This is a genomic window from Mangrovicoccus ximenensis (genome assembly GCF_003056725.1).
Lineage (GTDB): Bacteria > Pseudomonadota > Alphaproteobacteria > Rhodobacterales > Rhodobacteraceae > Mangrovicoccus > Mangrovicoccus ximenensis.
Window position 1 is genome coordinate 222,469 of record NZ_QBKZ01000016.1, and the last position, 225,613, is coordinate 448,081.

A 225,613-nucleotide genomic window follows, 5' to 3' on the forward strand; every position below is an offset into this window, starting at 1 on the left:
TTGCCGGCGAAGTCGTGGGCGCGGCCCCGCCGAAGCGGCAGCCGCAGCAGCGGCTGACCTCGCCGCAGCTGCGCCATCTGGCGGAATCCGCGCGGCTCGAAGAACGCCCGGACCATGTCGGCGCCCGGCTGACGATCTGGATCATCGCGGCCATGCTCGCCGCCTTCCTGGTCTGGGCCGGTTTCGCCCGCCTGCCCGAGATCGCCCGTGCCGAAGGCCAGATCAGCCCCTCGGGCTTCGAGCGCGAGGTGCAGCTGCCCGAGGGCGGCACGCTCTCTTCCCTGTCGGTGAAATCCGGACAGCAGGTCCGGGCCGGCATGGAAATCGCGCGCTTCGACGACCGGGAACTGCGGGCGCAGCTGCGCCAGGCCGAGCAGCAGCACCTGTCGCTGCAGATCCGTGCCGAATGGCTTTCGGCTTTCGCCGAAGGCCGCGAGCCGGATTTCAGCGGCTACGAGGCCGCGGCTGCCGAGATCGCCAACGGCCGGGCCGCCTTTGATGCGATGACCGTCTCGCTGGCCGACCGCCAGCAGGTGACCGACGAGCAGATCGGCCAGAACGAACGCGATTTCGCCATTCTGGAACAGCAGCTTGCCGCGCAGCGAAACCGTGTCGCCGCCACCCGCGACATCCTCGAGCGCCGCGAGCAGCTCTACGCCAAGGGGCTGGTCGTCTATACCGCGATCCTCGATGCGCGGCAGAACCTGACCGATGCCGAGACCGAGCTGGCCGCGATCGGCGAACGGATGGACCGCAACCGGATCGCGCGCCGCGAGCTCGAGGCGCGGCGCGGATCGCAGGCCAGTGCCGACCTGGCCGCGGTGCGCGACACGCTCCAGAGCTCTTCCGCACCATGGCGGAACGCGGGCTCGATCCGCGCGACTTCGTGCTCCTGCCCTTCGGCGGGGCGGGCCCGACCCATGCGAACCTGCTGGCCGAAGAGATCGGCATCGCCCGCATCCTCGTCCCCATCGCGGCTGGNCCGCTCGCTGCGCGTGACCCTCGATGCCGCCACCGCCGCGCAGGCCGAGGAGACCTTCGCCCAGCTTGCCGCCGAAGGCGATGCCTGGCTCGACGACGAACTGCCGGGCCTGGCCGGGCGCCGCGCCGAGCGCTCCGCCGACATGCGCTATGCCGGCCAGGCCTACGAGCTGCGCGTCTCCCTCGCACAAGGCGACGATGCCGCAGCCATGGCCGAGGCCTTCCACTGCGAACATGAACGCATCTATGGTTTCCGCGACGCCGCCGCCCCGATCGAAATCGGCACGCTGCGTCTTGCCACGATCGGCGCCGGAGAGCCGCTCGCCCCCTCGGCTGCCACCGGAGAGGCGGGTGCCGCACCCAGCAGGCCGGCATCGCCGTCCGGGACGGCGGCCGGGCCCGCCATGAGCGCGCGCAGCTCCATCATCGGTTTGGCCATCGGGGCATCCCTCGGTTCAGGCTGCGCCGGTTCTGTCGAACAGGTGGCGTTCACCGGCGCGATGCCGGCAACCCACCCCTGCCGGGAAACCCGATGGATACCGGAAGCGACACCGTCCGCCGGGACACGCCTGGCCGACCGGTCCGCGGGAAAACCCGGCATTGCGCTGCCGCTTCGGTTGGGCGCAAGGCGGGGCGCGGCTCCGCATTTGATCCGGCGCCGCATTTGGCAATAGCACAGCTGCCCCGCGCCCCTCGGACATCGCAGATCACGAGCCGCGCCTCCTGCCGCTTCGCCGATCTGCAGCTCTCCCGCGCACGGCAGCACGCAGACAGGCCTGCTTGTCCTCCCGGCATCCCTGCGCCACCATCCCGGCATTCCTCGTGTCCCCGACGCGTCCTGCGAACGTCGATCGCCATGGGATCAGTCGGCGACGCAGACCTCCGGCGGTCTCTGCGCCGTCGCTGTCATCAAGGCACCGGACAGGAGGCAGGGCATTCAATGGCCTCCTGTCCGGACCCTGTTCGGCAACCGCGCGCGTGTCGGCGGCTCCGCCGATGGGAGCAACGCGCCCAGATCAATCGAAACGGCACGGACCCTCTCATCGAGAGGGGCAGCCGCGCGGCAGCTTCCGGGCCCCCACCGCGGCCGGCGGAAACATCGGCCGCCATGGCTCCACGGAGCGAGGGCGTGCAAAGATCGGACAGGCGCAGCGTCAGGGGCCGAAAGCCCGCGCCGGGGCGCTCGGGCCGTGACGATGCCACCGACGGAGGATGGCCCGGACCGCGGCCTTCCGGCACCGGAGCAGCCCGGCCACGGCCTCGCTCATCGCATTTGAGCACAGCAAGGGGCGCCGACAAAGACCGCAGTAGCGGCCCCCGGTCATCTGCGGGCCGCTACCGGCAAACGGCACGAGCCGCCCCCAGGGCAGCGGCGGTGTCAGGCCTTGTCCGACCAGAGCCGGATCAGGTCGTACTGCAGGGCGCGCGAGCGCGTGGTCCAGCCGCGCGAGCCCGGCGGGCTCTCTTCGTGGCCCGGCGGGATCGCGGCGCGGCGCTCCGGCTCGGCGGTCAGGATCGCGAAAATCAGCGGCGTCTTGGCGGGCCGCCGGATGTAGCCGACGAGACAGCTCGCGAAATTCAGCGTCCCGGTCTTGGCGCGCAGCTCGAACGGTTCGGCCTTGCCCTGCTTGTCGTAGAGATCGACATGCTTGAGCAGCGGCCAGAGCGGCCCGTCCACGCCGACATGGTGCAGCATCTGCGTCATGTCCCGCGCCGTGACCCGCGACTCGGGGCCAAGACCGGAATGGTCGACCAGATGGCTTTCGGTCATGCCGATGCCCTGCGCCCAGGCCGACATCTCGGCAGCCGAGGCCGCGAGGTCCGCAGGGACCGCCCCGGTCCGCGCCTTGGTCGCGGTCAGTCCCAGAACCTCGGCGGTGAGGTTGGTCGAGTATTTCAGCATGTCGGTCGCCACATCGGCGAGCGGCGCGCCCTGGTGCAGTGCGACCGGCACCGCCTGGGGCAGCTCGTCGATGTAGTCGGGCTCGGGCAGCACCAGCGCGGGGCTGCGCATCGCGGCCAGCGTCCGCATCACCTCGGCGGTGTAGCGCTGGGTGTCGCGCACCGGCAGCCAGCGCCTCCATCGCCTGGCGCCAGGCATGGCTCGCGGGGCTGGAAAAGGCCTGGAACAGGCAGCGCGCCGCCCGCAGCAGGCGGGCCTCCTCGGCGGAGGTTTCGCGCCGGGACGGGCGCGTTCCGGCGGCGCTTCGGTCATCTTGGCGGTTTGCAGGGCCGCGCGGCCGGGTCCAGTGGCTCACAGTGTCTCTCCGGGATGGACATTGGCACTGGCTCGCTCCGTCGGGCGGAGCTGTCGCTGGCTGCAGGGGATCCGCAGGGACTTGCAGCCGCCGGATCCAATTCCTGACTTTTTTACTATGGCATTCAGCCGGAGGCAAGCCGGTTCGCAGGCTCCGGTCCATCCGGGGCGCCGGGCGGCCCCGCGCCGCCTCCCCGGCCAGCACCCAGGCCCGCCAATGAGCGAAGCCCCGCCGACAATCCGCCTTCCTGTTTGACCTGGCCCGCCCTGCGCCCTAGCCCCGCCGGGTTCCGGTCAGCCGGACGCCCGGCCCCAGCAGCAAGACCGGAATCAGATGTACAGAACCCGCCTCCTCTACCCCGCCCTCCTCGCCCTGCTTGCGGCTTGCAGCACGCCGCAGGACGGCGGCCGCAAGATCGCCTCGGACCGTCCGGTCAGCGTCCCCGAACGCCTGATGCAGGATCTCGAAGCCGATTTCGCGCTGCCGCCGGAAAGCGCCGCGGCGATCGCCGGGAATCTCGCGCATGAATCCGGGGCCTTCCTGATGCTCCAGGAGATCAACGGCGGGTGCTACGGCTATTCGCAATGGTGCGGCGTGCGCAAGCGGGCCTTCCGCAGCTTCGCGAAGACCCGCGGCGGACAGACGACCTACGAGGCGAATTACGGCTTCCTCGCCCATGAGCTGAAGACCGAATACCCGTCCATGCTGACCCGGCTGCGCGACATGCGCGACGTGGATGCAGCGGCGCGGATCTTCATGAAGGAGTTCCTCCGCCCGGCGCCGCGGACCGCGAACCTGCCGCGCCGGGTGCGCTTCGCCAAGCGCTTCCTGTCGTCGGATTTCGGCGGCACGGCCTGCTATTTCAGCTCCGCCCAGCCGGAAGCGAAGATCCCCGCCCCCTGCCCGGCCGCCGCGCCCGCCAAGGCAAAGGCGCAATAGCGGAGGGCAGGTCCTGTCCGGCCGGACGGGACCGCTCAGGCGGCCGGGAGGCCCTCCCCGGCGAGCCGGGCATAGGCGCCGCCCCGCCCCAGAAGCTCCGCATGGGTGCCGGTCTCGACGATCCGGCCCGCCTCCATCACCGCGATCATGTCGGCATGGGCGATCGTGCTCAGCCGGTGGGCGATGACCAGAACCGTCCGGCCCTCCGAAAGCCGCGCCAGCGCCGCCTGGATTTCCCGCTCGGTCTCGGTGTCGAGCGCCGAGGTCGCCTCGTCGAGCAGCAGCACGGGCGGGTCCTTCAGGAACACCCGCGCGATCGCGACCCGCTGGCGCTGGCCGCCCGACAACCTGACGCCGCGCTCGCCGACCACCGTGTCGAGCCCGTCGGGCAGCCCCGCCACCAGCTCGCCGAGCCGCGCCAGCTCGACCGCCCGCAGGATCTCGTCCTCGCCCGCACCGAGCCGCCCATAGGCGATGTTCTCGCGCAGCGTGCCGCCGAACAGGAAGACCTCCTGCGACACCAGCCCGATCTGGCGGCGCAGGCTTTCCAGCGTCATGCCCGACAGCGGCACGCCATCGATGCGGATCTGGCCCGATGTCGGCTCGTAGAACCGCGGCACCAGCGCCATCAGGCTCGACTTGCCCGCCCCCGAGGGACCCACCAGCGCCACGGTCTGCCCCGGCTCGACGGTCAGCGACACGTCGTGCAGGACGGCCATGTCGCCTTCATAGGCGAAGCCGACATGGTCGAAGACGATGCCGCCCCTGAGCAGCGGCGCCTCGACGGCATCCGGCGCATCGGCGATGTCCGGCTCGACCGACAGCAGCTCCTGGTAGCGGCGGAAGCCCGCGATGCCCTTCGGATAGGTCTCGACGACGGCGGCGATCTTCTCAAGCGGCCGGAAGAACACGCCCACCAGCAGCAGGAAGCCGACGAAGGCGCCGGTGGTCATCGAGCCCTCCAGCACGAAGCCCGCGCCCGCGACCATCACCACCACCTGCACCAGCCTGAGCCCCATGTAATGAATCGCCGACGAGGTCGCCATGATCCCGTAGGCCTCGAGCTTGGTCCTGCGGTAGCCCTCGTTGTCGGCGGCAAACAGCCGTGCCTCATGGCGCTCGTTGGCAAAGGCCTGCACCACGCGGATGCCTCCCAGCGCCTCTTCGAGCCGGACGTTGAAATTGCCGACCCGGCCGTAGATCTCGCGCCAGGCGCGGGTCATCCGCCCGCCATAGACGGTGACCAGCCAGACCATCAGCGGCACGATCACCGCGGTGATCAGCGCCAGCTCGACATGCAGCGCCAGCATCAGCGCGAAGGCGCCGGCAAAGGTCATCACCGCGACCACCAGATCCTCGGGCCCGTGATGCGCGACCTCGCCGATCTCCTCCAGGTCGCGGGTGACGCGGGCCACCAGCTTGCCGGTCTTGGCGCGGTCGAACCAGCGCCAGCTCAGCCGCGTCAGATGCGCGAAGGCCCTGGCCCGCATCTCGGTCTCGATGTTGATGCCGAGCTTGTGGCCCCAGTAGATCACCACCGCCATCAGCCCGGTATTGACAGCGTAGATCGCCACCAGCGCGCAGGCCGCCAGCACGGTCAGCCCCCAGTCGCCCATCGGGATCAGCCGGTCGATGAAGCCGGTGATCGCCAGAGGAAAGGCCAGCTCCAGCAGGCCCGAGGCGATGGCGCAGCCGAAATCGAGCCAGAACAGGCCCATATGCGGGCGGTAATAGGAGAGGAAGTTGCGCAACATGGCGGGACCTTTGCTCGGAAACGGCGACGGGGACGCCGCCGGTGCGCGGCAGGATGGCCGTCCCGCCGCCATGGATGCCGCAGCGCGCGGCGGATGTCATTACCTTGGCGGAACCGCCCGCGGCGGAAAACCGGCCGTGCCCGGACGCTGCCGCATGATCGCCTTGGCCCGGCCATGGACCAGCACAGCGCCCGGACGTCCGTCTTCTGCGGGCCTCCGCCGCACCCGATCCGTGCTGCGGGACGGGGCGCGCCGTGCCGTGTAGAGCTGGTCAGGCGGCAGGCCGGGGTGGTGCGCCGGGCAGGGAAACCGCCGCTGCCGTGCCGGCGGCAGACGCGTCCCGGCCGGTGGTTTCCGATGACAGGGGCGGGATCTGCCCGGTCAGAGCAAGGTTTTGCTAACCTTGTTTCCGGCTGCCGGTGTTAATCTTCGTTTCACCACTCGCGCGCTGCGCACGATGATGTAAACTTGGGTTAAAGCCTGACTGGTGCATGATGAGCCCATGACCCGGAGCCGTGACACAAGCCGTTCGATCTGCCAGCCGCCCCTCTCGAAGGTGCTGAGGCAACGACGGCGGCCTGCCTCCAGCCTGCCCAAGCGGCTGCATCGCGGCCCGCAGGATCTGGTGGTGATCCTCGACGGCACGCTGTCGACTCTGCATCCCGACAAGGTGACCAATGCCGGGCAGATCTACACGCTGCTGGCAGGGATGCCGTGGAAGGACCGGCCGCAGCTCTATTACGAGGCCGGCATCCAGTGGGACTGCTGGCGCGACAGCTGGCAGGTGATCGCCGGGGTCGGCATAAACCGCCAGATCCAGCGCGCCTATGGCTGGCTGGCCTCGCGCTACCGGCCCGGCGACCGGATTTTCCTGCTGGGCTATTCCCGCGGCGCCTTCGCGGTCCGCTCGCTGGCGGGCGTCATCGACCGGCTGGGCCTGCTGAAGGCGCGCGCCGCGACCGAACGCAACATCCGCGATCTCTACCGCCATTACCGCGAGGGACCGCTGAGCGTGGCGGCGCAGCGCTTCGCCCGCCGCTTCTGCCACGAGTCCGCGCCGATCGAGATGGTCGGCGTGTTCGACACGGTCAAGGCCCTGGGCCTGCGGCTGCCGCTGCTGTGGCGGCTGACCGAGCCGCGCCATGCCTTCCACTCGCCGGAGCTCAGCCCCAACGTGGCCCATGGCTACCAGGCGCTGGCGCTGAACGAGACAAGGCAGGCCTTCGCGCCGGTCCTGTGGTCCGAGCCCGAGGGCTGGCAGGGCCGGGTGGAGCAGGTCTGGTTCCGCGGCGCCCATGGCGACATCGGCGGCCAGCTCGCCGGGCGCAGCGAGGCGCGGCACCTGTCGAACATCCCGCTGGTCTGGATGCTGGAGAAGCTCGAGGAACGCGGCATCGCCCTGCCGGACGACTGGCACAGCCGCTTCCCCTGCGATCCGGCGGCGCCGAGCGTCGGCAACTGGCGCGGCTGGGGCAAGTACTTCCTCTACCGCCGCCGCCGCGTGCCGGGCCGCGAGACCAGCACGAAGTGAATCCCGGAGCATCTTTGTGCAACAAGGCCTACCGCACCACCAACTGGAAATCCTACAATGCTGCACTGAAGCGGCGCGGCTCGCTCTTGGTCTGCTTGGACAGCACCGGCATCAAGGTCCTGGGCGACGGCGAATGGCTTGCCAGGATGCACGGCACCCAGTGCCGACGCCAGCAACGCAAGGTCCATCTGGCCATGGACGCTGCGACCGGCGACATCCGGGCGGCGGAATTCACCTCCAGCCGGGAGGGCGACAGCCCCGTGCTGCGGGACCTTCCGGACCAGCCCCCGAGGACGCGGAAATCGGCACCGTTACCGGTGATGCTGCCTTTGGCACCCGCCGGTGCCATGCGGCGATCCTGGCGCGCGGAGGCACGGGGGCTCGGGCATTCCTTCGGACCGGTGGCAGTCATGCCCTCGCTCCGATCCGCAGAAATGGCGGCCTCTGGAAGGAGGATTGCCGGCGGCGCTGGCGCGCAACGACATCCTGCTGGCCACACGGCGCCTCGGCCGGACGATCTGGCAACGTTGGGCCGGCTGCCAGGTCCGGAGGAGGGTCGAGGCCAGGATGCGGAGCCTCAAGGCCTCTGGCAAGCGTGTCGCATCGAGGGATCCCGACCGCCAGACCGCCGAGATCCACATCCGCGCAGCCCTGATGAACCGCTTCAACGCCCTCGGCTCCGCCGGGGTCGAACGCGTGGCCTGACCTAGCTGGGGAAAGGGGCATCATGTCCTGAAGCCAACTTCTGCAACAATGCCATTGGGGCGCTCCTGGTGACGGCACTTGTGCCGGCGATCAGGAGGTCTGGATGAAGCAGGACGTCTCCCTCATCGGCGCGGGACTGGCCAAGCGGTCTTCCGCAAGACGCTGCCGCGCAGGCAGTTCGGGAATTCATGAAGGCCCGGCCCAGGTGCCGGGTGGCAATGCAGGCCTGCGGGACGGGCATCGCCGGGCCGGGCTGCTCCCGGAGGTCGGCCCGCTCTCGCCGAAATTCTCGAAACTTTTGTCACGACGCAGGGCGAGGCAGGGTCCGGACCCGTCCCCGCGGCGCCTCTGCCGCCGAACGACATGGCCGGTGCCGCGGCGATTGCCGAAGCGGCCTGTCGTCCGAGTCCAAGCGGGTCCGCGCCAGCGGATCGGACGATCCGGGGGATCGCTCGAAGTCGCAGAACGCGCTTGGTCGAACCCCAGCCGCCGGAACGGCAGGGCCTCGGCAGGATCTTCGGGCTGCGGGACATCCGGGCCGGGCAGCGGCTCCAGGTGATCAACAGCCTGCGGGGAGTGCTGCCGGACTTCGGGATAGCCGCAGGCCTGCCCGCCCCGGTCCGGACCATGTCGCAGCATTGCCTGGGGCAAGTCGACGGCCTGTCCGCGCGGATCACGGAGCACGGCGCACAGATGCAGGCGGCAAGCAGGCGAACCCGGCTGTCCGCCGGGCTCCGGAAGATGCCGGGAGTCGGCCCGGTGACGGCGATGGCCGTTGCTGCCTGCGCCCCGCCGATGGACGCCTTCGGGCGCGGCCGCGATTTCCCGGCATGGCCCGGCCTGCCGGGACGGCATTCGAGCGGGGGACAGCAAAGGCCGGGCCGAACCGGCAACTCCGGCGCCAGTCGATCATCGGCGCAATGGCGGTGTTCTCGGGCACCAAGGCGCGGCTGCTGGCGGCAATCGCGTTGGCCAGAAGCGAGCGGTCCAGTGCCAAGGGTCCGAGCGGACTGCGACCGGCCCGCATGCTCTGGGCGATCATTGCGAAGGACGAAGAGTTCCGATGCGGTCCGCAGCTGGGGCATCGCTGCGCCTGGGGCACGGCTCCGACAATGCGCGAGAAGCCGAAGCGGGCAAAAGATCGATTTCGCAGTGGTGGTTTCGGCTCCAAGACCCGGCCCGCGACATTTGAGGCGGTCCGCCACCGGACGCCATCATGGGGCGCGCTCACGCCCGACCTCGCAGCGACCATGGCCCAAGACGGACAAATCGGACCTCCGCTTGACAAGGCCGCAATGAGGGAACCGCCTCTGACAGGCGCCATCGGTCCGAATGCCGACGCGGATGGCGGGGAGCCGGATTGCGGCGGCCACGGGGCACAGTCTCCGGACCGGCGCTCTCTATGGATCATCCGGATGGAATGTCCCGGCCGCGGTTCCCGGAGTGCCTTCCCGATGTGCCATGTCCTATCCGGTGCCGGGGCGAAAGCTTGGCCTCCGTTCCGGTCGGGGCGGCCAGTTCCGCCGGGGGCGGATGGCGGCACTTGTTCCTTCATGCACAGAACCCCTGTCGCATCGCGTGTTTTCTGCAATCCCGGATAGTGTAGGCTTCCGGCATCCCAACTGGAGCAAGCCCGATGTCCTGGAATCCCGTGCTCGACCCGCAGACCCCGACCGGCGATCAGGTGGACCTGATCGACACGCTGATCATCCCGCGCGCCCGCGACCTGGGCGGCTTCGAGGTGCGCCGCGCGCTGCCCGCGCCGAAGCGCCAGATGGTCGGCCCCTTCATCTTCTTCGACCAGATGGGCCCGGCGGAATTCGTCACCGGCCAGGGCATCGACGTGCGGCCGCATCCGCATATCGGCCTGGCGACGATCACTTATCTCTACAGCGGCAAGCTGCATCACCGCGACTCGCTGGGCACCGACCAGTGGATCGAGCCCGGTGCGGTCAACTGGATGGTGGCGGGCCACGGCATCACCCATTCCGAACGCACCGACGGCGACCTGCGCAGGGCGCCGCATGGCCTGTTCGGCATCCAGACCTGGGTGGCGCTGCCGAAGGATCACGAAGACCGCGTGCCGGACTTCGAACATGCCGCCAAGGAGGCGCTGCCGGTTCTGGAGGGCGAGGGCAAGACGGTGCGGCTGATCCTCGGCCGCGGCTGGGGCGAGACCGCGCCGGTCAAGACCTTCTCCGACATGATCTATGCCGATGCCGTGCTTGAGCCCGGGGCGGCGATCCCGCTGCCCGGGGACCACGAGGACCGCGGCATCTACGTCACCTCGGGCTCGGTGATCGTCGCGGGCGAGGAATACGCGGCCGGGCGCATGGCGAGCTTCCGGCCCGGCGACGAGATCACGCTGGCCGCCGGCGGGCAGGGGACGCGGCTGATGATCCTCGGCGGCGAGACGCTGGAGGGGCCGCGCTACATCTGGTGGAACCTCGTCGCGTCGTCGAAGGAGCGGATCGAGGAGGCCAAGGAGGCCTGGCGCCGGGGCGACTGGGCGCATGGCCGCTTCTCGCTGCCGCCGGGCGACGATGCCGAGTTCATTCCGGCCCCGGAGCGCTGAGAGATTTGCGGCGGGAGGCAAGAAATCTTCGGAAAACGTCTTGACCTCCCCCGCCGCTGCCGCTAATTCCCCGCCTCACGCGGTTGTAGCTCAGTTGGTTAGAGTACCGGCCGAGTGGTACCGCGAGGGCCGCGTTCCGCTGCACACCCTGCGTGCGGACGTGGATTACGGGACCGCCACGGCGTTCACCACCTACGGCACCTGCGGTATCAAGGTGTGGGTGTTCAAGGGCGAGATCCTTGAGCACGACCCGNGCGGCCGCTCCGGCGGGCGCCGCGAGCGCGACGGTGAGGGTGGTCGTGACCGCCCGCGTCGCGAGCGCGAGCACGCGTGAGGTAAGCCATGCTGCAACCCAAGAAGACCAAGTTCGGCGGCGCAATTGGCGGGGGGCACGCGATCGGTGCCCGCGGCGGCGGCAGCGCCGGCGAATGGCGGCAGATTTCGGTGCGTCGCGTTTCCGTTGCGCATCGCCATCCCGTCGGGCGGAGCGACGCCGGCCTGCAATGGCCCTGTATCCGCGCCTTCTCGGCGGCCGTTCGGTTCAAGGCGTTTGCGGAAGCAGTCCGGACCGTTGGCGCGAATTGGCCGCTGCCGACCGCTGCCCCGCCGCGGAAGCCGCCGCTTTCCGCCAGGGGGCATGCAGTGTCGGCCAAGATGCACCGGCCGGACGGACGACCGGCGGCAGCCGGTCCTGCCGGGCGCAACGGCGCCCCGGATCAGCGGAGCGGCCGGGGCTTCTAGGCCCCGGCCGAAATGGCGGCACGCGGCCGCGGATCGCGGCTTACATGCAGTCGGCGATGTACTCGTAGCGATCCGCCTTCTCGGCTTCGTCCTCGCGGATCACGACCAGCTCGGTCATCGTCGTCTTCTCCAGCGTCTCGCCGTTGATCAGCGCCAGTGCGGCCTCCATCGCCGCTTCGCCCTCCTGCTTCGGATTCTGGGCGATCAGTGCCTGGATGGCACCGTTCTTCAGCGCGGCGACCTCGGCGGAGGCGGCGTCATAGGCGACCATCTTGACCCGGCCGATGGCCCCGGCCTGGCGCAGGCCGGTGATCGCGCCGATCGCGCCCTGGTCGTTGGTCGAGAAGATGCCCGCGAGATCGGGATGCGCCGACAGGGGCGAGGTCACGATCTCCGCCGCCTTCTGCGGGTCGTCCGACTGGTACTGGGCGCCGATATACTCGATGCCTTCATGCTCGGCGATCTTCGCCTCGAAGCCTGCGGTGCGGGCATCCTGCGCCAGCGAGCCCGGCGGCTGGGTGATGATCAGCACCTTGCCCGTGCCGCCGAGGATTTCGGCCATGACCTCGGCCGCCATCTCGCCGCCCTTCTCGTTGTCGGTCAGCACCTCGGTCTCGACGAAGCTGTTGTCGGCGATGGTCTGGTCGACGGTGATCACCTTGGTGCCGCGGTTGGCCAGCTCGCGCATCGGCTGCACCAGCGCCTGCATGTCGGTGGGCACGATCGCGGCCACGTCCGGACCGGCCGCGGTCACGGCATTGACCACCGGGATCTGGCTGTCGGCAGCGAACTGGTCGCCGGCCGAGACGGTCAGCGCGAGCCCAAGCTCTTCGGCGCGCGCCATCGCCCCGCATTGCAGCGCCTGGTAGAAGGGCGAGCCGCTGACGCCGAGCACCAGCGAGACGGTGCCCGCTTCCTGCGCCTGGGCGGTGGCCGCGAAGCTGGCCGCGCTGGCCAGGACGGCGGCGGTCATGGTCCGGAATTTCATGGGGAAACCTTTCTGTTGGGGAGGGATGCGCGGTTCAGCCGCGCTTTCTGAGCCGTCTCTTGAGCTGGTCGATCCAGACGGCGAGGATCAGCACCGCCCCCATGGCCACGGTTTGCCAGAAGGGAGGAATGCCGAGAATGACGAAGCCGTTGAGCAGGATGATCGGGATGAACACGCCGACCACGGTGCCGAAGACGCTGCCGACGCCGCCGAACAGGCTGGTGCCGCCGAGCACCACCGCCGAGATGGTGGTGAGGTTGTCCATCGCATGGCCGTTGATGGTTGTGGTGGCGAAGCGCGCGTTCGACATGACGGCGGCGATGCCGGCCATGCCGCCCGAGAGCGCATAGACCGCCATGGTCTGGCGCGTCACGTCGATGCCGCTGCGCCGCGCGCCCTCCATGTTGGAGCCGACCGCATAGGTGTGCAGCCCGAAGCGGGTGAAATGCAGCACCAGCCCGGCAACAAGCACGACCAGGACGGCGATCATGACCAGCGCCGGAATGCCGAAGATCCGTCCCGATCCGACATGGGTCACCAGCAGCTCCGGCATGGCCCGCACATCGGTGCCGCCCGACAGGATCTGCGCGCCGCCGAGCGCCATGCCGAGCGTCCCGAGCGTCACGATAAGCGCCGGGATCTTCGCCACCGCGACGAGGAAGCCGTTCAGCAGCCCCCAGGCGATGCCGGTCGCGACCGCGGCCAGAGAGCCCAGAAGGATGACGCCCCAGCCCGCCGAGGTCGTGCCGAAGGTGGTGCCTGCCGCGCCCGAGAGCGCCAGCATGATCTCGGCCGAGACCACCGAGCAGAAGACCAGCACCGAGCCGATCGACAGGTCGATGCCGTTCGAGATGATCACGTAGGTCTGCCCGACCGCCAGAACGAGGATGATCGCCGCGTTGATCGCCAGCTGCTGGATGTTGTAGCCCGAGCCGAACTGCGCTGGCCTGAGCAGCGAGAAGATCGCGATCAGCCCGACGAGCAGCAGGAAGATCCAGCCCGAGGCCAGGAGCCTCAGCAGCCGGTCCTCGCCGGTTTCGCGGAATGCGTCGGTCTGGGTCATGGGGTGAATCCTTCCCTGGTGCCGCTGGTCATCTCGCGAACCAGCCCGTCGACGGTCGTCTCGGCGGGGCGCAGGTTGGCCACGGATTCGCCGAGGCGCAGCACATGGATGCGGTCGGCGACCTCGAGGACCTGGGGCATGTTGTGGCTGATCAGCACGACCGAGGTGCCGCTGTCGCGGACCCGCTTGGCCAGCTCCAGCACCCGCGCGGTTTGCACCACGCCGAGCGCGGCGGTCGGCTCGTCGAGAAAGACGATCTTCTCGGCCCACATCGCGGCGCGGGCGATGGCGACCGATTGGCGCTGCCCGCCCGAGAGCGTGTCGACCGGCACGCGGTGGGATTTGAGATTGACGCCGAGGGTTTCGAAGACCTTGGCGCTTTCGGCCCGCATCGCCTGGCGGTCGAGCATTCCGAGCCTTCCCAGCAGGCCCGGCTTCAGCCGCTCGCGCCCGAGGAAAAGGTTCTCGGCCGGGGGCAGGTCGGGGGCAAGGGCCAGGTCCTGGTAGACCGTGGCGATCCCCGCGGCCTGCGCCTCGGCCGGGGAGCCGAAGCGCGCGGGCGTGCCGTCGATGCGGATCTCGCCGCCATCGGCGCGGTCGGCGCCCGAGAGGATCTTGACCAGCGTCGACTTGCCTGCGCCGTTATCGCCGATCAGCGCGACGATCTCGCCCGGCATCACCTTGAAATCGACTCCGCGCAGCGCCTGCACATGGCCGAAGGTGCGGGTGATGCCGGTGGCCTGCAGGATGGGTTCAGGCATCGCCCGCCCCGGGCAGCTCCAGGCCGATGCCGTTCGAGAAGGCGAAGTATTCCGGATAGCGCGCCTCGACCAGCGCCTGCCAATGGCCATACGCGGCTTGGCTCGAGGCGAACATCCAGATGTCGACGGTCTCGAAATCATGCTGGCCGCGGATGTGGAAGCAGCCCTGGTGGACGGCGCCTGCGTCCTGCGCAGCCTTGGCAACGGCGGCCCAGGCGGATTTCAGCGCGGCCTTCTCCGCCTCGGGAACGAGGTACCAGTGGGGCCGCGGGCGGGCATAGTGGAGCCAGGCGCAGGGCGTGGCGGAGGCTTGGGTCTGCTCAGACATGGGATGCCTTTCTGTCGTCATGCCGGGGGGCGGCCAGCTCGGCCAGCGGCCGGATGCGGCCGACGATGTGGCGCGAGGTCGTGAACTTGAAATCGGCGACCTCTTCATGGCCGCGGATGGCGCTGTCGGCGACATCGGGGCCGGAGATTTCCCAGTAGCCCAGGTGATGCCAGCCATGGGCGATGTCGAGCCGCATCCGGCCCGAGATGTTGACCTCATGCGCCAGGTCGCCCTTGAAGGCGATGTCGCATTCCAGGTCGTATTCGTCGCGCTCGGCGCGGCTGGCCTCGCCCCACTGGTCGTTCCATTCCCAGAGTGCCATGAAGGCCCAGCCGTGATCGGCGTGGGCGCCCTTGCCGAAGACCGGCGCGAATTCCCGCAGCCCGATCATCCATTCGGTGCGGAACAGCCGCGCCCAGCCGGCCTGTTCCAGCCGGATGGTGCCTTGCAGGGCGGCATCCAGATCGGGCGCCTCGAAGACCCCCGCGATGTCATGGGCATGGGTGAAACCGGTATCGAGCGCCACCGGGACATTTTCCGCCTCCGGATCGAAGACCCGGCGCTGGTTCAGCACCCAGCCCTCGGCGGCGAGCTCGGCGAGGACCGCCATGACCGCGTCATGCTCGGTCCGGCCGTAGATGCCCGGCAGGTCGTCCTGCCGCGTGCCGGTGAAGACGATGCAGGCCCGGGACGTGCCGCCGGTCTCGGCGGAGAAGACATCGGTATCGCCGGTCAGCGCGCTCATGCCTGGCGGGCCTTCTCGACCGCGCTCATCAGCGCCTCGACGCGGGCGGCATCGACGGGATTCCACCAGACCGCATCCTTCTTCACGGCTGCCGCACGCCCGGGCAGGCAAGGATCGACACGGCTGCCGCGATGGCCGCATTGCGAAAATCAGCCCAGTCCGGGATCCGGGGGAAAGGTCAGTGCCGGCTCGCACGGGCCTGCAGCAGATAGGCCCGGACTGGGAATGGCCATCGCCGCTCCGCCGGTCCGGGCGGCGACGGCAACACGGCTGTGCGCCAGCTTGACATGCACCACCTGCAGCTTCGCGGGCGCGCCGCCGATCGTGGCCCGGTCCCCGCTCCAGTCGACCGGGACGGTCTCGCCGGGCTCGAAAGCGAGCGGCACGAATGTGCCCCGCCCGGCGCCCCGCTTGGCAGCGTGTCCGGATTTCGGCGACCACCTCACTTCGAGGTCCCGGCCAATCGCCGCGAACAGGCATGTCTTGCCTTCTCCCGAACGTACGTCCGCAATGTCGATGCGGAAGCCTCCGATCGGGCAAGCCTTGAATTTCCGCTTCGGTTTGCCGCCCTCCACATCGGGCAGCCGGCTGATCCCTGCGCCATCGGGCGCGAACCGATGGCGCCACGATGGCTCATCGCTGCAGGCCTCGGTGCAGGGACGGGCGCGTCAGGTGCGGGATCGAGGGCTGAAATGCATGCAGGCGGTTCCGCGCTGCAATCGATCCCCCGGATCGATTCCGGGACGCTTGAACTCCAAGGGGAGCAGCGTGCGGCGCCGGAAAGCCACTGCCGCAGCTTTCCCTTCCGGGCCGAGAGCGGTTGACCGCACCTCCCCGGGGCCCATCCGGGCCTCCCCGACGCGCTCCCGCCACTTGGCCACGGTCTTGATGTTGATGCCAAGCTCCCGGCTCAGCGCCGCGTCCGAAGCTTTCGATCGCTGCATGGGAGCTCGGATGGCGTGCGCCCCTCTCGGCAAATGCGCGCATTCGCCTTCCGGTCAACGGATCGTGGCGNTGATCGCAGAATCGCAGACCGCTACACCCTGGGACCAAACAGCTAGGCCGTCGCCGGAACCGCATCGCGGGCGGCATCGGCGCGCTGCACTGCCGCCGCCAGGCCGGACGCCGCCGCGCGCAGGCCGGCATGCGCCGTCGGGCAATCTCCTGTTTTCACGAAGTGTAAACGCAAAGCTGAAGTGTCACTGATCGTGCAAAGCGGAAATGTCACCCTGGCTGCGGCTTCGGCGCGCTTCCTTGCCCGGAGTTCCAAGCGCAAGGGGCGCCCCGGGTGCCTTCCGCCCTTCTTCTTTTAGCCGGTATGGGCGCTCGATGGCGGCACGGTCACCAGGGGCGGCGGTTTCTCCTGCTCCGCCTTGATATGAGCGAGCACCGCCGACAGGCGCTTGTTCTCGGTGATGGCAGCGTGGGTCACGCGCTGCTGGCGGGGATCGAAGATCCGGAACGGCAGTGCCATGCCCTTGTGCCGGACCTGGAGCTGGCCGCCGGCGAACTCGCAGACATCGACGTACTGGCCTGCGGCGGACCGGGAGAGGTCGCTGTCTTCCACCGGCAGCTTCATGCGGTCATAGGCGATGGTCAGCTTCTTGCAGAGCCGGCGCTGGTCGCGCAGGCACAGGATGTTTCTCAGCCGGTCCGGAGGCACGTTCAAGGGAAGATGAAGGTCGTGGGCCCGCAGCGGGGCGACGGCGAAGCGCGCATTCGTGCGTTCCACGAAGCCGGGCAGGAAGTCTTTCGCGGCTTCGATGCCGGAAATCCCGGCCAGGCGCAGCTCCTTCACCAGCCGGTCCTGCAGCGTCCGGTTCGCGCGTTCGACCCGGCCCTTGGCCTGGCTGGAATTGGCGCAGAGGATCTCGATCTGCAGTTCGGCCAGAGCCCGGCCGAACTGGGTCGTCCCGTTGGAATGCTGGCCGGGTTTCGGGACGCGGAAGACGGTGCGCTTGTCGGAATAGAAAGCCACGGGGCGGCCGTGCCGGACAAGGTACCGCTCGAGCGCGCCGAAGTAGGACCAGGTGCTTTCGGAGGGGACGAATTCCAGGTGCATCAGCCTGCTCGTGGCATCATCGATGAACACGAGGAGCGTGCACGGATCCCCGCGCTCTTCGAACCACCGATGTTCCGGGCCGTCGATCCGCTGGCCGTCAGGGCATTGCCGAAGGCAATGTCCCGAGAGGCTGGATAAGCTCGCCGAGGGCTTCCCGGCGCAGGCGCGGCTGGTGGATGCGGTGCCGCTGCCGGCGCGGGAGCCACAGCTCCGCTGCGACCATCCATTTCCGCAGCGTTTCGCGCGACACCCGGATCCCGTGCAGCTCCGCCAGCTTTTCGGCCGCGAGCGTCGGGCCGAAATCGCTGTAGGTCTCGCGGACAAGCGCAAGCGCAAGATCGCGCCTTGCGTCATGGATCCGGTTGCCCGCCGTCCGGCTGCGGGATGCATGGCGGATCGAGGCCGCGCCGCCGCCACGGTACCGCTTCAGGAGCCGGAACATCTGGCGCCGGCCGACGCCCAGGATGCCTGCACCTGCATCGATGCCCAGCCGCCCGTCATCGACCTGAGCCAGAACGTCGACCCGCTGCAATTCGCGTTCGCTCATCAACACCCATCCCACGGAAGCACTCCCTCGCTATCACCAGCAGGGAGAGTGACACTTTCGCGTTGTTCCGGGGTGACATTATCGCTTTGCGTGGTGAGTTCTAATCCGGTTGCGACACCGGTTCAGGTTCAGATTAACCCGGCGAGTTCCTCGCGGAAAGCCTCGGCCGGGGTCCGGTAGCCAAGGCACTTCCTCGGCGTGGCGTTGAGGCGGTCGCAAATCGACCTCATGGATCGATTTGGGAGCACCGACACCGCGGTGCCGCGGGGCAGGTAACGGCGCGCGCGGCGGTTCAGGTTCTCGACCTGGCCCTTCTGCCACGGCGCCTGCGGGTCGCAGAACCAACTTTCCGTGCCCATGCCGGTGCCGAGTTCGCGCCACGAGGTGAACTCGAACCCGCGGTCGAAGGTGATCGACTGCCGGGCAGCCAGGGGGGCCGCGGGCCCGTCCTGCGGCGCCGCCACCGGCAGCCCCGCCACCGGCGCGCCGATCAAGGTCGGCGGCATTCACGGCAATGCGGCGCCGGGCGATTTCAGCTCGGCCACCGATGCCGCCGCCGCCTATTTCGACTGCGTCAACGCCAATGGCGGCATCCATGGCCGCCCGGTGGAGTACCTGGTCGAGAACGACCAGTGGAACCCGGAACTGGCCGCCCAGGCCGCCGCCAAGCTGATCGGCGACGAGGGCGTGGTCGCGCTGGTCGGCAATGGCTCCTTCGTCGAGATGAGCGTCAACGCCAACCGCTATGCCGAGGCCGGCGTGATGGCGATGGCCGCCGCCTGCGCGGTCTCGGAATGCTTCGAGACGCCGAACATCGTCTCCACCAACCAGGGGCCGCTGCCCTCGTCGGTCGGCGCGGCGATGTACGCGGTCGAGGAGCTGGGCGCGACCTCCGTCGCCTGCATCGCCACCGCCATTCCCTCGAGCGGCAACTGGTCCTGCGGCGCGGTCGAGGACTACATGGCCTCGAAGGGGCTCTCGGGCAGCTCGGTGCTGATGAACCCCTCGGCGCCGGACGCGAATTCCTCGCTTCTGGAGGCGATGGCCTCGGGCGCGGACACGATCCTCGTCAACCTGCCCGCCGGTCTCGGCATCGCCATCCTCGGCGCCGCCGAAGAGCAGGATCTGGGCAGCGCCTATACCTGGATCTCCTCGACGCCGCTCTATGACGCCTCGGTGCCGGGCGCGCTTGGCAGCTACTGGGACGGCAAGCTCTACGTTTCGGCCGAGCTGACGCCGCTGGACGGCGAGGGGCCGGACAACCTCAACTGGAAGGCGGTGATGGACGCTTTTGCCGAGGATGACGATCCGCGCGACACCTTCAGCCAGGCGGGCTATCTCGCGGCGCGCTACTTCACCGAGGCGCTGCTGGAGATGCCCGCGGACGCGCTCGGCGACCGCGCGGCGGTGACGCAGGCGGTCCGCGCCATCTCGGGCAAGACCTCGGACATCGCCTGCGGGCCGTTCTACGTGGGCGATGCCGACCGGCACATGCCGAACCATGCCGGGGTGATGGTCGTGCTGAAGGATGGCGGCTTCGAGACCGTGCGCGACTGCTTCGAATACGAAGGCCCATATTTCGCGCCGATCCTCGAGACCGAGGCCGCGCTCGGCCTGCGCTGAGACAGGCGGGCGGTCCCCGGGGAGGGGGACCGCCGAAACCGCTGGCCGAGGAGGGCCCGATGACACGTTTGATTCCCTATGCGGGCTTTGCTGCGCTTGCGGTTCTGTCCTATCTGCTCCTGGCCGCGGGCAAGCCGCCGGCGGTGACCGGGCTCTTCCTGGTTTCGGGCCTGGCGGTCGGGTCGCTCTATGCGCTCGGCGGCATCGGCCTCGTGGTGCTCTACCGCGCCACCGGCGTGCTGAACCTCGCTTCCGGCGCGATCGGCGCGGCGGCGGTGATGTGCGCCTGGCAGCTGCAGCAATGGGCGGTGCCCGGCTGGCTGACCTGGATTGCGGCGATCCTGATCGGGGTCGCGCTGTCGCTGCTCTACGGCCGGCTGCTGGCGCCGCGCCTGGCCTGGCGCGACCCGGTGGTCAAGGCGGTGGCGACGCTGGGCTTTGCGCTGGTGATCCTCGGGCTGACCGCCTTCGCCTGGGAGGACGACGTGCGCAAGTTCTCGCTGCCGACCGATGCGATGGGGCTGAAGCTGCTCGGCATGCGGGTGACGGTGACGCGGCTGATCGTGGTCGGCGCGGCGGTGGCCATGGTGGCGGCGATCTGGCTCTATCTCGAACGCACCCGCACCGGGCTCCAGATGCGCGCGCTGGCCGATGACCGCGGCGTCTCGGCGATGATCGGCGTGCGCATCCTGCGCGTCGAGGGCATCGCCTGGGGCCTTGCCGGGGCGATCGCGGGCTTCACCGGGCTGATGTTCGGCGACCTGATCCGGCTCGATCCGGTGATCATCACCTTCATGGTCATCCCCTCGGCGGCGGCGGCGATCTGCGGACGGCTCGACAATCTGGGCCTGGTGCTGGCGGGCGGGCTGGCGATCGGCGTGGCCGAGTCGCTTCTGACCCTGTCGCCGGTGCTGAAATCCGTGCGCCCGACCGCGCCCTTTGTCATTGCCGCCCTCGTGCTGATGCTGATGCAGCGCAACGCGCGGCTCCTCTTCGCGAAGGACTGATCCGATGGGAGTTTTCCGACCGACGCCGTCGGGCCTTGCCGGGCTGGCCCTGGGCCTTGCCGCGCTGGTGCTGCTGCCGCTCTTCGCGGGCGGGCAGTGGCAGCAGGTGCTGACCTCGACCGCCTGCTTTATCCTCGCCGCCTCGGGCACGGCCTTCATGTATGCGCGGCTCGGCATGGTGTCGCTCGGCCAGGTGGCGCTGATGGGCACCGGCGGCTGGGTGATGCTGCGGATGAACCACTGGCTCGCGCTGCCCTTCGAGGCCAATCTCGCCGTGGCCGCCGCCGCCTCGATGATCGTCGGCTGGATCTTCGCCCTGCCGGCGCTGCGGATGCGCGGCCTCTACCTCGCCCTCATTACGCTGATGGCGGCGGCCGGGCTGGAGGTGCTCTTCTCCACCTTCCGCTTCCCCAATGGCGGGCCCGGCTTCTGGGGCGTGGCGCCCTCCGCTGCCGCGCCGTTCCGCCGCCCCGGGATCGCGCAGGGCGACGCCGCATACCTGGCCTATGTGATCGCCGCGGCGATCGGCGGGTTCCTGCTGATCGAGGCGCATCGCCGCCTCGCGCCGCGGAACTGGCGGAGGCGCAGGGGCATCGCGCGAGCGGCTCCGGTACGGTGCAGGATGGCGCGCTCCGCCGCCGTCATGGCGGCATGGGCGGCCGTGGCCGGCACGTCGCGATGCCGCCTCGGCTCTGGTGGCGAGATTGTTCCGGACATCGCCCAGGGCTCAGGCGAAGAGCAGCAGGGCGGCGGTCAGCATCGCTCCGGCAAAGGCCGCAGAATGGCTCTCTTTGAGTGGCGGGCTGGATCTGGGGCGGCGCGAATTCGAGCTGGTGGCCGAAGGCGCCGCTCGTCGGGAAGGCCGCCGCCGCGGCCGTGATCGGTGCGATGTTCCGGGACGCGGGAAAGTCGAGGCTGCGCAGCGCGCCCACCCCCTGTCCCGCGCCGGTGGACTTGTCCGCCATCGCCCGCTTTCCGTCGATCCCGAGGGGAATTTTTTGCCAGTATTGCCGTTTCGAGGCGCCATGCCTGTGCCGCTTGCCGTCCTTCTTTGTCCCGGTGCTGTCCGCTGCCCAAGAAGGGATGCGCAGGTGCGGCCGCCCCTTTGAGCCGCGATGGGGAATGGTCACGTCCGTCCCCCCTGGCAGCGTGACCGGGGGCTGAAGTCCGTCGCGGCCCCGCCCGGTCCGGAAGCCCCCCAGGCCCGCCGCAAGCCCGGAGGCTTGCTGCAAGAGGGGAGGAGCAGGGCCTTGATGGTCAGGCACGCCTGGATCGCAGCGCTGCCGCGAGCCTGCTGGCGGGTGCGACGCCCGGATGGCACAGATTTCCGCCGCATCAGGGAGGCGAACCGGACCACCGGCGATCCGCGCTGCTTCAGGGCCTCGCTCGCGGTTGTGCCCGGACCGATGGCGCTGCATCGGATCGCTGCGCGTGCCAGTCGGCCGTTTTGCAGGTCGGCTTCGGCGGCCTGCCGATGCCATCCGGATGCTGAATCCGTCTCTCCGAGCTTTTGGCAGCATGGCCCGATGCGCCGCTTGCGGTCGAATCGGCCGGTACCGCAGGGCATCCGGTCCGCCATCCGGAGGCGGAATCAGGCGCGGCCGCCGGAATGGGAATCCGGTGCTCGGCCAAGCCCGCCGGTGATGTCGTGGTCTCCATGTCCGGTCGTGCCCCCGCCGCGCATGGCGCGGAGCTCGCGGGAACATTTCCGTCCGGACCGGACGGCCGGCGAAGACCATCGGCTCGCCGTAGAGCGGCCCGCCGACGATGCTGCAGCCCAGCTCCGACGCGGCCTCGGCGCAGTGGCGCAGATAGGCCAGCCCTCCCGCCCGCGCGCCGGGGTCGTCCGAGGCGATGGAGCGCTGCGGGTTCACCCGCGCAGCGAGGACGAGGAAGAGGCCCGCCTCCTCCGCCGCCTTGCGTGCCGCAGCAAGCGGCAACTCGTCTTCCGGTTCGGGAACCAGCAGTTCGACGAAGTCGAAGCCGAGCTCAGCCGCTTTTTCGAAATAGTGCAGGTCCGTGCCGCGGAAGGGCCGCGTGAACTGCATGGAAATGATGCCGATGGGGTTGTCCAAGTCCTCGTCCTTTCTCAGCCCTTCACCGCGCCCTGGGTCAGGCCGGAGATCAGGCGCTTCTGCACCAGCAGGAACAGCAGGGTGGCCGGCAGCGCGCCGGTGATGCCGCCCGCGGTCAAGAGGCCCCACTGCACCTCGTACTCGCCGATCAGGGTCTGCACGGCGACGGTGATCGTGCGCACGTTGCGGCCGCCGAGGGTCAGCGCATAGAGGTACTCGTTCCAGGAGGTGATGAAGATGTAGATGCCGGTGGCGATGATCCCCGGCAGGCAGAGCGGCAGCACGACGCGCACCAGCGCCTGCAGCCGCGTGCATCCGTCGGTCATCGCCGCCTCGTCCAGCGAGCGCGGGATGCCGTTCATGTAGCTGACCATCATCCAGATCGAGAACGGGATGGCGACGGTCGAATTGGCGATGATCAGCGCCGCATGGGTGTCCAGGAGCCCCAGCACCCGGAAGAGCACGAAGAGCGGCAGGATCAGCAGGACCAGCGGGAACATGTTGATCAAGAGGAACTGCAGCATCAGCAGCCGCTTGCCGGGGAAGTTGAAGCGCGAGAAGGCATAGGCCGCCGTCACGCTGAGCGAGAGCCCCACCGCAACCGTCCCCGCCGAGACGATCAGGCTGTCGATCAGGTTCGCGCCGAAGCCCACCGTCTCGAAGAGACGGACATAGTTGGCGAAGGTCGCGCCGGCGAGAGACGGGCCTTCGGTGAAGAGGGTGTCCTCGTTGCTGACCGAAGTCAGGAACATCCACAGGTAGGGTCCCAGCGTGAAGGTCAGGATCGCCGCCATGGGCAGGTCGACGGTCAGGATGCGGCGGAGGGTGGAGGGCCTGCGCAATGCCATCACTCCACCGCCTTTCCGGTGCGGCGCAGGTAGATCACGACGACAACCATCAAGAGCATGGTGAAGAGCACCGCGATGGCCGAGCCATAGCCGAAATCCAGGTTGGTGCGCGCCTTGACGAAGGCATAGAGCGGCAGTGTGTAGGTCGCGTAGCCCGGCCCGCCGCCGGTCATCACGAAAATCACGTCGAAGCTGTTGGCGACCCAGATCAGCCGCAGGAGGACGGCGGTCATCATCACCCCGGAGATGCCCGGCAGGGTGATGTGCCAGAACTGCCGCCAGGCGGAGGCGCCGTCGATCGAGGCGGCCTCGTAATAGCTTTTCGGGATCGACTGCAGGCCCGCGAGGAGCATCACCGCGAAGAACGGGAAGCCCTGCCAGGTCAGCGTCAGGATGATCGCCCCGAGCGCGGTGTCGGGATCGGCGAGCCACGGGATGGCCTGCCGGATCAGCCCCAGCCTGAGCAGGAACTCGTTGGCGACGCCATAATTGCTGTCGTAGATCCAGACCCACATCAGCGCGATGACCACCGAAGGCAGCGCCCAGGGAATGATGATCAGCGCACGCGCCAGCGGCCGCCAGGGGAAATGCTGGTTCAGCAGCATCGCGGTGGCGAGGCCAAGGAGCAGCTGCGCCGGGATCGTCGCCGCCATCCAGATCACGGTATGGCCGAGCGAGATCCAGAACACCTCGTCGGCCAGCGCGGTGCGGAAATTCTGCAGGCCCACCCAGTCGAACTTGTTCGGGCGGAACAGCACGTATTCGTGCAGGCTCATCCAGGCGGTCTGCACCATCGGCAGGAAGACGATCGCCAGCGTGACGATCACGGCCGGGGACAGCATCGCATAGGGCAGCACCCGGCGCGACAGCGAACGGCGCGGCAGGCTGCCGCCTGGGGTCTGGGCATGGGTCATGGTTGCGTCGGTCATGGTCCGGATCGCTTCGGGGAAATCGGGGGATGTCGGGCCGGGGCGGCGGCCGCCCCGGCGGGCGGGATCAGTCGTCGAAGAGCGCGGTGATCTCTTCGTTCATCTCCGCCGCGGTGATGTCGCCGGTCAGCACGCGCTGCATGGCGGTCGGCCAGACGGTGTTGACGAAATCCGCCGTGGCCGAGCTGTTCGGCAGCAGATGCGCGAAGGGCAGGCTGTCGACCGTCGCCCCGACGAAGCGCTGCGGATGCATCGACCAGCTTTCGCTGTCGGCCTTGACCACCGGCAGCTGGCCGGTCGCCTCGTTGAACCGCGCATTGTTGCCCGCCGAGGACAGGAAGGAGATCCACTTCCACGCGGCCTCCTTGTCCGAGGCGGAGGACAGGACCGCCGTGCTTTCGTCGCCGAAGGCGGTCCAGCGGCCGCCGCCGCATTCCGGCACCGGCGCGGCCGAAACCTTGTCGCCGAGCGCCTCGGCCATGCCGTTGGCGGAGCCGATATGGTGGATGGTCATCGCGGTCTTGCCGGCCTTGAAGGCACCGATGATCTCCTGGAAGCCGTCATTCGGCGCCGAAGGCGGGAACACCTTGTCCTCTTGGAACAGGTCGGCGACGAATTGCGTGCCCGCGATCCCCGCCTCGCTGTTCAGCCCGTCGGTCAGGCTGACGCCGTCGCGGCCCAGCGTGAAGCTGGCCCAGTGATCGTGCCCGCCCTTGGCGCCGCGGAAGCCGAAGCCGTAGACATCGGTCTGGCCGTCGCCGTCGGTGTCCCGCGTCAGGGCCTGCGCCGCCGCGCGGAAGTCGTCGCAGGTCTGCGGCACCTCGAGCCCGAGTTCCCCGAACATGTCGGCGCGGTAATAGAGATAGAGACGACATATTGCACCGGCAGGTAGTAGTGGCTGCCATCGGCCGCCCTGGTCAGCTCCAGCAGGTTGTCCTGCAGCCCGTCCGTGCCCTCCCAGGATGCGAGCATGTCGTCGATCGGCTCCAACGCGCCCATCTCCACCAGCCGCGGCTGGGCGAACATCTTGACCATCGCCGCGTCGGGCGCATTGCCGCCGATGATCGCGGTGTAGAGCTGGTCGTAATAGCTGTTCCAGGGCACGTTCTCGGCCTCGACCGTGATGCCCGGATTGGCCGCCTCGAATTCCGCGACCAGCGCGTCCATCGGGTTGTCGGCATTGTCGAAATGGTACCAGAAATGCACGGTGCTGTCGGCCTGCGCCAGCCCGGCGGCGAGGGCCAGCACCGAGGCCGCCCCGATCCTTGCGAGTTTCATCTGTCCTCCTCCCTGTTTGCCCCGCCTCCTCAAGCGGGTTTGCGTGCGAAGGCCTCCCCGGCCGCGGCGAAGGCGTCCCGCGCCTCCGGCAGGGCGCTGCCCATCTGCATGAATCCGTGCACGACCCCCTCCACGAGGTCGAACCGGTCGCTGCGCCCGAGCGCGGCGAGCCGCCCTGCCAAGGCTTCGGTTTCGGAACGCAGCGGGTCGAGCCCGGCCGCGTTCAGGTACAAGGGCGGCAGCGCGGCCAGTGCCGCATCCGTTGCCGCCAGCGGCGCCACCTCGGAATTGCCGCGCGCCGCTTCGGGCGCATACCAGTCCCAATAGCGCTGCATCTTCGCCCGGGTCAGGCCCGGGCCGAATTCATGTTCCAGATAGCTCGGCGTCGCGAAATCCGCGCCGAAGACGCCGTAGAAGAAGAGGCCCATCGCGGGCAGGTCCGCCCCCTGCCCCGCCAGCCGCAGCATCGCCGCCAGCGCCAGGTTCGCCCCCGCGCTGTCCCCGGCGATGCTCCAGCGCCGCGCCGGATCGTTGCGCGGCCCCCCAAGAGACGCGCCCGGACCAGGGAAGCGCCGGCCGCCCGGCCGCCCCCCTCCAAAGCACATGCAGGCGCACTGGAGCGGTGGCCGAACCCTGCATGCCCACACCGGGAGGTGACCGCCGGCCGCCGATCCGGCGCGGCTCCCGCCCCAAGCAGCGGAGCACGCCGCGATTCCTCGCCCCCCCATGCCTGTCCGGCACATCGGAAGCACAGCGAAAGAGAACCGTGCCCTCCCGCCTGCGGTCAGACATTGGAGGCAGGGCCCACCTGCCGGACAGCCTGTATTGCCCCAGGCCGCGAAGCGCCCACCGCATGGCTGGCATCCGGCTGCCTTTGCCGCGTGCGCCGCGGGCCGGAGACGCAGCCGCCCGCCCTAACGGAACCCGGAGCAGGTCCCGGCCATGCGACATTCGCATCGCCTGCCCCGAACAGCCTCCAAGCAGACGTGGAATGCCGACGCCAGGGACGCCCCGCGCGCGAACCGGGAGGTCCCTCCGCAGGCCGGGAAAATGCCGCCGCCGGCCGGAGGCGGAACGGCTCCTGCGCCCATGGACCGGCGCATCCAGCCCCGCGGGCAGGCTACCCGGCGCCTGCGTCCGGAAAGGCCTGCCCCATTGCGGCCAAGGCAGCTTCCCGGACGGACCGGACCGCCACGAGGGGAGCTAGAGAATCTCCTGCAGGCGCTCGGCCGGGCGGCAGAGGCGGACGCCTTTCGGCGAGGCGACGATGGGCCGCTCGACCAGCACCGGCTCGGCCACCATCGCGTCGAGCACTGCCTCGGGATCGGCATCCGGTCCGTCGATCCCCAGCTCGGCCGCCCGGCCGCCCTTGGTGCGCAGCGCCTCGGAGGGCGCGATCCCGGCCACCGCGAACAGCGCCTGCAGCTGCGGCCTGGTCCAGCCGGTCTTCAGGTACTCGACCACGACCGGGTCGTGCCCGGCGGCGCGGACCGCCTCCAGCACCTTGCGGGAGGTGCCGCATTTCGGGTTGTGGTGGATCACGATGGTCATTGCTGCCTCTCCTCTGCTGGCCCGGCCCTGCCTGCGGCGCGCCGTCATGGGCTTATCCCTTGTCACTTCAGCAGGCCCTGTGCCAGCCTGATCCCAGGCCGGCGACATCCGCCGCGACAGGAGACCCGATGACCCAGACCCTGCCCCTCGAGACGCCGACCGACCGGCCGCACCGCACCTTTTCCGATGCCGCCGAGGCCGTCGCCTGCCTCAGGGACCTCTATGACGAAGCCCGGGATTTCCTCCGGGACCGCTTCGCCGCTGCCGTCGCCGGCGGCACGCAAGGCACCCGGTACCGCGCCTACTATCCCGAAGTCCGCGCGGTGATGACCAGCTACGCCTCGGCCGACAGCCGGCTGAGCTTCGGCCATGTGACCGAGCCCGGGCGCTATGCCACCACGATCACCCGCCCCGACCTGTTCGAGGGCTACCTGACCCAGCAAATCGGCCTGTTGCTGCGCAACCACGGCATTCCGGTGCAGGTCGGCTGGTCGTCGACGCCGATGCCGATCCATTTCGCCGCCGCCGGACAGAAAGTGCCGCAGGAAGGCGCGCTGGAATTCCCGCTGCGCGACATGTTCGACGTGCCGGACCTGGCCACGACCAATGACGACATCGTCAACGGCTATGCGGTGACGATGGAGGACGGCTCGATTCCCTTCGCGCCCTTCACCGCGCAGCGCATCGACTATTCGCTGGCCAGGCTCGCGCATTACACCGCCACCGACCCGGCGCATTTCCAGAACCACGTGCTGTTCACCAACTACCAGTTCTATGTCGAGGAGTTCGAGGCGATCGCCCGCAAGGCGCTGGCCGATCCGGACTCGGGCTACACATCCTTCGTCGGGCCGGGCAATTCCGAGATCACCGATCCCGAGGGCGCGCTTATGCGGCTCTCGAAGATGCCGCAGATGCCGACCTACCACCTCAAGCGCGAGGGACAGGCCGGAATCACGCTGGTCAATATCGGCGTCGGCCCGTCGAACGCGAAGACCGCGACCGACCATATCGCCGTGCTGCGCCCGCATGCCTGGATCATGGTCGGCCATTGCGCGGGGCTCCGGAATTCGCAGCGGCTGGGCGATTTCGTGCTGGCCCACGCCTATCTGCGCGAGGACCACGTGCTGGACGACGACCTGCCGGTCTGGGTTCCGATCCCGGCGCTCGCGGAGATCCAGACCTCGCTGGAGCAGGCGGTCGAGGAAATCACCGAGCTGAAGGATTTCGAGCTGAAGCGGATCATGCGCACCGGCACGGTGGCGACGATCGACAACCGCAACTGGGAGCTGCGCGACCAGTCCGGCCCGGTCTCGCGGCTCAGCCAGTGCCGCGCGGTGGCGCTCGACATGGAATCGGCCACGATCGCCGCCAACGGGTTCCGCTTCCGGGTGCCCTACGGCACGCTGCTCTGCGTGTCGGACAAGCCGCTGCATGGCGAGCTGAAGCTGCCCGGCATGGCCTCGGACTTCTACAACACCCAGGTTTCGCGGCATCTCAGGATCGGGATCCGGGCGATGGAAATCCTGCGCGACATGCCTCTGGAGCGAATCCATTCGCGCAAACTGCGCAGCTTCAACGAAACGGCCTTCCTCTGAGGGCTGCGCGACCGGTGCAGAAATGCAACAGGATTGCACCGCAATCCGGCCCCGAAGCCCCCCTCAGGGGGCCCGGAGCACAATTTCTGTGGGCAAATCCGCTGATCGGGGCGAAATCCTCCGCAAAGCGATTGAGTAGCCGATTCCCTTAGTTTTAAGGTGGGCGACAAACCAAGAACCTTACAGGCACAAGGAACAACACAGTGACCAAACCGCTGACCAAGACCCAGCTCGTGGCTGCCGTGGCCGAGGCGATGGAAACCGACAAGAAGACCGCAACGGCTGCGCTGGACGCAATCGCGGACATCATCACCTCGGAAGTCGCCAAGGGCGGCGCCGTGACCCTGCCGGGCGTCGGCAAGATTTTCTGCCGCGAGCGCCCCGAGCGCATGGTCCGCAACCCGGCCACCGGCGAGCAGATCAAGAAAGACGCCGACCGCCAGGTGAAGGTCACCATCGCGAAGGCCCTGAAAGACGTCGTCAACGCCGCCTGACCCCGGGCCTGACACGCGCGCCGCGGCCCCCGGAGGGGCCCGGCATCCCTACTCTGCCGCCAGCGGCATCTGAGGCCGGGCCAGCCCCGCCACCTCGGCGATCAGCCGCGACATCACCCTCTTCATCCGCGCGAAGCCCTCATGCGGCACCAGCGTCCGCTCGTCCATGTAGAGCGACCGGTCCAGTTCGACCTGCACGACGCTCTGCAGCGAGGACGGACGGCCATAGCGCTGCGAGATGTATGCCCCGGCAAAGGGCGTGTTGCGCGCCACCGCCAGCCCCTCCGATTCGAACACCGCCTCGATCGCCGCCGTGACATCCGGATCGGACGAGGCGCCGAAGCGGTCGCCGAGCACGACATCGGGCAGCCGGTCCATCGACATGCAGTGATGTTCGATCGCCTCGTGCGGCATCGAATGGCAATCCACCAGAATCACCCGCCCGAATCTGTCCCTCTGGCTGCCCAGCAGGTCCTGCAGCGCCGCGTGATAGGGGTGCCAGTGCTCGGCCAGGCGATTCTGCACGTCTTCCAGCGGCAGCTTTCCGCGGTAGATCGCGCGCCCGCCGGCCACGACGCGGGGAATCACGCCCAGCCCGGAGGTCACGCGCGGATTGTGCGCCTGCCGCCGGACCCCGTGAATCAGTGCCGGATCCAGTTCGTCGGCGGCGCGGTTCAGGTCGACATAGGCGCGCGGGGTGCGTGCGGTCAGCAAAGGCACCCCGAGTCGCGGCGCATCGCCGATCAGCTTGTCGACAAAGGCGTCTTCGGACGATCTCAGCGTGTGCGGATCAAGCACGGAAGCCGCCAGGAAGGCCTCGCCATAGCCGCGTCCGGAGTGGGGGGAAGCGAAAATCGCGCCCGAGAGCAGCGTTTCCGGCATGTACAGGTCGAAATGGGGCGTCTGCATCGGCTCTCCTCAGGCTTTCCTTATAGTCAGATTCTTTTCTTTGCCGAAAGGGCTTGCACCCCCCCGCGACTCTGTCTAGAAGCCCCCCACCGACGCGATGCAGCAGCGGAACGGAACGGACGGCAAGGCCGGACAGACCGGGAAGCGGACAGCAAAGCGTAAGGCAAGTGGGCGGTTAGCTCAGCGGTAGAGCACTACGTTGACATCGTAGGGGTCACAAGTTCGAACCTTGTACCGCCCACCATAGCCTTATCGGGAAACGGGCCGCCGCAAGGCGGCCTTTGGCTTCAACCAGGCGCGGACGCGCCGCGAAATGAGGAGACAGGCCATGAAGGTCCGGAACTCGCTCCGCTCGCTGAAGCAGCGTCATCGCGACTGCCGCGTTGTGCGCCGCAAAGGCCGGGTGTACGTGATCAACAAGACCCAGCGTCGTTTCAAAGCACGCCAGGGCTGATCGCATCAGCATCACTACGTCGAAGCCGCCCTTGGGCGGCTTTTTCGTTTTCCGAAACCGTTTTGCGTCACATCTTCGGGACAGCTGCGCGACCGGCCGCCACTTGCGACGGCGTGGCACTGGTCATTATAAGGTTGCAGGTCCATATCTGGGCTGTCCGGAAGAAGGGATCCCCATGGCGCTCGTCGACACGCTCAAGCAGGCCGTCACCTGGTGGAACGGCCAGACCCTCGGCACCAAGATCTTCACCAGCCGCCACGGCCGCAAGGTCGGCGAGGACGCGCAGGGCAACATCTTCTACCAATCCGAGGACGGCAAGCGCCGCTGGGTCATCTACAACGGCGAGGCCGAGGCCAGCCGCGTGTCGCCCGACTGGCACGGATGGCTGCACCACACCTGGGACGAACCGCCCCCCGACCGCCCGCTGGCCCACAAGCCCTGGGAAAAGCCGCATACCGAGAACCTGACCGGCACGGTCATGGCCTACGCGCCTGCGGGCTCGATCCGCCAGCCCGCCCCTGCCGCCCGCAGCGACTACGACGCCTGGTCGCCCGAATAAGGGAATACCCATGTCCGAGAATGCCACCGAAGTCGCCGTCGGCGGAGCCGTGCTTGCGGTCGCCGCCGCCTTCCTGTTCTACGCGCTCAGCTCGACCGGAGGCATGTCGAGCAGCAGCGGCTATCCGCTGACCGCCAGCTTCCGCTCGGCGGAGGGAATCGGCGTCGGCACCGATGTCCGCATGGCCGGCGTCAAGGTCGGCTCGATCACCGGGATGGACCTGAACGCGCAAACCTTCCGCGCCGAAGCCACCGTGCAGATCAACAACGGCATCGAACTGCCCGACGACAGCGCCATCGTGATTTCCTCCGAGGGCCTGCTCGGCGGCAATTTCGTCGAGATCCTGCCGGGCGGCTCCGCCTACAACTACGAGGCCGGCGACGAGATCCTCGACACCCAGGGCGCGGTCAGCCTGATCAGCCTGCTGATGAAGTTCGTGGGCGGCAACGAATGATCCTGGCCCGCCTCCTGGCGGCGGCAGTCCTCGCAGCGCTGCCGCTGGCCCTGCCGGCCCAGGAGCGGGTGCCGGTGGAGACCGAGCGCTTCGCCATCCTGCGCGGCCTCGACCGGCTGTCCGGCGAGCTGACGGAATTCCAGGTCCAGGCCGGCGGCAGCGCGGTCTACCGCGACCTCGTCGTGACCGTGGCCGAATGCCGGGTGCCCGCGGACAATCCCTCGGGCGATGCCTATGCCTACATGACGATCCGCGACCGCCGCAGCTCGGACCCGAATTTCGAGGGCTGGATGGTCGCCTCCTCGCCGGCGCTCAACGCGCTCGACCACATGCGCTACGATGTCTGGCTCATCCGCTGCAGCAATTCCTGAGGCGCGGGCACCGGCGCCGCCGCATCGAAGCGCGCGCGCACCGCGAGCGCCCGCGCCAATAGCCGCCGGTAATCGCGGCGCGGGATCTCCTGCGCCCCGAGCGACCGCAGGTGCGGCGTGACGAACTGCGTGTCGAAGAGCTCGAATCCCTGCCCCTTCAGCCGGTCGACCAGATAGGCCAGCGCCAGCTTCGAAGCGTCGGTGCGGCGCGAGAACATGCTTTCGCCGAAAAAGGCGCCGCCGAGGCAGACGCCGTAGACCCCGCCGACCAGCGCATCGCCCGCGCGGATCTCGATCGAATGGCCGAAGCCGAGGCTGTGCAGCTCGCAGTAGAGATCGAAGATCGCGTCATTGATCCAGGTCTCGTCGCGATCGGCGCAGCCCGCGAGCACGCCGGCGAAATCGGTGTCGAAGCTGACCTGGAATTCCGCCCGCCGGATCGTCTTGGCCAGCGAGCGCGAAACATGGAACCCGCCGAGCGGAAGCACCCCGCGGCGGCGCGGATCAACCCAGAAGATTTCCGGGTCGTCGCGGCTCTCGGCCATCGGGAAGACGCCCATCGCATAGGCGCGCAGCAGGATTTCGGGCGTCAGATGCAAGCTGTCCATTGTCACCGCAGGCCTTCGCACCGGGCCTCCGGCCAATCAAGCGCAAAGCTCCGGCAGAGGCCAGAGACATTCTGTCCCCGGCCCTGCGTCAGGCCGCCGTCAGCATGCGGTGTATGTCCTCGGCCGCCGCGCGCCCCTGGGCCACCGCCTCCGCCGTCAGATCGCTGCCGCCGGTGGCGCAGTCGCCGCCCGCCCAGACGCCGGGCTCCGGCAGGTAGGCGCGGAAATCGCCGTCGAGCACGTCGATCGGTCCGCCGAGCTCGGCGACCATATGCGCGAACTTGTCCGCCGCCCGGCCCGAGCTCAGCACCTTCAGCGCGGCGCGCCCGCCCTCCTCGGCCGTGCGGTAGAGCCCGGCAAGCGCAGCCACCTCGCCCGCCAGCGCCAGCGTCATCTTGCACAGCCGCTGCTCGGGCTTCGGATCGGTCAGCACCCGGTGCACCTCGATCAGCTCGACCGCATTGCCGACCGCCGGGCAGACCGGCTGGTTCATGTCGGTGATCAGCGCACGGGTCTTGCAGCCCGCCGCCTTCGCCACCTTCACCAGCCCCTCGGCCAGCGCCTGCGCCTCGTCGCGGCTCTTCATGAAGGCGCCGGTGCCGCCCTTGACGTCGAGCACCAGCATCTCCGCCCCTGCGGCGAGCTTCTTCGACAGGATCGAGGCGATGATCAGCGGCTGGCTGTCGACCGTCGACGTGTGGTCGCGCAGCGCATAGAGCTTGCGGTCGGCGGGCGCGATCTTCGGGCTCGCCGCGACGATGGCGCAGCCGATCCGGCCGGTGATCCGCTTCAGCTTCGCGGTGTCGATCTCGGTGCGCACGCCGCTGAAGGTCTCGAGCTTGTCGAGCGTCCCGCCGGTATGGCCGAGCCCCCGCCCCGACAGCATCGGCACGTAGCAGCCCATCGCCGCCAGCACCGGCGCCAGCACCAGCGAGACGGAGTCCCCGATCCCCCCCGTGGAATGCTTGTCGACCACCGGCCCCGGCAGGTCCCAGTCCAGAACCTCGCCGGAATCGCGCATCGCGCGGGTCAGCGCCGCGGTTTCCCCGTCGCTGAGTCCGCCCTTGCAGACGCCCATGGCAAAGGCCGCCCCCTGCGCGTCGCTGACCTCGCCCGAGGCCAGCCCGGCCGCGAAGCCGCGCAGTTCGGCCTCGCTCAGGGTCTCGCCCTTGCGCAGCTTGGCCAGGACCTGCCGCACCTCCATGCGGTCACTCCATGTCGGAGGACAGGAAGGCGCCCGGCAGCAGCTCGCCCACCGTCGTGACCAGCTCCTCGCCCGCCACCGTGGCCAGCGTCACCGGCGTGCCCGGATCGGCGAATTCGGCAATCTTCTGGCGGCAGCCGCCGCAGGGCGGCACCGGGCGGGGACTGTCGGCGATGACATACACCTCGGCCAGGCGGGTGACCCCGGCCGCGACCATCGCCGCGATCGCCCCTGCCTCGGCGCAGGTGCCTTCGGGATAGGCGGCGTTCTCGACATTGCAGCCGCGGTAGACCGCCCCGTCCGAACCCTTGACCGCCGCGCCGACCTTGAAGCCGGAATAGGGCGCGTAGGCGCGTTCGCGCACGAAGAGGGCTGCATCCCTGAGGCTCATGTCGGTCCTGCTCCACTGCCTGTCGCGGGCCGCGCAGGACCCGCCGCATCCCTCCGACACTGGAACCCTGCGCGCCGGGATGCAAGCCGCGAGGTGCCGATCTGCAAAATTGTACCCTGTTCTTGCACGTCTACTTGACGTAACCACTCCGCAAAACACGCGCCTAAGACCTTTGGGGGATGAACCGCGCCATGACGGACACGAAATCCGAAGATTTCCGCGAACAGTCGCTGGACTACCACGAGAACCCCAAGCCCGGGAAACTTGAAATCCGCGCGACCAAGCCGCTGGCCAACGGCCGCGACCTCGCCCGCGCCTACAGCCCCGGCGTCGCCGAAGCCTGCCTCGAGATCAAGAAGGACGCGGCGAACGCATCGCGCTACACCTCCCGCGGCAACCTCGTCGCGGTCGTCTCGAACGGCACCGCCGTGCTCGGCCTGGGCAATATCGGCGCGCTGGCCTCGAAGCCGGTGATGGAGGGCAAGGCCGTCCTCTTCAAGAAATTCGCCAATATCGACTGCTTCGACATCGAAGTGAACGAGAGCGACCCCGAGAAGCTCGCCGAGATCGTCTGCGCGCTGGAGCCGACCTTCGGCGCGATCAACCTCGAGGACATCAAGGCGCCCGACTGCTTCGTGGTGGAGAAGATCTGCCGCGAGAAGATGAACATCCCCGTCTTCCACGACGACCAGCACGGCACGGCCATCGTGGTGGGCGCGGCGGCAAAGAACGCCCTGCACCTCGCCGGCAAATCCGCCAGCCAGATCAAGGTGGTCTCCACCGGCGGCGGCGCGGCGGGCATCGCCTGCCTCAACATGTTGCTGAAGATGGGCGTCAAGCGCGAGAACGTCTGGCTCTGCGACATCAAGGGGCTGGTCTACAAGGGCCGCAACGAGGAGATGACCGCGCAGAAGGAAGCCTATGCGCAGGACAGCGACCTGCGCACGCTCGATGACGTGATCGAGGGCGCCGACCTGTTCCTCGGCCTCTCCGGCCCCGGCGTTCTGAAACCCGAGATGGTCGCCAAGATGGCCGCGAAGCCGATCATCTTCGCGCTGGCCAACCCGACGCCCGAGATCATGCCCGACGAGGTGCGCAAGGTCGCCCCGGACGCGATCATGGCGACCGGCCGCTCGGATTTCCCGAACCAGGTCAACAACGTCCTGTGCTTCCCCTTCATCTTCCGCGGCGCGCTCGACGTCGGCGCAACCGAGATCAACGACGCCATGCAGCTCGCCTGCATCGACGGCATCGCGGAGCTGGCGCGCAAGACCACCAGCGCCGAGGCGGCCGCCGCCTATTCGGGCGAGCAGCTGACCTTCGGCACCGACTACCTGATCCCGAAACCCTTCGATCCGCGGCTGATCTCGGTCGTGGCCGGCGCCGTGGCCGAGGCCGCGATGGAGTCGGGCGTCGCCGCCCGCCCGCTGCCCTCGATCCAGGCCTACAAGCGCAAGCTCGAAGGCTCGGTGATCCGTTCGGCCTTCCTGATGCGCCCGGTCTTCGAGGCCGCGCGCTCCACCAACCGCAAGATCGTCTTCGCCGAGGGCGAGAGCGAGCGGGTGCTGCGCGCCGCGCAGGCGGTGATCGAGGAGACCACCGAGACGCCGATCCTGGTCGGCCGTCCCGACGTGATCGACGCCCGCTGCAAGCGGCTGGGGATCAACCTGCGCTCGAACGAGAACATCCCGGTCACCAACCCGGAATCCGACGTCCGCTACCGCGACTACTGGAGCGAGTACCTCTCGGTGATGGAGCGCCGCGGCGTCACGCCGTCGATGGCCCAGGCCATCATGCGCACCAACACCACCGCGATCGCCGCCGTCATGGTGCGCCGCGGCGAGGCGGACTCGGTGATCTGCGGCACCTCGGGCCAGTATCTGTGGCACCTGAACTACGTCACCCAGGTGCTCGGCACCGAGACGCTGAAGCCGGTGGGCTCGATGTCGATGATGATCCTCGAGGACGGCCCTCTGTTCATCGCCGACGGCCATGTGAACCCCGATCCGACGCCCGAGCAGATCGCCAAGACCGTGATCGCCTGCGCCCGCCACGTCCGCCGCTTCGGCCTGGAGCCGAAGATCGCGCTGTGTTCCGACAGCCAGTTCGGCAACCTGTCGAACCGATCGGGCGAGGTGATGCGCGGCGCGATGGACATCCTCAACCATGGCTACCGGGACTTCATGTATGACGGCGAGATGCATGTCGATGCCGCGCTCGACCCGCGGGTGCGCGACCGGGTGCTGCAGCATGGCTCGTCGCGGCTGAAGGGCCCGGCCAACGTGCTGGTCTTCTCGTCGACGGATTCCGCGCTGGCGGTGAAGAACGTGCTGAAGGCCCGCGCCAACGGGCTCGAAATCGGGCCGATCCTGATGGGCATGGGCAACCGCGCCCATGTCGTCACCCCGGCGATCACCGCGCGCGGCCTCCTGAACATGGCCGCCATCGCAGGCACGCCGGTCGCCCAATACGGCTGACCCCCGGCCGCCCGGGCGCAACCGCGTCCGGGCGGCGGATTTCCCGGCGGGGCTCCGCGCGATGGCCGCATAGTGAATATCACCCCAGTCCGGGATCCGGGGGCAAGGTCACACCGCAATCTGGTGCAGGGAGCGGTCTCGCAGGTGGCTTCTGGCGCCAATGTCACGCTGACCAACGGAACCGGGCTCTCCGCCGGTCTGCACAGCCTGTCGAATGCCGGGCGAGCAGCGCTGCAGACGGCCCATGCCAAAGGCCATGCGGCCGGGCTGACGGTCGGGATGGAGGAAATGGACTTGGTCTTCGACATGGTCCGCCGCCATGCCTCGGGCGGCACGGGCCTGTTCGACGCTGCCCCGGTCGCCGTCGCCCGCGCCTTCGCAGCGCCCGATCCTGACGGCGAGGCTGCAAGCGAGCGGGCCTGGATCGACATGGCCCATGCCTGGGGCAGCATCGATGGCAAGGGCGATCTCGGCGGCTACCGCTATGCGCTTTCGGGGCTTGCCGCGGGCTACGACCTGCTGCAGCGCACGCACGCCACGGCGGGGGTCTGGCTCGGCTTCGGCGCTCCGCGCTCGACGGCCATGACAGCACCCGCCACCGGCTCGACGCCGACAGCCTCCACCTCGGCGCCTACGGCCAGATCCGGCGCGGCGGCGGATGGAGCTTCAGCGGCGCGGCGGCAGTGATGCAGGCGCGGATTTCCTCGGGGCGGGACGTCCCGGATGTCGGTGCCTTCACCGGCGGCACGGCGAAGGCGGATTTCGACGGGCGCGGTTTCTATCTCGGCGGCGTGGCTGCGCGCGAGATCGGCCTCGGCCCGGGACTGAGCCTGACCCCTCGGCGGGCTTGTCCTGGAGCCTGTTCCGGCAGGACGCCTTTTCCGAAAAGGGGGCGCATGACTTCGATTTCGAGGTTGCCGCGGCCGAGCCGCAATCGCTGGTCGCTTCCGCCGGTCTCGATGCCGAACGCCGCTTCGAGACTGCACGCGGCAGCTGGGCGCTGCAGGGGTTGCTGCGCTACCATTACGACGCGATGGCGGACCGCGACGAGGCGCACGAGATCCGCGTCTCCAGCCCGGTCTTCGGCGACTTCACCCAGGTGGGACGCAACTGCGGTCCCGAGGGCTGGACCGCCGGGATCGGCGCAACCGGGCACAGGGGGCCTAGCCAGCTTCGGCCTGGGCTACGCCTTCACCCGCAACAGCAACGGCGAGGAGCAGGGCCTCGGCGCCAATTTCGTGATACGCTGGTAGGCACCGCGCCCGACGCGCCCCGGCCGCACCCCCGGAGGAAGACAATGACGAGACCGGAAATTCTGCTCCCCTTTCTGCTTTGCGCAGCCGGAGCCGCTGCGGACCCGGTCGAGGGCATCCTCGCCGCTGCGCGCGCAGATTGTGCCGGATTCGAGAACGGCGCCTTCGATCCGGGCAGCGCGGTCCGGGAGGTGGATCTCGACGGCATGGATCCGATGGACCGGGTGGTCGACACATCCGCATTCAGCTGCACCTCGATGGCGAGCTTTTCCTGCGGCTCGGGCGGCTGCACGCTTCACGCGGTGATCGGCGCGGAGTCCTGGGACTTCCAGGCGGAGGGCTGGAGGATGATCTCCTGGGACGGCCGCCCGATCCTGCTGATCGCCCGCGACGGCGGCTGGTGCGGCGGCGCCGGATCGCAGCTCTGCTTCGAGGCCGTGACCTGGAGCCAGGGCCAGATGCTGAGCGTGATGCCGAAAGAATGACAGGGCCGCGCGCCTCTGCTGCCAAAAGTGCGAATCATGGCTTCCGAATGTCCGCAGTCAGGATATCCGCTGCAGCGGGGGCACCCTGATCGTCATATCCGGCGAAGTCGCTTTCTGCGCCAAACGCGAAATCTCAGCGGCTGCCGACGGGCAAATGAGCGCGCTCCCCTGCTATTCGGCCACCCATGAATGCTGCGGGAGGGGTTGAGCGGCTGCTCCAGGAAGGGCCGCAGCGCAGCGGCGCTGCATTTTGAATGACCGGATTGGGGAGCGGATGCGCGGCGGCTCCTTGCCTGGCAGCGCCTGTCTGCCACCGGCGGCTTTCTGCGCTCTTCGCAAGTAGGGGCGGCCACGATGAGCGGCCGGACTTGATCGGCGCGACCTAGTTCGACAGCTAGACGCGTAAGTGGCTGATAGGCCGCGCGGAAGGGGCGGGGCCGGGAGGCCCCCTGCCCGGAAATGCGTTCAGCTGGCGCGGCCGCGCCAATCCGCGGGGGCGGCGGTGACATGCACCTGCGATCCGCTGCGCGCGATGCCGTAGAGCTCGCCGGGATGGCCGGGCAGGGCGAAGCGCAGGGCATCGCCATCCTTCATTTCCATCATCAGCCGCCCCGGCTGGGCGCCATCGGCCTTGGCGAGGTAGGTGGCGATGACGGTATAGGCGCCGCCCTCCGCTTCGGTGAAATAGACCGACATGTCGGTCGCTGCGCCCGACACCGTGCCGCCGGCGAAGGGGGCGGTCAGCGTGATCTCGGCGGCCTGCGTCGCAAGCGGCGCCATGGCGAGGGCGAAGGCAAATGCGCCGGCAGTCATTTCGGGTCTCCTCGTGTCCTGTGTTCCGTTTCCCGATGGACATGTCGGCATCGGGCGGGCAAAACTCAAATCGATCCTTGATATGACGAGCATAAGCCAAATGGATTTGAACGGCCGCGATCTGGCGCTCCTGGCGTCGCTCGACGTGCTCCTGTCCGAGCGCAGCGTCACCCGCGCGGCGAAGCGGCTGGGGATCAGCCAGCCCGCCATGTCGGCGCAGCTGGCGCGGCTGCGCGATCTCTTCGGCGACGAGCTTCTGTCCGGGAACGCGCATGGCATGGCGCTGACGCCGCGCGCCGAGGCGATGCAGGCCGGGCTCGGGGCGGCTCGGGCGCATCGCGCAGCTCGTGCATCAGCGCCCAGCGATGCGGCGTGGCCAGCAGCACCTCGCGAGCGCCGGCCACGCGGTGGCGGTGGCTGTCGCGGCCGGGCTCGTCGATATCCGCGTCGTGATGGGCATGCTTGACGGTCGAGACCGCGAAGCCGCGGCCGGTGATTTCCGTGACCAGACGCTCCATCAGCCCGGTCTTGCCGGAATTCTTGGTTCCGGTGACGCCGTAGATCCTCACGAGGCAAGCTCCCGCGCCCGGTCGAGATCTTCGGGCGTGTTGACGTTGAAGAACGGGTCCCAGGGCTCGGACGGGAAGACCGCCTCGCCCGCGCCGTGCCGGTCGGTCCAGAGCACGACCTTGCGCAGCCCGTGCTCGAGCGCCGCGCGCAGGTCATGGCGCAGCGCGACCGGCCAGAGGCCGAAGGTGGGGTGGCGGTTGAGCTTGCCGCCGGATTTCAGCGTGACGCCCGGCTCGCGCATGAGTTTTTCGTTGGAAACGGGATTTTTTTATATAATGTTAGATAGAAGAATTTTTAGTAATTTTTTTGTGTTGTGTGTATTTAATTTATAGAGTTGAATGATTTTTTATATAGAGTAGATTTGAAATATTTTTTTTGTGGAGTGGAGATTTTAGTCGTTTTGAGGTTAATGGTAGAATAGGAAATATTTTTTTATAGAAATTAGATAGAATGATTTTTAGAAATTTTTTTGTGATGTGTGTGTTTAATTTATAGAGTTTAATTTTTTTTTTTATAGAGTAGTTAGGAAATATTTTGTTTGTAAAGTTTGTAAGTGGATATTTAGATTTTTTTGAGGTTTTCGTTGGAAACCCGTCCGCAGGCCGCGGCGGCGGGTCCTGCGAGGACGCGCTGGCCGGGAGCGTCACCGGCCTCTTCAAGGCTGGGGCCATCGAGCAGTCCGGGCCTTGGAAGACCGTGCAGGACGCCGCGCGGGAGACCATGCACCGGGGGGATTGGCACGACAGCGGGCGCCTCCCCGGATCGGTCGGGGACATTCCGCCGGCCGAGGCCGAACGCCGGCATCTTGACCGGATGCAGCCGATGGACAAGCTCGCATGACGCGTGGAACGAAATGCCACCCGGGCAAGCCGGGGCGGGTCAGCCGGCAGTCGCCGCTCACGTACTGAACTCCGCGGTCGGAGTGGCAGATCTGCCCCGGCGCCGGCCGCCGCGTGACCTTTCCCCTGGCTCCCGGACTGGGAGTTGAATTGCCTGGCGCAATCGCCATGTCCCGCCCTTTGCATGTCGTAGTTCTGGATGGGCTTGCGTCCGGCATTTGGCCGGGCTCCGAACATGGAGGCCGGAGTGCCGTCCGCCGCTGCGGCGCGCGGTCCAGCGCAGCAGCGCCAGCGCATAGTCATTGGCCCAGACCCGTGCCGCCAGCATGGCGGGGGTGAAGACCAGCGTCAGCGCCGTGGCGATGCCCAGCCCGAAGACAACCGCCGTGGCGAGCTGCTTCCACCAGAGCGCGGTCGGGCTGTCGATCGTCGCGCCGCCGCCGGCGAAATCGAGGCTGAGCCCCGCCATCATCGGCATCAGGCCGGCCATGGTGGTCAGCGTGGTCAGCAGCACCGGGCGGATGCGCGCCTCGGCGGTGCGGATGATCGCTTCGATCCGCGGCATGTAGCGGCTGTATTCCTGGTAGGTGTCGATCAGCACGATGTTGTTGTTCACCACGATCCCCGCCAGCGCCACCACGCCGGTGCCGGTCATGATGAAGCTGAAGGGCTGCTGCATCGCCAGCATGCCGATCAGCACCCCCGTGGTCGAGAGCACCACCGCCAGAAGCACCAGCACCGCGTTGTAGAGGCTGTTGAACTGCGCCAGCAGGATGATGAACATCAGGAACAGCGCCGCGAGGAAGGCCTTGCCGAGGAAGTCCTGGGTCTCCTGCTGGTCCTCCTGGTCGCCGGTCCAGTCCCAGGTGACGCCGGCGGGCAGCGGCGCGGTTCCGAGCCAGTCGGTCAGCTTGGCGATCCGTTCATTGGCGGTCAGCGGCTGGCCCGCCTCGTTGAGCATGCCCGGCAGGATGTCGGCCTTGACGTCGTAATAGCGCTTCTGGTCGATCCGGTCGATCTGGTCGAGCCGCGGCACCGGGCGGATCGAGATGAAATTGGTCAGCGGCACCAGCCCCGAGGGCGTGCGCAGCTTCAGCGTCTCCAGCGTCGACAGCAGGCGGTACTCCTCGGGCAGCCGCGTGCGGATGTCGATCTCCTCGTCGGAGCTGTCGACGCGCATCGTGCCCTGCAGGATGCCGCGGGTGACGAGCTGGACCATGCCGCCCACCGTCGCCACATCCGTGCCGTAGCGCCCGGCAGCCTCGACATCGACGTCGATCTCCCAGTCGATGCCGGGCAGGGGCAGCGTGTCCTCGATCGCCGTGAGCCCGGCCATGCCTTCCATCTGCGCCCGTGCCGTCTGCGCGGCCTCGGCCAGCGCTCCGAAGTCATTGCCGATCAGCCGCAGATGCACCGGCTTGCCCTCGCCGGGGCCCTGGGCCAGCTCGGAGACCTCGGTGAAGATGCCGGGGATGCCCGCCAGCCGGTCCTCGATCCGGGCGAGCACGGCGTTGCCGTCGTAATAGGGGTCCGAGACCTCGCGCAGCAACAGGCCCTGCCACCACGGCCCGTCGAAGGGCAGGGTCGGGCGCTGGTCCCATTGCAGCGTCTCGAACTGGACCTGGCCGATCGTGTCGCGCGGCCCGCCGCCGCCGCCGCGGTCGGAATTCAGCCCGCCTTCGCCCGCGAAGGAGAAGGCCGAGGCGACGCCCTCGGTGGCCAGCACCTCGCGCTCGACCCGGCGCACCAAGGCGTCCTTCTCGGCGATCGACAGGTTGCCGCGGGCGCGGACATAGACGATCGCCTGTTCCGGCTCGGTCTCGACGAAGAATTCGGTGCCGTAGTTGCGCTGGCCGTAGACGAACATCACGGTGGCCACGAAGGTCCCGACGGCGGCGATGGCGACGAGCGGCACCAGCGGCGTGTCGACCACGCCTGCAATGAACCGGCCGAAGGGGCTGCGGCGGTAGCCTGGCTGGAGCCGCCCTTCGCCCGGCGGGCGGCGCAGCGATCCGGCGGTCATGGCGATGGCCGAGAGCCCGGCGGCGAGAAGCAGCGCGAAACGCGCCGCCAGCGCCCGCGCCTCGGCCTCGACCAGACCGGCCGGGGTTTCGCGCGCAGCCGCATTGGTCCATTCGAAGGCGATGCGCGGCGACCACAGGGGCGTGAACACCCCCGCCGCCGCCGCGTCCAGAAGGAGGCCGCGGGTCAGCGTCGGGAAGAGGACGCAGGCGTCGAGGACCGCCCTCACAGGGGCAGGACGCGGAACACCAGCGCCTTGAGATAGCCCGATTCCGCCAGCTGCGGATGCAGCGGGTGGTCCGGCCCGGCCTCGCCCGTATAGATGAGCTGCACCTGCCGCCCGGCACGGCCGGTGCCGCGCAGGCAGGCATTGCGGAACTTCTCGAGCTGGGCCGCATGCGAGCAGGAGCAGAGCGCCAGATAGCCGCCCTCGGGGGAGACCAGCTTGGCGCCGGCGCGGGCGACTTTCTCGTAGGCGCGCAGACCGGCCTCCAGCGCCTGTTTCGAAGCCCTTCTACCGGCTGATCCATGCCGAGGCCGACGGGCTTCCGGGCGTGGTGATCGACCGGTTCGGCGACACCGCCGTCGTCCAGCCGAACGCCGCCTGGGCCGAGGCGCATCTCGATCTGATGGTCGCGGCGCTGGCCGAGGTGACCGGCGTGGCGAACNGTGCTGAAGAACGCCTCCGGCCGCGCGCGCAGCCTCGAAGGGCTCGATGACGAGAGCAAGGTGCTGCTCGGGACGATCGGCGAGGCGCCGGTGCCGGTCTCGATGAACGGCGCGACCTACATGGCCGATCTGGCCGGCGGGCAGAAGACCGGGCTGTTCTACGACCAGCGCGAGAACCAGGCCTTNCGTGCAGCGGCTGTCGAAAGGCGCCCGCGTGCTCGACGTATTCAGCCATGTCGGCGGCTTCGGGCTGGCGGCGCTTGCCGGCGGCGCAGCCCATGTGACCTGCGTCGATGCCTCTGCTGCCGCGCTGGCGCTGGCCCAGCAGGGCGCCGAGGCGATGGGGCAGGGCGCGGCCGCCTTCGCCACCCGGCAGGGCGACGCTTTCGACGCGATGACCGCGCTCGAGGACGAGGGGCTGCATTTCGACGTGGTGGTCTGCGATCCGCCGGCCTTCGCGCCGCCGCCGAACGCGCGGCGCGCGCCCGGGGCGGCGTGCTCGACGACGTGGCGCTGAACCTGCCGGGGCTGACGCGGGCGGTGAAGCTGCAGAAGCGCGCGGCGCGGGTCGGCTTCGACTGGCCCTCGACCGGCGAGGTTCTGGCGAAGATAGCCGAGGAGACCGCCGAGCTGGTCGAGGCCCGCGACGAATTGAGCCAGGACGAGGTCTTCGAGGAAATGGGCGACCTGCTCTTCGTCATGGCCAACCTCGCGCGCCATCTCGATGTCGAGCCGGAAGAGGCGCTGCGCGCCGCCAATGCGAAATTCACCCGCCGTTTCCGCGCGATAGAGGCCGAGCTGGCGGCACGCGGCAAGCGGCCCGAGGACTCGGACCTGGCCGAGATGGACGCGATCTGGGACGCGGCGAAGGCGGCGGAAAAGGCGGCGGCGAAATCCAAGTGAAACGCTCGGGCTATTGACCGACTGTTTTAGTCATGTTCTACTCCCGGTAGTTTCTGCAACCGGAGTTCCCCCATGCGCCTGACCGCCCTCTCCGCCCTCGCCGCTTCCCTCTTGGGCAGCACTGCCTTGGCCCAGGAGGTGAATGTCTATTCCTACCGCCAGCCCGAGCTGATCGAGCCGATCTTCGACGTCTTCACCGAGGAAACCGGGATCGCCGTCAATGTCGCCTTCCTCAACAAGGGCATGGTGGAACGGCTGCAGGCCGAGGGCGACCGCAGCCCGGCGGATCTGGTCTTCACCGTCGACATCGCGCGGCTGGCGGAAATCGTCGAGGCGGGCGTGATCCAGCCGGTCGAGTCCGAGGTCCTGACCGCCGACATCCCGGCCGAGTTCCGCGATCCGGAAAACCGCTGGTTCGCCGTCACCAGCCGCGCCCGCGTGGTCTATGCCTCGAAGGAACGCGTCGCGGATGGCGACATCACCACCTACGAGGACCTGGCCGATCCCAAGTGGAAGGGCCGGATCTGCACCCGCTCGGGCACGCATGAATACAATGTCGCGCTCGCGGGCGCCTACATGCTGCATCACGGCGAAGAAGCCACCCGCGACTGGCTCGAAGGCCTGAAGGCCAACCTCGCGCGCAAGCCGCAGGGCAACGACCGCGCCCAGGTCAAGGCGATCTGGTCGGGCGAATGCGACATCTCGCTGGGCAACACCTATTACATGGGCCAGATGGTGGCCGATCCCGAGCAGAAGGAATGGGCCGACAGCGTGCGGCTGCTGTTCCCGGTCTTCGAGGGCGGCGGCAGCCATGTGAACATCTCGGGGATCGCGCTGACCAAGGCCGCGCCGAACAAGGAAAACGCCATCAAGCTGATGGAATTCCTCGCCTCGCCCGAAGGCCAGCAGCTCTATGCCGAGCTGAACAACGAATACCCGATCTCGCCGGACACGCCGCCGTCGGATCTGGTGGCCTCCTGGGGCAGCTTCGAGCCCGACGAACTGCAGCTGATGGATCTGGCCAAGTCGCGCCCGCCGGCGCTGCGGATGATCGAGGAAGTCGATTTCGACGGCTGATCCGGCAAATCCGGGCGGGTATTCCGTGCCCGCCCGGGCTTGCGTGCCATTGCGCACAGAGCCGGGCCGACGCCCGGCCTAGCGTCTCCGCCGTGCAACACCGGAGACCGACATGACCGACACCCATCGCAACCGCCGCCAGGTCCTGCTGTCCGCGCTCGGAGCCGCCGCCGCGGCCGCCCTGCCCGGCGCCCCGCTGCAGCGCGCCCGCGGCGATCCGGCGGCGCAGGATCGAGCCCGGCGCGACGATGCCGACCTGGCCGATCACCTCGTCGAGGCTCCGGGGCCGCAGCGCCGCGGCAAGCGGAACATGGCCCTCGGGCGCAGCCGCATCGAAGAGATCGGTCATGGGAACTCCCGCTTCCGCCGGAGGGGATCCCCGGCTCCGGCCCCTTCCTATGCCGCCCGCGCGGGAAAGCGAAGCCGCCGGATCTCCGCCCGGGCCAGCCATGCGCAGGAAGCATGGCCGATTTGCGTCAGGCGCACTTGTTCCGCAATGCAGCGCCACCCATTTGCATGCTCATGGCACGGCAACGTGCCCGAAAGTTTCCTGGGGCTCCTCCTCCTCCCTGAGCCCGGGATTCTGCGGCAGCCCTCCCTCCTCCTCCCTGAGGGCTGCCGCCTTCTCTCCCCCCTTCCGGACCCCTTGATCGGCCTTTTTTCCTTGCCTTTTTCAGTGTTCCCGTCCCGTTCCGGCTGCGGAACAGGCAGCGCCCGCTTTTCGGGCAGCCCCGTGGGAGGCCTTGCCTGCTTGGCCCGGCGCGGGCTTATCCCCCAAGTCATCCACAGTTTCGGTGGATAAGAGGCCCCGTTAACGGGCACTGCGCCATGTCAGTCCGGCGCGGGCCCGGCGGCCAGATGGGCCGACAGCTTGCAGCCCTCGGACAGGTTGTGATCCTCGGACAGGCGCCCCGCCAGGGCGGCCTCCCCGGCCAGGATCGCCTCGACGATCGGCACATGCTGCGCCCGGATTTCGGCGCCGCCGGAAAGCAGCGCGTCGCTCGAGCGGATATACATCCGGATCTGCTGTTCGATCAGCCGGTACTGCGCCGCCAGCCGGCCATGCCCCGCGGCCGCGACGATCGCCTTGTGCAGCGCGAAATCCGCCTCGGCAATCTCTTCGCCGGTGCCGCCGGCGCAGGCCGCCGACAGGCGGTCCATCGCCGCCTCCAGCGCCGGGATGTCATAGCCTCCGGCATGGCCCCCGGCGGCGAGATGGCGGTTGGCATAGGCCAGCACGCTGAGCGGCCCGGCAGCCTCCAGCGCCTTGAAGCCGGGATGCAGCACGACATGCACGGCGTGGCGGCGGCCTGCATGGGCGGCGGTGTCGGGCATCGGCGGGTCCTTTGCGGCAGCGCTGGCCGGAACCGGGTGTCCGCTGGCCGGATCCGGCCGGTGAACCCGCTACGGGCCGCGCATGTGATACTGTAACACGTCCCTCTAAGCTACCGGAAGGACACACGCAATGAAGACCCGCGCCGCCATCGCCTGGGAACCGAACCGCCCGCTGGAGATCGAGGAGATCGATCTCGAAGGCCCGAAGGACGGAGAGGTCCTGGTCCGCATCGTCACCACCAGCCTCTGCCACACCGACATGTTCACGCTCTCGGGCCGCGATCCCGAGGGGCTGTTCCCGGCCGTGCTCGGCCATGAGGGCGTCGGCATCGTCGAGGAGGTCGGCCGCGGCGTGACCTCGGTGGTGCCCGGCGACCATGTCACCCCGCTCTACACGCCCGAGGACCCGGACTGCCCCTACATCAAGTCGGGCAAGACCAACCTCTGCCAGACCATCCGCGAAACGCAAGGCAGGGGCGTGATGCCCGACGGCACCTCGCGCTTCAGCTACAAGGGGCAGATGATCCACCACTACATGGGCACCTCGACCTTCTCGGAATACACCGTGCTTCCCGAGATCGCGGTGGCGAAGATCTCGAAGGAGGCGCCGCTGGCCAAGGCCTCGGTGATGGGCTGCGCGGTGCCGACCGGCATGGGCGCGGTGCGCAACACCGCCAAGGTGCAGCCCGGCTCGACCGTCGCGGTCTTCGGCCTCGGCGCGGTCGGCATGGCGGTGATCCAGGGCGCGCGGATGGTCGGCGCGGGCCGGATCATCGGCATCGACACCAACCCGGCCAAGTTCGCGCTGGCCCGGTCGCTCGGCGCGACCGACTGCGTCAACCCGGCCGAGTTCGCCCAGCCGATCCAGCAGGTCATCATCGACATGACCAATGGCGGGGCCGATTATTCCTTCGAATGCATCGGCAACGTGAACGTGATGCGCGCGGCGCTGGAATGCTGCCACAAGGGCTGGGGCGAGTGCACGGTGATCGGCGTCGCGGGCGCGGGCGAGGAAATCGCGACACGGCCCTTCCAGCTGGTGACCGGGCGGGTCTGGCGCGGCTCGGCCTTCGGCGGCGTGCTGGGGCGCAGCCAGCTGCCGGGCATGGTCGACGAATGGCTGCGCGGCGATTTCGACGTCGATCCCTACATCACCCACAACATGGGCCACGAGCAGATCAACACCGCCTTCGACCTGCTGCATGCCGGCCGTTCGATCCGCTCGGTGATCCATTTCCGCCCCGGCGAGACCATGCGGCCCGGCACGGTTCCGGGCGAGATCCTGCCCGGCTGAGCGGGACCGCAAAAGGGAGGCCCGGACGACCGGACCTCCCTGCCTCGCCTGTCGGAACCGGCGGTTCAGAACGGGATCGAGACCTTCAGGCTGGCGCCGTAGCGCTCGGTATTCTCCGAGAAGCTGCCGAAGGCCCCGGCATCGACCGACAGTCCCTTGGCCGAGAGCACCTGAAGCCCCAGCGCGACATCGCCGTAGAGCTTGTCGAACTGGCTCGAGGCGGTGATGCGCGGCGCGCCGGAGGGCGAGTCCTCGAAGAGCGAGTCCACCTCGGGCGCGCCGTCGCCGAGGAACTGCGTCACACCGAGCATCAGCGTCGGCCGGAACAGCGTGCCGTCCGTGCCTTGCCATTCCGCGCCGAATTCGACCGCGGGCTGCAGGTTGACATAGGTCTCGGTCGCACCGTCGATTTCGTGGTTGAACCCGTCGGCGCCGGTCTCGCGGACCTTGCCGGTGCGGATCACGTCCACCCCGAGATCGAGCCGCGGCTTGGCGAAGAGATTGCCGCGCTCGAGCAGGTATTCGCCGCGGATCTGCCCCGACAGCGTCCAGAGATCCTGGTCGCCGCGCGCGGTGTCGCCGAGGAAGGTCTCGCGCTCGATGTCGAAGCGGCCGTAGCCCACCGCCAGCGAGGCCGCGACCAGCGCCGGGCCGAATTCGCGCTTGGCCACGCCGCCGAGCTGGAACATGTCGCCGTCGCTCGACATCATGCCGTCCTTCGACATGTTGCGGTTCTCGTAGGAGAAGGCCGCGCCGAAATGCCAGTCATTCCCGGCATCCGCCTGGAGGCCGCCGGCCAGCGAAAAGGTGGTCTCGTCGAAGCCCATGCTGCTGCCGCTGCCCTCCTGGCTGAAGCGCGAGCCGCCGACCAGCATCCAGCTGCACTGGCCCTCGGCGATGAAGCGGTAGGCGTCGCTGCGCTCGGCGCAGCTCATCATCGCATCGCCGAAGCGCAGGCTGGATTGCAGGGCGCTGTTCTGGGTATCCGCATAGATCTCGCCGCTGAGCGACGCGATGGCCTCGCGGTAGGCGTCCGGATCGGCGATGTTGGCCAGCGCATTGCCCTCTTCGCGCGACAGCGACCCGGCCTCGTACATGGTCTGCAGGTGCCGCGTCACCGGCGCATGGCCCGGACGGGCCGCCGCCCGCGCCCCGGCAGAGGCGAAATCGAGCTGGTAGTCCAGCGCGACGGCGCCAGCCGTGCTCCAGTCGAGGCTGTAGGTTGCCGCCACGGTGGACTCCACCGAAAGGCCTTCGTCGGTTACCCCGCCGGTCGCAGTCAGGAACGGACCGGCGCTCTGCGCCCCGGCTGCCGGACCGTCGCCGACATCCATGTTGACCTGCACCTTGCCGCCGAGCGACGCCGTGCCGTCGATTTCCAGAAGGTCGGCGGCCGCGGCCGCGCCCCCCGCCTGGGCCGCGGTCACGCGCAGGAACCGGGAGCGGTGACCGGCCGGGTGCCGGCACGGACGCGTCCCTGTCCCCTGGCTTGGCCCCACGGGCAGGCCCCGGCGGCCTGCCCGGGCAAACGGTGCGGCGTGACCTCCGGATGCCCGCGCGCTCGTTCATCGGCCTTGCGGTCCTTGCGGCTGCCGATTTTGTCCTTTTCGCAGGTCGCAGGTCGCAGGTCGCAGGTCGCAGGNATGCGGGGCTGCCGCTGCGGATATTTCGTGGATAGCGGGCGTCTGGCCGCGTGGCATGGGGCGGCGCCGACCGCTGCTCTCCCCGGGCGATGCCGGGCGCATGGGAGCCGTGTCTCGGCACGGTTGTGCAATGTCGTCCGGGGCGCGGTAGCCTGCGCCGCGGTGCAGCGTGGCCGCCCTCTCCGGCATGCGCGCCGATCCCGGAGGCCCCCTCCCAGGCGCGGCCGCCGTTCTTGTCGATCCGATCGGCATGGCCTGGGCGGTCACGCGGGAAGTGCCGCTGTCGCTGCGCCAGGCGCGGCGCCGCGAGATCTTCGAGACCGTGCTGGCCGACCTGCCCTCGGCCTTCCCGAAAACCCCCGCCAGCGCGGGCGAAAGCGAGGCCGCCCGGCGGCGCCTTGCCGCCTGCCTGGACGCCGCAACCTGACCCAGAGCGCGGACCAACCGTGCCGCAATCCCGATGGAGAGACGCATGAAACTGAACAGACGACATTTCCTGGGAGCTTCCGCCGCCACCGGCCTGGCCGGGCTTTCCGGCCTGCCGCTCAGGGCACAGGCGAACACGCTGAACGTCACCGCCTATGGCGGAGTCTGGGAACAGGCGATCCGCGACTGCTTCGTCGCGCCCTTCGAAGCGAAGACCGGCGCCACCGCGACCGTGTCGCTGGGCGGCCCGGCGCAATGGCTGGCGCAGGTCGAGGCCAACCCGGAAAACCCGCCGCTCGACGTGCTGATCATGACGCCGGATCTCGCGGTGATCGCCGCCGAAGGCGACCTGATGGACGAGTTCACCGTCGAGAAGCTGCCGAACCTCGCCGACATCCCGCAGGAATTCACCGATGCCTGCCTCGGCAAGGGCACCTATTTCGACTACGGCGTCGGCGGCATCACCTACAACAAGCAGTATGTCTCCGAACCGCCGAAAGGCTTCGCCGAATTCGTCGAGCGCGTCTCGAACGGCGAGTTCATCGCCTCGGTGCCGTCGATCTCCTACGGGCCGACGCCGGTCTTCTTCCTCTGGGCGATGAACAATGCGCTCGGCGGCACGGTGGACAATGTCGACCCGTTCTTCGAGGCGATGGCGAAGATGAAGGACAACCTGGTCTTCTGGGCCGGTCCGAACGACTTCTTCAACCACCTGGCCTCGGGCGAGGCGGATCTGGGCATCTATTTCGACGGCCGCACCTGGAACCATGTCGACGAGGGCGTCAACTGGATCGACTTCATCAACCCCGAAGAGGGCGGCGCCATGACCACGGTCGCGGTGCAGAAGCCGAAGCACGCCTCGGACCTGGCCTGGGACTACATCAACGAGATGCTCGACCCGGCCAACCAGTCGAAATTCGCCGACATCCTGAATTACGGCGTCACCAACAAGAAGGTGCAGTACAGCGAGAAGCTCGCCGCCCGCGTTCCCGCGATGAGCGACGCGCTCCTGCCGCCCTACGCCGAGATCGCCCGCGTCCGCAACGGATGGGTCGATCGCTGGAACCGCGAGATCGGCATGTAAGCCGGTCGCGCGCCCTGCCCTCCCGGCGGTTGCCACCAGCCTCTCTCCCCTGCGCCTCCGGGAGGGCGCCCTGACCAGATGAGCCACCCATGAGCCTTCACGCCTTCGCCGCCCGCCACCGCCGGAGCCTGCTCCTGGCCCCCGCGCTGATCTTCCTTGCGGTGTTCTTCGTGATGCCGCTCTTCGACAACTCGCTGCGCTCCTTCACCGCCGAAGAGGGCGGCTTCACGCTTGCCCGCTACGCCGCCTTCCTGACCGACCGCTTCTATCTCGGCGTGATCGTCGAGACCGTGGTGCTCTCGGCCGCCGTCGCGGCGATCTCGGTCGTGATCGCCTATCCGGTCGCCTATGTGCTGGTGCGCAAATCCGGGCGCTTCTCGGGCGCCATCATCTTCATGCTGATCGCGCCCTTGCTGACCTCGATCATCATGCGGACCTTCGGCTGGCAGGTGCTCTTCGCGCGCCGCGGCCTCGTCAACCAGTGGCTGGTGCAGGATCTGGGCCTGCTCGACGCGCCGCTGCGCTGGCTGAACACGCCGGGCCTGGCCATCGCCGCGCTCGTGCATGTGCTGGTGCCCTTCGCGGTCCTCTCCATCGCCTCCGTCCTGCAGGGCGTCGACCGGCGGCTCGAAGAGGGCGCTCTGATGCTCGGCGCCTCGCGCTGGCGCGCCTTCCGCGAAGTGACGCTGCCCCTGACCATGGACGGCATCGGCACCGGCGCGATCCTCGTCTTCATGATCGCCAACGGCTCCTTCGTCACGCTGGTGCTGCTCGGCGGCGGCTTCCAGACCCTGCCGCTCCTGATCTACCAGCAATTCAACACGACCCGGGACTTCGCCCTCGCCTCCACCATGAGCACCATCCTCCTGGTGATCGCGGTCGGCTGCCTGTGGCTGCAACTGCGGCTCGTGCGCCGCCAGGGGGTGTGAGATGCGCCTGAGCGACCTGCTTCTGTGGCTCTTCACCGCCGCGTTCTTCGTCTTCATGCTGCTGCCGATCCTCGTCGTGGTGGTGATCTCCTTCACCTCCGCCGGATACGCCGCCTTCCCGATCCCGGGCTGGTCGCTGAAATGGTTCGCGCGGATCTTCGAATACCAGCCGTTCATCGACTCGCTCTGGGTCTCGCTGGAGCTGGCCGTCGTCTCGACCGTCGGCAGCTGCGTGCTGGGCATCCCGGCGGCGCTCTATCTGGCGCGGTCGCGTTCGGGCTGGGCGACGGCGGTCACGACGTTCCTCCTGTCGCCGCTGTCGATGCCGATGATCGTGATCGGCTTCGCCTCGCTCTTCTTCCTCTCGGCGCTCGGGCTAGGCGTGTCCTTCCTGGCGCTCGCCATCGTCCACACGGTGATCTGCCTGCCCTACGTGATCCGCACCGTAACGGCGGTCTATCGCGGCATCTCCCCGGCCTATGAGGAGGCCGCGATGATCCTCGGCGCCTCGCGCTTCACCACCTTCCGCGAGGTGACGCTGCCGCTGATCCGCCCCGGCATCGCTGCGGGCTGCCTGTTCTCCTTCCTGACCTCCTTCGACAACCTGCCGGTCAGCTACTTCTTCGGTTCGGCCCAGACCAACACCCTCCCGGTGGTGATGCTGGCCTATATGGAGCACCAGTTCGATCCCTCGATCGCCGCGCTCTCCACGCTCCAGCTCGCGCTGGCGGTGGTCGCGCTGGTCGTGGCGGACCGGCTCTACGGAATCGAAAAGATGACCGTCGCCACCTGAACCCCGGAGCCTCTCCAATGACTGCCCTGATGCGTTTCCGGTCCGCGCTGGACCGTTCCGATATCCTCGAGAGCCTGCGCGGCGGGCTGATCGGCCGCGACATGCCCTTCGCCTCGCCCTACGGGACGCAGCGGCTGCTCTATGCCGATTACGTGGCCTCCGGCCGGGCGCTGCGCCAAGTCGAGGAGTTCGTGGCGACCGAGGTCCTGCCCTGGTACGCCAACAGCCATACCGAGGCGAGCCTCTGCGGCGAAACCATCACGCGGATGCGCGAGGAGGCCCGCGCCACCATCGGCCGCCTGCTGGGCGCCGGGCCGGACTGCCACGTGATCTTCGCCGGATCGGGCGCCACCGCCGGGCTGAACCGGATCGCGCGGCTTCTGCAGATCGAGGAACGCGTCCGCGCGGGCGAGCGCGTCACCGTGCTGCACGGCCCCTACGAGCACCATTCCAACATCCTGCCCTGGCGCGAAAGCGGCGCAGCGATCCGCACCGTTCGCCCGGGCGCCGGGGGCGGCATCGACCTCGCCCATCTGGAGCAGCTCCTGCAGGAAGTCCCGAACGGGCTGGTGATCGGCAGCTTCTCGGCCGCCTCCAACGTCACCGGCGTGCTGACCGAACCCGACCCGGTGACACGCATCCTGAAGCGCCACGGGGCGCTGGCGATCTGGGACTATGCCGGCGGCGCGCCCTATCTTGCGATGGACATGGGACAGGGAGAGACCGCGAAGGACGCCATCGTCTTCTCGACCCACAAGTTCCCCGGCGGCCCCGGCGCCTCGGGCGTGGCGGTGATCCGAGACAGCCTCGCGGGCCGCGGCACCCCGACCGCGCCGGGCGGCGGCACGGTGACCTTCGTCTCGGCAACGGCCGCCATCCGGGCACAGCCGGTTCCTACGGCACGCAAGGCCGGCGGATCGGCACGGCGTCACGAAACCGCCAAGGGGACGGTCAGACCTGCAGCGGCGCATTCCGGGCGCGCGCGGCCGGGATCCTGCGGCCTCAGCCGGACAGGGACGGCGCTCCGGAAATGCCGCGCGGTCGCCGCTCCCTGCTTGTCCCTCCTCCCGGTCCTGCCCGGCGCCGGAGACAGGCACAGCCTGCGCCAGACCTCCCGCAGTGCCGCAGGGCAACACTTCCTGCAATCGCGAAATGGAATTGATGTGGCGAATATATTCATCGAAATGCGAACGGTTGCGCGAGACAGCCGCCGCCTGACGTGGTCTTCTCTGGCCATGCCGGGCGCGGCCGGAGAGGAGCTGCCGCGCGTGGTTCCAGAACCGGAGGACTATCAATGAACCGTCGCAACCTGATTGCCGCCGCCATGCTGGCGGCCCTGCCGCTGTCGGCCGCATCCGCCCAGGACTATCCCGAACGCCCGATCCAGATGATCGTCCCCTGGGGCGCCGGCGGCGGCACCGATGCCGTGGCCCGGATCATGGCCTCGGTCATGCAGGAAGACCTCGGCGTGCCGATCAATGTCGTGAACCGCACCGGCGGCTCGGGCGTCGTCGGCCATTCCGCGATCGCCACCGCCGCGCCGGACGGCTACACGCTGGGCCTCGCCACGGTGGAGATCGCGATGCTCCACTGGCAGGGGCTGACCGAACTGACCTACGAGGATTACGACGTGCTCGCGCTCGTCAACGAGGACCCGGCCGGGCTGATGGTCTCGTCGGACTCGCCCTTCGAGAGCGTCGACGCGCTGCTCGAGGCGGTGCGCAGCGAGCCCGCGGGCACCTACAAGGCCTCGGGCACCGCGCAGGGCGGCATCTGGCACATCGCGCTGGCGGGCTGGCTGCTCGACGAGGGCATCGATCCCGGCCAGATCACCTGGGTGCCGAGCCAGGGCTCGGCCGCCGCGATCACCGACATGGTCGCGGGCGGGGTGGACCTGGTGTCGTCTTCGCTGGCCGAGGGCACCGCGATGATCGATGCCGGGCGGCTGCGGGCGCTGGCCACCATGTCGCCGGAGCGCCAGGACGCCATGCCCGACGTGCCGACCCTGGCCGAGACCGTCGAAAGCAGCTGGACCGCCTCCGCCTGGCGCGGGATCTTCGCCCCGAAGGGCCTGCCCGAAGACGTCAAGGCCCGGCTGACCGAAGCGGTGAAGGCCGCCTATGACAGCAGCGAGTACCAGGATTTCATGGCCGGGCGCGGCCTCGGCACGATCTGGGTACCGGGCGACGAGGCCGATGCCTTCATCGGCGCCTCGGATGCCGGTTTCGGCAAGGTCATGACCGCCGCAGGCCTGGCCGGCAACGGCTGAGCACCGGCGCGGCGGCCGCGCTCCGGCCCTGCCGCCGCGCCTCCCTGCAGGAGGATACCCCATGAAAGCCAATTCCATGCTGCTGGGACTGGCGATGCTCGCCGCGGGAGGGGCGGTGTTCCTCGCCTCCTTCGGCTTCTCGTCCCTGCCCGGCCAGAGCTACGGCTCCGACACCATGCCGCGCGCGGTCGGCGCCTTCGGCATCTGCGTCGCGGTGGCGCTGCTGATCCAGGCCTTTGCCGCGGGCGAACGGCTGCCGCAGCTGCGCCTTGCCGACTGGACCCGCGACCGCCACCTCGGCAGCAAGGGCGGCCTGGCCCGCGGCACCGGCGGGAAAGTCCGCGCCGCCGCCGACCTTCAGGCGCAGCGTCGATTTGCGCCGCGGCTCGCCCAGCAGGCCGAGGATGCGGTCGGCGAGCTGTTCGGCGCAGGCGCGGTAGGTCGTCCACTTGCCGCCGACCAGCACGATCATCGGAAAGGGACGTGCCTCCGTGGCGGGAATGTCGCGGAAGCTGTGGTCGCGGCTGATAGCGCCGGTGACCCCGGCATCGCTGCGCGGCAGCGGGCGCACTCCGGCATAGGCGAAGCGGATCTGGCTGCGCTCGGGGGCGGCGCCCGGCAGCACGTCCTCCAGCACGCCGAAGAGATAGTCGATCTCCTCCTCGCTGCACTGCGCGCCGTCGATCTCCGTGCAGCGCAGGTCGGTGGTGCCGAGCAGAACCATGCGCCCGTCGAGCGCATAGATCAGGCAGGCCCGGTGGTCATGGGTCTCGAAATAGAGCATCGCGCCGCCGAGCTGCGCCGCGAGGTCGGGGCGCTCCATCACCAGATGCGACCCCTTGGTGCCCTCGCTCAGCGGCTCCGGCACGCCGAGCTCCGCATCCAGCCGGTCGATCCACGGGCCCGCGCAGTTGGCGAGAAGCCGCGGCGCCACGCTGAACCGCTCGCCGGTGATCCGGTCGGACAGCACGACCCGGCCGCCCGACAGCCCGGTGACGGCCAGATAGGGGGGCCCGCCCGCCACGCTGATGATGGTCTCCCTGCCAGGGCAGGACGGCCTGAACCGGCTGCATCTGCGGCAGGGCCGGCTGCCCGATCCGCAGGCCGAGCGCGAACTGGCGGTCTCCGAGAGCTTCGCCGCCGCCCACGGGCTCGCCCCCGGCGCGGAACTGGCGCTGGTGATGAACGGGCGGCGGATGGCCTTCACCGTGACCGGCACGGCGATCTCGCCCGAATTCATCTATGCGCTCGGCCCCGGCGAGATGATGCCCGACCCGGCGCGCTTCGGCATCGGCTGGATACCGCGCGCCGCGCTCGCCGCCGCCTGGGATCTCGACGGCGCGTTTTCCAGCCTGGTGCTCGACCTCGCCCCCGGCGCCTCGGAGGTGCGGGTGATCGAGCGGCTCGACGCGCTGCTGGCGCGCTATGGCGGCACCGGCGCGGTCGGGCGCAAGGACCAGATGTCCCATGCCTTCCTCGACGCGGAGCTGCGCCAGCTCGGCGCCATGGCGAAGGTGCTGCCGCCGATCTTCCTCGCGGTGGCGGCGATGCTGGTCCATGTCACCCTGTCGCGGCTGGTGACGCTCGAACGCGAGCAGATAGGACTCTTGAAGGCGATCGGCTACGGCCGCCGCGCCATCGCCTGGCACTATGTCGAATTCGTGCTGCTGATCGCGCTCGGCGGCATCGCGCTCGGCTTCGCCGCCGGGGCCTGGCTGGGCGCCGGCATGGCCCGGCTCTATGCGGAATTCTTCTCCTTCCCCTATCTGGTGTTCTCGCGCAATCCGGCGGTTTACGGGCTTGCCGCGCTGGTGGCGCTGGCCGCGGCGGCGGGCGGGGCGGTGCTGGCGGCGCGGCCCGAAGGAGAACCCGCCGGTCGACGCCGCGAAGGCCGCTGCCTGGCGCGGTCCCATCGGCCAGGTGCTGGGCTCGGGCATGCCGCATGTCCAGGCCGGTCCCGCCGGGCTGCCTGCAGGCTATCGCTCGATGGTCGCGCTGCCGGTCCATCGCGGCGCCGAGCTGGCCTTCGTCGTCGCCTGGTATCTCTGAGGAGGCGCCGCGATGATCCGCCTCCCCCTCCGCCCTGCCTCCGGGCCGCCCGGTCCTCAGGAAATCTTAAGTCCGAGCCGCGAGGATGGCCGCACCCAGCCATTCCCGGAACCGGCCCATGCCCTGCCCCTGCCCCGACCGAACCGCGCTGCTGAAGGACAGCTTTCCCGCCGTGTTCCGCGCCAAGGCGCGGGTCGGCACGCTGGCCTACCGGCATCTCTTCGAGCAGGCGCCGGAAACGGAGGCGCTGTTCTCCGGGACCTTCAGCGCCCAGCACGAGATGCTGGTCGAGGAGCTTGCGCTGATCCTGCGCGTCGCGGAAACCGACGAGCCCCTGCCGAAGGCGGCGCGGCTCGGGCGCTACCATGCTTCGCTGGGCGTCGAGAAAGCCCATTTCGCGGCGATGCGCAGCGCGCTTCTGGCGGCGATCACCGAGGTTCTGGGACCGGAATTCGACGCCGCGACGGAGGCTGCCTGGACGGAGGCCTTCGACCGGCTCGCCGCGCAGATGCAGGCACAGATGGCCGCGACCGCGCGCTCGATGCCCGCGCCGCACCGGCCCTAACCCTTCCGCAACCGCTTTGCTCCTATGGCTGGTCCAGCCATCAGGAGAGTGCCGTTGACCCCCGAGCAGATCAGCACCGTCAAGCAGAGCTTCGCCCGGATCTTCCCGATCAAGGCCAAGCTGGCCTACGACTTCTACGAGCGGCTCTTCGAGATCGCGCCGGATCTGCGGCCGCTCTTCTCGGAGGACATCTCGATCCAGCGCGAGAAGCTCGCCGATACGCTGGCCTGGGCGGTGCGCAATCTCGACAGCCCGGCAGTGCTGGCCGAGGTGGTGCAGGGGCTGGCGCGGCGGCACGTCACCTATGGCGCGCTGCCGGAACATTACCCGGTGGTGGGCGCGGCGCTGATCCATGCGCTGCAGCTCAATGCGCCGGGCGGCCTCTCGGAGGCCGAAACCGGCGCCTGGACCGCCGCATTCGAAACCTTGTCGGACATCATGATCGACGCCGCCCGGCCGGACAATCCGCCCGGCGCCGGCTGAACCCGGCGGCCTGCTGTGCCGCCCAAGGAGGTGCAGCATGACGCAGAATCTTGTCGTGATCGGGGCCGGGATGGCCTCCGGGCGGGCGCTCGAAGAGCTGTTCAAGGCCGCGCCCGGGGCCTTCCGGGTCACGCTGTTCAACTCCGAGCCGCGCGGGAACTACAACCGCATCATGCTCTCGCCGGTGCTGTCCGGCGAGAAGTCCTACGAGGAAATCGTCACCCATGACGATGCCTGGTACGCGGAACACGGCGTCGAGACCCGCTTCGGCGAGCCGGTCGAGCGGATCGACCGCGCGCGCAAGGTGGTGGTCACCGCCAAGGGCGAGACGCCCTATGACAAGCTGGTCATCGCCACCGGCTCGAGCCCGTTCATCATCCCGATGCCGGGCCATGACCTGCCGGGCGTGATCGCCTATCGCGACCTCGACGACACCAACAAGATGATCGAAGCCGCCGCCTCCCCCGGCGCCAAGGCGGTGGTGATCGGCGGCGGGCTTCTGGGCCTCGAGGCGGCGGCGGGGCTCCGGCTGCGCGGCATGGATGTCTCGGTCGTGCATCTGGCAGGCCATCTGATGGAGCGCCAGCTCGACGAGGCGGCGGGCTATCTCCTGCGCAAGGCGCTGACCGAGCGCGGCATCAAGATCCACTGCGCGGCCAGCTCGAAGGAAATCTACGGGCAAGGCAAGGTCGAGGGGCTCAGGCTCGAGGACGGCACCGAGATCCCGGCCGACCTGATCGTCATGGCCGTCGGCATCCGTCCGAACACCGCGGTCGGCAAGGCGGCCGGACTGGCGGTCGGCCGCGGCATCCAGATCGACGACCAATGCGTGACCTCCGACCCGGACATCCTGTCGGTCGGCGAATGCGTCGAGCACAATGGCGCAGTCTTCGGCCTCGTTGCGCCGATCTTCGACATGGCGAAGGTGCTGGCGAAGACGCTGCTCGGCGAGATGGACGCCTATGCGCCGGTCGAGGTGGCGACCAAGCTGAAGGTGACGGGCTGCGACCTGTTCTCGGCGGGCGATTTTGCCGAAGGCGAAGGCCGCGAGGACATCGTGTTCCGCGACCCGGGCCGCGGCGTCTACAAGCGGCTCGTCCTCAAGGACGACCGGCTGCTCGGCGCGGTGATGTATGGCGACACCGCCGATGGCAGCTGGTTCTTCGGGCTGATCAAGGACGGCACCGACATCTCGGAGATGCGCGAAACCCTGATCTTCGGACCGGCCTTCCAGGGGGGACAGCCGCTGGACCCTATGGCGGCCGTTGCAGCGCTGCCGGATGAGGCGGAAATCTGCGGCTGCAACGGCGTTTCCAAGGGCGGCATCATCACGGCGATCAATGCGGGCGCCCATGACATCGGCGCCATCCGCGGGACCTGCAAGGCCTCGGCCTCCTGCGGGACCTGCACGGGACTGGTCGAACAGGTGCTCGGCCTGACGCTGGGCGACGATTTCGTGGTCCCGCAGGCCCAGCCGGTCTGCGGCTGCACCGATCTCTCCCACGAAGAGGTCCGGCGGCTCATAAAGGCCCGCGAGCTGAAATCCCAGCCTGCGGTCTGGCAGGAGCTGGGATGGAAATCGAAGGACGGCTGCCATGTCTGCCGCCCCGCGATCAACTACTACCTGCTCGCCGACTGGCCGCTGGAGTACCAGGACGACCCGCAGAGCCGCTTCGTCAACGAGCGCAACCACGCCAACATCCAGAAGGACGGCACCTATTCCGTCATGCCGCGGATGTGGGGCGGCATGACCACGCCCGAGGAACTGATCGCCATCGCCGAGGCCGCCAAGCGCTTCAACGCCGTCGTGAAGGTGACCGGCGGCCAGCGCATCGACCTCCTCGGCATCCGGAAAGAAGACCTGCCGCTGATCTGGAAGGACCTGAACGATGCCGGCATGGTCTCGGGGCATGCCTATACCAAGGGGCTCAGGACGGTGAAGACCTGCGTCGGCTCGGACTGGTGCCGCTTCGGCACGCAGGACTCCACGGGGCTCGGCATCAAGCTGGAGAAGCGGCTCTGGGGCTCCTGGACGCCGCACAAGGTCAAGCTCGCCGTCTCGGGCTGCCCGCGCAACTGCGCCGAGGCGACCTGCAAGGACGTCGGCGTGATCTGCGTCGACTCGGGCTACCAGATCGGCGTCGCGGGCGCGGCCGGGATGGACGTGAAGGAGACCGAGCGGCTGGTGGACGTCGCCACCGAGGAGGAGGCGATCGAATGGTCGACGGCCTTCATCCAGCTCTACCGCGAGAACGCCAAGTACCTGGACCGGCCGTATAAATGGGTGGCGAAGGTGGGTCTTGACTGGGTCAAGGAGGTGCTGTCGGACGAAGCCGAGCGCAAGGCGCTGAACGACCGCTTCGACATCAGCCAGAGCGTCTACCAGACCGACCCCTGGGCGGCGCTGGTCACCGAGGAGGAGCGGAAATCCTGGTCCGCCCCGCTCGCAACGGTCAATCTGGAGGCAGCAGAATGAAGACCTGGATCGAAATCGGATCGCTCGACGACATCCCGGTGCGCGGCGCGCGGGTGGTGAAGACCTCCCGCGGCTGCATCGCGGTGTTCCGCACCGCCGAGGACGAGGTCCATGCGCTCGACGACGCCTGCCCGCACAAGGGCGGGCCCCTGTCCGAAGGGATCGTCCATGGCGGTGCGGTGACCTGCCCGCTGCACAACCGCGTCTTCGACTTCGCCACCGGCGCCGCAAAGGGCGCAGACAGCGAGGTCGTCGCCACCCATTCCGTCAAGATCGTCGACGGGCGGCTGATGCTCGACATCACCGGCCTCGCCGCGAGGAACGTCGCATGATGGCGGACGCCCATGCCGCGGCCGCCCCGGCACCGGGCAGCTTCCGCACCACCTGCCCCTATTGCGGCACCGGCTGCGGCGTGCTGGTCACGCCCGACGGATCGGGCGGCATGGCCGTCAAGGGCGATCCCGACCACCCCGCCAACCGCGGGCGGCTCTGCTCCAAGGGATCGGCACTCGGCGAAACGCTGCGAAAGTGTCCGAAGCTCTGCGCGAGGCGCTGGCCGTCGTGACGCTGTCGGGAGATGCCGCTGCGGAGGAAAAGACCGCCGCAGTGGCCGTGCTGCGCGACATGGGCAATACCGAGGCGCGGACCGTGCTGTCGGGCGCGCTCGGGGACGCGGACCCGGCCGTGGCCGAAGCCGCCGCCGAGGCGGTGCGCCATATCGAGCAGGTCCAGAACCTCTGGGGGCTGGCACAGAATGTCTGGTTCGGCCTGTCGCTCGGCTCGGTGCTGCTCCTGGCGGCGATCGGCCTGGCCATCACCTTCGGGGTGATGGGCGTGATCAACATGGCCCATGGCGAGCTGGTGATGCTCGGCGCCTACACCACCTTCGCGGTGCAGGAGGTGATCCGCTCTTCCTTCCCGGCGCTCTTCGACTGGTCGCTGCTGATCGCGGCACCGCTCGCCTTCCTGGTCGCGGGCGGGGTCGGCGTCGCCATCGAGCGCGGCGTGGTGCGCTTCCTCTACGGCCGCCCGCTGGAGACGCTGCTGGCGACCTGGGGGATCTCGCTGATGCTGCAGCAGGCGGTGCGGACGATCTTCGGGCCGAACAACCGCGAGGTCGGCAATCCGGGCTTCATGTCGGGCGCCTTCGAGCTGGGGCAGATGACGGTGACCTGGAACCGGCTCTGGATCCTCGTCTTCGCGCTGGCGGTCTTCGCGGTGCTCTTGTTCGTGCTGAAGAAGACGCCGATCGGCCTGCAGATGCGCGCGGTGACGCAGAACCGGGCGATGGCAGCGAACATGGGCATCCGCACCGGCTGGGTCGACGCGATGACCTTCGGGCTGGGCGCGGGCATTGCCGGGCTGGCGGGCGTGGCGCTGAGCCAGATCGACAACGTCTCGCCGAACCTCGGCCAGAGCTACATCGTCGACAGCTTCATGGTGGTGGTCTTCGGCGGCGCCGGCAACATCTGGGGCACGCTGGCCGGAGCCTTCAGCCTCGGCATCGCCAACAAGTTCCTCGAGCCCTGGACCGGTGCCGTGCTCGCCAAGATCCTGGTGCTCGTCTTCATCATCCTCTTCATCCAGAAGCGGCCCCGCGGGCTCTTCGCGGTGCGCGGGCGGGCGGTGGACGCATGACCGGCAACCAGGCACTCCCGCCCGTCATCGACGCCCCGCTCCGCGGGCCATCCCTTCCCGTTGGGCCGGGCCGCCGCTGCGCGGCGGAAGGGCCGCCGTCTTCGCGGCGCGCCGCGCCGTCGAATACGGCTTCCTGCGCACCGCGGCGCCCTTCGGAGCGGCCGAGGCCCGGCAGCTCGAGGCGCATCTTGCCGAGGAACGCGCCGCGATCGGGGCCGGGGACAAGGCGCAGCTCACCTATCTGATGGGCGATTTCCACTGCCGCATCGTCGCGCTCGGCGGCAACGAGCCGCTGGCGGAAATCATGCGCAATCTCACGGCCCGCACCATCCTGATCTCGCTGCGCTACCAGACCGCTGAGGGCGCCCTGGCCTCGCACCGCGATCACTGCGCCATCGCAGAGGCGGTCATCGCCGGCGACATGGCGCGCGCCGCCGAGCTGTCGCTGGCGCATCTCGGCACGGTCGAGGCCGGGCTGCGCTTCCCCGATGCGCAGGATCCGCTTGCCGATCTCAGGGACACCCTCCGGCTCGATCCGGCGCCGCGGGGAGGGAAGCACTGACATGCCGGACCGCCTGAAACTCAATTATTACCGACAGGGACAACAGATGATCACGAAACGCAGTTTCCTCGCCGCCGTTCTGGCCGCCGCCACTGCCCTTTCCGCCGCGCCGATGGCGATGGCCGATGCGCTGGAGTCGATCAAGGAGGCCGGCATCCTCCGCGTGGCGGTGCCCCAGGATTTCCCGCCCTTCGGATCGGTCGGCACCGACATGAAGCCCCAGGGCTATGACATCGACATGGCCCGGCTGATCGCGACCAAGCTGAATGTCGACCTGGCGCTGGTGCCGGTCACTTCGGCCAACCGCATCCCGTTCCTGCAGACCGGCAAGGTCGACCTGGTGATCTCCTCGATGGGCAAGAATCCCGAGCGCGACGCCGTGATCGATTTCTCCGACGCCTATGCGCCCTTCTACAACGGCGTCTTCGGTCCCGAGGAGCTGGAGGTCGCCGATGCCTCGGACCTGTCCGGCAAGACCGTCGGGGTCACCCGCGGCTCGATCGAGGATCTGGAACTGACCAAGATCGCGCCGGACGACGCCACGCTGAAGCGCTACGAGGACAATAACGGCACGATCTCGGCCTTCCTCTCGGGCCAGGTCGATGCCATCGCCACCGGCAATGTCGTCGCCGCCGCGATCATCGCGCAGAACCCGCCGAAACTGCCGGCGATGAAGTTCCTGATCAAGAATTCGCCCTGCTACATCGGCTTCGCCGAGGGCGAGCCCGCGCTGGCCGAGGCCGTGAACAAGATCATCGCCGAGGCCAAGGAAGACGGCGCGCTCGACGAGATTTCGCAGCAATGGCTGGGCATGGCGCTGCCCGCGGGCCTCTGATCCCGGTGCCCGTCCCGCAGCGGGGCGGGCGCTTGCCGCGAAAGGGGGCAGCGTGACCTACCAGTTCGATTTTGCGTGGCTGGCGACCTACTGGCCGGTCTTTCTCGACGGGGTGCTGATGACGGTCCGGCTGATCGTGATCGGCGGCATCGCCGGCCTCCTGCTGGGCACCTTCTGCGCCTGGGCGCGGTCGCTCGGGCCGGTCTGGCTGAGGCCTCCGGTCATTGCCTATGTGGAGCTGATCCGCAACACGCCCTTCCTGATCCAGCTCTTCTTCATCTTCTTCGGCCTGCCCGCCGCCGGGTTCCGCCTGACCGAGGTCGAGGCCGCGACCCTGGCCATGGTGATCAATCTCGGGGCCTACAGCGCCGAGATCATCCGCGCGGGCATCGAGGCGACGCCGAAGGGCCAGTTCGAGGCCGGGGCCTCGCTCGCGCTCTCGCCGGTCCAGACCTTCCGCCATGTCGTTCTGGTCCCGGCGCTGCAGCGGATCTGGCCCGCGCTGGCGAGCCAGGTCGTCATCGTCATGCTGGGCTCGGCCGTGGTCAGCCAGATCGCGGTGGAGGACCTGACCTATGCGGCGAATTTCGCGCAATCCCGCACCTTCCGCGCCTTCGAGGCCTATTTCGTCTCGACTGCGATCTATCTGGCGCTCGCCATCCTGCTGCGCTTCGCGCTGCTGCAGGCGGGGCGGATGATCTTTCCGCATGCGGGGGCCGCAAGATGACCCAGTTCACCCTGATCGACATCCTGCGCAACCTGATCTTCGCCACGCAATGGACGGTGATCCTGTCGCTGGTGTCCTTCGCCGGCGGCGGGCTGCTGGGGCTCGTGCTCCTGTTCATGCGCATCGGCAAGGCGCGGCTGCTGCCGCCGGTGGTCAAGCTCTATGTCGAGATCTTCCAGGGCACGCCCCTCCTGATGCAGCTCTTCCTCGCCTTCTTCGGGCTCGGGCTCTTCGGCATCGACGTGCCGCCCTGGCTGGCGGCGGCGGTGGCGCTGATCCTTTGGACCGCCGCCTTCCTGGCCGAGATCTGGCGCGGCTGCGTCGAGGCGGTCGCCAAGGGGCAATGGGAGGCCTCCGCCTCGCTCGGCATGAGCTATCTCGAGCAGATGCGCCATGTCATCCTGCCCCAGGCGCTGAAGGTGGCGATCCCGCCGACGGTCGGCTTCTCGGTGCAGGTGGTCAAGGGAACGGCGCTGACTTCGATCATCGGCTTCACCGAGCTGTCGAAGGCCGGGACCGTGCTGACCAATGCGACCTTCCAGCCCTTCACGGTCTACGGTCTGGTCGCGCTCATCTATTTCGCGCTCTGCTTTCCGCTCTCGCAGGCAGCGCGCCATCTGGAAAGGAAAATGAATGCCGCTCATCGCCATTGACGGGCTGAGGAAAAGCTACGGCGAGCACGAGGTGCTCAAGGGCATCGATATCGGGGTGGAGAAGGGCGAGGTGATCGCCATCATCGGCAAGTCGGGCTCCGGCAAGTCGACGCTCCTGCGCTGCATCAACGGGCTGGAAACCATCAACGGCGGCTCGATCGCCGTCGACGGCGCCGAGCTGGCCGCGGACGAGGCGCATCTGCGCGCGCTGCGCCTGAAGGTCGGGATGATCTTCCAGCAGTTCAACCTGTTTCCGCACAAGACCGCCGGGCAGAACGTGATGCTCGCACAGCAGGTGGTCAATAAGACCGGCAAGGCCGAGGCCGAGGCGATGGCGCGCAAGATGCTCGACCGGGTGGGCCTCGGCGAGAAATTCGACAGCTACCCCGACCAGCTCTCCGGCGGCCAGCAGCAGCGCGTCGCCATCGCGCGGGCGCTGGCGATGGAGCCGATGGCGCTTCTCTGCGACGAGATCACCTCGGCGCTCGACCCGGAGCTCGTCGGCGAGGTGCTGCAGGTGGTCCGCGGGCTTGCCGCCGAGGGCATGACGCTGCTGATGGTGACGCATGAAATGGCCTTCGCCCGCGATGTCTGTTCGCGCGTGGTCTTCATGCATCAGGGCCGGGTCCATGAAACCGGCCGTCCCGAAGAGGTCTTTGCCAATCCGCAGACGCCGGAGCTGCAGAGCTTCCTCGGCCGGTCCGCCGCCTGACCGGGCGCGGCACTGCGGGCTGCGCTGCCTGTGGCAATGGGCCCGACCGGCTGCGTGCCGGCGGCGGATAGTCCCTTGCCCCGCTTCGGAACGCGGCAAGGGATGCAGGCGATGGGTCGAAGCCGGCGTCCTGCGGACGGGCTGCTTCCGGCAATGGCGCCGCGCCGGAAGCCGGATGGACTGCATTCATGCACCTGAACCCGCGGCGGAGGCCGCGGGTTCCAGCCGCTTGGTTGCGCAGGGCTGCGGCGGCTTCCTGCATGGCCTGCGGGTTCCGGCCGGGGCTACCGGCCCCGGTCCGGGGGAAGCCCGGCGTCAGTCCCAGTTTTCCACCCAGTCCGGGTTGAAATGGCGTCCCCCGGGCGTGGCCAGGGCATGGAGCGCGGCCATGTCCGCGCCGGACAGCTCGAAATCGGTGACGGCGAAGTTCTGCGCCACGCGGCCGGGATTGGACGAGCGCGGAATGGCGATCACCCCCTGCTGCAGATGCCAGCGCAGCAGGACCTGTGCCGGGCTGCGCTCGATGCGCGCGGCGATCTCCGCCAGCACCGGATCGGAGAGCAGCGCGCCGCTGCCCAGGGGTGCATAGGCCTCGAAGGCGATGCCCAGATCGCGGCAGGCGGCGATCAGCGGCGACTGGTCGAGCTGCGGGTGGTATTCGCACTGGTTCACCGCCAGCGGCGCGGGGCAGGCGGCGGCCGCCTTCTTCAGCCGTTCGGGGCCGAAATTCGACACGCCGACATGCGCGGCCAGACCCATCTCCTGCGCCTTGGCCAGCGCCTCCATCGTGCCTTCGAGCGGGATCGCCGGGTTCGGCCAGTGCACCAGCAGCAGGTCCACCGGCCCCATGCCCAGAGTCTCGACGCTGCGCTCGGCCGAGCGGATCAGGTCGCCGGGGGCGAGCTCGGTCCACCAGACCTTGGTCGTCAGGAAGATATCGTCCCGCGCCGCCCCGGCCTTGCGCAGCGCGCGGCCCAGATCGGCCTCGTTCTCGTAGCGCGGCGCGGTGTCGAAATGGCGGCAGCCCGCCTCGAGCGCGGCGGCCACCGCGCCCTCCATCACCTCGCCATGGAGCTGCCAGGTGCCCAGCCCGATCTGCGGAATTTCGGCGCCATTGGCGCGGATCTCGGGAATGCCGGTCATGTCCGTCCTTTCAGCAACTTGCGGTCCTGGGCCCTGTACCATGCGATGACGCCCGGCATGAACCAGGCTTTTCCGCCCAGGACCGGCACCAGCTTCGGCGGGCGGAAGCGGAACGGCGTTCCGCCTGCCGCATCGCCGAGCAGCGACAGTGCCGCCTTCTGCCCGGCCCACCGCGCCCAGACCACGCCCGAGCCGCAGAAGCCGGTGGCGTAGTGCCGTCCCTGATGGTCGAAGACCCGCGGCAGCATGTCCCGGTTCATCGCGACATGGCCCTGCCAGCTATGGGTCAGCCGCACGCCCTCGAGGTCTGGGAAGATCATCGCCATCTGCCGGGCGAGGTGGCGCGTCGGCCCGGCGGGTTCGCCCGCCAGCGTGGAGTCGCGCCCGCCGAAGAGCACGCGGGTGAAATCGGGCGAGGGCCGGTAGTAATAGCTGAGCTTGCGGCCGTCCGACATCATCATCCGGGTCGGGAAGAGCCGCTCCATCACCTCCGGCGCCAGCGGCTCGGTGGCGATCATGCGCGAACGGACCGCCACCAGCCGCTGGCGCAGCCAGGGATCGCCCTTGTCGGTATAGCCGTTGGTGCAGACGATCACCTCGCGGGCACGGACCGTGCCGCGCGTGGTTTCCACCAGATGCCCCCCCGCCTGCGGCGACATGCCGGTCACCGGCGTGCGGCCGTGGATCTGCGCCCCCGCGGCCAGAGCGACGCGCAGCATCCCCGCGGCGAGCTTTGCCGGATGCAGCCCGCCGATATCCATCCGGATCTCGCCGCCGCAATAGAAATCCGTTCCGATATGGCTGCGGACCTCGTCCTTCGGCACCGGGAAGCTCTCGATGCCGAGCCGCTTGGCCAGCGCCTCTGCCGCGCGCGCCTTGGTTTCGTAGCTCTCCGGGGTCAGCGCGCCGGAGAACCGCCCGGTGAGCGCGAAGTCGCAATCGATCTGCTCGTCTTCGATGAAGCGCCACAGATCCTCGCGCGCCGCCTTGCCCTCGGCCTCGAAGGCCATCGCGCCGCTTTCGCCGAAGCGCGCCGTCAGCTCGCCGAGCGAGGGCCGCAGGTTGCCGCTGGTGATGCCGCCGTTGCGTGAGGAGGCGCCGAAGCCGGGATCGCGCGCCTCGAGCACCACCACCGATCGGGCGCGGGCGGCTGCCCCCTCGCCTGCCTCGACCATGTCGCAGGCAATCCGCAGCGCGATGGTCGCAGCCTCCATCCGCCGGGCCATGGCGAGGGCCTCGGCCCGTTTCGCGGCGGCCGGTCCGCGGTGTCCCCGCGCTTCGTCCAGGGCAGCGCCGAGACGGGCGGTCTCGGCCGCGCACCAGATCTCGTTGGTGCGGCTTTCCTCCTGGCGCGCTTCCTCGATCAGCCGCGCCGCCTCGTCCAGTTCGCCCGCCCGCAGGCTGACCCAGGCCGCCAGCCCGGCCGAGAGCGATCCGTAATTCGACGGGTTGTAGACCCGGAAGGCGGCCAGCGCCTCGCGCAGCTGTTCCGCCTCTGCCGGAGACGGCGGCCGATCGCGGCCGATCAGCCGGGCGGAATTGCCGAAGAAAATTCCCGCACCGCGCGCCACCTTGATGTCGTAGCGCTCGGCTGCCTCCAGCGCGGCATCGGCTCCGGCCAGCAGCTCGCCGTCATCGACCGCCATCGCCGCCAGCATCGACTGGAAGGCGAGCGCCATGCCCAGCGAGTGGCCGTGATTGATCCGTTCGGCATGGCTGACGGCAAAGGTGCTGCTTTCGCGGCCGCGCAGGAGATCGCCGCGCAGCCAGCGGGTGAAGGACAGGAAGACGGCGCAGATCTCGGCATTGTCGTAGCCATGGGTGAAGGCGAAGTTCAGGTCCCTCTCCATGTCATAGGCCGCGAAGGCGGCCGAGAGCTCGCGCTCGGCATCGGCAAAGCGCCCGGTATGAAGGGCCGTGCTGCCGAGGCCGCGCCGTCCGATCATCGCATAGGTGCGGTTGCCGCGCGCCTCGGCGGTTTCGGCAAGGGTCTGTGCCCAGGTCCGGGCGCCGGCGTAATCCGCCGCGACCAGCGCGTTCGAATAGATTCCGTTCAGCGCCAGCAGCTCGGACTCGCCGTCGCCCAGATCGCGCGCCAGCGCCAGCATCTCGCGCGACAGCCGCCCGACTTCGGGATCGCCGATGCTGAAACGGCCGCGCTTGACCACCGCAAGGCCCGAGGCGGTGCGCAGCCGCAGGCGCTTGGCCGCCTCATCTTCGGGAAGGTCCTTCAGCGCCTCGCGGGCCTGCTCGAAATAATGGTTGGCCTCGACAAGGGCCGAACCCGACAGGAACTGCTCGGCCGCGGCCAGCGCGAGCGGCGCGGCTTCGGCCATCATGCCGGCCGCGAGCGCGTGGGTCGCCAGCATGTCGGGACGACGCTCGGCCATGTCCGCGGACAGCGCCCGCAGGATGTCGAGCGCCGCGCCGTGCAGCGCCCGCCGCTGGGCGCCGACGAGGCGTTCATAGACCACGTCGCGGTAGAGATGGTGATGGAAGCGGAAGCTGCCCCCTGCCCCCTCCTCGGCCACCAGCCCCGCCGAAAGCAGCTCGGCCAGCCCGTCTTCCAGCTCGGCGGCCGAGACTCCCGCCACGCCCGCCAGCATTTCGTGGTCGGCCGGCATGTCGTAGACCGCGAGCGCGGCCGCCACCGGGCGCCCTGCGGAAAGCTGGTCGAGCCGCTCGCCGACGCTTTCGTAGATGGTGCGCGGCACCGCCACGTCATGGACGATTGACCCCACCCGGTCGCCAGCCACCGAACGCGCCAGGCTTTCGAGCATCAGCGGATTGCCCTCGCCCAGCGTGAGCAGTCTATGCTGCACCGCAGCGGGAAGCTGGTTGTCCCCGAGGGCGCGCTCGAACAGCGCCTTGGCAGCCGCGGCACCGAGGCCGCCGAGCGCAAGGCGTTCCGCTTCTTCGCGGCCCTGCCAGAGCGGTTCGGCCCGGTTCCGCGAGGTTGCCAGCAGCATGACCGGACGGCCCGAGGCGCGCAGCGCCGCCTCCTCGAGGAGATCACGGGTGGTCGCGTCGCACCAATGCGCATCCTCGAGCACCAGCAGGACGGGCCGGCCGTCGCGGCTGGAAACCAGCCATTCGGCAAGCAACGAGATCAGCCCCGCGCGTTGCGCCCGCGTCTTCGGCCCCGGGCTGCGCGCCCGCGGGGCCAGGCCGATCAATTCCGCGACCAGCGCGACCTCTTCGGCGGTCCGACCCTGCATCGCATGGGCCAGTGCATCGCGCCCGCGGCCGGCGTGGTGATCTGGGGCGCGATCCGCGACGCGGCGGGCATCGCCGCGCAGCAGACCCCGGTCTTCGCCTCCGGCGTGTCGCATCGCGGCCCCTACAAGGACGGGCCCGGCGAGATCGGCTTTCCGGTTTCGCTCGGCAACATGATCGTGCATCCCGGCGACCTGGTCGTCGGCGACGAGGACGGGGTGATCGCCCTGCCCGCCGCCGGGGCCGCCGCGATCCTCGGGCGCGCGCAGAAGAAGCATGCCGCCGAAGAGCGCCAGCTCGAGACCACGCTGAAGGGCGCCTATGACGGCGCCTGGATCGACGACACCCTGGGAAAGCTCGGCTGCGAGTTCCTGGACTGACCAATCCGGCACCCGGACGGGTGCCGGCCCATCCATGCCGAACGGGAGGAGACCCATGACCCTTTTCGCAAACATCACCAAGGCCGCGCTGATGGCGTCGGCCGTGCTGGCAGGCGCCGCGGCGCAGGCCCAGGACTTCCCCAGCCGGGGCATCGAATTCGTCGCCGGCTACGGCCCGGGCGGTGGCCATGACACGATGCTGCGGATGATGGCGCGGATCATCCAGGACGAGAAGCTGGTCGATGCCGCGATCAACGTGGTGAACAAGCCCGGCGGCGCCGGCGCGACTTCGCTGGGCTACCTGAACTCGCATGCCGGGGACGGGCATTACCTGATGGCGGCGACCTCGTCCTTCATCACCACGCCGCTGGCGACCGATGTCGGGCTGAGCTACGAGGACTTCACCCCGATCGCGCGGCTCGGCATCGACCCGACGGTCCTGGTGGTCAATGCCCGCTCGCCGATCGAGAGCCTCGACGACATCATCGCCTCGGAGCGGGTGCTGAACGTCGCCGGCGGCGGCCGCGGCCAGATCGAGCACATCGCGACGCTGATGGTCGGCGACGCTCTCGGCAAGGAGCTGAACTTCATCCCCTTCCAGGGCGACGGCGAGGTCGCCACCGCGATCCTGTCGAACCAGGTCGATTTCGCGATGATCAATCCCGGCGCGGTGTCGGAATTCATCGAGAGCGGCCGGGTCCGGGCGATCGCCATCTCGACCGAGGAGCGCACCGAGTCCTTCCCCGACCTGCCGACCTTCCGCGAGCAGGGCCATGACGTGGTCGCGGCGGTGTTCCGCGGCGTGGTCGCGGCCAAGGACATCCCGGAGGACGCCAAGGCCTATCTGGAGGACATGGTGCAGAAGGTGCAGGCGACCGAGGCCTGGCAGACCACCTATCTGGAACCGAACGGCGTGATCCCGGGCTACCTCGATGCCGAGGCCTTCGGCGCCTATCTCGAGGAGACCAACGGGCTCTACACCCAGATGCTCGACCGTCTGGGCCTGCTCGGCGGGTGAGCGCGCCAGATGAAACGCGTTGACCTCGTCTTCCTCTTCCTGCTGGCGGCCTTTGCCGCCAGCCTTTCGATCGGCGCGGCGGGAATGAAGTATTCGGACCAGTACTCCTTTGGTCCGGGCTTCGTTCCGCTCAATGTCGGCCTGCTGCTGATCGCCTGCTGCGCCCTGCAGGCGCTGCGCGCGGCGAAGCGCAAGGCGCCCGAGGCCGGCCATGGCGAGGCGCCCGACCTGCGCGGCCTGTTCCTGCGGCCCCGGCCCCGGACGGGGTCAGCCCGCGACCTGCAGCACGATCTTGCCGATATGCGTGCTGCCCTCCATGCGGGCATGGGCTTGGGCAGCGGCCTCCAGCGGGAAATCGCTGTCCATCACCGGCGCGATCCGCCCGGCCGACAGCAGCGGCCAGACCTCGGCGCGCAGCGCTTCGGCGATCCGCGCCTTGGCCAGATCGGATTGCGGCCGCAGGGTCGAGCCGGTGACGGTCAGGCGCCGCGCCATGATCTGGGCGAAGTTCAGCTCGGCCTTGGGACCTTCGAGGAAGGCGATCATCACCAGGCGGCCGTCATCGGCCAGCGCGCGGATGTTGCGCGGAATGTAGCTGCCGCCGACCATGTCGAGGATCAGGTCGGCGCCGCCCTCGGCCTTCATCACCTCGACGAAATCCTCGTCGCGGTAGTTGATCGCGCGCTCGGCGCCGAGCTCCAGGCAGGCGGCGCATTTCGCCTCGGACCCGGCCGTCGCGAAGACCCGCGCGCCGCGGGCCGAGGCCAGCTGGATCGCCGTCGTGCCGATCCCGGAGCTGCCGCCATGGATCAGGTGCGCCATTCCCGCAAGAGATGGTTCATCGAATGCCTGTTCGCTGACAGCAGGACGAAGGGGCTGAATCTCGAGGACACGCGCCTGACGAACACGCGCAAGTTGAGCCTCCTGATTGCCATCACCGCGGTCGCCATCGCCTTGGCGTGCCGGGCCGCCATTGATCGCCTCGGCCACAAATACCCCGCGCGCAAGAAGCATGGCCATTTCGGGCGATCATGGTTCAGGACGGGATTTGACGGACTCCGTCACCGCTTGAGATCAGGTCTCGGCGACCCGATCGTGAGGCAGAAAATCGTCGTGCCGAGGCGTTTGAGACTGGGAGGAGGCGGCGGCCGAGGCGGCGCGGCGCGATGCGGAAGCCGCGGAACAGCGCAAGCGCGACGAGATGCGGGCAGAGGCCGAGGCGCTCCAGCGCCAGCAGCGCGAGGAACAGGACCAGGTCGTGCGCGCACTCGCCGACGGGCTCGAAAGCCTGGCCTCCGGCGATCTGCTGGCGCGGATCGACACCCGCTTCCCCGAGGCCTACGAAGAGCTGCGCGGCAATTTCAACACCACCCTGGTCAAGCTCGCGGAGCTGGTCGTCCAGATCTCCGGCCGGATCGACGAGATCAACGGAAACAGCACCGAGATTTCCTCCGCGGCCGACGACCTGTCGCGCCGCACCGAGCAATCCGCCGCGACGCTGCAGGAAACTTCTGCCGCGCTGAACCAGCTGACGGCAGCGGTCGAGACAGCCGCAGACCGGGCAAGCCGCGCAGACGGCCTGTCCCGCGCCGCCAATTCCAAGGCGGAAGAAAGCGGCGCGGTCGTGCAGCAAGCCGTCGCCGCGATGTCGGAAATCGACGAGTCCTCGCGCAAGATCTCCAAGATCATCGACGTGATCGACGACATCGCCTTCCAGACCAACCTGCTGGCGCTCAATGCCGGCGTGGAAGCCGCGCGGGCGGGCGAGGCGGGCCGCGGCTTCGCGGTCGTCGCCTCCGAAGTGCGCGGGCTGGCACAGCGCTCGTCCGAAGCCGCACGCGAGATCAACGACTTGATCTCCGGATCGACCGAGCAGATCCAGCGGGGCGTCAAGCTCGTCGACCACAGCGGCGTGGCGCTGCGCGAGATCATCGCTGCAGTCGCCGAGATCGCCAGCAATGTGGCCGAGATCTCCTCCTCTGCCCAGGAGCAGGCGCTCGGCATCAAGGAGATCAACGCGGCCACGGTCCAATTGGAAACCGGCATGCAGCAGAACGCCGCCATGACCGAGGAGACCACCGCAGCGAGCTTCGCCCTCAGCAAGGCTGCCGACGAGTTGAAGAAGGTTGCCGGACAGTTCCGCACCGACAGCCAGAACCAGCCCGGCCGCATCGGGCACGCCGCGTGACCGTGCGCGGCGGCACGGCCCGCCACCGGCAGCCCGGAGCGGCATCAGGCGATCGCCGAGAGCAGCGTCAGCACCCGGGTCACCCCGTCGGGCGCCGGCACCGGCAGGCCGAGCCCGGTGGTCAGCCCGGCGCGCCCGGCGCTTTCCGAGCGGATGAAGGCATAGCCCGCGCCGAGATCGCGCATCAGGATCGGCGTCTTCGCCGACCAGACACCGCCCGGCAGGCCCTGGCCCTTCGGGAAATGGGTGTGCTGCGACACCCATTCGAAATGCTTCGCCGCGCCGAAATAGCCGTCGTCGAGCATCAGCACGTCGTTCTGCTCGGTCCAGACCTCGATGGCGCCGGTGCGGCTCTCGTCATCGCCGCAGAGCACCACGAGAACCGCCTTCAGCAGGTCGTCCGCGAAGACCGGGATGGCGACCGCGGCGGTCAGCCCGGCCTCCTTCGCGGCCTCGGTGCGCTTGAAATAGGAGCCGTCGAATTCCTTCAGGACGACCGGCTTGCCTTCGGCCCAGGCCTTGCCCGGCAGGCCTTCGCCCTTGCCGAAGCGCTCGCGCCGCGAGGCGTCGCCGAAGGCCTCGAGCGCGCCGTAATGGCCGTCCTTGTGGACCAGCATGCCGCCTTCGGGCACCCAGATTTCGGTGACCTGGATGAAAGTTTCGGTGACCGGGGTCATGACGTCGGACATCAGGCTGCCTCGCTGGGTTTCGGCTGGACCGGGGCAGGGACCGCTTCCGCTTCGGGTTTCTTGCGCGGGTCCTTGCCGTGTTCGTATTCCTCGAGGAAGCTCAGCAGCTGCTCGCGGTAGAGGTAGTAGTCGGGATGCTCCAGGAGCGCCTTGCGGGTGCGCGGCCGGGGCAGGTCGACCTTCATGATCTTGCCGATCGTGGCCTGCGGGCCGTTGGTCATCATCACCACGCGGTCGGCCAGAAGGATCGCCTCGTCGACGTCATGGGTGACGCAGACCGCGGTGACCTTGGTGCGCGACCAGACTTCCATCAGCACCTCCTGCAGCTCCCAGCGGGTGAGGCTGTCGAGCATGCCGAAGGGCTCGTCGAGCAGCAGCAGCTTCGGGCTGAGCGCGAAGGCGCGTGCGATGCCGACACGCTGGCGCATGCCGTTCGACATGTCCGAGGCAGGCTTGTCCATCGAGTCGGCGAGACCGACGCGTTCGAGATAATAGTCGACGACATCCTGCTTCTCCTGCTGCGAGGCGCGCGGATAGACCTTGTCGACGCCGATGGCGCAGTTCTCGCGCGCGGTCAGCCAGGGGAAGAGCGACGGCGCCTGGAAGACCACGGCGCGTTCCGGATCGGCATCCATCACCGCCTTGCCGTCGAGCTTGATCACGCCCTTCGAGATCGAGTTCAGCCCGGCCGTCATGGTCAGCACGGTGGACTTGCCGCAGCCGGAATGGCCGATTAGCGAGATGAACTCGCCCTTGTCGAGATTGAGGTGGAAATCCTCGACCACGGTCAGCGGGCCCTTGGGTGTCGGGTAGATCTTGTGGAGCGCGGAATATTCCAGGTAGCGGTCCTCGCGCAGGCCCTGCTGGACGTCGGCCTGGGCCTTCGGCAGGAAATGGACCGGCGTGATGTCGGGCAGGATGGTCTTGCCCTCGGCCTTTGCCGCGATGCCGACATCCATCAGGTAGTTGGTGACATCCGCGCGCAGCCGCTTGAAGGTCTCGTCATGGTTCATGGCGGTGCGGTCGCGCGGACGCGGCAGCGACACCTTGAATTCCTGGCCGAGCGTGCCGTCGGGATTCAGTGCGATGATCCGGTCGGCGAGTATGATCGCCTCGTCCACGTCGTTGGTGATCAGCACGCAGGTCTTCTTGTCGGCCTGCCAGATCGCCTCGATCTCGTCGGCGAGGTTGGCGCGGGTCAGCGCGTCGAGCGCCGAGAGGGGCTCGTCGAGCAGCAGCACCTCGGGGTTCATGGCGAGTGCGCGGGCGACGTTCACCCGCTGGCGCATGCCGCCCGACAGCTCGGCCGGACGCCGGGCCGTGGCGTGGCTCAGCCCCACCATCTTGACGTATTTCGCGACCTTCTCGCGGCGTTCCGCCTTCGGCATCTTCGGGAAGACCGAGGTCAGCGCCAGCTCGACATTGTCGGCCACGGTCAGCCAGGGCATCAGCGAGTAGTTCTGGAAGATCACGCCGCGCTCGGGGCCCGGGCCCTCGATCGGCTTGCCCTTGAAGGTGACGCTGCCCTTCGTGGGCTGCTCGAGCCCGGCCATCAGGTTGATCAGCGTCGTCTTGCCGGTGCCGGAGAAGCCGAGGAGCACGAGGAACTCGCCCTCCGCGACTTGCAGGTCGATGTCCTTGAGCACGTCGGTGCGGTGGTCGCCTTCGCCGAAGCTCTTGGAGGCGTGCGAGAATTCGAGAATGGCCATGGGATCACCGCTTGTCCGAGAAGGTGAACATCGACTGCAGCGCGAACATCAGGCGGTCGAGGAAGAAGCCGATGATGCCGATGGTGAAGACCGCGACCATGATCTTGGCCAGCGAAGAGGAGGAGCCGTTCTGGAACTCGTCCCAGACGAACTTGCCGAGGCCGGGGTTCTGGGCGAGCATCTCGGCGGCGATCAGCACCATCCAGCCCACGCCCAGCGACAGCCGCAGGCCGGTGAAGATCAGCGGCAGCGCGGAGGGCAGGACCAGCTTGGTGATCTTGGTCCAGGTGTTCATCTTCAGCACCTTCGACACGTTACCAGGTCCTTGTCGATCGACGCGACGCCCAGCGAGGTGTTGATCAGCGTCGGCCAGAGCGAGCAGAGCGTCACGGTGATCGCCGAGGTCAGGAACGCCTTGGAGAACAGACCGTCCTCTGCCGTGTAGGTGGCCGAGACGATCATGGTGACGATCGGCAGCCAGGCGAGCGGCGAGACCGGCTTGAAGATCTGCACCAGCGGGTTGATGGCGGCGTTCGCGGTGCGGCTGAGGCCGCCGACGATGCCGAGCGGCACGGCGACTGCCGTCGCCAGCACGAAGCCGAAGAACACGGTTTTGATCGAGGTCCAGATCTGCTGGTAGTAGGAGGGCGCGCCGGTATAGGCGATGTCCTTGACCTGGTCGGCCTTGCCCTGCGCGATCAGCCGTTCGTTGCGGGCGGCGACCTGGGCCTCGAACTTGGCGCGCTTCTCGCCCTTGGCGACGGCGTCCTCATGCAGGTTGACGGCTTCGGTCCAGACCGCAGCCGGGCCGGGCACGGCGCCGAGCGAGGTCTGCACCTGCGGCGCAAGCCAGCTCCAGAGCATCAGGAAGCAGATGATCGACACCACCGGCACGCCGAGCAGCGCCCAGACTTCCTTCATCTGGGCCCTCGGGTTGTCGCCGGCCGAGGCCTTCAGGATCGGCGTGATCCAGGCGAGGCCGAGCACGCGGAACCAGCTGTCGGCCTTGTTGATGCGGGTGAAGAGCTTGGCGCGACGGGCTTCTCGAGCCGCTTCGGCGCTGGTGAATTCCGGGTCGATGGTAGCCATGGTCACGTCCTGCTTGGAGTCTCGGTGTCGCCGTGCGGAGGCTGCGCGGGGGAGCGGGGGGCGCGTTGCCTGCGACGGCACGATCTCGGGGCCTGGCCCGCCGGGAAATGCTACATCTCCGCCGTGCCATTCCGGTCCGGTTTCGCCGCGCCCTGTGCACTCCAGGATTTACTTAAGGGAAATTTGTGCATCGGACGCAGCGGTGCGGAAGAAACGGGCAGTCTCCTGCCGGTCTTGCGGGCCTCGGTTCCCTGCGGCGGGAAGGGGAGCCGCAGGGAACCTGGCCAGGGGCTCAGCCCTTGACCTCGGTGCCGACGACGGTCTGGTCGCCTTTCAGCCCGATCGGCAGGCTGTCGAGATAGGCGTTCGGCTGGGTGCCGTCATAGGGGATGCCGTCGATGATGTCCGCGGCCGGGGTCGGGTCCTTGTAGCCGTCCTCGTCCGCCGCCGGGAACATGTCCTCGGTGGCGTAGCCGTCCTCGATCACCAGCTTGGCGGCTTCCATGTAGATGTCCGGGCGGTAGACAGATTTCGCGGTCTCGTCATACCAGGCGTCGGTCTTGGCCTCCGGGATCTGGCCCCAGCGGCGCATCTGGGTCAGGTACCAGACCGCGTCGGAATAGTAGGGATAGGTCGCGTTGTAGCGGAAGAACACGTTGAAATCCGGGACCTCGCGCTTGTCGCCCTTCTCGTATTCGAAGGTGCCGGTCATCGAGTTGGCGATGACTTCGGCATCTGCGCCGACATATTCCGGCTGCGACAGCATCTCGACCGCTTCCATGCGGTTGGCGTTGTCGTTCTCGTCCAGCCAGATGGCGGCGCGGATCAGCGCCTTGACGACGGCCTTGGTGGTGTTCGGGTACTGCTCGGCGAACTCGGCGGTGATGCCGAAGACCTTCTCGGGGTTGTTCTTCCACAGCTCGTAATCGGTGATCACCGGCACGCCGATGCCCTTGAACACGGCTGCCTGGTTCCACGGCTCGCCCACGCAATAGCCGTAGATCGTGCCTGCCTCGAGGGTGGCGGGCATCTGCGGCGGCGGGGTGACGGACAGCAGGACGTCGGCACCGATCTGGCCGGTGATGTTCTCGGGGGAGTAGTAGCCCGGGTTCAGCCCGCCGGCCGCCAGCCAGTAGCGGAGCTCGTAGTTATGGGTGGAGACCGGGAAGACCATGCCCATGTTGAAGGGCTTGCCTTCGGAGCGGTACTTGTCGACCACCGGCTTCAGCGCGGAGGCCGAGATCGGGTGCTGCGGCAGGCCGTCGGCATTCGTCGGGATGTTCGGCTTCATCTCTTCCCAGACGGCGTTCGACACGGTGATGCCGTTGCCGTTGAGGTCCATCGAGAACGGGGTGATGATATGCGCCTGGGTGCCGTAGCCGATCGTGGCCGCCAGCGGCTGGCCTGCCAGCATGTGCGCGCCGTCGAGCGTGCCGGAGATGACGCCGTCGAGCAGAACCTTCCAGTTGGCCTGGGCTTCCAGCGTGACGAAGAGGCCCTCGTCGAGGAAATAGCCGTTTTCATAGGCCACGGCGAGCGGCGCCATGTCGGTCAGCTTGATGAAGCCGAAGGTCAGCTCGTCCTTTTCCAGCGCGAGCTGGGCCCAGGCGGAAGAGACGCTGGCGCTGGCAAGCAGGGCGCCCATGAGAGTCCGTTTGATCATACCAGTCCTCGTTCGTTCGTCGTTTCGGGAGGAGCTTGCCGGGGGGCAGGGACCCGGAAAGCACAAAAAAACCGCTGGATCCGTCGGGACATCTCGGGGAAGTCCGTGGGATCGAGCGGCTTTGCTCGGGTCGGCCCGCATCATCGGGGCCAGATGTCAGACAGGGCGCCATTGCCCGTCGTTGGTATCTTGTTAGCTTTTCGCGCCAGTCCGCGAAAGAAAAAGCTGCCGCAGCGGCGGTGTTTCCCGCGGAAATTCCGCAGCCCCGGCGGGCCTGGGGCAATATTTGTGCGCCTGCGGCAATGCTGATGCAGAAAGCGGCGCTTTGAAGACGGATCTGCCGGGAATCGTTTTCCCGGCACGCCTTTTCCGGTCAGGGGGCGGACGGATCGAAGATCGTGCCGTCGAAGAACCGGTCGGGGCCGAGGATCATGTGGCCGCGGGTGGAGGCGACGGCGGTCTCATGCTCCATCGCGCCCTCGAGCTTCTCGGAGGCACCGGGCATGTCGATCCCCAGGGGGGCGAGATTGCGGCGGTAGAGGTCGCTGCGGAAGCAGGCCTTGCCGGTTTCGACCGCCTCTGCGCGGTCGAGGTCCAGCCGCCGCGCGATGCTGTCGGCGATCCAGCCGGCCTGGCTGCGCCAGGGGAAATTCGCGGCCTTGGCGTGGAAATGCAGGAAATTCGGCGCAACCGCCTCGAGCCCGCGGGTGGCGGTGATGATCCGCCCCGCGAGCGCGCGGTCGATGATCATCGAGGGGATGCCGAGATAGCCGGATTTCGACAGCAGGTCGCCGGCCATGGCGCGGTTGTCGCGGTCCGACAGCCAGCGCGCGGCCCGCGCCAGCGCCCGCATCAGCCGCCCGACCGTCTCGGGGTTTTCCTCGATCCAGTCATGCCGCGCCGCCAGAACCTTCTCCGGCGCGAAGGCCCAGATCGCCGCGCCGGGCAGGATCAGCTCGCCGGTTCCCTGCTCGACCGCGTAGGAGCCCCAGGGCTCGCCGACGCAGAAGGCGTCGATCTCGCCCCTCGCCAGCGCGTCGGGCATCAGGGGCGGCGGCACGGTGCGCACGTCGAGCGCCCCGGGCGAAGAGAGCCCGAGCGTGCCGAGCCAGTGATGCAGCAGCTCGGCATGCATCGAGAACGGGAAGGGGACGCCGATGCGCAGGCTTCCCTCGGTGGCGCGGATCAGGTGCTGTCCGGTGCCCGCGGGATCGCGGAAAGCGCCGCTCCAGCCATCGGCGCGCATCCTGGCGGCGACCTCGGGACTGACGCCGATCACGTTGCCGTTGACCGACAGCACCATCAGCGCGTCGATCCGGGCGGGCAGCCCGCCGAGCCCCAGCGACATGGCGACCGGTACGGGCGAGAGCATGTGCGCGCAATCGCTCAGGCCGAGCACCAGCGCGTCGCGCAGCGCCGACCAGCTCGGCTGTTTCTCGAGGATCAGCTCGAGGCCTTCCTCGGCGGCGAAGCCCATTTCGCGGGCCACGGCGAGCGGTGCGCAGTCGACGAGGGGGACGAAGCCGCAGCGGATCGGGGTCAGGCTCATTTCAGCAGCTCCGCGGCAGTGACCAGCGCCTGGGCGACTTCGGCGACCTTGCGGCCCTGGTCCATCGCGGTCTTGCGCAGGAGCGTGTAGGCCTCGTCCTCGGAAATGCCGCGCGCCTGCATCAGCAGCCCCTTGGCGCGGTCGACGATCTTGCGCTCGGCGAGGGCGGATTTGACGGCCTCGAGCTCGCTCTTCATCTGGGAGACCATGTTGAAGCGGGCGATGGCGGCATCCATGACCGGCTTGATCCGCGCGGGCGCGAGCCCGTCGACGACGTAGGCCGAGAGCCCTGCCTCGATCGCGGCGCGGGTGGTCTCGTCGTCGGAGCGGTCGACGAACATCGCCACGGGCCGGTCCTTCGCGCCGGAGGCGATCGACAGCATTTCCAGCGAGTCGCGGCTGGGATTGGCGATGTCGATCAGCACCACGTCGGGATCGAGCTGGGCGAGGCGGCGGGTGATCGTGGTCTGGTCGCCGAGCACGGTGATCTCGTAATCTCCGGCGGCGCTGAGCCCGTCGACGATCAGCCGGGCGCGGTCCTCGTCCTTCTCGACGATGGCGATCTTGAGACGCGGGGCCATGGACTCATCCTCTCAGGCTGGGCGGGCAGGGCCGCGGGAACCAGATAACTGCGGCGGGGGCGGCAAATGCAAACCCCCAGCCGGGCGCTGCGTCATTCTGCCTGCGCGGCGAAGGGATCGTCGGGATAGTGGACATGCGACAGGTAGAGCCCCTGCGGCGGCGAGACCGGCCCGCAGGCGGCGCGGTCGCAGGCGGCCAGCGCCTCGGCGACGGTCGCGGCGGCTGCCGCGGCCGGCGTGGAGATCCGCACCCGCACGACCGTCACCGAGATCCGCCCCGGCGGCGTGCTGGAACTGGCCACGACCGCAGGAACTGACACCCTGACGGCAAAGCGCATCCTGCTGGCGACCGGCAACCGCGAAACCACCCGCGCCGCCGCGCTGGTCCCGGGGCTGCGGCCGGTGGGCGTGATGAACACCGCCGCGCTGCAATCCTTCCTCTATGAAGAGGGCCGCGCGCCGTTCTCGCGCCCGGCAATCGTCGGCAGCGAGATGGTGGCCTATTCGGCGATCCTCAGCTGCCGCCGCCACGGCATCCGCCCTGCCGCCATGATCGAGAGCCGCGACCGGGTGCAGGGGCCGCGCTTCTACGCGCTGGCCAACCGCATCCTCGGTGTGCCGCTGGTGACGGGGGCCGAAATCGTGGCGATCGAGGGCAAGACCCGCGTCACCGGGCTGCGTATCCGCGACCGTGCCGGGGAACGGCTGATCGACTGCGACGGGGTGGTTTTCTCGGGGCGGTTCACGCCCGAGGCGGCGTTGGCCCGCGCCAGCGGGCTGGCGCTCGATGCCGGGACGAAGGGCCCGCAGGTCGACGGCGCCTTCCGCAGCTCGGACCCACGGGTCTTCGTGGCCGGGAACGTGCTGCATCCGGTGGAAACTGCCGGGTTCTGCTGGGCCGAGGGCCGCCGCATCGCCGGCCTTGTCGCTGCCGATCTGGCCGGAGAGGCGCCCTCTGCTGGCGCCAGGGATGGGCGCGGCCTGTGCCGCGGGGCCGGGTCGAGGAGATCGCCCGCGGCTATGTCCGCGCGCTCGACATCCGCGCGGCGAGCCTCGACATGCCGATCCGGCTGCTGTCGGGCGGCAACCAGCAGAAGGCGCTTCTGGCGCGCTGGCTGGCCACCGAGCCGGAGCTGCTGATCCTCGACGAGCCGACCCGCGGCATCGATGTCGGCGCCCATGCCGAGATCATCCAGCTGATCGAAAGCCTGCGCGAGCGCGGCATGTCGCTGGTCGTCGCCTCCTCCGAGATAGAGGAGCTGGTCGCCTATTCCACACGCGTGGTCGTTCTGCGCGACCGGGTGCAGGTGGCCGAGCTTTCCGGCGCCGAGATCACCGCCGGAAACATCGTGCGCGCCATCACCGGCGAAGAAAGGGAGGTCGCCTGATGGCTGCACCGCATTCGCCGCTGCGCCGCCTCGCGCCGCAGCTGGTCATCCTTGCCGCCGTCCTGGCGCTGAACCTGGCGGTCTTCCCCGAATTCTTCCGCATCGAGTTCCAGAACGGACGGCTCTTCGGCGGGGTGGTCGACGTGCTCAACCGCGGCGCGCCGACCGCGATTCTGGCCATCGGCATGACGCTGGTGATCGCCACGAAGGGCATCGACCTTTCCGTCGGCGCGGTCATGGCGATCGCCGGGGCCTGCGCCGCCAAGATCGTCGCCGACGGACACGGCTGGGGCACGGCGCTGGCGGGTGCGCTGGCGTCGGGGGCGGCCTGCGGTCTCTGGAACGGCGTGCTGGTGGCCTGGCTGCGCATCCAGCCCATCGTGGCCACGCTGGTGCTGATGGTGGCGGGCAGGGGGATCGCCCAGCTGGTCACCGAGGGCACCATCCTGACCTTCCTCAACGAGGGCCTGATCCATCTCGGCGCCGGCACGATCCTGGGCATTCCGACGCCAGTGGTGATCTGGGTCGCGCTCGGGGCTGGCGTGACCTGGGCGGTGCGCAAGACCGCGCTGGGGCTGCTGATCGAGGCGATCGGCATCAATGCCGCGGCGTCGCGCCTGGCCGGGATCAACGCGCGGGTGCTCCTGACCTGCGTCTATCTCGTCTCGGGGCTCTGCGCGGCGCTGGCGGGGGTGATCGTCGCCGCAGACATCAAGGGGGCGGATGCCAACAATGCCGGGCTGTGGATGGAGCTCGACGCGATCCTCGCGGTGGTGATCGGCGGCAATTCCCTGCTCGGCGGGCGGTTCTCGATCACCGCCTCGCTCTTGGGCGCGCTGATCATCCAGTCGGTGAACTCGGCGATCCTGCTTTCCGGCATGCCGCCGGAATTCAATCTGGTGATCAAGGCGGTGCTGATCCTCGCCATCCTCGTCATCCAGTCGCCGCGGATCGGCCACTGGCTCTACATCCTGCGCGCCTCGGGCGGAGATCCCGCCCCGCGCCGCGCCAAGCCGGTGAAGGAGACCGCGCGATGATCCGCTCCACCAGCCTGCCGCTGATCGTGACGCTGGCGACCTTCGTCATCGCCTATGCGCTTTGCGCCTCCGCCTATCCGGCGATGCTGTCGAGCCGGGTCGCGGCGAACCTTCTGACCGACAATGCCTTCCTCGGCATCGCGGCGGTGGGCATGACCTTCGTCATTCTCTCGGGTGGGATCGACCTGTCGGTCGGCTCGGTGATCGCTTTCACCGGCGTCTTCCTCGCGGTGATCCTGCGCGACACTTCCGTCCATCCGCTGGCGGCCTTCGTTATGGTGCTGGCCCTGACGACGGCCTTCGGTGCCGCGATGGGGGCCGCCATCCACTACCTGGAGATGCCGCCCTTCATCGTCACGCTCGCAGGCATGTTTCTGGCCCGGGGCGCGGCCTACGTCCTGTCGGTCGACAGCGTGCCGATCACCCACGAGTTCTACGACTGGCTCCAGGACATCTACTGGAAGGCGCCCTCGGGCGGGCGGTTCCGGCTGACCGGGGCGCTGATGGTGCTGACCTTCCTGGCCGGCATCGTGCTGGCCCACCGCACCCGCTTCGGCCAGAACGTCTATGCGATGGGCGGCGGGGCGCAGACCGCGAAACTGATGGGCGTGCCGCTGGGGCGCACCACGGTCGGCATCTACGCGATCTCGGGCGGGCTCTCCGGGCTGGCCGGGATCGTCTTCTCGCTCTACACCTCGGCAGGCTACTCGCTGGCCGCGGTCGGGGTGGAGCTCGACGCCATCGCCGCGGTGGTGATCGGAGGCACGCTCCTGACCGGGGGCAGCGGCTTCGTCGCGGGCACATTCTTCGGCATCCTGATCATGGGGCTGATCCAGACCTACATCGTATTCGACGGGACTTTGTCGAGCTGGTGGACCAAGATTGTCATCGGAGCGCTGCTCTTCACCTTCATCCTGCTGCAAAAGGGCCTGACTTGGGCAACGACACTCCGAAGAAGACCGGCACCTGGCTCGCCCATGCCCTCATGAGCTTCGCCACGCCCGAGGGCCGGGCGGCGCGGGCATCGAACCATACCGATTTCGTGGTGGAAAGCCTCGGGCGCGCGATCGTGGCCGGGGAATATCCGCCCGAGACGATGATCCCGCTCGATCCCGATCTCTGCGAGATGTTCGACGTGTCGCGCACCGTGGTCCGCGAGGCCAAGAAGACGCTGATCGCCAAGGGGCTGATCCAGTCCAAGGCCAAGGTCGGCACCCATGTGCGCGAGGCCGAGGCCTGGAACATGTTCGACGAGGATGTGCTGCGCTGGCATGCCGGGCTGAGGAATGCCGGGGCCTTCTATGACGAACTCTTCGAGATGCGGCTGATCTTCGAGCCCGCGGCGGCGGAGCAGGCGGCCAAGCGCGCCAATGCCAATGGCTGCGGCCGTCTCTTCGAGCTGTCGGGCGCGCTGTCGGGCGCGGCAAGCCGCGCGGATTTCGCGGTCGCCGATTACGAGTTCCACCGCGAGGTGCTGCGCCTCTCGGGCAACCGCTTCCTGCTGTCGCTTGGCGACATGGTGCAGACCGCGCTCTACTCGCTGTTCCTCGCCGAGGCACACCGCTTCTATCCCGAAGGCGCCCAGGCCGTGGCCGACCGGCACCGGGACATCGCCTCGGCCATCTGCCGCGGCGCCGCCCTGGAGGCCCGGGAGGCCATGCACCGCGTGATCGAGGACGGGTATGCAAGGGTGAACGGGGGACGGCTGCCAGGCTGACAGGGGTGCGCGCAACATATTGGGATGATTTCCGATAATTGCCCATATTGTGTGCTCCCCCGCTGCCTATCCCTACGTCACGCTCATTTTTTGGGTTTTTCGTCGAGAATCAGGGGGACGTGCCGCCGCCGGAGCGGCGGGCGGGGCTTGATCCGGGCCTAGCTGGCGGCGCGGGCACCGGCCTCGGCGGCCAGTTCCTGCATCGCCTCGGCACCGATCGCGAAGGAGCGCTTGCGCGCCGCGTGGTCGTGGATATGGCCGGTGAGGATCACCTCGTCCGGCTCCAGGATCTCGATCAGCCCGCGCAGCCGCTCCTTGACCGTCGCCTTCGATCCGACGACCGAGATGCGCAGCTGGTGGTTGGCCATGCGGATCTCGGCATCGCTGGCCACGCTCGACAGGTCGTCCACCGGGCGCGGCAGCGGCCCGCGCAGCCCCTTGCGGATATTGATGAAGCCCTGCTGCATCGAGGTGCGGATCCGCGCGCCTTCCTCGTCGGTCTCGGCGGCGAAGATGTTGACCGCCAGCATGAAATGCGGGCGCTGGATCGCGCCGGGGCGGAAGGAGCTGCGGTAGACGGCGATCGCGTCTTCCAGCGCGTCGGGGGCGAAATGGCTGGCGAAGGCATAGGGCAGGCCGAGATGCGCGGCGAGCTGGGCGCCGAAGAGCGAGCTGCCGAGCATCCAGACCGGCACCTCGGTTCCGGCGCCGGGAACGGCGNATGATCTGCTGGGTCTCGGGCGCCTCGCGCAGGTAGCCCATCAGCTCGACCACGTCGTTCGGGANACTGCTCGGAGCGGTCGGGACCGCGGCGCAGCGCACGGGCGGTCAGCTGGTCGGTGCCGGGCGCGCGGCCGAGCCCGAGATCGATCCNGCCCGGGAAACAGCGTCGCAAGCGTGCCGAACTGCTCGGCGATCACCAGCGGCGAATGGTTCGGCAGCATGATGCCGCCCGAGCCCACGCGCATCGTCTTGGTGCGGGCGGCGACCTGGCCGATCACGACGGCGGTCGCGGCCGAGGCGATGCCGGTGGAGTTGTGGTGCTCGGCCAGCCAGTAGTCTTGGTGTCGAGCCCGTCGGGCAGCTTGCCCTCCGCCGCCAGAGCGTCGAGCTGGGTCAGGACCAGGTCCTTCACTTCGGAAAACAGGTTCATAGCGTCCACCTTTGCCTTGGCGCGGTGTAGCATCCGCAGCCGGGGCGTCAACGGCCTGCCATGGGCTGCCGGGCATTTTGCCGGAACGGAATGCCGCTCCGGCGCCCGCCGCGCTGCGTCAGATGCTCTTCAGTGCGTGGAAGAACAGCCGGAACGTCAGTCGCGTATAGGTCGAGAAGGCGAAGATCATCGCGATGAAGGTCAGCCCCAGTCCGACCCACTGAAGCCACGGCACGTCCAGCGGCAGCTTCGAGAGCGTGGCAAATGCGGCCACCGCCAGGAGCGACAGCACGCTGCGCACAATCAGCTCGGTCATGGTGAACCTGAAATTGTGGCCGGTATAGCCCTTCGCAGCCTGCACGATTGCCGACGCGGCACCGACAAGCGCAGCCAGGACAAGCCCCAAAAGAAAAGTCGTCAGGCTTATGACGTTGCCCATCTCCGGCAGCAGCTCGGCAGTCATCCGGTGTCCTCTTCCTGCACAGCACTTGAATATTAACAGGATACAATTCAGGGAAAGGGTTATCAATTGCTGCCGCGGTCGGCAACGCCGCACCGGTCCCGCCCGGGACCGACCGCAATGCCTCCGCCACCTCTCCGCCCCGCCGGGGCGGGGCCTGCCTCTCCGGGCGCCGGACAGAGGGCGGACCGCGCGGCCAAGGCGCCGGGGCTCCCTCAACGGCGCCGGGGAGGCCGCCGTCTCTTGGCGCCCGGGACGCCTCTTGCGCGGCGGACCGCAATCTTCACGGGACTGACACGCAACCATCACGCATTTGTCACCGAGCGCGAAGACCTGTGGCGCGATTTGCACCGAACCCAGGGATTCCCCATGACCGCACGCCTGCTGTGCCTGACTTCCGTCCTCGCGCTGACCGCCGGGTCGGCGATGGCCGAGATGAATTTCAACCGCATCGCCAGCTTTGCCACCTGGCACAACATGGCCGAGGGCGAGGACACCGCCCGCGAGACCTCGCCCGAGATCATCGTGGCGACGCCGGACGGCAACACGCTGGTCTATTCCGACAGCCCGCTGGGGGCGATCGGCCTTGTCGACATCACCGATCCCGCAGCCCCGCAGCCCTTGGGCAATATCGACCTGCAGGGCGAGCCGACCTCGGTCGTGGTCGTCGGCGGCCGGGCCTATGCCGCGGTGAACACGTCCGCCTCCTACACCGATCCGTCGGGCAAGCTGGTCACCATCGACCTCGCTTCGAAATCGGTCGTCGCCGAATGCGATCTCGGCGGCCAGCCGGACAGCATCGCGGCGGCGAAGGACGGCAGCTTCATCGCCGTCGCCATCGAGAACGAGCGGGACGAAGACCTGGGCGACGGCCGCGTCGGGCAGATGCCCGCGGGCTGGCTGTCGCTGGTCGGGCTGACCGGCGAGGGCGCGGACTGCGCCAGCCTGAAGGCAGTGGACGTGACCGGCCTGGCCGAGGTCGCGCCGGAGGATCCCGAGCCGGAATATGTCGACATCAACGGCCTCGGCGAGACCGTGATGACGCTGCAGGAGAACAACCACCTGGTGGTGGTGTCGAAGGACGGCGAGGTGATCGCCGACTTCTCCGCCGGGGCCGTGGACCTGGCCGAGGTCGATCTGGACGACGACCGCGCCTCGATCCGCCCGGTCAGCGCCCAGCCCGGCCGCCTGCGCGAGCCCGACACCGTCAAATGGCTGGATGACGAGCATTTCGCCACCGCCAACGAGGGCGACATGGATGGCGGCAGCCGCGGCTGGACCATCTGGTCGAAGGACGGTTCGGTGGTCCACGAATCGAATTCCTCCTTCGAGCACGCGCTGATCGCGATCGGCCACTACCCGGACAAGCGGTCGGACGCGAAGGGCGTCGAGCCCGAGTCGCTGGCCCAGGGCACCTTCGGCGGCACGCCGATGGCCTTTGTCGGCTCCGAGCGCGGCGGTGCCTTCGGCGTCTATGACGTGACCGACATGGCCAACCCGGTGCTGACCCAGCTGCTGCCCTCGGGCATCGGCCCGGAGAGCTTCGCCGTGATCGAGAGCCGCGGGCTGATTGCCTCGGCCAACGAGACGGACCTGACCGAGGATGGCGGCGTGCGCGCCCATGTCATGCTCTACGAATACCAGGAGGCGCCGGCCGCCTATCCGCAGCTGACCACCGGCGGGCTGCGCGACGCGGACGGCGTGCTGGTCGGCTGGGGCGCGATCTCGGGGCAGGTGGCCGACGAGGACGGCACGCTCTGGGCGGTGACCGACAGCTTCTACGGCAACCAGCCGTCGATCTTCCATATCGACGTCTCCGCGGTCCCGGCGAAGATCACCGACGTGATCCGGGTCACCCGTGACGGCGAAGCGGCGGCGAAGATGGACATGGAGGGCATCACGCTCGACGGCGATGCCTTCTGGGTCGCCAACGAGGGCCGCACCGACCGCGAGATCCCGCATGCGATCTACAAGATCGGCCGCGACGGCGAGATCCTCGAGGAAGTCCTGATCCCCGAGGCGCTGGCCGCCAACGAGGTCCGCTTCGGCTTCGAGGGCATCGCCAAGATCGGCGACACGCTGTGGATGGCGACCCAGCGCGAGTGGAAGGACGATCCGGCGAATACCGTTAAGCTGGTCGCCTACACGCCTTCGACCGGCGAATGGGGCGCGGTGCGCTACGAAAAGGCAGAGCCGCAAACCGGCTGGGTCGGGCTGAGCGAGATCACCCTGCATGGCGATTACGTGTATGTCGTCGAGCGCGACAACCAGATCGGCGAGGCGGCGGTGACCAAGAAGATCTACCGCATTCCGGCCTCGGACATGGTGCCCGCGCCGCTCGACGGCGACGACATGCCGGTCGTGTCGAAGGAGGAGGTCCGCGACCTGCTGGGCGATCTGGCCGCGACCGGCGGCTTCGTGCTGGACAAGGTCGAGGGGCTTGCGGTCACGGCGGACGGCACGGCCTGGGTCTCCACCGACAATGACGGCGTCGACGACCATTCCGGCGAGACGATGTTCTTCTCGATCGGCAAGATCGACTGATCCGGGGCGGAAACATCCACGATCCGGATTGTTCTCCGATCTGAAACAAAGCAGCCCGGGGCCCGGGCTGCTTTTCCATTTGGCCTGCTCTGATGCAGACAAAAGGCGAGTAGAGGTGATCCGGACTTGCCTTTATGGACACTTCGCCTTCATTGGCTGGTAAAAAGGTTCAGCCGGTGACACAGCTTCCTGTACATTCCCTCGACGGGCGCCTCCTGCGGCTTTTCCTGGAGGTCTACGAATGCAACTCGGTCAGCCGCGCCGCCGAAAGGCTCGGCCTGACCCAGTCGACGGTCAGCCACGGCCTCGACAGGCTGCGCCGCGGCCTCGAGGATCCGCTTTTCGTGAAGGACGGGCGCAACATCGTGCCGACCGCCCAGGCCGATTACCTGGCGCCGCGGATCCGGGCTGCGCTGTCCTCGCTGGAGGCGCTGAGCGAACCGCAGGACTTCGTGCCGGCGCGCGAAACCCGCCCGGTGACCATCGCCTGCAACGCCCATGAGCTGCAGGACGAGGCGCTGGCGATCTTCCGGGCGCTGCGCCGCGACGCGCCGGAGCTGCCGGTGCGCTTCGTGCCGCTGAACCGCGAAAGCGTCGCGCGGGCGCTGATGGAGGATGCCTCGGTCGATCTGGCGATCGGCGTGCATGTCGGGCCGCATGCCCAGGAATTCGAGAGCCAGACCCTGCTGACCGACCGGATGGCGGTGTTCTACGATCCCGCGATGCGCGGGCCGGTGGAGGGGATCGAGGATTTCGCCGCCGCCCGCCACGCGGTGCTGAATTTCGGCGGCGGCCGTCCGTCGCTGGTCGACCAGCGCCTGTCCGAGCTGGGGCTGGAACGCGAGATCCATCTTGCCGCGACCGAGATCGCGCTGCTCGGGACGCTGCTGCGCGGCACCGACATGATCACCACGATGCAGGCGCGCTTCGCCGCGACGTCGCTGTCGGGACTGGCGCATTGCCCGGCGCCGATCGAGCTGCCGCTGGTGCATTACGACATGGTCTGGCACAGCCGCCACAGCCGGTCGCGGCGCCATCTCTGGCTGCGCGCGGTGGTGATGCAGGCGGCCGGGCAGAAGCTGCCCTGAGCCTTCAGCCCGGCGCGGCGAAGCGGGCTTTCCAGGTCGGGACGGTGTCGCCTTCGGCCTCCGAAGCCTCGTAGACCCCGCGGGCAATCGCCCGGGCGAGGCAGACCGCCGCGGCATGGCCGAGCTGCATCTCCTGCGCCAGGGGTTCGGTCAGCGGCGTGGTGCCGGTGGCGGCGGCGAAGACCAGATCGCCGTCGAGCGGGGTATGCGAGGGCAGGATGGCGCGCGCCATGCCGTCATGCGCCGCGACCGCCATGCGGTGGGCCTGGCCCTTGGTGAGCTGGGCATCGGTGGCGACGATGTTCTCGCCGCCGGGCTTTTGCGCAGCCTGCTCGAGGCCCGCGCCGCGCGGCTGGCGGGCGTCACCGCAGAAGAGGCCGTGGCCGGACTGCGCCGGGAGCTCCTGGAAGCCGAGACCGCAAAGATCGGCCGGGCGCTGTCTTCGGGCGCCTTCGCCGCGCTGATCGTGCAGAAACTGCCCGCGCTGCGGCGCTATCTCGCGCGCTACAAGCCCGCGCGGATGCGCGTAACGGTGGTCGCGCCGGTGCTTCTGGTCCTGTCGCTCTGGTGCTCCTGGGCAGTCGCGCTGATCCTCGCCGTCGCCGGGCCACTGATCCCGGTCTTCATGGCGCTCGTCGGCATGGCCGCGAAAGAGGCCAGCCGGAAGCAGATGGCCGAGATCGGCAGCCTCAACACGCTGCTGACCGACCGGCTGGCGATGCTGCAGGACATCCGCCTGCTCGACGCAGGCGGACGCACGGCAGAGGATTTCGGCGCGCGGGCCGACGGGCTGCGGGAGCGCACGATGGCGGTGCTGCGCATCGCCTTCCTGTCCTCGACGGTGCTGGAGCTGTTCTCGGCTCTCGGCGTGGCGATGGTTGCAGTCTATGTCGGTTTCTCGCTCTTGGGCGAGCTCGGCTTCGGCGCCTGGGCCACGCCGCTGACCTTGGGCGAAGGCATCTTCGTGCTGCTGCTTGCGCCCTCCTTCTTCCAGCCGCTGCGCGACCTGGCTGCCGCCTGGCATGACCAGGCCGAAGCCAAGGCGGTCGCGGAAGAGATCGACGCACTTCTGGACGATGCCGCAACACCGATCCCGGGCGGCATTTCCCGCGCCGCCGCCCTGCCCGGTCCGGCCGTGCTGGCCTTCCGCGATGTGCGGCTGGCGCGCGGCGGCACGGAGGTGCAGGTTCCGGATTTCGCCGCCATGCCGGGCGAGCTGGTGGTGCTCAGCGGTCCGTCGTGGCCGGGTCGCGGACCTATTCGCTGGCCTGCGCCTGCCATGAATACCGGATGATGGCGCAGGGCTTCGGCCGCTACTGCCTGGGCGTGAAGCCCAAGCCCTGGGACCATGCGGCCGGCGTGCTCGCCGTCACCGAGGCGGGCGGCAAGGCGGGGATGCTCGACGGCACGCCCTACCGCCCCGGCCCGGCGCCCGAGGGCGTGCTGCTCTCGGCGCAGAGCCCGGAGCTTTTCGACGAAATGATGGCCAGGCTGGATTGGCTGAACCGCGGAGCGGATGCATGACCCCCGAAGAGATCGCGAAACTGCCCTACCGCCAGAATGTCGGCGTGATGCTGGCCAATGCCGGCAACCGGGTCTTCGTCGCCCAGCGGATCGACAATCCGGGTCCGGCGCTGCAGATGCCGCAGGGCGGGATCGACAAGGGCGAGGAGCCGCGCGCGGCTGCGCTGCGCGAGCTGGAGGAGGAGACCGGGGTTCCCGCGGAGATGGTGACGATCGAGGCCGAGACCGAGGGCTGGATCGCCTATGACCTGCCGCATGACCTGGTGCCGAAGATCTGGAAGGGCAGGTATCGCGGTCAGGAGCAGAAATGGTTCCTGCTGCGCTTCCACGGCACGGATGACGCGATCAATATCGAGACCGAGCATCCCGAATTCAGCGAATGGCACTGGGTGCCGCTCGACGAGGTGGTGACGCGCATCGTGCCGTTCAAGCGCGCGGTCTACGAGCAGGTGGTCGAGGCGTTCCGCCCCTACCTGTCCTGAGGCACCCAGCGGCGTTCGAGGGTCTCGATCGCCGCGATCCGTTCGGCCGTCTTGGGATGGCTGAGGAACCAGGCCGGGGCGGGGGTGCCTGATTGGGTCAGCGCCTCGAGCTTGCGGAACAGCGCCTTCTGCGGTTCCGTGCCGATCCCCGCCTTGGTCAGCAGTGCCGCGGCATAGGCATCGGCCTCGTATTCGTCCTGCCGCGACAGCCGCGCGGCGAGCATCCCGGTCAGCATGTTGGCGATCACCGCGCCGAAGCCGGGGATGATCCGCGACAGCACCATCGCGCTGGCCACGCGGATCGCGTTCTGCCCCGAGAAATCGATCATCCGCCGCCGCGAATGGCCGAGCGCGACATGGCCCAGCTCATGCGCCACGACCGAGGCCAGCTCCTCGGGGGTCACGTCGCCCTGGCGGAAGCGGTTGTAGAAGCCGCGGGTCAGGAAGATCCGCCCGTCCGGCGCGGCCAGCCCGTTCACCGGCGCGATTTCATAGAGATAGACCGGGATGCGCGGGACATCGAGCGCCTGCGNCCATCGGTGCCAGCACCCGCGACAGCGCCGGATCGGCCAGCTCGGTGGAGCGCTGGTCCAGCTGGCGGCGGGTGCGCCAGGCCGAGAACAGGTAGAAGGCGATGCCGTAGAGCAGGGCGGCAAGGATGGGCGCGAGTTTCAGCATGGTTCCGATATGGCGATCGCGCGGCCGCCGGGCAAGGCCTGCCGGCCTAGCGGCGGGCGTCGCCCAGCTTCTGCGCCGCGGTTCCGGCCCAGATCGGGATCCCGTGCCGGGCAATCTCCGCGGCGAGGCCGTGCAGGCGGTCGCGGTCGCCGCGCGACCAGATCCGCGACATCCGGGTCATCGCGGAGAGGCTGGCGAGCGTGCCGCTGCCGTCCGGGGCGAAGACCGGCGTGCCGCAATAGGAGGACAGTTCCTCGGCTGCCATCAGCCCGCAGCGCGCGGCGGTGCTGCCGAAATGAGCCTGCACGTCTTCGCCCGATTGCAGGACCTTCTGGCAGAGGCTGTTGCCGGTCGTGGAGACGGGGACCAGCTCGGGTGCGTCCGGGAAGCTCTGGCCGCGGGCCAGAACGAAGACGCAGCCCGGAAACGGCGAGGGGATTGCCAGCGCGATGCAGTCAGCCTGCAGGTCGGCAAGAGAATTTTCCATCAGGGCCGCGAGGCTGGTCAGTGTCTTTCCATTCATGGCCTCACGGTAAGGTGAGCGCCGGAGCCGTCAAGCAGCTCGCGGAGCCAGGTCGCGGACCCGGAGCGGGGCAGTGACATCAAGTCGGCGGCCGCGGCCGCGGCAAAGGCAGGCAAAGATGCCGCATCCGGAAAAAATCACTTCTTTAACAACGTCATGAATGAATGGTCACATCTATCATCGATGTTTCCGGAACCGCTTTCCGACATTTTCCTTACCCGCTGGTAAGTTAACGCGATATGCCTGTTTTTTGGGCGTGCCGGTGGAAACGTGAAATTGGTCCGGAAAACTATCCGGACTTCTCCCCACGGAAAAGGCGAGTGATTCTATTTCCCGTCATGCAAAGGTTTAGTGGCGATCTATGCAAATTTTTCGAAAGTAAAGAAATTTTTGCAGTTTTTCGCGGGGGCGTCAAGATGCAATGCCTCCCGCTGCCGGCCGCAACGGCGCGGGGCCTGTCCTCCGGCGCCGGCTCAGCGGCCGAGCAGCCGCATGCCGCGGTCGATCCCCTCCAGCGTCATCGGCACCATCCGCTCGCCGAACAGCTCGCGGATCAGGCCGATCGACTGGGTATAGGGCCAGTGGCGCTCGGGGACGGGGTTCAGCCAGAGGCAGTCGGGCCATTGCTCCATCGCGCGGCGCAGCCAGACCTCGCCGGCCTCTTCGTTCCAGTGCTCGTTGGCGCCGCCGGGATAGAGCACCTCGTAGGGCGACATCGACGCGTCGCCGACGAAGATGCACTTGTAGTCGTGGCCATAGGTATGCAGCACGTCCCAGGTCGGGATCTGCTCGGTCCAGCGCCGGGAATTGTCGCGCCACACGCCTTCGTACAGGCAGTTGTGGAAGTAGTAGTGCTCGAGATGCTTGAACTCGGAGCGGGCAGCCGAGAACAGTTCCTCCACCACCTTTATATGGTCGTCCATCGAGCCGCCGATATCGAAGAACAGCAGGACCTTGACCGCGTTGTGCCGTTCGGGCCGGGTCTTCACGTCGAGATAGCCGTGCTCGGCGGTGGCGCGGATCGTGCCGTCGAGATCCAGCTCCTCATGCGCGCCCGCGCGCGCCCATTGCCTGAGCCGCTTCAGCGCGACCTTGATGTTGCGCGTGCCCAGCTCGACGCTGTCGTCGAGATTGCGGAATTCGCGCTTGTCCCAGACCTTCACCGCCTTGCGGTGGCGGCTTTCCTTCTGGCCGATGCGGATGCCTTCGGGGTTGTAGCCATAGGCGCCGAAGGGCGAGGTGCCCCCCGTTCCGATCCACTTGTTGCCTCCCTGATGGCGTTCCTTCTGCTCCTCAAGCCGCTTCTTCAGCGTCTCCATCAGCTTGTCGAAGCCGCCCAGGGCCTCGATCTCGGCCTTCTCCTCCTCCGAGAGATGCTTCTCCGCCATCTTTCGCAGCCAGTCCTCGGGGATCTCGACGGCCTCGACCATGTCCTCGAGGCTGATCGCCTCGAGACCCTCGAAGGTGGCGGCGAAGGCGCGGTCGAACCGGTCTAGATTGCGCTCGTCCTTCACCATGGCGGTGCGGGCGAGATAGTAGAACCCGTCCACGTCATAGGTGACGAGCCCCGCCTTCATCGCTTCGAGGAAGGAGAGGTATTCGCGCAGGGAGGCCGGGACCCCGGCCTTTCGGAGGTTTTCGAAGAACGGCAGGAACTGGGGGGTTCCTTCTTGAAAGGCCGTCTCTGAGTTGCCGGGCGGTGTATGGGCAAGGACGGGCCGATGCAACCCCTGCCGTCGTCCGAAGCCGCCCGGAGGCAGAAAAACAAGGGCCATGAGCCGCCGGATGGCGGCGAATCCGGGCCTTTTGCAGGCCGGAGGCGCGCGCCCGGCGGCATGGTGCCTCAGGCGCGGGGCCCGCGCTGCGGATCAAGCGTCACCACATGGTTGTCCCAGGCGACCGGCTGCACCGATAGGCCGGCCAGCCCTGCCCCGGAAATCCGCGCCACGCGGCCGGTGCCTGCCGTCGCCATCAGCCCGTCGCGCCAGCGCGACGCGCTGCTGCTGGCCGCCCGAGATCTCGCGCGGCAGCCGGTCGCGCAGCCCGTCGAGCCGCACCAGCTTCATCACGTCATAGACCCGCGTAGCGATCTCGGATTTCGAGCAGCGCCGCAGCTTAAGCCCGTAGCCGATGTTCTCGGCTACGGTCATGTGCGGGAACAGGGCGTAGTTCTGGAACACCACGCCGAAGTCGCGACGGTTGGAGGGGGTCCGCAGGATGCTTTCGCCTTCCACCCGGATATCCCCGCCATCGGGATCGAGGAACCCCGCAAGGCAGCGCAGCGTGGTGGATTTCCCGCATCCCGACGGCCCGAGCAGCGTCACCAGCTCGCCCGATCCCGCCGAGAGCGACACCCCGTCAAGCGCCAGGAAGTCGTCGTATTTCTTGCGCAGTTCTGTGATCTCGACCGTCGCCATGGCTCAGATGGTCCGGTCCCAGAGGTCGTTCAGCTTGGGCATGATGGCCAGCGTCTCGTCCCAGTCGAAGCGGATCGCCTTCGACACGACTTCCGGCTGGAGCGGCCATTTCTGCAGCTCTTCGGGCAGCACGACGGTCTTGTTGGTCGGCGCGATCAGCCAGTTCTCGGCCATCCACAGCTGGATTTCCGGGCTCAGCACGAAGTTGACGTAGTCGAAGCCCAGCTGCTTGTCGGGGCTGTTCCCGAAGACCGAGAAGGAATGGTCGAACACCATCATGCCTTCCTCGGGCACGACGAAGTCGATCGGCACGCCCTGTTCCTGCATGGTCTTCACCTCGCCGAGGTCGATCGGCGCGACGGCGATCTGGCCCTGGGTCAGCAGCGGCGTCAGCTGCGCGGAATACCCGATCTGCGGGAAGGGCGCGAGCTCCTTGAACTTGGCGACCGCGGTCTCGATGTCGTCGCGGCCCGAGCCGAAATGCTCGCCCGCCCAGAGCGCCATCATGGTCGCGGCGGAGTTGGTGATCTTGTAGAGGCCGACAAGCCCGCGGAAGCGCTCGTCCCAGAGATCGGCCCAGCCCTTCGGCGGCTCGGAGACCATGTCGGTGCGGTAGGCCAGGACCAGCGGCGCCAGCATGCCGGTGACGGCGGTGTTGCCCTTGAGGACCGCCGGCTCGATCACGTCGGCCATGTTCGGCACGTTTTCCGGGGTCAGTTCCGCGAAATAGCCGTCATTGCGGATCATCGCGGTGTATTTCTCGTTCAGCATCACCGCCGGGAAGGGCGGGTTTTCCGGGCCGGCCGCGCGGAAATTCGAGATCCAGCCCATACCGAGGCCGATATCGAGGTCGAAGGGACGGCCGATCTGCTCGGCGAATTTCGGCATCACGAATTCGCGCCAGTCGTTTTCCCAGCGGCCGCCGAACATGTTGACGATGAACGTGTCGGACTGGGCCATGGCGGGCAGGCCGATCGCGCCGAGCGCGGCCGCGCCTGCGGAGCTCTTCAGGAAGTTGCGTCGGGTAAAGGTCATCAGTCTCTCCTGTCGGTGGGTCTGTATTGGCCGAAGCGGCACCGGGATGCCACCTCGGCAAGGGCCGCCAGCCCGGGGAGGAAGGCGGATTGCGGGGAGCCGGGGCTACATCTCGATGCGTTCGGGGTCGAGGCAGAGGTCGATGAGGACCGGCCCCTGCGGCGCGGCCAGCAGCGCGGCCGCCTGTTCGAGGCTGTCCGCATCGGTGACGCGCAGCGCCTCGATGCCCATTGCGGCGGCGATGGCGGCGAAGTCATGGCCTCCGATCATCGACAGGCCGGGTTCCATCCCGCGGTTGCGGAACTGGACATGCTCGGCGCCGTAGCTGCCGTCGTTGCAGATGATCATCACCAGCGGCAGCGACTCGCGGCGCACGCTGGCGAGCTCGCTAAGTCCCGAAAGCAGGAAGCCGCCATCGCCGGCGACCATCACGGTCGGACGGCCGGGCGCGGCCGCGGCGGCGCCGATCGCATGGCCGAGGCCGACGCCGATGCTGCCGAAATGGCTGGTGAAGACCAGGTCATTGGGCGCCAAGACCGGCAGGTTGCGCCAGGCCGTGGTGACGAAGCGGCCGAGATCGGCGACCAGCACCCGGTCCTCGGGCAGCGCCTGGTGCAGGCCGTCGGGGCGGGCTTTCGCTTGCGCCTCGGCGCCGTGGCAGAGCGGCCGCCCGGTCCAGTAGCCGCGGGCGCGGTAGCGCGCGGCCAGGTGATGCGGCCAAGGGGTGAAGGCGACGAGGTCGCGTGTCATGCAGGGTCTCCGCAGCAGATGGTGAGTGCCTTTCGGCAACACGCCTCCGTGGCCGCCGCCCGGACCCTGCAGTCCCGGCGGCCGTCGCTGCGTCGCATGTTCCCGCCGGAAAGGGATTGACGGGTGACAGTAGTTGAGTAGTTTTGTCGGAAAATGTCAAGGGCCGCGGAGGGGACATGTCCGGATCGAGCGAGAGGCAGGCAGCGGCCGGTGCGCTGCTGCCGCGGGCGGCGCTCCCGCGTCTCCTTGCCAAGCCATCGGGCGGCCCGCACGCGGAGTGCGGATTTCCGCTGCTCGGGCGCGGCATGGCTGGGCTGGTGCAGGGGGCGCCCGTTCCGGAAGGAATGGCCGCATGGTTGCCCGGCCGTCGCAAGGGCGATCCGGCGCCGGACGCGTTTGCCCGTCCATCTGCACCGCGTTGCCGGACGGGCCTTTTCCCCGCCCCGGCCTGCATCCGGCGGCCTTCGGCGGTACCCTGTCCGCAGCTTGGCTCCGGTTGCGGACCGGCCCCGCGGCCTGCCGGCCTGATGCCTTTCTGACGCGCGCGGCCCTGCCGCCATGCGCCTTTCCCTGATCCCGGCCCGCTGCCAGCCCCGGCCAGCCTGCGGCATCCCCTCCCGACTCCATGAAGGATGACATCATGCAGGACACTCCCTCCCGCAGCGGCCCCATGGCCCTGACCCCCGCGCAGCTCGATTTCTGGGAGGAATTCACCCTCCATCCCGACGAGCCGGTGTCCACCATCGGCCACGCCGTGCGGCTGTCGGGCGATCTCGACGAGGCCGCGCTGCTGCGGGCGATCAACCGCGCCTGCCGCGAGGCGGAGGTGCTGTCGCTCCGGTTCCATTCCGGCCCGGACGGCGTCACCCAGAGCCTCGATCCGTCGCGCGTGCCGCAGGCCGTCCTGTCGGATCTGCGCAGCTTCCCGGACCCCGGGCAGGAGGCCGCGGCGCGGATGGCCGCCGACATGGCTGCGCGGCTCGACCTCGCCCGGGATCCGCTGTCGCTGCAGCGGCTCTGGCGCACCGGCGAGCGCGACTGGCTGTGGTACAACCGCGGCCATCACATCATTCTCGACGGCTATGCGGTGGCGCTGTTCGAGGCACGGGTGGCACAGCTCTACCGCCACGGCACCGGGCAGGGCGATCCGGGGGCGCCGTTCCGCCGTTTCGGGGACTTCCTCGACGAGGAGGCCGCCTATGACGCCGGCCCGTTCCGCGCGCGCGACCGGGCGCATTGGCAGGCGCAGCTGGAGCGGCCCGGGCGGCTGGAGGTGCTGCGCAAGGGCGGCGAGGACTATGCCGCCGAAGGCCTTTTTGCCGAGCCTGCGCTCGATCCGCGGCTGCCGGACCGCCTGGCGGGGCTCGCGGCGCGGATGCGGATGGGATGGCCGGATCTCCTGGTGCTGGCGGCTTCGGCCTATCTGCATGCGCATCTGCCTCGGCAGGAGGAGGTGCTCCCGGTCTGGCTGCCCAACATGGGGCGGCTCGGCAGCGTGGCCGCGGCGGTGCCCTGCCTCGCGGTGAACATCCTGCCGCTGCATGTGAGTGTTGGCCCGCAGGAGACCTTCGGCGCATTTCTCGAGCGCATGGGCCATGACCTGCGCGCGCTGCGCCGCCATGGCCGCTACCGGATCGAGCGGATTGCCGCGGATCACGGCTTGGGCGGCGGGCAGCGGTTCTTCTTCTCGCCGCTCGTCAATGTCATGCCCTTCGATCCGCCGGTCTTCCCGGGCTGCAGCGCGACGCGCGAGGTGCTGGCCAACGGGCCTGCCGACGGGTTCAACCTGTCCTTCCGGACGGGCGCCAGGGGCGACGGGCTGGCCATGGCGATGGATGCAGACCCGAAGCTGATGGGGCTGGCCGAGTTCCGCTGCCATGCGCGGGACATTCCGGCCTTCCTGCTGCGCTGCCTCGACCCGGCGGCGCCGGGCATGGCGATGGAGGCGCTGTTCCCGCCTGGCCTTCCGGCCTGACCGGAGCCGTGGCACCGGTCCGCGGGACCGGGTCGGACGGCATGCGTGCGGGACCGGCCGTTGCGCAGAGAGGCGCAGCGGCCGCCTTGTCCGGTCCGGGCACTCTCGGGCGACCGCAGCGGCCGGCCTGCGGCCCGTCCTCCGATCTCCCGGTTCGATCTTCCGGAAGCCAGGAGGCGGAAGATCGGACAAGCCCACACGTTCTCACGAGGAAACGGTTGCCGGCGGGGACCGGAACTTTCGAGGGGTGCGATCCCGGGCCGGCCGGGCGGGAGCGCAAAGCGGATGTCGTGCTCCGGAAGCTGCGGACCGATCTGCCTGAATGGGCCTGTCCTGCTGTCTTGCCGTCATCCGGCTGCGCTTTCGGAGCGGTGCGGACGACGGAGCCTGTCCGATGCCGCATCCCTACGGCACATCGACGCGGTGCCCGGACTGCTGCGTTTCCGGCCGAACGGGTTAGAGGTTTGGGCAAGGTCCGGAGCGGCGAAGGCATATGCGCATGTCTCATTGGCCCGACTTGCCGTCCCGCGCGCCCGCCGCAACGGCAGGAAGGTCCGATCTGGCTGGCCCCGGGACGACGATCCAACCTTTGCCGAGTCGGGCTTGCGCTCTGCCTTGACTTTGGTGCGGGACAGGAAATCTTACATAAGCGTAATTACAGGACGTTCAATTGCGTCAGCGGTACATTCTATCCTGGCTTGCGACATCTCCACTAGGCGCAGGCGCCCGCCAGGAGGGCCGCGCCGAGCAGCGCGCCGGCCCGGCGGCGCTCAGACACAGAACCCGACCTCGGTCTTGATCTCCGATGCGGTCAGGCCGACATTCGTCGTCGTGATCTTGTCGCCGGTGCGGCCGTCGAACATCACCGACACGACCTGGTCGCGCCCGGCCTCGGTTCCGACCATGTTGCACAGCCCCGGCACGAACAGCACCGCGATGTAGTAGTAATCGGCCAGAAGCTGCGCGCGCTGCCGGATCTGCTGGGTCTGGAAGGTCTTGTAGTCCTTGGGTTCCAGCCGGTAGGTGACCTCGGTCATGCCGCCTTCCGCCGGAACCGGCTCGCCGGTGCGGACCAGCTCCATGCTCTCGATCTCGGGCTCTTCCGAAGTATGGGTCGCGATCGCCCATTGGAAATAGGCGGTGCCCGTCTCGCCCAGCCCGGCCGGGACCAGGGTCCTGACCCGGAAATCCTTCGGCTCGAGCCGCACCAGCCGGGATATCTCGATGGGATCATCCCACGGCTTCGGCGCGCAGGCCGAAAGCAGGGCGAGAAGGGCGAGTCCGGCAAGGCCGCGGCGGAGGAGCGTAGCTGTCATGCCGAAGACCTACTCCCCGCGGGCGCGGCTGTAAACGAAGAGCTTGCCCCGATGCGCGCGGGCCACGCTCTCTTGCGGCGGCGGAGCGCGCCGGCTAGATGATGCGCCATGACACCGATCACGGATATCGCGGACCGGCGGCGCCTGCCGTGGCGCTTCTTCGGCCAGCGCTGCACGGTACTTGCCGGGCTATGACGGGGCGCTGAGCCCCGATCCTAGCCCGTGCCCCTAGCCAAAATACGACCCGCTCGGAGATGTTCCCGATGACCGCCACGCCGAAGACCCTCTATGACAAGATCTGGGATGCCCACCTGGCCCACGAGGCCGAGGACGGCACCTGCCTGCTCTATATCGACCGCCACCTGGTCCACGAAGTGACCAGCCCGCAGGCCTTCGAAGGCCTGCGCATGGCCGGCCGCAAGGTGCACGCCCCCGGCAAGACCATCGCGGTGCCGGACCACAACGTCCCCACCACCGAAGACCGCGTGAACGGCATCACCAACGAGGAGAGCCGGATCCAGGTCGAGGCGCTCGACAAGAACGCCAAGGATTTCGGGATCAACTACTACCCGGTCTCCGACATCCGCCAGGGCATCGTCCACATCGTCGGCCCGGAACAGGGCTGGACCCTGCCGGGCATGACCGTGGTCTGCGGCGACAGCCACACCGCGACGCATGGCGCCTTCGGCGCGCTGGCGCACGGCATCGGCACCTCCGAGGTGGAGCATGTGCTGGCCACCCAGACGCTGATCCAGTCGAAGTCGAAGAACATGAAGGTGGAGATCACCGGCAAGCTGCGCCCGGGCGTCACCGCCAAGGACATCACCCTTTCGGTGATCGGCCGGACCGGCACCGCCGGCGGCACCGGCTACGTGATCGAGTATTGCGGCGAGGCAATCCGCGACCTGTCGATGGAAGGCCGCATGACCGTCTGCAACATGGCGATCGAGGGCGGCGCCCGCGCCGGCCTGATCGCGCCGGACGAGAAGACCTTCGACTACGTCAAGGGCCGCCCGCACGCGCCGACCGGCGCGGACTGGGACAAGGCCGTCGCCTGGTGGAAGACGCTGTTCTCCGATGACGACGCGCATTGGGACAAGGTCGTGACCATCAAGGGCGAGGACATCGCGCCGGTCGTCACCTGGGGCACCTCGCCCGAGGACGTTCTGCCGATCACTGCGCTGGTCCCGTCCCCCGAGGACTTCACCGGCGGCAAGGTCGACGCGGCCAAGCGCTCGCTCGACTACATGGGCCTGACCCCGGGCATGAAGCTCGAGGACATCAAGATCGACACGGTCTTCATCGGCTCCTGCACCAACGGCCGGATCGAGGACCTGCGCGCTGCGGCGGCGATCGTGAAGGGCAAGAAGGTCAAGGACGGCATGCGTGCCATGGTCGTGCCGGGCTCGGGCCTGGTCCGCGCCCAGGCGGAAGAGGAAGGCCTGGCCGACATCTTCCGCGAGGCAGGCTTCGAATGGCGCCTGGCGGGCTGCTCCATGTGCCTCGCCATGAACCCCGACCAGCTGAGCCCGGGCGAGCGCTGCGCCGCGACCTCGAACCGCAACTTCGAGGGCCGTCAGGGCCGCGGCGGCCGCACCCACCTGATGAGCCCGGCCATGGCCGCAGCGGCAGCCGTCACCGGCCATCTGACCGATGTGCGCGAGCTGATGTGATCCGGTCCGCCTCCGGGCGGATCACGGAAATCCGGGACGGCCTCCGCCATGCGGGGGCCGTTTCGCGTTCCGGGGGCGGGACATCCTGCCCCGGAGATGGCCGTATCCATGTGCGGGGAACTGCGTTAACACTTTGATGAGCCTCAACGGAAGGAGCGGGATCGATCATGAAGACCTGGTTGAAATGGCTGCTGGTGGGCGCGGTGTCCGTCGCCTTCGGCATTCTGGCACTCAGCAACACCGTCATCGCCTCGGTATCGGTCACGATCCTGACCGCGATTCTGCTGAGCGTCGCGGGCGTGTTCCAGATCATCGCGGGCCTGACCGAATCCGGCATGGGCAACAAGATCTGGAACGTGATCCTCGGCGCGATGCTGCTGTTCCTCGGCGTGTCCTTCTGGACAAACCCGCTGGAAGGCACGATCTCGCTGGCGCTTCTGGTCACCATATTCATCGCCGCGGGCGGCGTGCTGCGGATGGTTCTCGCCTGGCAGATGCGCAAGAGCCAGTATTTCTGGGCGATGCTGGTCTCGGGGGCGGCCTCGATCCTGCTGGCGGCGCTGATCTTCGCCGATTTCGCGGCGCTTTCGGTGCAGGTGCTGGGCATCTTCCTCGGCATCGAGCTGCTGTTCAGCGGCTTCAGCCTGATCGTGCTGGCCTTCTTCCTGCGCCGCCATCCCGAGCTCTTGGAGCGTTTCGGCAAGCGCTGAGCGGCGGGCTCACAGAAACGTCCGCTCGGCCACCCACCACAGGCCCATGGCGGCGATCGCCGCCGAGGCCGGAACGGCGATCCGGGCGCGGTACCACGGCCGGTGGCCGAAGGGCCGCGCGACCAGCGCCCAGGCAAGCGTGATCACGGTCAGCTGGCCGATTTCCACCCCGATATTGAAGGCGATCAGCCCGGTCGCGAATTGCGCCCTGGGCAGCGCCAGCTCGCCCAGCACGCTGGCGAAGCCCAGCCCGTGCAGCAGCCCGAAGCCGAACACCACCGCGATGCGGACCCAGCCGATCCGGCCGCTGCGGATGTTCTCCAGCGCGACGAAGGCGATCGAGGCGGCGATCAGCGGTTCGACGATGGCGGCGGGCACCGTCACGATCCCGAGGCTGGCCAGCGCCAGCGTGACGGTATGGGCGGCGGTGAAGGCCGAGACCTGCAAGAGCAGCGGCCGCATCCGCAGCGAGAAGAAGAACAGCCCCAGCACGAAGAGGATATGGTCGGTGCCCTTGGGGATGATGTGCTCGACGCCGAGGACGAGGAAGCGGCCGAAGACCGCGGCCGCGCTGTCCTGCGCGACGCCCTCGCGCGGCAGCGGATCGCTCATCTCGCCGCCTGCCAGATAGGCGGAATAGAGGTCGTCGCCTTCGCCGTCCTGGCGCAGCACCAGCGGGCCGAAGCGCGCCGCCCAGCCGATCCGCACCGGCGCGCCGCCGCGAGCTGCCGCTGATCGCGGCGGCGGGCGCTGAGCGCGCCATTCCCGAGGCGCTGGCCATCGTCGAGGCGGCGGAGCCGCTGAAGGACAGGTTGCGCGGGCTGATCCGCCAGGGCGAGCGGCGCTGGGACGTGGCGCTGACCGGCGACCAGGTGATCCAGCTTCCGGAAACCGGCGCGGTCGAGGCGCTGGAGCGGGTGCTGGCAATGGACGAGGCGGGCGACCTCATGGGGCGCGACATCCGCATCATCGACATGAGAAATCCCGACCGGCCGACGATCCGGCTCGGGGACGAGGCCTTTGCCTATCTGAAGACCCTGCGCGGGCTGGAACAAGGGATGAGCAACTGATGATCGACCTCTACGAAACCCAGCGTGCCATGCGCCAGATGCGCAAGGCGGCGATGCAGCGCGGCGTGGTGGCGATCCTCGATCTGGGGACGGCGCAGACCACCTGCCTGATCCTGCGCTTCGACGGCGGCCATGTGCCGGGCACCGACGGCGTGGGGCCGCTGGCCGGGCAGTCGCGCTTCCGCGTGATCGGCGCGGCGACGACGCGCTCGCGCGGCATGCGCTTCGGCGAAATCGACGTGATGCAGGAAACCGAGCGGGCGCTCAGGACCGTCGTGCAGGCGGCGCAGAAGATGGCGCAGGTGCGGGTCGACCATGCGATCGCCTGTTTCTCGGGGGCGGGGCCGCGCAGCTACGGGCTGGCCGGGCAGATCGACCTTTCGGGCGAGTCGGTGCGGGAATCCGACATCGCCGCCGTTCTGGCGAGCTGCGAGGTGCCGGATCTCGGTCCCGACCGCACCATCCTGCATGCCCAGCCGGTCAATTTCGCGCTCGACCACCGCTCCGGGCTGACCGATCCGCGCGGCCAGGTGGGCAACACGCTGGCGGCCGACCTGCACCTGCTGTCGGTCGATGCCGGCGTGGTGCGCAACCTGCTGCACTGCATCAAGCGCTGCGACCTCGAGCTGGCCGGGATTGCGTCTTCGGCCTATGCCTCGGGCATCTCGGCGCTGGTCGAGGACGAGCAGTCGATCGGCGCGGCCTGCATCGACATGGGCGGCGGCACCACCGGCATCTCGATCTTCATGCGCGGCCACATGATCTATGCCGACTCCGTCCGGATCGGCGGCGCGCATGTGACCTCGGACATCTCCAAGGGCTTCGGCATCTCGCTGAGCCTTGCGGAGAAGATCAAATGCTATCACGGCGGCTTGGTGCCGACCGGGCGCGACGACCGCGACATGATCGAGCTGACCGGCGAGACCGGCGACTGGGAACATGACCGCCGCGAGATCTCGCGCTCCGAGCTGATCGGCATCATGCGGCCGCGGGTCGAGGAAACCTTGGAGGCGGTGCGCGAACGGCTGGATGCGGCCGGGTTCGACGCGCTGCCGAGCCAGAAGATCGTGCTGACCGGCGGGGCCAGCCAGGTGCCCGGCATGACCGGCCTGGCGGCGCGGCTCCTCGGCCACCAGGTGCGCCTCGGCCGCCCAGCGGGGGGCACCGCGGAGCTCGGCCCGCGCCCGCAACATGCTGTGAATTATAAAAAAACGCGCTGTGCGACGTCATGCTTGTCCAAGGACACAGACATCGGCACGCCTCGCGACTCTATCACCCTCGGAAGCACCGCAAATCGGAATTCAGGGGGTCCGATGCACCGCTTACTGACCAGCAACTCGCCGTCGCCGAGAAAGCTTGATGCCGGCGCTGTCCGCTGCCCGAGACAAGACCAGGAGGTTCAGAGGCCCCGGGCCCGGCGGGACGAAAGCGCCACGGTGATCGTTCGACGGGCGTTCGCGGCGCCACCGGGGCCACGGTCCCGTCTCACTTCGGCGCCAGCTGAGCGCAGAAAAGCCGGGGCCCGCCAGTCCACGCCTGCCATTTCGAGGGTACTGGCCACCATGCCGCCTCGCCATGGCAACTCGGACCCGTGGCGTTCCCATGGCTCGACCCGCCGGAGCGGCATACCGAACAGGACCTTCGCCATCAGGCAGACTTGGATGGCATGCGCCGGGCAGGGCTCCGACCCTCCGGCCCTCAAATCCTCCCCCCGGAGGATTTGCCTCTTGCGCGGATCGGACCGGACTCCCCCAGACCGCCTGGTGATCCTCCTCATTCAGGGAAGCACCGGCGGGCGCCCGGGCTTGCCTGCCGCCAGCGCGGGCCAGGCCATGTCCTTGTCCAGCCAGACGATCAGCGACCCGCGCCGCTCGAGCACGTTCGCCCTTGCGCTCGGACCAAGGACGCAGAAACGGCATCGCTGCAGGACGTCCAGTTGGTGGCGCGGTGGCAGGCAGGCTCAGGCTTAGTCATGGCGGGCTCTCAACCCACCGGATTCATGCAGTGGTTCCCGGAAGCCGCTGAGGTCTGCAACAACGCCGCTGCCGGCGCCCCTTTTTTCCGCGAATGCGGACCTCGGCACCGCCCTGGCAGGGACATCGCCGAAAACCCCCGACAGGACACGGCCTGCGAACCGCTCCAGGGTCCGCAGGGCCCGGAGACAACAGCGCCTCCCCGCACGACCGCAGCTCCCAGCACGCCCGCAACCGGGCCGGACAACACCATTGCGATGCACATCGCAGCGGGCCCGGATCACGGGAAGCCGGTGGCGCCGCCGGAAACTTCCCGGACCCGGCGCCTCGGCCGCCACCAATCCGCAGCCCTGCGACCTGCGGAACCGGGATATATCGACAGCCCGCCTGCATCCGGTGCCGAAAACAGGCCCCTGCGAGCCGCGGTGCTTTCCGGTCCCGCCCTGGCCGCATGGCGGAACGTCATGCTGTCACATGCCGGGGCCGCCCGCCATCTCCGCCGCAGGGCAGCGGCCTCGTCCCGGCGGTCCGAAATTCCAAGCCAGACAGGCACGATGCGATCCCGCCTTGCACGGCAACGCCAGGCCGAGATCGGTCTCCGATCTGGGCGCCCGCCTGCCGGCCGGTGCAATGCCGCGGCACGGCACGTTTGCTCCCCTGCCGACGACTTGCGCAACACAGGCCTCCGGTGCACGGGGCGCCCGCTCCGCGGGACCATGCCGCCAGAGCAAAGCGGAAAGGAATCTCTCTCCCATGAGCCCCCAGCATGATGGCAGCCGGAACCTCACCGTGCGTCGAGCCGGGCAGACGTCCCTCCCGCGCTGCCAGCCATTCGGAGGCCGTGAATGTCCCTGCCGCCTGGACAGGCAGGCTTTGCGCATCCCTCCCGCGGCGTGCCCGGCCCGCGATGGAGCCGCGGATGCCTTCCCAGCCATGGGTGTCGCGGAACCGGGCCGCCGCGGCCCTGCCGCGCGTTCCGCTCCCGGCAAACCGCAAGCGTCAGCGCCAATCGGCCCGCTCTGCACGTGCCGAAGCGGGCATGTGGCGGATCGCGATATTGTCTCCGCTGCGCTCCCCACCATGCAGCTCGGCCCGGTTTGGAGCCTGTCAGGAAAGCGCAGCCATTGACCGGACGGGCGTTCACCGCAAACACAGCCCGGCAGTCCCGGCGGTGTTCCGATCCTCGGCCCGCAGCCGCCGGAACGGACCGGCCATCCGGCTGCCGCATCGGCGCAGGCGCGTGCCGGCAGCAGGCGTTCCTCGTGTGTGCTCCAAAGTCGGCACCTCCTGGACCGGCGCCCGCTGCGGGCGGGCCCGCAGCGGTTGTACCGGAAAGCACTCGCACTGGGTCCTCCGGCGTCCGGTGCCGCCCGGGATCCGGCTTTGCCGGAACGGTCCCGGGGCCCGGACAGCCTCCCGCACGGTCGGCATGGCCGTCAGGCGGCCTCGTGGATGATCCGGCCGCCGTCGACGCCGATGCCGTCCAGTGCCTTCTGCACCGCCTCCTCCATCGGCGGCGGGCCGCAGACATAGACGCGCGTCGAGCCGGTCACGCCGTGCTTTTCCAGCAACTCGCGGGTGACGCGGCCATGCTCGCAGCCGTCGCGGGCCTCGTCCTCCAGCACGAACACCGTCCGCAAATCGCGCGCGGAATGCCATTCTTCGCGCAGGATCAGCGAGTCCCAGTCCTTGTCGGCCTGGATCAGCGTGATCTCCCCGGCGGTGCCCTGGGCGATCCGGCGGCGCAGGATCGGAATGAACGGCGTCAGCCCGGCCCCGCCCGCGACGATCACCCCCGGCCCCTCGTCGCGGATCGCCCCCCAGGGATCGCCGATCTTCAAGTGCTCTCCCTTCCGCAGGGTCGGGATCTGCGCGGTCACGCCCTCGTGGTCCGGATAGCTCTTGATGGTGAATTCGAGGAACGGATCCTCGGGCTGGCTGGTGAAGGTGAAGGGCCGCTCCTCGTCCCGCCAGCCCTCGCGGTCGATCGCAACGTCGGTGGCCTGGCCGGGGACGAAATTGAAGCCCTCGGGCTTTTCCAGCCGCAGGCGGTACACCTGTCCGGTCAGCGCTTCGATCTCTTCGAGTGCGATATGATGGGTCATGCCGGTCCTCCGTTTCCGTCGTTGCGTCGGAGGGGAAACGGCCGGGGGCGCGGAAGGTTTCCGCCGGGCGCCTCACGCCCGCGTGGGGCGGCTACCCCGGCGCCCCCTCGCCCAGCCCGTCGAGGAAGCCCTGCATGAGCCTGCGCCGCGACTCGAGCCCGTTCAAACCGCCATTGATCCGCCGCGTCGCCAGGACGACGTCGCAGCCCTCGGCGCCGCAGCTGTCGAGAATGCGCCGGTCCGCGACGTAGCGGATGCCCGCCGCCACCGCGAGATCGGGATCGGCCGCCACCCGCCCGGGATGCTCCATGATGTCCGGCCGCCCCATCGCCTGCGCGAAGGCCCGGTAATTGGCGCGGCCGGTCAGCAGCAGGATCCCCCGCCCCTTGAAGCGCGCGCCGTCGCCCGGCTGGTCATTGCCGAGATCCCGGCGGCCTTCGTAGGCCTGGCCGCTGCCCAGCTCCTCGAGGAAGGCGAAGCCCGCGGTCTCATGCGCGAACTGCCCCATCAGGAGCGCGATTTCCGGGGCGGTGCAGGCGCCGATCCGGGCGAAGCCCTCGCGCAGATGCGGCACGAGGCGGCGGATGGTCTCCTGCTGCCGCTCCAGCGCGTCTCCGCTGCGCGGCGGAACGACCGACAGCACGAGATCGGCGGTCAGCCGGTCCACCACGCCGTGGTCGTCGCAGGGCGCGCGCGCCGGAGTGCCTCCCGCCGTCAGCCTGCCTGCAGCGCAGAGCGGCCGACCAGTTCGGCCCGCCAGCCAGCGCGAGGCCCTTAGCGAACGGCACCGCCCCATGGGGCGGGATCGGCGGCCGGGAGCCAAGCATGTATCCTGATCGCGTCGTGGCACTCGCCTCTGATTTGCTACGAAGGACAGCATGACCTCAGGCCATACCGTGATCTGCGCCGGCAGTGGCGTGTCGAGGGACAAGCTCGCGATCGCCGATGGCGGCACAGAAAACGATGTGCGCAACCCCGAGGCATCCGCGAACACGCACCAGCATGGAGCGACGTCGCGGGAGTCTGGCGGACCGCTGCGGGACTGTCTGGATTTGCCGTGAAGCAAGGCCGACAGGCTAAGGGCCATGTCAGCAGGTGCGCGCATTCGGATTTGGATGCGTGGCTGTAGCTCCTTCCTTCATGATCGCTCTCGAACCATGGCATTCGATCGGCGTTGTTGAAGAGCTGATCAGCCCACGGAATTCACGACGTGACTCCGATGAGTTGAGAACCTGCACGAGCAAGCCAGACCTCGCCCGCCACCGCGCGGACAACCGGAAATCCGGCCATGCGCCGTTGCCGCGCCCTTGGTCCGAGCCCGAGGGCGAACGCGCTGACGCGGCGCGGTCTCTCCTGGTCCGGCTGGACCGGGACATGGCTCGCCCCGCAAACCGGCAAGACGGAACGCCCGCCGGTCTTTTCCGAATGAGGCGGATCAGCAGGCGGTCCGGGGAGTCCGGACCGGTCCGCGCCAGCGGCACATCCTCCGGCGGGGGCCGCTCCGGTCCTCCGCAGGAGGCAAACCGTCCCTGCGGACAGTTTGGGGAAGGAACGGGCGGAGTCCCTGAGGATCGGACGGGCGGAGCCCTGCCCGGCGAATGCCACCCAGTTCGCCTGACGGCGAAGGTGCCTTCCGGCCTGCAGCTCCCGCAAGCGGCGGCCATGGTTTCCGGCATCCTAAAGAGGGGGCTGGACTGGCCGGCCCCCGACTTTTCCACGCTCAGCCGACGCCGAAGCGAGACGGGACCGTTGCGCCGGTGGGGCCGCGAAAGCCCGTCGACAGATCACGGTCCAGTTTTCGTTCTGCCGGGCTCCGGGCCCGCTGAACCTTCTGGTTCCCTTTCGGGCATTGCTCGCAATGACCTGCCGGGCAGCGAGCAGCACCGGCATCAAGCTCCCGGGCGGCGGCGGGTGCTTGGCCAGGACGCATGGCTCCCGCCGCCGCCAGCACCGCAAGGTCCATCCGGCGATGGACACGGCGGTGGGCGACATCCGGGCGGCGGAAGTCACGTGCAGCCGCGAGGGCGACAGCCCCGTTTTCCCGAACGCCTCGACCCGATGTCGCATGGCGAGGAGATCGCTGGCGGCGCCTCCGACACCCGCCGGTGCCATGCGGCGATCCCGGCGCGCGGCGGCGCGGGGACATTCCCATCCACAGAAACGGCCCATTGCGGAAGGAGGACCGTCCTGCCGCCCTGGCCCGCAGCGATATCCTGCGGGCACCCCGGCGACTCGCCCGCGTTCGCCGGACTTTCGCGGTGCCCCTGACGCCACGGTTCCGGCTCACCCTGCAAGCGTTGGTCTGGCGACCATGTCCGCAGCCGGATCGGGGCCGGGAGGACAGGCCTCAAGTCCTTCGGCGAACGGATTGCCTCGAGGGGTCCCGGCCGCCAGACCGCCGAAATCCGCATCCGCGTCATTCGCGGCTGCGCTCGGACCGAGGACGCGTGCCGCTCAGCCTTGAACCGCTTAGACGCCCCCGGCACCGCCGGGACCGAGCGCTTGGCCTGACCTCATATGGAGACAGGGCAATTGCGTCCTCCTGCCGGCTGCCGGCTGCCGGCTGCCGCAACAGTGCCGCCCGAATGGCCACTTTCAATGTCCCTGTCGCTTCGTCACTCCCGTTCAGTCCAGCGCCCTGCCTTCACGTCGAATGATCAAACCACGGTTCCTCTCAACCGCTCAACCAGCCCGCGTGCCGAGTTCGAGCGCGGCAGCCACATGCCGCGCTCCATCGCCTCGGCGAAGCGCTCCGCCATCTCGCGCAGCGCGGGCGCATTGGCCCCCTCGATGAAGTCGCGCACCGTCTCGTCGCCCAGATAGGCCTCGAAGACCAGGTCGAAATGGTGGCCCTTCACGGCGCCGGTCGTGGCCGCGAAGGCGAAGAGATAGTCGACCGTCGCCACCATCTCGAAGGCGCCCTTGTAGCCGTGGCGCATCACCCCCTCGATCCATTTCGGATTGGCCGCGCGCGCGCGCACGACGCGGGCGATCTCCTCGTCGAGCGTCCGGATGCGCGGCGTCTCGGGGCGGGAATGGTCGGGATGGTAGCTGACCGGCGCCTTGCCGCGCAAGCTTTCCACCGTCGCCGCCATGCCGCCCTCGAACTGGTAGTAGTCGTCCGAATCCAAGAGGTCGTGCTCGCGGTTGTCCTGGTTCTGCACCACCGCCTCGACCTGGCCCAGGCGATGCGCGAAATCCTCGCGCGCGGCCTCGCCCTCGGCCCTGCCGCCATAGGCATAGCCGCCCCAGTCGAGATAGCTCGCCGCCAGATCGTCCCGCCGGTCCCAGAGCCGCTCGTCGATCATCGCCTGCAGCCCCGCGCCGTAGGCGCCGGGCTTCGAGCCGAAGACGCGGAAACCCGCGCGGGTCTCGCCCAGCTCCGCCGCTTCCGAGCGGAACCGCGCGGCAGCGGGGTTCTCGTGCTCCGGTTCGTCCAGCGCCATGACGGCACGGGCGGCGGAGTCGATCAGGTCGATCTGCGCCGGGAAGGCGTCGCGGAAGAATCCCGAGACCCGCAGGGTGACGTCGACGCGCGGCCGCCCCAGCGCCGAAAGCGGAAGGATCTCGAAGCCGGTGACGCGGCCCGACATCTCGTCCCATGTGGGCTTCACCCCCATCAGCGCCAGCGCCTGGGCAAGGTCGTCGCCGCCGGTGCGCATGTTCGATGTGCCCCAGGCGGTGATCGCCATCGCCTTCGGCCAGTCGCCCTCGCGCTGCAGGTAGTCGTCGATCAGCAGAGATGCGGATTTCCAGCCGAGCGTCCAGGCCGTCCGGGTCGGCAGCGCGCGGCTGTCGACCGAGAAGAAGTTCCGCCCGGTCGGCAGCACGTCGAGCCGCCCGCGCGTCGGCGCGCCGGACGGTCCCGGCGGCACGAAGCGGCCGTCGACGCGGCCGCGCACCCCGTCGCGCATGCGCAACGCGGCCAGCGGGGTGCCGATCCTGGGGAATGCGGGGCCCAGCCCCATGGCCTCGAGCACCGCGGTGCCGTTCGGGAAGGCGAGCCGCTCGAAGAGATGCACGTCCTGCTCGTTCTTCAGCAGCGCCCCGTGCAGCTTCGGCAGGGCGGAGGCGCCGTCGCGCTTCAGGTCGGCCGGGTCCAGATCCTCGGCCAGAAGCAGCTTCAGCCAGTCGAGCACCTCGGAAGTCGAGGGCTTCTTCTTCAGCCCCGGGGTCTCGCGGATCTCGTAGAACTGGGTCAGCGCGGCAGTCAGCAGCGCGCCCTTGATGCCCGGATGGTGGACCTCGACGATCTTCTTGAGCGTGTCGGGATNCGGGGAAGCGGATGTAATGGAAGAAGCAGCGGCGCAGGAAGGCGTCGGGCAGCTCCTTCTCGTTGTTCGAGGTGATGATCACGATCGGCCGGTTGACCGCGCGCACCGTCTCGCCGGTCTCGTAGACGAAGAACTCCATCTTATCGAGTTCCTGCAGCAGGTCGTTCGGGAATTCGATGTCCGCCTTGTCGATCTCGTCGATCAGCAGGACAACCTTGCCGGGCGCGGTGAAGGCCTCCCACAGCTTGCCCTTGCGGATGTAGTTGGCGACGTCCTCGACCCTCGGATCGCCCAGCTGGCTGTCGCGCAGCCGGCTGACCGCGTCGTATTCGTACAAGCCCTGCTGGGCCCGGGTGGTGGACTTCACGTTCCACTCGATCATCGGCAGGCCGAGCCCGTCGGCGACCTGCCGCGCGAGTTCCGTCTTGCCGGTTCCGGGCTCGCCCTTGACCAGCAGCGGCCGCTCCAGCGCAACGGCTGCATTGACCGCCACCATCAGGTCTTCGGTGGCCACGTAGCTCTCGGTTCCCTCGAACCTCATGTCGTCTAACTCCCGGTAAAGCGGTGGATGCTGCCCTGCGGNCAAAAGCCTAGCATCCCCTGCGACAGGTTCAAGCACCCCCTGTTTGACCGTGACAATCGCAACCGTTTGNAGGTACAGCCGCGCGCGGGAGGGCATCGGATNGTCGGATCAAAAAAACCCAACGGCAGCCGGCCATGNATTTGNGGAGCAGTGATGAAGGCCGAAACATTTCTTCCTGACGACTATCGTCCCGCCGAGGACGAGCCGTTCATGAACGATCGCCAGCTGGAATATTTCCGTCNGCAAGCTCAACNGCTTGGAAGGCCGAGCTACTGGCGGACAGCAGGGACACGATCGAAGGGCTGCAGGACAGCACGCGCAACATTCCGGACATTGCCGACCGCGCGTCGGAAGAGACGGACCGTGCGCTGGAACTGCGGACCCGTGACCGCCAGCGCAAGCTGGTCGCCAAGATCGATGCGGCACTGCGCCGGATCGAGGAAGGCGAATACGGTTACTGCGAGGCGACCGGGGAACCGATCTCGCTGAAGCGGCTGGACGCGCGCCCGATCGCGACGCTCAGCCTCGAGGCGCAGGAACGTCACGAGCGCCGCGAGAAGGTGCATCGGGACGACTGANCGCACCGGCAANTGGGCACTGGCAGGGGGCCGTCCGCGGCAGGAAACGCATNGCTGATCGGCCGCCAGGCCATCGTGGCCGGAGCAGGAATAGGCGGACTCGCCGCTGCGCTGTCGCTGGCGCANGCGGGGGGCTTCCGTCACCGTTCTGGAACAGGCCCCCGAGCTGGCCGAGGTCGGGGCCGGGCTGCAGATCAGCACGACCACGTCGCCGCCATGGCCGCCGTCGCCGCCGTCCGGGCCGCCGTATTCCACGAATTTCTCGCGCCGGAAGGACACGGCCCCGTTGCCCCCGGAACCGGAGCGGAGATAGACTTTTGCAAGATCGAGGAATTTCATCGGACAGCCTTGAAACGGAAGTTGTTGCGGCGATACCCCCTCCGCTGCAGAGTCTCAAGCCTCGGGGGCGGCATTTTCACGCGTCCGGGGCCGAGTCGGGCCGCCTGCGCGCAGGTTACAGCGGCACGGGCCGCGGCGCCAGAGCGGCGCCATGGGCCAGCCAGTCGGCGCGGGCAAGCCGCAGCCGGAGAATTTCCACGGGCGCGCCCCAATAGGCGCTGTGGGCGACGCCGCCCCCCTCTGACCGGAAGCCGAGCTTTGCCAGCACCCGTGCCGAGGCATCGTTGCCGAGATGAACCGAGGCCGGGACGGTGCCGCCCCCGCCTGCGAAATGCCGGTCCAGCATCATCGCGGCGGCCGCGGTCATGATCCCCCGCCCCCAGGCTTCGCGCGCCAGCCAATAGCCGAGCTCGGGCTCCAGCGACACCGCGCCGACCGGTCGGCCATCGGCCTCGATCCGCCATGAGGCAGGACCAGCCGATGCGCAGCTGCGCCTTCCGGGTCTCGCGCGGGCCCGGCGGCACGGCCAGCGTCTGGATCGCCCTGCCCGGCGGCGGAGAGCGCTATTTCGACTTCCGCGGCGGCCAGCTGGCCGGCAGCGATCCCGGCGTCTCGGCCAGCCATGTCCGCAACGGCGATCTGAACATGGTCTCGGTCAACGGCGCCGAGCGCTACGAACTTCCCGATGCCGTCCTCTTCGGCGGCTGAGCGCCGCTTCCGGCAAACCATCAAGGAGCAAGCAAGATGATGTCCCGCCTGAAAAGCACGGCCGCCGCGACTGGATTTCTGGCCGGGATCGCCGCCGCAGCAGCGGCAGAGGAGCCCTTGCCCGCGCCGGGCCCGGACCAGCTGGCCTTCTCGGTCGGGAACATGGATCTCTCTGCCGATCCGGCCGCCGATTTCTACCGCTACAGCTCCGGCGGCTGGCTCGACCGGGTCGAGCGGCCGGAGAAATACCCGGCCTACGGCATCTTCTATGTCATGACCGAGCGGCTGACCAAGCAGGTGGCCGGGGTTGCCGCCGCCGCCGGGGACGCGGCCGCACAGGCACCGAAGGGCTCGCCCACGCAGCTGGTCGGGGATTTCTACACCGCCTTCATGGATGTCGAGGCGATCGACGCGGCCGGGATCGAGCCGATCCGCGGCATGCTCGACGAGGTCGCCGCGGCGGAGACGCTGACCGACCTGACCCGGATTTCCGGCGAGCAGGCTGCCGCCGCCGGTCCGGCGCTCCTGGCGATGGTCGGCCCCTCGGCCGATCCGGCGGACAACAGCCGCCATGCGATGTTCGTGCTCGGCCAGACCTTCGGCATCGACCGCAAGCTGCAGGAAATCCTGCGCATGCCCGAGGACAGCGCCCCGATGGCGGCCTATCGCGCCTATATCCGCGATCTGCTCGCGGCGGCCGGCTATCCGGAGGAGGAGGCCGGGCGCATCGCCGGCAGCTCCATCGCGATCGAGCGGCAGCTGATCTCGGTCTTCCTGACCCCGGCGGAGGCGAAGAACCCCGCGAACAAGTTCGGCATCCTGCCCTATGAAGAGGCCAAGGCGCAGGTCCCGGAATTCGACCTCGATCTCTATCTCGACACGGTCGGCTTCGAGCGCCCCGAAACCGTCTACATGTACGAACCGCACGCGCTGGAAGGCCTGTCCGAGGTGCTGCGCAGCGTGCCGCTCGCCGAGCTGAAGGACTATTTCGCCTTCCGCCTGATCGCCGAATACGCCCCCTTCCTGTCGACCGCGCTGCGCGGCCCCGCGCTCGCGCTCGAGGAGGCGCTCCTCGGCGCGCGCAACGACCAGCCCCGGGCCGAGCAGCTCTACCAGCTCTTCGTGTCGAAGCTCGGCCATCCGGTGAGCCAGCTCTATGTTGCGGAATACTATCCCGAAACGGCGAAGGCTGAGCTTCTCGACATGATCGAGCGGATCAAGGCGGTGTTCCGGCGCCGCATCGAGGACAGCACCTGGCTGTCCGGACCGACGCAGGCGGAGGCGCTGCGCAAGATCGACCAGTTCTACTACAAGGTCGGCTACCCGGACACCTGGATCGACTATGGCGACGTCGAGATCGTGCCGGACGATCCGGTGGCCAACATCATCGCGCTTGGCAAATTCGATCTGGCGCGCGAGCGGGAGAAGCTCGGGCATCCGCCGGAACATGACGAATTCAGCGGCCGCTCCACCCTGCCGATCGCGATGAACGCCGCCTATACGCCGACGATCAACGGCTTCGAGGTGACCGCGGCGATCACCCAGCCGCCGGCCTTCGCGCCGGAGATGGACGCGCCGCTGAAATTCTGCCGGATCGGCGCGGTGATCGGCCACGAGATGACCCATGGCTTCGATTTCTCCGGGCGCCAGTTCGACGCGGACGGCAATTTCCGCGACTGGTGGACGCCGGAGGATGCCGCGGCGTTCCTCGCCGAGGCGCAGAAGCTGATCGACCAGGCCGAAGCCTACGAGGTCCTGCCGGGGCTGCATATCGACGGCGCGCTCGGGGTCGGCGAGAACATGGCGGATGTCGGCGGCATCACCTTCGCGCATGAGGCGCTGCTGGACTACCTGGAGGACCATCCCGAAGAGAATGTCGAGATCGACGGGCTCACCCCGTCGCAGCGCTGCTTCGCCGCCTGGTCGCAGTTCTGGACGATGAAGGCCACGGACCAGTACCTGCGGGCACTGGTCGCCAATGACGGCCACGCCCCGGATTTCTACCGCTCGGTTGCGGCGCTCCAGCATGTCGACGCGTTCTACGAGGCCTTCGGGATCGGAGAGGGCGACCCGATGTGGCTGCCCCCGGAAAAGCGCGCGCGCGCCTGGTGACGCCCGCGCCGCCAGGCTGGAGCGGATACCCCGGCCGGGGACGAATGTTGCAAACGGCCGGCATCGCCAATGCTGCAGCGCCGGATTCCGGATCTTCCGGCTGAGCGGGGTGGCGGCCCCCGAGCAGGAGCCGCCCGAGGCCGAGGATCCGTTTGAGGTGGCAAGCGATGGCATGGCGGCCATCGGTCCGCAGGAATGCCCGAACCATCCCGACCTTTTTCCGCCGCACTTGGGCCAGGCCATTGGCCCCGGAGGCCGTGCAGGAGCGGGGCCATTCCGTCGGAAAACTCGGCTTGCCGAGCGCGTTCTCCTCGCAGGCCGGCGAAGGGGTGTCCTGGCTGAACTTGACGAAGCGCCTCCTCCAATGTGTCCAGCAACGAGCCTTGTCGCGCCATTGGTCCGAGCGACAATGGCGAGTGCGACAGACCACGGCCTGGCGGTCTTCTTCGGGTCCGCGAGCGTGTCGTGGACCGGGTGGCCGTCGGCCATGAGCGTGCTGCCGGTGAAGCCCTTCAGCATCTCCTGCGCGACCTCGCCGTTGCGGAGCCGGGAATGGCGGACCACCACGATGGGCGGGTCCGCGCCGCCCCAGCCGCGTTCGCCATCGGTCTCGGACCAGTGGCGACCAGATGGCTCACTCGCGGAGAATGGCCCCGAGGAAATCCTTGCGGACCTTGCCCGTGCCCGGGGCCAGGACCGGCAGGCAGGTCTCGTCCATCTGCAGCCGGTCCGGGCGCCGCAGCTCGGCGGTCATCGCGTCGATCACCGGCGCGGGCAGCGCGGCCGCGCGGCCCGGCCAGGCGGCGAGCATCGCGCGGTCGAGCTCATTCGCCATTGTACTCGGACCAATGGCGCACAATGGCTCATCCTGGCGCCGGCAGATGCCGCCCTGGCGGTAGAACGGGAGGTAGCCGCCGTACTTCGAGACCATGCTGTGCGCCACCAGTACCTCGGTCGGCAGGCCGCGCGGCACCAGCCATTCCGGCGCGTTCGCCAATGTCTTTCGGACCATTGGCGTTCCATTGGCTCACCCTGGGCGTGGGATTTCCCCGCACAGGTGCGGCACATGTTCGGGCACTCGCTCGGACCAATGGCGGTCGTGCCCTCACTTGGGGCGGATCGTGACCAGCACGCGCAGCCTGGCCGGAATGACATCGAGCCGGCGCTGTTGCGCAAATCAGCTGGCGACCGCATTTCCCCTTTCCCCGGACACACTTATCGCGCCGCCGATCAGCGCGCCGGTGATCGGATCGCCGGAAATGACCTGGCCGGCGGCGCCGCCCATGGCCGCGCCGGTCAGCGCGCGTTCCGCATCGGTCTGTCCGCAGGCCGTCAGGGCCATCGTGCCGCAGATTGCTGCGATCCAAGTGAACTTTGCCATTCTTCCCCGGCCTGTTTCTGCGGGTGAACGTTCTGCCCCGCTTCCGGGTTCCGCCAGCGAACGAGAATGCCGCAGCCCGGCGCGGCTGCATAGCGCGAACTGCGCCGCGTCTCGCGGGCGGCGGGAGCGCGCCGATCCGCCGCTCGTCCGTTGCGGGCGGGCGGCGTTGCCTGTGCGGCGCGCCGTGCCTAACATCCGCGGCAAGGCGCAAGCCTTGACCGTAACAAGTGCCGAAGGAGCAGACATGCCGTTCGAATCCACCGGGGCCGCCGTGCCCACCGTCCTTGCCGAAGACGACAAGATGAAGGCCACGCGCTGGGATTTCGCGCCCGGCACCACCACCGGCTGGCACGAGCACGGCATGGACTATGCCGTCGTGGTGCTGACCGATGCGGTGATGGCCTACGAGGTCGACGGCGAGATCACCGAGCGCAAGGTGTCGGCAGGCGAGACCTATCTGCGCCCGAAGGGCGTGAAGCATGACGTCCGCAATGCGGGCGACGGGCCGCTTTCCTTCGTCGAGATCGAGCTGAAGGGCTGATCCCGCGGGCGGCTGCGGTTCAGGTCTCCGGCATGCGTAGCTTGCCGCGGTGCTTGGCATCGACCCGCCAGAGCTTGCGCCGCACGCCTTCGGGCTCCAGGTGGCGGTAGGCGCCGCCCGAGAACTTCGCCCAGTCGAGCGCCAGCCCCTGCGCGACCAGCGCCGCCGAGAGGTCGGTGCCGTCGGGCAGTCGGCAGGTTGCAACCACGCGCCCGTAACTGGAATGGTCGGCCAGCTCCGCGGTGACGACATGGCCCTTGCAGAGCGCGATCATCGCGAATTTGGCGTTGCGGCCATAGGGCTGGTCCAGTTCCGGCGCGTCGATGCCGAAGAGCCGGACATGCGTCTTGCCGATGGCGATCGTGTCGCCGTCGATCACGTGGCACCGGCCTTTGAGCGTCTCCGGCACCGGCTCGAATTGCGGCGGTGGCGGTGGCGGCGCCGGAGCGTCGGCCTGCCGCGGCGGGGCGGCGCGTGCCGGGGAAGCGCGCCTCGACCTGGCCGAGCGTCAGGCAGGCCTCGCGGGTCTGGTCGAGCTGCGCCAGACTCTGTCCCAGCCCCAGAAGACCGGCCGAGGCGATGCCCTGGTCGGTGGTCTCGGTGCGGGTGAAGGCCTCCAGATAGGCGCGGCCGGCATCNTCAGCGCCTTGCCGCGCGCCAGATGCGCCGCCCCGGCCAACGGGCTGCGCGGATAGTCCGACAGGAACTTCTCGAACCCGTCGAGCGCCCCGGCCGGATCACCGGCGGCAAGCTTGCCCTGCGCCGCCTCGAAATCGCCCGCCTCGCCGGAGGCCAGCTCCGGCTGGGAGCATGGCCGCTCGGACCGGCGGCGTTTCCATGGCCCTGTCCGGCGGAGCGGCGGGCCGAACGGCCCTGTCACCGCCAGGCGGGTCTGGATGGCATTCGCCGGGGACATGAGCCCCCGGACCATGTCCCGGCCTTCCCCGTCCGGAGAAGGTCCCGGGATGGCCACGCTTGCCGCTTCGCTCCGCGTGCCGGTTCGTTTCCGGATCGAACCGGATTGCCGGCACCCCCCGCCGTTTCGGCGAAGCGCCATGGCCGGACCAGGCCGCCATGCGATGGCGGGCGGCGGCAGGCCCGGGCCTGCCGAGGATCCACCCCTCAGGAGCCCCGAACGGAAGCCCTCTCACCGATATGGGCAACAAGCCCGCGATCAGCCCTCCATCCGAGCCGGGCCGCCGAGCGTGGCCAGGCCTGCCGCGGCGCGGCCCTCGAAGGCGGCGGTCCCTTGCAGGCGGGCAACCGATGCTGATCGGCTTCGCCGATGGCGGCCGCGGTGCCTTCGGCGGCTGGATCATGGATCCCGAGCCGCTGGCCCTCGACGCCGCAGGACATCTCGTCCTCGCCCCCCAACCCGACAATTCCCGCTAGAGGAGCTTGCCATCATGGATGCGCTCACCCCCCACGCCGCCCAGGCCGCCACCGCCGACTGGTGGAAGACCGCCGTCATCTACCAGATCTATCCGCGCTCCTTCCAGGACAGCGACGGCGACGGCATCGGCGATCTGGCCGGCATCGAATCCCGCCTCGGCTATCTCTGCGAGCTGGGTGTCGACGCGATCTGGCTGTCGCCGATTTTCCCCTCGCCGATGGCGGATTTCGGCTATGACGTCTCGGACTATTGCGGCATCGACCCGGCCTTCGGCACGCTCGAAGATTTCGACCGGCTGGTCGCGGCCTGCCATGCGCGCGGGCTGAAGCTGCTGCTCGATTTCGTGCCGAGCCACAGTTCCGACCGCCATCCCTGGTTCCTGGAGAGCCGGTCCTCGCGGGACAATCCGCGCCGCGACTGGTACATCTGGCGCGACGCCAAGCCCGACGGCAGCCCGCCCAACAACTGGATCGGCGAGTTCGGCGGCCCGTCCTGGACCTGGGACGGGACCACCGGCCAGTACTACCACAACACCTTCCTGCCCGAGCAGCCCGCGCTCAACTGGCAGAACCCCGAGCTGCGCGAGGCGATGCTGGAGGTGATCCGCTTCTGGTACCGCCGCGGCGTCGACGGGCTCCGGGTCGATGCGATCACCCATGTCGCGCCGGATGTCGACAAGGGCGACAACCCGCCGAACCCGGACTGGGAGCCGCATATGGGCCCGACCCACAGCCATCTGCAGGTGCATTCCAAGAACCAGCCCGAGGGCTACGGCATCGTGCGGCTGATGCGCGAGGTCTCCGACGAGTTCCCCGACCGGGTGCTGATCGGCGAGACCTCGGGCACGCCGGACGAGGTGATGAGCTATTACGGCGCCGATCTCGACCTCTTCCACCTGCCCTTCAACTTCCTGCTGCTGAAGGCCCGCTGGGACGCGCGCGAGATCGCAGCCCTGGTCGAGGGCTACGAGGCGGCGCTGCCCGAAGGCGGCTGGCCGAACTGGGTGCTGGGCAATCACGACATCGGCCGGATCGCGAGCCGGGCGGGCCCGGCGCAGGCGCGGGTCGCCAAAGTCGCTGACCCAGAGCCCGTTCGGCGCGGAGACGCGGAACTGCCGGTTCACCTTGTCGAGCGGACATGGCGCCTTCTTGTCCGGCACCGTCGTGCGATGCGGCTTGCCGCGAATGATGCCCTGAAGGCCCATATCCTTCATCAGCCTGGCCACGGTGCAGCGGGCGACAGTGATCCCCTCGCGCCCGAGCTGCCGCCAGACCTTGCGGACACCGTAGACCTGCCAGTTCTCCTCGAACACGCGGTGGATCTCGGGGCGAAGAGCCGCGTCCCGCTTGGCACGCGCCGACCGTCGGGCAGGTTCTGCCCGCTTCGCCAAGTGATCGTAGTAGGTGGAAGGGGCGATCGGCAGCACCTTGCAGATCGGCTCGACCCCGTGCTCCGCACGATGAGCATCGATGAACGACACCATTACTTCGACCGGCGGTCGAGCTCCGCCATGGCAAAATATGCTGATGCTTTGCGGAGGATCTCATTCGCCTGGCGCAGTTCCCGGTTCTCCCGCTCGAGCGCCTTCATCTTCTCGGCCATGTCGCTCGGGATGCCGGCGCGCTGCCCACTGTCCACCTCGGCCTTCTTGACCCAGCTGTTCAACGTGTTCGCTGAACAACCGATCTTCGCGGCCACCGAGGCGATCGCCTGCCAGCGCGATCCATGCTGACCCGGATTGTCGAGGACCATGCGCACTGCGCGCTCGCGGATCTCAGGGGAGAACTTGTTCGTTGTCTTGCTCATGATGGCTCCAGTCTACTCAAGAGTTGGAGCCTCCGGCAGACCCGGGGCGTGTGTGGATGCCAGGCCTGCCTCGGCGAGGATGGCTTGGGCCGGATGGTCCGGCCCCAGCTCGAAGAGGGCGGTCACCTCGCCCTGGGCGGCGCCGCGGCGCACCAGGTCGGCGCGGCCGCGCCAGCCCAGCACGAAGCCCAGCGAATCGAGCAGGATCGACTTGCCCGCGCCGGTTTCGCCGGTCAGCACGTTGAGACCTGGCCGGAAATCGAGATCCAGCCGGTCAATGATCAGGATGTCGCGGATTTCAAGACCACGCAGCAACCGCAGTTCACCTCACCCAAAGGCCCCGGTCAGAGCCACTCGCCCTTGATCGCCTGGCGGTAGACATTCACCAGCCAGCTGCCGCCCGCCGGTTCCAGCGCCAGGCCTTCGCCGGTCAGCAGCGTGTAGGCGTCCTGGTACCAGTCCGTGCCCTGGAAGTTGTAGCCGAGGATCGCGCCGGCAGTCTGCGCCTCGTCGCGCAGCCCCAGAGACAGGTAGCACTCGATCAGCCGGTAGAGCGCTTCGGGCGTCTGGCTGGTCGTCTGGAAATCCTCGACCACCGTGCGGAACCGGTTCGCCGCGGCGGTGTAGTGTTCCTTCTTCAGGTAGTAGCGGCCGATCTCCATCTCCTTGCCCGCGAGATGGTCGAAGGCGAGGTCGAATTTCAGGATCGCCGACCGGGCGTATTCGCTGTCGGGATAGCGCTCGATCACCAGCCTGAGCGCCTGCAGCGCCTGGAAGGTCACGCCCTGGTCGCGGCCGACATCGTCGATCTGGTCGTAATAGCTCAGCGCCAGCAGGTACTGGGCATAGGCCGCGTCCTTGTCGGCGGGATAGAAATCGATGAACCGCTGCGCGGAGGCGCGGCTTTCCTCGTATTTGCGGTCCACATGCAGCGCATAGGCCTGCATGATCAGCGCCCGCTTGGCCCATTCCGAATAGGGGTAGAGCCGTTCGACCTCGCCGAAATAGTTGGCGGCCTCCTCGGCATTGTCCTGCGCCAGCTCGTATTCCGCCCGGTCGTAGATTTCCTTGGCGGAAAACTGCTCGAACTGGGGCGGCGGCGGCTCGCAGGCGGATAGGAGAACCAGGGCCGCAAAGGCGACCGCAACACCAGATTTCCTGCCTGCCGACATCATGCCTGTCTTCTCTCCGCTCGCCGTCTGTCCGGTCGGTCTAACCGGTTCGGCACCCCGATAGCACAGAGATTTTCCGGGCAAAACGCCTCAGCCGATATTTTGATGCCGCGCAGTGCGCGGCAATGCACAGGTCAGCGGTCAGGCGCAGAGGGCCAGATCGCTGACGGAGACGCCGACGCCGGGCAGGCGGGCCGCCAGTTCGGTGTCGCAGTCGATCATCCGCCAGGCGGAGGGATCGGCGAAAAGCTGCCGCAGCAGTTCATTGGTCAGCGCGTGGCCGGCGCGGATGCCGGTGTAGCGGCCGAGGATCGGACCGCCGGCCATCGCCAGGTCGCCGAGCGCGTCGAGCATCTTGTGGCGCACCGGTTCGTCCCTGTGGCGCAGGCCTCCGGGGCTGACGATGCGGTCTCCGTCGACCACCACCGCGTTTTCCAGCGTGCCGCCGAGCGCCAGGCCCGCGGCATGCATCGCGTCGACATCGGACTGGCGGCAGAAGGTGCGGCTGTCGCAGAGTTCGCGGATGAAGGCGCCGTTGGCGAGGTTCAGCTCGCGCGCCTGCTCGCCGATGGCGGCATCGGGGAAGGCGATCTCGAAGCGCAGCTGCACCGTTTCCGACGGGTCGAGGCGCGCGACGGCATCGCCGCGGCGGACTTCGACCGGCTTGAGGATCTCGATCACTTTCGCGGGAGCGGTCAGCGTCTCGACGCCGGCATTGAGGATGCCGCGCACGAAGGGGGCGGCCGAGCCGTCGAGGATCGGGACCTCGGGGCCGTCGAGCGCGATCATCGCGTTGTGGATGCCGAGTCCCGCAAGGGCGGCCATGACATGCTCGACGGTCGAAACGGTGTCGCCGTCCTCGCCGATCAGCCGGGTGCAGAGCGGGGTTTGCTCGACCATGTCCCAGCGCGCCGGGATAGCGCCGCCAGTGGCGGTCGCGTCGGTGCGGCGGAACCAGATGCCGTGTCCGGCCGGGGCCGGGGAAATGGACATGCGGACGGGACGGCCCGAGTGGAGCCCTTGGCCAAGAAACACGGCCTTGCCTTTCAGAGTCCTCTGCATGTCGTTTCCTTTCTTCTTCTTGCGGTTTGCCTGTCGCAGGGCTTTGCCTGCATCGTGCTCCTGGCCTCTTCCGGGCCGGTTTCCTGCGATGGTAGCTAGCGGCGGGACGGGCGGCACTCAATTCAAAGATTGCAACCGACTGAAACACTGGCCGTTTCCGGGTAGGCGAGTTTCCGCCCATCGTCTGGGCGGAATTGGATAACATGCTATTAACATTCGTGGAAATGGATGTGGCGCCGGGCGGCGGAGGCTGCGGAAAAGCGAACGCGGAAGATGACGGGGCCGTTGCAATCCGCCGCTCCGAGCTGGGTCCGGGCCGGGTATTCCCGACCTCCGCGACCGCGGGAAGGCCGGATCAGATGCGCCCTCCGGCGGCAGACCGGCCCGGAGACGGGGCGGTTCCGCGGCCGGAGCGCTGCGGGCCGTGGCCGAAGAGCCGCGCGCAGAGGCGGCAATCCCGGCGGAACATCCGGCATCGGGAAAGCAGGACGGCATGCGCCGGACAATCCGCCTGTTGCCGCGCTTGCCGCTGGGCACGGCGCGGCGGCCCAGAGCGGGACAGATCGAGATGGCGCACGGCGTCCAACCCTTCAAGGCTCCTTTTCAGCCGGACCAGCCGCCGTGCCGCAGCGGGCAGGCGCAAGAGACAGCGGGCCGCCGCCCCCCGCCAGGGCGCCATGGGCAGCCGCACCCGCTGACACCGGACACCGGCGCCATCCATGCCGGGCAATCCGCCATGTCTCAGCCGGGCACCTCTCCCGCCGGATGGCTCCGTCCGCGGGTCCGCGCCGGGATCGCCGCGCAGCGCGCCGAGGATGTCGCGGGCCTTCACAGCGCAGCCCCCGCCTGGGTGAGCCGCCCGTCCTTGAGCCGCAGCACGCGGGCATTGACCAGGGGCTTCGCCGCGCGGATCAGCGCGAGGTCATGGGTGGCCATCAGCACCGGGGTNGACATCTCCCAGTCGAGATTGCCGGTCGGTTCGTCGGCCAGCACCGCTTCGGGCGCGGTCAGCAGCGCCCGTGCCAGCGCGGCGCGCTGGCGTTCGCCGCCCGACAGGGTCTGCGGCGGGGCCGCCATGTGGCCGCCCAGCCCCACCCAGGTCATCAGATCCGCCGCCTGGGCGCGCAGCTCGGCATCGACCGGGCCGCGCACGGTGAAGGGCAGCAGGACGTTCTCCTCCAGCGAGAGATGGTCGAGAAACTGGGTGTCCTGGTAGACGATGCCCATCCGCCGCCTTGCGCTGGCGCGGGCATCGCTGGTCATTTCCGACAGGGGGCGGCCAAACAGCCGCACCTCCCCCTGCGCGGGTGTCATGCTCCCTGCGCACAGCCTGAGTAGCGTTGTCTTGCCCGCGCCGGAAGGTCCTGTGAGGAAAAAGAAATCTCCGGGCTGCAAGGAGAGGGTGACATCGCTGAGCACCACGCGCCCGCCGAAAGCCACCGTCACCTGTGAGAGGTCGATCACTCGTACTGCCCCTTTGGTTGCGGCCCCCTTCTTGCCTCAGCCGCCGGGGCAAGGCAACGGGCAACGCTTGGCGCGGGAGGGGGAAATTGCTAGAGCTTGGGGGATGCTGGAGGGAGTGCACGCAAAGGTGATCCGGATCGTCTGCCCAGCCTGCCAGGCGGCCTATGACGTGCCGCAGGCAGCGATCTCGGCCGGAGGGCGGGATGTCCAGTGTTCTGCCTGCGGGCACAACTGGTTCCAGCTCTGGCTGTCCGGTCCCGCAGGGGCCGGTTCCGCCGACGCGTCCCCCGGTCCGGCCCGTCCGCAGGCCGCCGGGGCAGAGGCATCCTGGGGATTCGCCGAAGGTCCGCAGCCGCCGCTCGGCGAGGCGCCGCCCTTGCCTTCGGTGCTCGGAGCGCCCGGCACCCCGCCCGCGCCGGGGTGTCCGGACCAGCTTCGGGGCGATGCGGCGCCCGAATGGCGCAGCGGGATCGCCCGGCGCCCCCTATCCATGCAGACCGGTGACATCGCGCCCGCCGCGGAGCCCCCTAACTTCGACATTTGCGATCCGGAAATCGATGGCCGCTGGAGGGCACGGGACGCATTTTCAATAAGTTACAGGGCTGAAATGGCCGGATCCGGCGCTAGCGCCGTAGTTGCACGCGGCATTATGTAACCCACCTGGAAAACGACGGATTGCGGAATATCCTGGGCCGGCTGGCAGCCGCGGGCGCGGATCCGCGCCATGCAGGCCTGGGCCGACCTGATCGAGGCCGAGGCGGAGACCATCGCCCGGATCGAGGCCGTCGCCTCCTCGCGCCCCGTGGCCCAGGCGCTGGCCGGGGATGTCGCCAGCACCGCCGAACAGATCCGCTTCTTCGCCGAATTCGCCGACAAGGAGGCGGGCACGCTGGTGCCCACCGCCGACAGCCAGATGGGCTTCATCTCCGCCCAGCCCCATGGCGTCGTCGGTGCGATCACGCCTTGGAACTTCCCGCTGTCGATGGCCGCGTGGAAACTCGGACCGGCCCTGGCCGCGGGCAATGCCGTGGTGCTGAAACCCTCTGAAATGACGCCCTATTCCACGCTCCATATCGCCGCGCTGTCGGTGAGGGCGGGCATTCCCGCGGGGCTCGTCAACATCGTTCTCGGTGACGGGCCGGTGACCGGCAACGCGCTGGTCGCGCATCCCGGCATCGACAAGGTCAGCTTCACCGGCTCGACCCGCGCCGGCAGCCAGATCATGGAGAACATCGCGCGCTCGGGCATCAAGCCGATGACGCTGGAACTGGGCGGAAAATCCCCGCAGGTGGTCTTCGCCGATGCCGACATGGAAGTCGTGCTCGACAGCCTGGAAAAGGGCATCCTGCCGAATGCCGGGCAGTTCTGCGTCGCCGGCTCGCGCATCCTCGTGCAGCGAGCGATCGCTGACGAACTGGCCGCGAAGCTGGCGGACCGCTTCGCGGCCCCCGTTCCCGGCGCCACCTGGGACGACCCGGCCGGGTTCTCGCCGATCATCTCGGAAAAGCAGCTCGCCCGGATCGACGGCATTGTCGGCGCGGCGGTGGCCAAAGGCGCCGAGATCCTCTGCGGCGGCAGCCGCTTCGACCGCGCGGGCAGCTTCTACCGCCCGACCCTGCTCGGCAGCGCCGATGCCGCAAACCCGGCAATCACGGAGGAAATCTTCGGCCCGGTCGCGACGCTCCAGGTCTTCGACACCGAGAACGAGGCGATGGAGCTCGCTGCGCATCCGACCTACGGGCTCTGCGCCGGACTCTATACCCGCGACCTCAGCCGGGCGATGCGGCTGACGCGGCGGCTCGAGGCCGGAACCGTCTGGGTCAACCGCTACGGCCGAACCCGCGACCACATCCTGCCGACGGGCGGCTGGAAGGCCAGCGGGCTGGGCAAGGATCTCGGCCGCGAAGCCTACCTCTCCAGCCTCAAGACCAAGACGGTGCTGATCGACCTCTGAGCGGCGCCCCGAGGCGGAAAAGCATCTCCAACTTTAGCGACCCCCCCGGACTTCAAGTTTGGGTTAGGCTTTTCGCCCCATTCCTGACCCGTGCCCAACAGCTGCGCCGGTGTGTGAATGGAAGACGGTCTGCAACAACTCAGCCGCGTCGTGCAGGATCTGCCCGGCCCCGCCTGCCTTGTCTCTGCGGACGGCCTGATCCTCAGCGCGAATGCCGCCCTGTCCGAGACGCTGGGATGCCCGGCGGCGGCGCTCGGCGGGCGCAGGCCCGGAGAGTTCTGCAGCCCCGGCTTCGGCGCGATGATAGCCGCCGCGCAGGCCCGGCTGGTGAAGGATGGCCGCGCCGAAAGCTGCAGCGCCGCGTTCCGGCTGGGCGACGGAACGGAACGCTATTTCGACTGCGTGATCACGCCGCTCGGCCCGGCCGGTACGGAGGAGGACGCGCTCGCCATGCTGGAATTGCGGCCGCCTGCCGCCACCGCGGAACATGGCGGGGACACCGCCGCGCTCGCGGCACCGCTGCCGCGCGAGGACCATTACATGGTGCTCAACGACGCGGCGGCCACAGCCAGCTTCGGCCAGTGGTACCTGACCCTCGACAGCCGGAAATTCTGGGCTACCGGCAGCTTCTACACCCTGCTGGGCTACCAGCCGTTCGAGACCGAGATCGACGCGGCCTGGCTGCGCGGCCAGGTCCATCCCGACGACCTGGAAATGTCGATCTCCGCGATCGAGGACCTGATCCGCGGCCGCAGCAGCCAGGTGCGCTTCGAATACCGGCTGCTCTGCCGCGACGGACGCTACCGCTGGTTCGAAGGCTCCTCGCGCAGGGTCGCGCGCGGCGGCCTGCCGCCGATGCTCTGCGGCAGCCTGATCGACATCGACCGCCGCAAGGCCGCGGCCGGACGGCTGCGGGACGCGCTTGTCTCCGCCCAGACCGCCCGGGCCGAGGTCGAGCGCAGTGCCGAAATGCTGCGCATCGCGACGGATGTCGGCGGCGCCGTCGCCTGGCATTTCGATCCGGCGACCGGATTGGTGACCTACACGACGCCGCCGCGGCTGGCGCTCGGCCATCACGATGACGAATTGGCCCAGCCGCTCGCCAACATGCAGGGCGACGTCCATCCCGAAGATGCCCCCTCGGTGCGCCGCGCCCTGAGCGACCTCGTCGACGGACGCTCCGCCCGCGCGCAGGTCGACTACCGCAAGCGCCACCGCGACGGGCACTGGATGTGGTTCTCCTCCGAGGCGCGGCCGATCCCCGGGTCCGGCCGCGGCGGCCCCGACATCATCTGCGGCATTACCATGGACATCACCGGCCGCAAGAGCGCCGAAGCGGCGCTGCAGGCCGCCGCCGACGATGCCCGCCAGGCCAGGGACGATGCCGAGAGCGCCCGCAAGCGGCTGCAATACCGGATGGAGCTGCAGCGCGTTGCCTCCGAAAGCAGCAATGTCGTGCCATGGTACATCATCCCTTCGACCGGCGAGCAGGAGATCGGCGCGCATCTGGGCACGATCCTGGGCTACGGCACGGCGCACCGGCTCAGCAGCGCCGATTTCCTGGAGTTCATGCATCCAGATGACTGGACCGAGGGCGACAGGATCTTCGGCGCGTTGCTCTCCGGCCATCTCCGCGAAATGTCCGTGGATTTCCGCATGCGCCGCAAGGATGGCAGCTGGTGCTGGATCTCCTCGGTCGGCAAGCATGTCGACAATTCCGCCAGCGGCCTGCCCGACATGGTCTGCGGCAGCTTCGTCGACATTTCCGACCGCAAGGCGGCGGAGGCGCGCCTGGCCGAGGCGCTCTCCGATGCGGAATCGGCGCGCCAGGCCGCCAAGGACAATGCCGAGATGCTGGGCATCGCCGCCAGATGCGGCGAGATCGGCGCTTGGCGGATCGGAATCGAGCCGGGCGATGCCTGGATGGAAGACGAGGGATTCCGCCAGCTCGGCTACCAGCCGGGCGCCTTCGTCCCGGATTTCGACGGCTGGGCCGAGCTGGCGCATCCCGGCGACCTGCCCGCCGCACAGGAACGGATCCAGCAGCTTCTTTCGGGTGCGCAAGACACGTTCGACAGCGAGATGCGGGTCCGCCATGCCGATGGCAGCTATCACTGGTACCGCTTCGTCGGCCGCAAGATCGACCGCTCCGCCGAGGGTCTGCCGCCCTTCATCGCCGGCGCGCACAGCCGGATCGACGCGCTGAAAGAGAACGAACAGCGCCTGGCCGAAGCGCTGGCTTCGGCCCAGGAAGCGACCGCGATGGCGCTGCTGCGCGAGGAAGTGATGGCGCTGACCTCCGAGAGCGGCCAGATCGGCCATTTCATGATCTATCCCGCGCTCGGCGAAGGCGCGATGCCGGACCTGACCTACCGGCTGCTCGGCTTCGAACCCGGCGATTTTCCCTGCACCGACGCGGGCTGGCGGGCGCTGCACCATCCCGAGGACATTGGCCCGGCGATCGAGGCGATGGAAGCGCTGTTCGCCGACCGGACGGATGTCTACGACCTGGAAAACCGCCTCCGCCACAAGGACGGGAGCTACCACTGGTACCGCGTGGTCGCGCGCAAGATCGAGCGCAGCGCGCAGGGACTGCCCTTCGTCCTGGCCGGCGCGATCTTCAACATCGATGCCCAGAGGGCCAGCGAGCAGCGCCTCGCAAGTGCCGCCGACGAGGCGCGCCAGGCAGTCGACCGGCTGAACGCTCTGGCCAACCGGGCCCCGGGCGCGCTGTTCGAATACCAGTCCTTCCCCGACGGGCGGATGCATTTCCACTATTTCAGCGCGGCACTGCCGGAGCTGATGGGCGTCTGTCCCGACATGCTCCGGGCCGACGGGCGGACGATCTTCGCCAACATCCTGCCCGAGGAGATCCCCGAGGCCAAGCGCCAGGTCGAACGCGCCCGCGCGACCGGCCAGACCTTCGAATACCGGCACCGCATAGACCACCCCGTCCGCGGCCGCCGCTGGATCCTGGTCAAGGCGTTGCCCCACACCAACGAGGACGGCACCACCACCTGGTACGGCAACACGCTGGACGTCACCCAGGAGCTCGAGGTCGAGCGCCGCGCGCGCGAGGCCGGCGAAGAGGCGAAGGCCGCGCATGAGCGGCTGAACACCATCGCCGAGAACGCGCCCGGCGCCCTCTACGAGTTGCGGCTGCATCCCGACCAGCGGGCAGAGTGGCTCTATTTCAACGCCAAGCTGCCGGATCTGCTGGGCATTTCCAGCGAAGAACTACAGGCCGATGCCTACGCGTTCTTCCGGCATGTGCCGGAGGAGGACAGCGCCCAGGTCATCAGCCGGTTCTTTGCCGAGCTCGACGATTTCACCGATCAGGTCGAGATCCGCTTCAGCGTCGACCACCCCGAGCGCGGCACCCGCTGGCTGCTGTGCAGCGCCAGCCCGGCGCGGCAGGAAGACGGATCGGTGCTGTGGTACGGCAACATCATGGACACCACCGAGCGGCTGGAGATCGAGTATCTCGCCGCCGAAGCGGCCGCCGAAGTCCACAAGGCGCATAACCGCCTGAGCATGATCGCCGATATCGCGCCGGTCGGGCTCTACGAATTCCGCCGCACCCCGGATGGCCGCCAGGACTTTCCCTATGCCAGCCGCCGCTTCGATGACCTGCTGGGCCTGGCCGAGGGAGAGTCCCGCAATACCGCCGAAACCTTCCGCCGCATCGATCCCCAGGACCTGCCGGCCTTCATCACCAGCATCGAGGACAGCGCCCGCACCCTCGCTCCTTGGAAGGCCCGGTTCCGCCTGCACCATCCGGACCGGGGGCTGCTGTGGCTCTCGGCCTCGTCGATTCCGCGCCGCGAAGAGGACGGCACCATCATCTGGACCGGCGCCCTGCATGACGTCACCGCCGACGTGCTGCGCGAGGCCGAGCTGCGGCGCGCCCACGAACTGGCCGAAACGATGCGCGCCGAGAACGAGCGCCAGGCGCTGCATGACGGGCTGACCGGCCTGCCGAACCGGCGCTACTACGACAACATGATGGCCAAGCGCCTCGACTACGCGCAGACGTCCAAGGTCGGGGATTGCGTCCTGATCCGCGTCGATCTCGACCACTTCAAGTATGTCAACGACACGCTCGGCCACGAGGCCGGCGACCTGGTGCTGGTGCGCGTGGCCGAGGTGCTGCGCAACAGCCTGCGCGGCGAGGATTTCGCGGCCCGGATCGGCGGCGACGAGTTCTCGATCATCCTCGCCCCCGGCATGACCGAGGAAAATGCCCGGGAAATCGTCGAGCGCATCCAGACAAGGCTGGCCGAACCGCTGGTCTATGACGGCCGCCTGTGCCGGTTCGGCGCCAGCTTCGGCATCGCCCATACCGAGGACCTGACCGAGATGGGCCCGGAGCTGCAGCTGTTCGCCGATGCCGCGCTCTACAAGGCCAAGGACGGCGGCCGCAACCGGATGGAATTCTTCACCACCGACCTGCACCAGGGCATCCTCAACGACCGCCGCCTGGCCAGCGAGATTCATGCCGGGATGGAGCGGGACGAGTTCGTCCCCTATTTCCAGCCCCAGGTCTCGGCCCGCGACGGCAGCCTCGTCGGCGTCGAGACCCTGTTGCGCTGGAACCATCCCGAACGCGGCGTGCTCGCGCCGGGGGAGTTCATGCATGTCGCCGAACAGCTGCGGCTGGTGCCGGAAATCGACCGGATCATGATGCTGAAATCGCGCGAGGCGCTGCGGCGCTGGCGCGCCAAGGGGCTGATCATCCCCAAGATCAGCTTCAATGTCAGCTCCGGGCGGATGCACGATCCGGACGTGGTCGACATGGCGCGTTCGCTGCTCGACGGCGAAACCAAGGTGGCATTCGAACTGCTGGAATCGATCCTCGTCGAAGAGGAGAGCGACGCCTTCAAGTTCCATGTCGACATGATCCGCGAGGCCGGGATCGAGATCGAGATCGACGATTTCGGATCGGGCCATGCCTCGATCATCGGGCTGATGGAAATCGCCCCGCAGGCCCTGAAGATCGACCGCCGGATCGTCATGCCGGTGGCACGGGACGACCGGGCCAAGAACCTCCTGCGCGCCATCGTCGAAATCGCCGAAACGCTGGGCATCAAGACCATCGCCGAAGGCGTGGAGACCGAAGAGCAGATCGCCGTGCTGCGCCAAGCCGGCTGCGACATGCTGCAGGGCTATGCCTATTCGCGCCCGATCAGCGAGGACGCGCTGACCGCCTATCTGCGCGGCGGCATGCAGAAGACCGCGTGAGCGCCGGGGCGCCCGCGCGGTCCGGGTCCGTCAGCGCCAGCCGAGGGCCGGCGCGACATGGGTCAGGATGCTCTCGATGACATGGGCATTGTAGTCGACGCCCAGCATGTTCGGCACCGTCAGCAGCAGCGTATCCGCCTCGGCAATCGCCTCGTCCCTGGCGAGCTGCTCGATCAGCCGGTCGGGTTCGTCCGCATAGCCGCGGCCGAAGACCGAGCGCTGGGTCTCGATGAAGCCGAACTGGTCGCGCTCCTTGCCGCCGCGGCCGAAATAGCGCCGGTCCATGTCATTGGTGATCGCGAAGATCGAGCGGCTGACCGATGTCCGGGGCGCGCGCTTGTGCCCGGCCTCCTTCCAGGCCGCCTTGTAGGCGCGCAGCTGCCTGGCCTGCTGGACGTGGAAGGGTTCGCCGGTCTCGTCGTCCTTCAGCGTCGAACTCTGCAGGTTCATGCCCAGCTTCGCCGCCCAGACCGCGGTCGCGTCCGATCCCGCGCCCCACCAAATCCGGTCACGCAGCCCGGGGCTCTGCGGCTCCAGCCGCAGCAGGCCCGGCGGGTTCGGGAACATCGGCTGCGGGTTCGGCTCGGCGAAGCCCTCGCCCTTCAGCATGTGCAGGAAAACCTCGGCATGCCGGCGCGCCATGTCGGCCGGGCTTTCGCCCTCGGCCGGGCCGTAGCCGAAGTATTTCCAGCCGTCGATCACCTGCTCGGGCGAGCCGCGCGAGAGGCCAAGCTGCAGCCGCCCGCCGGAGATCAGATCCGCCGCTCCTGCATCCTCGACCATGTAGAGCGGGTTCTCGTAGCGCATGTCGATGACGCCGGTGCCGATCTCGATCGACGAGGTCCGCGCGCCGACCGCCGCCAGCAGCGGGAAGGGCGAGGCCAGCTGCCGCGCATAGTGGTGGACGCGGAAATAGGCGCCGTCGAGGCCGAGCCCTTCGGCGGCCACGGCGAGGTCGATGGATTGCAGCAGCACGTCGGAGGCCGAACGCACCTGCGATCCCGGTTCCGGGCTCCAATGCCCGAAGGACAGAAAACCGATCTTCTTCATGGGACTTCCTTTCGCGCGCCGCGCTTGGCGCCGGTTGTCCCATAGATAGGCCGCCGGTCAGGCCGCTGTCAGGTGCGGAGTCTGTGCCGACGCGCGCAAGAGGTCTGCATCCGCGCCAAGGCGCGCCCTCCGCCCTTTCCCCGCCAAGCACCGGCAAATGGCTGCACGCCCTCTGACCGGCTCGCCTGCTGACGAGCACCGCGACCGGACCGGCAGGGCGACGGCACGTCCCGGCAAGGACCAGATGCTGCGCCCCCCCCCCGGTGGAGCGGTCCCGGATTGCCGGGCAAGACGCCAGCTCCCGGCGCGCACACCTAGCCTGCACCGTCCAGGCCGACACATGGGCGCGCTGGCGCGCCCCGGCGTGTCGTCGTTCCTGCATCGGCGCGAACCGGATGTCCGCCAATTTCCGTCCGGGGCCGGACATGGCGAGGCGGCGTGCACCGGGCTGCGGCAGATATCGCGGGAAAACGGCAGCGCCGGTCTTTCCGGGCAAAGCAACGCATCGCCGAACATGCGGAACCGCCTCGCCCCGGAGCCAGGCCGACCAAACGAGCCGGGACCGGCCTACCGGGCCGTCAGACCCATTTGTAGTTGAAGCTCACCGAGATCCGCTCGTCCTCGGACATGTTCATGGGCACTTCGTGGCGCAGCCAGCTTTCCCAGAGGAGCACCTCGCCGACTGCGGGCTTCGCATAGACGAAGGTGCGCAGGTCCTCTCGGCAGTCCTTCCTGCGGGCCGGCGCGGCCATCATCCTGGCAGAGCGCGGGTCTTCGAGCTTCAGAGCCGAGGCGCCGTCGGGCATGGCGACATAGGTCGTGCCGGAGATCACCGAATGCGGGTGCAGGTGCGAGGCATGCATGCCGCCCTCGGGCAGGATGTTGATCCAGAGATCTTCCAGCTCCAGCTTGCCCTCGCCCAGGTCGAATTCCAGGTCCTCGGCAAAGGCCGCGACATGGGCGTCGAGCGCCTTCTTCAGCTCGGCGAAGATCGGAAAGCGCCAGGGAAGATCGGTCAGAGAGGCATAGGAGGTGTAGCCGGGATAGCCGTTCTCCTCGCACCATTGCTGGCCGGCCTCGTCATCCTCGGCAATGACGTAGCAGGAATTCTCCAGCTCGCGCGGGTCGATGTCATGTCCCAGCTCGGTGAGGCGGGCGCGGTAGAGACGGGTGACGAAGAGGGAATCGATCTGTGCCATGCGCGTTCTCTAGCCCAGCGGCGCGGCGCGGGCGAGAGGCTTGTCAGCCATCGGCCGGAACCCTGCGCAGAAGCGGACGGAAGAGCTTTGCCATGTTGAAGGCAGAGAAAAGAGCAAAGCAGACCCCCCAAAAAACGCCACAGCTCCGCAGGATCTCGATGTACCAATCGCGATCCGCCCAGCTTGGCTCGAGAACCGGCGGCGGATCTGCGGCCAGCAGGAGCACTCCCATGGGAACCATGGTCCACAAGAGGAATACCGCTCCGCAAAGCTTGGCGCCCTTTTGGGACGTCTGCGAGACCGGCTCGTAGACCTTATGGAGATGTTCCGCTTCGCCAGCTTGTCCGGTTCCCGGCCCAGCACCCGCCGTTGCCGCGCCAGCATGGCCCGGTTCAGGCGCGCGAAGCTGCGCGGACCGGTCAAGATGACTATCAATAGGAAGCCGACGAGGACCATGCCGCTATGGCGATCAGGACTTCCCGCCGGAAGGCCTCTGGGCCGATCTCGTCCGGACAACCGGCTTGCGGGGAAGGACGGGCATCGGAATGGACCATGGATTGAAATCACTCGGGAAACCGCCCCGCCATCCTTTCCGGCCCCGCGATTTCGGTCAAGCGGCAAAGCAAAGGCCCCCGCCGATCGCTCGGCAGGGGCCCCTGAACTGTCTCGCTTGCGCGATCCGGTCTTACCAGTCCTCGCGGACCACGACGCGGGTCTTGATCGGCAGCTTCATGGCGGCCAGACGCAGCGCCTCGCGGGCGGTTGCTTCCGGAACGCCTTCGAGCTCGAACATCACCCGGCCCGGCTTGACCTTGCAGGCCCAGTAATCGACCGAACCTTTACCTTTACCCATCCGGACTTCGGTGGGCTTGGAGGTCACGGGCAGGTCCGGGAAGATCCGGATCCAGACACGGCCCTGACGCTTCATGTGACGCGTCATGGCACGGCGGGCTGCCTCGATCTGGCGGGCGGTGACGCGCTCGGGCTCCACCGCTTTCAGACCGTAGTGACCGAAGGCCAGATCGGACCCACCCTTGGCTTCGCCATGGATGCGGCCCTTGAACTGCTTGCGGAATTTCGTACGCTTTGGCTGAAGCATTATCTTATTCCTTACCGGTCGTTGTCGCGGTTGCGACGACGATCACCGCCGGCGCCGCGGGGGGACGGACCGTCCTGCAGCTCCTGCGCCTTGCGATCCCGTGCGGACGGATCATGTTCCATGATCTCGCCTTTGAAGATCCAGGTCTTGATGCCGATGATGCCGTAGGGCGTCATGGCTTCGGCGGTCGCGTAATCGATGTCGGCCCGCAGCGTGTGCAGCGGAACGCGGCCCTCGCGGTACCACTCGGTGCGCGCGATCTCGGCGCCGCCCAGACGGCCGGCGACGTTCACGCGGATGCCGAGCGAGCCCATGCGCATGGCGTTCTGCACCGCGCGCTTCATGGCACGGCGGAAGGACACCCGGCGCTCCAGCTGCTGGGCGATGGATTCGGCAACCAGCTGCGCGTCGAGTTCCGGCTTGCGGACTTCGACGATGTTCAGGTGCAGCTCGGAGGCGGTCATCGCGGCCAGCTTCTTGCGCAGGACTTCGATGTCCGCGCCTTTCTTGCCGATGATGACGCCCGGACGCGCAGTGTGAACCGTGACGCGGCACTTCTTGTGCGGGCGCTCGATGATCACGCGGCTGACGCCGGCCTGCTTGCATTCCTTCTTGATGAACTCGCGGATCTTGATGTCCTCGAGAAGAAGGTCGCCGTAGTCCTTGGTGTCTGCGTACCAGCGGCTGTCCCAGGTGCGGTTGACCTGGAGACGCATGCCGATCGGATTGACTTTATGACCCATTAGGCTTGCTCCTCGACCTGGCGGACCTTGATGGTCAGCTCGCTGAACGGCTTCATGATCTTGCCATAGCGGCCACGCGCCCGCGGACGGCCGCGCTTCATGACCAGGTTCTTGCCGACGAAGGCTTCTGCCACGACGAGCTCATCCACATCCAGGTTGTGGTTGTTCTCTGCGTTGGCGATCGCCGATTGCAGGCACTTCTTGACGTCTGCCGCGATCCGCTTCTCGGAGAAGGTGAGGTCGGCCAGGGCCTTCTCGACCTTCTTGCCGCGGATCAGCTGCGCGACGAGGTTCAGTTTCTGCGGGCTGGTGCGAAGCATGCGGACTTTCGCCATTGCCTCGTTCTCAGCCACGCGGCGGGGATTCTTTTCCTTGCCCATGGCTTATTTCCGCTTCGCTTTCTTGTCCGCCGCGTGACCGTAATAGGTCCGGGTCGGAGAATATTCACCGAACTTCTGGCCGATCATGTCCTCGGAGACGTTCACCGGGATATGCTTGTGGCCATTGTACACGCCGAAGGTGAGACCCACGAACTGCGGCAGGATCGTCGAACGGCGCGACCAGATCTTGATGACTTCGTTGCGCCCGGATTCCCGGGACTTCTCGGCCTTCTTGAGGACGTAAGCGTCCACGAAAGGCCCTTTCCAAACGGAGCGTGCCATGGATTAGCGGCCCTTCTTCTTGGCGTGACGCGAGCGGATGATGAGCTTCTGCGACGCCTTGTTGGTGTTGCGGGTGCGCATGCCCTTGGTGTCCTTGCCCCACGGGGTAACCGGGGTACGGCCACCGGAGGTGCGGCCTTCACCACCACCGTGCGGGTGGTCGATCGGGTTCATGACAACACCGCGGACGGACGGACGGATGCCCTTGTGGCGCATGCGGCCGGCCTTGCCGAAGTTCTGGTTCGAGTTGTCCGGGTTCGACACGGCACCGACGGTGGCCATGCATTCCTGGCGGACCAGACGCAGTTCGCCCGACGACAGGCGGATCTGGGCGTAGCCCCCGTCACGGCCGACGAACTGGGCGTAGGTGCCTGCAGCGCGGGCGATCTGGCCGCCTTTGCCGGGCTTCATCTCGATGTTGTGGACGATCGTGCCGATCGGCAGGCCCGAGAACGGCATTGCGTTGCCCGGCTTGATGTCTGCCTTTGCGGAGGCCACGACCTTGTCGCCGACAGCAAGACGCTGGGGCGCGAGGATGTAGGCCTGCTCGCCGTCTTCGTACTTGATCAGCGCAATGAAGGCGGTCCGGTTCGGGTCGTATTCGATCCGCTCGACGGTGGCCGCCACATCGAATTTGCGACGCTTGAAATCGACGACGCGGTACAGGCGCTTCGCGCCACCGCCACGACGGCGAGAGGTGATCCGTCCGGTATTGTTCCGGCCGCCCGACTTGGTCAGACCCTCAGTGAGGGATTTGACCGGACGCCCTTTCCAAAGCTCCGAACGGTCGATCAGAACCAGCCCACGCTGGCCAGGCGTCGTCGGTTTATACGACTTGAGTGCCATAGTTTCTGTCTTCCGTTGTTAGAGGGCCCCGTAGGTCCCAGTAATGTAGGCCCCCGTAGGTGCCCGTATTCAAAAGCTGCGGCCCCGGAGCGAATCCGAGGCCGTTCAGGTCCGCCGCGTTTAACAGAAGGGTGACACCGCGTCCAGAGGAGACGATCCGATTGAAGCACTTCCGCTCCGAATGTCCGCTCTCCGCCTTGCCGGGCCAGGCAGCTCAGCGGTCGCCAAGCACGATCCAGGACGGCGCCGAAAGTTCCGGAACTGCGGAACCGTAATTGTTTTTCCAGGGCCGTGACGTGACCCGGCAGCGCAGACCGGAAGCTCGAGATCGGCGCGGTCCTTGCGCGCCGCGAAGAAGGACAGCGTGTCCACCGCCGGGATACGCCTCACATTGACAGACATGTCCGCCAGGGCCTTGTCCACATCATAGCCCGGCTTGTCCGCTTCGCGCTGAACGAAGGCACCGCAGACCGCCAGCATGCCGTCGATCTTTCCGATCGCGTAGAAGAGGTCGGTTCTCGGCCCGCTCTTCCACGGGATCACCGCGCTCTCGACTCCGTCATGGTACCGCATCCTGGCATCCGCCGCCGCGCAGGGACCGCTGCCGACCAAGGCGACAGCGAGCGCAAGGGCAAGCGTCACATTCCGCACCATCATTTCCGTCCCTCCCGGTAACCTCCCGAGAGCGTCGGCCGACGGGCCCGCCGCTTCAATGACACAGATCAACCCAGAATTGCATGTAAAAAAGGGCCCCCGCATAGCGGAGGCCCTCCCGAAGCTTTCCAACCGGATCAGAGACCGGTGGAGACGTCGATCGTGTTGCCCTCTTCGAGCGTCACGTATGCTTTCTTGACGTCCTTGCGCTTGCCCAGCATGCCGCGGAAGCGCTTGACCTTGCCCTTGGTGATGGTCGTGTTCACGGCCTTCACCTTGACGCCGAACAGGTTTTCCACTGCTTCCTTGACCTGCGGCTTCGTCGCGTCGATGGCGACTTCGAAGACAACCGCGTTGGCCTCGGAGGCCATGGTGGCCTTCTCGGTGATGATCGGACGACGGACGATGTCGTAATGTTCCGGCTTCACGCTCATTTCAGGCGAGCCTCCAGAGCTTCGAGTCCTGCCTTCGTGACGACCAGGGTGTCACGCTTCAGGATATCGTACACGTTGGCGCCCTGGCTCGGCAGCACATCGACACCTTCGATGTTGGCCGCGGCCTTGGCGAAGTTCTCGTTGACTGCCGCGCCGTCGATGACCAGCGCACGCTTCCAGCCGAGGTTCTTGACCGCAGCTGCGAGCAGCTTGGTCTTGGCTTCGGCGAGGTTCGCGTCCTCGATCACGATCAGCTCACCCGCCTTCTGCTTCGCGCTCAGCGCGTGCTTCAGGCCGAGCTTGCGGAATTTCTTCGGCAGGTCGTGCTCGTGCGAACGCGGGGTCGGGCCCTTGTAGACGCCACCCTTGCGGAAGATCGGTGCGTTGCGGTCGCCGTGACGGGCGCCGCCAGAGCCTTTCTGGCGCACGATCTTCTTAGTCGAGTAGCTGGTCTCCGAGCGGGTCTTCACCTTGTGGGTGCCCTGCTGCATGCGCGCACGCTGCCAGCGGACCACACGGTGCAGGATGTCCGCACGCGGCTCCAGGCCGAAGATGTCGTCGTTCAGATCGACTTCGCCGGCTTCACCCGCGTCGAGCTTGATAACGGGAGCTTTCATTATTCATTCCCTCCTTCGGCCGGAGCCTCGGCGGGGGCCTCAACGGCCGCAGCTTCCGCAGCTTTCAGAGCGGCCGGGAACGGCACGCCTTCCGGCAGCTTCTTCTTGACGGCGTCCTTGACGGTGACCCAGCCACCCTTCGAGCCGGGAACCGCGCCCTTGACCATGATCAGGCCACGGTCGGCATCGGTGCGGACGACTTCCAGGTTTTGCGTGGTGACACGGGCAGCACCCATGTGACCGGCCATTTTCTTGCCCTTGAAGACCTTGCCCGGATCCTGACACTGGCCGGTGGAGCCGTGCGAACGGTGCGAGATCGAGACGCCGTGCGAGGCGCGCAGGCCGCCGAAGTTGTGCCGCTTCATGGCACCGGCGAAACCTTTACCGATCGAGGTGCCCGAGACGTCGACCTTCTGGCCGGCAACATAGTGCTCGGCGGAGATCTCGGCCCCGACCTCGATCAGGTTCTCGGGAGCGACGCGGAATTCGACCAGCTTGCGCTTCGGCGCAACCGAAGCGGCGGCGAAGTGGCCGCGCATGGCCTTGGAAACCCGCTTGGCCTTTGCAGTGCCGGCGCCGAGCTGGACTGCGGAATAGCCGTCCTTGTCGGCGGTGCGCTGTGCAACCACCTGCAGGGTGTCGAGCTGAAGCACGGTCACCGGGATCTGGCGGCCGTCTTCCATGAACAGGCGGGTCATGCCCACCTTCTTGGCGATAATACCGGAGCGCATAGTCCTATACTCTCCTTACACCTTGATCTCGACGTCGACGCCGGCAGCCAGGTCGAGCTTCATCAGAGCATCGACGGTCTGCGGGGTCGGATCGACGATGTCGAGCAGACGCTTGTGGGTGCGGATCTCGAACTGGTCGCGCGACTTCTTGTCGACGTGCGGACCGCGGAGAACCGTGAATTTCTCGATCTTGTTCGGCAGCGGGATGGGCCCGCGCACCTGTGCGCCCGTGCGCTTGGCGGTATTGACGATTTCCTGGGTGCTGGCGTCCAGAACCCGGTAGTCAAACGCCTTCAGCCGGATGCGAATGTTTTGGCTTTGCATGTGTTTATGCTTTCGCGGCTTAGGAAACGAGAGGTGGAGCGCACATCATTATGCGCCCCACTTGCATTCCCGAAGGTCTTGGGGGTCGCGCCTTTTGGCGCGAAACGGACAGATTCGCAAGGGGTTTTCGCCCCCGGAACCGTCCGCATTTCAAAAAGAGAAGGATGCGGAACCGAAGTCCCGCATCCCCCGTCTGATCGCCGAGATTACTCGATGGCGGCGCCGCTTCCCGCCGGAGCACGGCCACGAATGACATGCCTGGCTGTGCCGGCGGCGTGCGGTTCTTCTCCGGCAAGGATATTCACGATGACCAACAGAACCATCGGCATCGATCTCGCCACAAGGGGCGATCATGTCGCCCAGATCCATGGCAACGGCCGGCCAGTCGGCCGCCCGGTCCGCTTCCGGCACGACGCAGCCTCGCTCGATGCCTTCCTGGCGCGGGCGATCGAGGGCATCCGCACCGGCGACGGCGTCCTTGCCGTCATGGAACCCACCGGAATGAGCTGGTTCCCCGTTGCGCACAGGCTCGCCGACAGCGGGATCGCCGCGACCCGCGTCAAGGGCAAGCGCGTCAGGGCGCTGCGCCGCCATCTCTCCGAACACGCCAAGACCGATCTTGCGGATGCGCAGGTGCTGGCCGCCAGTCCGGGCTTCGGGGGACCGGAGCTCGATCCGCTCCATAGTCCCGCCCCGAAGAGCCACGCCCTGCAGCGCCTGACCAAGCAGCGCAGCCGCTTCCGGGATGCGATCGCCGCGGCCAAGCGCCGGCTTCTCGGCCTGATCCGCTGGGCATCCCCGGCGCTGGAGCGCGTCCTGCCCGACCTCGGCACCCGCCTCCCGGCCGCGCTGCTGCAGCGCTGGGTCGATCCCGAAGTGACCCTCAAGGCGCGCAAGACCACCATCGCGACCTTCATCGCCAGGCATGCCAGCGGCAATCCCCCCATGGCGGCCCCTTCGCCGACGCCCTCGTCGAGGGGCTGCGCCGGGCCGCCCGCGAAGCCCGCGACCTGCACCGCAGGCATGTCGGCCCCGCCGAGCTGCAGGCAGAAATCGCCATCGAGGCCGGCGTCCTGAACGCTCACATGGCCGCGCGCGCCGAACTGGATCGCAAGATCGAGGCGCTTTGCACCGAATTGCAGCCCGGGGATGTGCTGCGCCCCATCCCCGGAGCCGGACGCCATCTCGCGCCGGTCCTGTCCGGCCTGCTCCACAGCGCCGACCGGGTCCGGTCCGAACGTCACATCCGCGGTTTCCGCGGCTTGTTCCCGCGCCGGTCGGACAGCGGCGGAACGGAACGGCCCGGCCAGAAGATCACGCAGGGTGGAAACGACCGCATCAAGCGCGCCCTGATGCTCGCCGCAGACACGGCCCGCAAGATCGGCCCCGGCCTGGCCGAGGTCTGCTGGCGGCTGGTGACCGGCAGGGGCATCATCACGAGCAGGCCCTCTGCGCCGTCGCCAACCGGCTCGTCAACCGCATCTTTCGCGTGCTGCGATCCGGCAAGCCCTGCATCCTCCGCGACCGGGACGGACGCGAGATCACCCTCGCCGAGGCAAGGGCGATTGTCGCTGCACGCTACACCGTGCCGGACGCCATTCGTGCCACGCGCCGCGCCGACAGGAGTCCCATCGCCGCCCGAACCCGGAAAAACGCACTGCGCTACCGGTACAAGATCACTTCGCCGTTGGCATCGCCCGGGCCTGCATCCGGCGCGGCAAACGGGGGCGCCATCGGTCCCGGACCAGTGGCGCCGCGACGGCGCGCCCCTCAACGCCGCCGGCCTCGCCAACAAGCGCGACGCCGCAGCGCGCGCCGACCGCCAAGGGCGGACAGCCGACCTGCTGGGACGCCTCGACTTCCCGATCCTCGGCGCGCCCGGCTGTCTCCCTTTTGCCCGGACCGGAGGGCAGCTGCTCCGTCACCTGATCCGCCGCCCTTGCGAATGCACCTCGATCACCGTCACGGCGACCCCGGCCTTCGGCGAATGGCCCGTTCGCCATCGGTCTCGGACCAGTGGCGACGCGATGGCTCGCTGTTCGGCGACGCCAAGATGACAACCGCGCTCCTCGACCGTCTCACCCACCACTGCGAGATCCTAGAAACAGGCAACGAGAGCTGGCGCTTCGAGAACCGCGCCTGAGCTCAAGCAAGCTGGCCCGACACGGCTGCGCCACCTGAAAGCTGCGCCGCGTCGGGCCAGCTTGAGACCCGAAAAGCGGGTCCCTATTCGGAGCTTAAACCGGGTCCCCTTTCGGCTCTGACTCAATTTTGGTGCGCGCAGCCGGCACCAGCGCGAGAAATCGGCCCAGTCCTGCGCATAGGCCCGCAGCGTGTTGTCGGAAGCCGAGGCGCGGGCGTAATCCTGCGCGGCCTCGGCGAGCTGTTCCATCGCAGCGCTCGGCGCGGCCGGGGCCGGCCGGCGTTCAGTGTCGTCCATGGCGTCTCCGCCTCCCTGCTCGATGTTTTTCGGCAGGTTACCGGACGTGAGGGGGCGAGGCAAGTGACGGCGGTTTGTTTCGATATAAATCGAAAAACCGCCGCATTGGCCAAGGCGTCAGAGCTGGCCTCCGATCGGCAGGACGCCGTAGATGCGGCTCTTGAAGCTGCGCCAGCCGGACTCGGCGGGTTCGTCGCGATGCACGAGGATCCGGCCGTCCGCGGTGTGTTCGAGCCATTCGAGATTGCCGTCGGTGCCGAGCCGCAGCTGGTAGGCGTTGCGGCGGATGCCGGCCTGGAACTGGCGCACGGCCTCGGCGGCGATGGCGGGGGAGTCGATGAGCACGCCCATCTCGGTATTGATCAGCACCGAGCGCGGGTCCCAGTTGAACGAGCCGACGAACAGCCAGCGGCGGTCGATGGCGAAGGCCTTGGTATGCAGCGACGACAGCGACTGGCCGAGCCCGAGCCGCGCCCGGTCGGGGCGCGAGCCGTCGGCGCGCAGCTCCCAGAGATTGACCCCGGCCTCGAGCAGCGGTTCGCGGTCGCGGGCGTAATGGCCATAGACCGGCAGCACGTCGGTGGAGTCCATCGAGTTGGTCAGCACGGTGACATCGACGCCGCGCCGGGCAAGCCCGGTCAAGAGCGCCACCCCGCGGTCGCGCGGGACGAAATAGGCGGAGGCGACGAACAGGTCCTTCTGCGCGCCGCGGACATAGGGCAGCATCCGCGCGGCGACGATGTCCTCCTGCCGGGCCTCGCCGGCGGTCTTCTCCACCGGGTCGGAGATCACCTCGACCGGCACCCAGTCGAGATCAAGCCGGCCGTTCACCAGGCTTTCGCGCACCGCGTGCTTCAGCGCGCTGCCGTATTCGCTGCCGCCGGCGGCATTGGCGAGCCGCTCCAGCTTGGCGCGGGCCTCGTCGAGGGTCAGCGCGCCGCTCTTGCCGTCGGTGACGACGGCGCCCGCGGGCACGGCCTGCTCGCTGTTCCAGTAGCTGTCGAAGATGGTCGAGACCTCGCGCGCCACCGGCCCGGCGCCCAGCAGGTCGAGATCGTTGTAGTTGCTCTCGGTGCGGGCGGCGAAATACTCGTCGCCGATGTTGCGGCCGCCGATCATGGTGGCGACATTGTCGACGGTCATCGACTTGTTGTGCATCCGCCGGTTGATCCGGTCGAATTCGAAGGCCGAGGCGATCATCTTGCCGGGGCCGCGGCGGAACGGGTTGTAGAGGCGGATCTCGAAATTGGGGTGCTTGCCGAGCGCGGCCATCATCGCGTCGTAGCCCGAGGTGTCCATGTCGTCGATCAGCAGCCGCACCCGCACGCCGCGATCGGCCGCCTTGAGCAGGTGCCATGCGAAGAGATGCCCCGAGGCATCGTCATGCAGCAGGTAGTACTGGGCGTCGATCGAGCGTTCCGCCCGGTCGGCCAGCACCAGCCGCAGCGCAAGCGACTCCGGTCCGTCCGCGACCAGCCGGATGCCCGAGCGGCCGTCCTTCGGGTCGCCGAGGCGCTGCGCCTGGCGGGCGAGGAAGGTGCTGCCGGTATCGGCGAGGGCGAAGGTCTCGGGCTTGGGGTAGTCCTGCGCCCAGGGCGCGCAGGAGGCGAGCATGAAAACTGCCGCCGCCAGTGCCGCGCTTCCGGCGAGCCTGCCGCGTCCGATTGCCGTGCCGATGCGCATGTCGTCCTCCTTGCGTCCTTGCCGGAGAATCGTAGCCGCGGCGCCGCGGCGGGACAAGCGTCCTGCCGGGGCAGGGGGCTGCGGCGCGGTGGTCGGGTATTCCGGGCCGCGCGCGTCCCGCGTTTCAGCGCGGTTACGCGGCCGCCACAATCGAAACATCGCGGCCCGGCCGCTGACATCGGGCGGAAAAGCGCAGCCGCCAAAACTCGGCCCATCAACGGACAGGGGGCCGGACGCGCCCCGCAGCAGATCACGGGAGAGACAGATGAAGATGCTCGACACCAGCACCGCCGACAAGGACGGGTTCACCGGAGTGGCCGCGGCCGTCGTGGCCGGAACCGCGGGAGACGACTTCCTGCTGATCACCAGCCCGTCGCCCACCCTGGTGCTGGGCTATGGCGGCAATGACACGATCAGCTTCTACGGCGATGCCGACCACACCGCCCATGGCGGCGACGGCAACGACGTGATCAACATCAACGGCCGCGGCCGGGTCACGGCCTATGGCGGCACCGGCGACGACCGCTTCAACGTCAACTCGAAGGCGGACCACCATGTCGAGGGCGGCGACGGCTACGACATCGGCGATTTCCGCGGGCTGGCCGGGGAGGCGGATGGCGACCGCGGCTTCCGCTTCGACCTGATGGACGGGACGGTGACCGACTGGGCGCCCAGCTCGGTCGATCCCTTCGAGATCTCCTTCGAGGGGCTGGAGGAAATCCATGGCAGCTACTGGGACGACTATGTCACCGGGTCGCACGAAGCCGACATCTTCTACGGCACCGGCGGCTTCGACATCTTCTGGGGCCATGGCGGCGACGATATCTTCCACGCCGGCGACGGCGGCTCCTTCGCCTGCGGCGTCGAGGATGACGACCAGCTGATCGGCGCCCGCGGCGAGGACACTTTCTGGGGCGGCAACGGCAACGACACGCTCGACGGCGGCGACGGGGATGACGTGCTGCATGGCGAGGCGGGCGACGACCTGATCCATGGCGGCGCGGGCGAGGACGTGATCTATGCCGGGACCGGCAGCGACCGAGTCTATGCCGGCGACGACTGGGACACGGTCTATGCCACCGCCAGCATCTACGACCGCGATGTCAGCCCGGACTACTACAACGGCGGCGAAGGGCGGGACTGCTGAGCTACGAGAACAGCAACATCGCCGTCTATGTCAGCTCGCATTACGGCCGGGCCGGGGCCTGGGTCGATGGAGAGCAGATGGGGCTGGACGAGTTCTCGGGCTTCGAGACCTTCGTCGGCAGCCGCTTCGACGACTTCATGCGCACCAGCAACGGCGGGTTCGGCGGCTACCGCGAATTCATTTACGGCGGCGACGGCGACGACATCGTCTATGCCAGCCGCGGCGCCGACATCTACCATGGCGACGCGGGCTTCGACACCGTGGACTTCAGCGGCATGTACAATTCCGTGCTGATCGATTTCGGCAATGCCGGCCCTTACAACCACGATGCGAGGATCGGCGACGACATCTACAAGCTGGTCGATTTCGAGAGCTATATCGGCAGCCGCACGGACGACACCTTCATCGGCGATGCCCGCGACAGCTGGTTCGAGGGCGGCTTCGGCGACGACACGGCGACCGGGGCAGGCGGCGAGGATGTCTTCGTCTTCCGCGACCGCGGCGACAGCTTCGGCTTCGACCGGGTGACGGATTTCACCCATGGCGAGGATGCCGTCATGCTCGACGGGCTGCATGCCTGGGACGGCAGCGCGATCGGTCACTGGAGCGACCTCGACACCAACGGCAACGGCCAGCTCGACCATGGCGACGCGTCGATCTGGTTCACCCATGACAGCGCGCTGCTGCTGTTCGGCGAGGGCACGGTGGAGCTGGAGAACGTGAGCACGCTCCACGCCTCGGACTTCCTGTTCGCCTGACCCTCCGCCCGGCGCGGCCCGCCCTGCCGCCGCAGCCCCCGCAGGCCCGCCGCCTGCGGGGGCTTCCCGTTTGCGCCGGAGGGGGCACGTAACAATTGAAACACCGCCGGACAACGGTCCGAAACTTCCGGGCGGCATCCTGTTTCCATCGAAGGACAGCAACCCCGCACCATCCCGGAGGAGACCGACATGAAAGCCCCGCAACCCCGCAACCGCCCCGCCCCCAGCCATCCCGGCCGCCGCGCCCCCGAGACCTGGCGCTTCACCGACTGGGCCTCGATATGACATGGACGCGCCGCGCCGCCTGATCCGGAGACGGACGGGACAGCAGGGCCGGGACCGCCGCGGGCGGGACCCGGCCTTTTCCTTGCCCGCGGGCCGCGGCGGCGGCTATGCATCGGGCAGGGCGGGCATAAGGAGAGCGGCGGTGAGCGCAGCATTGCAGCAGGTCCTGCGGGAGCTCGACGCCGAGATCCGCGCGGCAGGCGATTGGGGCGAGGTCGCTTCCTATATCCCCGAGCTGGCGCGCATCGACCCGGCGCAGTTCGGCATCGCGGTTGCGCTGGCCGATGGCAGCCTCGCTGCGGCGGGGCAGGCGGAGCAGCGGTTTTCCATCCAGTCGGTGTCGAAGGTGTTCTCGCTGGCCTGCGTGCTCGGCCGCATCGGCGAGCAGATCTGGACCCGGGTCGGGCGCGAGCCCTCGGGGCGGCGCTTCGACTCGATCCTGTCGCTGGAGGACGAGAAGGGCCGGCCGCGAAATCCCTTCATCAACGCGGGCGCGCTGGTCACCACCGACGAGCTGCTCGCCGGACGTGCGCCGAAGGAGGCACTGGCCGAGATCCTCGGCTTCCTGCGCGGGGCGGCCGAGGACCCGGACATACATATCGACAAGGCGGTGGCGCGTTCCGAGGCCGAGACCGGCTACCGCAACGTGGCACTGGCGAATTACCTCAAATCCTTCGGCAACCTGCGCAACCCGCCCGAGATCACGCTGGGCACCTATTTCCATCAATGTGCCATCGAGATGAGCTGCGTGCAGCTTGCGCGCGCGGGGCGGGTGATCGCCGGGCTTCCGGGCGCCCCGGCGATGCTCTCGCCGGTCAAGGCGCGCCGGATCAGCGCGCTGATGATGATGTGCGGCCATTACGACGGCTCGGGCGACTTCGCCTTCCGGGTCGGGCTGCCGGGCAAGTCCGGGGTCGGCGGCGGCATCCTGCTGGCCGCGCCGGGCCGGGCTTCGATCGCGATCTGGTCGCCGGGGCTGAACGGCTACGGAAATTCGCAGATGGGCACCTATGCGGCCGAGCGCCTGGCACGGCAGGCCGGCTGGTCGGTCTTCGGCTGATCCTGCGCGTTGGACGGAGAATCGCTCTGCCGCCGCGGCCAAGGCCGGTGCCGCATGGCAGGCAGCCGGTCCTCGCACCCGTCGGCGGCACGCCCGTGGAAAGCCAAAGGACCCGCGGGTGTCCCGGCAAGATCGCTTCGCTGGCGGCGGACCGTGATTTTCCGGCGACAGGCGGGCGGGGAAGGCCCGCGCTTGGGGAGCGCCCGCGAACGGCCGGTGATCGTGTTCCGGAGGCACGAGAAGATCGTGCCAAGGCACCCGGCCCGGTCGGTCCCTGGGCAATGCGCGCTGGCCGCGATCCGCCACCGGCATGGTCAGGCAAGGGGAAGCCCTGCGGAACCGGGCGCGGATGGAACATCATCGATGCGCGCTGCCGGAACCGCCGTTCCTTGCCTGCCGCCGGAGTTGCCAGCGGATGTGCCACCGGTTCGTGCCCGCGGTGTTTTTCAAGGTTTTTGTCGCCGGTGTCCAGATGCCGCTGCGCTGCCGAACGGCGCGGGCTGGGACCTGCTGGCGGGCGAAGGGTTCATCCCCGGCTTCGTGGCAGACAACCCGTGGTTCGCGGGCTGGTGCGGGGTGATGGTCAATCTCTCCGACATCGCCGCGATGGGCGGGCGCGCCACCGCCGTGCTCGACCAGATCTGGGCGCCTTCCGCCGAAGCCGCCCGGCCGCTGATGGACGGGCTGCGAGATGCGGCGGAGGCCTATGGCGTCCCGCTGGCCGGCGGCCACACGAATTTCGGCGCGCCTGCGCTTGGCCTCGCCGTCTCGGTCCTGGGAAAGGCGGAACGCCTGATCACCAGCTTCGACGCGCAGCCCGGAGACCTCTTGATCGCTGCCGCCGATCCGCGCGGGCGCTACGTCAATTTCGACAATTTCTGCGCCGCGCTCGATGCGCCGCATTCCCGCCTGAGGGCCGACCTGGCGCTGCTGCCGGAGCTGGCGGAGGCCGGGCTGGTCCGCGCGGGCAAGGATGTCAGCCAGGGCGGGATCATCGGCACGGCGCTGATGCTGGCGGAATGCTCGGGGGTCGCCATCGAGATCGACCTCGCCGCGCTCGCCCCGCCGCCCGGCATCGATCCCGAGCGCTGGCTGCGCAGCTTCCCCAGCTTCGGCTACCTGCTTGCCGTCGCGCCGCAGCACGCCAATGCAGTCTGCGCCCGCTTCGCCGCCCGCGGCCTCGACGCCAATGCCATCGGCCGCGTCCTTGCGGGCTCGTCGGTTACTCTGGCCGACGGCGATGACCGCGCGCTGTTCTGGGATCACGCCGCCACCCCCTATCTCGACCTCGGAGTCCCCCATGCCTGAGACCTACTGGACCGTCCGCTGGCCCGACGGCGCCGAGGAGCGGCTCTATTCGCCCTCCTCCGTCGTGGCCGAGCTGTTCACCGCCGGACAGAGCTATCCGGTCCCCGATTTCCTGAACCGCGCCCGCATCGCGATGGAGCGCGCCTCGAACCGGGTGGAGCGCAAATACGGCTTCGCCTGCAGCTCGGCGATGGCGCAGCTCGACGCCATCGAAGCCCGCGCCGCCGCCATCGGCGAGGCGCCGGGCGCGGAAATCGCCTGCCTCGCCATCAGCCAATGAAGGATCCCGCCATGAAGGACCTCGCAACGTCCCGCATTCCCGTCGCCATCGTCGGCGGCGGCCAGGCCGGGCTTTCCGTCGCCTGGCAACTGAAGAAGCAGGGCATCGCAAGCCTCGTCTTCGAGCGCCATGTCCGATTCCATTCCTGGCGGGCCAACCGCTGGGACAGCTTCTGCCTCGTGACGCCGAACTGGCAGTGCCGCCTGCCGGACTTCCACTATGACGGGGAGTATGGCGGCACCGATCCCGACGGATTCATGCCGAAAGACGAGATCACGGACTATCTCGACGCCTTCGCGGAAAAGACCGCCCCCGACCTGCGCGAGGACGTGGAGGTCACCCGCGTCGCGCCGTGCGAGGGCGGCTTCGATGTGGAGACCTCGATCGGGACCTGGCGCGCCGATCAGGTGGTGATCGCGACGGGGGGCTACGACATGCCGATCGAGCCAGATTATGCGAAGACGCTCGACCCGGCGATCTTCCAGATGCATTCGGTCGACTACCGCAACCCCGGGCAATTCCCCGAAGGCCGCGTGCTGGTTGTCGGCACCGGCCAGTCCGGCGTGCAGCTGATGGAGGATTTCACCCGCGCCGGCCGCAAGGTGCATCTGGCCGTCGGCCCCGCGCCGCGCAGCCCGCGCAAGTATCGCGGCCGCGACGCCACCGACTGGCTGCACGACATGGGGCATTACGCCGTCACCATCGCCGAGCATCCCGATCCGGCGAAGGCGATGACCCAGACCAACCACTACATGTCGGGCCGCGACGGCGGCAAGGAGATCGACCTGCGCCGCTGGCATGTGGAGGAGGGAGTCGCGCTGCACGGATCGCTGGCGGACATGGACGGCACGCGGGTCCGCTTCCTGCCGGATCTGGCGAAGAATCTCGACGATGCCGACCGCTCCTATTGCGGCATCCGCGACCTGATCGACGCGTACATTGCCCGCGAGGGCATCGACGCCCCGCAGGAGCCGCCCTTCGCCAAGCTCTGGGAGCCCGCCGATGAGCCGGTGGAGCTGGACCTTGCCGAAGCGGGCGTGACCTCGGTGCTCTGGGCGATCGGCTTCCGGCCCGATTACAGCTGGATCGAGGCCGATGTCTTCGACGCCCGCGGCAAGCCGGTCTTCGACCGCGGCGTGACGGCGCATCGGGGGCTGCATTTCATCGGGCTCGGATGGCTCAACACCTGGGGCTCCGGCCGCTTCCTCGGCATCGAAGAGGACAGCGCCCACCTTGCCGGCCGGATCGCGGCGCAGCTTGCCGATGCGGCGGTCGGCGCGTGACGGCGGCGCTCCGCCTCGCCGCGCACCGGCTCTGCCTGCCGGTCACCCATGGCCGCGGCCATCCGCTGAGCTTCCATCTCTGGAGCCCGGGCGTGGCGCTGCAATCGGCGGGCTTCGGCACCTCTGCGCCGGTCGAGGCGCCCGAGGTGGTGCCGGACGTGCTGGTCGTGCCGATGCTGGCCTTCGACGGCAAGGGCGGGCGGATGGGCTACGGGGCCGGACATTACGACCGCACGCTCGACAAGCTGCGCGCGCTCGGTCCGGTCCGCGCCTACGGCTTCGCCTATGCCGCGCAGGAATTCGACGCGCTGCCGCAGGAGCCGACCGACCAGCCGCTCGACGGCATCGTCACCGAGAACGGGCTGATCCGCATCCTGTGAGGCCTGCGGCAGGCGGAACGCAGGTTCCGTTTTGCCGCAGTTGCGCAGAACATTGTCCTGCATATCTCGCATGCTGAGTGACAGCATCAGCGAAGGAGCAGGGCGATGGCCGCTCATCCCGAGGTCCGGGCATTCTGGGACGAACCGACCGGAAGCTGGCAATACGTGGTCCACGATCCCGCCACCATGGCGGGCGCGATCGTCGATCCGGTGCTGGATTACGACCCGCTTGCCGCCGCCATCTCCACCGCCAATGCGCAGAAGATCCTCGATTACGTGCGCGAGGCGGGGATTTCGGTCGAGTGGATTCTCGACACCCATCCGCATGCCGACCATTTCTCCGCGGCGGTCTGGCTGTCGGAGCAGCTCGGCGGCGTGCCGCGCGGCATCGGCGAGCATGTCGTCAAGGTGCAGAGGCTCTGGCAGGGGCTATACAATCTCCCGGACCTGCCCACGGATGGCAGCCAGTGGGACCGGCTCTTCGCCGATGGCGAGCGGTTCATGCTGGGCGAGATCCCGGTCGAGGTGATGTTCTCGCCCGGCCACACGCTTGCCTCGGTCACCTATGTCGCGGGCGATGCGGCCTTCGTGCATGACACCTTCATGATGCCCGACAGCGGCACCTCGCGTGCGGATTTCCCGGGCGGCTCCTCGGCAGATCTGTATGGCAGCCTGATGCGCATCCTTGCCCTGCCGGAGGACACGCGCCTCTATGTCGGCCACGACTACGCGCCGGGCCGCCAGGCCGCCTGCATGGCGACGGTGGCCGAGCACAAGGCATCGAACAAGCATCTCAAGGATGCGCCGGATGAGGCCACCTACCGCAACCGGCGCGACGAGCGCGACGCGACGCTGCCGTTGCCCAAGCTGATGCTGGCCGCGCTGCAGGTGAATATCCGCGGCGGGCGCCTGCCGGAGCCGGAGGCGGACGGCGCGCAGTACCTGAAGATCCCGCTGAACAAGTTCGATCCGCGCTGAGCGGAAGCCAAGACGGGGCCCGCCAGGGCCCCGTCCGATCGGCTGGGCCTTCCGCGCGGCCCGCCGTTTCGCGGTGTGGTTGGCCGGCCGTACGGGCCGGACCGGGACGGCCGCCGGAGCGGTGCAGGCGGCCCAGCCAGTTTCCGGCGCGGACCAGCAGCTCCTCGCGCGCCGACCCGCCGATGATCTCGGCCAGCCGCGGCCCGTCGATCCATTCCACCGCCATGAACCGACCGCGGGCATCGAGATGGATCGGCCGCACGGTGTCCGGCACTGCCGCTGCCATCGCTGCCAGCGCGCGGTACTCGCCGATGTTGCGCAGCCGCGATTGGTGCGCCTTGATGGCGATGTCGCGCCCCTGCGCATCCGTTGCCTGCAGGATCACCCGGCCGCGCCCGCCCTTGCGGCCGACATGGCGGCCGACGCGGAAGCTCCAGCCCTCGGCATCGCCCGGCTGCTGGCGGACCCAGCGGCCCATGGCCTCCACCAGCGCGTCAGGCAGGGCGGAAAGCGGGGCGAAATTCTCGGGAAGCGCGGCTCGGGTCATCCGGCCAAAATAGCATCCGGCACCGCAAGGGCAACATGGCGCGCGCCCCGTGCCTGTGCGCTGGCGCAGCCCCTGCCCTGCCGCGATCGCGCAGGCCTCTCCCGGAACGCGAAGGGCCCCGCGCTTGCGGGGCCCTTGCTGTGCCTCGCCGGACACGCGGCCGCACGCCTCCGCCCAGTCGTGGACGCGGCGCAGGACGCGGCGCAGGTAGCCGCGCTCGCGCTCGCTGCGGATGTCGCTGTCGATCACGGCAGCATAGAGATCCGCCAGCTCTCCCGCCTCCGCATGCTGCGGGTCGAACCCGCCCGCCACGGCAGAGAAGCGCAGCGCCACGGCGTGGTGGTAGCGCTGGACGGAGGGGGCCTTGATCCCGCGGCCGAGCTCCGCGAGATACCAGTCGCGCAGCAGGAGGCAGGCAGGCGTCCACCAGCTGCCGTCGGCAGCCTCCAGGCGCTGCGCCAGGAGGGCGCCCGGATTGCGGCCGGGCTCAGCGGACAGATCCGTGCCAATGTCAGGCGTCATGCTGGCGAGAACCCGGTTCAGCGCGGCAAAGGACAGGCTGGCCTGCGGGTCGTCCTCCGGCGCCCCGTCAGGCCCAGGGCCGGGCGCCGCTGCCAGTACTGGAAGCGGCACCGCGTCCGGCACCAGGTCCGGGACGGACCCGAACGCGGCGGACCAGCTTTCGGGCGTGGGAGAGAAGCTCGGCTGGCGTCCCCGGGCGACCGAAATCGCGGCCCGGTCCATGGCCGGGGCCGTCAGCTCGAGTTCGGCCAGCGCGCCGTCGATCAGCACGGTCAATGCCAGCGGCGTCGAGCCGAACCCAAGACCCCGTGCGATCAGGCCGGAAATCCCGGCCAGGCTGCCGGCGGCGTCGCGCAGGTCCGCGAAATCCCCGGCGTCCGGGCCGGCCTCGGTCCAGGCGGCGATCGCCGCAAGGCTGTCCGGGTCCACGAACCAGCGGCGCAGCGCATACGCCGAGATCGGCCGCGACGTGCATCCGCGCACGCTGCTCGACGAGATGCTGCGGCTCGGCCTTGCCGAGGCTCCGGGCGAGGAGGTCCGCCTGCTGGCCGGCAGCCTGGTGCCGAGCCGCGACTCCGCGATGCTGACCGGCTATTATGCCGCCAATCTGGGCGACCATGCCGAGGCGGCGGCGGCCAACCTGCTGGCGGCGCCGGAGCCGGGGCCGTTCTTCGAGCGGGCGGTGCATTACAACAAGCTGTCGCAAGCGTCGCTCGACGCGCTGGAACGGCTGGCGCGGGACCGGCAGCTGGCGCTGCTGACCGAACTCAATGCCGAGGCGCTGCGGCTTCAGCGCCGGGATGCCGGGCAGGGCGGCCCGGCGGGGCGGATCAGGATCGGCGCCTTCGTCTACCGCGAGGAGGCGGAAGATGAAGGCGCCCGGGGGGAGGAACGGACATGACGGCCGCTATCGGAGTCCCGGGAGGCCGCCTGGCGCGCGCCGCCCTGATCGGCATGGCCGCGGCGGCGCCGCCGTGCCGGTGCCGTGGTTCGTCTTCGGCTTCCTCGCCATGGCCGTGCTGAACTCCGTCCTGCCCCTGCCCGATCCGGCCCGCGACGCCGCGGCCGCCGCGACCAGCTTCCTCCTGGCCATGGCCCTGGCCGCGATGGGACTGGAGACCGATATCCGCAAGCTCCGCCGCGCCGGGCTGCGGCCGCTGGCGCTCGGCTTCCTCGCATGGATCTTCATCTCCGCGGCCGGCCTGGCATTGGTCCTCGTCCTCTGATCCGCCGGAACGCTTGACCGGAGGCCGCGCCGGTGGGAGGGCATGGAAGCGCAGACAGGACAGCCGAGATGACCGAGATTCCCTTCCGCCCCCATTCCAGCCACTGGGGCACCTTCCATGCAAGGCAGACCCCGGAGGGCCTGGAGATCCGGCCCTTCGAAGGCGATCCCGATCCCTCGCCGATCCTCGCCAACATCCCCGCCGCGCTGACCCATCCGGCGCGGCTCACCCAGCCGCTGATCCGCCGCGGCTGGCTGGAGCGCGGCCCCGGCCCCGATCCGATGCGCGGGCGCGAGGAGTTCGTGGCAGTGCCCTGGGACGAGGCGCTCGACATCGCCGCTGCCGAGATGATGCGTCTGGGCGCGGGGCCGGACCTGCCCGAGACGGTCCCCGGGGCTCATGTCTTCGGCGGCTCCTACGGCTGGTCCTCGGCGGGGCGGTTCCACCATGCGCAGAGCCAGGTCCACCGCTTCCTCAACACCGCCTTCGGCGGCTACGTCGCCTCGGTCGACACCTATTCCTCGGCGGCCGGCTCGGTGATCCTGTCGATGACTTGGGGCCATCCGATCTCGATGATGATGGAACAGCCCTTCTGGCAGGACATCGCGGAGGAGACCGAGCTGCTGATCGCCTTCGGCGGCATGCCGGTGCGCAACCTCGCGGTCAGTCCGGGCGGCAACAGCCAGCATGTCGCGCGCCCCTCGCTGAAGGCCGCCGCCGCGCGCGGCTGCCGCTTCGTTTCGGTCAGCCCGATCGCCGACGACATGGACGAGCTGCCCGGCCTGACCCGGATCGCGCCGCGCCCGGGAACCGACGTGGCGCTGATGCTGGCCATGGCGCAGGTGCTGGCCGCCGAGGGCCTGGCCGACCGGGCCTATCTCGACCGCTGCACGACCGGCTATGACCGCTTTCTCGCCTATCTGGACGGGACGGCGGACGGCACCGCCAAGACGCCGGACTGGGCGGCGGCAATCACCGGCATCCCGGCAGGGACGATCCGCGACCTCTCCCGCAGTGCCGCCGCCCGCCGTACCCATATCTCGGTCGCCTACGCGCTGCAGCGCGCGCGCAACGGCGAACAGCCGGTCTGGGCAGCGATGGTGCTGGCGGCGATGCTGGGCCAGAACGCCAGGCGCGGCGGCGGGTTTTCCTACGGGCTCGCCTCGATCGGCAATGTCGGCAAGCCGAAGCTTGCCGTGCCGCTGCCGACCCTGCCGCAGGGCGAGAACCGGTCTGGCGACTTCATCCCGGTGGCCCGCATCGCCGAGCTGCTGCAGAACCCCGGCAAGAGCTACACCTACAAGGGCGAGACCCGCGACTATGCCGACATCCGGCTGGTCTACTGGGCGGGCGGCAACCCGTTCCACCATCACCAGCATCTGGACAACATGCGCGCCGCCTTCTCCCGGCCGGACACGGTGATCGTGCATGACAGCGTCGGCACCGCCTCGGCCCGCCATGCCGACATCGTCTTCCCGGTCACGGTGACGCCCGAACGCGCCGATATCGGCGCCTCGGCCAACGACCCGTTCCTGATCCCGATGCCGCAGCTGGCCGAACCGATCGCCGGGCCGCGCCATGACTATGACGTGTTCTCCGCACTGTCGGAGCGGCTCGGCTGCGCCGATGCCTTCACCGAAGGGCGCAGCGCGGAGGAGTGGCAGGCATGGATGTATGCCCGCACCCGCACGGCGCTGGCCGAGCGCCAGCTGCCTGCACCGGACTTCGCGGAGTTCATGGAGGGCGGCATCCTCGAGCTGCCGGTCACCGACGCGCCGTCGCGGCTGGCGCTGTTCCATGCCGATCCGGACGCCCATCCGCTGGAGACCCCGAGCGGAAAGATGGAGATCTACTGCGAGGCCGTCGAGGCCGCGGGCCTGCCGGGCCACCCGGCCTGGATGCCGCCCGAGGAATGGCTGGGCGCCGATCTGGCTGCGGTGCATCCCTTCCAGCTGGTCGCCAACCAGCCGCGGGGCAAGCTGCACAGCCAGCTCGATTTCGGCGCGGCCTCGATGGCCACGAAGCGCGGCGGGCGCGAGGTGGCGCGGATGAACCCCGCCGACGGCTGGCGGCGCGGCTGAAGCCCGGCCCGCGCGGCGTGGTCCTGGGGGTGCGGCCTTCGGCGATGACGGTCGGCGGCTCGGATGCGGGGCTGCGCGTCTATGCCTGGGAACCCTTCGGCAAGCACGCGATCATCACCGCCACGCTCGCCGGCACGATGCTGCGGCTCAAGACGCCGCGGCTCGACCGGTTCGAGGCCAACCAGGAGATCGCCGTCGGCATCGATCCCGAAGGGATCGTGCTCTTCGACGGGAACACGCGGAGGGCGATCTGATGACGGCCCCGCAGGACAACGAGAAAAAACAAGACGTCCAACAGGAACAGGGAAAATCCAGCCATGACTGCGACACTGCACCGACGCAAAGCCGCCCTTGCGGCGGGACTGAGTGCCCTGGCACTTGCCGCCGCCGGACAGGCCTCGGCCTGGAGCTATGAGGAAGCCGCCAAGCCGTACCAGGGGGTGGAGATCACCATCCTCGACGAGGTCACGCCGCTGCAGGAGCAGTTCGCCGGGATCGTCCCGCAATTCGAGGAACTGACCGGCATCAAGGTCAACTACCAGCTGCTGAACCATTTCGAGGTGATCAACCGCGGCCAGGCCGACATGCTGTCGGGGCGCGGCGAATACGACGCGGTGATGGCGCACAGCCTGCAGGTCGGGCTCCTGATGGATGCCGGCGTGCTGCTGCCGATCGACGGCTATCTCGGCGATGCGGCGCTGACCGATCCGGAATTCGGCCAGGACGACCTGATCGACCCGGCCTTCACGAGCCTCGCCTTCCAGGGCGGCCAGCAGTATTCGTTCCTCAACTGGAACTACAACATGGTCTACTGGGCGCGCGGCGACCTGCTGTCCGACCCGGGCGAGATGGCGGCCTTCGAGGATGCCTACGGCTATCCGCTGGCCCCGGCCGAAACCTTCGCCCAGCTGCGCGACATCGCCGAGTTCTTCACACGCGCCGCGGGCGAGACGCTGGCCGGCGAGACGCTCGGCAGCCCGTTCTACGGCATCGTCATGGAGGGCATGAACGGCGGCGGCACCTATGTGCCGGTCTGGCAGGTCTTCATCAAGAATGCCGGCAACGACATCTTCGACGCGGAGGGGCACCCGACCTTCGACAGCCCGGCCGTGGTCAAGGGGCTCGAGACCTGGGGCGACCTGTGGCAGTTCTCGCCGCCCGGCCAGGCGGAATATTCGCTGATCGACGTGCCGACCGTCATGGGCAACGGCATCGCCGCCCAGTCGATCGCCTATTCCGATTTCGTGCTCGGCATCGACCGAGAGGGGTCCTCGGCGCTGCACGGCAAGTTCGTCTACGGCCCGACCCCGGTCTATGGCGAGGAGGACGAGTACCACGCGGCGGGCGAACCCTCGGGCTATTTCATCTCGAAGCATTCGGAGAACCCCGAGGCGACGTATCTCTTCCTGCAATGGGCCGCCGAGAAGAAGACCCAGGCCGACCTGCTGGCCTCGGGCGTCGGCGTGCCGGTGCGCGACAGCTCCTGGGCGGAGCTGATGTCGGAGGGCAACCAGCTCAACGGCCTCTATGACGCGATGAAGGCCAGCCTCGAAGGCATCGAGGCCACCCCGAAGGCGCCGCGCTGGTTCCAGATCTCGGACGTGATGAACCGGATCTTCCAGCAGGTCGGCCTCGGCCAGATGACCGCCGAAGAGGCCGCCGCCGCGCTGCAATCCGAAGTCACCGCGATCTGCGATCCCTGCCTGCTGCAGTGATCCCCTGATCCCCGGACGGCGCGTCCCCGCGCCGTCGCCTTCCGTCCCATGCCCGGCAGGGAGCCATGACCGAGATTTCCGCCCCATCCGCCGCCGCCGCGGTGCCGACCGATGACGGCTATCACCGCGAAAGCCGCTGGTATCCCTATGCGCTGATCGCGCCGACCATGCTGACGCTGGCGGTCGTGGCGCTTGTGCCCTTCCTCTACATGGGCTGGATCAGCCTGCACGAGGCCCGCTACGGCCAGGTCGGCGCCTTTGCCGGGCTGGAGAACTTCCGCAAGCTCCTGTCGGATGCGCGGTTCTGGAACTCGATGTCGGTCTCGGCGCTGTTCGTCGTCATCGCGGTGCCGATCGAATTCATGCTGGGGCTGATCGGCGCGCTGGTGCTGTCGCAGAAGATCAGGTTCCGCTCGGTGCTGATCCCGTTCCTCTTCATCCCCTCGATGATGGCGCCGATCATCGTCGGGCTGGTGTGGAAGACCATGCTGGCGGGCAGCTGGGGCTTCTTCAGCTACAACATCCTCGAACGCTTCGGCATCCTCGAGGGCGCCTCGGTCTTCGCCTCGCCGGATCTGGCGCTCTACGGGCTGATCTTCGTCGACATCTGGGAATGGACGCCCTTCATGGTGCTGACCTTCTTCGCCGGCATGCAGGCGCTGCCCGCCAACCCGTTCTGGGCGGCGCAGGTCGACGGCGCGAACCCGGTGCAGATCTTCTTCCGCCTGACCCTGCCGATGCTGGCGCCGCTGCTGGTCGTGATCGGGCTGATCCGCACCATCGACGCCTTCAAGGTCTATGACACGATCTACATCCTGACGAATGGGGGGCCCGGCATCACCACCGAGAGCCTGTCGGTGCTGGGCTACAAATACACCTTCGATTTCTGGGAGATCGGCACCGCCTCGGCGCTGGCCGTGGTGATCTGGCTGGTCTTCTTCGTCTTCTGCAACGTCTTCTACCAGATCGCCAAGCGGCGGCTGAACGTGTTCTGAGAGGCGCCCCATGCACAAGTCCCGCGCCAACAGCCTGATCTTCACCACGCTCTCGATCGCCTATGCGGCACTGATCCTGTTTCCGGTCTTCTGGATGTGGAGCTATGCCTTCAAATCCGAGTCCGAGATGTTCGCCCGCCCGACGGTCTGGCTGTTCACGCCGACCTTCGAGCATTTCGGCTACATGATCGAGAACGGCTACCACCATTACCTGGTGAATTCGCTGATCGTCTCCGGCGCCTCGACGGCGCTGGTCGTGCTGATCGGCACGCCCGCCGCCTATGCCTTCGCCCGCTACCGGGACATGAAGTTCCGCGACGACCTGTTCCTTTTCGTGCTGGCGACAAGGATGGCGCCGCCGGTCTGCCTGGTCATTCCCTACTACCTGATCTACGCGAAATTCGACCTGCTCGACACCTATCTGGGCCTCGTCATCGCCTATCTGACCTTCAATCTCAGCTTCTATGTCTGGGTGCTGTCGAGCTTCTGCCGCGACCTGCCGCTGGAGCTGGAGGAGGCCGCGCGGGTCGAGGGCTATTCCCGCGCCCAGGCCTTCGTGAAGGTGCTGCTGCCGCTCCTGCGTCCGGGGATCACCGCGACCGCCGTGCTGTGCTTCATCTTCGCCTGGAACGAATTCATGTACGCCTTCCTGCTCGGCGGGCAGACCGTGAAGACGCTGCCCGTGGGCATCCCCTCGCTCATCACCACGCAAGGGGTGCGCTGGGGCGAGATGGCGATCATCGGCATGGTCGGCACGCTGCCGGTGATGGTGGTGGTCTTCTTCCTGCAGAAACACATCGTCCGCGGCCTGACCATGGGCGCGGTGAAAGGCTGAGCCATGGCGCATCACTTCCTTCCCGCCACGCCGGAAACCGTCGCCTGGGGCAGCTTCGACGCCGCCCGCCCGGCCGTGCTGGCCATCGACAGCGGCGACACCGTCACCTTCGACACGCTGTCGGGCGAGCCCGAGGACATGCCGCCCGAAGGCGAAGGCTGGGAAATCCTGCCGGGGCATCTGGACGTTCACGCGCAATGCCCGCGCGGCCGCGGCCCGCATTTCCTGACCGGCCCGGTATGGGTGAACGGAGCGGAGCCCGGCGACGTGCTGGAGGTCCGCATCCTCGCCTGCGATCTGCGCGCCAGCTGGGGCTGGAACGTGGTCGAGCCGCTTCTGGGGACCTTGCCCGAGGACTTCCCCGAGCGGCGGCTCCTGCACATGCCGATCGATCTGGAAGCCAAGACGGTGAAGACCAGCTGGGGCAAGACCCTGCCGCTCGACCCGTTCTTCGGCATTCTCGGCGTCGCGCCCCCGGCCTCTTACGGCAGGATCAGCACAGCCGAGCCGCGCGAGCATGGCGGCAACATGGACAACAAGGAGCTGAAAGCGGGCGTCACGCTCTACCTGCCGGTCTGGAACGAAGGCGCGCTCTTCTCCGTCGGCGACGGCCATGGCGTGCAGGGCGATGGCGAAGTCTGCCTGACCGCGCTGGAGACCTGCATGACCGGCAGCTTCGAGTTCCATCTGCGCAAGGACCTGAGCCTCGGCCTGCCGCGCGCGGAACACGCCGACTGGCTGATGACCATGGCCTTCGATCCCGATCTCGATGATGCGGCGAAGACGGCGCTCAGACTGATGATCGACTGGCTCGAAGCCGATCACGCGATGCACCGGGGCGATGCCTACACGCTCTGCTCGCTGGCCGCCGACATGCGGGTCACGCAGCTCGTGGACGGCAACAAGGGCATTCACGGCATCCTGCCGAAATCGGCTTTGGGACGCGACTGACACGAGGGAAGAACCATGAACCCGCAGAGCTATGACGAGATCGACGGGCTGAAGCACTACAAGCTCTTCATCGACGGTGGGTGGCGCGCCTCTTCGCGCAACGCGCTTCTCGATTGCATCAACCCCGCGAATGGCGAGGTCTTCGCCCGCTGCTACCAGGCAGGAACGGCCGAGATCGACGACGCGATCGCCTCCTCGGACCGTGCGGCGAAGGAGTGGGGCGCGACGCTGGTTGCCGACCGCGAGATCATGCTCGGCCGCATCTCCGAGGTGATCGCCGACCGCACCAAGGAGATCCAGGAGCTTCTGATCGAGGAATGCGGCTCGGTCTACGGCAAGGCGCTGTGGGAGATCGAATACGTCCAGGACTGCATCCGTGCGGCAGCGGGCGACGTCCGCCATGTAATGGGCGAGACGATGCCGATGACCATGCCGGGCCAGATCGGCATGTCCGTGCGCCGCCCGCTTGGCGTCATCGCCGGGATCGCGCCCTTCAACTCGCCCTTCCTGCTGTCGATGAAGAAGATCGTCTATGCGATTGCCGCCGGGAACAGCTTCATCCTGAAGCCCTCCGAGGAAACCCCCGTGTCGGGCGCGGTGATGGCCGATCTCTGCGCCGAGGCGGGGCTGCCTGCCGGCGTGCTGAACGTCATTCCGGGCGTGCCGGCCGAGGTCGGCGACCGTCTGATGGCGGATCCGCGGGTCAAGATGGTGACCTTCACCGGATCGACCAGGACGGGGCGGCACCTTGCGGTCGAGGCGGCGAAGAACCTGAAGAAATTCACGCTGGAGATGGGCGGGAAAAGCCCGCTCGTCGTGCTGAAGGATGCCGATATCGACTATGCCGTCGATGCCGCTGCCTGGGGCGTCTTCCTGCATCAGGGTCAAGTTTGCATGGCGAATTCCAAGGTGATCGTCGAGAAGGAGATCTTCGAGACCTTCCGCGACAAGTTCGTGGCGAAGACCAAGGGCATAAAGGTCGGCGATCCGCGCGACCCGGAGACCGTGATCGGCCCGCTGATCCGCGCGCGGCAATGCGAGTTCATCGACGGCCATATCGGCGATGCCACCGAGAAGGGCGCGACCGTGCTGACCGGCGCCACCCATGACGGGCGCACCTATGTGCCCACCGTGCTGGAAGGCGTGACGCCCGAGATGCGGATCTATCACGAGGAAACCTTCGGCCCGGTCGTCTCTCTGATCGCCGCCGAGGACAGCGAGGACGCGCTCCGGATCGCCAATGACACCAGCTACGGCCTGTCGGCGGCGGTGATCACCAACGACATGCAGAAGGCGATGGATTTCTCGATGCGCATGGAGGCGGGCATGGTCCATGTCAACGACTGCACCATCTCCGACGAGCCGCATGTCCCTTTCGGCGGCATCAAGAATTCCGGTTTCGGCCGCGAGGGCGGGCGCTACTCGATGGAGGAGCTGACCGAGGTGAAATGGGTCACGATCCAGATGGGCAAGCGCGAATTTTCCTTCTGACCTTGGAAGCTGGCGGCGGGGCAGGTGCCTTGCCGCCAGCTTGCCATGGCCCGGCATGGCGGCGGCTGGCATCCGGCGGCCGGGTCGCGAGGGGCGCGCGCAGATCGCTTGCCGGGAGAGGCTCGGGCGCGTTCCGATGACGCGCCGCTGCATGGCCTCGATGCTCCCGAAGATGTGCATCTCCCTGTCCCGGATAGCCTTTGGGGCTCCGCCAAGTCTGGCGCGCGCATGGCCGAATGCACTGTGCCCGGACCAGGTCGGACGGCGAGTTCACGCCGAAAACCTTGGCCCAGTCCCGAGGTCTGCCTGCATTGGCGCAGGCGGCGGCGCAAATGACTCGCTGATGCTCCGACTGTAGCCTCCTTCGAGCGAGCGGGCCTTGCCGGGGCGAGTGGCTGCCTCACCGGAACGGGAGCTGTCCTTCGAAAGCCCGCGGCGCAGGCTGGCCGGAACCCGGTCGCTGCCGGTCGGGACTGATCCAAGGTGCCAGCCGGATACGCGAATTTGGCAGCAGTTTGATGTTGCGAACACTGGGTCCTTTGCTCAATCCCGGGTCACCCAAGGCTATGGCTGTCACGCTGGGCCGCAGAGCTTTTCCACATGAAACGCTCATGGCCGCCTTGCTGTCGCTAACGTTTCCGATTCCGATCCTGGTCGGCGTCTGCCTCTGTCTGCACAGCAGCGATGCGAACCCAGTTGGCCTCATGGTCGGCGTCGTCACCGTTTCCGCGGTAACGGCCATCCCCTTGATGTGCTGCGCTTCGCTGAGGCTCAACGCCGCTACCCTCGCCAGGGAAAGGGCCTATTCAGACGCGCCGGAGCAACGGATGCACAAACCGCTCGAGGGGCCGGTCCTGCTGCGGCGTTCCATCGTCACGGGCTCGGTAAAATCACGCGTCCTTGGATCTTCCCGAGTTGCATCGGTCTTGGCTTGGAGTTCGCACTCATGTCTTGTCCGGCGGGCAGCAGCGCATTCCTTTTCCTCCATGTCCTGATCGGCGCGGCGCTCGCCGTTCAAGCGATCATCGTGGCAAATCTCCTTCGATAGGCGGCGGCTTGCTGCGCCCGTCCGAAGAAGAGGCGCATCGGGATGAATGGCTGGTCCTGCCTGCAAATCGAACAGGCGGAAGCCTTGGCGTGAATTGGGCGTGCTTCGAGTCCGGCTTGACCGCCACCGCAAATCCGGATCATGCGCCAGGCCGGGTCAGCCCGGCTGCTGGCTGTGGCATTGGGCTTGAGCGTCCGGATTGCTGCCGCGGCGCGTCCGCCTGGGCAGGGGCGCGGAACGCCGTTTCGGGCCGGACCGAATTCGCAGCTTGCTGACGAATCCGACACTCTTCCGGATCGGCGATGAAAGATTATCCAAATCTGCATCTATTCCTGCCGGATGCCATCCGGCATTCGGGTAGGAGGTATACTGACGATATGGTGGCCGCATGAAGCGCCGCCGGAGCACGGAGAACCGCCGGACAAGGCGCAGCCAACGAGGAGACGCGAAGATGACCCCGACCAAACGCATCACTGCACTTTCGGCGGCGCTGGCCGCGGCGGCGCTCGGCACGGCGGCCTCGGCCGAGGACGTGATCAAGATCGGCGCGCCGCTGGCGCTGACCGGCGGGCTGGCCGACGAGGGCCACAAGCAGGAACTGGTCTGGAAGATGTGGACCGACAAGGTGAACGCGGCGGGCGGCATCGATGTCGGCGGCACCAAGATGAAGGTCGAGATCGTCGAATACGACTACCAGACCGACGGCAAGCGGGCAGGCCAGCTGGCCGAGAAGCTGATCAACGACGACGAGGTCGACGTTCTGATGGCGCCCTTCGGCTCGGGCCACACCAAGATCGTCGCCGCCGTGGCGGAACGCTACCAGATCCCGCTGGTCGCCTGCGTGTCCTCCTCGGTCTCGGTCTATGACCAGGGCTTCAAGTACCTGTTCGGCACGCTGGCGCCGAATACCGGCATGACCGAGGCGATGGTCGCCGAGTTCAAGGCGAAGATGCCCGAGCTGGGCACCGTGGCGATCTACGGCCGCGACGACGTCTTCCCGAAATCCATGGCGACCGCGACCTCGGACTCGGCCAAGTCGGGCGGGCTCGAAGTCGTCTATGACGAGCTCTACCCGGTCGGCGCCATCGACCATTCGGCCGCGCTCTCGACCATCAAGTCGCTGGAGCCGGACTGGATCTACATGACCGGCTATACCCAGGACCTGATCCTCGGCCGCAAGCAGATGCAGGATCTGGGCATCGAGGCGCCGATCATCACCATGGTCACGGGGCCGGCCTACAAGGAGTTCACCGAGGGCCTGGGCGAGCTGGCCGACGGCGTGACCAGCTCCACCTGGTGGCACCATGCGGCGGGCTACACCGATGTGGCGGGCGCCTGGTCCTCCACCGATGCCTTCTACCAGGACTTCCTCGAGGCGTCGGACGGCGAGGATCCGGACTATGTCCACGGCTCCTGCGCCGCGGCGCTCGACGTGGTGGCGGATGCGGCGGGCCGCGCGGGCACGCTCGAGCCGGCGGCAATGCGCGACGCGCTGGCCGCGACCGATCTGGAGACCTTCTACGGCCCGATCAAGTTCGGCGGCAACGGCATGAACCAGGGCCGCGAGATGCCGATCATCCAGGTGCAGGGCGGGGGCATCAAGATCCTCTATCCCGCGAACATCGCCGATGCCGAAATGACGCTTCTCGACTGACGGCCGCCGATCCCCGGCCGGACCGGCCGGGGACCTTGCAAGGAAAGAACCTCATGGGTTTCGAGCAGATACTGGCCAACGGCATCGTGCTGGGCACGCTCTATGCCTGCATCGCCATCGGCTTTTCGCTGGTCTGGGGCGTGCTGAACGTCATCAACATGCTGCACGGGTCGTTCATCGTGCTCGGCGGCTACCTCACCTATTTCGCCTGGGCATATACGGGCGTCAGCCCGGTGCTGGTGCTGCCCGTCGTGGCGGCGCTCCTGTTCGGGCTCGGCTACGGGCTGCAGTACCTCTTCATCAACAAGGTCGTCTCGGCACCGGTGCTGACCACGCTGACCCTGACCTTCGGGCTCGACATGATCCTCTACAACCTGATGACGGTGTATTTCACCGCCACGCCGCGCCGGGTGTCGATGGAATTCGGACGGGTCGAGTTTCTCGGTGTCGTCATGCCCGTCGACCGGCTGATCGGCATGGGCCTCGCGCTGGCGCTGACCGCGCTGCTCTTCGTGGTGCTCAGGACGTCGCGCATCGGCCGTGCCATCGTCGCCGTGCGGATGGACCGCGAGGCGGCGGCGCTGATGGGGATCAAGGTGAACCACATCTACGCCGTGACCTTCGGCATCGCCGCTTTGATGGCCGGTGCTGCCGGGTCGGTCTTCGCCATGGTCTTTCCGGTGACGACGAACCTCTCGGGCGTGTTCCTCGGCAAGGCCTTCGTGATCTGCGTCATCGGCGGGCTCGGCGGCGTGTCGGGCGCGCTTGTCGGCGGTCTCGCGCTCGGCATCATCGAAAGCTTCGCCGGCGTGCTGATCGGGCCGCAGAACGCGATCACCATCGGCTTCGTGCTGATGCTGGTCTTGCTGATCGTGCGGCCCCAAGGTCTCGTCGGCGTGAAAGGATACGAATGATGGCCAAGAAATCTCCCTGGCCGCTGATCGCCATGGCGCTCTGGGTGGCGGCGCTGGCGCTGGCGCCGGTGACCTTGGGCAATTACGAGGTGCGCATCGCCATCTCGATCGCCATGTTCACCGCGCTGGCGCTGAGCTGGAACATCATCGGCGGTTTCACCGGCTATCCGTCCTTCGCCACGGCGGCCTTCTACGGCATCGGCTGCTATGTCGGCGCGCTGGCGCAGCGCGCGGGCGTTCCCGCCGCGCTGGCCTGGCTCGCCGCGGCCGCCTTCGTGGGCGGCGTCTCCTTCGTGCTCGGTGCCATCGTGCTCCGGCTCAAGGGCCATTACTTCGCCATTGGCTCGATCGCGCTGGTCGACATCTCGCGGCTCGTCGTGTCGTCCTGGGGCGAGGTGACGGGCGGCGGCAACGGGCTGAACGTGCCGCTGCTCGAGGGCCGTCCGCCCGAGGTGTCGGCGCTGGTGCTCCATGTCATGCTGGGCATCGTCGTGCTGGCCTTCCTGGCCAACGTTCTGACCGACCGGTCGCGGCTCGGCTTCGGGCTGCGCTGCATCGAGCAGAACGAGGATGCCGCCGACATGGTCGGCATCGACACCACCCGCTACAAGATCGCGGCCTTCGTGCTGTCGGCGATCTTCCCCGGCGCGGTGGGGGCGGTCTATGCCTCCTGGGTCGGCTATATCGACCCGACCGACAGCTTCGACATCCTGACCACCGTCAAGGTGCCGGTCATGGCGATGCTCGGTGGCGCGGGCACGCTCCTCGGTCCGGTCGTCGGCGCGGTCAGCTTCGTCCTGCTCGAGGAGCTGTTCTGGGCCAACTTCCTCGAATGGAACCGGGCGATCATGGGCGCCATCGTCGTCGCGCTGATCTTTTTCCTGCCGGGCGGCATCCTGAAGCTCGACTGGCGCGCGATCCTGCGCCGCCAGCCCCGCCGCAAAGCCGCCGAAAGGAAGGCCGGATGAGCATTCTCGAATTGCGGAACGTCTCGCGCGCCTTCGGCGGCATCAAGGCGGTGAACGACGTGTCCTTCACGCTCGAAGAGGGCGAAATCGTCGCGCTGATCGGGCCGAACGGCGCGGGCAAGACGACGCTGGTGAACGCCATCACCGGCGTCCACACCCCGACCGCCGGGACGGTGATCTTCGAAGGGCAGGACGTCACGAAGCAGAAGCCCTTCCAGGCGGCGCGCCGCGGGCTGGCGCGGACCTTCCAGATCGTCCAGCCCTTCCCGAAGATGACGGTTCTGGAAAACGTCGCGGCCTCGGCGCTCTTCGGCGGGCATCCCGAGAGCCTCGCCGAGGCGCATGACCATGCGGCGCGGGAGCTTGATTTCGTCGGGCTCGGCCATGTCGCGCAGTCGCCCGCGTCCTCGCTGACCCTGCCGAACCGCAAGCGGCTGGAGCTGGCGAAAAGCCTTGCCATGTCGCCCAAGGTGCTCCTGCTCGACGAGGTGAATGCCGGGCTGAACGCCACCGAGATCGACGGCGCGCTCGACCTGATCCGGCGGATCGCCGCGCGCGGCGTGTCGATCCTGATCATCGAGCACCTGATGAAGGTGGTGCTCAGCCTGTCCTCGCGCGTGCTGGTGCTGCATCATGGCGAGCTGATCGCCGAGGGGCCGCCGCAGGAGATGGTCCATGACCGCAAGGTGATCGAGGCCTATCTCGGCCCGAAATTCGCCGAGAGATTCCAGAAGGAGATGGCCGGTGCCTGAGACGATCCTCGAAATCGACGGGCTGGAGGCCGGCTACGGCGACGTGCAGGTCCTGTGGGACGTGTCGCTGCGGGTCGAGGCGGGCGCGATCACCTGCATCGTCGGCTCGAACGGCGCGGGCAAGACGACGCTGCTGCGCACCATCTCGGGGCTGATCGCGCCGCGCTCGGGCTCGATCCGGCTGGCCGGACAGGAGATCGGCGGGGCGGCGCCCGACACGATCCTCGGGGCCGGCGTGGCGCATGTGCCGGAGGGGCGGCGGCTCTTCAAGGGGCTGTCGGTCCGCGACAACCTGATGCTCGGCGCCTATCTGCGCCATGACAAGGCGCAGGTGGCGCGCGATCTCGACTTCGTCATGGAGACCTTCCCGATCCTGCGCGAACGCGCGGGCCAGGATGCGACCACCATGTCCGGCGGCGAGCAGCAAATGTGTGCCATCGGTCGGGGCATCATGTCGGCGCCGCGGCTCCTGATGATCGACGAGCTGAGCCTCGGCCTCGCGCCGCGGCTGGTCGAAAGCTTGAGCGAAGCATTGAAAGACGTGAACGGCACCGGGCTCAGCGTCCTCCTCGTGGAGCAGGACGTGCTGACCGCGCTGGACCTCGCGAGCCACGGTTTCGTCATCGAGACCGGCCGCGTGACCATGACCGGCCCGTCGGCGGTTCTGGCGGGCGATGCCCGCATCCGCGAGGCCTATATGGGGCTGTGATCCCGGCGGCCGGGCGCAGGCCCGGCCGTCTCAGAACGCCTTGCGCTCGAGATCGGGGAAGGCGTCGACGATCTTGCGCATCGCCTGCATCAGCTCGCGCCGCTCGTCCGGCCCGAGCGGTTCCAGCGTCCGCGTATGCGCCGCCGAGGCCGCCGCGTCGATCCGCTGGAGCAGGCTTTCGCCCACTTCGGTCAGGGTCGCGATCTTGGAGCGGCGGTCCTTCGGCGAGGTCCGCCGCCGGATCATCTTGCGCTTTTCCAGCCGCTGCATGACATCCGCCGTGCTGGTCCGGTCGAGCCCGACCGCGCGGGAAATCGCGATCTGTTCCGACGGACCCATCTGGCCGAGCGCGGTCAGAACCGAATACTGCACCGGGGTCAGGCCCTCGCTGGCGCATTCCTGCATGAAGAGCGCGGTATGGATCTGGTGCAGCCGCCGGATCAAAAAGCCGGGGCGGTCGCGCAGCCCGGTTTCCGCCCAGTCATTGTCGCAGGCCGCGCGCAGGAGCGCGGGGGTCTCGCCGCCCTCGTCCGGCGCCTCGGGCAGTCCTTGCATGTCTTCGGTCACGGGGAGCCTCCGCCTTTGTGCCTGCGCCGCAGGATATTCCGCAGCGCCGCCAGGATCAAACCGGTCAATCCGGGCGCCTGCGCCTTGCCTGGCGCCTCGCCGCTTGCGGCCGCCGCGACATTTGCCGCGAAATCCCCGAGCAGCCGGTCGGCGATGCCCTCGACGATGGCCGGGCGGCCGAGCTGGGCCAGCGTGGCCGACGGCATGACCGGGCGGCGGCACCGCTCGAACTGCGAGCTGGTGGCGCAGGGCGCGGCCAATCTCGGCTCGGCGCTGTTCGGCGGGTTCTGCGTGACCGGCACGATCGCGCGCACCGCGACCAATGTCCGCGCGGGCGCGCATGGTCCGGTGGCGGGGATGCTGCATGCGGTGTTCCTGCTGCTCTTCATCCTGCTCGCCGCGCCGCTGGCGGCCTATATCCCGCTGGCTGCGCTCGCCGGCGTTCTGGCGGTGGTGGCCTGGAACATGGTCGAGCGCCCGGCAATCGCGGTGCTGATCCGTTCGGGATCGGGCGAGGCCATGGTGCTGGGCGCGACCTTCTTCCTGACCATCTTCCGCGGGCTGACCGAGGCGATCGTCACCGGCGTGGCGCTCGGCTCGCTCCTCTTCATCCAGCGCATCGGCCGGATGACCGCGGTGGCCTCCGGCCTGCCGCTGGTGCCGCGCGACGAGCCCGACGGCGCCCATCCGCGCGGACCCTATGACGAGGCGGCGGCGGCCGAGCATTGGCATCCTTGCCGGGGGCGGCGTGGGCATCGCCCGCGCGGCCCTGCATGTAGTCGAAAAGCGCTGGCCCGAGCGCGGCGCGGGCCTCGGCGGCGAAGGGAAGGGACATGCTCAGCGCTCCGTCGCGGGCAGGGGCAGGGGATCGGGCAGGCGCTGCGGCAGGGGCGGCTCATGCGCCTCCTCCGCTTCCTGCCGCAGATAGGCGGCGAAGGTCTCGGTCTGCGGGTTGTCGAGGATCGAAGGCGGACCCTCTTCGACCAGCACCCCGTCCTTGAGGAAGACGATCCGGTCGGCAACGGTGCGGGCGAAGCCGACATCATGGGTCGAGATCACCATGGTCAGCCCGGTCTGGGCCAGATCGCGGATCGTGCCGTTGACCTCGCGCACCAGCTCCGGGTCGAGCGCCGAGGTCGGCTCGTCGAAGAGCAGCAGCTGGGGGCGGCAGGCCAGCGCCCGGGCGATGGCGACGCGCTGCTGCTGGCCGCCGGAGCTGGCCGGCTGGCGGGCCGGGCCGGTGCTGCGCATGGCGCGGGCAGAACCCGGCCGCGTGGCGGCGGGACGTCTGGAAATCTCGCCCTTCCGCCGCGACGTCTCGCTTCTGGCGCATCGCCTGCGGGGCTGGTGAGCCTCCCTCTCCCCTGAGGGGAGAGGGCCGGGGTGAGGGGCGTCAGGCCTCCTTCGGGCGCAGCGCCAGCCAGATCAGCGCGCCCCCTGCCAGCACCAGGAAGGGCGCCATCGCCATGTTCACCGCGCTCCAGCCCTCGGCCGGGTTGCCGCCGGTGCAGTTCATCAGCCCGCCCGAAGCCAGCGAGGCAAAGGTCACGCAGCCGAAGACCATCGCGTCGTTCATCCCCTGCACCAGCCCGCGCTCTTCCGCCGTGTGGTGCTGCGCCAGCATCGCGGTGGCGCCGATGAAGCCGAAATTCCAGCCGATCCCCAGAAGGATCAGCGCGGCGAAGAAATTCCCCAGCTCCACCCCCGAAAGCGCGGTGAACCCGGCGAGCGCAAGGATCGCCAGCCCCGCCGCCACGATCTTCTCGGCGCCGAAGCGGGCGATCAGATGGCCGGTGAAGAAGGACGGGATGAACATCGCCAGCACATGGCCGGTCACGATGTCCGAGGCGCTGTCCTGGGCATAGCCGCAGCCGACGACGGCGAGGGGCGTCGAGGTCATCACCAGGTTCATCAGCCCGTAGCTGACCATGCCGCAGATGACCGCCACCAGGATCTCGGGCGTGGCCAGCAGCTCGCGGACCGAGCGGCCCCGGCGCGGCCCGGCCGCGCGGGCGGCGGGCTTCGGCAGGTCGAGCAGGAAGAACAGCCCCATCCCGAGGATGTTGAGCGCCATCGCCACCATGTAGGTCCCGAGGAAGGGCACGAGGAAGAGGTCATGGGTGACCTTGACCATCTGCGGCCCGATCACCGCCGAGATCAGCCCGCCCGCCATGACATAGGAAATCGCCTTCGGCCGGAACGCCTCCGAGGCGCGGTCGGCAGCGGCGAAGCGGTAGAAACCCTGCGCCGACATGTACATGCCGGTGAAATACGACCCCAGGAGGAACAGCGGAAAGCTCGAGGTCACCAGCCCCGCCGCGCCGATCGCCGAGCCGACCAGCCCGCCCGCCGCGCCGATGAAGAACCCGGCCTGCCTCCCGCGGCGCTGCATCACCCGGCTGAGCCAGGGCGCCGTGGTCATCGAGCCGAACACGATCAGCGAGATCGGCAGCGTGGCGAGGCAGGCATTCGGCGCCAGCATCTGCCCGGCCAGCCCGCCGATCACGAAGATCATGGTGATCTGGCTGCCGAGCACCGCCATTGCCGCGACCAGCACCGCGACATTGCGTTTCGCACGGCGGTCATCGGTGAAATAGGCGGCATCGGTCATCGGGAAATCCTCGCAGGCGTCCCGCCGCACCTAGACCGGGGCGTTCACTTTGGGAACCCCCTGCGGCAGGGGTGCGATGACATGCGCAAAGGAGCCGGTCACGCTGCCCGCGCAGAGACCCATCGGCGGCAGGACGGTGCCTTCGGCATCCGCGGCGGCAAAGAGCGGCGCGCCGGCGGCGCTGACGGTCGTGGCATAGTGGAATTCATGCCCCGCCCAATGCCCGGCGAAGGGACCGCGCGCCGCGGCGAGGCTGCGATAGCCCAGATGCAGCCGCCGCGCGGCAAAGCTGGTTTCGAGACGCAGGAGCCCGGCCATCGCGTGGCGATGGCCTCCCGCATCGGTCAGGCCGTCGCCCAGCACCATGTAGCCGCCGCATTCGCCATGGATCGCCGTGCTGACCGTGGTGAAGTCGATGCCCAGCCGCTCGGCCAGCCGCCGCTGCGGCGGCAGGCGGTCCCCGGGCAGCAGCGCTCCGCTGCGGATGTCTGCGGCGATCGCTTCGGCAATCGCCAGGTAGCGCGGCCTGCCGCTGCCGGCGATGTGGGGGGTCCAGTCTGTCATGGCTTGTCCTAGCGCAGCATGTGACAGGATTGAAGCGGATTGTATGTATGGAATATTGATTCACATCAATGTTCGAATATTACCGGAAAAGATCACCGCCCCAGATTCACTTTAGCTATATTATTTCTCAATTCAGCTCAGAATTCGCGCGAATATCAACCATATCGAGGGTTCTCGTGAAAATATTGTATGTATATTGCACTGATGTTTGATTGCGGTCATTTTGCAGGTCACCACGATGCAAGGACATCAAGCCAAGGAGATCGCGATGCCCGCAGTTACCAAGGAAGCGCACAAGGACGGGGATTTCTTCGTCAATTACGAGGAAAAGGTCTTCGAAGACGTCAAGGCGGACGAGGGCGAGAAGGCACTGGTGACCTTTCATACGGTCGCCTTCGAAGGCTCGATCGGCCTGGTGAACATCCTCAACGCCATCCGGCTGAACCGCAAAGGCTACGAGACCTCGATCCTGCTCTACGGCCCGGGCGTGACGCTGGGCATCCAGCGCGGCTTCCCGACGCTCGGCGACGAGGCCTTCCCCGGCCACCAGAATTTCGCGGTCAACCTGAAGAAGTTCATGGGAGAGGGCGGAAAGGTCTATGCCTGCCGCTTCGCGCTGCAGGCGCTCTATGGCCATGGCGAGCCGTCGCTGCTGCCGGGCATCGTCCCGATCGCGCCGCAGGACGTGCTTGACTGCATCCTGCTGCACAAGAAGGCAGATGCCGTGATCCTCGACACCTGGACGGTGTGACCCGCCAGCCGCCGGGGAGACCGCACCCGGTCTCCCCGGACCCCTCTGGTACGCGACGCACCGCTGCCGCTCCCTGTCAGGAGGCCCCGCCCATGAGAACCGACACGATCCGCGCTGCCGCGGTCCAGATCGCCCCCGACCTCTCGGGGCGCGCAGGCACGATCGAGCGCGTGCTGAATGCCATTGCCGACGCGGCGGGCAAGGGCGCGCGCTTCATCGTCTTCCCCGAGACCTTCGTGCCCTACTACCCGTATTTCTCCTTCGTGCTGCCGCCCGTCCAGCAGGGCGCCCCGCATCTGGAGCTGATGAAGGAGGCCGTCGCCATTCCCTCGCCGGAGATGGCGGCGGTGGCCGGAGCGGCGCGCAAGCATGGGGCGGTGGTGGTGCTTGGCGTGAACGAGCGCGACCACGGATCGCTCTACAACACCCAGCTCGTCTTCGACGCCGACGGCACGCTCGCGCTCAAGCGCCGCAAGATCACCCCGACCTATCACGAACGCATGGTCTGGGGGCAGGGCGACGGCGCCGGGCTGAGGGTCGTGGAAACTGCCGTCGGCCGGGTCGGCGCGCTGGCCTGCTGGGAGCATTACAACCCGCTCGCCCGCTACGCACTGATGGCCCAGCACGAGGAAATCCATGCCGGGCACTATCCGGGCAGCCTGGTCGGCGACATCTTCCGCGACCAGATCGAGGTGACGATGCGCCACCACGCGCTGGAGGCGGGCTGCTTCGTCGTCAATTCCACCGGCTGGCTGACCGAGGCGCAGATCGCGCAGATCCATCCCGATCCGGCCCTGCAGACGGCAATGCGCTCGGGCTGCATGACCTGCATCATCTCGCCCGAAGGCCGCCACCTGGCGCCTCCGCTGACGGAGAGCGAAGGCATGGTGATCGCGGACATGGACATGAAGCTCATCGCCAAGCGCAAGCGGATGATGGACTCGGCCGGCCATTACGCGCGGCCGGAACTCCTGAGCCTCCTGCACGATGCCCGCCCAGCCCTGACCCGCCATGTGACCGAGGCCCCCGGAGAGGAGGAAGCCCAAGATGCCTGAGACCGGCCGCTCCGCCCTGATCAACGACCTGCAGACCCGCGGCATGCGCCTCGCCGATCCGCGCGCCGGGCATGAAAGCCGCCGCGGCGGCGCAGGGCCCTCGGACCACAAGGCGGTGACGCTCGGCGACGTGACCGTGATGGTTCCGGTCCATACCGCGCCCGCCTTCGACAGCCCGTATCTGGTCGAGCCGCCCGGCCCGGACGGCCGGGGCCGCGTCACCCGCGACGGCGCGGAAGTGGCGCGGATCAGCTTCCCGGCGCGGCCGCATTTCTACGACCTGACCACCAGCGACGGCGTGGCAATGAACAGGATCGCGGTGCTGCATTCGAAGGACGTGCTGGCCACGACCGTGCTGCAGACCTGCATCCGCTACGAGAGCCGGAAGAAGACCTGCCAATTCTGCTCGATCGGCCAGTCGCTGGCGGCCGGGCGGACCGTCGCGCACAAGACGCCGCAGCAGCTCGCCGAGGTGGCCAAGGCCGCCGTCGAGTTCGACGGGGTCACGCATATGGTGCTGACCACCGGCACGCCGAAGGGGCCGGACCGCGGCGCAGCCGTGCTCTGCGACAGTGCCCGGGCGATCAAGGCAGCGGTCGACCTGCCGATACAGGCGCAATGCGAGCCGCCCGAGGACGACATCTGGCACGAGCGGATGCGCGCGGCCGGGGTCGACGCGCTGGGGATGCATCTGGAGGCGGTGACGCAGGAGGTGCGCGAACGCATCATGCCGGGCAAGGCCTCCGTACCGCTGGAGAAATACTTCTCCAGCTTCGAAGCCGCCGTGAAGGTCTTCGGCCGCGGCCAGGTCTCGACCTATATCCTCGCCGGGCTCGGCGACAGCGCCGAAGCGATCCTGGCGATGAGCGAAAAACTCTGCGCCATGGGCGTCTATCCCTTCGTCGTGCCCTTCGTGCCGATCTCGGGCACGCCCCTGGAAAGCCATCCGGCGCCGACATCCGCGTTCATGGCCTCGATCCTGCGGCCGCTCGGGGCGATGGTCACAGCCTCCGGCATGCGCTCCTCCGAAATCAAGGCTGGCTGCGGCAAATGCGGGGCCTGCTCGGCGCTCTCCACCTACGAAAAGCTGAAAGTGCCGGCATGATCTTTCCCGAACCGCGCGAGTTCCAGGCGCCGGGCTACTATATCCGCGCCGCCTCCGCCCGCTGGGAGGCGAAGGGCGCCGCCGATCTGCGCCACCGCGTCTTCGTCGGCGAACAGGGCATCTTCGCGGTGCATGACCGCGACGAGACCGACCTGATCGCCACCCATCTGGTGGCGCTCTCCACTTACGCCCACGAGGCTGACCAGGTGGTGGGCACGGTGCGCATCCACGAGGAGCAGCCCGGCCTCTGGTGGGGCTCGCGCCTCGCCGTCGACCGCGGTTTCCGCCATGTCGGGAGGCTCGGCGCCGAGCTGATCCGGCTGGCCGTCTCCACCGCAAATGCCCGCGGCTGCCACAGCTTCCGCGCACATGTGCAGGCGCAGAACGTGGTGCTGTTCCGGAGGCTGCGCTGGGACGTGACCGACGAGCTTTCGATCCACGGCCACCCCCATGCGCTGATGGAGGCGCGGCTGGACCATTACCCGCCCTGCGCCGATCCGGTGGCGGGCTGGTACCACCGGCCGCGGCGGGCCGCGGCATGAGCTCCGGCACCGATGCGGACCTCGCCGGGCTGGCGGAGGCGCGGCCAGGTGGACCACGCCGATGATCGGCTTCTTGCTGTCGAACAGGCGGCCGAGCGCGCTCGGCTTCGGGGGCATGACGATCGGTGCAGTCATTTCGGGGAGGGGTCCTTCATGTTCCGGTTTCCGGGGGGCGGGCATGTCCCGCATCTGGCCGCAGGACGTGCCGCGGCGGCCGCTTTTCGGCGGCTGGCTTTCCAATTGGTATGACGTTGTCGATTGGTAGTTACAATAAGACCTTCCCGGGGCCTGCAGAACATATGCTGCCCGGATTCGTCCAGAAATCGTTTAATTGAGTATATAAACGTCCATATTTGCGCCATTCCTGCCCGGGGAGACAGGACAAATGACGTCGGCATGATGACAGTCCGGCAAAGCTGCGCTAGTCTTTGTGTTCCTGTAATATCAAAGGCTGAAGCATGAGCTGGAGCACATCCGCCCTCGTCACCAACGGTGCCCCCAGATGGCTGCAGCTGGCAGAGATCTTCCGCCGCGCCATCGATGCGGGCGAATTTCCCGTCGGCGCGACCCTGCCCACCGAGGCCGAGATCAACGCGCTTTTCGGGGTCAGCCGGACCACCACCCGCTCGGCGATGCAGCAGCTGGTGCAGGAAGGTCTGATCAAGCGCCGCGCCGGGGTCGGCAGCGTCGTCGTCGACACCCGCGTCGACCAGCCGGTCAACCAGATCCGCGGCTTCGCCGAGGACATGCGCAGCCGGGGCATGCAGCCCGGCTACCAGGTGCTCGGCTGCGGCATGTCTCCGGCCTCGCCGGAGGCGACCCAGGCGCTGGGACTGCCCTCGGGCGACCGGCCGTTCCATGTCGAGCGGCTGCTCAAGGCCAATGAACGGCTGATCGGCCATTCGATCTCCTGGGTGCGGCCGGACATTTTCGGGGCGAAGGCGCCGCCCACCGCGGAGCAGCTGGCCGAGGGGTCGCTCTATGAATGGATGCGCGCCGAGCTCGGCATCGAGATCGTCGGCGGCGTCGAGTACATAGAGGCGAGCCTGGCCACGCCGCAGGTCTGCCCGCATCTCGACGTCACCGGCAGCGACCCGGTGCTGGTGGCGCGCCGCGTCGCGCGGGCGCGCGACGGCCAGCCGATCGAGTTCGCGATCGTCACCTACCGCTCGGACCGCTACCGGTTCCGCGTCGAGCTCTGAGCGCTGCATCAGCTTCGCACCGGCCGGTAGCGGTCGACGAAGCCGGAGCAGCGCCCGCGCCCCGGCATCGCTTCCGGTGAGCGAGGCGGTATGCGACACCGCCGCCTCCTGCGCCTGCTGCGAGCTGCCGACCTTGAGCGCGACCACCGGCTTGCCGAGTTCGCGGGCCCGCGCCGACAGTGCCTCGAAGGCCGGAAGGTCGGTGAAGCCCTCGACATGCAGCCCCAGCGCGGTGATGCGCGGGTCCTCGAGCAGCGCGATTCCGATTTCGGCCATCGAGGTCTGGGCCTGGTTCCCGGCGGCCACCACCGTGGCCAGCGGCAGGCCGCGGCGCTGCATGGTGAGGTTGATCAGCACGTTCGAGGACTGGCCGATCACCGCGACGCCGCGGTCGACCGGCGACAGCCCGTGCCGGTCGGGCCAGAGCGCCACGCCGTCAAGCGCATTGACGATGCCGTAGCAGTTCGGCCCGAGGATGCGCATCCGGCCGGCGGCGGCGATCAGCCCGGCCTGCAGCTCGGCGCCGTCGGACAGCTCCCCGGGAAGACCTGCGGGGCGAGCGCCTCCCAGGTGCCGGCCGCCAGCGGCGCGGCGGAGGCGAGAAGCAGCGCGAGGGCCTTGATCATCCGGCCTCCTCCAGCACGAAGCGGCCGAAGGCGCGGGGGCCGTCGGCGGTGGCGATCGTGCCGGTGACGTCGAGCGTCGCGGCGTCGATCAGGGTCACGGTGTTCTCGAACCAGTTGGCGACGACCACGGTGCTGCCCGCGATGTCGATGCCCTCGGGGTATTCGCCGACGTCGATGGTCGCGACCGGCTCCAGCGTGGCCAGGTCGATGACGCTGACGCTGTCGGCATACTGGTTGGTGACGAAGGCACGGCCGAGGGCGAAGGCGATGCCATAGGGGCGCTCGCCGACCGGGACGGTGGCCAGGGCGATGCCCTCGCGGGCGTCGAGCACGCTGACATCGTTGCTGCCGACATTGCCGGCGAAGAGCCGTCCGTCCGGGGCGAAGGCGAGGCCGAAGGGCCGTTCTCCCACCGGGATGCGGTGGAGAAGCTCCAGCGAGCCGAGGTCGAAGACCGATACCATGTCGCCGTCGCGATCCGCCGAGGCCAGCAGCCCGCCGCCGACCGCCAGCCCGGCGGGCGCGGCGCCGGTTTCCAGTTCGGTCACCGGGGCCAGCGTCGCGGCCGGCGGAATCACCGTCGCCTGCTGCACGTCGAGCAGCGCCCGCGGCCGCGGCAGCTGGGTGCGCGGCTGCGGCGGCGGAACCCGGCCCAGCAGGTCGGCCAGATTGTCCCAGCTCTTCATCGTGGACTGCACCAGCGACCACTGCCCGACCGCCATCTCGATCGGCGCCAGCGCCCGGCCCAGCAGGATCGAGCCCGCGATCATCGCCCCGGCGGTCATTTCCATCTGCAGCACCAGATAGGCGCCGAGGCCGAGCATCGCCGATTGCAGGAACAGCCGGAAGGTCTTGGTCGCGGCGGTGAAGCTGCCGGCCGCATCGGCGGCGCGCAGCGACAGGCCCAGAGACTTGCCGCGGATCTGCTGCCAGCGGGTGAAGGCGGCGCCGCGCATCCCCAGCGCCTGGACCATGCCGGCATCGCTTTTCGCCGTTCCGACATCATGTCCGCGGTCGCGGCGGCCTGGCTGGCCGCCAGCTGCGGCGCCTTGGTGCTGCGCTGGTTGAGGAAGGTCAGGAAGACCAGGATGGCCCCGCCGCCGAGCGCCATCACCCCCAGCCAGGGGTGGAAGAAGAAGATGCCGGCGACGAAGACCGGCGTGAAAGGCAGGTCGAAGAGCGAGCCGAGGATCGGCGAGGCGAGGAAGCGCTGCACGGTTTCGAGGTCGCGCACCCCGGCCGCGGCAGCGCCTCGGTCCTTGGTCGCGGCATCCTCGAGCGCCGCCGCGAACACCCGGCGGTCGAGCTTGGCCTGGAACCGCGCGCCGATCCTCGCCAGCACCCGGCCGCGGACATAGTCGAGAATGCCCATCATCAGGTAGAGGAACGCCACCAGCGCCGCGAGCGCGACCAGCGTCGCCTCGGAGCGGCTGCCAAGCACCCGGTCATAGACCTGCAGCATGAAGAGCGGGCCGGTGAGCATCAGGAGGTTCACGAAAACGCTGAAAATGCCGACAAACGCAAACAACCCGTTGCTTTCGGCCCGCGCCGCGCGAAGCTCCTTCAGGCCCTGCTCCTTGCTTCGTTCCATTGCGTTTCCTCGTCGTCTTTGCGCAATCCGCGGAATCCGGACCGGGTCGGGCCATGTATGTCAATTGGCGCGATGGCTTTCGTGCCGGTCCTATACTATGTGTTCCAAAGTGCGAAGAACAGATTGAGGTGCAACGTGAAGCCCATCCAAGACGGAGATGTCCGGCCTTCGATTGCGCGGAAGTTGAAGTTTACGAGTTGGCTGCCGGTCTCCGCCCTTGTGCTCCTGGGTGTCGCGGGCTGCACGACCGGGAACCCTGCCGGGCCGGGGGAATTCAACGACCCTTACGAGCAGACCAACCGCCGCATCCACAATTTCAACAAGGCCGTCGACCGGAGCCTGTACCGGCCGGTGTCGAACACCTACGGCACGGTGCTGCCGCAGCCGGTCCGCCGCGGCGTCGACAATTTCTCGGAATTCACCGACCTGCCCCGCCGGATCGTCAATGACCTGCTGCAGGGCAAGGTCGAGGACGCGCTGCACAACGGCTTCCGCTTCGCGACCAATGCCACCTTCGGGCTCCTGGGCATCCTCGACCCGGCAACCGATCTGGGCATCGAATCCCGCGACGCCGATTTCGGCGAGACGCTGCATGTCTGGGGCGTCGGCGAAGGCGCCTACCTGGCCGTGCCCTTCTTCGGTCCGTCCACCCAGCGGGATCTTGCCGGCGACATCGTCGATCTGGTCACCAATCCGCTGGCCTACGTGCTCACCCCACCGGAAAGTTACTATCCGCCGTCGTCGACAGTGGGTGAATATGCCGGCTACCGCTATACATACAGGGAAACGCTGAACGACGTTCTGGACAACAGCGCCGACAGCTACGCCACCTCGCGGGTCGTCTACCTGGATGCCCGGCGGTTCGAACTTGGAATGTCCTCTTCGGGGGATGCAGAAGATGGGGGCGTACTCGACCCCTACGAGGAGCTTTACGGTGAATGACCTTTCCCGCCGCGCGGTCCTGGCCGGGCTGACCGGATCGGCTGCCCTGGCCGCATTTTCGGCCCCTGCCCTGGCCCTGACCGAGGATCAGGCCGTCGCGTTCGTCCGCGACATGGCCGCGGATATCGAGAAGACCATCAACTCGGGCCGCTCCGAGGCCCAGATGTACCAGGCCTTCGAGAAGCTGATGAACAAGTATGCCGACATGGACGTGATCGCGCGCTTCGCGCTCGGTCCGGCGGCCCGCTCGGCCTCGTCCAGCGAGCTGTCGAGCTATTCGGCGGCGTTCCGCGGCTACCTGTCGAAGAAGTACGGCGCCCGTTTCCGCGAATTCATCGGCGGCGACATCGAGGTCCGCGGCGCCCGCACCGACAAGCGCGCGGTGATCGTCTCGGCCCGCGCCAAGCCGAAGGGCCAGGCCGCCGTGGCCGTGGATTTCCACGTCTCCGACCGCTCGGGCAAGGTGTTCAACGTGATCCTCGAGGGGGTCAACCTGCTGACCACCGAACGGACCGAGATCACCTCGCTGCTCGACCAGCAGGGCGGCAGCCTCTCCAAGCTGACTGCCGAGCTGAACCGGCGCGGCTGATCCGGCGGCCCGGGGATGCCCCGGGCGCCCTCCGCCGGAAACGGTTTGTTAACCAGTTTCCGGCGAAATCCGCCCATCGCGGCGGAGCACACCCCCATGTCACAGAGATCATTCGCGGGACTGGCCGCCCTGGGCCTCGCAGCCTGCGCGCCGCATTCCCTGCCGCTGCATGGCGGGCAATCGGCAGAGGTCGAGGTCGGCGGATCGGTCTTCCTGGTCAGCTATACCGGCACGCGGGCCGAGGCGACGCGGATCTCGCATGAACGCCACCCCGACCGGATGGCGATGCTGTCGCGGGCGCTGCAGGCGATCGAGGCCGCCTCGGGGTGCAAGGTCCTGCCCGGCACGCTCTATGGCGACTGGTCGCTGGCCGAGGCCTATCTCGACTGCCCCGGCACGCCGCCGCAGACCATCCGGCCGGTGCTGACCCACCGGCCCCGCGTCAATGCGCTCTAGGCGACCAGCCTGCGCGACAGGAACAGGCTGTGCGGCAGCACCGGATAGCCGCCGAAAGGCGCGCAATCCGCATAGCCGAGCCGCCGGTAGAACCGCTCCGCCGCCGCCAGGTCGGTGCTGCTTTCCAGCCGGATCTCCGGCAGCTCCAGGTCGGCTGCATGGCCCTCGGCCTCCGCCATCAGCGCATCGGCAATGCCGTGGCCGCGGGCGCCGGTGCGCACGAAGAGCCGCTTGATTTCGCCGTAGCCGCCCATGTCGACCAGCGCCACGCAACCGACCGGCATGCCGTTCAGGCGGGCGACCAGGAAGGTGACGTCCGGAGCGGCAAGCCCGGCAGGATCGAGCGAGAAAATCTCGTCTTCGGCGGTGTGTTCGAGAAGCGCCGCTTGACTCTCCCGGATGAGCATAACTCCGGTAGAATCGAGCGGGGATTCGACCCTTACGGACAGGCCATTTGACGGTCCATGTGTCATCTCAACGCCTGCAAGTCCTTGCTGTATAAAGGTTCGCATCATGTTCATCGGGTCGGTCTCGCTACTTGTTCCGGGCACTCTCCCCCTGGGGACAACTCCGTGGATACTCCAAATCGTATACGATCTCAACTTCGTTTGTTCACAACTAAAGTCGGCATTCCGGGACTCCCAAGATGTCGACTTTCTCTCCATATCTGGTAAGAGTCCGGTTCCCGACGGCCAACATATTCGCATTGCCGTTGACTTGCGGCAGCGAAGCCCCGATCATCCGGGGCGGAATCTCGGAAAGGGACCAAGGTGCAGTTCACGCGACTCCGACTCAACGGGTTCAAGAGCTTCGTGGATCCGACCGATCTGGTGATCGCGCCCGGACTGACCGGCGTGGTGGGTCCCAATGGCTGCGGCAAATCGAACCTTCTGGAGGCGCTGCGCTGGGTGATGGGCGAGACCCGCCCCTCGGCGGTGCGCGGCGGCGGCATGGAGGACGTGATCTTCGCCGGCGCAGCCACCCGCAACGCCCGCAACTTCGCCGAAGTCACGCTCCAGATCGACAATTCGGACCGGCTGGCGCCGCCGACGCTGAACGACCGCGACCTGGTGGAGGTCGTCCGCCGGATCACCCGCGATGCCGGCTCCGCCTACAAGGCCAACGGCAAGGATGTGCGCGCCCGCGACATCCAGATGCTGTTTGCCGATGCCTCGACCGGGGCGACCTCGCCCGCGCTGGTGCGCCAGGGCCAGATCAGCGAGCTGATCAACGCCAAGCCCAAGAACCGCCGCCGCGTGCTGGAGGAAGCCGCCGGGATTTCCGGCCTCTACCAGCGCCGCCACGAGGCCGAGCTGAAGCTCCGCTCGACCGAGCAGAACCTGGAACGCGTCGATGACGTGATCGACCAGCTCGCCTCGCAGCTCGGCCAGCTCAACCGCCAGGCCAAGCAGGCCGCGCGCTACCGCGAGATCGGCGAGCAGCTGCGCGCCGCCGAGGGGCTGCTGCTGTTCCGCCGCTGGCAGGATGCCGACCGCGCGCTGATGGCATCTTGCCGGCGCCGAGAAGGGCGATGGGGATCGGGGCCATCAGCGCAGCCGTCGGCCATCGGCATCGAAGAGGAAGGCGCGGGCCGGATCGAACCCGGCCGCGACCGGCAGGCCCGTGCGCAATCCGCGGCTGTCGGGCAGGCGCATCACCAGCCGCGGCCCCGTGCCGCTTCTTGCATGGACCAGGGACTCGCTGCCCAGATGCTCGACGATCTCCAGCACCAGGTCCATCCGCACCGCTCCGGTGGTCGACAGGTGTTCGGGGCGGATGCCCAGCGTGACCCGGTCGCCGGGGGCGGGCGGCGCGGCCAGCGGCATCTCGAACGGCTCGGCGGCAATCCCGTCCAGCCGCAGCCGCACGCGGCCGCCATCGGCGGCCTCGACCGTGGCACCGAGCATGTTCATCTGCGGGCTGCCGATGAAGCCGGCGATGAAGGCATTGTCCGGATCGTCATAGAGGTCGAGCGGCGTGCCGGCCTGTTCCACCTGGCCCGCGCGCAGCACGACGATCTTGTCGGCCAGCGTCATCGCCTCGACCTGGTCATGGGTCACGTAGACGATGGTTGCGCCGATCTCCTTGTGCAGACGGGCGATTTCCACCCGCATCGTGCCGCGCAGCTCGGCATCGAGGTTCGACAGCGGCTCGTCGAACAGGAAGACTTCGGGCTTGCGGACGATGGCGCGGCCGATGGCGACGCGCTGGCGCTGGCCGCCCGAGAGCGCCTTGGGCTTGCGGTCGAGAAGGTGCGACAGCTCCAGGACCTCGGCGGCCTCATCGACGCGTCGCTTGATCTGGTCCTTCGGCACGCGCTCGAAGCGCAGGCCGAAGCCCATGTTCTCGCGCACGGTCATGTGCGGGTAGAGCGCATAGGACTGGAACACCATGGCGACGCCGCGCTTCGACGGGTCGACCTCGTTCATCGGGGCGCCGCCGATCGACAGGGTGCCGCCGGAGATGTCCTCGAGCCCCGCGATCATCCGCAGCAACGTGGATTTCCCGCAGCCCGAGGGGCCGACGAAGACGCAGAACTCGCCCGGCTCCACCGTCAGATCCACGCCGTGGATCACCTGGGTCGCGCCGTAGCTCTTTTGCAGCTGGGTCAATTCAAGACCGGACATGGTTGGACTCGCTTTCGCAGGGGCGCAGCGGCCGGACCGGCGCCGGACGGACCGGGCAGGGGGCTGCGCAGGAAGGGAACCCGGCGGGCCTGCCGCCGGGCGGGAGGGGATCAGAACAGCCGGTCTATCTCGGCATCGGCCCCGGCGAGGATTTCGTCCGCATCGCCCTGGCCCAGCATCAGCCGGTCGAGCGCGTCGCGGACGATGGCCGAGATCTCGTTGCCGTAGTCGGTGACCGGGAAGGGGAAGGTGGTTTCCGGCGTGGCGACGGCGACGAAGGCGGACATGTCGATGCCCTTTGCCTCGAAGGCGCGCAGCGCGTCTTCGGTCAGCGCCTCGCGCGCGGGAAAGACGATACCGGACTCCGCGACGACAGATTGGCAGGCGTCGGAGCCCAGGAACGCGGTCCAGGCCCAGGCCTCGTCCGGGTTGCCGCTGCCGCTCCAGACCGAGTCCGCCAGCCCGTTGAACATCGAGCTGCGGCCCTCGGGCCCGGCCGGGATCGGGGCGAAGCGGACCGAGGGCATGGACTGGGCATAGAGCCCGGCCTGCCAGGAGCCGATCACCGACATCGCTCCCTTGCCCGAGAACATCAGGGTCTCGCCGCCGAGCTTGCCGGTCTGCTCGGCCGTCGGCATGTAGTGATGCCCGCGCGCGAGGTCGCGGAACCAGGCCAGAGTCGCGGCCAGGCGCGGATCGTCGAAATTGTAGCTTTCCGCCCAGGGCGCGTCGATGAAGCGCCAGCCGGTGCTGCCGGCCAGATAGCTCCATTCGGTCTCGCCATGCGGGCTGAACGGGTTTGACACCAGGCCGTAGGTCGCGACCTTGCTGCCGTCGAAGCCGGGCTCGTTGCCGCGGGTGCCCGCGGCATCCACGGTCATCCGGGCGATGGCCTGCTGGAAACTGCCGCCATCTTCGGGCGACCAGTCGAGATCGGCGAGGTCTTCGGGCGACAGCCCGGCCGCGGCGAGCTTCCCGGCATCATAGGCCAGCGCGACCGTCGCCCAATCCTTCGGAAGCCCGTAGACCGCGCCCTCCTTCGACCAGGTTTCGACGAGCCCGGGATGGAAGCCGCCGAGATCGTAGCCTGCGGCGTCAATCCGCGGGGCCAGGTTGGCCAAGAGGCCGTTGGCGGCGAATTCCGGCAGCCGCGTCGCATGGTTCACGAAGACATCCGGAGCGTCGCCCGACAGGAAGGCGGTCTGCAGCGCGGTCCAGTACTGGTTCCAGCCGGTCTGGGTGATCGCGATCTTCACGCCGGGATGCTCCGCCTCGAAGAGGTCGGCACATTTGCGGTAGACCGGGGCCTGCTGGCTGTCCCACATCCAGTAATCGACCGCCACCTCGGCATGGGCTGCCGCGGACAGCAGGGTGCCGGAGATCAGGGCCGGGATCAGGGCTTTCATCGTTCTCTCTCCCTTGTGCAACGATGGGGTCATTTCATGCCGCTGGTCTGCAGCGACTCGACGATGCGGCGGCCGAAGAACACCAGCAGGATCAGCACCGGGATGATCGACAGCATCACCGCCGCCATCAGGCCGGTCCAGTCGGGCTGGCCCTGGCCGGTCTGGCTCTGGTACTGGGCCAGCGCCACGGCCATGACCTGCACGCTTTCGTCCTGGCCGGTCAGGAATGGCCAGAAGAAGTCGTTCCAGGCCTGGATCGACAGCAGGATCGCCAGCGTCGCCATCGGCCCGCGCTGCAGCGGCAGAGCGACATGCCAGTAGATGCGGAACCAGTTCAGCCCGTCGAGCCGCGCGGCCTCTTCCAGTTCCTTCGGCGTGGTCAGGAAGAACTGGCGCAGGAAGAACACCGCGAAGGGCAGCATCAGGATGTTGGGCGCCACCATGCCGGCGAAGGTGTTCAGCAGCCCGAGCTGGCGGATCAGGATGAAGTTCGGGATGAACAGCACGATCGACGGGATCATCGTCGCGGCGATGAAGCTGTAGAAGATCGCGTCGCGCCCCGGAAAGCGCAGCCGCGCGAAGGCATAGGCGGCCAGCGACGAAAAGAAGAGCTGTCCCGAGACCAGCAGCGCAGTGTAGATCACGGTGGTGGGCGGCGCGAGCCCGAAGCTGATCGCGGCCCCGGCATTGGCGGGCGGCGCCACCTCGCTCGGCAGTCCCAGCACGCGCAGGAAATTGCCGAAGGTGATCGAGGCGGGCCACAGCTTGTCCGCGGTGGCGAAGATGTCGGCGGGCAAGGTGACCGCGGTCTTGAGCACCATCCAGACCGGCAGCAGCGAGATGAGGCAGACAAGGCCCAGAACGGCCTGTCCCGAGAGGCGGCGGAGGCGGGGGGAAACGGTCATCGGCAGGCTCCTCACCCGAGGTCCGAACGGTCGCCGCGCAGGAGGCGCATCTGCGCCAGCGTGACGAGGACAAGGATCGCGAAGAGCACCATGGACATCGCCGAGGCATAGCCCATGCGGCTGAACTGGAAGGCATTTTCGTAGATGTACCACAGCACGGCGCGGGTGCTTCCGGCGGGGCCGCCCTGGGTCGTCACGGCGATCACGTCGAACACCTGGAACGATCCCACGATGCTGGTGACCAGCACGAAGACCAGCACCGGGCGCAGCAGCGGCAGGGTGATCAGGCGGAACATCGCGGCCTCGGAGGCGCCGTCGAGCCGCGCGGCCTCGTAGAGGTCCTTCGGGATGGCCTGAAGCCCGGCATAGAAGAGCAGCGCGGTGAACCCGGCATGCCGCCAGATCGAGATGGCCGCGACCGAGATCAGCGACTGGTCGGGCGAACTGAGGAAGCCCTGCGGCGCGAGGCCAAGGAGGCCGAGGAAGCTGTTGGTCATGCCGATCAGCGGATCGAGCATCAAGAGCCAGACCAGGCCCGCGACCACGTTGGAGATCAGGTAGGGCGCGATGATCACCGCGCGCAGCGCCACCGATTTCGCCAGCCGGTCGGCCAGCACGGCGATCAGCAGCCCCAGCGCGGTCTGCACCGGGATGTTGTAGAGCACGTAGCACAGCGTGATCCACATCGAGTCCCAGAACTGCGCATCGGCCCAGAGCCGCGCGTAGTTCTCGAACCCCGCCCATTTGGCCGGGCGCATCAGGTTCCAGTGCGTCAGGCTGATTTGCGCGGCGCGCAGCGTCGGCAGCACGAAGAAGGCCAGCAGCCCGATCCCGGCCGGCAGGATGAACAGATATCCGGTCAGCGCTTCCCTGCGGCGCAGCGCCGTCATCCGCGGCAGCATCCGCCCGGCGCGCCGCCGTGGCGGAGCGTCGATTTGACCACTCATGGCAATCCTCCCGTTGTCGTCAGCCAGGGCGCCGTCCTCTCGCCCTTCCGGCTTGCTAACACGTGTCAGCAATGCAGCCAGACATGTCGCCGCCGCCGAGTCGTGTCAACGATAAATCCTCGACTAACACGTGTTTTCTGGGTAGGCTCCCGGCATGTCAGCAAAGTCGATCACCAGTCACGACGTCGCGAAGCTGGCCGGGGTCGCCCGGTCGACGGTTTCGCATGTGCTCAACGGCTCCAATTCGGTCAGCCTCAGCGAGGAAACCCGGCGGAAGGTGCAGGAGGCGGCGCTGGCGCTCGGCTACAAGCCGAACTCGGCGGCGCTGATGCTGCGCAAGGGCACGACGAAGACGGTGGGCTTCCTGGCGACCGAGGCGAAGTCGCTGGCTGTCGACGGCTATATCCCGCTGCTCTTTGCCGGGGTGGGCGAGGTGCTCCGGCGGGGCGGCTACCATCTGCTGCTCGAAACTTTCGATCCCGCGCAGAAGGGCAATCCCTATGCCGGCCTCGTGCTGTCGCGGCGCATCGACGGGCTCCTGGTGCTCAGCCCCGATCCGCAGGATGCCGAACTGCGCGCGCTGATCGAAAGCGGGTTTCCCGCGGTGATGATCGGGTCGACCGGCCTGCCGGGCGAGGTGTCGGTCTCGACCCGGATCGGCACGTCGATGGCCCAGGCCGTCGACCATGTCGTCTCGCTGGGACACAGGCGGATCGGCTGCATCCCGTTTTCTCCAGCGGGCTTCCCGGCATCGGATGCGCGGACCGGGATGCTGGCGGCGCTGCTGGCGGACCGCGGGCTGGGCCTCGATGCGGATGCGGTCGAACATGCCGAATTCAGCGCGGAAAGCGGCCATGCCGCAGCACGGGCGCTGCTGGCGCGGCGTCCCGACCTGACGGCGGTCTTCGCGGGCAACGACACGATCGCCCTCGGCGCGATCGGCGGGGCGGCGGCGGAAGGCCGGGCGGTTCCGGGCGACCTCTCGGTGGTGGGATTCGACGATCTGCCCTTCGCCGCGCATATGCATCCCGCCCTGTCGACGATCCGGCAGGACGCAATGGCACAGGGTCGGCAAGCCGCGGAGGCCCTGACCCGGCTCCTGTCCGGAACTGCTCCGGAGACACGGTCGCATGTGTCCGAAAGCACCTTCATCGCACGCGGCTCCACCGGTCCCGCTTGAGGGCAGGACATCTTCGGCAAAACTGCGGGGGAGCTGGGAACGGGCCGTTTCGGACTCCGGCCGTGGGCAGCTGGAACCGGGCCGCGGCTCCGGCTACCGGCATATCATTTCCGGACGTGGCGGTCCGCCGTCCCGAGGATATCCGCGGGAAGGCCTCCGGGACAGGTTGCCCGCGAGCAGCCAGGTGATCCCGGCACTTGCGCAGCGTGCATGGGCTGCAAGCGCGGCGCCGGGCCGGGGTTGCGGCGGCTCTGCGCGCGCCGCGTGCGGATCCCGCCGGAACTAGCGTCTGCTCGGCGCCGCGCATCATCTCGTCCCGCTGCGGCAGCAGCGGCCGGGCGGCATCCTCGGCCGAAATTTCCAGCGCGATCTCGGGTGCGACGGTGACCGGGCAGCCGAGCCAGGATTCGTAGTCGCTGCGCTCGGCGGGCGCGACCGGCATCTGCACCCGGCGNGGCAGATCTCGGTGACGAAGGCGACGTCGAAGGCGCCGATATGCGGCTCGCTGGGCAGGTCGGGCTCGGCCATGGCGATGCCGATGCGCAGGCCCGCGCCGGTATCGGCAAAGCTGACCCGGACCGGCGCGGCCAGCGGCCGGAACAGGGCCAGCCGGAGCTGACCGCGCATGACCTGCTGATCTCCTGCGGGCGTGAAACCTCGGGGGACGGCTACCGGCGGCTGCGGGATGCTTTCGAGCGGCTGGCGGGCACCCGCATCACCACCAATGTCCCGACCGGCGAGGTGACCACGACCAGCGGCTTCGGCCTGATCGAGTCCTGGCAGATCGTGCGCCGCACCCGCTCTGGGCGGATGGTGTCGGTATCGGTGACGCTGTCGGACTGGCTCTACCGGGCGGTGCTGGCGCGGTCGGTGCTGACGCTGAGCGCGGAGTATTTTTCGCTGCGAAAGCCGCTGGAGCGGCGCATCTACGAACTCGCGCGCAAGCATTGCGGCCAGCAGCCGCGCTGGCAGATCTCGATGGCGGTGCTCTGCTCCAAGTCGGGGTCCTCTTCGCCGCTGCGCGTGTTCCGCAAGATGGTCCGCGACATTGCCGCCGGAGACGGGCTGCCCGACTACACGTTGGAGGTGGCGGAGGGTGACTTGGTCGTGGTGCGTCCGCGGGACGTTTTCGAAGGGGCGGCCGCGGCCGGGCCCGTGCTGCCGCCGGAGGCGCATGACGCGGCCCGCGAGGTGGCGCCGGGCTGGGACGTGCATGCATTGGAGGCGGATTGGCGCCGCTACTGGGCCGCTTCGGGCCGCCCGCGGATCAGGAGCCCGCGGCGCGCCTTCGTGGCCTATTGCGCGAAACGGGCGCGGGATGACTGACAGGCAGCCGGGTCAGGCGGTTCCGTGTTTCGCGCGCGAAACACGGGGTCCGTCGCCGGGGCGAGGCGAGGGGGGCACGAACCCGGCATCCCCATCCGGTCCGGGCAGGGGGGTGACGCTTCGGTCGGCTCCGGCTAGACTTTGCGCTCCGAGTTGCGCGCTGTCCCGGCGCGGTCTGTCACAAGGTTCCGGTCATGGATCAGGTAAACGCTGCCTCTGCGGAGGCGCCCGTCTACAAGAAGATCAGGAAGGGCGGCCTGCGCCGCTTCCTCGGTCTGCGCAGGGTCGTCATCGACACGATGCGCTGGTACTACACGCGCATCTGGAAGATGGACCTGCATCCGAGCTGCCAGTTCTCCATGTCGGCGAAATTCGACAAGACCTATCCCCAAGGGGTGCATGTCGGCGAGAATTCCTATGTCGCCTTCGAGTCCCGCATCCTGTGCCATGACCGCACCCGCGGGCTCTACCTGCATACCCGCATCGGCCGGAACTGCTTCATCGGCGGATCGAGCCTGATCCTGCCCGGGGTGGAGATCGGCGACGGCTGCGTTGTGGGGGCGGGGTCGGTAGTGACGAAGTCGGTTCCGCCGGGCTGCGTCGTCGCGGGCAACCCGGCGAAGATCCTGCGCGAGGGCATCGAGGTCGGAGCCTATGGCCGCTTTGCCGATGCCGATGCCCGCGAAAGCGCATTGGTGGAGCAGGGTGCATGACGCAGCCCTTCCGTCCCGCCCGCCGCAGGCTGCTCGTCTCCCTTGCGGCCTTTCCGGTTCTCGGCATCGCTGCAGGAGCCCGGGCCGAGCCGGTCCCGGAGCGCACCGTGGCCAGCGCTGCGGAACTCGAAGAAGCGTTTCGCAGCGCGCCGGACGGCAGCCGCCTGCTTCTGGCGCCCGGACAGTACGGCCATGTCCGCCTCGCAGACCGCAGCTTTTCCCGCGGAATGGTTCTGACATCGGCTGACCCGGCCAGGCGTGCGGTCTTCGCCCGGAACTTGCATCTCGATGGGGTCGGCAACATGGCGATCACCGGCGTGGATTTCGCGACGGCCGGGTTCGTCGAGCATCGCGGCCGGATGGACAAGGTCCAGCTCGGCCTGACCGGGTGCCGCGATCTGGTTGTCTCCGACGCGGCCTTCACCGGCTACATTCCGGCGGCCGGGGAGGGTGTCGATCCCGAGGCTCCCGATCTGGAACGGCATTTCGCGCTGGACGGCTATGCCCGGGACGTCGGCATTGCGGTCCGCGACTGCACGGACGTTCTGGCTGCAGGGCTCCGCATGACCGACCTGCGCATTGCCGTTGCCTGCGAGGGCTCGGATCGCGTCCGCCTGCTGGGGATCGAGGTCGACCGGGCCCTTCCGCGAGTTTCGCCAGCGCCTCCGGATCGCTGGCGGCCCCCGCCTTCCTGACGATCCCGCCATGTTCGCCGGGCAGGTCGGCCGCCGTCTTCGCGCGGGACGTCGAGGGCAATGAACAGCTTCATTCCGTGATCCTCCTGCCGGAACAGATGCGGGAGCGTCGCCAGCCGCCCGCCCGGCGGGCAAGCGCAAGAAGCGGGCGGCTGGCGACGCAGGCCCCGTAGCGGCCTCCCAGTTTTGATGCAGGCGGCGTACGCGCGGAGACTATCTTTTCCGAAGTAATTTCAAAAGGATAAATGCGACGGGCATTGTTACAAAATCGGCGTCAGGACGTGATGCCCATTTCCCCATCTGAGGTAGCGTTGAAGCGGTTCATCAGGGCGACGCGGATATGGATTTCGGCGGTCTGGCGGTCGGGGTCGCACGGCGGCCGGCAGGTCGCCCACCGGACTGGCGATGACCGGCCGCCCGGCCGCCGCCGCATCGAAGACGCGCACCGCGCTCTTGCACAGGTTGAAGGGATCGTCGGCCAGCGGCACCAGCACCGCATCGGCCTCGGCAAGCTGCGCCAGATAGGCCGGATAGTCCTGNGCCGGGTCGAGCCCGGCAGTCTGCTCCAGCCCGTGGCCGATCAGGATCAGCCGCCGCGCCGGATCGGCCGCGAGGAAGCGTTCGATCGCCGGGCGCGCCACGGCGAGATCGCCCATCCGCCCGTCGGACCCGCTGGCCAGCGCCAGCGTCAGCCCAGGACCGCCGCGGACCGGCGCAGCGGCGGACAGATCGGCCAGCATGTCGGCATCGGCATAGTTGCGGCGCAGGAAGACCGGGCGCGGCAGGAAGGCGCTGACCGCCTCGATCAGCGCGGGCGTCGACACGCTGATCGCGTCGCAAGCCCCCATCACCGCGAGGATCCCCGGCGCGGCATCGGCGAAATGCCGGGTCAGGATCTCGGGCAGGCTGACCTGCGAGCCGGTAATCGCAGGCACGGAGAACAGCGGGTCGTCGAGATCGTAGAGCACCGGCAGCCCCAGCCGCCGCGCCTCGTAGAGATACATCCAGGTCCGCGGCCCCGGCTCCAGCCGGTAGAGCATCACATGGCTGGCCATCTGCAGCGCGGTCAGCGATTCCGCCTCGTCGCGGTGGTCGGCGGCGGCGAATCCCATGCCGCAGGCGGCGGCCAGGCCGCTCATCTGGTCGACGCGGTAGCGGGTGCATTGCGGCAGGCTGGCCTCGGCGATCACCGCCAGATGGCGCCGCGCGGTGCTGCGGTCGCCGCCGAAGAACACGCCGTTCCGGGCCAGGTGCTGCCAGGTCGGCCCCAGCGCATAGACCGAACGGGCGGCGGCGCCGAATCCCACCGCCTTGCCGACCGAGGTCTGGGCCAGCCGGATGCGGCCGTAATTCGCGACCCGTCCCAGAGCGGCGCGCGCTCCCTCCTCCCGGGCGATGGCGCGGAGCCGGGTCGCCAGAGGAAGCGGATTTGGGACACCATATGCCATCTCGACCCCGCACGTAACTTGGCGATAGAGGTACACCTCCGGGGACTGCGGAGCAATTCCCTCCCTTGCCGCATGCGGGAAATCCGCCATAACACGCCCGGACTGGCGCAAACGGAAGACCTGATGGAAGAGATCACGATCCTGCTCTGCAGCTACAACGGGGCAGCGCATCTCGGCGAGCAGCTCGACAGCTTTTCCGCGCAGACGCACCGGAACTGGTCGCTCGTGATCGGCGATGACGGCTCGGAGGACGCCACCCTGGAGATCGCCGCCCGGTTCCGCGACCCCGCGGGCCGGCCGCCGCGGATCCTTGCCGGGCCGCGCCGGGGCTTCGCCGCAAATTTCCTCAACCTCGTCTGCGACGGCACCCAGGCGCCGGGCCATGTCGCGCTGAGCGACCAGGACGATGTCTGGTATCCGCGGAAGCTCGAGCGCGCGATGGCGCTCCTGGCGGAAACCGATCCCGAGGTCCCGGCGCTGGCCTGCGGGCGGACGATGCTGACCGATGACGGCCTGCGGCCGCTCGGGCCGTCGCGGCTGCACCGGCACTTCGCCTTCGGCAATGCGCTGGTGCAGAACGTGGTGGCCGGCAACACGATCGTCATGAACCCGGCGGCGCACCGGCTGATGCGGGCGGCCGGGCGCCAGGACGTGCCCTATCACGACTGGTGGTGCTACCTGATGGTGACCGGGGCCGGCGGCCGCATCCTCTACGACCCCGAGCCCTGCATGTCCTACCGCCAGCACCGCCGCAACGTGCAGGGCGAGAATCTCAGTGCCGGCGCGGTGCTCCGGCGGGCGCGCGATTTCGGCGGCGGCACCTGGCGCGGCTGGTTCGAGGCGAACATCGCCGCGCTGGCCGCCTGCCGCCCCGGGCAAGCCCGCTGCCTGCCTTCGTGATGCCGCCGCGCCGGGCGCCGGCGCCGCTGGACTGCTCCGAGGGGGCCGGCCCGGGACAGGCCGCCAGCCTGCATCTGGTCTCTCCCCCGTTCCCGAGGCTCGGCGCCGGGTCATCCGGAGCACCCCCCGAAGGAGAATGCCGCGGAAGAGGCCGCCGGCCCTGTCACCGTGCAGCGCGATCAGGGGGGCTAGAGATATTTAAGAGGTTCGGCGCAGTGTTCCCGGTGCGCCTGCAGCGCATAGCGGTCGGTCATGCCCGCGACGTAATCGGCCACCATCCGCGCCAGGCGGGCTTCCTGCGCGACCAGCGCGCGCGCATGCCAGCGCTCGGGCAGCAGGTCGGGATGGGACATGTAGAGCGGGAAGAGATCGCGAATCACGTGATCGGCCTCCTCGCGCTTCTTCATCACCGGCGCCGCATGGTACATCCGCTGGAACAGGAAGGCGCGGATTTCCTTCAGGTCGTTCCAGGTCCGCGCCGAAAACTGCACCACCGGCGCGCCGGCGGCGCGGATGTCCTCGACCGATCCGGGCGCAAGCGCGGCCAGCAGCTCGCAGCTGGTGCCGATGACATCCGAGACCAGGTCCGCGGCCTGCGGGCTGAGCAGCAGGTGGTCGATGCGGATGCCGTTGTCGCGGTCCCAGGCCCCGGCCTGGTAGTCCCAGAAGCTGAAATCGCGCAGCCGCTCGGCCGGCGGGCGGTGGGGATGCACGGCGCGGATGGCATCGGTCAGCCCCAGGGACAGCAGGCGCCGCCAGGCGCGGCGGGTCTCGGGCAGGAACAGCGCGTCATTGGTCCAGGCCTCGGGGCGGGCGGCATCCTCGGGCTGCGGGATGATGTTGTAGTCGCCCGCGAAGAGCACCGGCTCCTCCAGCGCGAGCAGGTCCTTGACCCGTGCCTCCATGCGGTCGAGCCAGGCCAGCTTGTAGTCGTATTTCGGCCCCGGCACCGGATTGCCGTTCGGCAGGTAGAGCCCGCAGACCCGCACCGCGCGCTCGCCGATCACCGTCGCTTCGATCCAGCGCGCCTGTTCGTCGCTGTCGTCGCCGGGCAGGCCGCGGGTGACGTCCTCCAACGGAAGCTTCGACAGGATCGCGACGCCGTTGAAGCTTTTCTGTCCGTGGGTCTCGATCCGGTAGCCGCGCTCCTCGAAGGGCTCGTGCGGCACGCCCTCGTCGACCGATTTCAGTTCCTGGAGCACCGCCACGTCCGGCTGGGCCTCGTCGAGCCAGTCGAGCAGCGCGGGCAGCCGCGCCTTGATCCCGTTGATGTTGAATGTGGCGATCTTCATCGGTGCTGTCCTCTTGNCGGCCTCCCGCNGCAAGTCGGACGAGCGGCCCCCCNCGTGTCAANGGCGCCCCAGTTCCGGTCCTGTTGTGGAAGGNCCGCGTGCCGATCGGATAAGTTTCGGGAAACAACCNCAAACGGGCGGAATTNCGGACGNTGAAAAANGTTTCTTTATTGTCTGGGAGTTAGCAAAGGCGGCACGACCTGGCTTCATTCGGCTCTGGTGCGCAACCCGGGGATTTTCCGGATCCCGCGCAAGGAGCTGCACTATGTCCTGCGCCAGTATGGCGGGGTCGACCGGCTGANCCGACTCGGCGCGGNCTCAACAGCNCTGGCGGNTGCATTGCCGCCGCGCCCGCNTTCGTGCCGCCCGACAGCGATCTCGGCCGCGNCGACCCTGACCGACCCGGACAGCTACGGCAGCCCCTGGGATGCAGAGATGGAGGCCAACTGGGCGCCGGACGGCGTCAGCTCCCGGCGCTACCGGGGCTTCCTGCAGGCGCTGGAATGGTACAAGCCCTATCTCAAGGGGCCGATCAACGACGACTGGTACCGCAGCCTGTTCGACGGTCTTCCCGACGACCAGTACGGCGTCGACTTCTCGACCACCAGCTTCCTGGCGCGCGAGGACGGGTTCCGCCACATGGCGTCGATGGCCGAGGACACGCGCGCGATGATCATCCTGCGCAATCCGATGGACCGGCTCTGGTCGCACATGAAGTTCCATGCCGAGGGCACCCGCGAGATCNCTGCGCTNTCAAGGTCTGGAGCACGCAGACGCTNGCGCACCTNTCGCCGACCATCACNCAGCTGGTGCCGAGCAGCCTCTACGGCGATGCGGTCGAGAACATGTTCCGGCATTTCGGCCGGGAGAAGTCGCTGGNTGGCGAATTTCGAGGATATCCGCAACCGGCCGCAGCCGTTCTTCGACGAGGTGCAGGCGTTCCTCGGGCTCGACCCGGTCGCATTGCCCGAGGCCGGGAAGGACGATCCGCGGGTGATCGCCGCCTCGGCCAAGATGCCGATGCCGAAGGGGATCTTCGCGCATATCGCGGGCGATTTCGAGCGCGACCTGGAGCGGGTCGCCGAAGCCGGGGTGTCCTTCGTCGAACCCTGGATCGAGGACTGCCAGCGGCATCAGCGCGAGAAACCCGCGCCGGAACTCTGGGGGGCGGTGCCGCTGGCGCGGCGGGCGCTCAACTACCTGCGCGAAGACAGCGAGCGCCGCCAGGTCCTGCTCAGCGAACGCTGAGCGTCCGGAGCCGGGCGGGCCGCAGGCGGGCCCGTCCGGCCGGGATCACATCGAGAAGCTGGTGCCGCAGCCGCAGGACGAGGCGGCATTCGGGTTCTCGATCACGAAGCGCGCGCCGATCAGCTCCTCGGAGAAATCGATCACCGCATTCGACAGGAAGGGCAGGGAGACCTCGTCGACCACGACCTTCTGGCCCTGGCCTTCGAGCACCAGGTCGCCCTCGCCGGGCTCGTCGAGCGTGATCTCGTATTGGAAGCCCGAGCAGCCGCCGCCTTCGACCGCGACGCGCAGGGCCTTNCTGGTCGGCCGCAGAGGCATTGATCTCGGCGAGGCGCAGGAAGGCGCGCTCGGTCACTTTCGGGGGCAGGGTCAGATCCATGGGGGCGCTCTCCGNCTCTTGGAAGCTCAGATCAGGCAATATATGTGAAGGACANGGCCACAGACAAGAANAGCAGCACGCCATGTGCCAGCCCTATGCGAGCGACCCGGAGCGGCTGAGGGGCCGCCTCCACCCCGAGGAGGAAAGCGGATTCCGTTCGCCCTACCAGCGCGACCGCGACCGCATCATCCATTGCAACGCCTTCCGGCGGCTCAAGCACAAGACGCAGGTCTTCGTCGAGCACGAGGGCGACTACTACCGCACCCGGCTGACCCATTCGATCGAGGTGGCGCAGGTCGCGCGGACCATCGCGCGGGCGCTGGGGCTCAACAGCGACCTGACCGAGGCGGTGGCGCTGGCGCATGACCTCGGCCACACGCCCTTCGGCCATACCGGCGAGGACGCGCTGCATGACTGCATGGCGCCCTACGGCGGTTTCGACCACAATGCCCAGGCGATCCGCATCGTCACCCGGCTGGAAACGCAATACGCCGCCTTCGACGGGCTGAACCTGACCTGGGAATGCCTCGAGGGGATCGCCAAGCATAACGGGCCGGTGCTGGGCGCGGTGCCCGCGGCGCTGGCGACCTACAATGCCCAGCACGACCTGGAGCTGGCCACCCATGCCAGCGCCGAGGCGCAGGTCGCGGCGCTGTCGGACGATATCGCCTATACCAATCACGACCTGCTCGACGGTCTGCGCGCCGGTCTCTTCACCGAAGACGACCTGATGGCGCTGCCGATCCTCGAGCCCGCCTTTGCCGAGGTCGACCGGCTCTATCCCGGCGCGGAGGAGATCCGCCGCCGCCACGAGGCGCTGCGGCGGGTCTTCGGGGTGATGGTGATCCCGCGATCCCGGCCAGGATGATGCGGTCGGGCCCGCTTCCGGCGCCGAAGGACAGCAGCGCGACGAAGCCGAAGGCCAGCCCCGCCCCGGCCACCGCGCCGGCCGGAACCGTCAGCGCGCGCATCTCCGCCGCCAGGGCAACGGCATCGGCGGGACTGTCCGGGCGGTCCTCCGGGCAGGGCTCCGGCCCGTCGGGCAGGACGGCGGCGTCCGGCGCCTGTTCCGAAAGCCCCCGGCTGTCGCGCGGTTCCTCCGGCGGCGGCTCCGGGATGTCGGGAGGACTGTCCGTTACGGACGGCACGCCGAAGGGCGGGCTGCCGGGAAGGAACGAGGGAACCACGTCGGCGAAAAGCGTTCTGCACATGGATGGTCCCCCATATACGCTTGGCGGTTCGGCTAGTGTCGCACTCCGGAATTCTTGATGTAGCGGCAGAACGGCAGCTCTGAGTTGCATCTCGCAAGTTGCTTTGAGAGGTTAACTTGAGCAGGGCAAGCGGCATGCCCGAGCCGCCGGCGCCCGGGCTCAGCAGCGCCGCGCCTCCGCATCGGCCCCGGGTCGGATCGCGTCCCGCGGCCCGGCGTGGAGGGCCTGCGGACAGCCGGACCGATGGAGTGACCTTTGCGGATGCGTCATCCGGCGCCTCGCCGGCGCAGGCATCCTTGATCGCAAGGCCACCCGGCTGCTTCCGCAGACGGAACATTGGCACGGATCGGCCTCGCCCCGTTCCGTTCACAGGATCAGGAACCGCCAGTCCGCCGGATGACGGAAAACGCGGCCCCGGAGCGGCGGCCGACCGGACCTTGTCCGCCGGGGCGCGCGCGCTGCCGCCAAGCGGGCCACAGCGCCGGGTTTCCGCGGCGATGTCCTGCGCCTGGCCCAGCACCATGCCGCCGGCGCCCGAAGCCTCGGCCAGCGACAGCACCAGATCGGCCCGGACCGCCGGGTCTGCAGAGGCGCCGGGATCGGCCAGAAGCCGGAAGGCCAGGGTCTGCAGCGCGTCGCCGACGAGAACCGCCGTCGCCTCGTCCCATTTGACATGGACGGTCGGCTGGCCGCGGCGCAGGTCGTCATCGTCCATGGAGGGCAGGTCGTCATGGACCAGCGAGTAGGCATGCAGCGCCTCGACCGCCGCACCGGCCTGCTCCGCGCCCGCGACCCCGTGAAGCCGCGCCGATTCCACCACGAGGAACCCGCGCAGCCCCTTGCCGCCCTGGCAGGCATAGGCCATGCCGTCGCGGATCACGCTCGCCGGTTCCGCCGCGATTGCCTCGAGCAGCCGCGAGCGGACCGCATCGGCCACCGGGCCGAGCCGCGCCATGCCCATGGATCAGAGGCCCTCGACCGGCTTCAGCCCGGCGGGCTCTCCGTTGCGGTCCAGCGTGATCGCCGCGACCTTTTCCTCGGCCTGCTTCAGCTTGGTCTCGCAATGCGCCTTCAGCTCGGCGCCGCGTTCGTAGAGCTTGATCGAGTCCTCCAGACCGACCTCGCCCTGCTCCAGCTGGCTGACGACCGACTCGAGCGCCGCCATCGCCTCCTCGAAGCTCATCTCGGTGACTTTCTTCTCGGCCATTCAACCGCCCCGCTTGATCAGAACATCGACATGCGCCGCCACGGAGGCGGCGAGGGCAGCCAAATCATACCCGCCCTCCAGTGTCGAGACCAGCCGGCCGCCGCAAAGCGCGTCTGCCGCATCGCAGAGCCGTTCGGTGATCCAGGCGAAATCTTCCGTCTCCCAGTCGAGGCTGGCCAGCGGGTCCGCGCGATGGGCGTCGAACCCGGCCGAGACGATGATCAGCTCGGGCGCATGCCGCTCCAGCGCCGGGAGGATCACCTCGTCGGTGATCCGCCGCATCAGGCTGCCATCGGAGCCGGGCGGAAGCGGGACATTGACGATCTGGCCATGCGCGCCGCGCTCGGTATGCGCCCCGGTGCCGGGAAAGAGCGGCATCTGGTGGGTCGAGACGAAGAGCGCCCGTGCCTCGTCCCACAGCAGATCCTGCGTGCCGTTGCCGTGATGCACGTCGAAATCGACCACCGCGACGCGGGACAGACCATGATGGTCGAGCGCATGTTTCGCCGCGATGGCAGCGTTGCCGAAGAGACAGAAGCCCATCGCCGTTTCGGTTTCCGCATGATGCCCGGGCGGCCGCATCGCGGCGAAGGCGTTCTTCACCTCGCCCGCCAGGACCATGTCCACAGCCTTCAGGCAGCCGCCCACCCCGCGCCGCGCCGCCTCCATCGACGCGGGGCAGAGATGCGTGTCGCCGTCGAGCGCCGCCCAGCCCGCCCCGGGGATCGCCCCCGCGATCCGGTCGATATAGGCCTGCGGATGGCAGCGCCGGATATCCTCATCGGCTGCGACCGGCGGTTCGGTCCGGATCAGCGCGTCATAGCGGGGCGTGTCGATCACGGCGGCGATGGCCTGCAGCCGGGCCACCTGCTCGGGATGGCCGGGCGGGGTGACATGGGCGAGACCGGACGGGTGGGCGAAATAGGCTGTGCTCATGCCATGACGCTAGGCAGGGCGGCGGCGGCGCGCAACCGCGCCAAAGGGCGCCCCTCACCCCAACCCTCTCCCCCGAGGGGAGAGGGAGTCTCAGCGCCGGTCGAGCAGCCCGTACCAGAGATAGGCCCCAGCCAGCGCCAGCCGGCGGCACCGCCCCAGCTCGAAGCGTTTCGGCGGCAGGCGGACAAATCCGGGCAGGTCATCGGCCTCGCCCAGTAGAAGCTTCGCCGCCTGGCTTCCCGACCAGCTGGCCATCGCAACGCCGTTGCCGTGATAGCCGAAGGCCGCCACCGCGCCGGGCCAGTCGCCGAGGGGCCCGACATAGGGCACCAGCCGCCGCGTCAGGTTCGCAAGCCCCGACCAGAAGAACGGCGTCTCCACCGCTTGCCATTCCGGGAACATCGCCTCGAAATCCGCGCGCATCTTCGCCCGGATCGACCGGTGGGTCGCCGGGGTCCAGCGGATGCCGCCGCGCATGCCGAAAAGGAACCGCCCTTCGGGAAGCATGCGGAAATAGTGCAGCAGGTGGCGGCTGTCATAGGCCATCAGGTCCGAGGTCCAGCCCTGCGCCTGTCGCTCGGCTCGGGTGATTGGCCGGGTCACCAGCACCGAGGACTGCACCGGCAGGAACCGCGCCCGCATCCAGTCCGGCAGGTCGTCCGAGGCATAGCCGTTCGTCGCCAGCACCAGCCGCCTTGCCCGGAGCCGGCCCGCCGGGGTCTCCAGCAGATAGCCGCCGTGCCCGCGGGAGATCCGGATGACCGGCGATCCGCCATGGATCCGCACGCCCGCTGCCAGGCAGCCGCGGGCCAGCCCGGTGACGTATTTCCGCGGGTTCAGCCCGAAGCCCAGCCGCAGATGGAGACCGCCATGCATGCTGCGTGCCGCCAGTCCCCGTTCCGCAAGCGCGCCGGGCTCCAGCACCTCGGCCGCAACGCCGTATTCCGCCGCGCTGGCGGCGGCCTCCTCGCGGATATCCGCCATCGCGCGCGGCGAATGGGCCAGCATCGCCTCGCCGTCGGAATGCCGGTCGAAGCCGATCTGCAGCGCGTCCCCCAGCTCCGCGACCAGGTCGATCAGCGTCGAAGCGCGCCACGCCCAGCTCCAGCCCCGCCATGGCATTGGCGATGCCGAGCCCGCGGGTGTCGTGCAGGTGCAGCGCCACCGGATAGTCCGGCCAGCGGTCGCGGACCGCGCCGACGAGGCGGCGGACCAGCCCGGGATCGGCGGCGCCGATCGTGTCGCAGAGATAGATGCAGGAGGGCGGCGATCCGGCCTCTTCGCAGAGCCCGACCAGGTCGGCGGCGCGCGCCAGAACCTTCTCATGCGGAATCTCGCCCTCGTAGTTGCAGCCGAAAGCGGTGAAGAGATAGACCGGGCCGCTGCCGAGGCCGTGGGCGTCATAGAGCGCGCGCAGCTTGCGCTGGCCCTCGAGCTGGGCCTCGGGGCTGCGTCGGTTGTTGCGCTCGAGGAAGGTGTCCGAGGCGCTGCCGCTGGTCAGCGCGGGCAGGTTCAGCCCGCTTTCCGCGGCCTGCAGGAAGCCCTTGTCGTTCAGCCACATGCAGCTGTAGGTCACGCCAGGTGCGCGGCGGATGCCTTCGGCGATCCCGAGGGCATCCGCCATCTGCGGCAGCACTTTCGGGTTGACGAAGGAGGCGCAGTCGATTTCGGGCACGCCGGTCGCGGCCAGCGCCTCGATCAGTCGGATCTTGTCGGCGGTGGGCACGCCGGGCGGCTCGGCCTGGAAGCCCTCGCGCGGGCCTTCCTCGACGATGTGGATGCGGGCGGGGATGTCGCTCATGCCGGTCTCTCCGTCACTTGCCGGTCCAGACCGGCGCACGCTTCGCGGCGAAGGCGGCCATGCCTTCCTGCGCGTCCTCGGTCATGGGCATGAGGCCGATCTGCGCCTCCATGTAGGCGATCGCCTGTTCCGGGGTCATGCCGGCCATGGCGTTGAGCGCATGCTTGCCGCGGCGGATCGCGGTGGGCGAGCGCGCCGCCACCGTCGCAGCCAGCCTGTCGACGCGGGCGTCGAGCCCGGCGGGATCGGCCACGTAGTTGACCAGCCCGGCCGCCTGCGCCTCCGCTGCGTCGAGGAATTCGCCGGTATAGCACATCTCGGCGAATTTCCGGGCGGACATCAGCGGCATGAGCAGCGCGGCGACCTGCATCGGGAAGACCCCGACCTTGACCTCGGGGAGGCCGAATTTTGCGGTCGGGGCGGCCACCGCCATGTCGCAGATCGCCAAGAGCCCCATGCCGCCGGCCAGGCAATGCCCGTTGATCCGGCCGATCACTGGCACCGTGCCGCGCCGCGCCTGGCGCATCAGCTCGGCATATGCGGTGGTCGGCGAGGCATAGTCGAAGCCGAAGGTTCCGGCATTCGGGTTCAGATCCGCCCCGGCGCAGAACGCCTTGTCGCCGGTGGCCGAGAGCACGATCACCTGCACCGAAGGGCTGCGGGACGCCGCGGCGAAGGCCTCGGTCAGCGCCAGGATCAGCGCCTCGTTCAGCGCGTTGCGCCGCTCGGGGCGGTTCAGCGTCAGCCGCAGGATGCCGTCTTCCTCGCGGCTCAGCAGGATATCCTCAGAAGTTGACATCATGCCCGCCCTTCAACTTGAGCATCTCGCGCGCTTCGTCCGGGGTCGCGACCTCGAGCCCGAGATCCTCGATCATCCGGCGCGCGGCGGCGACCTGCTCGGCATTGCTTTCGGCCATCCGGCCCTTGCGCAGCCACAGCGAGTCCTCGAGCCCGACGCGGACATTGCCGCCGAGCATCACCGACTGGAGCGCGATCTGGGTCTGGCCCTTGCCCGCGCCGATCACCGACCACTGGTAGTCGTCGCCGAACAGGCGGTCGGCGGTGCGCTTCATGTGCATCACGTCCTCGGGATGCTGGCCGATGCCGCCGAGGATGCCGAAGACGCTCTGGATGAAGAAGGGCGGCTTGATCAGCCCGCGATCGGCGAAATGCGCGCAGGTATAGAGATGGCCGATATCGTAGCATTCCACTTCGAACCGCGTGCCGTTATCGGCGCAGCGGGTCAGGATCATCTCGATATCCTCGAAGGTGTTCTTGAAGATCCGGTGCTTCGAGCCCTCGAGATAGTCGCGTTCCCAGTCATGCTTGAACCCGGTCATCCGCGCCAGCATCGGGAACAGGCCGAAATTCATCGAGCCCATGTTGAGCGAGGCGACCTCGGGGCGGTAGGTCAGAGCCGGGGCCAGCCGTTCCTCGGTGGTCATCGTGGTCGAGCCGCCGGTGGTGATGTTCAGCACCGCATCCGTGCGCTGCTTGATGACCGGCAGGATGTTCGTGTAGGCCTCGACCGACTGGTCCGGCACCCCGGTCACCGGGTTCCTGGCATGCAGGTGGATGATCGCCGCGCCCGCCTCGGCGGCACCGATGGCGGCATCCGAGATCTGCTCGGGCGTCACCGGCAGGTGGGGCGACATCGAGGGCGTGTGGATCGAACCGGTCACCGCGCAGGTGATGATCACCTTGCGGGGGCTGCGGCCGGGTTTCGGGCTGTCCGTCATGGTCTTCTCCTCCAGGACCGCGCTGCTCATGCCAGGGTCTCCGCTTCGGCCAGCAGCGCGGCGCGGTCGTCGGGGTGGGCGATGGCCGCGATGGCGCGGGCGCGCTCGCGGACCGTCTTGTTGCGCAGCGAGGCCACGCCGTGTTCGGTCACCACCGTCTCGACGAAGGTGCGCGAGACCGAGACGATGTCGCCGTCGAGCCGCCGCACGATCCGCGCCTTGCCCTTGTTGGTGCGCGAACGCAGCCCGAGGATGAAGGTGCTGTCGGCGAGCTGGCCGGAGATCGCGAAATCGACGAGGCCGCCCATCGCACCGGACTGGCGGCCGCCGATGGTTTCCGCGTTGACCTGGCCGTAGAGGTCGATCTCCAGCCCTGAATTGACCGATGCCACCGGGCTGCGGCCGACGAAGCTCTCGACCGTGTGGGTCTGCAGCGCCTCGGTCATGGCGACCGCGTCATTCTCGTGCACCCAGTCATAGAGTGCCTGCGAGCCGAAGATGTCGCCGGCATGGGCCTTGGGCAGGCCGTCCGCGGCGCAGCCCGCCTCGATCAGCTTCATCACCGGGTCGGTCAGGGTGTTGAACGGCCGCAGCCCGCGCGCGCCGCGCGCGATCAGCGCCTCGGCGGCGGCCAGCGGGATGCCGCCGACCCCGAAGCTGACCGCCGCGCCGTCGGGGATCAGCCCGGCGATCTGGCGGCCGATGGTCTCGTCGATGTCGTCGCCGGGCCGGTTCGGGAACTCGGCCAGCGGCTCCTCGGCCTCGACCAGGATGTCGATCTGCGCCGGATCGATCTGCGACGGGCCGCGGGTGCGCGGCACCTTCGGGTTGACCTGCGCGATCACTAGCTTCGCGCGGCGCAGGATCGACTGCACGACGGTGCTGTTCAGTCCGACGCTGTAACAGCCGTCAGCGTCGGCGGGCGAGACTTGGATCAGCCCGACATCGAAGGGCGTCTCGTCGAGATAGCGCGCGGTTTGCGCCCAGGTCATCGGCAGGTACTCGGCCTTCACGTCGCCGGTGGTCTTGCGCAGCAGCGTGCCGGGCAGGAACCAGGTCTTGAAGGTCACCTTCGGCGCCGCCGGGGAGGACAGGAACCCGTAGCCCGACAGCAGCATGCCGCTGCAGACCGTCAGCCGCTCGAGGCTTTCGGCCCGGGACCACAGGGCGCGGGTCAGCGCCAGCGGCTCGGCGCTGAGATGCGGGAACAGCACGGACATGCCGCTGCCCACCCGCGTCAGCGCCTCTTCGGCGCTCAGCCATACCGGAGTTTTCGTCATCGTCTCTTCTTCCGTCTTCCGCTTCAGGCTTGGGCCAGCACGCCGCGCGCGACCAGCGCCTCGATCGTCTGGGCATCGAGCACTTCCATCGCGATCTCCCGCGTATGGGCGCCGATATCGGGGGCATCGTCCGGCTTGCCGGGCCGCTCGCCGTTGATCCGCCAGGGCGCGCGCAAGAGGCGCTGGCCGTCCGGGCGGGCGGGTTCGAACATGTCGAGCCACTGCATCTGCTCGTTGCCGGGCAGCGCGTCGATGGTGACAACCGGCGCGAAGGGCACGTCCGCCGCGACCAGGCGGCGCTCCCATTCGGCGCGGTCATGGCGCAGGAATTCCGCTTCCACGAGCGGGCGCAGCGCGAAATAGTTGGCGCGCCGGTCAGGATAGGTGGCAAAGCGCGGGTCCTCGCCGAATTCCGGGTTGTCCATCGCCGCAAGGAACGCGATCCAGAATTTCTGCGGCGAGGACAGGTGGACGGTCATCCAGCTGCCGTCCGAGGTCTTGACGCAGAAGCTGTTCGCCGCCGGGTGGCGGCTTTCGCGGTGCGGCCGCTCGCCGGTCTCGAACATCTGGGTCAGTGCGTCGACGGTCATGGTCGACATCGCTTCGAGCAGCGAGGTCTTAAGCTCGGAGCCGCCGCGCTGCGGATCGAGCTCGCGGCCGACCAAGGCGGAGGCGATGCCGAGCGCGCAGACCAGCCCTGTCGTGAGATCGCCGATGCAGGTCCCCGCCAGCTGGTTGCGGTTTTCGTCGCTCATCAGCGACAGGAAGCCGCTCATCGACAGGCCGATCGTGTCATAGGCGGCGCGGTCGCGCCACGGGCCGCCATCGCCGAAGCCCGAGGCCGAGGCATAGACGATCGACGGGTTGATGCCGCGCACCACCTCGGGTCCGAGGCCGAGCCGCTCCATCACGCCGGGACGGCTGTTCTCGATGAAGACGTCGAAGCGCGGCAGAAGCGACTTGACCAGCGCGCAGCCCTCGGGGGCCTTGAGGTTGACGGCAAGGCTCTTCTTGCCGGCATTGGCCTGGACGAAATACGGGCTGCCGATGCCTTCGCCGCGGCGGAACGGGTCGCCGCCATGGGTCGGCTCGACCTTGACCACTTCGGCACCGAGCATGGCGAGGATTTCGGCCGCATAGGGGCCGGCAATGAAGGATCCGAGATCGAGCACCCGGATCCCCTTGAGGGGTCTGTTGTTCTGCATGGGGACCTCTGCAAGATGGCGCGCGGCGCGGCGGGCTCAGGCGGTGTCGGGGTGCCCTGCCGCGGGGGCGGGCAGGAAGTAGGGCAGGGCGAAGCGCGGATCGTGGCGGATCACCGTGCATTCGAGGGCCATGCCGACGCGCAGCTCGGCCTCTTGGCCGGGCGGCAGGCCGCTGACCATGCGGACGCCTTCCTCCAGCTCGACCAGCGTCACCACATAGGGCACGGCCGGCTCCAGAAGCGTGTGCACCGGATGGCGGACCTCGGTGAAGGATTTCAGCGTTGCCCGCCCCGAGGCGGGTTTCCAGCCGGTGTTGAACGACCGGCAATGCGGGCAGATCGGCGAGGGCGGATGATGTGCCTTGCCGCAGTCTTCGCAGCTGCTCAGATGCAGCGTTCCGGCGGCGAGATGCGTCCAGAACGGCTGGTCGAGATAGTCGTCGGAGGGTCGGATAACAGTCATGCGCGTCCCAGAACCATTGAGCTTGCCCCGCGGAGGGTGACGAGTGCGGTTTCCGCCGAGACCTGGTTGTGGGACTCGCCGCGAAGCTGGCGGACCCCCTCGGCGATCGTGTTGAGCCCGTGGAAATACCCCTCGGACAGGAGCCCCCCATGGGTGTTGACCGGCAGCGTCCCGCCCGGGCCGTGGCCACCGGAGGTGAAGAAACCATGCGCCTCGCCGCGGCCGATCAGGCCGAAGTCTTCCAGCGCGATCGGCACCATCATCGAGGTGGCGTCGTAGATCATCGCCAAGTCGATGTCGGAGGCCGAGAGCCCGGCCTTGCCGAAGAGCTCGCGGCCGACGGCTTCGGGTGCCAAGCTGTGGGTGTCGGCGGCATAGAGGTACATCGGCACCGAGCCGGGGAAGATGTGCTGCCCGGCGGCCAGGACGTCGACCGCCTTGGCGCCGAGGCTGCGCGCCCGTTCCCGCGAAACGATGACCATCGCCATCGCCCCGTCGGTCTCGAGGCAGTAATCGTAGATCCTGAGCGGCGTGCTAATCACCCGGCCCGCGCGGTATTCCTCCATCGACAGCGTGCGGTCATGCAGCAGCGCCCGGGGATTGCCGTTGGCATAGCCGCGCTGGGTCACCGCGATCGCGCCCAGCATTTCGGTCATCGCCTCGGTATCGAGCCCGTAATGACCGGCATAGGCCTGGGCATAGAGCGCGTGGTGCTGGCCGGGGACGAGCAAACCGAAGGGTGCGGAATAGATGTCGCCCGGGGGCTCGGGCTGGCGCGTGACGAGGCCGCCATCGACCTCTTCGAGCACCCGTTCGCCACGGCCGAAGCGGACGCCGGAGCGCGCGTTCAGCGCCCGGTAGAACACCACGCAGGACGCGAGCCCCGCCTCGATCGCGGCCGAGGCCTGAGCCACCGCCCCGCAGCAATTGACGCCGCCGAATTCGGTCTCGCCGTAGTATTTCAGCGCCTTGATGCCGAGCGCATTGACGATCGTCGCCTCGCTGGTGTGATCCCATGTGTAGCGGACCAGGCCGTCGATGTCGTCGACCTCCAGCCCCGCATCCTCCAGCGCGGCCAGGATCGCCTCGGTGGCAAGCTTCAGCTCGCTTCGTCCGGAATTCTTTGAAAACTCCGTCTGTCCCAGGCCAACTATGCTTGTTTTCATTCTCTCGCCCATCGGTCTTTTCATTCGGCAATGCCAAGCGTCCGGCATCGCTTCGTCTGGACCCAATTAACCACGGACCGCCCCCTCTTCGTCAATTTTCGCGGGCGCCGCGGAAGCCTATGGCTGGTCAAGGAAAACCGATGGGCTGTCTGGTCCGGCCCGGATCGCGGGTCGTCTCCGCCCGCGGCCCCGGACCGCCGCTACACGTCCGGAATATTTTAAAATAACGAAATAACAATTGGTTAGATGTGAACATTTAGAGGGCGAACTGTGTGGCGCTGGCAGAGGGACGCGGGTCGAGCCTGGGCGCGGAAGAGGTTTTATCTGCAAGTTTTTTGGAAACGGCGGGCCGGGCGCTCTGAAATGGAGGCGGAGATCCGAAGTTTTGCGTCGGGGTTCCAAAGGTTTTCTGGATGGGGAGATTGGGACTGGGGCACCTGGCAATGGCCGGACCTCGAAAGGGGATAGGTGTCTCCTATGAGACCGGAGAATCTGCGGCCCGGGCCTCGCCAGGCGGCGGAAATGGATGCAGTCATGGGCGGGACCGGATATCGGGCGCAGCGCGCCTGTGCCGCTTCCGGCGATGGCCACGTGATGTGCCGTCGAGGCAGGGGCGCAACGGCACATCACGGCCGGGCCCGGACCGCGAGATTTGAGGAGACATCTGCCGATGGTTTGGAACGCGCATGACAATGCCCTCTTTGTCGGCGGGGAATGGCATCTCCCGTCGGGAGGCGAGCGGATCTCCGTGGTTTCGCCTTTCACCGAAGAGGTGATCGCCAGGATTGCCGCGGCCGCCCCGGCCGACGTGGACCGTGCCGTAGCGGCGGCTCGCCGCGCCTTCGACACGGGCCCCTGGCCGCGCATGGCGATGGCCGAGCGGATCGCGCAGGCAGCCGAGCTTGCTGTCCGGCGCGCAGAGGCGGTTGAACACCATGGCGCGGAGTTGCCATTGACGCGCGATTGGTCCGGGCGGCAATGGCGACCGCCTCGACATCCGTCTTGCGCCGCCCGTCGCGCAGGCTGCGCTGCAGCCACGCGTTTGGCGACATGGGCCTGGGTCCGTGGAACCAGCCTGAGACGTCTGATGGCGATGATGTGCAGGGGGCTGTGCGCCGCGCGAACCCCGCCGCGGTTCAGCCGGCGGCGGGCCGTCCTTCCCTGGAGAGGCGGAGACGGAAACGGTCCGGCGCCCCGTGTCCCCGCCGGAGGCGGACACCGGCCCCCCGCAGGGCGCGAGGACGACCTGATGGATGCGGCGGGGATGCTGGCTTCGGCACGCCGGCCGCTGATCCTGGCCGGGCGCGGCGCCATCGGCCATCGCGAGGCTCTGGTGCGGCTTGCCGACCGGATCGGCGCGCCGCTCTGCACCACGCTGAAGGCGCAGGGCCTGTTCCGCGGCCATCCCTTCGATCTGGGCATCTGCGGCGGGCTGAGCCATCCGGCGGCGACCGAGACGATCATGCGTTCGGACTGCATCCTCGCCTTCGGCGCCAGCCTCAGCAAGCACACCACCGAGGAGGGCGCCTATCTGCGCGGCAAGCGGATCGTGCAGATCCTGCCCGACACGCTGGAGACGCCGCGGCTCGACCGGCCGAGCCTGCGGATGGTCGGCGACATCGGCGCGGCGGCGGCGGGGCTCGTGGACCTGCTCGATGCCGCGGACATCCCGTCGGCCCAGGCCACCGACGACGACCTGCGAGTGAATCCCGGAGCATCTTTGTGCAACAACGCCCATTGATGATGCCCCGATCGGGGGAGCCGGTCGAGGCTCGAGTTGGGGCGATGACGGGTGCAGTCGTTGCGCCGGGCCGCGATCCGCTGCCGGTCGTGTGCGGGGACGTGGCATTCGCCTCTGACGGTCTGGCTCTTGCACGGCAGGCTGGAATGGGGTCCGGACCGCAGGCCCGATCCCGGGAGCCCAGCCGCCGCCATGGAGGTCTTCCTCTGCGCCTTCGATGGCCTCATCGCGCAAATACGGCTGGGGAGGCACGAAGAGACCCGGGAATGACAGCTGGCGGCCATGCGCCGAACGCCGAAGCCTTCCTGCATGGCCTCCGTCAAGGAGGTTCAGTTTCCCGGATGTGCCTAGCCCCCTGATCGCGCTGCACGGTGACTGGGCCGGCGGCCTCTTCCGCGGCATTCTCCTTCGGGGGTTGCTCCGGATGGCCCGCCGCCGAGCCGCGGGAACGGGGGAGAGACCAGATGCAGGCCGGCCTTCTCACCGGGCAGGATGTCCGCGAGGCGGCGATCCCGGTGGCCGCTGCGGCGGGAGGACCGGCGGCCCGCCAGGATCGCCTCCTGCACGGCCAGCGCCTGGAACTGCATGCCGCGGCCCTCGGGGAGCGTGTCGAAGGTCTCGAGCACCGTGCCGTCATGCGCCACGACGCGCATGCGGCAGGGCGCGTACCAGATCGCGTCGAGCTCCAGCACCGCCTTGTCGCCGATGATCTGCGCGGTGTTCGGCCCGGCCGTGTCGCTGGCGCAGATGAGATGCGACAGCGCGCCCGAGCCGTGCCGCATCACGGCGGCGACCTCGGCATCGGCGCCGGTCTCCTTGAAGCGGGCCACCGCCTTGATCTCCTGCGGCATGCCCAGCACGTCGAGGGCGAAGGACACCGGGTAGATCCCGAGATCGAGCAGCGCGCCGCCGCCCAGCTCCATCTTGTTCAGCCGGTGGCCGGGATCTTCGGGCAGGGCCTGGGAATGGTCGGCCCGCAGGCTGCGGATCGTGCCCAGCGTCCCTTCGGCCAGGATCTCGCGCAGCCGGATCATGTGCGGCAGGAACCGCGTCCACATCGCCTCCATCGCGAACAGGCCCTTCGCTTCGGCCAGCGCGGCGATCCCGCGCGCCTCGCGGGCATTCATCGCGAAGGGCTTTTCGACCAGCACGTGCTTGCCGGCCTCCAGCGCGATCCGCGCGCAGCCGGCATGGAAGGGATGCGGCGTGGCGATGTAGATCACGTCGACATCGGGATCGGCGGCCAGCGCCTCGTAGCTGCCATGCGCCCTGGGGATGCCATGCGCCGCGGCGAAGGCCTCTGCCTTTCCGGGGGAGCGCGATCCGGCCGCGGCGACGGGCAGGCCGGCGGTGGCGAGGTCCTTGACGAAGGTATCGGCAATCAGGCCGGTGGCCATGATGCCCCATCTGCAGGTCCGGGTCATGCGTGTGTCCTTGTCCAGAAGCCGGCGGCCGCGGCCGGGCAGCCGCGCCGGCGGCGGAACCGCCACGCTAGAGCCTTGCCGGTCCCGGGGAAAGCCGGGGCGTCAGGATGTCCCGGCGCGGCCCGCTGCCGGGGCGGGGCGTCTTTGCAAGCGAGGGTTGCGGGGTGGGGCCGCGCATCGCCCTTGAATGCGTGCAGCCGTCGCCTTCGTGCCACAGCCCGGCGGTTTCCCGGCCGGAGATGTTTCACTCCGGTGGATTATCTGGAATGGCCGCCCTTCGCCCGCGGAAAAGGCGGGCCGGAAGCGAGGGGCCATGCTCAGAATATTCGTCACGCTTCTTGTCCTGCTGCTGCCCGCGGCAGCCGGGGCAGGGGTCGTCAAGCTCAGCAATTCGGGGATCTGCCACGATCCGTCGTCGCCATGGTACGGCCGCACCCGGGATTTCCGGGAAATGCCGGACATGGCCACCTGCCTGCAGAGCGGCCGCGCCTATTCGGGCTATGCGCCGGAACCGGCGGCAGCCGCCGCTGCGGTGCCGGATTATGACCGCGGCCTCTATGGCGGCTGGATTGACGAGGATTCGGATTGCCAGAATACCCGCCAGGAGCTTCTGGCCGATCTGTCGACGGCGGCGGTGACCTGGAACGCGGCGGGCTGCACCGTGCTGCGCGGCCGCTGGCTGGACCCCTATACCGGGCAGGTCTTCCTCGACGCGCAGGATCTGGACATCGATCATCTGGTGCCGCTGGCCTATGCCCATGTGCACGGAGCGGCGTCCTGGACCGGCGAGAAGCGCCGGGCCTTTGCCAATGACCGGCGCAACCTGTTTGCCGTGAAGGCGTCCGAGAACCGCAGCAAGGGCGCGCAGGGGCCGGCCGAATGGCTGCCCTCGGATGCGGCGTTCCAATGCGAATACATGCTGCGCTTCGACCGGATCATGAAGCTCTACGGGCTCGCCTATGGCGAGATCGAAGGCGCCAGGATCGAGCGGCTGCGCCAGGCGCGCTGCGCGGGCGGCACCGGCTGATCCCGGCGGGGATCCCGCAGGCAGGACGCGCCCCGGGCAGCGGGGCGCGTCCGCGGCAGCCGCTTACTGCGCGGTGTAGCCGCCATCCACGGCCAGCGTTTCGCCGGTCACGAAGCTCGAGGCGTCGGAGCTGAGCCACATCACCGCTGCAGCCACCTCGTCGGCGCGGCCCAGGCGGCGGCTCGGCACGGTCTGGATCATGGCCTCCATGACGGCGGTCTCGCCGGTCTTCATGTCGGCGACCATGCGGGTGTCGATGATGCCCGGGCAGACCGCGTTGACGCGGATGCCCTCGGCGGCACGTTCCAGAGCGACCGACTTGGTCAGCCCGTGCACGCCGTGCTTGGCCGCGTGATAGCCCGCGCGGCCCGGCACGCCGACCAGCCCGCCGAGCGAAGAGCAGTTCACGATCGACCCGCGCCCGGCCTTCACCATCTGCGCCAGCTCGTATTTCATGCAGAGCATGACGCCGCGCAGGTTGATCCCGAGGATCAGGTCCAGCTCGTCGGTCGGCACCTCGTCGAGGACGGTCGCCTTGCTCTGGATGCCGGCATTGTTGAAGGCGAAATCGAGGCGGCCGAAGGTCCGGACGGTTTCCCCGACCAGATGCTTAACCTGCGCCTCCTCGGCGACGTCGCAGGTCACGGCCAGCACCTCGCCGCCGCCGGCGCGCAGCGTGTCCGCCGCCGCTTCCAGCGCATCGCCGCGGTTGTCGGCCAGCGCGACCTTGGCGCCTGCGGCCAGATAGGCCTCGGCCGCGGCATAACCCATGCCGGAGGCGCCGCCGGTGACAAGCGCGACCTTGCCGGAGAAATCGTAAGTGACATCCGAAGTCATGAGTGGGTCCTTTCTTCGCGGTCTGCCCGCCGGGGCGGGACGGGGCGGGATGCCCTGTTGCGGACCATGGATCTGCGCGCGTTCCGGCGGGCGATCTAGGCCGGATCGGTTCCTGTCTGGCATGTGCGGAATTCATGAATGCCGGCATCCCGCGGGTTCCGGGTGCCTCCAGGACGGAAAAGTGCATTTCATTCATGAAATTTGCGCATGGCTCCCATGGCATCTGGCCGATAGTCCCGCCTGCGCTGCCCGCGCTAAGTGCTTGCACAGTCTTCGTGACCGGACCTTGTCCGGCAATCGGCGCGGGTCCCGCTTGCGGGGCTGCCGCCCGCCGGACGGCCCGCGGAGCTTCCGGGGAGTCCGTTTCGCCGCGCCCTCCGGACCGGAGGCTGCCTGCTGCGGCAGGCCTGTGTTGCGCGGAAAGGGAATTGAAGAATGACTGTGAAGCTTACCGTGAACGGCCGCGTTCGCGAGGTCGATGCCGCCCCCGATACCCCGCTGCTCTGGGTGCTCCGCGACAATCTGGAGATGACCGGCACCAAATACGGCTGCGGGCTGGCGCAATGCGGCGCCTGCTCGGTGATGGTCGGCGGTCGGCTGGTGCGCTCCTGCGTGACGCCGCTCGACAGCGTCGGCGAGGCCGAGGTGACGACGATCGAAGCGATCGGAACCGATCCGGTCGGAGAGAAGGTCGTCGCCGCCTGGGTCAAGCACCAGGTGCCGCAATGCGGCTACTGCCAGTCGGGCCAGGTGATGGCGGCGACGGCGCTGCTGAAGGCGAACAGCCATCCGGGCCCCGAGGATGTCGAGGCGGCGATGGTCAATCTCTGCCGCTGCGGGACCTACAATTTCATCAAGGCCGCCGTGAACGAGGTGGCGGGCAACGGGGAGGACGTGCTGTGACCGCAGAGGACCGCTTCCCGTCCGGCGCCCCCGTCAACATCTCGCGCCGCGGCTTCCTGTCGGCGGCGGGCGTCGCCTCCGGCGCGCTGGTCCTCGGCTTCGGTCTGCCCGCGGGCGCGGCCCGCGCCGAAGGCTCTGCCGCCCCCGGCACGCGCATCCCGGCCTTCCTGGAAATCCGTCCCGACGGCACCGCGCGGCTGATGAGCCCCTTCGTCGAGGGCGGGCAGGGCATCTTCACCGGCATGATCCAGATCGTCGGCGAGGAGCTCGATCTCGATCCGGCACGGTTCACCGTCGAGAACGCGCCCGCCGACGACCAGTACAAGGTGCTGAGCAACGGGCTGCGGCTGACCGGCGGCTCGATGTCGATGCGGATGAGCATCGATACCATGCGCCGCGTCGGCGCGCTGGCCCGGGCCATGCTGATCGAGGCGGCGGCCGCGCGGCTCGGGGTTCCGGCGGCGGAGCTGTCGACCGAGCCGGGCCATCGGGCCAGCGTCTGCGGATGCAGGCCGAGCTCGCCGCAGGCGGCAGAACGGCACGCGCCCGCAGCCATTGCCTCGTCGACGAACCCGGCGATCTTCCGGCGATCGGGAGCAGAGGTCATTCGTCCTCTCCGTCCGCAGGGCCCCAGATCGCCGCCACCTTTTTTCTCAGGACCAGCAGCGCCGCGGCTTCCGCCAGAGCCTTCTCCTTGCGCCTCAACTCGCGCTCGAGCTGCTGGATCCGCTTCCGGTCGTCCTTCGTTTCGCGGGCAATCCGCGCCGAGGCCGTCCGGTCCCAGTCATTCGCCATCGCGCAGGCTTCGCGCCAAAGGGAGATCTGCTCGGGAAATATCCCGCGGCGGCGGCAATAGTCCCCCAGTTCCGTCTCGTTCAGCGCGGCGGCCTCGATCACCGCCGCGAGCTTGTCTCTGGACGTCCACCCTTCGACATTTGCGTCGGCTTCGGGCAGCAGCTTGCCCTTCGCCCGCGCTTCCGCGCGCCAGTTCGCGAGCGTGCCCCGCGAGATCCCTTCCTCAACCGAAAGCCGGTTCAAGGGTATGCTGTTCGGCGGCAGCAACTACGCGAGAACCGCCGCCTTTCGTTCCTGTGAATAGGCCACTCGTCATCCTGTCATGCCCGCCTCGCTGCATAGTTTCAGATCGAAGGACGGTGACAACAACCCTGCACGAGGGGGTGGGCGGAACGCGCTGATTAGCCCCGACACCTCGAGCGCCTCCTGCCAGCCCTTTCCTGCCGGTCACGACAGCGCCGTGCTCGAAATCCATGGTGAGGCCGACCACGAGAAGCGGACTTGCGGCGCCGCGGCGGAGCCCAAGCGGTGGATCTGCGAAAGCGGTCGGTCACGGCGGGCAGAGCTTGGTGGGCGCCGAGACGCTGCGCCCCTAACTTCGACATTTGCGATCCGCACCCGGTCTTCGTCGCCCAGCACGCGACCGCCACCTGCTGCCGCGGCTGCCTCGAGACATGGCACGGCATCCCGAAGGGCCGCCCGCTCGATGCGGCCGAACAGGCGCGGATCGCCGCCATCTTGATGCTGTGGATCGGACGGGACGCCGCCCGCAGGCGGTGAGGCGGAGGCGCCGGGCCGGAGCCCGGCACCTCCTGGAGAGCTCAGAAGTAGCGCAGCCAGATGTAGATATTCGCCATGACCAGGGTCAGGATCATGATCGGGAAGGCGAATTTGGTGAAGGCGACGAAGCCGATCGGCTGCTTGGCCTTCTCGGCGAAGGCGGCGACGGTCAGGTTGGCCGACGCGCCGAGCAGCGTGCCGTTGCCGCCGAGACAGGCGCCGAGCGCCAGCGACCACCAGAGCGGCTCGATGTTTTCCGGCCCGAAGGTGTCGCCGGTGGCCTGGATCATCGGAATCATCGTCGCCACGAAGGGGATGTTGTCGAGGATCGCCGAGAGGATGCCCGAGGCCCAGAACACCAGGAAGGCAGTCCACATCAGGTCGCCGTCGGTCACGTTCAGCACGAACTCCGCGAACATGGCCAAGAGCCCGACATGCTCCACCGCGGCGACGATGACGAAGAGGCCGCCGAAGAACAGGATGGTCACCCATTCGACCTCGCCGAAGATGTGGTGCACCGATTCCGACTGGTGTTCCGCATCCTGCCGGGCATAGGCCAGCAGCATCAGCAGGCCGGCGCCCGCCAGCGCCGAGGTGCCCGGCTGGATGCCGTAGCTGTGGCCGACGGTGAAGCCGAGGATCACCAGCGCCAGAACGAACAGCGCCTTGACCATCAGCCGCACGTCGGTGATCGCGCTCTTCTCGTCGAATTCCATGATCTTGGCGCAGGCGGATTGCGGGATCTGCGCCAGAGCCTTGCGGTTCACGTAATAGATGATCGCGGTGAGCACGATCAGGCAGATGAAGGCGATCGGCGCCAGGTTCACGACGAAATCGTTGAAGCTGAGCCCCGAGGCCGAGCCGATCAGGATGTTCGGCGGGTCGCCGATCAGCGTCGCGGTGCCGCCGACATTCGAGGCCAGGATTTCGGCCATGAAGAACGGGAAGACCTTGGTCCCCAGCGCATCGGTGATCAGGAGCGTGATCGGCGCGATCAGCAGAACCGTGGTGACGTTGTCGAGGAGCGCCGAGAACACCGCGGTGATCAGCGTCAGCATGATCAGGATGCCGGTCGGATTGGCATTCACGACCTTGGCGGCCTTGATCGCGACATACTGGAACAGGCCCGATTTCGAGGTGATCGCCACGATCACCATCATCCCGATCAAGAGCGCCAGCGTGTTGGCATCGACGCCCGCGACTGCCTGCTGCTGGTTGATGATGCCGAAGATCACCATCAGCGAGGCGCCGAGCATGGCGAGGATCGCGCGGTTGAGCTTCTCGGTGATCAGGATGGCATAGACCAGAATCAGGATGCCGGTCGCCATCCAGAGCGGATCGATGCCCAGAAGGGCGGGAACGGAGAACGCGTGTCCTCCGGCGTCAACTTGTCCGTGCACGTGTACTTACTCCGGAATTTCCGTGGAACCGAGAACCTGGTCGAGCAGCGAGTTCGCGCTGACCGTGCCGACGAAGCGCCCGGTGCCGGGCTCGACCAGCATGACGTGGCGCTTGTACTTGTTGATCAGGAAGATGCCTTCCATCACCGGCGTGTCGGGCGCGGTGATCGGGATGTTCTCCGGGCGCGACATGTTCTCGCGCACCTTCTCGTCCTTCAGCCGCTCGAGCTGGGCGATGAAGTCCTCCTTCGACAGGCTGAAGAATCTCAGGTTGTCGAGCTTGCCCGAGAAGGCCGTCGACCCCATGTCGATGGTCGCGGCCTTGGGCAGGATCAGCTTCAGCAGCGTCGGCGCCGAGAACACGCCGAGATACCTGCCGTCATCGTCCACCACCGGCAGGAATCGCGCGCGGCTGGACTTGATCATGTTGAAGGCGGTGGCGACGCTCGCCTCCGGGTGGATTGTCTTCTGCTTTTCGGGCGGAACCATTACGTCCGCGCATGTCAGCCCCATGTCTTCCTCCGGCTCTGAACGGGCAATGGGACGCTGCGCGCTGCGGCCGCGCCGGAAGCTCCGGAAAGGCCGCAGGACGCGGCGCCCTGCGAATGCGGTGGCCCCGCCTAGCGCCGTCGTCCCCGGCCCGCAATGAGGCTTTCCGTCCCTCCGTCCCGTGCCGGTGCGTCAGGGCGCGAATCCGGCCGGGCCGGAGACCACGAGTCCGAGGACCGCGCGCGATTCCGAATCGGCCGAATCGAGGCGGCAGCCGATGATTCCATGGCGCGACACCCGCCCGAGGATGACCGCTTCGCCCGGATCGGCGTCAATGTTGCAGGTGACGCTGGGCACGCCCGCGAATGCCGCGGGAAACTCCACCGAGCGTTCGCGCGGCGACAGCAGCACGTCGATGCGGCAGACCAGATATCCGCCTGGCAGGAGCTCGTATTCGCCGCCTGAATTGAAGCCCTTGTAAAGATCCTGATGCCGCATGCGCCGTCCTCCGCTTTGCCGGAAATGGCCTGAAAGACCAGAGCGCGCAGCCCCAGAGAAACACGCCAAGGTTGTTTCGTGCATTTTAGGTAAACCTTTTGGGCAGTCATGCCAAGCGTTGCGCGCAACCGGTGCGCGGCGCCTGCCGGTCCCGGCTGCGCCCCCCTTGACGTCCGGCCCTGCAGGCATGCAGTCGCACGGACCGCAGGCTCTGCCGCCTTGCCCCGCCCGTCGGCGCGGACCTCCGCCCTCCGGAACTGCGCCGCGCGCTCGAAAGCGCCGCCGCCGCCCGCGCCGCCGGGTTCGGCATGACCGGCGAGCTTGCCGCCTGCGAGACCGAGACCCGGCCCTTCGCCGAAGGAAAGAGCACCGCCTTCGATACATTCTGGGAGGTCGACGACCGCTTTCACGAGGCCGTGTCGCGCGCCGCGCGGCTCGACCTCCTGCCGGGCATCCTCGCCGAGCAGCGCGTCATCGCCCGGCGCTGCACCATTACCCGCAGCCATGACCGCTTTGCCGAGCAGGCGCAGGAGCATCTCGCCGTGATCTCTGCGATCCGCCGCGGCGATGCCGATGCCGCAAGCGCCGCCATGGCTGCCCATTTCGACAATGTAAGGGCCCGTTTCCTGGGCTGGCTCGGGCGCTGAGACCCGGGCGGAAGGACAACATGCAAGACCTAACCCCCGCCGCCGCCCTGCGCGGCTCCGAAGCCGTCTTTCCGGCGGAAGAATTCGCCGCCCGCATTTCTGCGCTGCAGGCCGCCCTGCCCGCCGGGGCCGACGCGCTGCTGCTGACCGGGCCCGAGAACATCTTCTGGGCCACCGGCCGCCAGACCGCCGGCTACTTCGCCTTCCAGGCGCTGCTCGTTCCGGCCTCCGGCGCGCCGCATCTGCTTGTGCGGCAGCTCGAGACCACGGGCGCGGCGGCGAATACCTGGCTGAAGCACATCCATGCCTATCAGGACGGCGAGGACCCGGCCGCCGCGCTGGCCGGGCTGGTCGGCCGGCTCGGCCCGAAGACGCTGGCGGTGGAGCGGCAGGGCTGGTTCGTCAGCCCCGAGATGTCCGCCCGCGCGGAGCTGGAGGCCGGGATTGCCAGGCTGGCCGCCGAAGACGCCACCATGGCCCGGTCCCGCGAAATCCTGTGGGGCTCCGCCCGGTCCCTCCTCGAACTGTCCGCGGGGACGGTTTGCCTCCTGCGGAGGACCGGAGCGCCCCCCGCCGGAGGATGTGCCGCTGGCGCGGACCGGTCCGAACGCCCCGGCCCCGCCCTGTCGCCACGGCGCTGATCCTGACCATTCCGCCCGAAACCGGAAGGCGCGACGGAACGCAGGCCGCAAGCCCCGCAGGCCTTGCCCCCCTGCAGCCGCGGCTCCGGCCAAGGGAAAGGCAGGGCCTGCATCAGCGGGGGGCAAGCCGTTGCGGGATGCGCTGCACCCTGGCCTCAAGGCCAAGCACGCCCAGCTCCGCGAGGCTGGGACACCCGCAAAGGTTGCCATCGCCGCGCTCATGAGAACGCTTCTGCGCGCCGCCGGCGCGCTGGCGAAAGCCGGCAGGTTGCGGACCCAGAGCCGCTTGCGCATGATGGATGCTCGCTCTCCATCGGGAAGGATCGGTGGTTTTCAAGGTTGTTCTCATCGGTATCTATTTTCAGGCTGGGCAGTCTCCCGGTCCGGCCATGGGGCCGCGGCCGGCGGCTTCCCCGCGGGCGCGCCGGCGGCCCGTTGGCCCAAGGGCCTCGGCCGCCGCCTGCTCGCGGCCTTCGAAACCGCTGCGCGGGACCGCGGCGCGGAGACCGCCTTTCTCGAGGTCGCCGACGGCAACGCCGCCGCCCGCGCGCTCTATCTTGCTGGCGGCTATGCGGAAACCGGGCGCCGCAAGGGATACTACCGGAGCCCGGAGGGCCGCCGCATCGACGCGCTGGTGATGGCCCGCACCCTCGGCCTTCCCGCACTGCCCTGAAACAGGGCATCTGCCCGAAACGGCATCCCGGCAGCCTGACGCACCGCCCCGAAAACGGTTGACCGGCCCGGCGGGCTGCGGCTCTATCGGCTCAAACCGGGTGCGAATGCCCGCGATGCACGCGGCCTCGGGTCCCGTGACCAACAAGGGGAAGACCAATGACCATGATGAAGACTCTCCTCGGCGCAAGTGCCGCAATGGCCATGGCGGCAACTGCGGCGCTGGCCGAGCCGGGCCTGATCATCGACCTCGGCGGCAAGTTCGACAAGTCCTTCAACGAAAGCGCCTATACCGGCGCGCAGCGCTACATCACCGAGAAGGGCGGCAGGTACAAGGAGACCGAGCTCCAGTCCGAGGCGCAGCGCGAGCAGTCGATGCGGCGCATGGCGGAAAGCGGCGCGAACCCGGTCATCACCATCGGCTTCATGAACATCTCCACCCTGAACAAGATCGCGCCCGACTATCCGGAGGTGAACTTCGCGATCATCGACGGCGTGGTCGACCAGCCGAACGTCAAATCGGTGGTCTTCGAGGAGCACCAAGGCAGCTTCCTCGTCGGCGTTCTGGCGGCGATGGCGACGAAGACCGACACGGTCAGCTTCGTCGGCGGCATGGACGTGCCGCTGATCTCGAAATTCGCCTGCGGCTATGCCCAGGGCGTCAAGGCGGTGAAGCCCGACGCCAAGATCATCGTCAACATGACCGGCACCACGCCTGCAGCCTGGAACGACCCGGTGAAGGGCGCCGAACTGACCCGCGCGCAGATCGCGCAAGGCTCGGACGTGGTCTATGCTGCCGCGGGCGGCACCGGCGTCGGCGTGCTGCAGGCGGCGGCGGACGAGGGCATCTATTCGATCGGCGTCGACAGCAACCAGAACTACCTGCATCCCGGCTCGGTCCTGACCTCGATGCTCAAGCGCGTCGACAACGCGGTCTACCAGATCTTCGAGGAAGGCGAGACCGACAGCTTCGTGCCTGGCCTGCAGGTGATGGGCCTTGCCAACCAGGGCGTGGACTGGGCGCTGGACGAGTTCAACGCCGATCTGGTCACTCCCGAGATGAAGGCCACCGCCGAGGCCACCAAGGAGAAGATCATCTCCGGCGAGATCGAGGTGCACGACTACACCACCGACAGCAGCTGCCCGGCATTCTGATGCCCGCCGGCGCGTCCAGCGGGCGCGCCGGTCCCACGTTCCGAGTGAGGCCCGCCATGGCTGACACCCACCCGCTCCTGCGCCTGCTCGAGGCCTGGGGCGCCCCCTCCTCCGCCGAGCGCTACCGCATCGTCGCCGAAGTGACCTCGGAGGATTTCTACTATGCCGATCCGCATAGCGGCCCGCTGACCGACCGCGCCGCCTTCATCGGCTTCCTCAACACCTTCAAGACCCGGCTGCCGGACGGCCGGATCGAGCCCGCGGGCCCGGTCGACCAGCACGAGACCCATGCCCGCGTCGCCTTCATCCTGTCGCGCGATGCCGGACCGGTGCGCGAAGGGCTCTACGTGGCCGATCTGGCCGCCGACAACACCGTCAACCGTCTCGTGGGGTTCCTGGAATGAGCGGCGCACCGGCAATCGAACTGCGCGGCATCTCCAAGGCCTTCGGCCCGGTGCAGGCGAACAAGGACATCTCGCTGAAGGTCATGCCGGGCACGATCCACGGCATCATCGGCGAGAACGGCGCCGGGAAATCGACGCTGATGTCGATCCTCTACGGCTTCTACAAGGCCGATAGCGGCCAGATCCTGGTGAACGGCCGCGAGACCCCGATCCCCGACAGCCAGGCCGCCATCAAGGCCGGGATCGGCATGGTGTTCCAGCATTTCAAGCTGGTGGAGAATTTCTCGGTCCTGGAAAACGTCGTGCTCGGCGCCGAGGAAGGCGCCTTCCTGCGCCCGACCCTGGGCAAGGCCCGCAAGCACCTGACCGAGCTGGCGCGCGACTACGAGATGAACGTGAACCCGGATGCGAAAATCGAGGATCTGAGCGTCGGCCACCAGCAGCGGGTGGAGATCCTCAAGGCGCTCTACCGCGAAGCCAACATCCTGATCCTCGACGAGCCGACCGGCGTGCTGACGCCCGCGGAGGCCGACCACCTGTTCCGCATCCTGCGCGGGCTGAAAAACGAGGGCAAGACGATCATCCTGATCACCCACAAGCTGCGCGAGATCATGGAGATCACCGACACGGTCAGCGTGATGCGCCGCGGCCAGATGACCGACACGGTCAAGACCGCCGAGACCAGCCCGCAGGACCTCGCCGAGCGCATGGTCGGCCGCAAGGTTCTGCTGCGCGTCGACAAGACACCCGCCCAGCCCGGCAAGACGGTGCTGGAGGTCAAGGGCCTGCGGGTCACCGACAGCCAGGGAGTGGAACGGCTGAAGGGCATCGACCTGACTGTCAGGGCGGGCGAGATCGTCGGCATCGCCGGCGTCGCCGGCAACGGCCAGTCGGAGCTGCTCGACGTGCTGGGCGGCATCCGCCACGCCACCGGCAGCGTCATGCTGAACGGCGCGCCGCTGAGCCTGACCGGCCCCGGATCGGACGCGCGCGCGCGCCGCCGCGCCGGGATCACCCATGTGCCCGAGGACCGCCACCGGCTGGGACTGATCCTCGATTTCAAGGCCTGGGAAAACACCGGCTTCGGCTATCACGACCTGCCGAAATACAATTCCGGGCTGATGATGGACAACCGCGCGCTGCGCGAGGACACCGCCGCCAAGATGAAGCGCTTCGACGTGCGTCCCGACGACCCGAACCTGGCCGCCAAGAGCTTCTCGGGCGGCAACCAGCAGAAGATCGTGCTGGCGCGCGAGATCGAGGCCGGTCCCGACCTGCTGCTGATCGGCCAGCCGACCCGCGGGGTCGATATCGGCGCGATCGAATTCATCCACCAGCAGATCGTCCAGCTGCGCGACGAGGGCAAGGCGATCCTCCTGGTCTCGGTCGAGCTCGACGAGATCATGTCGCTGTCGGACCGCATCGCGGTGATGTTCGACGGCAGGATCATGGGCGAGCGCCTGCCCGCGGAGACGAACGAGACGGAACTTGGCCTGCTGATGGCCGGGATGGAAGGACGGGCCGCCTGATGCAGAAGCTGCCGACATGGGCCGACGTGGTCCTGATCCCGGTGATCAACCTGGTGCTCGCCTTCCTCGTCTCCGGCCTCGTGATCCTCTATATCGGCGAGAACCCGGTCCAGGCGCTGAAGGTCATGGTCAACGGCGCCATGGGCTCGACCCGCGGCTGGGGCTACACGCTGTTCTTCGCGACGAACTTCATCTTCACCGGCCTCGCCGTCGCGGTCGCCTATCACGCCTCGCTGTTCAATATCGGCGGCGAGGGCCAGGCGGCGCTCGGCGGCTTGGGCGTCGCGCTGGTCTGCCTCGCCGTCGACTGGCCGGTCTGGTGGCTGGCCCTGCCCTTCGCGGTGATCGGCGGCGCGGCCTTCGGCGCGGCCTGGGCGGCGATCCCGGCCTGGCTGAACGCGAAACGCGGCAGCCATATCGTGATCACCACGATCATGTTCAACTTCATCGCCTCGGCGCTGATGGTCTATCTGCTCGTCAACATCCTCAAGGCGCCCGGCATGGCGCCGGAAAGCGCGGGCTTCCCCGAAGGCACGCACCTGCCGACCGCCTATGACGTGCTCGGCCTCTTCGGCATCCCGTTCAACCGCTTCGCGCCGCTCAACGTCGCCTTCCTCGTCGCGCTGGCGGCCTGCTGGGGCGTCTGGGTGCTGATCTGGCGGACGCGGCTCGGCTATGAAATCCGCGCCTATGGCCGCTCGGAACCGGCCGCGGTCTATGCCGGGATCAGCCCGGTCCGGATCATCATGGTCACCATGCTGATCTCGGGCGGGCTTGCCGGGCTGATGGGCGTCAATGCGGTGATGGGCGAGGCGGAGCGCCTGACCCTCGACGCGGTGCAGGGCGCGGGCTTCGTCGGCATCGCCGTGGCGCTGATGGGGCGCAATCATCCGGTCGGCGTGTTCCTCGCCGCGGTGCTGTTCGGCGCGCTCTACCAGGGCGGCATCGAGCTGGAATTCGAGATCCCGGCGATCAGCCGCGAGATGATCCTGGTGATCCAGGCGCTGGTCATCCTCTTCACCGGGGCGCTCGACGGCATGGTCCGCACGCCGCTGGAGCGGCTCTTCCTCTCCTTCCGCAAGAACGGAGCCGCGTGATGGATCTGAACACCGTCCTGCTGATCCTCGACTCCACCCTGCGCCTCGCCACGCCGCTCCTGTTCGCCTGCCTGGCCGGGCTCTTCTCGGAACGCGCGAGCACCAGAAGCTTCGGGTTCAGCATGATGGCCCGCGCGATGGCGATCCGCTGCCGCTGCCCGCCCGAGAACATGTGCGGATAGCGGTTGAAATGCTCCGGCCCCAGCCCGACCCGTTTCAGCATCGCCTCGGCCCGGTCATGCCGTTCGCTGGCCGGCATGTCGGTGTTCAGCAGCAGCGGTTCCATCAGAACGTCGCCGACCTTCTGGCGCGGGTTGAGGCTGCCATAGGGGTTCTGGAACACCATCTGCACCTTCGAGCGCAGCGCGCGCGGCACCCGGCCCTTGCCGATGGCGACCGGCTGGCCGTCGATCTTCAGCGTGCCGCCCGTCGCCGGGTCGATCAGCGCGATGATCCGGGCGAGCGTCGACTTGCCGGACCCGGATTCCCCGACGATGGCCAGGGTCTTGCCCTGCTCCACCGCGAAATTCGCGCCTTTCACCGCGCGCAGCAGCTTCGGCTTGCCGAACATGCCCGCGGAGATGACGTAATCCTGGGTGAGGGCCTGGCCCTCGACGACATGGGTCATTTGGGCATCTCCTCGATCAGGAAGTCCGATACGGTGGGCAGCTTGCCGTCCACCGCGTTCTCGGGCAGCGCCGACAGCAGCGCCTTGGTGTAGGGATGCTTCGGCGCCTCGAAGAGCGACAGCACGTCGGCCTCCTCCATGCGCTTGCCCTTGTACTGCACCACGACGCGGTCGGCGGTCTCGGCGACCACGCCCATGTCATGGGTGATCAGGATCAGCGCCATGCCGTGCTCTTCCTGCAGCGTCATCAGAAGGTCGAGGATCTGCTTCTGGATCGTCACGTCGAGCGCGGTCGTCGGCTCGTCGGCGATCAGCAGCCGCGGATTGGTGGCGATCGCCATGGCGATCATCACCCGCTGGCATTGCCCGCCCGACATCTGGTGCGGATAGCTCGCCAGCCGCCGCTCGGGCTCGGGGATGCCCACGGCCTGGAACAGCTCCAGCGCGCGCTTCTTCGCCTCGCGCGAGGAGAGCCCCGCGTTCAGCCGCAGCACCTCCTCGATCTGGAACCCGGCCGTGTAGGACGGGTTCAGCGAGGCGATC

General features: G+C 68.4%; 191 protein-coding genes, 1 tRNA gene, 49 pseudogenes and 1 other annotated feature (1 of these 242 cut by a window edge). Of the genes and pseudogenes, 128 read left to right on the forward strand and 113 right to left on the reverse strand.

The features are described from left to right. Positions 1-853 precede the first annotated feature (853 nt). Positions 854-1,219: a hydantoinase/oxoprolinase family protein gene (locus C7T91_RS39810; RefSeq protein ID WP_161556080.1), complete on the forward strand. Its 366-nt coding sequence runs from the start codon at positions 854-856 to the stop codon at positions 1,217-1,219. 1,140 nt (positions 1,220-2,359) lie between these two features. On the opposite strand, the gene C7T91_RS21315 is transcribed toward C7T91_RS39810, so the two are convergent. Beyond that, positions 2,360-3,046: a D-alanyl-D-alanine carboxypeptidase gene (locus C7T91_RS21315; protein ID WP_161556039.1), complete on the reverse strand. Its 687-nt coding sequence runs from the start codon at positions 3,044-3,046 to the stop codon at positions 2,360-2,362. A 526-nt stretch (positions 3,047-3,572) separates the two neighbouring features. Here C7T91_RS21315 and C7T91_RS21320 point away from each other — a divergent pair. Further along, positions 3,573-4,178, forward strand: a complete 606-nt coding sequence (locus tag C7T91_RS21320; protein ID WP_108261012.1) for a phage tail tip lysozyme — start codon at positions 3,573-3,575, stop codon at positions 4,176-4,178. Between the two features lie 35 nt (positions 4,179-4,213). Here C7T91_RS21320 and C7T91_RS21325 read toward each other — a convergent pair whose 3' ends face one another. Next, positions 4,214-5,932 carry an ABC transporter ATP-binding protein gene (locus C7T91_RS21325; RefSeq protein WP_108261013.1) on the reverse strand — a complete coding sequence of 573 codons (1,719 nt, stop codon included), beginning with the start codon at positions 5,930-5,932 and terminating at the stop codon, positions 4,214-4,216. Between the two features lie 502 nt (positions 5,933-6,434). Between C7T91_RS21325 and C7T91_RS21330 the strand changes: the two genes are divergently transcribed. The 6 genes and pseudogenes from C7T91_RS21330 to C7T91_RS21355 all read left to right on the forward strand — a co-directional run bounded on the left by C7T91_RS21330 (position 6,435) and on the right by C7T91_RS21355 (position 11,484). Then, on the forward strand, positions 6,435-7,463 hold the full coding sequence (locus C7T91_RS21330) for a DUF2235 domain-containing protein (RefSeq protein ID WP_108261014.1): 1,029 nt from the start codon (positions 6,435-6,437) through the stop codon (positions 7,461-7,463). A 77-nt stretch (positions 7,464-7,540) separates the two neighbouring features. Continuing rightward, positions 7,541-8,168: pseudogene (locus C7T91_RS21335) on the forward strand (IS5 family transposase); the annotation flags it as partial. Positions 8,169-8,909: 741 nt separating this feature from the next. Beyond that, positions 8,910-9,467: a transposase gene (locus C7T91_RS39815; RefSeq protein ID WP_407943329.1), complete on the forward strand. Its 558-nt coding sequence runs from the start codon at positions 8,910-8,912 to the stop codon at positions 9,465-9,467. 337 nt (positions 9,468-9,804) lie between these two features. Then, complete coding sequence (locus tag C7T91_RS21345; RefSeq protein WP_108261016.1) at positions 9,805-10,743, forward strand: pirin family protein; 939 nt, start codon at positions 9,805-9,807, stop codon at positions 10,741-10,743. A 112-nt stretch (positions 10,744-10,855) separates the two neighbouring features. After that, positions 10,856-11,077, forward strand: a pseudogene (locus C7T91_RS39820) (30S ribosomal protein S3); the annotation flags it as partial. An 8-nt stretch (positions 11,078-11,085) separates the two neighbouring features. Beyond that, positions 11,086-11,484 (forward strand): hypothetical protein, encoded by a 399-nt coding sequence (locus C7T91_RS21355; RefSeq protein WP_108261017.1) that lies wholly within the window; start codon positions 11,086-11,088, stop codon positions 11,482-11,484. 40 nt (positions 11,485-11,524) lie between these two features. Here the strand turns inward: C7T91_RS21355 and C7T91_RS21360 are convergent, their stop codons facing one another. The 8 genes and pseudogenes from C7T91_RS21360 to C7T91_RS21395 all read right to left on the reverse strand — a co-directional run. After that, positions 11,525-12,472, reverse strand: coding sequence for an ABC transporter substrate-binding protein (locus C7T91_RS21360; protein WP_108261018.1), 948 nt, complete (start codon positions 12,470-12,472; stop codon positions 11,525-11,527). Between the two features lie 34 nt (positions 12,473-12,506). Then, positions 12,507-13,535 (reverse strand): ABC transporter permease, encoded by a 1,029-nt coding sequence (locus C7T91_RS21365; RefSeq protein ID WP_108261019.1) that lies wholly within the window; start codon positions 13,533-13,535, stop codon positions 12,507-12,509. After that, positions 13,532-14,296: an ATP-binding cassette domain-containing protein gene (locus C7T91_RS21370; RefSeq protein WP_108261020.1), complete on the reverse strand. Its 765-nt coding sequence runs from the start codon at positions 14,294-14,296 to the stop codon at positions 13,532-13,534. Before C7T91_RS21370 ends, C7T91_RS21365 begins: the two co-directional genes overlap by 4 nt. Then, the gene (locus tag C7T91_RS21375; protein WP_108261021.1) at positions 14,289-14,624 is read right to left on the reverse strand and encodes a hypothetical protein; all 336 of its coding nucleotides are present in this window, start codon (positions 14,622-14,624) and stop codon (positions 14,289-14,291) included. Before C7T91_RS21375 ends, C7T91_RS21370 begins: the two co-directional genes overlap by 8 nt. Further along, positions 14,617-15,369, reverse strand: coding sequence for a hypothetical protein (locus C7T91_RS21380; protein WP_108261023.1), 753 nt, complete (start codon positions 15,367-15,369; stop codon positions 14,617-14,619). The genes C7T91_RS21375 and C7T91_RS21380 overlap by 8 nt, the downstream gene beginning before the upstream one ends. A gap of 455 nt (positions 15,370-15,824) precedes the next feature. Continuing rightward, positions 15,825-16,313, reverse strand: a pseudogene (locus C7T91_RS40450) (hypothetical protein); the annotation flags it as partial. 410 nt (positions 16,314-16,723) lie between these two features. Next, positions 16,724-17,993, reverse strand: a pseudogene (locus tag C7T91_RS21390) (ISNCY family transposase); the annotation flags it as partial. Between the two features lie 113 nt (positions 17,994-18,106). Further along, positions 18,107-18,412, reverse strand: a pseudogene (locus C7T91_RS21395) (IS30 family transposase); the annotation flags it as partial. Between C7T91_RS21395 and C7T91_RS21400 the strand changes: the two are divergent. Genes C7T91_RS21400 through C7T91_RS21410 form a run of 3 tightly spaced genes read left to right on the forward strand, consistent with a single transcriptional unit; the run spans position 18,336 to position 21,488 of the window. Continuing rightward, positions 18,336-19,601, forward strand: a complete 1,266-nt coding sequence (locus C7T91_RS21400; RefSeq protein WP_108261025.1) for an ABC transporter substrate-binding protein — start codon at positions 18,336-18,338, stop codon at positions 19,599-19,601. The pseudogene C7T91_RS21395 and the gene C7T91_RS21400 sit on opposite strands and share 77 nt — an antisense overlap. A 59-nt stretch (positions 19,602-19,660) precedes the next feature. Then, positions 19,661-20,608: a branched-chain amino acid ABC transporter permease gene (locus tag C7T91_RS21405; RefSeq protein WP_108261027.1), complete on the forward strand. Its 948-nt coding sequence runs from the start codon at positions 19,661-19,663 to the stop codon at positions 20,606-20,608. Positions 20,609-20,612: 4 nt separating this feature from the next. Then, the gene (locus C7T91_RS21410; protein ID WP_108261029.1) at positions 20,613-21,488 is read left to right on the forward strand and encodes an ABC transporter permease; all 876 of its coding nucleotides are present in this window, start codon (positions 20,613-20,615) and stop codon (positions 21,486-21,488) included. A gap of 892 nt (positions 21,489-22,380) precedes the next feature. Here the strand turns inward: C7T91_RS21410 and C7T91_RS36485 are convergent. The 6 genes and pseudogenes from C7T91_RS36485 to arsC form a co-directional block, all read right to left on the reverse strand. Continuing rightward, a pseudogene (locus C7T91_RS36485) lies at positions 22,381-22,656 on the reverse strand (TIM barrel protein); the annotation flags it as partial. 41 nt (positions 22,657-22,697) lie between these two features. Further along, positions 22,698-23,531: a carbohydrate ABC transporter permease gene (locus tag C7T91_RS21420; protein WP_108261031.1), complete on the reverse strand. Its 834-nt coding sequence runs from the start codon at positions 23,529-23,531 to the stop codon at positions 22,698-22,700. Then, positions 23,531-24,460 (reverse strand): carbohydrate ABC transporter permease, encoded by a 930-nt coding sequence (locus C7T91_RS21425; RefSeq protein WP_201742187.1) that lies wholly within the window; start codon positions 24,458-24,460, stop codon positions 23,531-23,533. The genes C7T91_RS21420 and C7T91_RS21425 overlap by 1 nt, the downstream gene beginning before the upstream one ends. Positions 24,461-24,527: 67 nt before the next feature. Continuing rightward, positions 24,528-25,738 (reverse strand): annotated as a pseudogene (locus C7T91_RS39830) (ABC transporter substrate-binding protein). A 29-nt stretch (positions 25,739-25,767) separates the two neighbouring features. Further along, the gene (locus tag C7T91_RS21435; RefSeq protein ID WP_236638396.1) at positions 25,768-26,343 is read right to left on the reverse strand and encodes an alpha/beta hydrolase fold domain-containing protein; all 576 of its coding nucleotides are present in this window, start codon (positions 26,341-26,343) and stop codon (positions 25,768-25,770) included. A gap of 598 nt (positions 26,344-26,941) precedes the next feature. Then, positions 26,942-27,289 carry an arsenate reductase (glutaredoxin) gene (gene arsC, locus C7T91_RS21440; protein ID WP_108261035.1) on the reverse strand — a complete coding sequence of 116 codons (348 nt, stop codon included), beginning with the start codon at positions 27,287-27,289 and terminating at the stop codon, positions 26,942-26,944. A 128-nt stretch (positions 27,290-27,417) separates the two neighbouring features. On the opposite strand from arsC, the gene C7T91_RS21445 reads away from it, so the two are divergent. Together C7T91_RS21445 and C7T91_RS21450 are read left to right on the forward strand one after the other, a co-directional pair. Continuing rightward, complete coding sequence (locus tag C7T91_RS21445) at positions 27,418-28,884, forward strand: AMP nucleosidase (RefSeq protein ID WP_108261037.1); 1,467 nt, start codon at positions 27,418-27,420, stop codon at positions 28,882-28,884. 203 nt (positions 28,885-29,087) lie between these two features. Further along, entirely contained in the window at positions 29,088-29,378 is a 291-nt protein-coding gene (locus tag C7T91_RS21450; protein WP_108261039.1) for an HU family DNA-binding protein, read from the forward strand. A 48-nt stretch (positions 29,379-29,426) separates the two neighbouring features. Here the strand turns inward: C7T91_RS21450 and C7T91_RS21455 are convergent, their stop codons facing one another. Continuing rightward, positions 29,427-30,287 carry an N-formylglutamate amidohydrolase gene (locus tag C7T91_RS21455; RefSeq protein WP_108261041.1) on the reverse strand — a complete coding sequence of 287 codons (861 nt, stop codon included), beginning with the start codon at positions 30,285-30,287 and terminating at the stop codon, positions 29,427-29,429. A gap of 169 nt (positions 30,288-30,456) precedes the next feature. Here C7T91_RS21455 and C7T91_RS21460 point away from each other — a divergent pair. From C7T91_RS21460 to C7T91_RS21480, 5 genes are all read left to right on the forward strand, one after another. Continuing rightward, positions 30,457-30,531, forward strand: a tRNA-Val gene (locus C7T91_RS21460). An 84-nt stretch (positions 30,532-30,615) separates the two neighbouring features. After that, a complete protein-coding gene (ykgO, locus tag C7T91_RS21465) occupies positions 30,616-30,741 on the forward strand; it encodes a type B 50S ribosomal protein L36 (RefSeq protein WP_010141322.1) in 126 nt (41 codons plus the stop codon). 175 nt (positions 30,742-30,916) lie between these two features. Next, positions 30,917-31,300: an NADH:ubiquinone oxidoreductase subunit NDUFA12 gene (locus C7T91_RS21470; protein WP_108261043.1), complete on the forward strand. Its 384-nt coding sequence runs from the start codon at positions 30,917-30,919 to the stop codon at positions 31,298-31,300. A 10-nt stretch (positions 31,301-31,310) separates the two neighbouring features. Beyond that, positions 31,311-31,754, forward strand: coding sequence for an outer membrane lipid asymmetry maintenance protein MlaD (gene mlaD, locus C7T91_RS21475; RefSeq protein ID WP_108261045.1), 444 nt, complete (start codon positions 31,311-31,313; stop codon positions 31,752-31,754). Beyond that, a complete protein-coding gene (locus tag C7T91_RS21480) occupies positions 31,751-32,125 on the forward strand; it encodes a DUF2155 domain-containing protein (RefSeq protein ID WP_108261047.1) in 375 nt (124 codons plus the stop codon). Before mlaD ends, C7T91_RS21480 begins: the two co-directional genes overlap by 4 nt. Here C7T91_RS21480 and aat read toward each other — a convergent pair. The 3 genes from aat to C7T91_RS21495 all read right to left on the reverse strand — a co-directional run bounded on the left by aat (position 32,089) and on the right by C7T91_RS21495 (position 34,328). Continuing rightward, positions 32,089-32,733, reverse strand: a complete 645-nt coding sequence (aat, locus tag C7T91_RS21485) for a leucyl/phenylalanyl-tRNA--protein transferase (RefSeq protein WP_108261049.1) — start codon at positions 32,731-32,733, stop codon at positions 32,089-32,091. The genes C7T91_RS21480 and aat overlap by 37 nt on opposite strands. Before the next feature lie 88 nt (positions 32,734-32,821). After that, complete coding sequence (locus C7T91_RS21490; RefSeq protein ID WP_108261051.1) at positions 32,822-33,937, reverse strand: thymidine phosphorylase; 1,116 nt, start codon at positions 33,935-33,937, stop codon at positions 32,822-32,824. 4 nt (positions 33,938-33,941) lie between these two features. Next, on the reverse strand, positions 33,942-34,328 hold the full coding sequence (locus C7T91_RS21495; protein ID WP_108261053.1) for a cytidine deaminase: 387 nt from the start codon (positions 34,326-34,328) through the stop codon (positions 33,942-33,944). Positions 34,329-34,519: 191 nt separating this feature from the next. Between C7T91_RS21495 and C7T91_RS21500 the strand changes: the two genes are divergently transcribed. Both C7T91_RS21500 and C7T91_RS36490 read left to right on the forward strand, forming a co-directional pair. Continuing rightward, complete coding sequence (locus C7T91_RS21500) at positions 34,520-36,805, forward strand: NADP-dependent malic enzyme (RefSeq protein WP_108261055.1); 2,286 nt, start codon at positions 34,520-34,522, stop codon at positions 36,803-36,805. A gap of 548 nt (positions 36,806-37,353) precedes the next feature. Next, positions 37,354-38,543 (forward strand): annotated as a pseudogene (locus tag C7T91_RS36490) (autotransporter outer membrane beta-barrel domain-containing protein). A gap of 465 nt (positions 38,544-39,008) precedes the next feature. On the opposite strand, the gene C7T91_RS21515 reads toward C7T91_RS36490, so the two are convergent. Continuing rightward, positions 39,009-39,356: a hypothetical protein gene (locus tag C7T91_RS21515; RefSeq protein ID WP_108261061.1), complete on the reverse strand. Its 348-nt coding sequence runs from the start codon at positions 39,354-39,356 to the stop codon at positions 39,009-39,011. 100 nt (positions 39,357-39,456) lie between these two features. Between C7T91_RS21515 and C7T91_RS36495 the strand changes: the two are divergent. Further along, positions 39,457-39,597 (forward strand): annotated as a pseudogene (locus tag C7T91_RS36495) (LysR family transcriptional regulator); the annotation flags it as partial. Between the two features lie 82 nt (positions 39,598-39,679). On the opposite strand, the pseudogene mobB reads toward C7T91_RS36495, so the two are convergent. The 4 pseudogenes from mobB to C7T91_RS21545 all read right to left on the reverse strand — a co-directional run. Then, positions 39,680-39,925: pseudogene (mobB, locus tag C7T91_RS21525) on the reverse strand (molybdopterin-guanine dinucleotide biosynthesis protein B); the annotation flags it as partial. Then, positions 39,922-40,146, reverse strand: a pseudogene (locus tag C7T91_RS21530) (molybdenum cofactor guanylyltransferase MobA); the annotation flags it as partial. The pseudogenes mobB and C7T91_RS21530, both read right to left, overlap by 4 nt. 677 nt (positions 40,147-40,823) lie before the next feature. Further along, positions 40,824-42,857 (reverse strand): annotated as a pseudogene (locus C7T91_RS21540) (efflux RND transporter permease subunit); the annotation flags it as partial. 155 nt (positions 42,858-43,012) lie between these two features. Beyond that, positions 43,013-43,294, reverse strand: a pseudogene (locus tag C7T91_RS21545) (RlmI/RlmK family 23S rRNA methyltransferase); the annotation flags it as partial. 2 nt (positions 43,295-43,296) lie between these two features. On the opposite strand from C7T91_RS21545, the pseudogene C7T91_RS21550 reads away from it, so the two are divergent. The 4 genes and pseudogenes from C7T91_RS21550 to C7T91_RS32810 form a co-directional block, all read left to right on the forward strand. After that, positions 43,297-43,940: pseudogene (locus C7T91_RS21550) on the forward strand (class I SAM-dependent methyltransferase); the annotation flags it as partial. After that, positions 43,919-44,359: pseudogene (locus C7T91_RS21555) on the forward strand (MazG nucleotide pyrophosphohydrolase domain-containing protein); the annotation flags it as partial. The pseudogenes C7T91_RS21550 and C7T91_RS21555, both read left to right, overlap by 22 nt. Positions 44,360-44,431: 72 nt before the next feature. Next, positions 44,432-45,436: a Fe(3+) ABC transporter substrate-binding protein gene (locus C7T91_RS21560; RefSeq protein ID WP_108261067.1), complete on the forward strand. Its 1,005-nt coding sequence runs from the start codon at positions 44,432-44,434 to the stop codon at positions 45,434-45,436. A gap of 112 nt (positions 45,437-45,548) precedes the next feature. Next, the gene (locus C7T91_RS32810; protein WP_161556042.1) at positions 45,549-46,238 is read left to right on the forward strand and encodes a hypothetical protein; all 690 of its coding nucleotides are present in this window, start codon (positions 45,549-45,551) and stop codon (positions 46,236-46,238) included. A 29-nt stretch (positions 46,239-46,267) separates the two neighbouring features. On the opposite strand, the gene C7T91_RS21570 is transcribed toward C7T91_RS32810, so the two are convergent. After that, entirely contained in the window at positions 46,268-46,771 is a 504-nt protein-coding gene (locus C7T91_RS21570; protein WP_108261069.1) for an FCD domain-containing protein, read from the reverse strand. 130 nt (positions 46,772-46,901) lie between these two features. Between C7T91_RS21570 and C7T91_RS21575 the strand changes: the two genes are divergently transcribed. Beyond that, a complete protein-coding gene (locus tag C7T91_RS21575; RefSeq protein WP_108261071.1) occupies positions 46,902-48,065 on the forward strand; it encodes an S-(hydroxymethyl)glutathione dehydrogenase/class III alcohol dehydrogenase in 1,164 nt (387 codons plus the stop codon). A 65-nt stretch (positions 48,066-48,130) separates the two neighbouring features. Here C7T91_RS21575 and C7T91_RS21580 read toward each other — a convergent pair whose 3' ends face one another. Further along, positions 48,131-49,492, reverse strand: a complete 1,362-nt coding sequence (locus C7T91_RS21580) for an autotransporter outer membrane beta-barrel domain-containing protein (RefSeq protein ID WP_108261073.1) — start codon at positions 49,490-49,492, stop codon at positions 48,131-48,133. A gap of 385 nt (positions 49,493-49,877) precedes the next feature. Between C7T91_RS21580 and C7T91_RS21585 the strand changes: the two genes are divergently transcribed. The 6 genes from C7T91_RS21585 (at position 49,878) to C7T91_RS21610 (ending at position 55,209) form a co-directional block, all read left to right on the forward strand. Beyond that, the gene (locus C7T91_RS21585; RefSeq protein WP_145962973.1) at positions 49,878-50,135 is read left to right on the forward strand and encodes a hypothetical protein; all 258 of its coding nucleotides are present in this window, start codon (positions 49,878-49,880) and stop codon (positions 50,133-50,135) included. Between the two features lie 45 nt (positions 50,136-50,180). Next, complete coding sequence (locus tag C7T91_RS21590) at positions 50,181-51,218, forward strand: ABC transporter substrate-binding protein (RefSeq protein ID WP_108261077.1); 1,038 nt, start codon at positions 50,181-50,183, stop codon at positions 51,216-51,218. Between the two features lie 89 nt (positions 51,219-51,307). Then, positions 51,308-52,147, forward strand: a complete 840-nt coding sequence (locus C7T91_RS21595) for an ABC transporter permease (protein ID WP_108261079.1) — start codon at positions 51,308-51,310, stop codon at positions 52,145-52,147. A gap of 1 nt (position 52,148) precedes the next feature. Beyond that, positions 52,149-52,940, forward strand: coding sequence for an ABC transporter permease (locus tag C7T91_RS21600; RefSeq protein WP_108261081.1), 792 nt, complete (start codon positions 52,149-52,151; stop codon positions 52,938-52,940). Positions 52,941-52,957: 17 nt separating this feature from the next. After that, positions 52,958-54,238, forward strand: a complete 1,281-nt coding sequence (locus C7T91_RS21605; protein WP_108261083.1) for an aminotransferase class V-fold PLP-dependent enzyme — start codon at positions 52,958-52,960, stop codon at positions 54,236-54,238. After that, positions 54,235-55,209: a tripartite tricarboxylate transporter substrate binding protein gene (locus tag C7T91_RS21610; RefSeq protein ID WP_108261085.1), complete on the forward strand. Its 975-nt coding sequence runs from the start codon at positions 54,235-54,237 to the stop codon at positions 55,207-55,209. The genes C7T91_RS21605 and C7T91_RS21610 overlap by 4 nt, the downstream gene beginning before the upstream one ends. Here the strand turns inward: C7T91_RS21610 and C7T91_RS21615 are convergent. Then, a complete protein-coding gene (locus C7T91_RS21615; protein ID WP_108261087.1) occupies positions 55,175-56,233 on the reverse strand; it encodes an FAD-dependent oxidoreductase in 1,059 nt (352 codons plus the stop codon). The genes C7T91_RS21610 and C7T91_RS21615 overlap by 35 nt on opposite strands. 4 nt (positions 56,234-56,237) lie before the next feature. On the opposite strand from C7T91_RS21615, the gene C7T91_RS21620 reads away from it, so the two are divergent. From C7T91_RS21620 to C7T91_RS21675, 12 genes and pseudogenes are all read left to right on the forward strand, one after another. Next, complete coding sequence (locus tag C7T91_RS21620) at positions 56,238-57,413, forward strand: ABC transporter permease (protein WP_108261089.1); 1,176 nt, start codon at positions 56,238-56,240, stop codon at positions 57,411-57,413. Continuing rightward, positions 57,377-57,823: a globin gene (locus C7T91_RS21625; protein WP_161556043.1), complete on the forward strand. Its 447-nt coding sequence runs from the start codon at positions 57,377-57,379 to the stop codon at positions 57,821-57,823. Before C7T91_RS21620 ends, C7T91_RS21625 begins: the two co-directional genes overlap by 37 nt. 54 nt (positions 57,824-57,877) lie before the next feature. Further along, on the forward strand, positions 57,878-58,306 hold the full coding sequence (locus C7T91_RS21630) for a globin domain-containing protein (protein ID WP_201742188.1): 429 nt from the start codon (positions 57,878-57,880) through the stop codon (positions 58,304-58,306). Between the two features lie 37 nt (positions 58,307-58,343). Next, positions 58,344-60,782 carry a nitrite reductase large subunit NirB gene (nirB, locus tag C7T91_RS21635; RefSeq protein ID WP_108261095.1) on the forward strand — a complete coding sequence of 813 codons (2,439 nt, stop codon included), beginning with the start codon at positions 58,344-58,346 and terminating at the stop codon, positions 60,780-60,782. Next, the gene (gene nirD / locus C7T91_RS21640; protein ID WP_108261097.1) at positions 60,779-61,114 is read left to right on the forward strand and encodes a nitrite reductase small subunit NirD; all 336 of its coding nucleotides are present in this window, start codon (positions 60,779-60,781) and stop codon (positions 61,112-61,114) included. The genes nirB and nirD overlap by 4 nt, the downstream gene beginning before the upstream one ends. Next, positions 61,114-61,335 (forward strand): annotated as a pseudogene (locus C7T91_RS21645) (hypothetical protein); the annotation flags it as partial. The gene nirD and the pseudogene C7T91_RS21645, both read left to right, overlap by 1 nt. A 71-nt stretch (positions 61,336-61,406) precedes the next feature. Then, on the forward strand, positions 61,407-62,420 hold the full coding sequence (gene urtB, locus C7T91_RS21650) for an urea ABC transporter permease subunit UrtB (RefSeq protein WP_407943330.1): 1,014 nt from the start codon (positions 61,407-61,409) through the stop codon (positions 62,418-62,420). Further along, entirely contained in the window at positions 62,317-62,982 is a 666-nt protein-coding gene (locus C7T91_RS21655; protein ID WP_108261099.1) for an FCD domain-containing protein, read from the forward strand. The genes urtB and C7T91_RS21655 overlap by 104 nt, the downstream gene beginning before the upstream one ends. 46 nt (positions 62,983-63,028) lie before the next feature. Beyond that, positions 63,029-63,817: a transporter substrate-binding domain-containing protein gene (locus C7T91_RS21660; RefSeq protein WP_108261684.1), complete on the forward strand. Its 789-nt coding sequence runs from the start codon at positions 63,029-63,031 to the stop codon at positions 63,815-63,817. A 52-nt stretch (positions 63,818-63,869) separates the two neighbouring features. Beyond that, positions 63,870-64,544 carry an amino acid ABC transporter permease gene (locus tag C7T91_RS21665; protein WP_108261101.1) on the forward strand — a complete coding sequence of 225 codons (675 nt, stop codon included), beginning with the start codon at positions 63,870-63,872 and terminating at the stop codon, positions 64,542-64,544. Beyond that, on the forward strand, positions 64,541-65,197 hold the full coding sequence (locus C7T91_RS21670; protein ID WP_108261103.1) for an amino acid ABC transporter permease: 657 nt from the start codon (positions 64,541-64,543) through the stop codon (positions 65,195-65,197). Before C7T91_RS21665 ends, C7T91_RS21670 begins: the two co-directional genes overlap by 4 nt. Then, positions 65,178-65,909, forward strand: a complete 732-nt coding sequence (locus C7T91_RS21675; protein ID WP_108261105.1) for an amino acid ABC transporter ATP-binding protein — start codon at positions 65,178-65,180, stop codon at positions 65,907-65,909. The genes C7T91_RS21670 and C7T91_RS21675 overlap by 20 nt, the downstream gene beginning before the upstream one ends. Positions 65,910-66,224: 315 nt before the next feature. Here C7T91_RS21675 and C7T91_RS21680 read toward each other — a convergent pair whose 3' ends face one another. After that, on the reverse strand, positions 66,225-67,052 hold the full coding sequence (locus tag C7T91_RS21680) for an aldo/keto reductase (RefSeq protein ID WP_201742189.1): 828 nt from the start codon (positions 67,050-67,052) through the stop codon (positions 66,225-66,227). Continuing rightward, on the reverse strand, positions 67,049-70,270 hold the full coding sequence (locus C7T91_RS21685) for an FAD-dependent oxidoreductase (protein WP_201742190.1): 3,222 nt from the start codon (positions 70,268-70,270) through the stop codon (positions 67,049-67,051). The genes C7T91_RS21680 and C7T91_RS21685 overlap by 4 nt, the downstream gene beginning before the upstream one ends. 3 nt (positions 70,271-70,273) lie before the next feature. Here C7T91_RS21685 and C7T91_RS21690 point away from each other — a divergent pair, with 3 nt between their 5' ends. After that, positions 70,274-70,648, forward strand: a complete 375-nt coding sequence (locus tag C7T91_RS21690; RefSeq protein ID WP_201742191.1) for an RraA family protein — start codon at positions 70,274-70,276, stop codon at positions 70,646-70,648. A gap of 55 nt (positions 70,649-70,703) precedes the next feature. Then, positions 70,704-71,666: a tripartite tricarboxylate transporter substrate binding protein gene (locus C7T91_RS21695; RefSeq protein WP_108261111.1), complete on the forward strand. Its 963-nt coding sequence runs from the start codon at positions 70,704-70,706 to the stop codon at positions 71,664-71,666. 267 nt (positions 71,667-71,933) lie between these two features. Here the strand turns inward: C7T91_RS21695 and C7T91_RS21700 are convergent. Beyond that, positions 71,934-72,494: pseudogene (locus C7T91_RS21700) on the reverse strand (zinc-binding dehydrogenase); the annotation flags it as partial. Positions 72,495-72,867: 373 nt separating this feature from the next. On the opposite strand from C7T91_RS21700, the gene C7T91_RS21705 reads away from it, so the two are divergent. Beyond that, positions 72,868-73,854: a methyl-accepting chemotaxis protein gene (locus tag C7T91_RS21705; protein WP_108261113.1), complete on the forward strand. Its 987-nt coding sequence runs from the start codon at positions 72,868-72,870 to the stop codon at positions 73,852-73,854. 44 nt (positions 73,855-73,898) lie between these two features. On the opposite strand, the gene C7T91_RS21710 is transcribed toward C7T91_RS21705, so the two are convergent. The 7 genes and pseudogenes from C7T91_RS21710 to C7T91_RS21740 all read right to left on the reverse strand — a co-directional run. Beyond that, the gene (locus C7T91_RS21710) at positions 73,899-74,543 is read right to left on the reverse strand and encodes a GAF domain-containing protein (protein ID WP_108261115.1); all 645 of its coding nucleotides are present in this window, start codon (positions 74,541-74,543) and stop codon (positions 73,899-73,901) included. Continuing rightward, on the reverse strand, positions 74,543-76,252 hold the full coding sequence (locus C7T91_RS21715) for an ABC transporter ATP-binding protein (protein WP_108261117.1): 1,710 nt from the start codon (positions 76,250-76,252) through the stop codon (positions 74,543-74,545). The genes C7T91_RS21710 and C7T91_RS21715 overlap by 1 nt, the downstream gene beginning before the upstream one ends. A gap of 4 nt (positions 76,253-76,256) precedes the next feature. Then, positions 76,257-77,341, reverse strand: a pseudogene (locus C7T91_RS21720) (ABC transporter permease). Positions 77,342-77,633: 292 nt separating this feature from the next. After that, positions 77,634-79,004: a CmpA/NrtA family ABC transporter substrate-binding protein gene (locus tag C7T91_RS21725; protein ID WP_108261119.1), complete on the reverse strand. Its 1,371-nt coding sequence runs from the start codon at positions 79,002-79,004 to the stop codon at positions 77,634-77,636. A gap of 373 nt (positions 79,005-79,377) precedes the next feature. Continuing rightward, entirely contained in the window at positions 79,378-80,553 is a 1,176-nt protein-coding gene (locus tag C7T91_RS21730; RefSeq protein ID WP_108261121.1) for an ABC transporter substrate-binding protein, read from the reverse strand. Beyond that, complete coding sequence (locus tag C7T91_RS21735; protein WP_108261123.1) at positions 80,550-81,134, reverse strand: ANTAR domain-containing response regulator; 585 nt, start codon at positions 81,132-81,134, stop codon at positions 80,550-80,552. Before C7T91_RS21735 ends, C7T91_RS21730 begins: the two co-directional genes overlap by 4 nt. Before the next feature lie 92 nt (positions 81,135-81,226). Beyond that, a pseudogene (locus C7T91_RS21740) lies at positions 81,227-81,346 on the reverse strand (tRNA pseudouridine(38-40) synthase TruA); the annotation flags it as partial. Positions 81,347-81,371: 25 nt separating this feature from the next. Between C7T91_RS21740 and C7T91_RS21745 the strand changes: the two are divergent. The 5 genes from C7T91_RS21745 to C7T91_RS21765 are packed head-to-tail and all read left to right on the forward strand — an operon-like array spanning position 81,372 to position 85,276. Further along, positions 81,372-82,274 carry an NAD(P)/FAD-dependent oxidoreductase gene (locus tag C7T91_RS21745; RefSeq protein ID WP_236638398.1) on the forward strand — a complete coding sequence of 301 codons (903 nt, stop codon included), beginning with the start codon at positions 81,372-81,374 and terminating at the stop codon, positions 82,272-82,274. After that, positions 82,193-82,522 carry an ATP-binding cassette domain-containing protein gene (locus C7T91_RS21750; protein WP_236638399.1) on the forward strand — a complete coding sequence of 110 codons (330 nt, stop codon included), beginning with the start codon at positions 82,193-82,195 and terminating at the stop codon, positions 82,520-82,522. The genes C7T91_RS21745 and C7T91_RS21750 overlap by 82 nt, the downstream gene beginning before the upstream one ends. Further along, entirely contained in the window at positions 82,522-83,559 is a 1,038-nt protein-coding gene (locus C7T91_RS21755) for an ABC transporter permease (RefSeq protein ID WP_108261125.1), read from the forward strand. The genes C7T91_RS21750 and C7T91_RS21755 overlap by 1 nt, the downstream gene beginning before the upstream one ends. After that, the gene (gene yjfF / locus C7T91_RS21760; RefSeq protein WP_201742192.1) at positions 83,556-84,548 is read left to right on the forward strand and encodes a galactofuranose ABC transporter, permease protein YjfF; all 993 of its coding nucleotides are present in this window, start codon (positions 83,556-83,558) and stop codon (positions 84,546-84,548) included. The genes C7T91_RS21755 and yjfF overlap by 4 nt, the downstream gene beginning before the upstream one ends. After that, positions 84,494-85,276 carry a FadR/GntR family transcriptional regulator gene (locus tag C7T91_RS21765; protein WP_236638400.1) on the forward strand — a complete coding sequence of 261 codons (783 nt, stop codon included), beginning with the start codon at positions 84,494-84,496 and terminating at the stop codon, positions 85,274-85,276. Before yjfF ends, C7T91_RS21765 begins: the two co-directional genes overlap by 55 nt. Positions 85,277-85,434: 158 nt before the next feature. On the opposite strand, the pseudogene C7T91_RS21770 reads toward C7T91_RS21765, so the two are convergent. Next, positions 85,435-86,403 (reverse strand): annotated as a pseudogene (locus C7T91_RS21770) (LLM class flavin-dependent oxidoreductase); the annotation flags it as partial. 144 nt (positions 86,404-86,547) lie between these two features. After that, positions 86,548-86,892, reverse strand: a complete 345-nt coding sequence (locus tag C7T91_RS21775) for a hypothetical protein (RefSeq protein WP_108261133.1) — start codon at positions 86,890-86,892, stop codon at positions 86,548-86,550. Positions 86,893-87,258: 366 nt separating this feature from the next. Here C7T91_RS21775 and C7T91_RS21780 point away from each other — a divergent pair, with 366 nt between their 5' ends. Continuing rightward, positions 87,259-89,433 carry an esterase-like activity of phytase family protein gene (locus tag C7T91_RS21780; protein WP_108261135.1) on the forward strand — a complete coding sequence of 725 codons (2,175 nt, stop codon included), beginning with the start codon at positions 87,259-87,261 and terminating at the stop codon, positions 89,431-89,433. A gap of 176 nt (positions 89,434-89,609) precedes the next feature. Next, a complete protein-coding gene (locus C7T91_RS21785) occupies positions 89,610-90,521 on the forward strand; it encodes a LysR family transcriptional regulator (protein WP_161556044.1) in 912 nt (303 codons plus the stop codon). A gap of 4 nt (positions 90,522-90,525) precedes the next feature. Here the strand turns inward: C7T91_RS21785 and C7T91_RS21790 are convergent. Beyond that, positions 90,526-90,822 (reverse strand): annotated as a pseudogene (locus C7T91_RS21790) (P1 family peptidase); the annotation flags it as partial. A 219-nt stretch (positions 90,823-91,041) separates the two neighbouring features. On the opposite strand from C7T91_RS21790, the gene C7T91_RS21795 reads away from it, so the two are divergent. The 3 genes from C7T91_RS21795 to C7T91_RS21805 are packed head-to-tail and all read left to right on the forward strand — an operon-like array spanning position 91,042 to position 92,527. After that, positions 91,042-91,815: an ABC transporter transmembrane domain-containing protein gene (locus C7T91_RS21795; RefSeq protein WP_236638449.1), complete on the forward strand. Its 774-nt coding sequence runs from the start codon at positions 91,042-91,044 to the stop codon at positions 91,813-91,815. Further along, positions 91,812-92,045: an inositol monophosphatase family protein gene (locus tag C7T91_RS21800; protein WP_108261141.1), complete on the forward strand. Its 234-nt coding sequence runs from the start codon at positions 91,812-91,814 to the stop codon at positions 92,043-92,045. The genes C7T91_RS21795 and C7T91_RS21800 overlap by 4 nt, the downstream gene beginning before the upstream one ends. After that, positions 92,042-92,527: an RNA pyrophosphohydrolase gene (locus C7T91_RS21805; protein ID WP_108261143.1), complete on the forward strand. Its 486-nt coding sequence runs from the start codon at positions 92,042-92,044 to the stop codon at positions 92,525-92,527. Before C7T91_RS21800 ends, C7T91_RS21805 begins: the two co-directional genes overlap by 4 nt. Here C7T91_RS21805 and C7T91_RS21810 read toward each other — a convergent pair. The 6 genes and pseudogenes from C7T91_RS21810 to C7T91_RS21835 form a co-directional block, all read right to left on the reverse strand. Continuing rightward, a pseudogene (locus tag C7T91_RS21810) lies at positions 92,515-93,205 on the reverse strand (M48 family metalloprotease). The gene C7T91_RS21805 and the pseudogene C7T91_RS21810 sit on opposite strands and share 13 nt — an antisense overlap. Positions 93,206-93,251: 46 nt before the next feature. After that, the gene (locus C7T91_RS21815; RefSeq protein WP_145962976.1) at positions 93,252-93,728 is read right to left on the reverse strand and encodes a hypothetical protein; all 477 of its coding nucleotides are present in this window, start codon (positions 93,726-93,728) and stop codon (positions 93,252-93,254) included. A gap of 473 nt (positions 93,729-94,201) precedes the next feature. Beyond that, positions 94,202-95,380, reverse strand: coding sequence for a vWA domain-containing protein (locus C7T91_RS21820; protein ID WP_236638450.1), 1,179 nt, complete (start codon positions 95,378-95,380; stop codon positions 94,202-94,204). Positions 95,381-95,596: 216 nt separating this feature from the next. Continuing rightward, positions 95,597-96,145 (reverse strand): ABC transporter ATP-binding protein, encoded by a 549-nt coding sequence (locus tag C7T91_RS21825; protein ID WP_236638401.1) that lies wholly within the window; start codon positions 96,143-96,145, stop codon positions 95,597-95,599. A gap of 3 nt (positions 96,146-96,148) precedes the next feature. Next, positions 96,149-97,180 carry an extracellular solute-binding protein gene (locus C7T91_RS21830; protein WP_108261149.1) on the reverse strand — a complete coding sequence of 344 codons (1,032 nt, stop codon included), beginning with the start codon at positions 97,178-97,180 and terminating at the stop codon, positions 96,149-96,151. 105 nt (positions 97,181-97,285) lie between these two features. Continuing rightward, on the reverse strand, positions 97,286-97,930 hold the full coding sequence (locus tag C7T91_RS21835) for a thiamine pyrophosphate-dependent enzyme (protein ID WP_108261152.1): 645 nt from the start codon (positions 97,928-97,930) through the stop codon (positions 97,286-97,288). A 640-nt stretch (positions 97,931-98,570) separates the two neighbouring features. Here C7T91_RS21835 and C7T91_RS21840 point away from each other — a divergent pair. Next, on the forward strand, positions 98,571-99,905 hold the full coding sequence (locus C7T91_RS21840; protein WP_161556045.1) for a condensation domain-containing protein: 1,335 nt from the start codon (positions 98,571-98,573) through the stop codon (positions 99,903-99,905). Positions 99,906-100,675: 770 nt separating this feature from the next. On the opposite strand, the gene C7T91_RS21845 is transcribed toward C7T91_RS21840, so the two are convergent. Further along, positions 100,676-101,221 carry a hypothetical protein gene (locus C7T91_RS21845; RefSeq protein ID WP_108261156.1) on the reverse strand — a complete coding sequence of 182 codons (546 nt, stop codon included), beginning with the start codon at positions 101,219-101,221 and terminating at the stop codon, positions 100,676-100,678. A 263-nt stretch (positions 101,222-101,484) separates the two neighbouring features. Between C7T91_RS21845 and leuC the strand changes: the two genes are divergently transcribed. Both leuC and C7T91_RS21855 read left to right on the forward strand, forming a co-directional pair. After that, positions 101,485-102,894 carry a 3-isopropylmalate dehydratase large subunit gene (leuC, locus tag C7T91_RS21850; protein WP_108261694.1) on the forward strand — a complete coding sequence of 470 codons (1,410 nt, stop codon included), beginning with the start codon at positions 101,485-101,487 and terminating at the stop codon, positions 102,892-102,894. Between the two features lie 167 nt (positions 102,895-103,061). Beyond that, complete coding sequence (locus C7T91_RS21855; protein WP_108261157.1) at positions 103,062-103,604, forward strand: HdeD family acid-resistance protein; 543 nt, start codon at positions 103,062-103,064, stop codon at positions 103,602-103,604. 9 nt (positions 103,605-103,613) lie between these two features. On the opposite strand, the gene C7T91_RS21860 is transcribed toward C7T91_RS21855, so the two are convergent. Continuing rightward, complete coding sequence (locus C7T91_RS21860; protein WP_236638402.1) at positions 103,614-104,312, reverse strand: HupE/UreJ family protein; 699 nt, start codon at positions 104,310-104,312, stop codon at positions 103,614-103,616. A gap of 65 nt (positions 104,313-104,377) precedes the next feature. Between C7T91_RS21860 and C7T91_RS33755 the strand changes: the two genes are divergently transcribed. Together C7T91_RS33755 and ftsA are read left to right on the forward strand one after the other, a co-directional pair. Further along, a complete protein-coding gene (locus C7T91_RS33755; RefSeq protein WP_236638451.1) occupies positions 104,378-104,674 on the forward strand; it encodes a cell division protein FtsQ/DivIB in 297 nt (98 codons plus the stop codon). Further along, positions 104,674-105,828 (forward strand): annotated as a pseudogene (gene ftsA, locus C7T91_RS21870) (cell division protein FtsA); the annotation flags it as partial. The gene C7T91_RS33755 and the pseudogene ftsA, both read left to right, overlap by 1 nt. Before the next feature lie 167 nt (positions 105,829-105,995). On the opposite strand, the pseudogene C7T91_RS39835 reads toward ftsA, so the two are convergent. The 3 genes and pseudogenes from C7T91_RS39835 to C7T91_RS33760 form a co-directional block, all read right to left on the reverse strand. Continuing rightward, positions 105,996-106,648: pseudogene (locus C7T91_RS39835) on the reverse strand (hypothetical protein); the annotation flags it as partial. A gap of 1,435 nt (positions 106,649-108,083) precedes the next feature. Then, positions 108,084-108,752 (reverse strand): ferredoxin reductase domain-containing protein, encoded by a 669-nt coding sequence (locus tag C7T91_RS21880; protein ID WP_108261163.1) that lies wholly within the window; start codon positions 108,750-108,752, stop codon positions 108,084-108,086. A 91-nt stretch (positions 108,753-108,843) separates the two neighbouring features. Further along, positions 108,844-109,422, reverse strand: a complete 579-nt coding sequence (locus tag C7T91_RS33760) for a glycoside hydrolase family 19 protein (protein ID WP_201742194.1) — start codon at positions 109,420-109,422, stop codon at positions 108,844-108,846. Between the two features lie 208 nt (positions 109,423-109,630). Between C7T91_RS33760 and C7T91_RS33765 the strand changes: the two genes are divergently transcribed. Beyond that, positions 109,631-109,813, forward strand: a complete 183-nt coding sequence (locus C7T91_RS33765) for a hypothetical protein (RefSeq protein ID WP_201742195.1) — start codon at positions 109,631-109,633, stop codon at positions 109,811-109,813. A 553-nt stretch (positions 109,814-110,366) separates the two neighbouring features. Then, a pseudogene (locus tag C7T91_RS36505) lies at positions 110,367-111,263 on the forward strand (hypothetical protein); the annotation flags it as partial. Between the two features lie 146 nt (positions 111,264-111,409). Here the strand turns inward: C7T91_RS36505 and C7T91_RS36510 are convergent. Then, positions 111,410-112,642, reverse strand: a pseudogene (locus C7T91_RS36510) (cobaltochelatase subunit CobN); the annotation flags it as partial. 105 nt (positions 112,643-112,747) lie between these two features. Further along, positions 112,748-113,567, reverse strand: a pseudogene (locus C7T91_RS36515) (AAA family ATPase); the annotation flags it as partial. A 195-nt stretch (positions 113,568-113,762) separates the two neighbouring features. Here C7T91_RS36515 and dksA point away from each other — a divergent pair. Together dksA and C7T91_RS36520 are read left to right on the forward strand one after the other, a co-directional pair. Then, positions 113,763-114,187: pseudogene (gene dksA / locus C7T91_RS21895) on the forward strand (RNA polymerase-binding protein DksA). A 54-nt stretch (positions 114,188-114,241) separates the two neighbouring features. Then, positions 114,242-114,386: pseudogene (locus C7T91_RS36520) on the forward strand (FAD-dependent oxidoreductase); the annotation flags it as partial. Here the strand turns inward: C7T91_RS36520 and obgE are convergent. Together obgE and C7T91_RS21910 are read right to left on the reverse strand one after the other, a co-directional pair. Continuing rightward, positions 114,386-114,526 (reverse strand): annotated as a pseudogene (obgE, locus tag C7T91_RS21905) (GTPase ObgE); the annotation flags it as partial. The pseudogenes C7T91_RS36520 and obgE sit on opposite strands and share 1 nt — an antisense overlap. A gap of 115 nt (positions 114,527-114,641) precedes the next feature. Next, a pseudogene (locus C7T91_RS21910) lies at positions 114,642-114,992 on the reverse strand (GNAT family N-acetyltransferase); the annotation flags it as partial. A 14-nt stretch (positions 114,993-115,006) separates the two neighbouring features. Here C7T91_RS21910 and C7T91_RS21915 point away from each other — a divergent pair. Together C7T91_RS21915 and C7T91_RS21920 are read left to right on the forward strand one after the other, a co-directional pair. After that, positions 115,007-115,234, forward strand: coding sequence for a hypothetical protein (locus C7T91_RS21915; RefSeq protein ID WP_108261169.1), 228 nt, complete (start codon positions 115,007-115,009; stop codon positions 115,232-115,234). Between the two features lie 39 nt (positions 115,235-115,273). Next, entirely contained in the window at positions 115,274-117,346 is a 2,073-nt protein-coding gene (locus C7T91_RS21920) for a M13 family metallopeptidase (protein ID WP_236638404.1), read from the forward strand. Between the two features lie 307 nt (positions 117,347-117,653). Here the strand turns inward: C7T91_RS21920 and C7T91_RS21925 are convergent. Both C7T91_RS21925 and C7T91_RS21930 read right to left on the reverse strand, forming a co-directional pair. Further along, a pseudogene (locus C7T91_RS21925) lies at positions 117,654-118,561 on the reverse strand (IS66 family transposase); the annotation flags it as partial. After that, a complete protein-coding gene (locus tag C7T91_RS21930; RefSeq protein ID WP_108261173.1) occupies positions 118,524-118,727 on the reverse strand; it encodes a hypothetical protein in 204 nt (67 codons plus the stop codon). The pseudogene C7T91_RS21925 and the gene C7T91_RS21930, both read right to left, overlap by 38 nt. Positions 118,728-118,971: 244 nt before the next feature. Here C7T91_RS21930 and C7T91_RS21935 point away from each other — a divergent pair, with 244 nt between their 5' ends. Beyond that, on the forward strand, positions 118,972-119,268 hold the full coding sequence (locus C7T91_RS21935; protein WP_108261175.1) for a cupin domain-containing protein: 297 nt from the start codon (positions 118,972-118,974) through the stop codon (positions 119,266-119,268). 19 nt (positions 119,269-119,287) lie between these two features. Here C7T91_RS21935 and C7T91_RS21940 read toward each other — a convergent pair whose 3' ends face one another. Continuing rightward, positions 119,288-119,647: a thermonuclease family protein gene (locus C7T91_RS21940; RefSeq protein ID WP_236638405.1), complete on the reverse strand. Its 360-nt coding sequence runs from the start codon at positions 119,645-119,647 to the stop codon at positions 119,288-119,290. A gap of 887 nt (positions 119,648-120,534) precedes the next feature. On the opposite strand from C7T91_RS21940, the gene C7T91_RS38065 reads away from it, so the two are divergent. Together C7T91_RS38065 and C7T91_RS39840 are read left to right on the forward strand one after the other, a co-directional pair. Beyond that, positions 120,535-120,660 carry a hypothetical protein gene (locus tag C7T91_RS38065; RefSeq protein WP_269102344.1) on the forward strand — a complete coding sequence of 42 codons (126 nt, stop codon included), beginning with the start codon at positions 120,535-120,537 and terminating at the stop codon, positions 120,658-120,660. 14 nt (positions 120,661-120,674) lie between these two features. Next, positions 120,675-121,706 (forward strand): annotated as a pseudogene (locus C7T91_RS39840) (alpha-amylase family glycosyl hydrolase); the annotation flags it as partial. A 24-nt stretch (positions 121,707-121,730) separates the two neighbouring features. On the opposite strand, the pseudogene C7T91_RS21955 reads toward C7T91_RS39840, so the two are convergent. From C7T91_RS21955 to C7T91_RS21975, 5 genes and pseudogenes are all read right to left on the reverse strand, one after another. Beyond that, positions 121,731-122,467, reverse strand: a pseudogene (locus C7T91_RS21955) (IS3 family transposase); the annotation flags it as partial. After that, positions 122,070-122,186, reverse strand: a sequence feature (AL1L pseudoknot). (Overlaps the previous pseudogene by 117 nt.) Before the next feature lie 60 nt (positions 122,468-122,527). After that, a pseudogene (locus tag C7T91_RS21960) lies at positions 122,528-122,782 on the reverse strand (AAA family ATPase); the annotation flags it as partial. Between the two features lie 29 nt (positions 122,783-122,811). Beyond that, a complete protein-coding gene (locus C7T91_RS21965) occupies positions 122,812-123,639 on the reverse strand; it encodes an outer membrane protein assembly factor BamD (protein WP_108261699.1) in 828 nt (275 codons plus the stop codon). A gap of 141 nt (positions 123,640-123,780) precedes the next feature. Then, a complete protein-coding gene (gene lpxC / locus C7T91_RS21970) occupies positions 123,781-124,701 on the reverse strand; it encodes a UDP-3-O-acyl-N-acetylglucosamine deacetylase (RefSeq protein ID WP_108261179.1) in 921 nt (306 codons plus the stop codon). Between the two features lie 828 nt (positions 124,702-125,529). Then, on the reverse strand, positions 125,530-126,165 hold the full coding sequence (locus C7T91_RS21975; RefSeq protein ID WP_108261181.1) for a cell division ATP-binding protein FtsE: 636 nt from the start codon (positions 126,163-126,165) through the stop codon (positions 125,530-125,532). Between the two features lie 103 nt (positions 126,166-126,268). On the opposite strand from C7T91_RS21975, the gene C7T91_RS21980 reads away from it, so the two are divergent. The 3 genes from C7T91_RS21980 to C7T91_RS21990 all read left to right on the forward strand — a co-directional run bounded on the left by C7T91_RS21980 (position 126,269) and on the right by C7T91_RS21990 (position 133,360). Next, a complete protein-coding gene (locus C7T91_RS21980) occupies positions 126,269-126,820 on the forward strand; it encodes a zinc-ribbon domain-containing protein (protein WP_236638406.1) in 552 nt (183 codons plus the stop codon). Positions 126,821-126,847: 27 nt separating this feature from the next. Then, positions 126,848-128,119, forward strand: coding sequence for an aldehyde dehydrogenase family protein (locus C7T91_RS21985; protein ID WP_269102427.1), 1,272 nt, complete (start codon positions 126,848-126,850; stop codon positions 128,117-128,119). A gap of 117 nt (positions 128,120-128,236) precedes the next feature. Next, positions 128,237-133,360: a PAS domain-containing protein gene (locus C7T91_RS21990; RefSeq protein ID WP_108261185.1), complete on the forward strand. Its 5,124-nt coding sequence runs from the start codon at positions 128,237-128,239 to the stop codon at positions 133,358-133,360. A gap of 30 nt (positions 133,361-133,390) precedes the next feature. On the opposite strand, the gene C7T91_RS21995 is transcribed toward C7T91_RS21990, so the two are convergent. The 12 genes from C7T91_RS21995 to rpsJ all read right to left on the reverse strand — a co-directional run bounded on the left by C7T91_RS21995 (position 133,391) and on the right by rpsJ (position 141,719). Beyond that, a complete protein-coding gene (locus C7T91_RS21995; RefSeq protein WP_108261187.1) occupies positions 133,391-134,410 on the reverse strand; it encodes an LLM class flavin-dependent oxidoreductase in 1,020 nt (339 codons plus the stop codon). A gap of 578 nt (positions 134,411-134,988) precedes the next feature. After that, positions 134,989-135,609 (reverse strand): TIGR02466 family protein, encoded by a 621-nt coding sequence (locus C7T91_RS22000; RefSeq protein WP_108261189.1) that lies wholly within the window; start codon positions 135,607-135,609, stop codon positions 134,989-134,991. 685 nt (positions 135,610-136,294) lie between these two features. Then, positions 136,295-136,708 (reverse strand): 50S ribosomal protein L16, encoded by a 414-nt coding sequence (gene rplP, locus C7T91_RS22010; RefSeq protein WP_108261194.1) that lies wholly within the window; start codon positions 136,706-136,708, stop codon positions 136,295-136,297. Between the two features lie 11 nt (positions 136,709-136,719). Beyond that, positions 136,720-137,451, reverse strand: coding sequence for a 30S ribosomal protein S3 (gene rpsC / locus C7T91_RS22015; protein ID WP_108261196.1), 732 nt, complete (start codon positions 137,449-137,451; stop codon positions 136,720-136,722). Continuing rightward, positions 137,451-137,831 (reverse strand): 50S ribosomal protein L22, encoded by a 381-nt coding sequence (gene rplV, locus C7T91_RS22020; protein ID WP_108261198.1) that lies wholly within the window; start codon positions 137,829-137,831, stop codon positions 137,451-137,453. Before rplV ends, rpsC begins: the two co-directional genes overlap by 1 nt. Positions 137,832-137,834: 3 nt before the next feature. Then, the gene (gene rpsS / locus C7T91_RS22025; RefSeq protein WP_035839238.1) at positions 137,835-138,113 is read right to left on the reverse strand and encodes a 30S ribosomal protein S19; all 279 of its coding nucleotides are present in this window, start codon (positions 138,111-138,113) and stop codon (positions 137,835-137,837) included. 3 nt (positions 138,114-138,116) lie between these two features. Further along, entirely contained in the window at positions 138,117-138,959 is an 843-nt protein-coding gene (gene rplB / locus C7T91_RS22030; protein WP_108261200.1) for a 50S ribosomal protein L2, read from the reverse strand. Positions 138,960-139,079: 120 nt separating this feature from the next. Beyond that, positions 139,080-139,616, reverse strand: a complete 537-nt coding sequence (locus C7T91_RS22035; protein ID WP_108261202.1) for a hypothetical protein — start codon at positions 139,614-139,616, stop codon at positions 139,080-139,082. A 134-nt stretch (positions 139,617-139,750) separates the two neighbouring features. Further along, the gene (locus C7T91_RS22040) at positions 139,751-140,047 is read right to left on the reverse strand and encodes a 50S ribosomal protein L23 (RefSeq protein ID WP_108261204.1); all 297 of its coding nucleotides are present in this window, start codon (positions 140,045-140,047) and stop codon (positions 139,751-139,753) included. Beyond that, entirely contained in the window at positions 140,044-140,664 is a 621-nt protein-coding gene (gene rplD, locus C7T91_RS22045; protein ID WP_108261206.1) for a 50S ribosomal protein L4, read from the reverse strand. The genes C7T91_RS22040 and rplD overlap by 4 nt, the downstream gene beginning before the upstream one ends. Next, positions 140,664-141,395 (reverse strand): 50S ribosomal protein L3, encoded by a 732-nt coding sequence (gene rplC, locus C7T91_RS22050; protein WP_108261208.1) that lies wholly within the window; start codon positions 141,393-141,395, stop codon positions 140,664-140,666. The genes rplD and rplC overlap by 1 nt, the downstream gene beginning before the upstream one ends. Before the next feature lie 15 nt (positions 141,396-141,410). Continuing rightward, complete coding sequence (gene rpsJ, locus C7T91_RS22055) at positions 141,411-141,719, reverse strand: 30S ribosomal protein S10 (RefSeq protein ID WP_108261210.1); 309 nt, start codon at positions 141,717-141,719, stop codon at positions 141,411-141,413. Positions 141,720-142,025: 306 nt separating this feature from the next. On the opposite strand from rpsJ, the gene C7T91_RS33770 reads away from it, so the two are divergent. From C7T91_RS33770 to C7T91_RS22065, 3 genes and pseudogenes are all read left to right on the forward strand, one after another. Then, positions 142,026-142,796 carry an IS110 family transposase gene (locus tag C7T91_RS33770; protein WP_201742196.1) on the forward strand — a complete coding sequence of 257 codons (771 nt, stop codon included), beginning with the start codon at positions 142,026-142,028 and terminating at the stop codon, positions 142,794-142,796. Between the two features lie 8 nt (positions 142,797-142,804). Beyond that, a pseudogene (locus C7T91_RS33775) lies at positions 142,805-143,086 on the forward strand (transposase); the annotation flags it as partial. Between the two features lie 310 nt (positions 143,087-143,396). Further along, positions 143,397-143,862, forward strand: a pseudogene (locus C7T91_RS22065) (ATP-binding protein); the annotation flags it as partial. A 414-nt stretch (positions 143,863-144,276) separates the two neighbouring features. Here the strand turns inward: C7T91_RS22065 and C7T91_RS22070 are convergent. Then, entirely contained in the window at positions 144,277-145,842 is a 1,566-nt protein-coding gene (locus C7T91_RS22070; RefSeq protein WP_108261212.1) for a phospholipase D family protein, read from the reverse strand. Between the two features lie 265 nt (positions 145,843-146,107). Between C7T91_RS22070 and C7T91_RS38070 the strand changes: the two genes are divergently transcribed. The 22 genes from C7T91_RS38070 to C7T91_RS22175 all read left to right on the forward strand — a co-directional run bounded on the left by C7T91_RS38070 (position 146,108) and on the right by C7T91_RS22175 (position 169,729). Continuing rightward, the gene (locus C7T91_RS38070) at positions 146,108-146,989 is read left to right on the forward strand and encodes a calcium-binding protein (protein ID WP_161556048.1); all 882 of its coding nucleotides are present in this window, start codon (positions 146,108-146,110) and stop codon (positions 146,987-146,989) included. Between the two features lie 77 nt (positions 146,990-147,066). Then, the gene (locus C7T91_RS22080; RefSeq protein WP_108261216.1) at positions 147,067-147,747 is read left to right on the forward strand and encodes a calcium-binding protein; all 681 of its coding nucleotides are present in this window, start codon (positions 147,067-147,069) and stop codon (positions 147,745-147,747) included. Positions 147,748-148,174: 427 nt separating this feature from the next. Further along, positions 148,175-149,092, forward strand: a complete 918-nt coding sequence (locus C7T91_RS22085; RefSeq protein ID WP_236638407.1) for a glutaminase — start codon at positions 148,175-148,177, stop codon at positions 149,090-149,092. 363 nt (positions 149,093-149,455) lie between these two features. Continuing rightward, complete coding sequence (locus tag C7T91_RS22090) at positions 149,456-150,400, forward strand: sll0787 family AIR synthase-like protein (RefSeq protein ID WP_108261220.1); 945 nt, start codon at positions 149,456-149,458, stop codon at positions 150,398-150,400. Then, positions 150,393-150,680 carry an MSMEG_0570 family nitrogen starvation response protein gene (locus tag C7T91_RS22095; protein ID WP_108261222.1) on the forward strand — a complete coding sequence of 96 codons (288 nt, stop codon included), beginning with the start codon at positions 150,393-150,395 and terminating at the stop codon, positions 150,678-150,680. The genes C7T91_RS22090 and C7T91_RS22095 overlap by 8 nt, the downstream gene beginning before the upstream one ends. An 11-nt stretch (positions 150,681-150,691) precedes the next feature. Further along, positions 150,692-151,963 (forward strand): MSMEG_0569 family flavin-dependent oxidoreductase, encoded by a 1,272-nt coding sequence (locus tag C7T91_RS22100; protein WP_108261703.1) that lies wholly within the window; start codon positions 150,692-150,694, stop codon positions 151,961-151,963. After that, positions 151,960-152,343: a 5-formyltetrahydrofolate cyclo-ligase gene (locus C7T91_RS22105; protein ID WP_161556049.1), complete on the forward strand. Its 384-nt coding sequence runs from the start codon at positions 151,960-151,962 to the stop codon at positions 152,341-152,343. Before C7T91_RS22100 ends, C7T91_RS22105 begins: the two co-directional genes overlap by 4 nt. A gap of 105 nt (positions 152,344-152,448) precedes the next feature. Continuing rightward, on the forward strand, positions 152,449-153,321 hold the full coding sequence (locus tag C7T91_RS22110) for an MBL fold metallo-hydrolase (protein WP_108261226.1): 873 nt from the start codon (positions 152,449-152,451) through the stop codon (positions 153,319-153,321). Between the two features lie 1,538 nt (positions 153,322-154,859). After that, on the forward strand, positions 154,860-155,291 hold the full coding sequence (locus C7T91_RS36545; protein ID WP_236638408.1) for a hypothetical protein: 432 nt from the start codon (positions 154,860-154,862) through the stop codon (positions 155,289-155,291). Positions 155,292-155,364: 73 nt separating this feature from the next. Beyond that, the gene (locus C7T91_RS36550) at positions 155,365-155,616 is read left to right on the forward strand and encodes a putative sulfate exporter family transporter (RefSeq protein WP_236638409.1); all 252 of its coding nucleotides are present in this window, start codon (positions 155,365-155,367) and stop codon (positions 155,614-155,616) included. A gap of 68 nt (positions 155,617-155,684) precedes the next feature. Then, entirely contained in the window at positions 155,685-157,697 is a 2,013-nt protein-coding gene (locus C7T91_RS22120; RefSeq protein WP_108261230.1) for a molybdopterin-dependent oxidoreductase, read from the forward strand. A gap of 17 nt (positions 157,698-157,714) precedes the next feature. Further along, positions 157,715-157,951 (forward strand): TOBE domain-containing protein, encoded by a 237-nt coding sequence (locus C7T91_RS22125; RefSeq protein WP_108261232.1) that lies wholly within the window; start codon positions 157,715-157,717, stop codon positions 157,949-157,951. Positions 157,952-158,014: 63 nt separating this feature from the next. Beyond that, complete coding sequence (locus C7T91_RS22130; RefSeq protein ID WP_108261234.1) at positions 158,015-159,412, forward strand: extracellular solute-binding protein; 1,398 nt, start codon at positions 158,015-158,017, stop codon at positions 159,410-159,412. Between the two features lie 65 nt (positions 159,413-159,477). After that, positions 159,478-160,407 carry a carbohydrate ABC transporter permease gene (locus C7T91_RS22135; protein WP_201742197.1) on the forward strand — a complete coding sequence of 310 codons (930 nt, stop codon included), beginning with the start codon at positions 159,478-159,480 and terminating at the stop codon, positions 160,405-160,407. Between the two features lie 10 nt (positions 160,408-160,417). Beyond that, positions 160,418-161,242, forward strand: a complete 825-nt coding sequence (locus tag C7T91_RS22140; RefSeq protein WP_108261236.1) for a carbohydrate ABC transporter permease — start codon at positions 160,418-160,420, stop codon at positions 161,240-161,242. Positions 161,243-161,245: 3 nt separating this feature from the next. Next, positions 161,246-162,193, forward strand: coding sequence for an acetamidase/formamidase family protein (locus C7T91_RS22145; protein ID WP_108261238.1), 948 nt, complete (start codon positions 161,246-161,248; stop codon positions 162,191-162,193). A gap of 15 nt (positions 162,194-162,208) precedes the next feature. Further along, positions 162,209-163,684: an aldehyde dehydrogenase family protein gene (locus tag C7T91_RS22150; protein WP_201742198.1), complete on the forward strand. Its 1,476-nt coding sequence runs from the start codon at positions 162,209-162,211 to the stop codon at positions 163,682-163,684. 1,499 nt (positions 163,685-165,183) lie between these two features. Further along, on the forward strand, positions 165,184-166,386 hold the full coding sequence (locus C7T91_RS22155) for an amino acid ABC transporter substrate-binding protein (RefSeq protein WP_108261240.1): 1,203 nt from the start codon (positions 165,184-165,186) through the stop codon (positions 166,384-166,386). A 53-nt stretch (positions 166,387-166,439) separates the two neighbouring features. Then, positions 166,440-167,300, forward strand: coding sequence for a branched-chain amino acid ABC transporter permease (locus C7T91_RS22160; RefSeq protein WP_108261242.1), 861 nt, complete (start codon positions 166,440-166,442; stop codon positions 167,298-167,300). Next, complete coding sequence (locus tag C7T91_RS22165) at positions 167,300-168,268, forward strand: branched-chain amino acid ABC transporter permease (protein WP_201742199.1); 969 nt, start codon at positions 167,300-167,302, stop codon at positions 168,266-168,268. Before C7T91_RS22160 ends, C7T91_RS22165 begins: the two co-directional genes overlap by 1 nt. After that, the gene (locus C7T91_RS22170) at positions 168,265-169,020 is read left to right on the forward strand and encodes an ABC transporter ATP-binding protein (RefSeq protein WP_108261244.1); all 756 of its coding nucleotides are present in this window, start codon (positions 168,265-168,267) and stop codon (positions 169,018-169,020) included. The genes C7T91_RS22165 and C7T91_RS22170 overlap by 4 nt, the downstream gene beginning before the upstream one ends. Further along, positions 169,013-169,729 (forward strand): ABC transporter ATP-binding protein, encoded by a 717-nt coding sequence (locus C7T91_RS22175; protein WP_108261246.1) that lies wholly within the window; start codon positions 169,013-169,015, stop codon positions 169,727-169,729. Before C7T91_RS22170 ends, C7T91_RS22175 begins: the two co-directional genes overlap by 8 nt. 30 nt (positions 169,730-169,759) lie before the next feature. On the opposite strand, the gene C7T91_RS22180 is transcribed toward C7T91_RS22175, so the two are convergent. Then, the gene (locus C7T91_RS22180; protein ID WP_201742200.1) at positions 169,760-170,296 is read right to left on the reverse strand and encodes a MarR family winged helix-turn-helix transcriptional regulator; all 537 of its coding nucleotides are present in this window, start codon (positions 170,294-170,296) and stop codon (positions 169,760-169,762) included. A gap of 186 nt (positions 170,297-170,482) precedes the next feature. Between C7T91_RS22180 and C7T91_RS22185 the strand changes: the two are divergent. After that, positions 170,483-171,013, forward strand: a pseudogene (locus tag C7T91_RS22185) (SulP family inorganic anion transporter); the annotation flags it as partial. Positions 171,014-171,133: 120 nt separating this feature from the next. Here the strand turns inward: C7T91_RS22185 and C7T91_RS22190 are convergent. The 4 genes and pseudogenes from C7T91_RS22190 to C7T91_RS39845 all read right to left on the reverse strand — a co-directional run. After that, positions 171,134-171,547 (reverse strand): ATP-binding cassette domain-containing protein, encoded by a 414-nt coding sequence (locus C7T91_RS22190; protein WP_108261248.1) that lies wholly within the window; start codon positions 171,545-171,547, stop codon positions 171,134-171,136. 142 nt (positions 171,548-171,689) lie between these two features. Continuing rightward, positions 171,690-172,907: an MFS transporter gene (locus C7T91_RS22200; protein WP_108261250.1), complete on the reverse strand. Its 1,218-nt coding sequence runs from the start codon at positions 172,905-172,907 to the stop codon at positions 171,690-171,692. Between the two features lie 30 nt (positions 172,908-172,937). After that, a pseudogene (locus C7T91_RS22205) lies at positions 172,938-173,303 on the reverse strand (cobyrinate a,c-diamide synthase); the annotation flags it as partial. 3 nt (positions 173,304-173,306) lie between these two features. Beyond that, positions 173,307-173,471, reverse strand: a pseudogene (locus C7T91_RS39845) (GntR family transcriptional regulator); the annotation flags it as partial. 268 nt (positions 173,472-173,739) lie between these two features. On the opposite strand from C7T91_RS39845, the gene C7T91_RS22210 reads away from it, so the two are divergent. The 5 genes from C7T91_RS22210 to C7T91_RS22235 all read left to right on the forward strand — a co-directional run bounded on the left by C7T91_RS22210 (position 173,740) and on the right by C7T91_RS22235 (position 178,126). After that, a complete protein-coding gene (locus C7T91_RS22210; RefSeq protein WP_108261254.1) occupies positions 173,740-174,222 on the forward strand; it encodes an MSMEG_0572/Sll0783 family nitrogen starvation response protein in 483 nt (160 codons plus the stop codon). A 92-nt stretch (positions 174,223-174,314) separates the two neighbouring features. Continuing rightward, positions 174,315-175,277 carry a Nit6803 family nitrilase gene (locus tag C7T91_RS22215; RefSeq protein WP_108261256.1) on the forward strand — a complete coding sequence of 321 codons (963 nt, stop codon included), beginning with the start codon at positions 174,315-174,317 and terminating at the stop codon, positions 175,275-175,277. Continuing rightward, complete coding sequence (locus tag C7T91_RS22220) at positions 175,270-176,382, forward strand: MSMEG_0568 family radical SAM protein (protein WP_108261258.1); 1,113 nt, start codon at positions 175,270-175,272, stop codon at positions 176,380-176,382. Before C7T91_RS22215 ends, C7T91_RS22220 begins: the two co-directional genes overlap by 8 nt. Then, the gene (locus C7T91_RS22225; RefSeq protein ID WP_108261260.1) at positions 176,379-176,924 is read left to right on the forward strand and encodes an MSMEG_0567/Sll0786 family nitrogen starvation N-acetyltransferase; all 546 of its coding nucleotides are present in this window, start codon (positions 176,379-176,381) and stop codon (positions 176,922-176,924) included. Before C7T91_RS22220 ends, C7T91_RS22225 begins: the two co-directional genes overlap by 4 nt. A gap of 458 nt (positions 176,925-177,382) precedes the next feature. After that, positions 177,383-178,126, forward strand: coding sequence for a GntR family transcriptional regulator (locus tag C7T91_RS22235; protein WP_108261262.1), 744 nt, complete (start codon positions 177,383-177,385; stop codon positions 178,124-178,126). 42 nt (positions 178,127-178,168) lie between these two features. Here C7T91_RS22235 and C7T91_RS22240 read toward each other — a convergent pair. The 4 genes and pseudogenes from C7T91_RS22240 to C7T91_RS36560 form a co-directional block, all read right to left on the reverse strand. Then, positions 178,169-178,663, reverse strand: a pseudogene (locus C7T91_RS22240) (acetate--CoA ligase family protein); the annotation flags it as partial. Beyond that, complete coding sequence (locus C7T91_RS38075) at positions 178,627-178,752, reverse strand: hypothetical protein (RefSeq protein ID WP_269102359.1); 126 nt, start codon at positions 178,750-178,752, stop codon at positions 178,627-178,629. The gene C7T91_RS38075 and the pseudogene C7T91_RS22240, both read right to left, overlap by 37 nt. After that, a complete protein-coding gene (locus C7T91_RS36555; RefSeq protein WP_407943331.1) occupies positions 178,749-179,648 on the reverse strand; it encodes a hypothetical protein in 900 nt (299 codons plus the stop codon). The genes C7T91_RS38075 and C7T91_RS36555 overlap by 4 nt, the downstream gene beginning before the upstream one ends. Beyond that, positions 179,534-180,343, reverse strand: coding sequence for an ABC transporter transmembrane domain-containing protein (locus tag C7T91_RS36560; RefSeq protein ID WP_108261264.1), 810 nt, complete (start codon positions 180,341-180,343; stop codon positions 179,534-179,536). Before C7T91_RS36560 ends, C7T91_RS36555 begins: the two co-directional genes overlap by 115 nt. Before the next feature lie 183 nt (positions 180,344-180,526). Here C7T91_RS36560 and C7T91_RS22255 point away from each other — a divergent pair, with 183 nt between their 5' ends. From C7T91_RS22255 to C7T91_RS22265, 3 genes are all read left to right on the forward strand, one after another. Next, positions 180,527-181,285 carry an MlaA family lipoprotein gene (locus tag C7T91_RS22255; protein ID WP_161556050.1) on the forward strand — a complete coding sequence of 253 codons (759 nt, stop codon included), beginning with the start codon at positions 180,527-180,529 and terminating at the stop codon, positions 181,283-181,285. Then, a complete protein-coding gene (locus C7T91_RS22260; RefSeq protein WP_236638410.1) occupies positions 181,278-181,874 on the forward strand; it encodes an MlaC/ttg2D family ABC transporter substrate-binding protein in 597 nt (198 codons plus the stop codon). Before C7T91_RS22255 ends, C7T91_RS22260 begins: the two co-directional genes overlap by 8 nt. A 96-nt stretch (positions 181,875-181,970) precedes the next feature. Next, positions 181,971-182,330, forward strand: a complete 360-nt coding sequence (locus C7T91_RS22265) for a hypothetical protein (protein WP_108261270.1) — start codon at positions 181,971-181,973, stop codon at positions 182,328-182,330. On the opposite strand, the gene C7T91_RS22270 is transcribed toward C7T91_RS22265, so the two are convergent. After that, positions 182,327-182,737: a GNAT family N-acetyltransferase gene (locus C7T91_RS22270; RefSeq protein WP_108261272.1), complete on the reverse strand. Its 411-nt coding sequence runs from the start codon at positions 182,735-182,737 to the stop codon at positions 182,327-182,329. The two genes, C7T91_RS22265 and C7T91_RS22270, sit on opposite strands and share 4 nt — an antisense overlap. 363 nt (positions 182,738-183,100) lie before the next feature. Here C7T91_RS22270 and C7T91_RS22275 point away from each other — a divergent pair. After that, a pseudogene (locus C7T91_RS22275) lies at positions 183,101-183,829 on the forward strand (AAA family ATPase); the annotation flags it as partial. Between the two features lie 48 nt (positions 183,830-183,877). Here C7T91_RS22275 and C7T91_RS22280 read toward each other — a convergent pair. The 4 genes from C7T91_RS22280 to C7T91_RS22295 all read right to left on the reverse strand — a co-directional run bounded on the left by C7T91_RS22280 (position 183,878) and on the right by C7T91_RS22295 (position 188,215). Next, complete coding sequence (locus tag C7T91_RS22280) at positions 183,878-184,957, reverse strand: ABC transporter ATP-binding protein (RefSeq protein ID WP_108261274.1); 1,080 nt, start codon at positions 184,955-184,957, stop codon at positions 183,878-183,880. A 110-nt stretch (positions 184,958-185,067) separates the two neighbouring features. After that, positions 185,068-186,363, reverse strand: a complete 1,296-nt coding sequence (locus C7T91_RS22285; protein WP_161556051.1) for an ABC transporter substrate-binding protein — start codon at positions 186,361-186,363, stop codon at positions 185,068-185,070. Between the two features lie 29 nt (positions 186,364-186,392). Beyond that, a complete protein-coding gene (locus tag C7T91_RS22290) occupies positions 186,393-187,268 on the reverse strand; it encodes a carbohydrate ABC transporter permease (protein WP_108261278.1) in 876 nt (291 codons plus the stop codon). Positions 187,269-187,279: 11 nt separating this feature from the next. Beyond that, complete coding sequence (locus C7T91_RS22295; protein WP_108261280.1) at positions 187,280-188,215, reverse strand: carbohydrate ABC transporter permease; 936 nt, start codon at positions 188,213-188,215, stop codon at positions 187,280-187,282. Positions 188,216-188,369: 154 nt separating this feature from the next. Between C7T91_RS22295 and C7T91_RS22300 the strand changes: the two genes are divergently transcribed. The 5 genes from C7T91_RS22300 (at position 188,370) to C7T91_RS32825 (ending at position 194,477) form a co-directional block, all read left to right on the forward strand. Then, the gene (locus C7T91_RS22300) at positions 188,370-189,395 is read left to right on the forward strand and encodes a LacI family DNA-binding transcriptional regulator (RefSeq protein ID WP_108261282.1); all 1,026 of its coding nucleotides are present in this window, start codon (positions 188,370-188,372) and stop codon (positions 189,393-189,395) included. A gap of 495 nt (positions 189,396-189,890) precedes the next feature. Further along, positions 189,891-190,721, forward strand: a complete 831-nt coding sequence (locus tag C7T91_RS22305) for a replication initiator protein A (protein ID WP_108261284.1) — start codon at positions 189,891-189,893, stop codon at positions 190,719-190,721. Positions 190,722-190,915: 194 nt separating this feature from the next. Continuing rightward, positions 190,916-191,434, forward strand: a complete 519-nt coding sequence (locus C7T91_RS38615) for an acyltransferase (RefSeq protein ID WP_145962980.1) — start codon at positions 190,916-190,918, stop codon at positions 191,432-191,434. After that, on the forward strand, positions 191,431-192,129 hold the full coding sequence (locus tag C7T91_RS22315) for a hypothetical protein (protein WP_108261286.1): 699 nt from the start codon (positions 191,431-191,433) through the stop codon (positions 192,127-192,129). Before C7T91_RS38615 ends, C7T91_RS22315 begins: the two co-directional genes overlap by 4 nt. A gap of 1,571 nt (positions 192,130-193,700) precedes the next feature. Continuing rightward, positions 193,701-194,477 (forward strand): glycosyltransferase family 2 protein, encoded by a 777-nt coding sequence (locus C7T91_RS32825; RefSeq protein WP_161556053.1) that lies wholly within the window; start codon positions 193,701-193,703, stop codon positions 194,475-194,477. Positions 194,478-194,665: 188 nt separating this feature from the next. Here the strand turns inward: C7T91_RS32825 and C7T91_RS36570 are convergent, their stop codons facing one another. From C7T91_RS36570 to C7T91_RS22340, 3 genes and pseudogenes are all read right to left on the reverse strand, one after another. Further along, positions 194,666-194,971, reverse strand: coding sequence for a hypothetical protein (locus C7T91_RS36570; protein WP_236638454.1), 306 nt, complete (start codon positions 194,969-194,971; stop codon positions 194,666-194,668). Positions 194,972-195,049: 78 nt separating this feature from the next. Further along, positions 195,050-195,769 (reverse strand): annotated as a pseudogene (gene xth / locus C7T91_RS22330) (exodeoxyribonuclease III); the annotation flags it as partial. 1,293 nt (positions 195,770-197,062) lie between these two features. Then, a pseudogene (locus C7T91_RS22340) lies at positions 197,063-197,390 on the reverse strand (HesB/IscA family protein). Between the two features lie 88 nt (positions 197,391-197,478). On the opposite strand from C7T91_RS22340, the pseudogene dgt reads away from it, so the two are divergent. Then, positions 197,479-198,240, forward strand: a pseudogene (gene dgt / locus C7T91_RS22345) (dGTP triphosphohydrolase); the annotation flags it as partial. An 851-nt stretch (positions 198,241-199,091) separates the two neighbouring features. Here dgt and C7T91_RS22350 read toward each other — a convergent pair. The 11 genes and pseudogenes from C7T91_RS22350 to C7T91_RS22395 all read right to left on the reverse strand — a co-directional run. Continuing rightward, a pseudogene (locus C7T91_RS22350) lies at positions 199,092-199,568 on the reverse strand (polyprenyl synthetase family protein); the annotation flags it as partial. Between the two features lie 3 nt (positions 199,569-199,571). Then, positions 199,572-199,814, reverse strand: coding sequence for an exodeoxyribonuclease VII small subunit (locus tag C7T91_RS22355; protein ID WP_108261296.1), 243 nt, complete (start codon positions 199,812-199,814; stop codon positions 199,572-199,574). Continuing rightward, on the reverse strand, positions 199,815-200,750 hold the full coding sequence (locus tag C7T91_RS22360) for a histone deacetylase family protein (protein WP_108261298.1): 936 nt from the start codon (positions 200,748-200,750) through the stop codon (positions 199,815-199,817). A 90-nt stretch (positions 200,751-200,840) separates the two neighbouring features. Beyond that, positions 200,841-201,872 carry an NAD(P)/FAD-dependent oxidoreductase gene (locus tag C7T91_RS22365; RefSeq protein ID WP_161556055.1) on the reverse strand — a complete coding sequence of 344 codons (1,032 nt, stop codon included), beginning with the start codon at positions 201,870-201,872 and terminating at the stop codon, positions 200,841-200,843. Then, positions 201,823-202,551 (reverse strand): annotated as a pseudogene (locus tag C7T91_RS36580) (hydroxymethylglutaryl-CoA lyase); the annotation flags it as partial. The pseudogene C7T91_RS36580 and the gene C7T91_RS22365, both read right to left, overlap by 50 nt. 13 nt (positions 202,552-202,564) lie before the next feature. After that, entirely contained in the window at positions 202,565-203,353 is a 789-nt protein-coding gene (locus C7T91_RS22370) for an enoyl-CoA hydratase-related protein (protein WP_236638411.1), read from the reverse strand. Continuing rightward, positions 203,337-204,290, reverse strand: coding sequence for a BKACE family enzyme (locus tag C7T91_RS22375; protein ID WP_108261721.1), 954 nt, complete (start codon positions 204,288-204,290; stop codon positions 203,337-203,339). Before C7T91_RS22375 ends, C7T91_RS22370 begins: the two co-directional genes overlap by 17 nt. A gap of 26 nt (positions 204,291-204,316) precedes the next feature. Further along, positions 204,317-205,570 (reverse strand): acetyl-CoA hydrolase/transferase family protein, encoded by a 1,254-nt coding sequence (locus tag C7T91_RS22380; RefSeq protein WP_108261302.1) that lies wholly within the window; start codon positions 205,568-205,570, stop codon positions 204,317-204,319. Between the two features lie 23 nt (positions 205,571-205,593). Continuing rightward, positions 205,594-206,775, reverse strand: coding sequence for a CaiB/BaiF CoA transferase family protein (locus tag C7T91_RS22385; protein WP_108261304.1), 1,182 nt, complete (start codon positions 206,773-206,775; stop codon positions 205,594-205,596). A gap of 36 nt (positions 206,776-206,811) precedes the next feature. Next, a complete protein-coding gene (locus C7T91_RS22390; RefSeq protein ID WP_108261312.1) occupies positions 206,812-207,237 on the reverse strand; it encodes a Zn-ribbon domain-containing OB-fold protein in 426 nt (141 codons plus the stop codon). Then, on the reverse strand, positions 207,234-208,403 hold the full coding sequence (locus C7T91_RS22395) for a thiolase C-terminal domain-containing protein (protein ID WP_145962983.1): 1,170 nt from the start codon (positions 208,401-208,403) through the stop codon (positions 207,234-207,236). The genes C7T91_RS22390 and C7T91_RS22395 overlap by 4 nt, the downstream gene beginning before the upstream one ends. Positions 208,404-209,073: 670 nt before the next feature. Between C7T91_RS22395 and C7T91_RS39850 the strand changes: the two are divergent. Together C7T91_RS39850 and C7T91_RS36590 are read left to right on the forward strand one after the other, a co-directional pair. Continuing rightward, positions 209,074-209,241: pseudogene (locus tag C7T91_RS39850) on the forward strand (aldehyde dehydrogenase family protein); the annotation flags it as partial. A 411-nt stretch (positions 209,242-209,652) separates the two neighbouring features. Beyond that, positions 209,653-210,144 carry a hypothetical protein gene (locus C7T91_RS36590; protein WP_236638412.1) on the forward strand — a complete coding sequence of 164 codons (492 nt, stop codon included), beginning with the start codon at positions 209,653-209,655 and terminating at the stop codon, positions 210,142-210,144. Between the two features lie 347 nt (positions 210,145-210,491). Here C7T91_RS36590 and C7T91_RS22420 read toward each other — a convergent pair whose 3' ends face one another. Next, positions 210,492-211,568 (reverse strand): Gfo/Idh/MocA family protein, encoded by a 1,077-nt coding sequence (locus C7T91_RS22420; protein WP_108261725.1) that lies wholly within the window; start codon positions 211,566-211,568, stop codon positions 210,492-210,494. A gap of 313 nt (positions 211,569-211,881) precedes the next feature. Between C7T91_RS22420 and C7T91_RS22425 the strand changes: the two genes are divergently transcribed. Further along, entirely contained in the window at positions 211,882-212,595 is a 714-nt protein-coding gene (locus tag C7T91_RS22425) for a GmrSD restriction endonuclease domain-containing protein (RefSeq protein WP_161556056.1), read from the forward strand. A 63-nt stretch (positions 212,596-212,658) separates the two neighbouring features. On the opposite strand, the gene C7T91_RS22430 is transcribed toward C7T91_RS22425, so the two are convergent. Further along, entirely contained in the window at positions 212,659-213,432 is a 774-nt protein-coding gene (locus tag C7T91_RS22430; protein WP_108261320.1) for a glucose 1-dehydrogenase, read from the reverse strand. A 441-nt stretch (positions 213,433-213,873) separates the two neighbouring features. Here C7T91_RS22430 and C7T91_RS22435 point away from each other — a divergent pair, with 441 nt between their 5' ends. Then, on the forward strand, positions 213,874-214,335 hold the full coding sequence (locus C7T91_RS22435; RefSeq protein WP_108261728.1) for a (2Fe-2S)-binding protein: 462 nt from the start codon (positions 213,874-213,876) through the stop codon (positions 214,333-214,335). A 200-nt stretch (positions 214,336-214,535) separates the two neighbouring features. Continuing rightward, positions 214,536-214,763 (forward strand): annotated as a pseudogene (locus C7T91_RS36595) (xanthine dehydrogenase family protein molybdopterin-binding subunit); the annotation flags it as partial. 175 nt (positions 214,764-214,938) lie between these two features. On the opposite strand, the gene C7T91_RS33790 reads toward C7T91_RS36595, so the two are convergent. Then, positions 214,939-215,373: a hypothetical protein gene (locus C7T91_RS33790; RefSeq protein WP_201742237.1), complete on the reverse strand. Its 435-nt coding sequence runs from the start codon at positions 215,371-215,373 to the stop codon at positions 214,939-214,941. A gap of 285 nt (positions 215,374-215,658) precedes the next feature. On the opposite strand from C7T91_RS33790, the gene C7T91_RS33795 reads away from it, so the two are divergent. Next, the gene (locus C7T91_RS33795) at positions 215,659-215,910 is read left to right on the forward strand and encodes a DUF4186 family protein (RefSeq protein ID WP_236638413.1); all 252 of its coding nucleotides are present in this window, start codon (positions 215,659-215,661) and stop codon (positions 215,908-215,910) included. A 41-nt stretch (positions 215,911-215,951) separates the two neighbouring features. Here the strand turns inward: C7T91_RS33795 and C7T91_RS22450 are convergent, their stop codons facing one another. From C7T91_RS22450 to C7T91_RS22460, 3 genes are all read right to left on the reverse strand, one after another. Then, entirely contained in the window at positions 215,952-217,310 is a 1,359-nt protein-coding gene (locus tag C7T91_RS22450; protein ID WP_201742204.1) for an ArsB/NhaD family transporter, read from the reverse strand. A gap of 6 nt (positions 217,311-217,316) precedes the next feature. Beyond that, positions 217,317-217,823: a CBS domain-containing protein gene (locus C7T91_RS22455; protein WP_108261324.1), complete on the reverse strand. Its 507-nt coding sequence runs from the start codon at positions 217,821-217,823 to the stop codon at positions 217,317-217,319. A gap of 168 nt (positions 217,824-217,991) precedes the next feature. Further along, entirely contained in the window at positions 217,992-218,297 is a 306-nt protein-coding gene (locus C7T91_RS22460; protein WP_108261326.1) for a hypothetical protein, read from the reverse strand. A 257-nt stretch (positions 218,298-218,554) separates the two neighbouring features. Between C7T91_RS22460 and C7T91_RS22465 the strand changes: the two genes are divergently transcribed. The 7 genes from C7T91_RS22465 (at position 218,555) to C7T91_RS22495 (ending at position 224,442) form a co-directional block, all read left to right on the forward strand. Continuing rightward, positions 218,555-218,944, forward strand: a complete 390-nt coding sequence (locus C7T91_RS22465; RefSeq protein WP_269102429.1) for an FCD domain-containing protein — start codon at positions 218,555-218,557, stop codon at positions 218,942-218,944. 20 nt (positions 218,945-218,964) lie between these two features. Continuing rightward, positions 218,965-219,585 (forward strand): aminopeptidase P family N-terminal domain-containing protein, encoded by a 621-nt coding sequence (locus C7T91_RS22470; RefSeq protein ID WP_108261330.1) that lies wholly within the window; start codon positions 218,965-218,967, stop codon positions 219,583-219,585. A gap of 130 nt (positions 219,586-219,715) precedes the next feature. Next, the gene (locus tag C7T91_RS22475; protein ID WP_236638415.1) at positions 219,716-220,258 is read left to right on the forward strand and encodes a GNAT family N-acetyltransferase; all 543 of its coding nucleotides are present in this window, start codon (positions 219,716-219,718) and stop codon (positions 220,256-220,258) included. 158 nt (positions 220,259-220,416) lie between these two features. After that, complete coding sequence (locus tag C7T91_RS22480; protein WP_108261332.1) at positions 220,417-221,412, forward strand: BMP family lipoprotein; 996 nt, start codon at positions 220,417-220,419, stop codon at positions 221,410-221,412. A 56-nt stretch (positions 221,413-221,468) separates the two neighbouring features. Then, positions 221,469-221,816: a hypothetical protein gene (locus tag C7T91_RS22485; RefSeq protein ID WP_108261334.1), complete on the forward strand. Its 348-nt coding sequence runs from the start codon at positions 221,469-221,471 to the stop codon at positions 221,814-221,816. Next, on the forward strand, positions 221,813-223,345 hold the full coding sequence (locus C7T91_RS22490) for an ABC transporter ATP-binding protein (protein ID WP_108261336.1): 1,533 nt from the start codon (positions 221,813-221,815) through the stop codon (positions 223,343-223,345). Before C7T91_RS22485 ends, C7T91_RS22490 begins: the two co-directional genes overlap by 4 nt. Then, the gene (locus C7T91_RS22495; RefSeq protein ID WP_108261338.1) at positions 223,345-224,442 is read left to right on the forward strand and encodes an ABC transporter permease; all 1,098 of its coding nucleotides are present in this window, start codon (positions 223,345-223,347) and stop codon (positions 224,440-224,442) included. The genes C7T91_RS22490 and C7T91_RS22495 overlap by 1 nt, the downstream gene beginning before the upstream one ends. Here the strand turns inward: C7T91_RS22495 and C7T91_RS22505 are convergent. Together C7T91_RS22505 and C7T91_RS22510 are read right to left on the reverse strand one after the other, a co-directional pair. Continuing rightward, a complete protein-coding gene (locus C7T91_RS22505) occupies positions 224,363-225,070 on the reverse strand; it encodes an ATP-binding cassette domain-containing protein (protein ID WP_236638416.1) in 708 nt (235 codons plus the stop codon). The two genes, C7T91_RS22495 and C7T91_RS22505, sit on opposite strands and share 80 nt — an antisense overlap. Continuing rightward, positions 225,067-225,613, reverse strand: the 3' portion of a protein-coding gene (locus tag C7T91_RS22510; protein ID WP_108261340.1) for an ABC transporter ATP-binding protein. The gene runs 293 nt beyond the window's last position; only the last 547 of its 840 coding nucleotides appear in the window; its start codon lies off the right edge, out of view — the gene reads right to left on this strand; its stop codon occupies positions 225,067-225,069. The genes C7T91_RS22505 and C7T91_RS22510 overlap by 4 nt, the downstream gene beginning before the upstream one ends.

Coding starts and splice junctions, on each gene's coding strand:
- C7T91_RS21725 (WP_108261119.1), bottom strand. CDS start 79,004: ATGATCAAACGGACTCTCATGGGCGCCCTGCTTGCCAGCGCCAGCGTC.
- C7T91_RS21470 (WP_108261043.1), top strand. CDS start 30,917: ATGGCGCTCGTCGACACGCTCAAGCAGGCCGTCACCTGGTGGAACGGC.
- C7T91_RS21495 (WP_108261053.1), bottom strand. CDS start 34,328: ATGAGCCTCAGGGATGCAGCCCTCTTCGTGCGCGAACGCGCCTACGCG.
- rpsS (WP_035839238.1), bottom strand. CDS start 138,113: ATGGCACGCTCCGTTTGGAAAGGGCCTTTCGTGGACGCTTACGTCCTC.
- C7T91_RS21695 (WP_108261111.1), top strand. CDS start 70,704: ATGACCCTTTTCGCAAACATCACCAAGGCCGCGCTGATGGCGTCGGCC.
- C7T91_RS22485 (WP_108261334.1), top strand. CDS start 221,469: ATGGCTGACACCCACCCGCTCCTGCGCCTGCTCGAGGCCTGGGGCGCC.
- C7T91_RS22200 (WP_108261250.1), bottom strand. CDS start 172,907: ATGACCGATGCCGCCTATTTCACCGATGACCGCCGTGCGAAACGCAAT.
- C7T91_RS21405 (WP_108261027.1), top strand. CDS start 19,661: ATGACACGTTTGATTCCCTATGCGGGCTTTGCTGCGCTTGCGGTTCTG.
- C7T91_RS21855 (WP_108261157.1), top strand. CDS start 103,062: ATGAAGACCTGGTTGAAATGGCTGCTGGTGGGCGCGGTGTCCGTCGCC.
- C7T91_RS22150 (WP_201742198.1), top strand. CDS start 162,209: ATGAACCCGCAGAGCTATGACGAGATCGACGGGCTGAAGCACTACAAG.
- C7T91_RS21920 (WP_236638404.1), top strand. CDS start 115,274: ATGTCCCGCCTGAAAAGCACGGCCGCCGCGACTGGATTTCTGGCCGGG.
- C7T91_RS22390 (WP_108261312.1), bottom strand. CDS start 207,237: ATGACTGTTATCCGACCCTCCGACGACTATCTCGACCAGCCGTTCTGG.
- C7T91_RS21605 (WP_108261083.1), top strand. CDS start 52,958: ATGACTGCCCTGATGCGTTTCCGGTCCGCGCTGGACCGTTCCGATATC.
- C7T91_RS22095 (WP_108261222.1), top strand. CDS start 150,393: ATGCCTGAGACCTACTGGACCGTCCGCTGGCCCGACGGCGCCGAGGAG.
- rpsC (WP_108261196.1), bottom strand. CDS start 137,451: ATGGGTCATAAAGTCAATCCGATCGGCATGCGTCTCCAGGTCAACCGC.
- C7T91_RS22480 (WP_108261332.1), top strand. CDS start 220,417: ATGACCATGATGAAGACTCTCCTCGGCGCAAGTGCCGCAATGGCCATG.
- rplV (WP_108261198.1), bottom strand. CDS start 137,831: ATGGGCAAGGAAAAGAATCCCCGCCGCGTGGCTGAGAACGAGGCAATG.
- C7T91_RS21435 (WP_236638396.1), bottom strand. CDS start 26,343: ATGTGCTTTGGAGGGGGGCGGCCGGGCGGCCGGCGCTTCCCTGGTCCG.
- C7T91_RS21560 (WP_108261067.1), top strand. CDS start 44,432: ATGCGCCTGACCGCCCTCTCCGCCCTCGCCGCTTCCCTCTTGGGCAGC.
- C7T91_RS21730 (WP_108261121.1), bottom strand. CDS start 80,553: ATGAGCCTGACCCCGATCCGCTGCGGCTTCGTCCCCCTCGTCGACTGC.
- C7T91_RS22285 (WP_161556051.1), bottom strand. CDS start 186,363: ATGAAAGCCCTGATCCCGGCCCTGATCTCCGGCACCCTGCTGTCCGCG.
- C7T91_RS21575 (WP_108261071.1), top strand. CDS start 46,902: ATGAAGACCCGCGCCGCCATCGCCTGGGAACCGAACCGCCCGCTGGAG.
- C7T91_RS22270 (WP_108261272.1), bottom strand. CDS start 182,737: ATGCTCATCCGGGAGAGTCAAGCGGCGCTTCTCGAACACACCGCCGAA.
- C7T91_RS22315 (WP_108261286.1), top strand. CDS start 191,431: ATGACGCAGCCCTTCCGTCCCGCCCGCCGCAGGCTGCTCGTCTCCCTT.
- C7T91_RS21365 (WP_108261019.1), bottom strand. CDS start 13,535: ATGACCCAGACCGACGCATTCCGCGAAACCGGCGAGGACCGGCTGCTG.
- C7T91_RS21825 (WP_236638401.1), bottom strand. CDS start 96,145: ATGGCGACGGTCGAGATCACAGAACTGCGCAAGAAATACGACGACTTC.
- rplB (WP_108261200.1), bottom strand. CDS start 138,959: ATGGCACTCAAGTCGTATAAACCGACGACGCCTGGCCAGCGTGGGCTG.
- ykgO (WP_010141322.1), top strand. CDS start 30,616: ATGAAGGTCCGGAACTCGCTCCGCTCGCTGAAGCAGCGTCATCGCGAC.
- C7T91_RS22155 (WP_108261240.1), top strand. CDS start 165,184: ATGACCCCGACCAAACGCATCACTGCACTTTCGGCGGCGCTGGCCGCG.
- C7T91_RS21710 (WP_108261115.1), bottom strand. CDS start 74,543: ATGTCCGACGTCATGACCCCGGTCACCGAAACTTTCATCCAGGTCACC.
- C7T91_RS38615 (WP_145962980.1), top strand. CDS start 190,916: ATGGATCAGGTAAACGCTGCCTCTGCGGAGGCGCCCGTCTACAAGAAG.
- C7T91_RS21355 (WP_108261017.1), top strand. CDS start 11,086: ATGCTGCAACCCAAGAAGACCAAGTTCGGCGGCGCAATTGGCGGGGGG.
- C7T91_RS21410 (WP_108261029.1), top strand. CDS start 20,613: ATGGGAGTTTTCCGACCGACGCCGTCGGGCCTTGCCGGGCTGGCCCTG.
- rplD (WP_108261206.1), bottom strand. CDS start 140,664: ATGAAAGCTCCCGTTATCAAGCTCGACGCGGGTGAAGCCGGCGAAGTC.
- C7T91_RS22265 (WP_108261270.1), top strand. CDS start 181,971: ATGTCACAGAGATCATTCGCGGGACTGGCCGCCCTGGGCCTCGCAGCC.
- C7T91_RS21600 (WP_108261081.1), top strand. CDS start 52,149: ATGCGCCTGAGCGACCTGCTTCTGTGGCTCTTCACCGCCGCGTTCTTC.
- C7T91_RS22000 (WP_108261189.1), bottom strand. CDS start 135,609: ATGGCACAGATCGATTCCCTCTTCGTCACCCGTCTCTACCGCGCCCGC.
- C7T91_RS21490 (WP_108261051.1), bottom strand. CDS start 33,937: ATGGAGGTGCGGCAGGTCCTGGCCAAGCTGCGCAAGGGCGAGACCCTG.
- C7T91_RS21685 (WP_201742190.1), bottom strand. CDS start 70,270: ATGCAGGGTCGGACCGCCGAAGAGGTCGCGCTGGTCGCGGAATTGATC.
- C7T91_RS21400 (WP_108261025.1), top strand. CDS start 18,336: ATGCCGGTGCCGAGTTCGCGCCACGAGGTGAACTCGAACCCGCGGTCG.
- yjfF (WP_201742192.1), top strand. CDS start 83,556: ATGATCCGCTCCACCAGCCTGCCGCTGATCGTGACGCTGGCGACCTTC.
- C7T91_RS22370 (WP_236638411.1), bottom strand. CDS start 203,353: ATGATGTCAACTTCTGAGGATATCCTGCTGAGCCGCGAGGAAGACGGC.
- aat (WP_108261049.1), bottom strand. CDS start 32,733: ATGGACAGCTTGCATCTGACGCCCGAAATCCTGCTGCGCGCCTATGCG.
- C7T91_RS21445 (WP_108261037.1), top strand. CDS start 27,418: ATGACCCAGACCCTGCCCCTCGAGACGCCGACCGACCGGCCGCACCGC.
- C7T91_RS22235 (WP_108261262.1), top strand. CDS start 177,383: ATGAGCTGGAGCACATCCGCCCTCGTCACCAACGGTGCCCCCAGATGG.
- C7T91_RS22145 (WP_108261238.1), top strand. CDS start 161,246: ATGGCGCATCACTTCCTTCCCGCCACGCCGGAAACCGTCGCCTGGGGC.
- C7T91_RS21320 (WP_108261012.1), top strand. CDS start 3,573: ATGTACAGAACCCGCCTCCTCTACCCCGCCCTCCTCGCCCTGCTTGCG.
- C7T91_RS22140 (WP_108261236.1), top strand. CDS start 160,418: ATGCACAAGTCCCGCGCCAACAGCCTGATCTTCACCACGCTCTCGATC.
- C7T91_RS22035 (WP_108261202.1), bottom strand. CDS start 139,616: ATGATGGTGCGGAATGTGACGCTTGCCCTTGCGCTCGCTGTCGCCTTG.
- C7T91_RS22495 (WP_108261338.1), top strand. CDS start 223,345: ATGCAGAAGCTGCCGACATGGGCCGACGTGGTCCTGATCCCGGTGATC.
- C7T91_RS22040 (WP_108261204.1), bottom strand. CDS start 140,047: ATGAGCGTGAAGCCGGAACATTACGACATCGTCCGTCGTCCGATCATC.
- C7T91_RS21380 (WP_108261023.1), bottom strand. CDS start 15,369: ATGAGCGCGCTGACCGGCGATACCGATGTCTTCTCCGCCGAGACCGGC.
- C7T91_RS21680 (WP_201742189.1), bottom strand. CDS start 67,052: ATGACCGGCATTCCCGAGATCCGCGCCAATGGCGCCGAAATTCCGCAG.
- C7T91_RS32825 (WP_161556053.1), top strand. CDS start 193,701: ATGGAAGAGATCACGATCCTGCTCTGCAGCTACAACGGGGCAGCGCAT.
- C7T91_RS21480 (WP_108261047.1), top strand. CDS start 31,751: ATGATCCTGGCCCGCCTCCTGGCGGCGGCAGTCCTCGCAGCGCTGCCG.
- C7T91_RS22165 (WP_201742199.1), top strand. CDS start 167,300: ATGGCCAAGAAATCTCCCTGGCCGCTGATCGCCATGGCGCTCTGGGTG.
- C7T91_RS21715 (WP_108261117.1), bottom strand. CDS start 76,252: ATGGCCATTCTCGAATTCTCGCACGCCTCCAAGAGCTTCGGCGAAGGC.
- C7T91_RS21515 (WP_108261061.1), bottom strand. CDS start 39,356: ATGACTGCCGGCGCATTTGCCTTCGCCCTCGCCATGGCGCCGCTTGCG.
- rplP (WP_108261194.1), bottom strand. CDS start 136,708: ATGCTTCAGCCAAAGCGTACGAAATTCCGCAAGCAGTTCAAGGGCCGC.
- C7T91_RS38065 (WP_269102344.1), top strand. CDS start 120,535: ATGCTGATCGGCTTCGCCGATGGCGGCCGCGGTGCCTTCGGCGGCTGG.
- C7T91_RS22090 (WP_108261220.1), top strand. CDS start 149,456: ATGCGCGCTGCCGGAACCGCCGTTCCTTGCCTGCCGCCGGAGTTGCCA.
- C7T91_RS22130 (WP_108261234.1), top strand. CDS start 158,015: ATGACTGCGACACTGCACCGACGCAAAGCCGCCCTTGCGGCGGGACTG.
- C7T91_RS22375 (WP_108261721.1), bottom strand. CDS start 204,290: ATGACGGACAGCCCGAAACCCGGCCGCAGCCCCCGCAAGGTGATCATC.
- C7T91_RS21345 (WP_108261016.1), top strand. CDS start 9,805: ATGTCCTGGAATCCCGTGCTCGACCCGCAGACCCCGACCGGCGATCAG.
- C7T91_RS22365 (WP_161556055.1), bottom strand. CDS start 201,872: ATGCCATGGCGGGGCTGGAGCTGGGCGTGGCGCGCTTCGACGCTGATC.
- C7T91_RS22280 (WP_108261274.1), bottom strand. CDS start 184,957: ATGTCCGGTCTTGAATTGACCCAGCTGCAAAAGAGCTACGGCGCGACC.
- C7T91_RS33765 (WP_201742195.1), top strand. CDS start 109,631: ATGACCTCAGGCCATACCGTGATCTGCGCCGGCAGTGGCGTGTCGAGG.
- C7T91_RS21620 (WP_108261089.1), top strand. CDS start 56,238: ATGATGGTCTCCCTGCCAGGGCAGGACGGCCTGAACCGGCTGCATCTG.
- C7T91_RS21800 (WP_108261141.1), top strand. CDS start 91,812: ATGATGGCGCAGGGCTTCGGCCGCTACTGCCTGGGCGTGAAGCCCAAG.
- arsC (WP_108261035.1), bottom strand. CDS start 27,289: ATGACCATCGTGATCCACCACAACCCGAAATGCGGCACCTCCCGCAAG.
- C7T91_RS21420 (WP_108261031.1), bottom strand. CDS start 23,531: ATGGCATTGCGCAGGCCCTCCACCCTCCGCCGCATCCTGACCGTCGAC.
- C7T91_RS21625 (WP_161556043.1), top strand. CDS start 57,377: ATGCCCTGCCCCTGCCCCGACCGAACCGCGCTGCTGAAGGACAGCTTT.
- mlaD (WP_108261045.1), top strand. CDS start 31,311: ATGTCCGAGAATGCCACCGAAGTCGCCGTCGGCGGAGCCGTGCTTGCG.
- C7T91_RS22425 (WP_161556056.1), top strand. CDS start 211,882: ATGCTCAGAATATTCGTCACGCTTCTTGTCCTGCTGCTGCCCGCGGCA.
- C7T91_RS21375 (WP_108261021.1), bottom strand. CDS start 14,624: ATGTCTGAGCAGACCCAAGCCTCCGCCACGCCCTGCGCCTGGCTCCAC.
- C7T91_RS22300 (WP_108261282.1), top strand. CDS start 188,370: ATGTCAGCAAAGTCGATCACCAGTCACGACGTCGCGAAGCTGGCCGGG.
- C7T91_RS22100 (WP_108261703.1), top strand. CDS start 150,692: ATGAAGGACCTCGCAACGTCCCGCATTCCCGTCGCCATCGTCGGCGGC.
- C7T91_RS21675 (WP_108261105.1), top strand. CDS start 65,178: ATGCCGCTCATCGCCATTGACGGGCTGAGGAAAAGCTACGGCGAGCAC.
- C7T91_RS22160 (WP_108261242.1), top strand. CDS start 166,440: ATGGGTTTCGAGCAGATACTGGCCAACGGCATCGTGCTGGGCACGCTC.
- C7T91_RS21360 (WP_108261018.1), bottom strand. CDS start 12,472: ATGAAATTCCGGACCATGACCGCCGCCGTCCTGGCCAGCGCGGCCAGC.
- C7T91_RS21425 (WP_201742187.1), bottom strand. CDS start 24,460: ATGACCGACGCAACCATGACCCATGCCCAGACCCCAGGCGGCAGCCTG.
- C7T91_RS21980 (WP_236638406.1), top strand. CDS start 126,269: ATGCTGGAGGGAGTGCACGCAAAGGTGATCCGGATCGTCTGCCCAGCC.
- C7T91_RS33770 (WP_201742196.1), top strand. CDS start 142,026: ATGACCAACAGAACCATCGGCATCGATCTCGCCACAAGGGGCGATCAT.
- C7T91_RS22430 (WP_108261320.1), bottom strand. CDS start 213,432: ATGACTTCGGATGTCACTTACGATTTCTCCGGCAAGGTCGCGCTTGTC.
- urtB (WP_407943330.1), top strand. CDS start 61,407: ATGGGCAATACCGAGGCGCGGACCGTGCTGTCGGGCGCGCTCGGGGAC.
- C7T91_RS22420 (WP_108261725.1), bottom strand. CDS start 211,568: ATGACCCGGACCTGCAGATGGGGCATCATGGCCACCGGCCTGATTGCC.
- rpsJ (WP_108261210.1), bottom strand. CDS start 141,719: ATGCAAAGCCAAAACATTCGCATCCGGCTGAAGGCGTTTGACTACCGG.
- C7T91_RS22190 (WP_108261248.1), bottom strand. CDS start 171,547: ATGCGCAGCACCGGCCCGGCCCGCCAGCCGGCCAGCTCCGGCGGCCAG.
- C7T91_RS38075 (WP_269102359.1), bottom strand. CDS start 178,752: ATGATCAAGGCCCTCGCGCTGCTTCTCGCCTCCGCCGCGCCGCTGGCG.
- C7T91_RS32810 (WP_161556042.1), top strand. CDS start 45,549: ATGACCGACACCCATCGCAACCGCCGCCAGGTCCTGCTGTCCGCGCTC.
- leuC (WP_108261694.1), top strand. CDS start 101,485: ATGACCGCCACGCCGAAGACCCTCTATGACAAGATCTGGGATGCCCAC.
- C7T91_RS22210 (WP_108261254.1), top strand. CDS start 173,740: ATGCCCGCAGTTACCAAGGAAGCGCACAAGGACGGGGATTTCTTCGTC.
- C7T91_RS21990 (WP_108261185.1), top strand. CDS start 128,237: ATGGAAGACGGTCTGCAACAACTCAGCCGCGTCGTGCAGGATCTGCCC.
- C7T91_RS21325 (WP_108261013.1), bottom strand. CDS start 5,932: ATGTTGCGCAACTTCCTCTCCTATTACCGCCCGCATATGGGCCTGTTC.
- C7T91_RS21690 (WP_201742191.1), top strand. CDS start 70,274: ATGGGCCAGTGCATCGCGCCCGCGGCCGGCGTGGTGATCTGGGGCGCG.
- C7T91_RS22225 (WP_108261260.1), top strand. CDS start 176,379: ATGATCTTTCCCGAACCGCGCGAGTTCCAGGCGCCGGGCTACTATATC.
- C7T91_RS22170 (WP_108261244.1), top strand. CDS start 168,265: ATGAGCATTCTCGAATTGCGGAACGTCTCGCGCGCCTTCGGCGGCATC.
- C7T91_RS22395 (WP_145962983.1), bottom strand. CDS start 208,403: ATGAAAACAAGCATAGTTGGCCTGGGACAGACGGAGTTTTCAAAGAAT.
- C7T91_RS36590 (WP_236638412.1), top strand. CDS start 209,653: ATGGATGCGGCGGGGATGCTGGCTTCGGCACGCCGGCCGCTGATCCTG.
- C7T91_RS22070 (WP_108261212.1), bottom strand. CDS start 145,842: ATGCGCATCGGCACGGCAATCGGACGCGGCAGGCTCGCCGGAAGCGCG.
- C7T91_RS21935 (WP_108261175.1), top strand. CDS start 118,972: ATGCCGTTCGAATCCACCGGGGCCGCCGTGCCCACCGTCCTTGCCGAA.
- C7T91_RS39815 (WP_407943329.1), top strand. CDS start 8,910: ATGCCGGGAGTCGGCCCGGTGACGGCGATGGCCGTTGCTGCCTGCGCC.
- C7T91_RS21775 (WP_108261133.1), bottom strand. CDS start 86,892: ATGACTGCCGAGCTGCTGCCGGAGATGGGCAACGTCATAAGCCTGACG.
- C7T91_RS22385 (WP_108261304.1), bottom strand. CDS start 206,775: ATGCAGAACAACAGACCCCTCAAGGGGATCCGGGTGCTCGATCTCGGA.
- C7T91_RS21660 (WP_108261684.1), top strand. CDS start 63,029: ATGATCACGAAACGCAGTTTCCTCGCCGCCGTTCTGGCCGCCGCCACT.
- C7T91_RS21830 (WP_108261149.1), bottom strand. CDS start 97,180: ATGACCTTTACCCGACGCAACTTCCTGAAGAGCTCCGCAGGCGCGGCC.
- C7T91_RS21500 (WP_108261055.1), top strand. CDS start 34,520: ATGACGGACACGAAATCCGAAGATTTCCGCGAACAGTCGCTGGACTAC.
- C7T91_RS22470 (WP_108261330.1), top strand. CDS start 218,965: ATGCAAGACCTAACCCCCGCCGCCGCCCTGCGCGGCTCCGAAGCCGTC.
- C7T91_RS21370 (WP_108261020.1), bottom strand. CDS start 14,296: ATGCCTGAACCCATCCTGCAGGCCACCGGCATCACCCGCACCTTCGGC.
- C7T91_RS22460 (WP_108261326.1), bottom strand. CDS start 218,297: ATGCGGCATCAGGATCTTTACAAGGGCTTCAATTCAGGCGGCGAATAC.
- C7T91_RS36560 (WP_108261264.1), bottom strand. CDS start 180,343: ATGGAACGAAGCAAGGAGCAGGGCCTGAAGGAGCTTCGCGCGGCGCGG.
- C7T91_RS22295 (WP_108261280.1), bottom strand. CDS start 188,215: ATGAGTGGTCAAATCGACGCTCCGCCACGGCGGCGCGCCGGGCGGATG.
- C7T91_RS21455 (WP_108261041.1), bottom strand. CDS start 30,287: ATGCAGACGCCCCATTTCGACCTGTACATGCCGGAAACGCTGCTCTCG.
- rplC (WP_108261208.1), bottom strand. CDS start 141,395: ATGCGCTCCGGTATTATCGCCAAGAAGGTGGGCATGACCCGCCTGTTC.
- C7T91_RS22505 (WP_236638416.1), bottom strand. CDS start 225,070: ATGACCCATGTCGTCGAGGGCCAGGCCCTCACCCAGGATTACGTCATC.
- C7T91_RS21795 (WP_236638449.1), top strand. CDS start 91,042: ATGCGCGTAACGGTGGTCGCGCCGGTGCTTCTGGTCCTGTCGCTCTGG.
- C7T91_RS21610 (WP_108261085.1), top strand. CDS start 54,235: ATGAACCGTCGCAACCTGATTGCCGCCGCCATGCTGGCGGCCCTGCCG.
- C7T91_RS21805 (WP_108261143.1), top strand. CDS start 92,042: ATGACCCCCGAAGAGATCGCGAAACTGCCCTACCGCCAGAATGTCGGC.
- C7T91_RS21595 (WP_108261079.1), top strand. CDS start 51,308: ATGAGCCTTCACGCCTTCGCCGCCCGCCACCGCCGGAGCCTGCTCCTG.
- lpxC (WP_108261179.1), bottom strand. CDS start 124,701: ATGCAGAGGACTCTGAAAGGCAAGGCCGTGTTTCTTGGCCAAGGGCTC.
- C7T91_RS21880 (WP_108261163.1), bottom strand. CDS start 108,752: ATGACCCATCATATCGCACTCGAAGAGATCGAAGCGCTGACCGGACAG.
- C7T91_RS38070 (WP_161556048.1), top strand. CDS start 146,108: ATGAAGATGCTCGACACCAGCACCGCCGACAAGGACGGGTTCACCGGA.
- C7T91_RS21835 (WP_108261152.1), bottom strand. CDS start 97,930: ATGACACGCGACCTCGTCGCCTTCACCCCTTGGCCGCATCACCTGGCC.
- C7T91_RS22360 (WP_108261298.1), bottom strand. CDS start 200,750: ATGAGCACAGCCTATTTCGCCCACCCGTCCGGTCTCGCCCATGTCACC.
- C7T91_RS22135 (WP_201742197.1), top strand. CDS start 159,478: ATGACCGAGATTTCCGCCCCATCCGCCGCCGCCGCGGTGCCGACCGAT.
- C7T91_RS21755 (WP_108261125.1), top strand. CDS start 82,522: ATGGCTGCACCGCATTCGCCGCTGCGCCGCCTCGCGCCGCAGCTGGTC.
- C7T91_RS21930 (WP_108261173.1), bottom strand. CDS start 118,727: ATGGCAAAGTTCACTTGGATCGCAGCAATCTGCGGCACGATGGCCCTG.
- C7T91_RS22220 (WP_108261258.1), top strand. CDS start 175,270: ATGCCTGAGACCGGCCGCTCCGCCCTGATCAACGACCTGCAGACCCGC.
- C7T91_RS22080 (WP_108261216.1), top strand. CDS start 147,067: ATGGGGCTGGACGAGTTCTCGGGCTTCGAGACCTTCGTCGGCAGCCGC.
- C7T91_RS22380 (WP_108261302.1), bottom strand. CDS start 205,570: ATGACGAAAACTCCGGTATGGCTGAGCGCCGAAGAGGCGCTGACGCGG.
- C7T91_RS21780 (WP_108261135.1), top strand. CDS start 87,259: ATGACCGCACGCCTGCTGTGCCTGACTTCCGTCCTCGCGCTGACCGCC.
- C7T91_RS22290 (WP_108261278.1), bottom strand. CDS start 187,268: ATGACCGTTTCCCCCCGCCTCCGCCGCCTCTCGGGACAGGCCGTTCTG.
- C7T91_RS21965 (WP_108261699.1), bottom strand. CDS start 123,639: ATGTCGGCAGGCAGGAAATCTGGTGTTGCGGTCGCCTTTGCGGCCCTG.
- C7T91_RS21735 (WP_108261123.1), bottom strand. CDS start 81,134: ATGGCCCCGCGTCTCAAGATCGCCATCGTCGAGAAGGACGAGGACCGC.
- C7T91_RS21590 (WP_108261077.1), top strand. CDS start 50,181: ATGAAACTGAACAGACGACATTTCCTGGGAGCTTCCGCCGCCACCGGC.
- C7T91_RS22215 (WP_108261256.1), top strand. CDS start 174,315: ATGAGAACCGACACGATCCGCGCTGCCGCGGTCCAGATCGCCCCCGAC.
- C7T91_RS21815 (WP_145962976.1), bottom strand. CDS start 93,728: ATGAATGGAAAGACACTGACCAGCCTCGCGGCCCTGATGGAAAATTCT.
- C7T91_RS21845 (WP_108261156.1), bottom strand. CDS start 101,221: ATGACAGCTACGCTCCTCCGCCGCGGCCTTGCCGGACTCGCCCTTCTC.
- C7T91_RS21915 (WP_108261169.1), top strand. CDS start 115,007: ATGCGCAGCTGCGCCTTCCGGGTCTCGCGCGGGCCCGGCGGCACGGCC.
- C7T91_RS21750 (WP_236638399.1), top strand. CDS start 82,193: ATGCCGATCCGGCTGCTGTCGGGCGGCAACCAGCAGAAGGCGCTTCTG.
- C7T91_RS21840 (WP_161556045.1), top strand. CDS start 98,571: ATGCAGGACACTCCCTCCCGCAGCGGCCCCATGGCCCTGACCCCCGCG.
- C7T91_RS21670 (WP_108261103.1), top strand. CDS start 64,541: ATGACCCAGTTCACCCTGATCGACATCCTGCGCAACCTGATCTTCGCC.
- C7T91_RS21570 (WP_108261069.1), bottom strand. CDS start 46,771: ATGCCCGACACCGCCGCCCATGCAGGCCGCCGCCACGCCGTGCATGTC.
- C7T91_RS21995 (WP_108261187.1), bottom strand. CDS start 134,410: ATGAAGAAGATCGGTTTTCTGTCCTTCGGGCATTGGAGCCCGGAACCG.
- C7T91_RS22355 (WP_108261296.1), bottom strand. CDS start 199,814: ATGGCCGAGAAGAAAGTCACCGAGATGAGCTTCGAGGAGGCGATGGCG.
- C7T91_RS21330 (WP_108261014.1), top strand. CDS start 6,435: ATGACCCGGAGCCGTGACACAAGCCGTTCGATCTGCCAGCCGCCCCTC.
- C7T91_RS21705 (WP_108261113.1), top strand. CDS start 72,868: ATGCGGGCAGAGGCCGAGGCGCTCCAGCGCCAGCAGCGCGAGGAACAG.
- nirB (WP_108261095.1), top strand. CDS start 58,344: ATGACGCAGAATCTTGTCGTGATCGGGGCCGGGATGGCCTCCGGGCGG.
- C7T91_RS22110 (WP_108261226.1), top strand. CDS start 152,449: ATGGCCGCTCATCCCGAGGTCCGGGCATTCTGGGACGAACCGACCGGA.
- nirD (WP_108261097.1), top strand. CDS start 60,779: ATGAAGACCTGGATCGAAATCGGATCGCTCGACGACATCCCGGTGCGC.
- C7T91_RS22305 (WP_108261284.1), top strand. CDS start 189,891: ATGCGGCTCGCTGGGCAGGTCGGGCTCGGCCATGGCGATGCCGATGCG.
- C7T91_RS22490 (WP_108261336.1), top strand. CDS start 221,813: ATGAGCGGCGCACCGGCAATCGAACTGCGCGGCATCTCCAAGGCCTTC.
- C7T91_RS22120 (WP_108261230.1), top strand. CDS start 155,685: ATGACCGAGATTCCCTTCCGCCCCCATTCCAGCCACTGGGGCACCTTC.
- C7T91_RS22455 (WP_108261324.1), bottom strand. CDS start 217,823: ATGGGGCTGACATGCGCGGACGTAATGGTTCCGCCCGAAAAGCAGAAG.